Annotated in this window: 163 protein-coding genes, 1 tRNA gene, 4 pseudogenes and 1 riboswitch; of the genes and pseudogenes, 111 read left to right on the plus strand and 57 right to left on the minus strand. The window is 55.1% G+C overall.

The genetic code is table 11. From position 1 onward, the window contains the following. Nucleotides 1-141: 141 nt before the first annotated feature. Both pyk and ACTJI7_RS11710 read right to left on the minus strand, forming a co-directional pair. Entirely contained in the window at nucleotides 142-1584 is a 1443-nt protein-coding gene (gene pyk / locus ACTJI7_RS11705) for a pyruvate kinase (RefSeq protein ID WP_028013616.1), read from the minus strand. A gap of 139 nt (nucleotides 1585-1723) precedes the next feature. Then, a complete protein-coding gene (locus tag ACTJI7_RS11710; protein WP_028013615.1) occupies nucleotides 1724-2593 on the minus strand; it encodes a MurR/RpiR family transcriptional regulator in 870 nt (289 codons plus the stop codon). Nucleotides 2594-2951: 358 nt separating this feature from the next. Between ACTJI7_RS11710 and zwf the strand changes: the two genes are divergently transcribed. The 3 genes from zwf to kdgA all read left to right on the plus strand — a co-directional run bounded on the left by zwf (nucleotide 2952) and on the right by kdgA (nucleotide 7154). Further along, entirely contained in the window at nucleotides 2952-4427 is a 1476-nt protein-coding gene (gene zwf, locus ACTJI7_RS11715) for a glucose-6-phosphate dehydrogenase (protein WP_028013613.1), read from the plus strand. A gap of 234 nt (nucleotides 4428-4661) precedes the next feature. Continuing rightward, on the plus strand, nucleotides 4662-6473 hold the full coding sequence (gene edd, locus ACTJI7_RS11720; RefSeq protein ID WP_041909456.1) for a phosphogluconate dehydratase: 1812 nt from the start codon (nucleotides 4662-4664) through the stop codon (nucleotides 6471-6473). Between the two features lie 39 nt (nucleotides 6474-6512). Next, nucleotides 6513-7154, plus strand: coding sequence for a bifunctional 4-hydroxy-2-oxoglutarate aldolase/2-dehydro-3-deoxy-phosphogluconate aldolase (gene kdgA, locus ACTJI7_RS11725; protein WP_014884307.1), 642 nt, complete (start codon nucleotides 6513-6515; stop codon nucleotides 7152-7154). A gap of 42 nt (nucleotides 7155-7196) precedes the next feature. On the opposite strand, the gene purT is transcribed toward kdgA, so the two are convergent. Then, nucleotides 7197-8375 carry a formate-dependent phosphoribosylglycinamide formyltransferase gene (gene purT / locus ACTJI7_RS11730; protein ID WP_063155604.1) on the minus strand — a complete coding sequence of 393 codons (1179 nt, stop codon included), beginning with the start codon at nucleotides 8373-8375 and terminating at the stop codon, nucleotides 7197-7199. A 170-nt stretch (nucleotides 8376-8545) separates the two neighbouring features. Between purT and ACTJI7_RS11735 the strand changes: the two genes are divergently transcribed. Both ACTJI7_RS11735 and ptrB read left to right on the plus strand, forming a co-directional pair. After that, a complete protein-coding gene (locus ACTJI7_RS11735) occupies nucleotides 8546-9196 on the plus strand; it encodes a tellurite resistance TerB family protein (protein ID WP_045260314.1) in 651 nt (216 codons plus the stop codon). Between the two features lie 85 nt (nucleotides 9197-9281). Beyond that, on the plus strand, nucleotides 9282-11342 hold the full coding sequence (gene ptrB, locus ACTJI7_RS11740) for an oligopeptidase B (RefSeq protein ID WP_049138840.1): 2061 nt from the start codon (nucleotides 9282-9284) through the stop codon (nucleotides 11340-11342). Here ptrB and exoX read toward each other — a convergent pair. From exoX to ACTJI7_RS11755, 3 genes are all read right to left on the minus strand, one after another. Then, nucleotides 11339-12001: an exodeoxyribonuclease X gene (gene exoX / locus ACTJI7_RS11745; protein ID WP_025756911.1), complete on the minus strand. Its 663-nt coding sequence runs from the start codon at nucleotides 11999-12001 to the stop codon at nucleotides 11339-11341. The two genes, ptrB and exoX, sit on opposite strands and share 4 nt — an antisense overlap. A 24-nt stretch (nucleotides 12002-12025) precedes the next feature. After that, a complete protein-coding gene (locus ACTJI7_RS11750; RefSeq protein WP_192978701.1) occupies nucleotides 12026-12676 on the minus strand; it encodes a carbon-nitrogen hydrolase family protein in 651 nt (216 codons plus the stop codon). Nucleotides 12677-12786: 110 nt separating this feature from the next. Further along, on the minus strand, nucleotides 12787-13017 hold the full coding sequence (locus ACTJI7_RS11755) for a DNA polymerase III subunit theta (RefSeq protein ID WP_008500465.1): 231 nt from the start codon (nucleotides 13015-13017) through the stop codon (nucleotides 12787-12789). A gap of 136 nt (nucleotides 13018-13153) precedes the next feature. Here ACTJI7_RS11755 and yobA point away from each other — a divergent pair, with 136 nt between their 5' ends. The 3 genes from yobA to ACTJI7_RS11770 are packed head-to-tail and all read left to right on the plus strand — an operon-like array spanning nucleotide 13154 to nucleotide 14751. Further along, entirely contained in the window at nucleotides 13154-13525 is a 372-nt protein-coding gene (gene yobA / locus ACTJI7_RS11760) for a CopC domain-containing protein YobA (protein WP_136486890.1), read from the plus strand. A 1-nt stretch (nucleotide 13526) separates the two neighbouring features. Next, nucleotides 13527-14396, plus strand: coding sequence for a copper homeostasis membrane protein CopD (gene copD / locus ACTJI7_RS11765; protein ID WP_048998651.1), 870 nt, complete (start codon nucleotides 13527-13529; stop codon nucleotides 14394-14396). A 16-nt stretch (nucleotides 14397-14412) separates the two neighbouring features. Further along, the gene (locus ACTJI7_RS11770; protein WP_192978703.1) at nucleotides 14413-14751 is read left to right on the plus strand and encodes a YebY family protein; all 339 of its coding nucleotides are present in this window, start codon (nucleotides 14413-14415) and stop codon (nucleotides 14749-14751) included. 320 nt (nucleotides 14752-15071) lie between these two features. Here the strand turns inward: ACTJI7_RS11770 and ACTJI7_RS11775 are convergent, their stop codons facing one another. Beyond that, nucleotides 15072-16157: a tyrosine-type recombinase/integrase gene (locus ACTJI7_RS11775; RefSeq protein WP_440670401.1), complete on the minus strand. Its 1086-nt coding sequence runs from the start codon at nucleotides 16155-16157 to the stop codon at nucleotides 15072-15074. Next, the gene (locus tag ACTJI7_RS11780) at nucleotides 16126-16398 is read right to left on the minus strand and encodes an excisionase (RefSeq protein WP_440670399.1); all 273 of its coding nucleotides are present in this window, start codon (nucleotides 16396-16398) and stop codon (nucleotides 16126-16128) included. The genes ACTJI7_RS11775 and ACTJI7_RS11780 overlap by 32 nt, the downstream gene beginning before the upstream one ends. Nucleotides 16399-16579: 181 nt before the next feature. Between ACTJI7_RS11780 and ACTJI7_RS11785 the strand changes: the two genes are divergently transcribed. Next, on the plus strand, nucleotides 16580-17236 hold the full coding sequence (locus ACTJI7_RS11785; protein WP_440670397.1) for a DUF4145 domain-containing protein: 657 nt from the start codon (nucleotides 16580-16582) through the stop codon (nucleotides 17234-17236). Between the two features lie 29 nt (nucleotides 17237-17265). Here ACTJI7_RS11785 and ACTJI7_RS11790 read toward each other — a convergent pair whose 3' ends face one another. From ACTJI7_RS11790 to ACTJI7_RS11835, 10 genes and pseudogenes are all read right to left on the minus strand, one after another. Continuing rightward, nucleotides 17266-17484, minus strand: coding sequence for a TraR/DksA family transcriptional regulator (locus tag ACTJI7_RS11790; RefSeq protein WP_440670395.1), 219 nt, complete (start codon nucleotides 17482-17484; stop codon nucleotides 17266-17268). A 91-nt stretch (nucleotides 17485-17575) separates the two neighbouring features. Beyond that, the gene (locus tag ACTJI7_RS11795; RefSeq protein WP_440670393.1) at nucleotides 17576-19555 is read right to left on the minus strand and encodes a DNA cytosine methyltransferase; all 1980 of its coding nucleotides are present in this window, start codon (nucleotides 19553-19555) and stop codon (nucleotides 17576-17578) included. 227 nt (nucleotides 19556-19782) lie between these two features. Next, nucleotides 19783-20403 (minus strand): annotated as a pseudogene (locus tag ACTJI7_RS11800) (MT-A70 family methyltransferase); the annotation flags it as partial. Then, the gene (locus tag ACTJI7_RS11805; protein ID WP_190320708.1) at nucleotides 20400-20567 is read right to left on the minus strand and encodes a hypothetical protein; all 168 of its coding nucleotides are present in this window, start codon (nucleotides 20565-20567) and stop codon (nucleotides 20400-20402) included. The gene ACTJI7_RS11805 and the pseudogene ACTJI7_RS11800, both read right to left, overlap by 4 nt. Beyond that, a complete protein-coding gene (locus ACTJI7_RS11810; RefSeq protein WP_440670391.1) occupies nucleotides 20564-20992 on the minus strand; it encodes a regulator in 429 nt (142 codons plus the stop codon). The genes ACTJI7_RS11805 and ACTJI7_RS11810 overlap by 4 nt, the downstream gene beginning before the upstream one ends. Beyond that, on the minus strand, nucleotides 20989-21669 hold the full coding sequence (locus ACTJI7_RS11815) for a lambda exonuclease family protein (RefSeq protein WP_440670389.1): 681 nt from the start codon (nucleotides 21667-21669) through the stop codon (nucleotides 20989-20991). Before ACTJI7_RS11815 ends, ACTJI7_RS11810 begins: the two co-directional genes overlap by 4 nt. Further along, complete coding sequence (gene bet / locus ACTJI7_RS11820) at nucleotides 21666-22511, minus strand: phage recombination protein Bet (RefSeq protein WP_440670387.1); 846 nt, start codon at nucleotides 22509-22511, stop codon at nucleotides 21666-21668. The genes ACTJI7_RS11815 and bet overlap by 4 nt, the downstream gene beginning before the upstream one ends. A gap of 18 nt (nucleotides 22512-22529) precedes the next feature. After that, nucleotides 22530-22814: a host nuclease inhibitor GamL gene (gene gamL / locus ACTJI7_RS11825; RefSeq protein ID WP_094948501.1), complete on the minus strand. Its 285-nt coding sequence runs from the start codon at nucleotides 22812-22814 to the stop codon at nucleotides 22530-22532. Nucleotides 22815-22885: 71 nt separating this feature from the next. Continuing rightward, nucleotides 22886-23083 carry a DUF1482 family protein gene (locus ACTJI7_RS11830; RefSeq protein ID WP_192985132.1) on the minus strand — a complete coding sequence of 66 codons (198 nt, stop codon included), beginning with the start codon at nucleotides 23081-23083 and terminating at the stop codon, nucleotides 22886-22888. Nucleotides 23084-23345: 262 nt separating this feature from the next. After that, nucleotides 23346-23630 (minus strand): hypothetical protein, encoded by a 285-nt coding sequence (locus ACTJI7_RS11835; protein ID WP_440670384.1) that lies wholly within the window; start codon nucleotides 23628-23630, stop codon nucleotides 23346-23348. A gap of 162 nt (nucleotides 23631-23792) precedes the next feature. Between ACTJI7_RS11835 and ACTJI7_RS11840 the strand changes: the two genes are divergently transcribed. Beyond that, a complete protein-coding gene (locus tag ACTJI7_RS11840) occupies nucleotides 23793-24335 on the plus strand; it encodes a super-infection exclusion protein B (protein ID WP_440670382.1) in 543 nt (180 codons plus the stop codon). Nucleotides 24336-24743: 408 nt separating this feature from the next. Here ACTJI7_RS11840 and ACTJI7_RS11845 read toward each other — a convergent pair whose 3' ends face one another. Then, the gene (locus ACTJI7_RS11845) at nucleotides 24744-25229 is read right to left on the minus strand and encodes a lipoprotein (RefSeq protein WP_072032024.1); all 486 of its coding nucleotides are present in this window, start codon (nucleotides 25227-25229) and stop codon (nucleotides 24744-24746) included. Between the two features lie 37 nt (nucleotides 25230-25266). Then, entirely contained in the window at nucleotides 25267-25971 is a 705-nt protein-coding gene (locus ACTJI7_RS11850) for an XRE family transcriptional regulator (RefSeq protein ID WP_032645000.1), read from the minus strand. A 111-nt stretch (nucleotides 25972-26082) separates the two neighbouring features. On the opposite strand from ACTJI7_RS11850, the gene ACTJI7_RS11855 reads away from it, so the two are divergent. The 4 genes from ACTJI7_RS11855 (at nucleotide 26083) to ACTJI7_RS11870 (ending at nucleotide 28541) form a co-directional block, all read left to right on the plus strand. Then, on the plus strand, nucleotides 26083-26310 hold the full coding sequence (locus ACTJI7_RS11855; RefSeq protein WP_040117293.1) for a helix-turn-helix domain-containing protein: 228 nt from the start codon (nucleotides 26083-26085) through the stop codon (nucleotides 26308-26310). Between the two features lie 29 nt (nucleotides 26311-26339). After that, nucleotides 26340-26885, plus strand: a complete 546-nt coding sequence (locus tag ACTJI7_RS11860; RefSeq protein ID WP_028013592.1) for a toxin YdaT family protein — start codon at nucleotides 26340-26342, stop codon at nucleotides 26883-26885. Between the two features lie 85 nt (nucleotides 26886-26970). Next, nucleotides 26971-27870 (plus strand): replication protein, encoded by a 900-nt coding sequence (locus tag ACTJI7_RS11865; RefSeq protein WP_440670379.1) that lies wholly within the window; start codon nucleotides 26971-26973, stop codon nucleotides 27868-27870. Then, the gene (locus ACTJI7_RS11870; RefSeq protein ID WP_440670377.1) at nucleotides 27867-28541 is read left to right on the plus strand and encodes a replication protein P; all 675 of its coding nucleotides are present in this window, start codon (nucleotides 27867-27869) and stop codon (nucleotides 28539-28541) included. The genes ACTJI7_RS11865 and ACTJI7_RS11870 overlap by 4 nt, the downstream gene beginning before the upstream one ends. 111 nt (nucleotides 28542-28652) lie before the next feature. Here ACTJI7_RS11870 and ACTJI7_RS11875 read toward each other — a convergent pair whose 3' ends face one another. Continuing rightward, nucleotides 28653-29093 (minus strand): hypothetical protein, encoded by a 441-nt coding sequence (locus ACTJI7_RS11875; RefSeq protein ID WP_219998965.1) that lies wholly within the window; start codon nucleotides 29091-29093, stop codon nucleotides 28653-28655. Between the two features lies 1 nt (nucleotide 29094). Continuing rightward, on the minus strand, nucleotides 29095-29994 hold the full coding sequence (locus tag ACTJI7_RS11880; protein ID WP_313846991.1) for a hypothetical protein: 900 nt from the start codon (nucleotides 29992-29994) through the stop codon (nucleotides 29095-29097). 302 nt (nucleotides 29995-30296) lie between these two features. Here ACTJI7_RS11880 and ACTJI7_RS11885 point away from each other — a divergent pair, with 302 nt between their 5' ends. From ACTJI7_RS11885 to ACTJI7_RS11905, 5 genes are read left to right on the plus strand one after another with little or no spacing between them, the layout of a single operon-like run. After that, entirely contained in the window at nucleotides 30297-30752 is a 456-nt protein-coding gene (locus tag ACTJI7_RS11885) for a YbcN family protein (RefSeq protein WP_440670374.1), read from the plus strand. Then, nucleotides 30752-30922 carry a NinE family protein gene (locus tag ACTJI7_RS11890; RefSeq protein ID WP_440670372.1) on the plus strand — a complete coding sequence of 57 codons (171 nt, stop codon included), beginning with the start codon at nucleotides 30752-30754 and terminating at the stop codon, nucleotides 30920-30922. The genes ACTJI7_RS11885 and ACTJI7_RS11890 overlap by 1 nt, the downstream gene beginning before the upstream one ends. Then, complete coding sequence (locus ACTJI7_RS11895; protein ID WP_440670370.1) at nucleotides 30915-31556, plus strand: recombination protein NinG; 642 nt, start codon at nucleotides 30915-30917, stop codon at nucleotides 31554-31556. Before ACTJI7_RS11890 ends, ACTJI7_RS11895 begins: the two co-directional genes overlap by 8 nt. Continuing rightward, complete coding sequence (locus ACTJI7_RS11900; RefSeq protein ID WP_094881377.1) at nucleotides 31553-31669, plus strand: hypothetical protein; 117 nt, start codon at nucleotides 31553-31555, stop codon at nucleotides 31667-31669. Before ACTJI7_RS11895 ends, ACTJI7_RS11900 begins: the two co-directional genes overlap by 4 nt. Then, nucleotides 31666-32346, plus strand: a complete 681-nt coding sequence (locus ACTJI7_RS11905) for a bacteriophage antitermination protein Q (RefSeq protein WP_440670368.1) — start codon at nucleotides 31666-31668, stop codon at nucleotides 32344-32346. Before ACTJI7_RS11900 ends, ACTJI7_RS11905 begins: the two co-directional genes overlap by 4 nt. 127 nt (nucleotides 32347-32473) lie before the next feature. On the opposite strand, the gene ACTJI7_RS11910 is transcribed toward ACTJI7_RS11905, so the two are convergent. Further along, the gene (locus tag ACTJI7_RS11910; RefSeq protein WP_063618550.1) at nucleotides 32474-32746 is read right to left on the minus strand and encodes a hypothetical protein; all 273 of its coding nucleotides are present in this window, start codon (nucleotides 32744-32746) and stop codon (nucleotides 32474-32476) included. A gap of 78 nt (nucleotides 32747-32824) precedes the next feature. Between ACTJI7_RS11910 and ACTJI7_RS11915 the strand changes: the two genes are divergently transcribed. The 19 genes from ACTJI7_RS11915 to ACTJI7_RS12005 all read left to right on the plus strand — a co-directional run bounded on the left by ACTJI7_RS11915 (nucleotide 32825) and on the right by ACTJI7_RS12005 (nucleotide 47453). Beyond that, nucleotides 32825-32897, plus strand: a tRNA-Arg gene (locus ACTJI7_RS11915). Nucleotides 32898-33091: 194 nt separating this feature from the next. Continuing rightward, on the plus strand, nucleotides 33092-33397 hold the full coding sequence (locus ACTJI7_RS11920) for a phage holin family protein (protein ID WP_122008274.1): 306 nt from the start codon (nucleotides 33092-33094) through the stop codon (nucleotides 33395-33397). Continuing rightward, complete coding sequence (locus ACTJI7_RS11925; protein WP_023311422.1) at nucleotides 33384-33824, plus strand: lysozyme; 441 nt, start codon at nucleotides 33384-33386, stop codon at nucleotides 33822-33824. The genes ACTJI7_RS11920 and ACTJI7_RS11925 overlap by 14 nt, the downstream gene beginning before the upstream one ends. Beyond that, a complete protein-coding gene (locus tag ACTJI7_RS11930) occupies nucleotides 33821-34291 on the plus strand; it encodes a lysis protein (RefSeq protein ID WP_440670365.1) in 471 nt (156 codons plus the stop codon). Before ACTJI7_RS11925 ends, ACTJI7_RS11930 begins: the two co-directional genes overlap by 4 nt. A gap of 351 nt (nucleotides 34292-34642) precedes the next feature. After that, complete coding sequence (locus ACTJI7_RS11935) at nucleotides 34643-35188, plus strand: KilA-N domain-containing protein (RefSeq protein ID WP_440670363.1); 546 nt, start codon at nucleotides 34643-34645, stop codon at nucleotides 35186-35188. A 467-nt stretch (nucleotides 35189-35655) separates the two neighbouring features. Further along, nucleotides 35656-36411 (plus strand): glycoside hydrolase family protein, encoded by a 756-nt coding sequence (locus tag ACTJI7_RS11940; RefSeq protein WP_028013579.1) that lies wholly within the window; start codon nucleotides 35656-35658, stop codon nucleotides 36409-36411. 498 nt (nucleotides 36412-36909) lie between these two features. Then, nucleotides 36910-37359 carry a hypothetical protein gene (locus ACTJI7_RS11945; RefSeq protein ID WP_440670360.1) on the plus strand — a complete coding sequence of 150 codons (450 nt, stop codon included), beginning with the start codon at nucleotides 36910-36912 and terminating at the stop codon, nucleotides 37357-37359. A gap of 48 nt (nucleotides 37360-37407) precedes the next feature. Next, on the plus strand, nucleotides 37408-38397 hold the full coding sequence (locus tag ACTJI7_RS11950) for a terminase small subunit (RefSeq protein ID WP_440670358.1): 990 nt from the start codon (nucleotides 37408-37410) through the stop codon (nucleotides 38395-38397). After that, nucleotides 38375-39679, plus strand: coding sequence for a terminase large subunit domain-containing protein (locus tag ACTJI7_RS11955; RefSeq protein ID WP_440670356.1), 1305 nt, complete (start codon nucleotides 38375-38377; stop codon nucleotides 39677-39679). Before ACTJI7_RS11950 ends, ACTJI7_RS11955 begins: the two co-directional genes overlap by 23 nt. 4 nt (nucleotides 39680-39683) lie before the next feature. Then, nucleotides 39684-41084, plus strand: coding sequence for a DUF4055 domain-containing protein (locus ACTJI7_RS11960; protein WP_440670354.1), 1401 nt, complete (start codon nucleotides 39684-39686; stop codon nucleotides 41082-41084). A gap of 1 nt (nucleotide 41085) precedes the next feature. Beyond that, the gene (locus ACTJI7_RS11965; RefSeq protein ID WP_440670352.1) at nucleotides 41086-42189 is read left to right on the plus strand and encodes a phage minor head protein; all 1104 of its coding nucleotides are present in this window, start codon (nucleotides 41086-41088) and stop codon (nucleotides 42187-42189) included. A gap of 125 nt (nucleotides 42190-42314) precedes the next feature. Beyond that, nucleotides 42315-43067 (plus strand): DUF6651 domain-containing protein, encoded by a 753-nt coding sequence (locus ACTJI7_RS11970; protein WP_109963101.1) that lies wholly within the window; start codon nucleotides 42315-42317, stop codon nucleotides 43065-43067. Nucleotides 43068-43084: 17 nt separating this feature from the next. Then, nucleotides 43085-44224, plus strand: coding sequence for a P22 phage major capsid protein family protein (locus tag ACTJI7_RS11975; RefSeq protein WP_028013572.1), 1140 nt, complete (start codon nucleotides 43085-43087; stop codon nucleotides 44222-44224). 39 nt (nucleotides 44225-44263) lie between these two features. Next, nucleotides 44264-44593, plus strand: a complete 330-nt coding sequence (locus ACTJI7_RS11980) for a hypothetical protein (RefSeq protein ID WP_440670349.1) — start codon at nucleotides 44264-44266, stop codon at nucleotides 44591-44593. Between the two features lie 2 nt (nucleotides 44594-44595). After that, nucleotides 44596-45078 carry a DnaT-like ssDNA-binding protein gene (locus ACTJI7_RS11985; RefSeq protein ID WP_028013570.1) on the plus strand — a complete coding sequence of 161 codons (483 nt, stop codon included), beginning with the start codon at nucleotides 44596-44598 and terminating at the stop codon, nucleotides 45076-45078. 1 nt (nucleotide 45079) lies between these two features. Then, nucleotides 45080-45433, plus strand: coding sequence for a hypothetical protein (locus ACTJI7_RS11990; RefSeq protein WP_028013569.1), 354 nt, complete (start codon nucleotides 45080-45082; stop codon nucleotides 45431-45433). A 2-nt stretch (nucleotides 45434-45435) separates the two neighbouring features. Further along, on the plus strand, nucleotides 45436-46035 hold the full coding sequence (locus ACTJI7_RS11995; RefSeq protein ID WP_440670347.1) for a hypothetical protein: 600 nt from the start codon (nucleotides 45436-45438) through the stop codon (nucleotides 46033-46035). 7 nt (nucleotides 46036-46042) lie between these two features. Then, entirely contained in the window at nucleotides 46043-46474 is a 432-nt protein-coding gene (locus ACTJI7_RS12000; protein WP_240473796.1) for a DUF4128 domain-containing protein, read from the plus strand. Between the two features lie 46 nt (nucleotides 46475-46520). Beyond that, nucleotides 46521-47453, plus strand: a complete 933-nt coding sequence (locus ACTJI7_RS12005) for a phage tail tube protein (RefSeq protein ID WP_248213478.1) — start codon at nucleotides 46521-46523, stop codon at nucleotides 47451-47453. Nucleotides 47454-47477: 24 nt separating this feature from the next. Here ACTJI7_RS12005 and ACTJI7_RS12010 read toward each other — a convergent pair whose 3' ends face one another. Next, on the minus strand, nucleotides 47478-47864 hold the full coding sequence (locus ACTJI7_RS12010; RefSeq protein WP_028013565.1) for a hypothetical protein: 387 nt from the start codon (nucleotides 47862-47864) through the stop codon (nucleotides 47478-47480). 175 nt (nucleotides 47865-48039) lie between these two features. Between ACTJI7_RS12010 and ACTJI7_RS12015 the strand changes: the two genes are divergently transcribed. From ACTJI7_RS12015 to ACTJI7_RS12095, 17 genes are all read left to right on the plus strand, one after another. Beyond that, nucleotides 48040-48378 carry a phage tail assembly chaperone gene (locus ACTJI7_RS12015; RefSeq protein ID WP_440670344.1) on the plus strand — a complete coding sequence of 113 codons (339 nt, stop codon included), beginning with the start codon at nucleotides 48040-48042 and terminating at the stop codon, nucleotides 48376-48378. 17 nt (nucleotides 48379-48395) lie between these two features. Then, nucleotides 48396-48683 (plus strand): DUF1799 domain-containing protein, encoded by a 288-nt coding sequence (locus ACTJI7_RS12020; protein WP_150322056.1) that lies wholly within the window; start codon nucleotides 48396-48398, stop codon nucleotides 48681-48683. Then, on the plus strand, nucleotides 48683-51757 hold the full coding sequence (locus tag ACTJI7_RS12025; RefSeq protein ID WP_440670341.1) for a phage tail tape measure protein: 3075 nt from the start codon (nucleotides 48683-48685) through the stop codon (nucleotides 51755-51757). The genes ACTJI7_RS12020 and ACTJI7_RS12025 overlap by 1 nt, the downstream gene beginning before the upstream one ends. A 56-nt stretch (nucleotides 51758-51813) precedes the next feature. Next, nucleotides 51814-52200 carry a hypothetical protein gene (locus ACTJI7_RS12030; RefSeq protein ID WP_252037855.1) on the plus strand — a complete coding sequence of 129 codons (387 nt, stop codon included), beginning with the start codon at nucleotides 51814-51816 and terminating at the stop codon, nucleotides 52198-52200. Nucleotides 52201-52383: 183 nt separating this feature from the next. Beyond that, nucleotides 52384-53160: a hypothetical protein gene (locus ACTJI7_RS12035; protein ID WP_028013560.1), complete on the plus strand. Its 777-nt coding sequence runs from the start codon at nucleotides 52384-52386 to the stop codon at nucleotides 53158-53160. Further along, nucleotides 53147-53542 (plus strand): hypothetical protein, encoded by a 396-nt coding sequence (locus tag ACTJI7_RS12040; RefSeq protein WP_072032022.1) that lies wholly within the window; start codon nucleotides 53147-53149, stop codon nucleotides 53540-53542. Before ACTJI7_RS12035 ends, ACTJI7_RS12040 begins: the two co-directional genes overlap by 14 nt. A gap of 58 nt (nucleotides 53543-53600) precedes the next feature. Next, nucleotides 53601-53951 carry a phage tail protein gene (locus ACTJI7_RS12045; RefSeq protein ID WP_440670338.1) on the plus strand — a complete coding sequence of 117 codons (351 nt, stop codon included), beginning with the start codon at nucleotides 53601-53603 and terminating at the stop codon, nucleotides 53949-53951. Beyond that, nucleotides 53951-54721 carry a phage minor tail protein L gene (locus tag ACTJI7_RS12050; protein WP_440670336.1) on the plus strand — a complete coding sequence of 257 codons (771 nt, stop codon included), beginning with the start codon at nucleotides 53951-53953 and terminating at the stop codon, nucleotides 54719-54721. Before ACTJI7_RS12045 ends, ACTJI7_RS12050 begins: the two co-directional genes overlap by 1 nt. A gap of 12 nt (nucleotides 54722-54733) precedes the next feature. Then, the gene (locus ACTJI7_RS12055) at nucleotides 54734-55465 is read left to right on the plus strand and encodes a C40 family peptidase (protein ID WP_440670334.1); all 732 of its coding nucleotides are present in this window, start codon (nucleotides 54734-54736) and stop codon (nucleotides 55463-55465) included. Further along, nucleotides 55453-56052, plus strand: coding sequence for a tail assembly protein (locus ACTJI7_RS12060; RefSeq protein WP_440670332.1), 600 nt, complete (start codon nucleotides 55453-55455; stop codon nucleotides 56050-56052). Before ACTJI7_RS12055 ends, ACTJI7_RS12060 begins: the two co-directional genes overlap by 13 nt. 55 nt (nucleotides 56053-56107) lie before the next feature. Continuing rightward, entirely contained in the window at nucleotides 56108-59962 is a 3855-nt protein-coding gene (locus tag ACTJI7_RS12065) for a phage tail protein (RefSeq protein ID WP_440670330.1), read from the plus strand. Further along, a complete protein-coding gene (locus tag ACTJI7_RS12070) occupies nucleotides 59962-60909 on the plus strand; it encodes a DUF6453 family protein (RefSeq protein ID WP_440670328.1) in 948 nt (315 codons plus the stop codon). Before ACTJI7_RS12065 ends, ACTJI7_RS12070 begins: the two co-directional genes overlap by 1 nt. A gap of 55 nt (nucleotides 60910-60964) precedes the next feature. Then, nucleotides 60965-62287, plus strand: coding sequence for a phage tail protein (locus ACTJI7_RS12075; RefSeq protein WP_440670326.1), 1323 nt, complete (start codon nucleotides 60965-60967; stop codon nucleotides 62285-62287). Nucleotides 62288-62471: 184 nt separating this feature from the next. Further along, nucleotides 62472-62891, plus strand: coding sequence for a translesion error-prone DNA polymerase V autoproteolytic subunit (locus tag ACTJI7_RS12080; RefSeq protein WP_020884462.1), 420 nt, complete (start codon nucleotides 62472-62474; stop codon nucleotides 62889-62891). 2 nt (nucleotides 62892-62893) lie between these two features. Next, complete coding sequence (locus ACTJI7_RS12085; protein WP_440670324.1) at nucleotides 62894-64162, plus strand: Y-family DNA polymerase; 1269 nt, start codon at nucleotides 62894-62896, stop codon at nucleotides 64160-64162. Nucleotides 64163-64401: 239 nt separating this feature from the next. Then, complete coding sequence (locus ACTJI7_RS12090) at nucleotides 64402-65064, plus strand: hypothetical protein (RefSeq protein WP_440670322.1); 663 nt, start codon at nucleotides 64402-64404, stop codon at nucleotides 65062-65064. Between the two features lie 11 nt (nucleotides 65065-65075). Further along, complete coding sequence (locus tag ACTJI7_RS12095; RefSeq protein ID WP_028013551.1) at nucleotides 65076-66110, plus strand: Yip1 family protein; 1035 nt, start codon at nucleotides 65076-65078, stop codon at nucleotides 66108-66110. A gap of 214 nt (nucleotides 66111-66324) precedes the next feature. On the opposite strand, the pseudogene ACTJI7_RS12100 reads toward ACTJI7_RS12095, so the two are convergent. The 3 genes and pseudogenes from ACTJI7_RS12100 to ACTJI7_RS12110 all read right to left on the minus strand — a co-directional run bounded on the left by ACTJI7_RS12100 (nucleotide 66325) and on the right by ACTJI7_RS12110 (nucleotide 69492). Beyond that, a pseudogene (locus ACTJI7_RS12100) lies at nucleotides 66325-66954 on the minus strand (SOS response-associated peptidase). Nucleotides 66955-67502: 548 nt separating this feature from the next. Continuing rightward, complete coding sequence (locus tag ACTJI7_RS12105; protein WP_192978726.1) at nucleotides 67503-68378, minus strand: benzoate transporter; 876 nt, start codon at nucleotides 68376-68378, stop codon at nucleotides 67503-67505. Between the two features lie 172 nt (nucleotides 68379-68550). After that, nucleotides 68551-69492, minus strand: a complete 942-nt coding sequence (locus ACTJI7_RS12110) for a VirK/YbjX family protein (protein WP_192978705.1) — start codon at nucleotides 69490-69492, stop codon at nucleotides 68551-68553. A 168-nt stretch (nucleotides 69493-69660) separates the two neighbouring features. On the opposite strand from ACTJI7_RS12110, the gene pphA reads away from it, so the two are divergent. Then, nucleotides 69661-70305, plus strand: coding sequence for a protein-serine/threonine phosphatase (gene pphA, locus ACTJI7_RS12115; protein WP_041909471.1), 645 nt, complete (start codon nucleotides 69661-69663; stop codon nucleotides 70303-70305). A 34-nt stretch (nucleotides 70306-70339) separates the two neighbouring features. On the opposite strand, the gene ACTJI7_RS12120 is transcribed toward pphA, so the two are convergent. From ACTJI7_RS12120 to yebS, 4 genes are all read right to left on the minus strand, one after another. Then, complete coding sequence (locus ACTJI7_RS12120) at nucleotides 70340-70579, minus strand: YebV family protein (protein ID WP_008500472.1); 240 nt, start codon at nucleotides 70577-70579, stop codon at nucleotides 70340-70342. A 105-nt stretch (nucleotides 70580-70684) separates the two neighbouring features. After that, the gene (gene rsmF / locus ACTJI7_RS12125) at nucleotides 70685-72133 is read right to left on the minus strand and encodes a 16S rRNA (cytosine(1407)-C(5))-methyltransferase RsmF (RefSeq protein WP_440670319.1); all 1449 of its coding nucleotides are present in this window, start codon (nucleotides 72131-72133) and stop codon (nucleotides 70685-70687) included. A gap of 71 nt (nucleotides 72134-72204) precedes the next feature. Next, complete coding sequence (locus tag ACTJI7_RS12130) at nucleotides 72205-74838, minus strand: PqiB family protein (protein ID WP_045260305.1); 2634 nt, start codon at nucleotides 74836-74838, stop codon at nucleotides 72205-72207. Then, on the minus strand, nucleotides 74807-76090 hold the full coding sequence (gene yebS, locus ACTJI7_RS12135) for a membrane integrity lipid transport subunit YebS (RefSeq protein WP_041909475.1): 1284 nt from the start codon (nucleotides 76088-76090) through the stop codon (nucleotides 74807-74809). Before yebS ends, ACTJI7_RS12130 begins: the two co-directional genes overlap by 32 nt. Nucleotides 76091-76222: 132 nt before the next feature. Between yebS and ACTJI7_RS12140 the strand changes: the two genes are divergently transcribed. From ACTJI7_RS12140 to htpX, 4 genes are all read left to right on the plus strand, one after another. After that, nucleotides 76223-76720 carry a GAF domain-containing protein gene (locus tag ACTJI7_RS12140; RefSeq protein ID WP_008500476.1) on the plus strand — a complete coding sequence of 166 codons (498 nt, stop codon included), beginning with the start codon at nucleotides 76223-76225 and terminating at the stop codon, nucleotides 76718-76720. Nucleotides 76721-76816: 96 nt separating this feature from the next. Beyond that, complete coding sequence (gene proQ, locus ACTJI7_RS12145; protein WP_028013543.1) at nucleotides 76817-77503, plus strand: RNA chaperone ProQ; 687 nt, start codon at nucleotides 76817-76819, stop codon at nucleotides 77501-77503. 19 nt (nucleotides 77504-77522) lie between these two features. Next, nucleotides 77523-79571 (plus strand): carboxy terminal-processing peptidase, encoded by a 2049-nt coding sequence (prc, locus tag ACTJI7_RS12150; RefSeq protein ID WP_063155627.1) that lies wholly within the window; start codon nucleotides 77523-77525, stop codon nucleotides 79569-79571. A gap of 193 nt (nucleotides 79572-79764) precedes the next feature. Beyond that, nucleotides 79765-80646: a protease HtpX gene (gene htpX, locus ACTJI7_RS12155; protein ID WP_010432647.1), complete on the plus strand. Its 882-nt coding sequence runs from the start codon at nucleotides 79765-79767 to the stop codon at nucleotides 80644-80646. A gap of 50 nt (nucleotides 80647-80696) precedes the next feature. Here htpX and ACTJI7_RS12160 read toward each other — a convergent pair whose 3' ends face one another. After that, nucleotides 80697-82070, minus strand: a complete 1374-nt coding sequence (locus ACTJI7_RS12160) for an MFS transporter (protein WP_041909476.1) — start codon at nucleotides 82068-82070, stop codon at nucleotides 80697-80699. A 178-nt stretch (nucleotides 82071-82248) separates the two neighbouring features. Here ACTJI7_RS12160 and kdgR point away from each other — a divergent pair, with 178 nt between their 5' ends. Then, nucleotides 82249-83040 carry a DNA-binding transcriptional regulator KdgR gene (gene kdgR / locus ACTJI7_RS12165; protein WP_192978710.1) on the plus strand — a complete coding sequence of 264 codons (792 nt, stop codon included), beginning with the start codon at nucleotides 82249-82251 and terminating at the stop codon, nucleotides 83038-83040. Between the two features lie 64 nt (nucleotides 83041-83104). Here the strand turns inward: kdgR and ACTJI7_RS12170 are convergent, their stop codons facing one another. Then, nucleotides 83105-83344, minus strand: a complete 240-nt coding sequence (locus tag ACTJI7_RS12170) for a YobH family protein (RefSeq protein WP_100170092.1) — start codon at nucleotides 83342-83344, stop codon at nucleotides 83105-83107. 159 nt (nucleotides 83345-83503) lie between these two features. Here ACTJI7_RS12170 and mgrB point away from each other — a divergent pair, with 159 nt between their 5' ends. From mgrB to rlmA, 7 genes and pseudogenes are all read left to right on the plus strand, one after another. Continuing rightward, the gene (gene mgrB, locus ACTJI7_RS12175; RefSeq protein ID WP_006175995.1) at nucleotides 83504-83647 is read left to right on the plus strand and encodes a PhoP/PhoQ regulator MgrB; all 144 of its coding nucleotides are present in this window, start codon (nucleotides 83504-83506) and stop codon (nucleotides 83645-83647) included. Between the two features lie 74 nt (nucleotides 83648-83721). Beyond that, complete coding sequence (locus tag ACTJI7_RS12180; protein WP_192978712.1) at nucleotides 83722-84012, plus strand: YebO family protein; 291 nt, start codon at nucleotides 83722-83724, stop codon at nucleotides 84010-84012. A 23-nt stretch (nucleotides 84013-84035) separates the two neighbouring features. Continuing rightward, the gene (locus ACTJI7_RS12185) at nucleotides 84036-85025 is read left to right on the plus strand and encodes an MBL fold metallo-hydrolase (protein ID WP_072201652.1); all 990 of its coding nucleotides are present in this window, start codon (nucleotides 84036-84038) and stop codon (nucleotides 85023-85025) included. 524 nt (nucleotides 85026-85549) lie between these two features. Next, nucleotides 85550-85694 (plus strand): annotated as a pseudogene (locus tag ACTJI7_RS12190) (DUF2627 domain-containing protein). A 13-nt stretch (nucleotides 85695-85707) separates the two neighbouring features. Continuing rightward, entirely contained in the window at nucleotides 85708-85917 is a 210-nt protein-coding gene (gene cspE, locus ACTJI7_RS12195) for a transcription antiterminator/RNA stability regulator CspE (protein WP_001062678.1), read from the plus strand. A 217-nt stretch (nucleotides 85918-86134) separates the two neighbouring features. Further along, the gene (gene ftsI / locus ACTJI7_RS12200) at nucleotides 86135-87853 is read left to right on the plus strand and encodes a peptidoglycan glycosyltransferase FtsI (RefSeq protein ID WP_028013537.1); all 1719 of its coding nucleotides are present in this window, start codon (nucleotides 86135-86137) and stop codon (nucleotides 87851-87853) included. A 67-nt stretch (nucleotides 87854-87920) separates the two neighbouring features. Further along, on the plus strand, nucleotides 87921-88736 hold the full coding sequence (rlmA, locus tag ACTJI7_RS12205; protein WP_126345749.1) for a 23S rRNA (guanine(745)-N(1))-methyltransferase: 816 nt from the start codon (nucleotides 87921-87923) through the stop codon (nucleotides 88734-88736). On the opposite strand, the gene mntP is transcribed toward rlmA, so the two are convergent. The 5 genes from mntP to manX all read right to left on the minus strand — a co-directional run bounded on the left by mntP (nucleotide 88733) and on the right by manX (nucleotide 92892). Further along, nucleotides 88733-89299 carry a manganese efflux pump MntP gene (gene mntP, locus ACTJI7_RS12210; RefSeq protein ID WP_041911997.1) on the minus strand — a complete coding sequence of 189 codons (567 nt, stop codon included), beginning with the start codon at nucleotides 89297-89299 and terminating at the stop codon, nucleotides 88733-88735. The genes rlmA and mntP overlap by 4 nt on opposite strands. Nucleotide 89300: 1 nt before the next feature. Next, nucleotides 89301-89500, minus strand: a riboswitch (yybP-ykoY riboswitch). Nucleotides 89501-89698: 198 nt separating this feature from the next. Then, nucleotides 89699-90157, minus strand: coding sequence for a DUF986 family protein (locus ACTJI7_RS12215; protein ID WP_047367801.1), 459 nt, complete (start codon nucleotides 90155-90157; stop codon nucleotides 89699-89701). A 54-nt stretch (nucleotides 90158-90211) separates the two neighbouring features. After that, complete coding sequence (locus tag ACTJI7_RS12220) at nucleotides 90212-91063, minus strand: PTS mannose transporter subunit IID (protein WP_440670314.1); 852 nt, start codon at nucleotides 91061-91063, stop codon at nucleotides 90212-90214. Nucleotides 91064-91075: 12 nt separating this feature from the next. Continuing rightward, complete coding sequence (gene manY / locus ACTJI7_RS12225; protein ID WP_003859914.1) at nucleotides 91076-91876, minus strand: PTS mannose transporter subunit IIC; 801 nt, start codon at nucleotides 91874-91876, stop codon at nucleotides 91076-91078. 47 nt (nucleotides 91877-91923) lie between these two features. Beyond that, a complete protein-coding gene (gene manX / locus ACTJI7_RS12230; protein WP_440670312.1) occupies nucleotides 91924-92892 on the minus strand; it encodes a PTS mannose transporter subunit IIAB in 969 nt (322 codons plus the stop codon). Nucleotides 92893-93208: 316 nt separating this feature from the next. Here manX and ACTJI7_RS12235 point away from each other — a divergent pair, with 316 nt between their 5' ends. Then, complete coding sequence (locus ACTJI7_RS12235) at nucleotides 93209-93367, plus strand: protein YoaL (protein WP_409012658.1); 159 nt, start codon at nucleotides 93209-93211, stop codon at nucleotides 93365-93367. Beyond that, nucleotides 93355-94914, plus strand: a complete 1560-nt coding sequence (gene yoaE, locus ACTJI7_RS12240; RefSeq protein ID WP_028013532.1) for a CNNM family cation transport protein YoaE — start codon at nucleotides 93355-93357, stop codon at nucleotides 94912-94914. The genes ACTJI7_RS12235 and yoaE overlap by 13 nt, the downstream gene beginning before the upstream one ends. Nucleotides 94915-95154: 240 nt before the next feature. Here yoaE and sdaA read toward each other — a convergent pair whose 3' ends face one another. The 3 genes from sdaA to pabB all read right to left on the minus strand — a co-directional run bounded on the left by sdaA (nucleotide 95155) and on the right by pabB (nucleotide 98613). Beyond that, nucleotides 95155-96519 (minus strand): L-serine ammonia-lyase, encoded by a 1365-nt coding sequence (gene sdaA, locus ACTJI7_RS12245; RefSeq protein WP_028013531.1) that lies wholly within the window; start codon nucleotides 96517-96519, stop codon nucleotides 95155-95157. Nucleotides 96520-96703: 184 nt separating this feature from the next. Further along, nucleotides 96704-97282, minus strand: a complete 579-nt coding sequence (locus ACTJI7_RS12250; protein ID WP_028013530.1) for a CoA pyrophosphatase — start codon at nucleotides 97280-97282, stop codon at nucleotides 96704-96706. Nucleotides 97283-97284: 2 nt separating this feature from the next. After that, the gene (pabB, locus tag ACTJI7_RS12255) at nucleotides 97285-98613 is read right to left on the minus strand and encodes an aminodeoxychorismate synthase component 1 (RefSeq protein ID WP_440670309.1); all 1329 of its coding nucleotides are present in this window, start codon (nucleotides 98611-98613) and stop codon (nucleotides 97285-97287) included. 61 nt (nucleotides 98614-98674) lie between these two features. On the opposite strand from pabB, the gene ACTJI7_RS12260 reads away from it, so the two are divergent. Then, nucleotides 98675-98857, plus strand: coding sequence for a YoaH family protein (locus ACTJI7_RS12260; protein WP_008500497.1), 183 nt, complete (start codon nucleotides 98675-98677; stop codon nucleotides 98855-98857). Nucleotides 98858-98863: 6 nt separating this feature from the next. Here the strand turns inward: ACTJI7_RS12260 and ACTJI7_RS12265 are convergent, their stop codons facing one another. Next, nucleotides 98864-99208 (minus strand): RidA family protein, encoded by a 345-nt coding sequence (locus ACTJI7_RS12265; protein WP_028013528.1) that lies wholly within the window; start codon nucleotides 99206-99208, stop codon nucleotides 98864-98866. A gap of 133 nt (nucleotides 99209-99341) precedes the next feature. Between ACTJI7_RS12265 and ACTJI7_RS12270 the strand changes: the two genes are divergently transcribed. The 5 genes from ACTJI7_RS12270 (at nucleotide 99342) to rnd (ending at nucleotide 105721) form a co-directional block, all read left to right on the plus strand. Next, nucleotides 99342-101252, plus strand: a complete 1911-nt coding sequence (locus tag ACTJI7_RS12270) for an ATP-dependent DNA helicase (protein ID WP_045630788.1) — start codon at nucleotides 99342-99344, stop codon at nucleotides 101250-101252. A 66-nt stretch (nucleotides 101253-101318) separates the two neighbouring features. After that, nucleotides 101319-102014 carry a tRNA (adenosine(37)-N6)-threonylcarbamoyltransferase complex dimerization subunit type 1 TsaB gene (gene tsaB / locus ACTJI7_RS12275; RefSeq protein ID WP_440670307.1) on the plus strand — a complete coding sequence of 232 codons (696 nt, stop codon included), beginning with the start codon at nucleotides 101319-101321 and terminating at the stop codon, nucleotides 102012-102014. A 37-nt stretch (nucleotides 102015-102051) separates the two neighbouring features. Next, a complete protein-coding gene (locus tag ACTJI7_RS12280; RefSeq protein WP_193051405.1) occupies nucleotides 102052-102633 on the plus strand; it encodes a Slp family lipoprotein in 582 nt (193 codons plus the stop codon). Nucleotides 102634-102836: 203 nt separating this feature from the next. Continuing rightward, a complete protein-coding gene (gene fadD, locus ACTJI7_RS12285; RefSeq protein WP_440670304.1) occupies nucleotides 102837-104522 on the plus strand; it encodes a long-chain-fatty-acid--CoA ligase FadD in 1686 nt (561 codons plus the stop codon). 71 nt (nucleotides 104523-104593) lie between these two features. After that, nucleotides 104594-105721: a ribonuclease D gene (gene rnd, locus ACTJI7_RS12290; RefSeq protein ID WP_440670431.1), complete on the plus strand. Its 1128-nt coding sequence runs from the start codon at nucleotides 104594-104596 to the stop codon at nucleotides 105719-105721. Nucleotides 105722-105795: 74 nt separating this feature from the next. Here rnd and minE read toward each other — a convergent pair whose 3' ends face one another. Genes minE through minC form a run of 3 tightly spaced genes read right to left on the minus strand, consistent with a single transcriptional unit; the run spans nucleotide 105796 to nucleotide 107612 of the window. Further along, nucleotides 105796-106065 carry a cell division topological specificity factor MinE gene (gene minE / locus ACTJI7_RS12295; RefSeq protein WP_010432714.1) on the minus strand — a complete coding sequence of 90 codons (270 nt, stop codon included), beginning with the start codon at nucleotides 106063-106065 and terminating at the stop codon, nucleotides 105796-105798. Between the two features lie 3 nt (nucleotides 106066-106068). Further along, nucleotides 106069-106881 (minus strand): septum site-determining protein MinD, encoded by an 813-nt coding sequence (gene minD / locus ACTJI7_RS12300; protein ID WP_028013522.1) that lies wholly within the window; start codon nucleotides 106879-106881, stop codon nucleotides 106069-106071. Between the two features lie 23 nt (nucleotides 106882-106904). Next, nucleotides 106905-107612: a septum site-determining protein MinC gene (gene minC / locus ACTJI7_RS12305; protein ID WP_028013521.1), complete on the minus strand. Its 708-nt coding sequence runs from the start codon at nucleotides 107610-107612 to the stop codon at nucleotides 106905-106907. Nucleotides 107613-107735: 123 nt separating this feature from the next. Here minC and ACTJI7_RS12310 point away from each other — a divergent pair, with 123 nt between their 5' ends. From ACTJI7_RS12310 to ACTJI7_RS12320, 3 genes are all read left to right on the plus strand, one after another. Beyond that, nucleotides 107736-108011 carry a YcgL domain-containing protein gene (locus ACTJI7_RS12310; RefSeq protein ID WP_063154453.1) on the plus strand — a complete coding sequence of 92 codons (276 nt, stop codon included), beginning with the start codon at nucleotides 107736-107738 and terminating at the stop codon, nucleotides 108009-108011. Nucleotides 108012-108058: 47 nt separating this feature from the next. Next, the gene (locus tag ACTJI7_RS12315; protein ID WP_028013519.1) at nucleotides 108059-108718 is read left to right on the plus strand and encodes a fumarylacetoacetate hydrolase family protein; all 660 of its coding nucleotides are present in this window, start codon (nucleotides 108059-108061) and stop codon (nucleotides 108716-108718) included. Nucleotides 108719-108811: 93 nt separating this feature from the next. After that, on the plus strand, nucleotides 108812-109252 hold the full coding sequence (locus ACTJI7_RS12320; RefSeq protein ID WP_028013518.1) for a YcgN family cysteine cluster protein: 441 nt from the start codon (nucleotides 108812-108814) through the stop codon (nucleotides 109250-109252). 33 nt (nucleotides 109253-109285) lie between these two features. Here ACTJI7_RS12320 and dsbB read toward each other — a convergent pair whose 3' ends face one another. Both dsbB and nhaB read right to left on the minus strand, forming a co-directional pair. Beyond that, nucleotides 109286-109816 carry a disulfide bond formation protein DsbB gene (gene dsbB, locus ACTJI7_RS12325; RefSeq protein WP_028013517.1) on the minus strand — a complete coding sequence of 177 codons (531 nt, stop codon included), beginning with the start codon at nucleotides 109814-109816 and terminating at the stop codon, nucleotides 109286-109288. Between the two features lie 46 nt (nucleotides 109817-109862). Continuing rightward, nucleotides 109863-111401: a sodium/proton antiporter NhaB gene (gene nhaB, locus ACTJI7_RS12330; RefSeq protein WP_048998676.1), complete on the minus strand. Its 1539-nt coding sequence runs from the start codon at nucleotides 111399-111401 to the stop codon at nucleotides 109863-109865. Between the two features lie 201 nt (nucleotides 111402-111602). Between nhaB and fadR the strand changes: the two genes are divergently transcribed. Then, nucleotides 111603-112322: a fatty acid metabolism transcriptional regulator FadR gene (gene fadR, locus ACTJI7_RS12335; RefSeq protein WP_028013515.1), complete on the plus strand. Its 720-nt coding sequence runs from the start codon at nucleotides 111603-111605 to the stop codon at nucleotides 112320-112322. Between the two features lie 45 nt (nucleotides 112323-112367). Here fadR and ACTJI7_RS12340 read toward each other — a convergent pair whose 3' ends face one another. Then, nucleotides 112368-113900 (minus strand): SpoVR family protein, encoded by a 1533-nt coding sequence (locus ACTJI7_RS12340; RefSeq protein WP_023293929.1) that lies wholly within the window; start codon nucleotides 113898-113900, stop codon nucleotides 112368-112370. 321 nt (nucleotides 113901-114221) lie between these two features. On the opposite strand from ACTJI7_RS12340, the gene ACTJI7_RS12345 reads away from it, so the two are divergent. Continuing rightward, on the plus strand, nucleotides 114222-115520 hold the full coding sequence (locus tag ACTJI7_RS12345; protein ID WP_049138818.1) for a D-amino acid dehydrogenase: 1299 nt from the start codon (nucleotides 114222-114224) through the stop codon (nucleotides 115518-115520). Nucleotides 115521-115529: 9 nt separating this feature from the next. Continuing rightward, complete coding sequence (gene dadX / locus ACTJI7_RS12350) at nucleotides 115530-116600, plus strand: catabolic alanine racemase DadX (protein WP_028013513.1); 1071 nt, start codon at nucleotides 115530-115532, stop codon at nucleotides 116598-116600. 46 nt (nucleotides 116601-116646) lie between these two features. Here dadX and ACTJI7_RS12355 read toward each other — a convergent pair whose 3' ends face one another. Continuing rightward, a complete protein-coding gene (locus ACTJI7_RS12355; RefSeq protein WP_041909504.1) occupies nucleotides 116647-118380 on the minus strand; it encodes a potassium/proton antiporter in 1734 nt (577 codons plus the stop codon). 88 nt (nucleotides 118381-118468) lie between these two features. Then, nucleotides 118469-119383: a muramoyltetrapeptide carboxypeptidase gene (gene ldcA, locus ACTJI7_RS12360; protein ID WP_028013511.1), complete on the minus strand. Its 915-nt coding sequence runs from the start codon at nucleotides 119381-119383 to the stop codon at nucleotides 118469-118471. Between the two features lie 106 nt (nucleotides 119384-119489). Here ldcA and emtA point away from each other — a divergent pair, with 106 nt between their 5' ends. Continuing rightward, nucleotides 119490-120101 carry a membrane-bound lytic murein transglycosylase EmtA gene (gene emtA, locus ACTJI7_RS12365; protein WP_028013510.1) on the plus strand — a complete coding sequence of 204 codons (612 nt, stop codon included), beginning with the start codon at nucleotides 119490-119492 and terminating at the stop codon, nucleotides 120099-120101. Between the two features lie 36 nt (nucleotides 120102-120137). Here emtA and ycgR read toward each other — a convergent pair whose 3' ends face one another. After that, nucleotides 120138-120869, minus strand: a complete 732-nt coding sequence (gene ycgR, locus ACTJI7_RS12370) for a flagellar brake protein YcgR (protein ID WP_063154451.1) — start codon at nucleotides 120867-120869, stop codon at nucleotides 120138-120140. A 207-nt stretch (nucleotides 120870-121076) separates the two neighbouring features. Here ycgR and ACTJI7_RS12375 point away from each other — a divergent pair, with 207 nt between their 5' ends. Together ACTJI7_RS12375 and ACTJI7_RS12380 are read left to right on the plus strand one after the other, a co-directional pair. Then, complete coding sequence (locus tag ACTJI7_RS12375) at nucleotides 121077-121331, plus strand: GlsB/YeaQ/YmgE family stress response membrane protein (RefSeq protein ID WP_028013508.1); 255 nt, start codon at nucleotides 121077-121079, stop codon at nucleotides 121329-121331. A 112-nt stretch (nucleotides 121332-121443) separates the two neighbouring features. Beyond that, a complete protein-coding gene (locus ACTJI7_RS12380) occupies nucleotides 121444-123546 on the plus strand; it encodes a TonB-dependent siderophore receptor (protein WP_063154448.1) in 2103 nt (700 codons plus the stop codon). A gap of 60 nt (nucleotides 123547-123606) precedes the next feature. Here ACTJI7_RS12380 and ACTJI7_RS12385 read toward each other — a convergent pair whose 3' ends face one another. Next, nucleotides 123607-125292, minus strand: coding sequence for an alpha,alpha-trehalase (locus ACTJI7_RS12385; RefSeq protein ID WP_063154446.1), 1686 nt, complete (start codon nucleotides 125290-125292; stop codon nucleotides 123607-123609). Nucleotides 125293-125574: 282 nt separating this feature from the next. Between ACTJI7_RS12385 and ACTJI7_RS12390 the strand changes: the two are divergent. Further along, nucleotides 125575-126251: pseudogene (locus ACTJI7_RS12390) on the plus strand (carbohydrate porin). Between the two features lie 14 nt (nucleotides 126252-126265). Here the strand turns inward: ACTJI7_RS12390 and ACTJI7_RS12395 are convergent. Continuing rightward, entirely contained in the window at nucleotides 126266-127222 is a 957-nt protein-coding gene (locus tag ACTJI7_RS12395; RefSeq protein WP_028013503.1) for an AraC family transcriptional regulator, read from the minus strand. Nucleotides 127223-127337: 115 nt separating this feature from the next. Between ACTJI7_RS12395 and ACTJI7_RS12400 the strand changes: the two genes are divergently transcribed. Further along, the gene (locus ACTJI7_RS12400) at nucleotides 127338-128525 is read left to right on the plus strand and encodes an MFS transporter (protein WP_045260284.1); all 1188 of its coding nucleotides are present in this window, start codon (nucleotides 127338-127340) and stop codon (nucleotides 128523-128525) included. Between the two features lie 40 nt (nucleotides 128526-128565). Here the strand turns inward: ACTJI7_RS12400 and gap are convergent, their stop codons facing one another. Then, nucleotides 128566-129576: a type I glyceraldehyde-3-phosphate dehydrogenase gene (gene gap / locus ACTJI7_RS12405; RefSeq protein ID WP_049138809.1), complete on the minus strand. Its 1011-nt coding sequence runs from the start codon at nucleotides 129574-129576 to the stop codon at nucleotides 128566-128568. Between the two features lie 78 nt (nucleotides 129577-129654). Beyond that, on the minus strand, nucleotides 129655-130635 hold the full coding sequence (locus tag ACTJI7_RS12410) for a GlxA family transcriptional regulator (RefSeq protein ID WP_028013500.1): 981 nt from the start codon (nucleotides 130633-130635) through the stop codon (nucleotides 129655-129657). Between the two features lie 148 nt (nucleotides 130636-130783). Here ACTJI7_RS12410 and ACTJI7_RS12415 point away from each other — a divergent pair, with 148 nt between their 5' ends. Both ACTJI7_RS12415 and ACTJI7_RS12420 read left to right on the plus strand, forming a co-directional pair. Then, nucleotides 130784-131755, plus strand: coding sequence for a fatty acid desaturase (locus tag ACTJI7_RS12415; RefSeq protein WP_136485527.1), 972 nt, complete (start codon nucleotides 130784-130786; stop codon nucleotides 131753-131755). Then, the gene (locus tag ACTJI7_RS12420; RefSeq protein WP_136485529.1) at nucleotides 131748-132506 is read left to right on the plus strand and encodes a phosphate/phosphite/phosphonate ABC transporter substrate-binding protein; all 759 of its coding nucleotides are present in this window, start codon (nucleotides 131748-131750) and stop codon (nucleotides 132504-132506) included. Before ACTJI7_RS12415 ends, ACTJI7_RS12420 begins: the two co-directional genes overlap by 8 nt. Here the strand turns inward: ACTJI7_RS12420 and ACTJI7_RS12425 are convergent. Together ACTJI7_RS12425 and ACTJI7_RS12430 are read right to left on the minus strand one after the other, a co-directional pair. Then, a complete protein-coding gene (locus ACTJI7_RS12425) occupies nucleotides 132485-133381 on the minus strand; it encodes a LysR family transcriptional regulator (protein WP_136485531.1) in 897 nt (298 codons plus the stop codon). The two genes, ACTJI7_RS12420 and ACTJI7_RS12425, sit on opposite strands and share 22 nt — an antisense overlap. Before the next feature lie 23 nt (nucleotides 133382-133404). Continuing rightward, entirely contained in the window at nucleotides 133405-135693 is a 2289-nt protein-coding gene (locus ACTJI7_RS12430; protein WP_048960693.1) for an FdhF/YdeP family oxidoreductase, read from the minus strand. 978 nt (nucleotides 135694-136671) lie between these two features. Between ACTJI7_RS12430 and ACTJI7_RS12435 the strand changes: the two genes are divergently transcribed. From ACTJI7_RS12435 to ACTJI7_RS12540, 22 genes are all read left to right on the plus strand, one after another. Further along, nucleotides 136672-137166, plus strand: a complete 495-nt coding sequence (locus tag ACTJI7_RS12435) for a hypothetical protein (protein WP_028013496.1) — start codon at nucleotides 136672-136674, stop codon at nucleotides 137164-137166. A 23-nt stretch (nucleotides 137167-137189) separates the two neighbouring features. Next, nucleotides 137190-137693, plus strand: a complete 504-nt coding sequence (gene tssJ / locus ACTJI7_RS12440) for a type VI secretion system lipoprotein TssJ (protein WP_028013495.1) — start codon at nucleotides 137190-137192, stop codon at nucleotides 137691-137693. Between the two features lie 28 nt (nucleotides 137694-137721). After that, nucleotides 137722-139065, plus strand: coding sequence for a type VI secretion system baseplate subunit TssK (gene tssK / locus ACTJI7_RS12445; protein WP_440670298.1), 1344 nt, complete (start codon nucleotides 137722-137724; stop codon nucleotides 139063-139065). A gap of 17 nt (nucleotides 139066-139082) precedes the next feature. Further along, nucleotides 139083-140321: a DotU family type VI secretion system protein gene (locus ACTJI7_RS12450; RefSeq protein WP_028013493.1), complete on the plus strand. Its 1239-nt coding sequence runs from the start codon at nucleotides 139083-139085 to the stop codon at nucleotides 140319-140321. 2 nt (nucleotides 140322-140323) lie between these two features. Continuing rightward, the gene (tssM, locus tag ACTJI7_RS12455) at nucleotides 140324-143944 is read left to right on the plus strand and encodes a type VI secretion system membrane subunit TssM (RefSeq protein WP_232948565.1); all 3621 of its coding nucleotides are present in this window, start codon (nucleotides 140324-140326) and stop codon (nucleotides 143942-143944) included. A gap of 16 nt (nucleotides 143945-143960) precedes the next feature. After that, on the plus strand, nucleotides 143961-144677 hold the full coding sequence (tagF, locus tag ACTJI7_RS12460) for a type VI secretion system-associated protein TagF (protein ID WP_028013492.1): 717 nt from the start codon (nucleotides 143961-143963) through the stop codon (nucleotides 144675-144677). 11 nt (nucleotides 144678-144688) lie between these two features. Continuing rightward, nucleotides 144689-145705: a type VI secretion system protein TssA gene (gene tssA, locus ACTJI7_RS12465; RefSeq protein WP_048956570.1), complete on the plus strand. Its 1017-nt coding sequence runs from the start codon at nucleotides 144689-144691 to the stop codon at nucleotides 145703-145705. Nucleotides 145706-145780: 75 nt separating this feature from the next. Further along, a complete protein-coding gene (gene tssB / locus ACTJI7_RS12470; RefSeq protein WP_008502644.1) occupies nucleotides 145781-146305 on the plus strand; it encodes a type VI secretion system contractile sheath small subunit in 525 nt (174 codons plus the stop codon). Nucleotides 146306-146308: 3 nt separating this feature from the next. Next, nucleotides 146309-147808 (plus strand): type VI secretion system contractile sheath large subunit, encoded by a 1500-nt coding sequence (tssC, locus tag ACTJI7_RS12475; RefSeq protein WP_006810956.1) that lies wholly within the window; start codon nucleotides 146309-146311, stop codon nucleotides 147806-147808. A 225-nt stretch (nucleotides 147809-148033) separates the two neighbouring features. Next, complete coding sequence (locus tag ACTJI7_RS12480; RefSeq protein WP_008502640.1) at nucleotides 148034-148516, plus strand: Hcp family type VI secretion system effector; 483 nt, start codon at nucleotides 148034-148036, stop codon at nucleotides 148514-148516. A 58-nt stretch (nucleotides 148517-148574) separates the two neighbouring features. Further along, nucleotides 148575-149066: a type VI secretion system amidase effector protein Tae4 gene (locus ACTJI7_RS12485; protein WP_023330611.1), complete on the plus strand. Its 492-nt coding sequence runs from the start codon at nucleotides 148575-148577 to the stop codon at nucleotides 149064-149066. Next, nucleotides 149063-149416 carry a T6SS amidase immunity protein Tai4 family protein gene (locus ACTJI7_RS12490; RefSeq protein WP_048960690.1) on the plus strand — a complete coding sequence of 118 codons (354 nt, stop codon included), beginning with the start codon at nucleotides 149063-149065 and terminating at the stop codon, nucleotides 149414-149416. Before ACTJI7_RS12485 ends, ACTJI7_RS12490 begins: the two co-directional genes overlap by 4 nt. A gap of 86 nt (nucleotides 149417-149502) precedes the next feature. Next, entirely contained in the window at nucleotides 149503-151263 is a 1761-nt protein-coding gene (gene tagH, locus ACTJI7_RS12495; RefSeq protein ID WP_059358138.1) for a type VI secretion system-associated FHA domain protein TagH, read from the plus strand. Then, nucleotides 151260-152057, plus strand: coding sequence for a PP2C family protein-serine/threonine phosphatase (locus ACTJI7_RS12500; RefSeq protein ID WP_023336024.1), 798 nt, complete (start codon nucleotides 151260-151262; stop codon nucleotides 152055-152057). The genes tagH and ACTJI7_RS12500 overlap by 4 nt, the downstream gene beginning before the upstream one ends. Nucleotides 152058-152073: 16 nt before the next feature. Further along, entirely contained in the window at nucleotides 152074-153072 is a 999-nt protein-coding gene (locus ACTJI7_RS12505) for a hypothetical protein (RefSeq protein ID WP_063437358.1), read from the plus strand. 9 nt (nucleotides 153073-153081) lie between these two features. After that, entirely contained in the window at nucleotides 153082-153894 is an 813-nt protein-coding gene (locus ACTJI7_RS12510; RefSeq protein WP_136343449.1) for a type VI secretion system accessory protein TagJ, read from the plus strand. Then, nucleotides 153887-154450 carry a type VI secretion system baseplate subunit TssE gene (gene tssE, locus ACTJI7_RS12515; protein ID WP_028013485.1) on the plus strand — a complete coding sequence of 188 codons (564 nt, stop codon included), beginning with the start codon at nucleotides 153887-153889 and terminating at the stop codon, nucleotides 154448-154450. Before ACTJI7_RS12510 ends, tssE begins: the two co-directional genes overlap by 8 nt. Nucleotides 154451-154452: 2 nt before the next feature. Further along, a complete protein-coding gene (gene tssF / locus ACTJI7_RS12520; protein WP_045260272.1) occupies nucleotides 154453-156324 on the plus strand; it encodes a type VI secretion system baseplate subunit TssF in 1872 nt (623 codons plus the stop codon). Continuing rightward, a complete protein-coding gene (gene tssG, locus ACTJI7_RS12525; protein ID WP_063154426.1) occupies nucleotides 156321-157364 on the plus strand; it encodes a type VI secretion system baseplate subunit TssG in 1044 nt (347 codons plus the stop codon). The genes tssF and tssG overlap by 4 nt, the downstream gene beginning before the upstream one ends. A gap of 35 nt (nucleotides 157365-157399) precedes the next feature. Then, complete coding sequence (tssH, locus tag ACTJI7_RS12530) at nucleotides 157400-160015, plus strand: type VI secretion system ATPase TssH (RefSeq protein ID WP_063154424.1); 2616 nt, start codon at nucleotides 157400-157402, stop codon at nucleotides 160013-160015. 24 nt (nucleotides 160016-160039) lie between these two features. Continuing rightward, nucleotides 160040-161458 (plus strand): serine/threonine protein kinase, encoded by a 1419-nt coding sequence (locus ACTJI7_RS12535; RefSeq protein WP_063154422.1) that lies wholly within the window; start codon nucleotides 160040-160042, stop codon nucleotides 161456-161458. Nucleotides 161459-161737: 279 nt separating this feature from the next. Continuing rightward, nucleotides 161738-162148 (plus strand): hypothetical protein, encoded by a 411-nt coding sequence (locus tag ACTJI7_RS12540; protein WP_226859124.1) that lies wholly within the window; start codon nucleotides 161738-161740, stop codon nucleotides 162146-162148. Nucleotides 162149-162326: the final 178 nt, after the last annotated feature.

Here is a 162326-nt window from a genome sequence, read left to right on the forward strand (position 1 = left end):
ATGGTATCTCTCGCATCCCAGGGCATAAGCGACTCCATAAACGGGTTCTTATGCCTCAGTTGTAAGTGTCTACCATGTCCCCGAACAAGTGTTCACTATGTCCCCGGACCGTACACCCCTTAGGGGAGAGGGGATCGGATCTTACTCTACAGTCAGTACGCGCGTGGTATTGGTTGAGCCGATGGTGCTCATCACGTCACCCTGCGTCACGATGACGATATCACCAGACACCAGGTAACCTTTATCGCGCAGCAGGTTTACGGCATCGTGCGCCGCGGCTACGCCGTCATTGGTGCTGTCGAAGTGTACCGGGGTAACACCGCGGTACAGCGCCGTCAGGTTCAGCGTACGCTCGTGGCGTGACATGGCGAAAATCGGCAGGCCGGAGCTGATGCGAGAGGTCATCAGCGCGGTGCGGCCAGATTCGGTCATGGTGATGATCGCCGTAACGCCTTTCAGATGGTTGGCCGCATACATGGCGGACATCGCAATCGCTTCTTCTACATTGTCGAACTGGATATCCAGGCGGTGCTTGGAGACGTTAATGCTTGGGATCTTCTCCGCGCCCAGGCAGACGCGCGCCATTGCGGCCACGGTTTCTGCCGGATACTGGCCCGCCGCGGTTTCCGCTGACAGCATCACCGCATCGGTACCGTCCAGCACGGCGTTAGCGACGTCCATGACTTCCGCACGGGTTGGCATTGGGTTGGTGATCATGGATTCCATCATCTGGGTGGCAGTGATCACCGCGCGGTTCAGCTGACGTGCGCGACGAATCAGCGCTTTCTGGATACCGACCAGTTCAGGGTCGCCGATTTCCACGCCCAGATCGCCACGGGCAACCATCACCACGTCAGAGGCGAGGATCACATCGTCCATCGCATCCTGATCGCACACGGCTTCCGCGCGTTCAACCTTAGCGACGATTTTGGCATCACAGCCTGCGTCACGGGCCAGACGGCGCGCATAGTTCAGATCTTCGCCACAGCGTGGGAAGGAGACCGCCAGGTAATCAACGCCGATCTGGGCCGCCGTTACGATATCCGCTTTGTCTTTGTCGGTCAGGGCTTCCGCAGAGAGGCCGCCGCCCAGTTTGTTGATGCCTTTATTGTTGGAGAGCGGGCCGCCGACGGTGACTTCAGTGAACACTTTCATCCCCTGAACTTCCAGCACCTTCAGCTGGACGCGACCGTCGTCGAGCAGCAGGATATCGCCAGGTACCACATCAGCCGGCAGGCCTTTATAGTCGATCCCGACTTTCTCTTTATCGCCTTCGCCTTTGCCGAGGTTGGCATCCAGCAGGAATTTGTCGCCGATATTGAGGAAAACTTTACCTTCTTTAAAGGTTGATACACGAATTTTTGGACCCTGCAGGTCGCCGAGGATAGCGACGTGGCGGCCCAGCTTAGCGGCGATCTCACGCACTTTATCGGCACGCAATTTATGGTCTTCTGGCGTACCGTGAGAGAAGTTCATACGCACCACGTTGGCGCCAGCGGCGATAATTTTTTCGAGGTTATTATCGCGATCGGTGGCCGGGCCTAAGGTGGTGACGATCTTGGTTCTGCGAAGCCTTCTGGACATGTAATACTCCGTTGACTGAAACAACTTTGGTGTTGCGTGAACATTGAATCGACCTTCATCTACCGCAAGGCAGCAAAGAGGGGGCCGAATGCCGAAAATCGTTACATCTAATTATGGGTTACGTCTTCGTTATCTACTTTCAGGGAACATCGCTCTTTATAAGCAATTCTTTATCAAAACGCGATTCCTTCAGCGCTTCCTTGACTCGCTTCAAGTTATCTCGGAATTTTGCGCCCCGGCGTAAGGTAAATCCGGTCGCCAGCACGTCGATTACCGTGAGTTGCGCCAGACGGGACACCATTGGCATATACATGTCGGTATCCTCAGGCACGTCCAGGGTAATGGCGAGAGTCGCCTCCCGCGCCAATGGCGTGCCGGCGGTGGTGAGGGCGATTACCATGGCATCGTTTTCACGGGCCAGCTGCGCCAGCTCAACCTGGCTTTTGGTGCGGCCAGTGTGCGAAATCAGTACCACGACGTCATCCTCACTGCAATTCATACAGCTCATGCGTTGCAGCACAATGTCATCGGAATAAATAACCGGCACGTTAAAGCGGAAGAATTTATTCATGGCGTCGTGCGCCACGGCGGCTGACGAGCCAAGACCGAAGAATGCAATGCGTTTGGCCTGGGTGAGTAAATCCACCGCGCGGTTTACTGAACTCATATCCAGACTTTGACGAACGTGATCGAGCGTGGCCATGGCCGACTCAAATATTTTTGCCGTATAGGCATCTACGCTGTCGTCTTCATCCACATTACGATTAACATAGGGGGTGCCGTTTGCCAGACTTTGTGCCAGATGCAGTTTAAAATCAGGAAAGCCGCGCGTTTCCAGGCTGCGGCAGAAGCGGTTGACCGTCGGTTCACTGACGCCCGCTTCCTGAGCCAGAGCGGCGATGCTTGAATGAATCGCCTGAGCGGGCGCGGCCAGAATGACTTCAGCCACTTTTCGCTCGGATTTGCTAAGGTGTTCCAGTTGATACTGGATTTTTTCAAGCATGTTCATTGTTAACAAGGCGCTCATGGGGGTGGAAACGATTTCACTCATTGATGAAATCTTGATTCGATTAGCCGATATTACCCCTGTGGCTTCCCTAAAGGGTAACAGTCGACAAGATAATGTTGTTGTTTTTTTTCATTACTTGATCGATGTCGGGTTTTGCTATGACCCTGTTGCGCAAATTATCGACGGCTGTTGCGTCATTACGTCGCCATAATCGGCTGAATGGCGAAAAATCGCCGTATCGCACGAGACGATAAGCGCTAATGGTTTCGGGAATGACGTAAAAGCAGTACAGTGCATTGTAATAAAATTACAACGATACCTGGCAGAAGCACCAGGTGATCCAACTGAGGAGAATGACATGGCGGTAACGCAAACAGCCCAGGCATGTGACCTGGTCATTTTCGGCGCGAAAGGCGATCTTGCACGCCGAAAATTGCTGCCTTCCCTGTATCAACTGGAGAAAGCGGGCCAAATTCATCCGGATACGCGTATCCTGGGTGTTGGGCGCGCCGACTGGGACAAGGACGCTTATACCAAAGTTGTCCGCGAGGCGCTCGAAACTTTCATGAAGGAAAAAATTGATGAAAGTTTGTGGGATACCCTCAGCGGTCGTCTCGATTTCTGCAACCTGGACGTTAATGACGTCAGCGCGTTTTCCCGCCTGGGTGCCATGCTGGATCAGAAAAACCGTGTCACCATTAACTATTTCGCCATGCCGCCAAGCACCTTTGGCGCCATCTGCAAAGGTTTGGGCGAAGCCAAACTGAACGCCAAGCCGGCGCGCGTGGTGATGGAAAAGCCGCTGGGGACGTCGCTGGCTACCTCGCGTGAAATCAACGACCAGGTGGGCGAGTTCTTTGAAGAGTGCCAGGTCTACCGTATCGACCACTATCTCGGTAAAGAGACGGTACTGAACCTGCTGGCGCTGCGTTTCGCTAACTCCCTGTTTGTGAATAACTGGGACAACCGTACCATTGACCACGTGGAAATTACCGTGGCGGAAGAGGTGGGGATTGAAGGTCGCTGGGGTTACTTTGACCAGGCCGGCCAGATGCGCGACATGATCCAGAACCACCTGCTGCAAATTCTGTGCATGATTGCCATGTCTCCACCGTCTGACCTGACGGCTGACAGCATCCGCGATGCCAAAGTGAAAGTGCTGAAGTCGCTGCGCCGCATCGACCGCTCCAACGTGCGCGAGAAAACCGTTCGCGGCCAGTACACTGCCGGGTTTGCGCAAGGCAAAAAGGTGCCAGGCTACCTGGAAGAAGAGGGCGCGAACAAGTCCAGCAACACCGAGACGTTCGTGGCCATCCGCGTGGACATCGACGACTGGCGCTGGGCGGGGGTTCCGTTCTACCTGCGCACTGGTAAGCGTCTGCCGACGAAGTGTTCCGAAGTGGTTGTCTACTTTAAGAACCCGGAACTGAACCTGTTCAAAGAGTCCTGGCAGGAGCTGCCGCAGAACAAGCTGACCATCCGTCTGCAGCCGGACGAAGGGGTGGATATCCAGATCCTCAACAAAGTGCCGGGCCTGGATCATAAGCACAACCTGCAGACCACCAAGCTGGATCTGAGCTACTCCGAAACCTTCAACCAGACGCACCTTGCGGATGCTTACGAGCGTCTGCTGCTGGAAACCATGCGCGGTATCCAGGCGCTGTTCGTGCGTCGCGACGAAGTGGAAGAGGCGTGGAAATGGGTCGATTCCATCACCGAAGCCTGGGCTGCCGATCAGGATGCGCCAAAACCGTATCAGGCGGGTACCTGGGGGCCTGTGGCGTCGGTGGCGATGATCACCCGCGATGGCCGCTCCTGGAACGAGTTTGAGTAGGATATTCCACTAGCCCGAAAGTGTTATTTTACCGGTAACATGATCTAACACAGCTAGTGGCACAATTTTTATACTTTTAAGCTCCGCGTGGATTCACCCGCGGGGCTTTTTTTATTACACTGCCGGAAGTGATTTTGCCCCTGAGCTCCGGACAGCAAGCGTTTCAGCGTTGTTAACAACCGCCAGCGACTTTGTAAACTCCCGAGCCCGGACAGATAAATTAAAGGAGCTTTTATGAATCCTGTATTGTTACGCGTAACACAACGCATTATCGAGCGCTCAAAAGAGACCCGTTCGGCCTACCTCGCCCGCATTGAACAGGCGAAAAGCAACACCGTTCACCGCTCCCAGCTGGCCTGCGGTAACCTGGCCCACGGCTTCGCCGCCTGCCAGCCTGATGACAAAGCCTCCCTGAAAAGCATGTTGCGTAACAATATCGCTATTATCACGTCCTATAACGATATGCTCTCCGCGCACCAGCCGTATGAGGTCTATCCCAACATCATTCGTAAAGCGCTGCACAGCGTGAACGCGGTCGGGCAGGTGGCGGGGGGCGTCCCGGCCATGTGCGACGGCGTGACGCAGGGGCAGGATGGTATGGAGCTGTCGCTGCTGAGCCGCGAAGTGATTGCGATGTCTGCGGCTGTGGGCCTGTCACACAACATGTTTGATGGCGCGCTGTATCTCGGCGTGTGCGACAAAATCGTCCCGGGCCTGGTGATGGCAGCGCTGTCGTTTGGTCATCTGCCTGCGATTTTCGTGCCGTCCGGCCCGATGGCCAGCGGTCTGCCGAATAAAGAAAAAGTGCGTATCCGCCAGCTGTATGCGGAAGGCAAAGCCGATCGTCAGGCGCTGCTGGAAGCCGAAGCCGCCTCCTACCATGCGCCGGGCACCTGTACGTTCTACGGCACGGCCAACACCAACCAGATGGTGGTGGAGTTTATGGGGATGCAGCTTCCGGGCTCGTCCTTCATCCAGCCGGACGCGCCGCTGCGCCAGGCGCTGACAGAGGCCGCGGCCCGTCAGGTGACGCGCCTGACAGGAAACGGCAATGAATGGATGCCGATGGGCAAAATGGTCGACGAAAAAGTGATCGTCAACGGTATCGTCGCCCTGCTGGCAACCGGCGGGTCAACTAACCACACCATGCACCTGGTGGCTATGGCGCGCGCGGCGGGTATCCTGATTAACTGGGATGACTTCTCCGATATCTCCTCCGTGGTACCGCTGATGGCGCGTCTGTACCCGAACGGTCCGGCGGACATCAACCACTTCCAGGCCGCGGGCGGCGTGCCGCTGCTGATGCGCGAGCTGCTGAAAGGCGGTCTGCTGCATGAAGACGTGAACACCGTAGCCGGATTTGGTCTGCAGCGCTACACCCAGGAGCCGTGGCTGAACAACGGTGAGCTGGACTGGCGCGACGGGGCAACCGCGTCTCTTGATCCGCAGGTGATTGCCACTATCGACAAACCGTTCTCCCACCACGGCGGTACCAAAGTGCTGAGCGGCAACCTTGGCCGCGCGGTGATGAAAACCTCTGCCGTGCCGGAAGAGAACCAGGTTATCGAGGCCCCGGCGGTAGTGTTTGAAAGCCAGCACGACGTGTTGCCTGCCTTCGACGCCGGTCTGCTGGATAAAGACTGCGTGGTGGTCGTGCGTCATCAGGGGCCAAAAGCGAACGGCATGCCAGAATTACATAAACTTATGCCACCACTTGGTGTATTATTGGACCGCCGTTTCAAAATTGCGTTAGTGACCGATGGCCGCCTGTCAGGCGCATCCGGCAAAGTGCCTTCCGCCATCCACGTCACGCCTGAAGCCTACGACGGCGGCTTGCTGGCGAAAGTGCGCGACGGCGATATGATCCGCGTGAACGGCCAGACTGGCGAGTTAACCCTGCTGGTGGATGACGCGGAGCTGGCGGCACGTCAGCCTCATATTCCTGACCTGAGCGCATCGCGCGTGGGGACCGGACGCGAAATGTTCAGCGCGCTGCGTGAGAAGCTCTCCGGTGCGGAGCAGGGCGCAACCTGTATTACGTTTTAAGACGACTTGATTTTAACGATCTGGCGAGAGAGAACTCTGATGAAAAACTGGAAAACAAGTGCAGAAGCAATCCTGACCACTGGCCCTGTCGTGCCGGTTATCGTGGTAAACAAGCTGGAGCACGCTGTGCCAATGGCGAAAGCGCTGGTTGCGGGCGGCGTTCGCGTTCTGGAAGTGACCCTGCGTACTGCCTGCGCGATGGATGCCATCCGCGCCATCGCTAAAGAAGTGCCGGACGCCATCATCGGTGCGGGTACCGTTCTCAACGCGCAGCAGCTGGCGGAAGTGACCGAAGCCGGCGCACAGTTTGCCATCAGCCCGGGTCTGACCGAGCCGCTGCTGAAGGCCGCGACCGAAGGCACCATTCCCTTGATCCCGGGCATCAGCACCGTTTCTGAACTGATGCTGGGCATGGACTACGGTCTGAAAGAGTTCAAATTCTTCCCGGCGGAAGCGAACGGCGGCACCAAAGCGCTGCAGGCGATTGCCGGTCCTTTCTCTCAGGTACGCTTCTGCCCGACGGGCGGTATCTCCCCGGCTAACTACCGCGACTACCTGGCGCTGAAAAGCGTGCTGTGCATCGGCGGCTCATGGCTGGTTCCGGCGGATGCGCTGGAAGCGGGTGACTGGGATCGCATCACGAAACTGGCTCGTGAAGCGGTTGAAGGCGCGAAGCAGTAAGCCACATGCAGCATGAAAAACGGGCCTTTCGGCCCGTTTTTTTTATCCTGCTACCTGAACGTTTGCAGCCGCCGCTTTTGCTCTTGCTACGGCCTCGTTAACGTTATCCCCGGTGGCTAACGCCACGCCCAGACGACGCGTACCGTCGATCTCCGGCTTGCCGAACAGACGGACCTGCAGGCCTGCGCCCACCGCGCCTTCGACGTTATCAAACGTCACATTCTGGCTGGTCAACTTCGGAAGGATCACCGCCGACGCCGCCGGGCCGTACTGGCGGATGCCGCCAACCGGCAGGCCGAGGAAGGCGCGCACGTGCAGGGCGAACTCCGAGAGATCCTGCGAAATGAGCGTGACCATACCGGTGTCGTGCGGGCGAGGAGAGACTTCACTGAAGATCACTTCGTCACCGCAGACGAACAGCTCCACGCCGAACAGGCCATAACCGCCCAGGGCCAGAACGGTGTTACGGGCAATCTCCCGGGCACGCTCCAGCGCCAGGTCGCTCATCTGCTGCGGCTGCCAGGATTCACGATAATCGCCATCTTCCTGGCGGTGGCCAATCGGGTCGCAGAAATGGACGCCGTCCACGGCACTGACGGTGAGCAGAGTGATTTCGAAATCAAACTTCACCACGCCTTCAACGATCACGCGACCGGCACCGGCACGGCCACCCTGTTGCGCATAATCCCACGCGCTGTCCAGCGCGCTGCTGTCGCGAATAAAGCTCTGACCTTTCCCGGAAGAGCTCATCACCGGCTTAATGATGCACGGGTAGCCAATCTCTTCAACGGCCTGCAGGAATGCGGCTTTGTCACCCGCAAAACGGTAGCTTGAAGTAGGTAGCCCCAGCTCCTCCGCCGCCAGGCGGCGAATGCCTTCACGGTTCATGGTCAGCTTTGCGGCTTTCGCGCAGGGCACCACGCGCTGGCCTTCCTGCTCAAGGGCGATCAGCGTATCGGTTGCGATAGCTTCAATTTCCGGCACGACAAAATCCGGTTTCTCCCGTGCAATGAGCGTACGCAGGGCATCACCGTCCAGCATGTTAATCACATAAGAACGATGGGCGACGTGCATGGCGGGCGCGTCGGCGTAGCGGTCTACGGCAATCACCTCCACCCCTAAACGCTGACACTCAATGGCGACTTCTTTACCCAGTTCGCCCGATCCCAACAGCATTACGCGCGTCGCCGCAGGTCGCAGCGCGGTTCCTAAACGAGTCATAACATTCCCCCTGAAAAAGATGCGCGCAGTATAAACGAAAACGTTTGCGTCTGTCTTGCGCACGGCAAAAGGGCAGACCAGAAATTTGCGCTTCTTTAGGCTTGATGGACATTTCCTGACGCCTGCTCGCTTACGCTGGAGAACATGTTAACCGTTAAGCGAGGGAAACCATGTCAGGCTGGTTAAATCAACTGCAATCCATGTTAGGGCAGAAAACGTCTGGTTCCGGCGAACAGGGGCTAAGCAAACTGCTGGTACCGGGGGCGCTCGGTGGGCTGGCAGGGCTGCTGGTTGCCAATAAATCCTCACGCAAGCTGCTGGCGAAGTACGGTACCGGCGCGCTGCTGGCCGGGGGCGGCGCTATCGCCGGCACCGTGCTGTGGAACAAATATAAGGACAGGGTGCGAGCGGCGCACCGCGATGAACCTCACTATGGGGAGCATACTTCTCCGCTGGATCTGCGCACGGAGCGGCTCATCCTTGCGCTGGTGTTTGCCGCCAAAAGCGACGGGCATATTGATGATAATGAAAGAGCGGCTATCGAACAGCAGCTGCGCGAGGCGGGTGTTGAAGAACAGGGCAGAACGCTGGTGGCGCAGGCCATTGAACAGCCGCTCGATCCGCAGCGTCTGGCACTGAGCGTGAAAAATGAGGAAGAAGCGCTGGAACTCTATTTTCTCAGCTGTGCCGCCATAGATATCGATCACTTTATGGAGCGTAGCTACCTTAACGCCCTCGGCGACGCGCTGAAGATCCCTCAGGACGTGCGCGAGGGGATAGAAAAAGATATCGGGGAACAAAAACAGGCGCTACAGGGCTAACTCGCGCTCCCGGGGTCATGTTTCGCTTGCATCATGCGCGGGTTTTGCCAACCTTATAGGGTGTAAAACTTAAAAGAATGATGACATGCCACCGAAAGCCCGACGTACTCCTTATGCGATCGTCACGCATGGCGATACGCGCATAGACAACTACTACTGGCTGCGGGACGATTCGCGTTCCCGGCCAGAGGTGCTCGACTACCTGCACGAGGAAAACGACTATGGCCGCAGGGTCATGGCCAGCCAGCAGGCGCTGCAGGACCAGCTGCTGAACGAAATGGTGCAGCGTATTCCCCAGCGCGACATCTCCGCGCCCTGGACCAAAAACGGCTATCGCTATCGCCATATCTATGAGCCGGGCAACGAGTATCCCATCTATCAACGACAGTCGGTATTAAGCGCCGAGTGGGATGAATGGGACATTTTGCTGGATGCGAACCAGCGTGCCGCCCACAGCGAGTTTTATACCCTGGGCGGTATGTCCATCTCCCCGGACAACACCATCATGGCGCTGGCGGAGGATTATCTCTCCCGGCGCCAGTACGGCCTGCGTTTTCGCAATCTGGAAACCGGCAACTGGTATCCGGAAATGCTGGAAAACGTCTCCCCGGATTTTGTCTGGGCGAACGATTCCGAGACGGTCTACTACGTTAAAAAGCACGCCTCCACGCTGCTGCCTTATCAGGTGTGGCGCCATACCGTAGGCACGGACTCAGCCGATGACGAGCTGGTCTATGAAGAGAAAGACGAAACGTTTTATGTCAGCCTGCATAAAACCTCCTCGCGCCACTATGTGATTATCTTCCTCGCCAGCGCCACCACCTCGGAAGTGCTGCTCCTGGATGCCGAACTGCCTGACGCCCAGCCGCTCTGTTTCCTGCCGCGCCGCAAGGACCACGAGTACAGCCTGGATCACTTCCAGCACAGCTTTTATCTGCGTTCGAATCGTGAAGGCAAGAACTTTGGTCTGTACAAAACCAAGGTGCGCGACGAGCGCAAGTGGGAGGTGCTCATTCCCGCGCGGGATCAGGTGATGCTGGAAGGGTTCACGCTGTTTACCGACTGGCTGGTGGTGGAGGAGCGCCAGCGTGGGCTGACCAGTATCCGGCAGATCAACCGTAAAACGCGTGAGGTGATAGGGATTGCGTTCGACGATCCGGCCTACGTCACGTGGATCGGCTTTAACCCGGAACCTGAATCGTCCCGGCTGCGCTACGGCTACTCGTCCATGACCACGCCGGATACGCTCTTCGAGCTGGATATGGATACCGGACAGCGCCAGGTGCTTAAGCAAACCGAAGTGAAGGGCTTTGATTCCGACAATTACCGCAGCGAACACCTGTGGGTCACCGCGCGCGATGGCGTGGAGGTGCCGGTTTCGCTCGTTTATCATAAGACGCATTTCCAGAAGGGTAAAAATCCGATCCTGGTCTACGGCTACGGCTCCTATGGCTCCAGCATGGATGCCGACTTCAGCAGCAGCAGATTAAGCCTGCTCGACCGCGGCTTTGTTTTCGCCATTGCCCATATTCGCGGCGGCGGCGAGCTGGGGCAGCACTGGTATGAAGACGGGAAATTCCTGAAAAAGAAAAACACCTTCAACGACTATCTCGACGTCTGCGATGCGCTGATTGAGCAAGGCTATGGCGATCCTCAGCTTTGCTTCGGCATGGGCGGCAGCGCGGGGGGGATGCTGATGGGGGCGGTCATCAATCAGCGGCCCGATCGCTTTAAGGGCATTGTTGCGCAGGTCCCGTTTGTCGATGTGGTTACCACTATGCTCGATGAGTCCATCCCTTTGACGACCGGGGAGTTTGAGGAGTGGGGCAACCCGCAGGATGAAACCTATTATCGCTATATGAAAGAGTACAGCCCGTATGACAACGTGGAAGCGAAAGCGTACCCGCACATGCTGGTGACGACCGGTTTGCACGATTCACAGGTGCAATACTGGGAACCGGCAAAATGGGTAGCAAAGCTGCGGGAGCTGAAAACCGATGACAACCTGCTGCTGCTCTGTACCGATATGGACTCCGGGCACGGGGGGAAATCGGGTCGATTCAAATCCTACGAAGGGGTGGCCCTGGAGTATGCCTTTTTGATAGGCCTGGCGCAGGATACGTTGCCAGGCCGTGTTCAGCGTTAAGCTTCGCCCAGATAGTGTTTCAGGGTTAAGCGCAGCTCCGGGCTCATTTTGTCGAGGTTGTTATACAGCCAGCGCAGATAGCCCGGATCTTTATCCGCAATATCCGATACCGCTCTCCCGCGGTATTTGCCGAAGGTGAACGTCGTCAGCAGCGCAGGGCGACCGGTGATCGTTGCCATATCATCCGGCGTCCAGCCCGATGTGTTCATAATATCTATGAGTAGCGCAGCGGTGATATAGCAGTCATACAGGGCGCGGTGATGGTGCAGCCCTTCAGGGGTTCTGACGCTGAGCTTGCGGGATTTATACAGCGCCATATTGCTGTATTTGATCCCTGGCCAGAGGCGACGCGCCAGCTTCATGGTACAAATCCACTCCCCGGGCATTTCGGGGAGTACCCGACGGTCAAAGCTGGCGTTGTGGGCAACGTACCATGGGCTGCCGTAGTAGTGCGGGATAACGTCTTCTATCCAGGGTTTATCCGCCACCATTGATTCTGTAATGCGATGGATAGCCATGGCCTGTGGGCTAATAGGACGATCGGGACGCACCAGATGGCTCATCGGGTTGACGATTTTTCCATCAACCACGTCGACCGAGGCCACTTCCACAATTCCGCCCTGAAGATCGCAAGTTTCGGTATCAATGACGCGCAGCATGAAAATCTCCTGAGCTTAAAACGCTTAGCCTAAAGGAATGATATCGCCTTGCCAACCCTGTCCGTTGCGCGTGCCGGTCAACAGGAGCTCACCCTTATCTGCCCGAACGATCAGCTGGCCTTTTTCATCCCATAACGCGCTGCCCGCGCCGGCATTTGCCATTAACACCGCGATGGCATACCTGTGCGCAAATCGCTGCAGGGTATTGATGGACTGTCGCCAGCGGTAATCGCTCACTGACTGGCAACTGGTGAAGAGCGTTGCCTGCGGATCAAGATTCGGGGAATCGCTTTGCCCATCGATAATCGTGAGTTGTTTATCACCCGGCACCAGGCTGGCGCCGCTCCCCTGAGGGTAACGCAGAATACGAGCGCGAGAGGGGATAAACAGCGCAAGGCCTTTCTGGCGCTGACCGTTTCGTTCAACGGGAAGCCCTGCAATGAGGGTAATGCGGTAAAAATGCGCGGCGTCAAGCAACGGCTGTAGTCGATCGTCTTCGGGCGGAAGCGGTAATGCCGTCGCGCCCGGGCCGGTTAATGAGAGTTCCGGGAAAACCAGCAAATCGCACTGATGATGTGCTGCTTCGGCAATAAAGCGGAGATGGTGCGCAATATGGTCATCTACGCTGTGATGCTGCCCGCCATACTGGGCTGCCGCAATATTCCAATGTGACATCGTGACTTCCTTATACACAGAGTCGCAGGGATTAAAGAGTACACCTAATTTAATCAGGGTTTTCTTATCCTGCCAGATTCCGCGTAAGGAAGTGTAACGAGTCGTTAAGCTTATTTAACTTTCGGCTCGTACGGCAAGCGGGAGAGGTTGACCGAGGCGAGACGGTGGGCAATTAACCTTTCGCGAAACCAGTCACGCAGATGGGCGGGCTGTTCTCGCTCCACCACTTCAGCCACGACGGGCATGTTGTAACGCTCTTTAAAGGCGACGCCAGCGGCAGCGAGATCGACATTCACTTTATCCATCTCGTCCTGAGGAAGGGCGGCCAGATTGATCTTCATTACCTTCTCCTTATTTTGCGGCGGCAACGTTACCGCGATTGCGCGACGATGACAAGCAGAGCGGGATGATCCTCGACTCGTTTATTATACAGCGTTATTCTTTAGCATACAGACATAACAAAAAGGAATGATTGTGATGGGTTTATCCGCTTCCCGCGCGGTATGCGCACTGGTTTTTTTGGCCTCAACGGTAATCTCACCCTCCGTGCTGGCGCATGCGCATCTTGAGCAGCAGAGCCCGGCAGCGGACAGCCAGGTGGCGTCACCGCAGGTGCTGACGCTGAATTTCTCCGAAGGTGTCGAGCCCGGATTTAGCGGCGTCGTGGTGACGGATGCGCAAAAGCAGGTGATCAAAACCGGTACCGCCACGCGAGACGAAAAGAACAAAGCACAGCTGACCGTTCCGCTGAAACAGACGCTGGCGCCGGGGGCTTACCAGGTGGACTGGCACGTGGTTTCCGTCGACGGCCATAAAACCAAAGGCAGCTATCGCTTCAGCGTGAAATAGCATGCTGGGACTGTTATACGTAGGATTGCGCTTTATCCATTTTGCGGCGCTAATGCTCGTTTTTGGCAACGCGCTTTACAGCGTCTGGTTTGCGCCTTCCGGGCTGCACCGCCTGATGGCCCGGCGTTTCCAGCTCCAGCAGAGAGTGGCATCCATCGTCAGCCTGACCGCTGCGATCCTGATGTTTATGCTTCAGGGCGGCTTAATGGGCAACGGCTGGGGCGATGTGTTTAACCCGCAAATCTGGTACAGCGTGCTGGGAACGCGGTTTGGTGGCGTCTGGTTGTGGCAAATTATCCTCGCTGCCATCACCGTTGTCGTCGCGTGGCTCGCGCCGCTGAAAGGCTCGCGCCTGCTGCTGCTCGCCATGGGCCAGCTTATCCTGCTGGCAGGGGTAGGGCACGCGGCGATGAGCGACGGCCCGATGGGGGCGATACAGCGACTCAATCATGCTGTTCACCTGCTGTGTGCCGCAACCTGGGTGGGTGGATTGCTGCCGCTGCTGTTTTGCATGCGTCTGGCGAAAGGACGCTGGCAGAACGCGGCCATCTATACCATGATGCGTTTCTCGCGCGTGGGGCATTATGCCGTCGCAGGCGTACTGCTTACCGGCGTAGTGAATGCGCTGTTGATTCTGGGCATCCATATTCCCTGGCAGGCTGGCTACGTGCAGTTTTTGTTGTTCAAATGTGCTCTCGTGGCGTTGATGGTGGCAATTGCGCTGGCAAATCGGTATTTTCTGGTGCCACGGTTCCGTCCGGATTCCGGGCGCGCACAACAGATGTTTATCCGGATGACACAGGCAGAGGTGGTGCTGGGCGCTCTGGTTCTGGCAACGGTCAGTCTGTTTGCTACCTGGGAACCCTTCTGACAAGGTTAACTATTAAATGAAAAAGACAGTACTTACTCTCTTACTGCTGGCCTGCGCGGGAAGCGCTCTGGCGGCACCGCAGGTAATCACCGTAAGCCGCTTTGAAGTGGGCAAAGACAAATGGGCCTTTAATCGCGAAGAGGTGATGCTGACCTGCCGTCCGGGCCATGCGCTGTATGCGATCAACCCGAGCACGCTGGTCCAGTACCCGCTCAACGATACCGCTGAGCAGCAGGTCGCCAGCGGCAAGAGCAGCGGTCAGCCAGTCAGCGTGATTCAGATTGATGACCCGGCCAACCCGGGGCAGAAGATGAGCCTGGCACCGTTTATCGAGCGCGCTGACAAGCTCTGCTGACGTTCAGGTTTCCAATAAAAAAACCGCAGATGCTCGCCAAAGCACTGCGGTTTTTCACTTTTAATGATGCTCTGACGCTTTTTTTCAGGCCACTTTTGCTGTGGACTGGAAAACCTGGCGTCGTCATCTATTCTTAAAAGGCAAGGCGACTTAGCCTGCATTAATGCCAACTTTTAGCGCACGGCTCTCTCCCAAGAGCCATTTCCCTGGACCGAATACAGGAATCGTATTCGGTCTCTTTTTATCTGTTTGTTTCTCAAGGGTTTTTTCGGTCTCAACACGAAATCCCCCGAAAATTACTCGAATATTCCATATCCTGTCTAAACCATAACATACTCTGCACCGCGTGCGTCCAGGTATTTTTTGGTCATTGTTAAATTTTTGTGGCCGAGCAAACGTTGAGCAAATTCCTCTCCACGCTCCTTTTCATAGAGCCTGCTCGCCAGACTTCTGATCTCATGGAAAGGCGGTGGGTTAGGTCCGAATTTTAACCCGGTCGAATCCCTTATCTCTGCGAAGGCCTGGGTGAGCCCGTCAGGAGTTAGCGGCCCCGGCCTTCTCCCGCCACGGCGAACCGGCGAGTAAAGCATGAAGTCGGAGGGGTTATTTACCCGGCATCGCTCAATGACATCCTGCAACACAAGCCCGGCGACGTCCAGCCTCAAATCAAGGGGGAGCGCCAGTTTGTGACCTGTTTTCTCCTGAGTAACGAAAAGCCTCCCGTCTTTAACGTCACTGAATCTGAACAGCGAAATATCCTCACGCCGCTGGCCGGTGACCAGTGCCAGATCGCATGCATTTGGTGCCCAGTCAGAATGAGTTAACGCGGCCTGGCGGATGATGGTGAATTGTTCGAGCAACAGGCGCTCTCGCTTAACTTTCGGCGTCGGCGTTCGCGTCGGCTCGGCCGGGTTCCTGTCGACATGACCTTCCACAATCGCTTCCCTGAAGATGTCCATCAGTACAGACCGCAGCCCGGAAGCCATGCTCTTTTTATCGCAGAGAATGTATGCTTCAAGAAATGAGGCGATATCCTTAGTCGTGACTGATGCGAGGGGTATTTTCCCGAACTCTTCCTTTATGGTGGCGATCTGGTTTCGCCTGACCTTCATCGTGTTTGGTTTCAGCTCGCGCCGCTCGAGAATTACCTCGTAACGCTCCAGCCATGCGTCCACTGTGAAAGTGGGCACGTCTTTTATACGATCCAGGAGAGAAGAGGGAAGGTAATTCTGGTCGATGTAGTTGTTGGCCTCAATGGCCTGGGCAACAGCGTCCTTGCGATCAATTCGGCCAAGAGATATCTCCTGCCCGGTCACCGGATTGCGCCAGCTGTAAAGTCTGTCTCTTTTACGGTAGGTCAGGTTACGGGGCAGGTTAGCGTCGTAACGTACTGGCCTTTTCGCCATGAGTCAGTCTCTCCAGTAAGGTGCCGCCGGACGGCAGTTTGGTGTGTTTCGGTTTAGCGCGCAGATTCTTCTTACGCGGATCCACGTAGATAGCGTTAGGCTGAACCTTATATTCCTTTCCGTGCAGTTCTGGCGCGGGATAAATACGCCCCTCCCGGGTCCATCGGCGCAGAGTAGAAAGGGATGGTGGAGTCGTGTAGACCTCAGCAGCCCATTCCTGCAAGTTGAGAAGCTTAGCCATGAGAACTCCTTAGCCACCTGGCATTATATGCGAGGCCGCGTAGACGTGTTGATTATTCGAAATCAATTAAATTTTGATGATTAATTGATCCAATAGTTGAAAAAAATTAGTTTTGGTATGGTATTAATGGATTATAAATAGGTGTGATAAGTTGAATTTCTCTCTCAAATGGAGCTAATAGATGGGACTGCTTTCCTTTGATATATCATGTCCGCATTGCAAGAAAGAAAACGCTGTTTTAGAGGCTTTTGCTGAACACCGTCGCAATGAAACTTATGTCTATGACGTAGCATTCTTTTGCCGCAGTTGCGGGCAATCAGGTATCGCAGCTGTGATGTCAGATTTAGCGGATTTTGGTCCATTTAAGCAATCCAAGCAGCAGTCACATAGAGATATTGTAATTCCACATGATACTAATAACTTCGTACTAACAGAGGTTTATCCTAGCCCAACAGAGCTTCTTGCCCCCGAGGCAACTCCAATTAGAGCTGCTGATTCTTTCATTGAGTCAAAGGATAACTTTCAGAGAGGTAAGTATGATACTTCGGTCATGTTATGTAGAAAAACCATTGATATAGCCACCAGAAACCTCTTGGGTGAGGAGGCTAATAAAGAGACTCTGGTTCAAAGAATCTCAATTCTTTACGGGAAAGGGCTTATTACTGAGCAGATGAAGGATTGGGCTCATATTGTAAGAATTGATTCTAATGGGGCCGTACATTCTGATGAGGAGTTTTCTAAAGAAGATGCTGAAGAGCTTATCGGCTTCGCTGAGGTTTTCCTGCTTTATGCGTTTTCTCTGCCCGCAATGGTTTCTGCCAAAAAACAAGAGCAGTAGCATTGTCGCTATATATTACTGACCGAGAATTAGTTTTTAATGTGCCTAAGCTTCTTCTCAATGAAGCTCTGGCACTCCGCGCATGTCTGGCAACCGGGGACTACAGCGCGCCGTGGTTCGGGAATTGGTTCGTTGCATTCTTCACAACGCTCTGCTGATACGGCGTTGCGGTTTAGCCGGTGAGCGGAAAGGGCAGCGTTACGCTGAAGCTCTTCAATCTCTGCTGCTGTATCGATGATATCGGCCATGGTCAATGCTCCCGGAACTGTCGGTTAATTCGGTTGAAGGTGAACGCCAGCAATAAAAAAGGCCGCGATAGCGACCTGGTGATGAACGATTTCATGCTGCCTCCGATCCGCTTGTTACGCACATTTCTGGCAAATTTGCCCTTACCAGAGCTTCAGCGAACGGCGGCGGAACCGCATTACCGCAGCGGGCCACCTGCTTATCCTTCGCATACTTCACGCCGCGGTAGTCCCTATCGATGATGTACCACTCAGGGAAACCCTGCGCCCGATACAACTCATGGGGCTGAAGCATGCGCATGCCGATATCTACGATGCGGTAAGTGATGCCATCGACAGTAACCAGCCCGGTGCAGTCCTCACCACAATATTCCTGTAGGAAATCAGCCGTAAGCTGCGCGCGGTGCTCGTCGTATCCCTCATTTGCCAGCGTGGTATTAACTTCACCAAAATGCTGACCGCCAGCGGTCACGGTTTGCAGTGGAGTGTCAGTAGGCTGGCCGGTATTGGTACCGCGCATTTTGATAATGCTGGAGGTGACAAGAGCGTGGTGATCGGTGGTGGTCACGGTGTGAATGGGCTCGTTCAGAGCAACGCCAGCTCCGGTGTAATTCCCGCCGAAGTGTTTCACCATATTCGCCGCGACCATTGCGAACTTTCCGCCGCCGGCAGTAATCGTCCCCAGCGGTTTTTCCAGTTGCAGAACCCGCGGTGCCTGCCCTGGGCGTTCGCCATATCCCATCTGGATCAGCGTCGGCGTCACCAGCTGCGATTTTCCGCCGCCCCCAGCAGTAATCGTTGCGCTCGGCTCGTCTGCCCTGTGGCCGACGCTGGCACCAAACTGGCGGGCGATGACCGGCGCGACAACACACGCGCGGGACTGCTTGAGGATTGTATGAACGGGTTTATCCAGCGGGCGCGGCTTCGCCTGGTACTCACTGCCGCCGTTGCCAGCCAGGAACGGGGTCAGCGCAGCCTCAACTACGCCGAGAGCATGTCCATTCCCGCCCGGGCGCCGGGATGTGCCAGCAGTGACCGTTGGTACGGGTTCAGTTACTGGCTGCCCGGTGGCACCGGTGCGGAACTTGGTCAAGTGCGGCACGGCTATCGTATATCCATGGGTTTTGGTAAGGGTCTGCAGCGGTTCCTCCAGCGATTGGCCACGGAAACAGTCATATTTGCCCTTCGTGGTGGTGTGGTTGCACTTCACGATGAACGGCGTCGGATTATCCAGAACGAAGCGTTGGATGCCTCTGGCGATGCGCTTTAGGGTGTTCTCAGCTAACTGTTTCTTCCGACCAAAGATTGACGGGGCGCTAATTGACCAGTCGATACACTCCGCAGCTGTGCGCCACGGCGCCAGGCTTCCCGCCTGTACCGCTGGAGACTTCGGGTCTCCGTGCGTAGCCGCCGGCCACCTAACTGGCACGCCATCGCAGCGCATGACCATGAAGAATCGCTTACGAATGGTCGGCGCGCCGTAGTCACACGCACGCATCTCACGGTAATCGACGTTGTAGCCCAGTCCATTAATCAACTGCTGAGCTTGCTGGCTATCCGGCAGAATGTCCAAGAACTCGCAGCACTCGGCCAGCGCAGGATGATATGCCGGGATGCCACAGGAGAGCATTCCGCAGAAAGCTTCGAATGTTTCGCCAGCGCGAGCCGGGTCAGGGCGCATTTCCTCGACTAGCAGCGGTCCCCAGGTTTTGAACTCCTCCACGTTCTCCAGCATCATCACCCGCGGACGAACAGACAGAGCCCAACGAATGACGATCCATGCCAACCCGCGAATCTCTTTCTCAACCGGTTTTGAGCCTTTCGCTTTTGAGAAGTGTCGGCAGTCAGGGCTGAACCAGGCTAGGCCAACCGGTTTACCTGCGGTCGCTGTTGCCGGGTCAACATCAAACACACTTTCGCAGTAGTGCAGAGTGTCCGGGTGATTAGTAGTGTGCATAGCAACGGCATTCAGGTCGTGGTTAATCGCAATGTCCACGCTGCGGCCAATCGCCAATTCAATACCCGTACTTGCCCCGCCTCCACCGGCAAAATTGTCAACGATGATTTCTTTCACGAGCTTCTCTCCATTGTTGCGATTAACGACCGCGCGGACATGACTATTTGAGGAATGGGTGTTTTCTCTAACCACATGCGGTTGATGTGAAATTTGAGCTTCCGCTTGTTTTTTTCAGTAATGGCGCCGTCATGTTCAACGGCACTGAAAACCATCTCGACCTCTGCCGGCCAAATTGCGCAATCTGTTTCATAACCCTCCGGTGTCGGTTCTGATGGACCAACCATTCCTGGGGTGAGGGTTACACTGGAGGAGCATTCGTTTCCCCAGTGATCCCAGCCCGGCGCCGCGCTGCGGCTAAACAGCTCAATGCGCGGCACATCTCCGTAAAGCAGTTCCAGTCGGTGGCGCACCTCCCAAGGCTTTTCGCTGTGCGCACCGAGTGGGCTGTAGATCACCTGCTTAATCCCGGCATGCTTTCTCTCCAGCCCGGTGCCGCGGGTGGCAATCAACAGGTCTTCGGTGTTGGCCCTGGTGTGATTGCCACCATTCATGCGCGTCTCGGCGTTTAGCAGATCGAGGAAGTCGTAAAAGTCGGTGACCTCACCCTCGGCCAGCGCCTTGTTGATGCGCAGTTCTGCGTTCTGGTTCAGCTTCACCCAGGTAAAGCCCTTCATCGTGCGAACGGTAAAACCCCAGGCCTCGGCCAGCTCGATAGCCTCCTGGTTATGCGTGCCGGTGTACCACATCGCCAGCACCGCGTTTTCGGCGGCAAGCTCCCATACTGGCAGGCGTTTGATGTCGATTAGCTTCATGGTTGAGTAGTGATCGGCAGCGGCACCGTTACTGATGGTGTTGACGTAAGACCAGGGCGGATCTGCATAGATAAGAGAGTATTTTCCGGTCATGCATCCTCCTGCTCCGGATCGTTAACATCCCAGCCATTACGCTCAATGTTGGTTTGCAGCCGCTTATCTCCGACCTCTTCAATGCTGCGGCCGGTAATCTCTGCGACTTCAGAGTTTGAGTGTCGCCACAGCAGCGCCAGCTCTTCGAGTGACCACGCTTTCATAGCACTGACTCCATTTCGTCGATGTAGAGGCCCTGAGCAATCAGGCGGCGACGGCGTGCGGCACGTGCTATGCATTCCTGCCGTCTGCCTTCCTGCGATTGTTCAATGGCACGCCGGGTGAACAGCCGCGATTTACCCTGAGGCGTAATGACCTTTGGCTTCGTTACCAGGTCGAAAGTCCGGTCGCAGATGCCGTCCTCGTTGATCCACTTTTCCGACTCAACTACCTGCGCTATCTGTCCGGTACCGCGGGTGATGCCGTTGGCTACCCGGTTAAACTCAATCAGGGTTACGCCAAACTTCTCAGCGATTTCGCTGCCCGTTACCGGGCGGCCGCGCGTCTGAATCATCCAGATAACGCGTTCACGGAGGCCGGAGAATTGCCCGGTTCGCCCGGGTCTGCGGTAAAATGGTGTGCGTTTCATTTCCACTGCTCCCCGAACGTGAATCCGATCTCCGCCAGCGCCTCGTCCATCTTCTCGATGAACTCGGGCACCATTTCGTTGAAGTCGGACATGTACTGCGGATCCCGCTCAACGACGACATGATGAATGCCTTCGCGTTTCATGCGGGGGTCATAGTTGGCAAAAAACCAGGCGTCTTTTCCGGTAATCCACATGCTGTACTGCACCTGGGCCATGTACGCAGACTTGATGGCTTCGAAACCGCCAAGGCGGAATTTCATGAAGTCGCGGGAGGTGAACGGGCATTTCAATTCGAGGCCGAAATCGTTACTGCACAGGCCGTCAGGGGAGCACGCAGTGCGCATGCTCTCGTCACGGAACAGGATCGGAGACTCCGTGACTTTCACGTCCGTGGTGAACTCGAAGAGGGTGCGGGCGTCTTCCTCGTACTGCTTGCCCCAGGCCAGCGCCTTGGCGTTAACCTCTGGCGCTACGCCGGTGCATACCTCGGCGAGTAGGGTGTGGAAGTAGGACATCTTCATGTCTGTCCACTTCTTTCCCGATCTTGGCTTGGCGATGACGTTGTGTACTTCTGAGGCAGTAATGACGCCGAGGCGCAGCCGGTGCCACGCCTCATCGCCCTGTTGAATAGTGGTTACATCAATGCCGGAGCGGGATTGGATAATTTCTGGTGTCATGCCGCCGCCTTAGCCCTTTTCTGAAGGAAGCCAAACCCTTTCTGTGCCTCTTCTTCAGTGAGTTCTGACGCCTCAAGAATTTGCCGTTTGAAGATGTCGCTGCACAGTGGAAGGAAGTCTTTCTCCCAGTCTTTATCCAGGGTCGTTAAGAGATCAGTGATCGCCTGAAGCGTTTCTTCACTTGCGGCTGGTGGAAGCGATTCTGTGGTGCTGCGCGGCGTGACTTCACGGATATCAACGTCCAGTGATTTGCCTTCCATTTCTTCGGCGGTAGGCTGCTGTCCAATCTCAGGCCATGCCTTACGCAATGCCTGAGCTTCCGCGCATTTCGCCAACTGGCCGTATGGGCGCTTTTTCCACATCGCGTTCGGCGCCGTGGTGTCGCGGCCGCCGGTGGCGTAGTTTTCAATCCAGTATTCTTTGGCGCTGAACTCGACGATCTCTCCACTGGGCATGCGCTTGTAGACGGTGTATTTGCACCACTGAGGGAAGGTCACCTCGACACCAGTAAGCGTCTGAGTTACGTCGGGACCGAACTCTGGTTCGCGGGCACCGGCATAATCGCCAGAACGGTCTGCCTGAATGCGGTAAAGCCCGATGCCCGGCATGACGACGTCGCGCCATTCACTTTTACCTGTTCTCGAGTCTTTGACGCTCATCGGCACGAGGTGGACAGGCTTCAGTAGTGGATCCAACTGGCGGGCACGGCAGTAATCGAGCGCCATCATTACCGATTCGTCTTTGGCGCCAGGGTAGATACTGTTCTTCAGCGCGCTCCAGGTAGCGACGTCGATGCCTTTTTCCTGCAGCGCGCTCGCTGTGATTGTTAATTCGTTTGCCATCGTTAATCCCCTCAAAAATTAAAACGGGCAGCCGGTACGGTGTTCCCAGTCGTATTCCGCCTGGGCGTAAGCAACTGCCGAAATGAAATCGTTGTAGGCCTCGCCAGCTTTATCGCTGCGAAGTCCTTCGTATGGGCTGGTGTCGATCGGGACCGTGAAGTGGAAGAGGCCGGACGGCTCTTTTGGCATCATGTCGATGATTTGCTGCGCCCTGTCGTCGATCCACTTCTCCTTTTCGTCGGTGAGCTGCTGCTCAACCCAGCGCCGATCTTCGATGCGGTCGTAAGTTAGGTATGCGTTCATGGCTGAACTCCTGAAATTTGGATGTGCAGATCCCGCCCGCATTGAGCCAGGCCGATCGGTTGAATAGGGGGTTAGTGATGCGCGATGTCTTTCGCCGGGAACTCGCCGTTGCGGAGGATGCTTTCTACCGGCCAGCACTCAGCTGACACTTTCTGCTCTGTAGCTGCTTGGCTGCATTCCTGCTGGCTGTCGTAAACGCCGAGAATGACATCCTGATAATCACCGTTGGTCATTGCCACGGTCAGGACGAGCGCGAATAAAGTTTCCATCAGTGAAGAGTCCTCCCGATGGCGACGGCGTAAAGACGCTTTGCTTCTTCCCACGCCGGAGCATTGCGATGGAGTACCGCGAACGACGCGAGCCGTTGGGCCTCTCTGATCTTCTGCTGGTTTACCATGATTTCCTCTTGGCCTTATCGCGGCGAACGGAACGGTTAATACAAGACTTCTGCGCTATTGGGCGGTGGATGGCCGCCGGTTGTCATAACTAAGCCGCCTCGGTGAAGCGACTGAGGTATGAAAAAGCCGCTGGTTAGGCGGCCCTGAGTTTGTTGACGTAATTCATACAGGCTGTTGGGGTGCATGTTCGCCAGGTGGTTTTATGCTGCATCCGCTTGCTTGGTGGGTAATAAGCAACAGTGCCTTTCGGTGTGCGAAATATGAGGGTGTTTTCTCCCTCTTCGAACTCAACTCCATTGCGCTGAAAGAATGCCTTCATCCCTTCATGTGCTGAGTTCCGCGCAATCCTGCGCCGCTCCTTAAGCTCTGGCTTCATATCTCGCCAAAACTCACCCATCGTATAATCGTCGTCTGCCATTAAACCCTCTGCCGTTACCTGCAAAAAAGGCCGCCTACTTGGCAGCCTAAACTTGAATGACTGCCGGGATGTTTAGCCACGCCCGGCGCGTGTGCCCGCCATACCCCTACAGCGAGATTCTGTGATAGCATTTTGAAACCCCTACAGTTTGCGAGTCACAAAATGCCCGAATGGATTTCAGTTTGGATTGCCAAGATCTTTGGCAGTGAGCCAGTGGTTAAGGTTATGTATGTGCTTATTGGTTGGGCGCTTCTTATTCTATTGATACCCCCAAGCTTTGCAGCAGCGATTTATGAAAAATCTAATATTCCTTTTTCTGGTCAACTTTGCCTATTCGCTTTAGCATTTATCATTGTTGACGGACTACACCGAGTCATAAAGTGGTTTGAATCTCGCAGGTGCTCTGCTGTGAATAATTTAAAGCTAACTCAGGAAGCAGATGAGAAAGCAAGATTAATATCAAGAGTCATAGAACAATTAGACGAAGGAGAAAAAGAAAGATTATTCAAATACTTTGAATTAAAAGAAAATACACTTTGGTTTTTCCCCAGCGATGTTTATGTAACAAGCCTTTCTCAAAAGGGAGTGATTATATGCGCTCATAATCATCGCCGAACTGATGGCAGGTTACAGATGACTTATAGAATTAATGATATCTACATTGAAGCGGCTAGAGAGTGCTTTCAAAAATCTAACGCACTGTAAGTTGCTTTGAATTACGCATCGCTCTCGTAAAAGCGATCTGTAATTCGCTTGTGAGCAGCATTGCCGTTCATCCTGAACCCGCCGCGCTCCCGACGCATGGTTTACTGTCGCGCCGTTCGACTGACCGAATCTCCACTTCGCCGCTGGCTAACTTCGCTCAGCTGTCGATGTTTCGTTTCGATGAGTTGATAATAGCGATGAGTATTGTTTATAGCAATACGTATTGATATTAAATAATAGCAATTGCTATTAATGCATTGATAGCTAAAGGAATTTATTTTGATATTTTTTCGAGTGAATGAGATTCGGATCGTGTTTTAAGTGGGATGGGGATTGCTGTGATGGGAGGGCTAGCTGCAGGCAATAAAAAACCCAGCGATAAGGCTGGGTTCTTCTGAACTGAGAAATTTAGCGGGTAACCATAACTGTATTGTTCTGTCCTGCTTTTACTGACGCAGGGGACATCAGCGCGCCGCCTTCAGTCACCAACCCGTAAGTGGATGGACGCATCCAGGTAACGGTGGTTTGAACGTAATATTCGCCAGGGGCAATGTTATCGAACTCAAACTTACCCTGGGCATCAGCAATGGTGACTTTCTCATACTTCGCAGCGCGCATATCTTCTTTGTCGCAGCGGGTCAGCCCCATGCAGGTGGTGAACTGGAAATCGGTATAAGAGGTTTTTGGCATCAGGATCACCTGGCTGCCGGCCGCTACTTTTACGTCTCCGCCCATTGTCTTGAGGAATGCCTGACCAGTCAGTTTCTCTGAACCATCAAGCTTCAACTTGTCATACTCGGCCTGTGGGAACTGCGGGAGGTTTACTGGTTTAGGAATGGACATGCACCCAGAGAGAAGCGCAGCTGCTGTCGCTGCAATAACCAACTTTTTCATGATAAACCTTGCTGTGAAAAGCCGTTAGGCAAAAATTTTAACCGTGTTTTCTGTATGTTTGAGGCATGCTGCCAATCACTTTACCGAACACCAGTATCCTGTTCATTTCTTCTTTTTCAATCGGATCCCATGGACGGTAAGTCTGGTTATCTGAAATGACCAGAAGCTTATCTTTCATCTTTTGGAGGCGTTTAACGTGCGAGGTGTCGTCGTAGATGAAGGCGTAAATCCCATCGCCATCAAAGTGCTGGACGCTGATGTCGACGAATAGTAAGTCGCCTGGCTCGATGGTCCCGGACATGCTGTCACCGCGAACATTGATGATTCTGATCTGCTCCGCCTTCCTGCCGTTGAACATCCGGCGGGCATCTTCGACTGAATATTCCACGGATCGTAGCACCTCTACAAACTCGCTGTTGATGGCTCCTGGCCCAGCGCTTACGTAAAAGTCTAGCGCTACAATGCGGAAAGTGTCAGTAGGTCCCGGCTCGGTTTTTGGCTGAGAAATTGCGGGCATTTGACCATCGTCACGCATCGGGCCAACTCCGGTTGAAAGCCACTCAGAGCGAACGCCAAGCGCGTTGGCAATCTCAACGATTTTAGTTGAGCCGCGGGCATTGCCACTGGTCAGCCGCCAGATGGTGGGCTGAGCAACGCCAGACGCCTTAGCCAGGGCGCCCTGAGACATGCCTGATAGTTCCATCGCCTGATTCAGGCGTTCTGCAAGAGTTTCTTTTTTCATGAGTTTAAATTTATACGCTTGCGTATTGATGGTCAAAACACGTTTAGCTATTGCCTAAATCAATACGCATTGCTATTATCAATTCACACCAATACTCATAGGAATTGGAATATGACGAACAAAACCATCCAGCGCGCCATTGATATCGCTGGTAGCCAGAAGAAATTAGCCGACCTTTGCGGTGTGGCGCAGCCGACGGTATGGCGCTGGTTGCACGGTGGCGGCATCGATGCCCGCTACGTAATGAAGATTGTCAATGCAACTAACGGCAAGCTCAAACCAGCAGATATCCGTCCAGATCTCGCCCAGCTGCTTGGGGCGAATAACACAGCCGCTTAAAGGCGGCCCTAACCACGAAAGGGAAAGCAATGCATTCACTTGCGTATCAACAAGGTAACAAATTTTCGCCAACGGCGATGATTTACCAGAATCGCCGGGAACCTGATTCCAAGGCGTTAAACATCGATGGGATCCGCGCAGCTGTTCGCGCCTGGGCAGCTGACTGCCGCAGCCGTGAATTTGTCGCGGCGCTGATTGTGGAAGAGTGGCGGGCTACCGGCGGCACCGGGCTGGATATCCCGACTGACTCTCACCGCCAGATGCAGAAGGTTTTCCGCTGGATCGACGGCGACACCGAATATGCGGCAAACAACATTCGCCAGCTGGCACCGGCAATCATGTCCGTCCTGCCGCTGGAGTATCGAAATCGCCTGGCGCCACAGAACGACAAGATGTCGCTGATCGCATCCGCGATGAAAGAGTGTGCCGAGGCTAAACAGGCTGTCCTGCTGAACGCTCCAGAGCATCAGAAGCTGAAAGAGGTAAGCGAGGGTATAGCGTCGCTGTTCCGCCTCATGCCGGAGCAGGTGGGGCCGCTGATGACGATGGTCACGTCGATGTTGGGGGTTATGTGAGAACTACAGAAATGGCGAAAGCCGGTCTGCGCGAACAGAACCGACTTTCTGGTGCAAATCGTTTGGACTCTTTGCAGGAGTAAGTATGTCAAACACCGCCAAAGTAATCAAATTCCCTGCGCAGCAACCGGCGCAGCAGGAGAATCGCATGGCCGATCTGGAAAATGGCTATCTTCGCCTTGCTAACCAGATTCAGGATGCCCTGTGTTTCGTAGAGCTTTCGGGGCGTGAGTTCCGCGTGCTGAATGCTATTGTTCGCCTGACGTATGGCTGGTCCAAGAAAGAGGACCGGATCACCAACAGCCTCATTGCAGATAAAACCAGACTGGCCGTTAAGCACGTTTCTGAAGCTGTGCTCAGCTTGGCTTATCGCAACATCATCAGGATGCGCAGAATCGGGCAGACACGTTACATCGGGATCAACACGCTTCTGGATAGCTGGGCTTACACAAAGCCAAAATGTGCAAAGTGCCCGGTCAGTTTCCCGGTCGCTGAAGTTGTAACGCAAGTTATTACCATCCCTGAAATCGGGGATAGCAAAATCACCTCTAAAACCATCCCTGAAAACGGGGATAACCATCCCCAAAAACAGGGAGAGGTATCCCTGAAAATAGGGAACACCAAAGACATTCTTCCAAAGACAAATATAAAACCTAATACCCCCTCTAATCCCCCAAGGGGGAAGGACAAGTTTGATCCGCTCGATGTTGACGTTCCTGACTGGCTAAACAAAACCGCCTGGCAGGAATGGGTCGCTTACCGCAAACAGTCTGGCAAGCCGATCAAAACTGAGCTGACCGTCACGAAGGCATTCAAGCTGCTGAAAGAGTGCCTGGAAGACGGACACAATCCGGTCGACGTGATCAACACCAGTATTGCGAACGGTTACCAGGGACTTTTTAAGCCTAAGTTCGCTGTCAAACCAGCCGTCAAGACGGATCTGGACTTCAACAACACTGACTGGATCTATGGAGTGATGCCATGAAATCTCTTGCAGAACAGATGCGTAATCACGACCGCGAGCAGATGAGCCGCATAGCCCACAACCTGCCTGAGCAGTGCGAAGAGCGACCACGACTTGAACAACTAGCGCTGATATTTAACAACCTGTTCAACGAGCTTCGCGTTGCATTCCCTGCAAGCATGGCGAACTTTCGCACCCAGGCTGACGTGAACGAATTCCGACGTCAGTGGCTCATGGCGTTCCAGGAGAATGGTATTTACTCCATGGACCAGGTTGAGGCCGGCATGCGTGTGGCGCGTAGCCAGGACCGACCATTTCTGCCATCGCCGGGCCAGTTCGTCGCCTGGTGCAAGCAGAGCGGCGGGGCGCTTGGCATCACCGTTGACCAGGTGGTCGCCGAATACTGGGACTGGCGAAACCGTTCGTTCGAGTTCACATCCAGCGAGCAGTTCCCATGGTCGCAGCCGGTCATGTACCACATCTGCGTTGAACTGCGCCACCGCAGCACTGAGCGCCAGTTAACGCATGGTGAGCTGGCGCGTGAAGCAGGTGACCTGCTGGATATGTGGGAGAAGCGCGTCACCGAGGGTAAGCCAGTGCCGCCAGTGCGCCGGGCGCTTGCCGCACCGACTGCCGATCACGGCACGACACCGATCCAGTTGCTTCTGGCGAAGTACAACCGCAAAAAATAGAATTAAAAAATACATTAGGGGAATATTGATAGTAATATTAAAAAATGGGGGTGTTACATGTGGTTTTTATAATTTAAAGTGGAGTGAATCTTATTCACTCCGTCGGAAAGTTTAAATTACTTCTTTGCGCAGCTCAATTGCTTTATCCATAATAGATGTCGTGGTTAATAGTTCGCCGATGGATTTTATATAGCCTTCCTCAGATACAGGGTAGCTGGATTTAAGTTTGTTAATAATTAAAGACATAGAATCACCGTCTTCACTTACTGCCCATCCAGCTATCATTTCTGATTTTATGTCATTTGTTAGGTAAATGTATTTTTTACCTTTTTGATTGGTTGACATAAAACTAATCATTAATGAAGAAATAGCAGGGAGAGTGTTGTCGGGCACGTTTGTTGTTAGTTTTATATGATTCGGGCCTATGATAGATGTATTCAAAGCCTCACTTGCTTGCTCAAGATATATTTCGAGGTCGGCAATCGCTTTATCAATTTTGCTAGTGGTCATTAGTGTGTCGTTTACAATTTTTGTAAATGGATTATCAGACATTTTAGTACACCTCTAAGCTGATAGGTAAATGGTCAATTAATGTATCTTTGCCATAAATAAATTGTTTTAGCAAATCATTATAAATGATTTTAGTACTACCTTCCTTCAATAGCCATGGTCCTTCATTCAAAAATGCCGATGATACGTGTGCATGATCAAGAACAGCACAGCCGTTTTCGCTTGCTCTACTTGATCTAGAAACAAATGTACCGAAACCATTTTGATTAACAATCCCAGACATATTGTTGTTAAGTAAAGAATGTTGCCCGTTAAAGCTGAATGAAAGGTTATATAATCGTTTACTATCTCTCAAAACATAAAATTTGTTATTATATGATTTTAAATTTGTATCTCTTATAATTTCCTCTGGGGTTTTGTTGTAATCCCCAATTAAAATAACTTGCTTTCCATATTCTAATAATTGAGTGCATTCTCTTCTGAGTTCTTCTGCTGCGTCTTTGTGTTTAAATTCATACCCTGGTGTTTTTTTGGAGGACCAATGGGAAACTATTATTGAAAGATCTGGATTATTCTCACTTGAGGAGACGCTAAACTCCACCCCAACTTTAATGTTGGTGCCTGTATTTTGGCGTCCATCATCTAAATCATTAAATATATTATATTTAATTAGATCTAAGGAAATATGTTTTTTATACAGAGCACATATGCCAAAACAAAGATTTCGTGAGAATTTTTCTGTTGCGGGGATTAAATTCACACTGTCGAAAATCTCATGGGATTGTGATATTTGAGTTATGAAGTCGTCATCAATTTCACAGAGAAATAAAATGTCTGTGTTTTCATCAGTAAAAATACTATATATAACTTGCAAGACTTGTAATTCTTGACTTGTTCTGTCGTTGCTATGAATAATCCCAGTATTCCAAAAAGATATTATCATTTAAAAAGCCCAAATTAACTTAAAAAGCTACCATGTTGAAATTTCTTACTTATTATATTGTTTCAACAATTTAGTGTCATTTTCAATGATTATACTAAAAAGGTTGTATCATGTATATTAGTCATTTGACCTTCTTAATTCAACCCGCCATAATCATGTCATCGGAGCCTGAACAACTCCGGTGACTTCTGCGCATTTAAGGGGACTTAAATGCGACCACAATCTGAACTCCTCACCTTGTCACAGATGCAGAAATGCACCTGCGATTTTGTGCATTCTGCGGTTTCCGTTAAGGAGGCCGTATGACTCTGCCAGTAGACGGCATCAAACTCCATCGAGGCAACTTCGCGGCCATCGGCCAGCAGATTCAGCCATTGCTGGATGCCGGGCAATGCTTCCGCCTGCAGGTTAAGCCGTGGCGCGAGAAGCGCAGTCTGTCGCAGAACGCGCTCAGCCACATGTGGTACACGGAAATCAGCGAGTACCTCATCGCCCGCGGAAAGACCTTCGCTACACCCGAGTGGGTCAAAGACGCGATGAAGCACACCTATCTCGGCTACGAAAGCAAAGACCGGGTAGACGTCGTGTCCGGCGAAGTCACTACCTTACAATCCCTCCGCCATACGTCAGAGCTGGAAACTGGTGAGATGTACATCTTCCTGTGCAAAGTCGAAGCCTGGGCGATGAATATCGGCTGTCACCTGACCATTCCCCAAAGTTGCGAGTACCAGCAGTTGCGCAATAAGCAGGAGGCATGATGTCTACTCCACTGTCCCGCGTCATCACCAATGAAATCTTCCGCGTTCCGGCGCGCCGTAATCGTAAACCAACGGTTAAGCCGTCCGACATCCCGACATTCAAGGACTACACCGCCCGCCTGGTGGATCAGAAATGGCTGCGTCTCGCGGCACGGAGGAATCATGCGTAAACCGTCCCGCCGTAAGTGCAAAGTCTGCGGTGAATACTTCGAGCCGAAATTCCACGACATCAGGATCCGCTGGTGCAGCCCGGAGCACGGCGCAATCCTCGCTATGGAAGAACGCGAAAAGGAGAAGGTGAAAGCCGTAGCTAAGCGCATCAAGGAGCAGAAAGAGGCAGAGAAGGCCGGGCGCAAACGCCGCAAGGAAAGGCTGGCAGAGCTACGGCCTGCCGGCTACTACAAAGCCCAGGCTCAGCATGCATTCAATGCCTTCATCCGTGCGCGCGATGCCGATTTACCATGCATCAGCTGCGGCGAGACCAGCCCGCCTGATCTGCACGGCGGCCAGTGGGACTGCGGCCACTTCAAAACGGTCGGCGCAAATCCTGAACTGCGCTTTGAAGAGCGCAACGCCCATAAGCAGTGCAAATCATGTAATGCCGGAGCGGGCAAATATACCGCTAAAGAGGCGACCGTCGCGCAACAATACGAAGCGGGCCTGGTCGCTCGTTACGGGCAGGAATACGTCGACTGGCTCAACGGCCCCCACGAAATGACCAACTACCGCCGTGAAGACTTCATTCGGATCCGCGATGAGTACCGCGCCAAGCTCAAAGCACTGAAACAGCAGGAGGGCGCATGAACCACGCCGACTTCCTGCGGTACCAGGCAGAAAGCGTTAAGCGCGCCAACCTGCCGCCAGTAGCAAAGCACAGCCAGACCAAAACCAACCAGCCACATAAGGAAGCCGCATGAACAGTCAGCAACTGGAATACGTACGTCAGCAGCTCATTGTGGCGACCGCAGATCTGAGCGGGGCGACGAAAGGGCAGCTGGTAGCTTTCGCCGAGAACGCACAATTCACCGCGACGGCGCGCAGCCGGGGCCGGAAGAAAATCACTGATCCGGTCACCGGCCGTAAAGTTAACCCGGACGGACCGGCGATGAGCGGCAACCAGTCCCGCGCCAAGGGTTCGTCTATTGCGCTGGTGGGGCCGGCTGAGTTCGCTACCGCATCATGGCGCCGCGCTGTGCTGTCTCTGGAAGACCATCAGAAAGCGTGGCTGCTGTGGAACTACAGCGAGAATATCCGCTTCGAGTATCAGGTGGCGATCACCCAGTGGGCGTGGGCAGAGTTTCGGGAGCAACTCGGCACGAAGAAGGTTGCAGGCAAGACAATGGAGCGCCTAAAGAAGCTTATCTGGCTGGCGGCGCAGGACGTGAAAGCAGAGTTGGCGGGTAAGGATGTGTATCAGCACCAGGACCTGGCGGCCCTGTGTGGCGTTAAGCCTGATAACTGGTGCCATAACTACGCCGATTACTGGCGGGCCATGTGCAACATCTTTAAGCGGCTTGATGGCGATTCTCTTCTCTGCACTGTGAGAACACGATCACAACAAAAAGCGACTTTTTCGCAGCAGGGTATTGCATAAGTCAATTAAATAAGCCATATTTGAGTCTACTTTGATATGCTGCCTAAATTATATCGGCGGTATTAAGATGATAGTCACTATACAGTTTGTAAAATGAGCCCTGGCATCCCGCCGGGGCTTTGTTATTTCAGAGCTTATAAATTTCAATTTTGTTCGCAGACAGATTTTTGAAAGTCATATGCTCATCTTGTTCTGCTCTGAGGATGTGCCCAACTAGGCTACTTATCATTGCCTTCCATGCATTTGCATCCATGTATATGTCCGTGCTGTCTTCGAGAATTACATGTGTAGGTGCATCCTCAGGGAGTAATTGAGTATAAAAAATACCCTTTGATTCAAACAAATAACGGTATTTATCAAGTATGTCTGCTGGTGCGACAATGCCGAATTCAAAACTCATGATGTCTCCTTAGTTTAAGTATTTATCGGCAGCATCAAAAAAAGTATTAGAGCCTCGCCATCGTGCGGGGCTTTTTATTTGCCTGTAGCTCAGAGGAAAGAGCAACCGCCTTCTAAGCGGTTGGTCGCTGGTTCGAATCAAGCCAGGCGAGCTAAACCCAGCCAGGGTATTTACGGCCAGAGAGCCGACATTGCCTTACCCTCACATTGCCAGCCTGTCGCTGGCTTTTTTATTTTCAGGCTCCGGGAACCATCATCGACACGCCTACTTGTTAAATCGTCCCGAGGGCCTGATCCCTTACTACAAACAGCACCCCGTTCTTTCGGAGGTGATATGGCTAAACGTATGCAAGATAAAGAAAGCATTGCCGGAGTGTCATGGCTGATTGTCCTTGCTCTGTCATGCTGGGGCGGGCTTGTCCGATACCTTATTGACGTTAAGCAGAACAAAGCCACCTGGAGCTGGATCAACGCGCTGGCGCAAATTGCAGTGTCCGGCTTTACCGGTCTTATTGGCGGCCTAATTAGCGTTGAAAGCGGGCTGAGCCTTTACATGATTCTGGTTACGTCAGGTATTAGCGGAGCAATGGGCTCCGTGGCTCTGACCTATTTCTGGGAACGCTTGACGGGGATGAAGAATGCAAACCAGTGATAAAGGCATTGCCCTGATCAAGCAGTTCGAAGGCTGCAAACTCACCGCCTACCAGGACAGCGTCGGCGTCTGGACGATCGGCTATGGCTGGACTCAGCCTGTCGACGGAAAACCAATCCGCGCCGGTATGACGATTAAGCAGGAAACAGCAGAACGCCTGCTGAAAACTGGACTGGTCAGCTACGAAAGCGACGTGTCTCGCCTGGTTAAGGTGGGGCTGACTCAAGGGCAGTTCGATGCTCTGGTGTCGTTCACGTATAACCTCGGAGCCCGGTCATTATCAACATCGACTCTTCTGCGCAAACTCAACGCCGGTGATTATGCTGGCGCTGCCGATGAGTTCCTGCGCTGGAATAAAGCTGGCGGTAAAGTTCTGAATGGGCTCACCAGACGCCGGGAGGCAGAGCGGGCTCTGTTCCTGTCATGATTGGCGCGCTGGTCAGGCGTTACTGGTTGCAGTTGCTGGTGGTGGCGTTAATCGGTGTGCTGGCGTTCTTAGTGAACCACTACCGCGACAACGCCATCACCTACAAAGACCAGCGCGATAAAGCCACTGAGAAACTCAGGCTGGCTAACGCCACCATAAAAGACATGCAGACCCGCCAGCGTGATGTCGCTGCACTGGATGCCAAATACACCGGAGAACTGGCTGATGCGAAAGAAACCATTGAGCGTCTGCATAGCGATGTCATTGCTGGCCGCAAGCGGCTGCAGCTCAATGCAAACTGTCCCGCGAACGGAGCGACCAGCACCGGCGGCCTGGGCAATGCTTCCGGCCCCCGACTTACTGACTCCGCTGAACGGGATTATTTCACCCTTAGAGAGCGAATCGTCACAGTGACGAAGCAGGTCGGATATTTGCAGGACTACGTCAAAGATCAGTGTTTGAAATAAAAATATTTTCGAGTGGTCATGTCTATCCATGGCTATTCAAACGTACTCATAGCTATTAATTGGCTGGCTATATCTAATTGAAATTTAATGATTTACTCAAGCCTCGCATCCGTGAGGCTTTTTATTTTGCGGTGACACCCCGCACTAAGAACTGCCGACCGAATCGGTAGAGCATATGCCTGCGATAAATGCCAGATCCTGATTGGTTATCGCATGTTCGATGCAAATAAAACACACCGAACCCTAACCTGTGAAATGAGCCTTTGGAGACGTCAGTTTAATGCTGGCGAGCTTTCGGTGGGCAGGCGTTTCAATTCGGCAAAGGTTCATCTCAAAGAGTAGGTAAACGCTATGACATATCTAACTGTGATCGTGAATGGTGTCTCTGTCCGTGTGGACGAGAAGGGGCGATATAGCCTGAATGACCTTCATGCCGCCGCTGTACTGAAAGGCGAGGCTACTGAGTCACAAAAGCCTGGCAAGTTCATTCGTAGTGCATCAGTAAAGCGTTTCGTTCAGGCGCTGGTAGGCAAAGGACAAAAATGTCCTTTGGAAGATAACCAGGCACTTAGAGTAATTCGCGGTGGTGACGAGCCCGGCGTATGGGCTGCAGAGCTACTCGCTATTCGATATGCCGCCTGGATTAAGCCGGAGTTTGAAATCCGCGTTTATGAAACCTTCCGCGAGGCTGTGCTCAACGGTCTTAGCAATATGAACCGACTCAACCGACTTGACCTGCTGATCGCCAATGAGGCCAAAGAGGTAAGCGCATGTGCCAGGGCAATGAATAAGTGGGGCGTCGGTGGTCGCAAGAAGCTTCTCAATTGCGCTCGTGAGCGGATCGTCAGCCAGATGGACCCTGATATAGTCACGCTGATGGAAGCGAAAGCAGGGTAGCCAACGCAGAATTGCGTCGGCAATTAGCGGCATTACAGAAGCTCTTCACTGAGGGGTTTCGATAATGAAAAAAAAGCCCCCACAAGGAGGGCTACCGGAGTCTCAGTTTCACATGCTCTTTTTATCGATGTTTCCCTGGAGTTGGCATTCTCCGCATCAGAGTCTTGGATATCCTGGCATGGACCCAGAGATCAACAAGCATAAGCGTAAAGAATTAAGATTTTACTTAGGCAGGTTGATTGGTGTTAGGTGCCAAGTTATCTATCTGTTCACTATATCGATGTTCAGAACCGCCAGACGAAGAAAGACATCCTGGCGCATAACAAAGCATGGCAGGCAACCTGTCAGCTGCGGTAAGCCAGTGTGAATGTAAGCAATCAACTAACATTCGCCATTCGCATAGGCGACTTAAACAGGCTTATTTAGCCTGTTTTTTTTTATCAAAACGAAAATAAAGAGAGGTAATTATGAGTGGTATTGAAGATTCAAACCAGGGTGCAGGCTGGAACGATCATGATACACCGTATGGCCCAATCCATAGTTATGACGGCAATGATCATAGTTATGGTGGATCAAGCGGCGGTAACGGAGGTGGCCACAGTGGTATCGATGACAAGTCCACTATCAACATTGCCTCTACCAGTGCCTACAATGGCACCATGATGTCCATGTGCGTCAACAACCTTAAAAAGCATGAAGGATTTAAAAACACCATGTACAAAGATACCGCCGGGAATATTACCGTTGGTATCGGCCATCTTCTGGCTAATGCTGCTATGGCTGCGTCTCTGCCATTTACCCGTACTAACACGATTCATGCTCATGGTGATGATATCGAGTCAGAGGTTTCGATTTCCAAAGGAGATATTACTTCCGCATTCAATGCTTTCAAAACCGACTCTAAAAAGGCTCCGCTGAATATGCACTTATCGAACGATGCGATCATCGGTCAATGCATTAGCGATGTGCAGACAACGGTTAGTGGACTAAAGGGGCTGTATGCTGGTTTTGACAGCTTCCCTAATTCTGCAAAAACTGCCCTTGTGGATATGGGGTTCAATCTCGGCATCCCTCGCCTACATTCTGAGTTTCCTAAGTTCAACAGCGCGGTAAATCGCAAGGACTGGAACACGGCAGCAAACGAGTCCCACCGCACCGGGATTGGTGAAGGTCGTAATAACGATACAAAAGGTCAGTTGCAGCAGGCCGCGAGCGGTCATTGATGTGAAGGTCCAAAACGTCTGATCGCTCGGGCGCTATTACAAAGCTCACCTGCTGGTGGGCTTGATAATGGTTATAAACTTAAGCAGTTGAATCAATCAGCTGATTATCTCGCGCAATTGGATTTCTTCCTGCTCGCTGAGCCTGGCGTACCCGCTGATTTGTTTAATAAGTGACTCTTTGTCATTAGATATAAAGGATGAAACGTAGCGACCAGTTATCCATTCGAAAAAAATCACTAAAAACAAGAGTGTTGTTTTTGAGTACTGATACTGTATTGAGAGGTCATTGCAAATTTTTTTCTTTTTCATGGTATAAGCTTTCACTTAAGGAAAATTATCGGCATTTATAATGCTTCATTGGTTTGAGATATATGAATACTTCACTTTGCGTAAAGTGATACTTAATTACTGCTAAAATTAGTGGGATTAATCTTAGGTTATTGTTGTTTTTGGCACAATATGAATAATAAATCCGACTAAACACAGCGATAACAACCGATGAAAACTCAATCTATTGCAATCTCTTTGCTGGTGGCGATATCGTCACCTTCATACTCGGCATTTCAGGAAAGGGAATACAACACCTGGTATCAGAAAGATGCTGTGCTTTACGACATTACGCAGACCTCGGAGGGATTGCCCGTCATGATAAGCATCTCGCAACCAGGACGGACATCAGCCAATATGCTGGTATCCTATATGTCCGATGGCGGTTGTGGTGAAAAAAAGGGACAGCTGAATGTGAACGGGAAGGATGTGCCTGTAACTTACAGTTGCGTATCGGTCGGAGCTAACAGGATTGAACACTTTGCGGTAAATGATGCAGAAAGGGTCAATGAGATGGTTAACCACCTCAAGTCTGATTTCACTCTGTTACTTCAGAACGATATTAAGGTCTGGGCTGCGAACATAAAGACCCCGAAGTATGGTATAGCGCCAAGATTTTAAATCACCAGATATAACCGCCTGAGGGCGGTTTTTTTATTGGAGTAAGCAATGGCAAAACCGGACTGGGGCGAGCTTCAGCAACGGTTCCTGTCCGAACATGCCGCAACCGGCGTATCACCAAAAGAATGGTGTGAAGCGCAGGGACTGAACTACGCTACCGCACGTCGATATATCAAAAAACCTTCTGCGCAAACTGCGCAAAAACCTGCGCAGAAAAAAATGCGCACTGCGCAGAAAGATAAAAGCGCAAATGAGCTGGTGGATGATGATGGACTTACTGCTCATCAGCGCTTATTTGTCGCGGAATACCTGAAGTACAACAACGCCACCGCTGCCGCTGCACGTGCTGGTTATAGTGACCCAAACTATGGTCGTCAGCTCATAACGAATCCTAACGTTGCCCAGGCCATTGCGCATCAGCAGAAAGCCTCCATTGCGCGCACGCTTGGCAGTGCCGATGAGGTCCTCGCGCAGATGTGGCAGCTCGCCACCTTCGATGCAAATCAGCTTTCACAATATCGCCGCGGTGCGTGCCGTTACTGCTGGGGCTTTGGCCATCAATATCAGTGGCGCGATGCCGTGGAGTTTGAAGAGAAGCGGCTGGAAGCTAAAGAACGTGACAAGCGTGAGCCAGTCGACGTGGGCGGCTATGGATATGACCACACCCGAGAGCCTAACCCTGCCTGCCCGCGCTGCAATGGTGACGGAATAGGCCAGCCTTACTTCGCTGATACCAGGAAACTCTCCCCTGACGCTGCTTTGGCATATTCCGGAGTCAAGCTGGGGAAGAATGGTGTTGAGATAACGGCAATCAGCCGCGAGCGGATGTACGAAGCCGTAATGAAGCGCCTGGGCCTGGCCGATAGCGAATTCGCGCAGCGCCTCCAGCAAATCGAAATCGACCGCCGGCAGCTGGAGATTGAGAAACTCCGCAAAGAGCTGGCCGGTGATGGTGATGATGACGAACCAACACCAGTGCAGATCAATATCAACGTAGTGGATGCGAGGGAAGAAGATGGGGATCAGCCCGACACTTAACATTCCTCAGGCGCGCTTCCTCGCGATGGAGCACAAGTTTAAAGCCTACGTTGCCGGGTTCGGTTCCGGTAAAACGTGGGTGGGTTGTGGCGGTATCTGCAAAGGGATGTGGGAACACCCTAAAATCAACCAGGGTTATTTCGCGCCGACGTACCCGCAGATTCGTGACATTTTCTACCCGACGATCGAAGAGGTTGCCTTTGACTGGGGACTGAGCGTCAAAATCAATGAGGGGAATAAAGAGGTTCACTTCTACGAGGGGCGACGGTTCCGCGGCACGACAATTTGCCGCTCGATGGAGAAACCCGGCTCGATAGTTGGCTTCAAAATCGGTAACGCGATGGTGGATGAGCTGGATATCATGGCGGCTGCCAAAGCGCAGCAAGCCTGGCGAAAAATCATCGCCCGTATGCGTTACAAGGTTGATGGGCTGCGTAACGGTATTGACGTCACGACAACGCCGGAGGGGTTCAAATTCGTTTACCAGCAATTCGTGAAGGCAGTACGTGAAAAGCCAGAGCTTGCGGCGCTGTACGGACTGATTCAGGCCAGCACGTTCGACAACGCGAAGAACCTGCCCGCGGATTACATCCCTTCGCTGATGAATTCCTACCCGCCGGAGTTGATAAAGGCGTATCTGAGGGGGCGCTTCACCAACCTGACCAGCGGCACCATCTATCACCAGTTCGATCGACGACTGAACAACTGTACTGATGAAGAACAGGCAGGCGAACCGCTCTATATCGGCATGGACTTTAACGTTGGCAAAATGGCGGCCATCGTCCATGTCCTTCGCAATGGCGAACCGCGCGCGGTACGTGAATTGATAAAAGTTTATGACACGCCGGCCATGATAAAGCGTATCCAGGAAGAGTTCTGGCGCTACGAGGGCGGGCGCTATGTTGCCTCCAGGCAGATTTATATCTATCCGGATGCTTCCGGCGATTCACGCAAGTCCAATAACGCCAGCGCCACCGATATTGCGCAGCTCAAGCAGGCCGGATTCAGTGTGGTGGTGAACGCCGCCAACCCGCCGGTAAAGGATCGCATTAACTCCATGAATGCCATGTTCTGCAACGGCAACGGTGAGCGCCGCTACAAAGTTAACGTTGCTCGCTGCCCGGTCTACACAGACAGCCTTGAACAGCAGGTATGGGCGGCAAACGGCGAGCCGGATAAATCAGCCGACAACGATCACCCCAACGACGCTGGTGGCTATTTCATCGTGAAGCAATTCCCGATCATCAAACCCACCGGAAAAGTCACTCAACTACGGATGTAACTCCATGCCTGACATCTCAACACCCAATCTGGACTATGGGAACATGGTCGAGGCGTGGGATATCAATGATGCCCTGATGGGCGGCACGCTCTATATGCGACAACTGGGCGAGGCATATCTCCCGCGCTGGCCGAAAGAAGACAAAGAGGACTATAAAAAACGCCTCTCCGTGGCCACGCTTTTGCCCGCCTACGAAGAGACCATTAAGCAAAACATAGGGCGCGTATTTGCCGAGCCGATTAAGCTGGCCGAGAACGTTCCTGATCAACTGCGCGAGTTTGCGAAGAACATCGACCTGGAAGGCACCCGCCTCGATGTCTGGGCTCAGTCATTCTTCGGCCTTGCGATGCAGTATGGCCTCTCCCATGCGCTGGTGGATTATCCCAGGGTGGACCCAGAAAGGGTGAAAACCAAAGCGGATGAGAAAGCTACCGGCGCGCGCCCGTACGTCACAATGCTTAATCCCCGCCAGGTAATCGGATGGAAGTCGAAGATGGCGGACGGTAAGCTGGTGCTCACCGCGCTGCGCATCAAAGAGGTTGTTGTCGAGGACGGTGACGACTTCGGGCAAACAAAGGTGGAGCAGATACGTTATCTGACTCCGGGGAAGGTGGAAATCTACCGCAAGTCCAGAGGTACCGAGGGCGCGGCGAACTGGGAGATTTTTGATGAATGGCAGACCTCCCGGAAAGACATCACCCTGGTGACGCTCTACACCAAGCGCACCAGGTTTATGTGTGGCTCACCGCCGCTTCTCAACATGGCCCTGCTGAATATCAAGCACTGGCAAAGCCAAAGTGAGCAGGACAACATCCTGCACGTCGCCCGGGTGCCGATACTGACGGTGTTCGGCCTTGAGCAGGGAGAAGAGCTGGTTATTGGGTCTTCGTCTGCCACATCGTTCACCGATCGGCAAACGCAGGGTCTGGAATACGTTGAACATACCGGTTCGTCCATTGGTGCCGGCAAAGAGTCGCTGGCAGAGCTGGTGGAGCAGATGCGCCAGGCTGGCGCGAAGCTGCTGCGCACGGAGAACACCTCTACCAAATCGGTGGATCAGACCTCCGAAGAGAAAATGCAGGAGCAGTCGCCGCTCTACACTATGGCCACCAGCCTCGAAGACGCGATAGACAACATCCTGCAGATCATGGCTGAGTACATCGGCGAGAAGGAGGGCGGCAACGTAGATGTGCGCACCGAGCTGGATGTTGAGTCGAAAGAATTCAACCCGCCTGCTGCGCTGGCTATTCAGTCCCTGCGCCAGGGCGGTGACCTTCGCCGTATCGATGCGATTAAAGCCCTGCAAAAACTCAACCTGATTGATGCCGATGCGGATCCTGATATGGTGCTGAGCGAGTTGCTGGCCGAGTCTGCGTCACTGAGTGACCCACCGCCGGGGGTGTGATATGGCCCGTTCCGTGAATGACAGGCTACTGGACGAGACCATCGCGCACGGCTTGTACGTGACGCGTTACGGGACCGGCGTCGCCCGGCGCATGGTCGCGCTGCTGAACAAGTTGGATGCTGAACTGGCCGCCAGGCTGCTGGTGCTGCTGGATGGCAAGCGCGCTGATACCTACAGTGCGCGTCGTCTGGCCTCGCTAGTGGCTGGTGTTCGTGAACTGAACCATCAAGCATACGAACCGGTTAATTCTTCCCTGGCGCGTGAGCTGGCACGTTATACGGATTATGAGACCGGGTATCAGATGGACCTGTTCAGCAGCCTTATACCCCGGCAGGTGCTGAAACACGTCCCGCTGCAAAGCATTGCCCCAGAGCAGGTCTACGCCTCTGCGGTGGCGCAACCTTTTCAGGGGAGATTGCTGAAAGAGTGGGGCCAAAAGCTTGAATCCGATCGGCTGGATAAAATCACCAGTGCGGTGCGTACCGGATTTCTTCAGGGTGAAACCGTCGAGCAAATCGTGAAGCGCGTCGCCGGCACGCCGCAACTTAACCGCCAGGACGGGGTTATCAATGCCTCACGTCGTGACCTTGCTGTTGTTGCCCGCACCGCGGTGAACCATATGGCAGCAACGGCGCGCCAGGAGTTTGCACAAGCCAATAGCGATATCGTGAAGGCCAAACAGTGGTCTTCGACTCTGGACACCCACACCAGCCAGTGGTGCATAATCCGCGACCGCAAACTCTACTCGCTCGATGGCAAGCCGCTGGGCCATGCAATTCCGTATCTGCGCGGACCCGGCAAAATCCATTTTTGCTGCCGCTCCTGCGAAATCCTGATCACTAAATCGTGGGAGGAAATGCAAATAGCCTCAGGCGAGCTGAGCAACGCCACGCGCGCCTCAATGGACGGGCAGGTGCCAGCGCACACCAGCTATGCCGAATGGCTTGCGAGGCAGCCTTACGCGCGGCAGGAGCAGGTGCTGGGCGTTACTCGCGCGCAGATGCTGCGTGACGGCAAAATCACCGTGCCGGAGATGTTCAACGATGCCGGGGAGTTCCTGACCCTGGACGAGCTACGCCGCGTGGATGCGTCGGCGTTCCAGTAACACAAACCCCATCAACATCAGGCTGCCTCCGGGCAGCTTTTTTTATGCCTGCCGCTGAGCGGATGCGACGCGGTGCCCGGGTCGGATGACCCATTATGTATGGCCGGAAGGCTGGAGCAAAAACAATGAAACTGAAACTTGATGCTAACGGAAATGTGGTCGTTGAAAACGGCATGCCTGTGTACATCCATGATGATGGCAAAGAGATCCCGTTCGATGCGGTCGCAGCGATGACCAAAATCACCTCCCTGAATGGCGAGGCGAAAACTCACCGCGAAGCGAAGGAAGCGGCGGAAGCCAATCTTGCGAAATTCTCGGGCATCACCGACCCGGCCAAGGCGCTCGAAGCCCTGGAGATGATGACCAAAATCGACCAGAAAAAACTGATCGATGCTGGTGCCGTTGACCAGGTAAAGGCGGAGATCACCAAAGTTTTCCAACAGCAGCTGGACGAGGCGAACGGCAAGACCAAGCAGCTGGAAACTCAACTCTACGACGAGATGATCGGCGGCCGCTTCGGTGGCTCTAAGTTTATTTCCGAGAAGATGGCGATCCCGACTGAGTTCGTGCGTTCCTACTTCGGTCAGAACTTCAAAATCGAAGAAGGGAAGGTTGTGGCCTACGACGGCCAGGGCAATAAGGTGTTCTCACGCACCAAGCCCGGAGAGTTAGCCAGCTTTGATGAGGCCCTGGAGTCTCTGGTCGAGTCGCATCCGCAGAAAGATTACATCCTCAAAGCGTCCGGTAACAGCGGCGGCGGTTCTCACCAGTCGCAGCACCAGGCCGGGCAAAAAACCATGAAACGCGGTGCGTTTGATTCCCTGGATAACGCTGGCAAGCAAGCAGCGCTGAAAGACGGCGTCAGCATCGTCGATTAAATCGAAAGGAGCCATAAATGGCAGGCAATACCCTTACTGGTCTGATCCCGACCATCTATACCGCGCTGGACGTAGTATCCCGCGAGCAAACTGGCTTTATTCCTGCAGTGGCGCGTGACGCGAAAGCGGATGCTGCTGCAAAAGACCAGACCGTACGTGCGCCAGTCGCACCTGCAGCCACCACTGAAGATATTGTTCCTGGTCCTTCAGCGCCTAATTCTGGCGACCAGACCATCGGTGGTGTGGATGTCAAAATCACCAAATCCAAAATGGCCCCGGTGAAATGGAATGGTGAAGAGCAATTGGCTCTGGGCCCGGCTGGTACCTACAACACCATCCTGGCTGACCAGTTCAAGCAGGCTTTCCGTGCGCTGGCGAACGAAGTGGATGCAGACCTCGCTGCGCTTTACCTCAACTCCTCCCGCGCTGTTGGCGCGCCGAAGAATACCCCGTTCAGCATCAAAGACGATCTGACTGATGCTGCGTTGGCGCGTCAAATCCTGACCGATAACGGTGCGCCGACTACTGATTTGCGTATGGTGCTTGGTGGCGAAGCGATGGCATCCATCCGTGGTAAACAGGCTGTACTCTTCAAAGCGAACGAAGCGGGAACCGACCAGCTGCTGCGTGAAGGTGTTATCGGTCGCATCATGGGCTTCAACCTCCACGAATCTTTCAGCATCAAGCGTACCGCGAAAAGCGCTGCTGCTGGCTATAAGGTCAATGGCGCGAAGAAAGAGGGCGATATCATCATCGCTATCGCTGCTGGCACCGGCGGTATTGCTGCAGGGACTGCGGTGAAGTTTGCCGGTGATGACAATCAGTATCTGGTCGTTGCGGCTACGTCTTCCACTATCACTATTAGCGCGCCGGGCCTCCGTCAGGATCTGGCAGATCAGGCTGATGTCACCGTGTTGAGCGAATTCGTACCGAACATGGCGTTTGACCGCGGGGCATTCCTGCTGGCCAGCCGTACCCCGGCGATGCCTGAAGGTGGCGATACTGCTGATGACGTCATGAATGTGACCGACCCGGTATCTGGCATCACCTTCCAGGTGGCGCTGTACCGCCAGTACCGTCAGGTGCGTTATGAAGTGGGTCTGGCGTGGGGTGTGGCTGCTGTGGCGCCACGTCATTCCGCCATCATCATGGGTTAACCCAGGGGGCTTCGGCCCCTTTGTTTTTCAGGAGGCCCAATGGCCGGATTAACCAAAGAGCAGCGCGCTCAGCGTGAAGCGGAAAAGCTTGCAGCTCAGCAGGCCGCTGATAAAAATCCTGCCCAGCAGGAACAGCAGCAGGAACAGCAGCAGGAACAGCAGCAGGAACAGCAGCAGGAACAGCAGCAGGAACAGCAGCAGGAACAGCAGCAGGAACAGCAGCAGGAACAGCAGCAGGAACAGCAGGGTATTGAGCTGGTGGTCATGGTACGTGACACCCCAGAATTCCCTGGCGGACCGCTGTGCGCAGATGTTCATCCTGATGAAGTGGATAACTGGCTGGCGCTGGACTGGCGTCTGGAGGAATAACCATGCTGGTTGCCGATCCCAACTCTCCAGGCTTCAACAGCTACGCCAGCGTGTCAGACCTGCGGGCATTTGCCGCCGGGCGCGGATATAGCATTCCTGCAGATGATGGTGAGTGCGGCCAGATGCTGACGCAGGCAATGGACTTTCTGGAAGGGAAGACCTGGCGCGGTCAGCGTTCCAGCGCATCACAGCCTCTATCCTGGCCGCGTTCCGGCGTGCGCTTCGATGGTGTTGATCTGCCGAATGATGCGATTCCACAGCGCCTGATTGATGCTCAATGCCGCCTGGCTATCGAGTCGCAGGAGATTGACCTCACCCCGTCGGTAGCTGGTGGTGGGGCGGTGACGATGGAGCGTGTCGAGGGTGCGGTAACAGTCCAGTATGAGCCGGGAACGAATAAAGCTTCTCCGTCATTCCCATGGTTCTATTCCGCACTGCGCGGGCTTGTAGTGGGCGGCAACCAGGTTCGGGTCGAAAGGGGGTAGCATGGCAATCGACTATCGCCGCATGCGCGCTACGGCAACGCGGCTCCTGAAGGATAACGGCAAATCCTACCAACTGATCCGAGGCGGTACCACCACCCGCGATCAGTACGGGAAAGAGATTACCACCGCGCCTGTTATCGCGACCGTTACCGGCGTTATCACTGAATACTCAACTCGTGAAATCGACGGCTCTCTGATTGCTACAGGCGATAAGAAGCTGGCGGCCACGTTCGAAACGGAAGTGCGCATTGATGACCGCATCGAAATCGACGGCAAGATGTGGCGCGTGGTGCAGCCGAATCCGGTTAAGCCTGCCGATGTGCTGATTTCCTACAACATCCAGCTGAGGGCGTAACTATGGTCGGTTCTGTTAATCAGCCGTTCCTGGCTGCCATTCAGTTGTTCGTTGATGGTTCGAAGCAGGAACTGGACGAGGTGGTACGCCGTACGGGTATCAAAATACTCGCTCAGCTGGTGGAGATGTCCCCGGTCGGTCAGCCGGATATCTGGCAGGTCAACCAGACCGCGACGGCATACAACACTGCGGTGCGGGAGCATAACGCGACCCTGCGTGATAATCCGGACAACCTGACCAAATCTGGACGGCTTAAGCGCGGCCTGCGCGTAAACGACTCGATGGACATCAAAAAGCCAGATGGCTATGTCGGGGGGCGCTTCAAGAATAACTGGTATGTGGGGTTTGATAGCCAACCGACCCAGTCCAACGATACACCGGATGCTTCCGGCCAGGGTTCAAACTCCCGTGGCATGGCGGTGCTCGAGGTTTTCCGGGTGGGGCAAGTCAGCTCGATTTACTTCACCAACAACCTTCCATATGCCCAGGCGCTGGAAAACGGTCATTCCACCCAGGCGCCGGGCGGGATGGTGGGCATTACAGCTATCGACGCGGCGCAGCTGTTCCGTGAGGCAATGAGTGAGGCGCGCAATGGCCGGTGACCAGTCAATGCGTATCGCTGACCTGCTGGAAGGACGCGTCGCGGTTATCTGCTCCTCGCTCGGGCTGCCGGTGGCCTGGCCGAACATCGCTTTTACTCCACCAGATGATGCGCCTTACGGGCGAGTTTACGTTCTGCCTGCGCAAACCGTGGGGCAGGATCTGGAAGGCCAGTTGCGCACGTATCAGGGCATTCTCCAGCTCAACATCATCGCCCCGGCAGGCAGCGGCGTGACACTGGCGAGAGGGCTGGCAAAGTCTGTTGCCGATGCCTTCCCTGAAGGGCTGTCGCTGGTGGACGGCGATTTGACCGTCTACATCAACGGCCCGCCGCAGGTGCGCACGCCGATACAGGATCGCCCGACATCTGCACCAAACGGCAGCAGCGGCTCCATCACCTACACCACCCCCGTCAGCATGCAGTACCGCGCTGATTACTGACCCGCCGCCCGGCGGGTTTTTTATTACCTAAATTCAGGAGAGTGCTATGGCATTCGCAATCCCTAACGGCTCGCGTGTGAACGTGGCCAAAGCCTATCAGGCTCCGATCACCTTCACAGCAGCCTCCAACGCGACGGAATGCGAACTTACCGTTGCCTCGGCTGCCGGGATTCTCGCGGGCGATGTTGTCCAGGTCAGCTCTGGCTGGCTCAAGCTCGATAACATGGTGCTGCGCGTTAAGTCGGTGACCAGCACCAAAATTGTGCTGGAAGCATTCGATACCACCGATGCCACCAAATTCCCGGCAGGCACCGGCGCGGGGACGCTGCGTAAAGTCGATTCGTGGATCACCATGCCGCAGGTCATGACGCTGTCCACTGAAGGCGGTGACCAGCAGACCATTAGCGTGCAGTTCCTCGAGGACGACAAAGCACGAACCATCCCAACGTTCAAAAACGCCGTGGTTCAGGTCTACACCTTTGCACACGACCCACAACTGGCGATCTACAAGCGCCTGATTGACCTGGATGATTCCAGTGATACCACGGCGGTGTGGTTCCACAACCCACGCGGCAAAGCGGATCGTTACTACTCAGCCAAAGTGTCGTTCCAGCGCGTACCGCGTACCGAAATTAACGCCGTTGAAAGCAACGAAGCGCGTATGAACTTCGAATCGGACATGCAGATTTACCCGATCGCCGATTCATCCGTGACGCCGCTGGCGTTCCTGACCGACCTGCCGTCAACCAAGTCGGTTGCCACAGGTGCTGCACTGGATCTGGCTGTAGTTATGCAGGGCGGTTCCGCGCCTTACACGTACGTGTGGAAGAAAGGCGGTACCGCTATCCCGGGCAAAACGGCTTCGACGTTCAACATCCCGTCTGTGGTATCCGGCGATGCTGGCTCTTACACCTGCGAAGTTACCGACGCCGCGGGCAAGACCATTACCTCTGGCGCGTGTGTCGTCACGGTCAGCTAACCACTCTGGCCCGGTTCGCCGGGCTTACTTAGTCTTCTGAGGTTGTTTGGTTTTCACGGGTTGTTTTTGTTTTAAATTTTTCAGCATTTGAATCTGCATTTCGTCCTTTGCCTTTGTGCTTTCAATGTGCAATTGGCTGAGTTTTTTAAATCCGTAGAAAGCATAAATAGCCGCTAGAAGTAAAAAAATAATGCATGCATTAGTAATTATTTCTATTTGAATAAAATTATCCTTGTTACTAACTTCATTAGGCACTTGAGATGGCATTAAAAATCCTTTACCAAGAGCAATAATGACCGATGCTATTAATATAGATAATAAATTTAATAATGCTTTTTTCCATCCAATGTGGTGTTTTTTGCGGATTTCTACCATTTTCTCTTCAAAAATTTCCTGAGGTGTTTTGTTCATTATTTTCTCCTTTAAAAGAATGATATCGGCTTAGCAGCAGCCTGCTTTAATAATATTTTCAATCTGCTGTGACGTTTTTGAGCAAAAATATGAATGTTATTGCACATCATAACAACCGCAGCACTTCTTCTCGACTACCCGCTTCGGCGGGTTTCTTTTTTTCTAAGGAACCGAAATGACCAAATTTTCCCTGATCCCAAACCCTACCTTTTCAGTGACCGCGAGCATTCCGCGCGCTGGCGCCGAAGACGGCAAGCTGACGTTTACTTTCCGCCATAAGACGCTGGAAGAGCTGCGCTCTATGGATGAAAACCTGCAAAAGGCAGCTGAAGGCAAAAAGGCTGTCATCGAGCCCCAGGCCGACTACCTCATGGAAATTGTCGAGGGCTGGGCACTGCCGGACGAGTTCACCCGCGAGAACGTTATTGTCCTTCTGCGAAACTATCCGCGCGCGTTCGACAGTATCGGCCTGGCCTACACCAAAGAGCTGATGGGGATCCGCGAAAAAAACTAAGGCAGGTCGCCGCAGCGTTGTATACGCCGGGGCCGACGCTCGCGGAGCTGAGCGCTTTTGGTTTGACGCCTGAAGACGTGGAAGAAGAGGTGGGCATCCTGCCCTCAGTATGGGAGTCCTTCACCATCTTCTCTGCGCTGGCGACCCAGTGGCGCGTCGGCACGGGCGGTGCGACCGGCCTTGATTACAACGTTCTCCCCTGGATGTTCAAGTTACACGGGGTTGAGGATGCGGCGGCCTGCATGGCTGATCTTCAGATTATGGAAAGTGAGGCTCTCAAAGTGATGCACAAGGAGTCGAAATAATGACAGACCAGATCGCCTCGATTACTTTGCGGGCCGATGTTTCTGACCTGAAAACTGCCAGCAACGAACTGGATAAACTCGGCCAGGCGGCGGCCGGTGCCGTCGGCAAAGCTGATGATCTGAACAGCGTTTTTCGCGCTGGCGCTGAGTCTGCGAAGCAGGGCAGCGAAGGCATCAAGGAGCAGCAGGCTGCGCTGAAAGGCCTGCTTGAGAATATCGATCCGGTAAACAAAGCGCTGAACCGGCTGGACGAACAACAGGCCGCGCTGCGTAACTTCCAGACCAAAGGCTTTTTGGATACCGATGATTTTCAGCACTACAACAAAATCCTAGACGATACCCGGCTTAAGCTCACGGATACCGGCGAAGCAGCTGCGCGTGCCCAGGCAGAACTCGCGGCCACTCAGGCGGCAGAGAAGCAATCAGCCGCGCTGAAGAACCTACTGGGTTCAATCGACCCGACAATCCGCGCGTTCAACTCGCTGGACGAGCAGCATGCGCAGCTGGTGGCACACTTCGAAGCGGGGCGCATTAACGGCACCCAGTTCGAGCATTTCAATACCATCCTCAACCAGACGCGTGAACGGCTCTCTGGGGTGGCTGACGTGCTGCCTGAGGCGCTATCCCGGCAGGAGGCCGCTGCACGCCGCGCCGGTATCTCTGTGGGGCAGTACAGCGCAGCAATGCGCACACTACCGGCACAGTTCACCGATATCGCCACGCAGCTGGCTGGCGGGCAGTCTCCGTTCCTGATCCTGCTCCAGCAGGGCGGACAAATTAAGGACCAGTTTGGCTCGGTTCAGGGCGCGCTGTCCGGCGTCGGTGAATACATCCGCAGCATGGCCGGGATGATTAACCCTACCACTATTGCCCTAACTGGTCTGGTGGGCACCATCGGTCTTCTTGCCGCGGCTGCGTATAGTTCGTCTGAGCAGTTCGACCAGGTGGCACGCTCTGTCATCATGATGGGTGGGGCTGGCTTCTCCTCAATGCAGCAGCTCAACCAGGCTGCTGAAGAGGTAGCCGGCAAGACGAATACTTCGATCAGTTCCACCGTCGATACGCTGGTTACACTGAACGATACTGGCAAATATACCGCCAGCCAGATGAAGCAGATCGCCACGTCCATTACCCTGATGGGCAAGGCAGGCAACGATACTAAAACGGCGATGACCGACTTTGGCAAAATTGTCAGCGACCCGGTGAAAGGACTGGCCAGCCTGAATGAGCAGTACGGCTTTGTCGATGAAGCCATGATGAAGCACATCATCCAGCTACGTAAGCAGAAGGGCGAGCAGGCAGCAGTAAACGAAGCCATTGAGCTTTACTCTAATATCATGGCTAAGCGTGCAGAGGAGACCATTGAGGCCACTGACAATATCGGCAAGGCGTGGAGTGGCCTTAAGGCTTTTGCCTCCGATACCTTCGGGCAAATCGGGGTCACCGTGAGAGCCTGGGGCAATCAGGTCATTGAAGTATTTAAACTGCTGGGAACCTCTTTTGAGGCCCTGTTTGTGAAGATGAAAGAATTCTCCCTCGAAATTATGGGGGGGATGATAACTGGCTTCACGGATATAGCGAACAAACTCCCGGGCGGAGAAACGCTTATCAAATCCATGGGGTTTGATGGGCTGGCTGAGAATGTTGCCAGGAACCGCGAGGCGGCCAACAAGGAGTATTCTCGGCTTACTGCCGACTACAACAAGCACATCGCAAACCTCAGTAAATCCCAGGGGGAATGGGAAGATGAGGCCAGAAATGGCACTGGTGGAGGAGTAAAAGGTAGCGGGTCGGTAAGTCGTGAAACAAAGGATGCTGTCTCGAAGCTTGCTCAGGATTCAGCCAAAAAGACCAGGGAGGCTAAAGCCACGCTGGATGCTGGCGATCGCACGCTGGAAAACTATCGGGCTCAGGCCCGCACGCTCACTGAAACGCTCGAGACCCTCCGACAAACTGGCGAAACGCACGCTAAAAATACCGAGTTCAGTAAACAGCAATCCCACTTTGCTGAGTTGGATGAGGCGGCCAAAACCCGCGCGCTGACCGCTCAGGAGAAATCTTTACTGTCGAGCCGCGAGGCCATTCTGAACGCCGCCAAGGTTGTTGATCAGAAGAACAAGGAAGTGGAGGCTCAGCAGAAAATTAACGGCCTAGCGCAGCAGGCCAATAAATACGTCACGCAGATGTCGGAAAAGACCGATGCCTTGCGCGACAGTGCAGGCCTCAGCAGTAGGCAAACGCAGCGCATGATGGAAGAGGCTCAACTCCGCCAAGGCTGGCTCAACGGTGGTGGTAAGCTTGATGATGCTGGCTATGAGAAAGAACTGACAGCCCTCAGAAATTATTACGCTGAAGAGGATAAGCTGCGCGGCGATTGGAAAGCTGGAGCTGTTGCTGGATGGAATGAATATCTGGATGCCGCCACGAATACCTACGATGCCGTGAAGAATGTTGCCAGTTCCACGTTGACAGGCCTGAGCGACATGCTTACCGAACTTATGACAACCGGCAAAGCCTCGGTTAATGAGTTCGGCAAGTCGATGCTTAAGATGATCCTGGATGTGACGAACCGCCTCATGGTCGCCTACGCAGTGCAGGCCGCAATGGGATGGATCAGCGGAGGCTCTGGTGGTGGCACTACACCAGGCGGAGCGTATGCCAATGCTGCTGCGGGTGTAACGTTCAATGCTAAAGGCGGCGTGTACGAATCACCCGGCCTCAGTAAATATGTGAACGGCGTGTACGACTCCCCTCAGTACTTCACATTCCAGGGTGCGTCGAAATTTGCCAAAGGTGGCGTGTTTGCCGAGGCAGGCGCTGAGGCGATTATGCCGTTGACGCGCGACTCAGCCGGGCGTCTGGGTGTACGCGCACAGGGTGGCGGCGAAATTGCTCGGGTCATTAATACCACCGTTAATGTCGATGCTGGAGGCTCTGCAACTGTTCAGTCTTCCAGTCCAGGCGATGCCATGGGGCGCGCACTCGCCGATGAGATGCAGAATGCCGCCCTACAGGTGGTACAAAAACATCTTAAGCCAGGCGGCATGATCTACAACTTCACCAAAGGCAGGTAGTGTTTACGTCGTCCCCTGGTTAATATGATGAAAACCATAAAAATCAGGGGATGATTGTGTTAAAAAAAATCTTCAAGAAGATACTCAAAACCATTGGGTTGCTCATTTTACTTTTAGTTGTTGTCCTTGTGGCAGCGAGACTTAGTCTGAAAACTGATGACGAATTGAAAGCTGATGAAGCCAAAGCATTATCTGATAAGAAGCTGGATGAGTTGAGAAGCGCGTGTGAAGCTTACGTAAGGATGTCCGTCATTAACAAAAGTACCTTGGATATGTCGGTATTCGACTCGAAACGGTGGTTGGGGAGTGATGGCAAGTTTTACGCCACGCAGGAATTTAGCGCCAAGAACAAATTCGGGCTTGAGCAGAAATTTAGAGCTGTGTGCATCGAAGAAAAAGACGGTAAAACCGATTATCGAATTGAAGAGATGGCCGGAAGTTAAGTCGAAATAGCTAACTAATCTTGACCCAAATCACCCAACCCGAGCCTCGCATACGCGGGGCTTTATACATCTGTAAAGAATTCCGAGAGCTAGTAGTGCTAACCACTGAGTGTGTGCACAGTGATTGCGTTAGCGTAAACCGTCGCGTAAACTTTTCAGCAATACGAGAAAATGGGTTAGACAATGGCAACAGGCGTACCGCAAGAGAAGGCCACACAGCACCTCGAACTCTATGGCAATATGCTTTTAGAGGGCATCGCTATTGATGAATTCTCTTATAGACGTGGTGTGCGCGAGCTTGAACGCCAGAATTCCAGCATATGTGTTTCAGCGCTTGGCTTCCTTCATGGTTTGTATGGTGAAATCGACCAAGCTATTGCTGTGTTTGAGGAGGCCGATCCATTTCATGATGTTACCGTTGCTACAAATCTCTGTTTTATGCTCAGACATACAGGCTGCATAAATCGGCTTTATCAATATGCTTATGATCTTGCTGATGCTCATCAAACAAAGGCTTTAACAGCTAGTGCTTATTCTATGGCTTATCGTTTTGGCGATAGAGACCGTCTTGAACATTATTTTGATATGCACATTAAATTGCTTTCGGAGGATGAAAACAGATCTGAAGCAGAGATTCATAAGCAGGAATTATTGACTGAGATCAACAGTGCATACTCCGTTAGCGGCTGTTCGCAAAACCAGTTTGAGTTACTCGCTCGAGTAATTTGGACAGTAACGGAAAAACATCGTTTGATTCCCGGAACAGTCGAGCTGAACAGTACATTTAACACGTGCTATATTATTGAAATCTACAATCAAAATCCTGAGTCTATAGCTAGACTTAATTGGGAGCTTGCTGAAGCCGTGTGTAGCCATGATGCTTTGGATGATTGTGACGTAGTAGCTCGTTTTTCTCCGACTCGTCAACTTCACGTTGGGGTAAGCTATGGCAATAATTAGTGATGATTTGCTTAGGTGTGCTGATTCATTAATCGAACTGGATAATGAAGGTGGTTTTCGTAGTTGCATATCGCGTGCTTATTATGCGAGCTATCATCATGCATTGGAGTCTCTCCAATCGGTGCCTGCATTTTCGTCTAACCATCACAGTAATTTAATTGGTTATATGAGCAATAAGGTAGAGAATAAACTTGAGCCTTACGACTCAGTGCAACTGAAGTTGCTTGGATACAATTTGCGCCAGCAAAGGGCAGCACGTAATGAGGCTGATTACCACCTCTCAGAGGTAACGGTAAGTAAGGAAATGGCGGAAACTGCTTTATATAGTTCTAGACTATTTTTCCAAAAATGGAGCGAACTGAAACAAGCTATCGCTTCCTAACTTGACAAAATTCTTAACATGAAACCCAGCTTCGGCTGGGTTTTTTTATGGAGTAAATATGGCAGTTGAAACATACAGCTGGCGCTCGCAGCTCGGTGCTGGGGCGATTGAATATAGTCAAACGGTACGCGCTGCGCAGTTCGGTGATGGCTACGAACAGGTAGCCGAGAACGGCATCAACTCCACGGCAATCCTGGTGCCAATGAAACACGTTGGCAGTGAGTCTGAGGTAAACGCAGTGCGCGACTTCCTCCTGGCTCATACCGTTAAAGCTTTTATCATCACGCCGCCCGGCGAAGCGAAGGGGCTTTATCGGGTAGTCGCCGATTCCGTACGGAAAAATCAGATCAGCAGCAAGTTTGCTGAGCTGACGTTCACCATCAAACGGGCTTACGGAGTGTATGCATAATGGCATTAGTCGATCAGGCGGCGATGCTGGCACCGGGTGGCAGAGTACGCCTGGTTGAAGTTGACGCCTCAGAGTTCAGTGGCGGTATTCACCGTTTCCACTACGCACCTTTCCCCCATACACCGGAAGAGATCGACGCTGCCAATGGTGATGAAGAAAAGCTCGGACCAAAGCCAATATCATTTGGTGGCAAGACCTACGATTTTTGGCCGTTTCAGGTAACAGGCCTGGAGCTTTCAACAGACCAGGCCGCAGAGCCGACACTCAGCGTTTCCAACCTCGACGGTCATATCACGGCGCTATGCCTGCAATTTAAAGACATGGTTAATGCCAAAGTGAGCATTATCGACACCTATTCGGTTTACCTCGATGCCGTGAATTACCCTGGTGGGGTGAACCCAACCGCCGACCCTTCGATGTTCACGCTTCAGACCTTCTGGCTTGACACGAAAACCTCCGAAGACGACGAAGTGGTTTCATGGTCACTCAGTAGCCCCGCAGACTTGCAGGGGCTTGTTATCCCAACTAGACAAATCACCTCGCTCTGTGAATGGGCGCTTCGCGGGCAGTACCGGAGCGGCGATGGATGCACCTATAACGGTACGGCATATTTCGACGCGAAGGGGAATCAGGTTTCAGATCCTGCCCTTGATGTATGCGGGGGTTGCTTCAGTGACTGCCGTAAGCGCTTCGGCGCCGGGCTGGCAGAGCCTAACACTGCGGTTCTGGATTTTGGCGGCTTCCCGGCGACAGTTCTCTTCACCCGATAACTGGATATACCAATGAACAAAACCATTATGACGGCGATCCGGGCGCATGCGCTGGAGGAATCCCCACGCGAGTGCTGCGGCTTCGTCATTCAGTCGGGGCGGCGCCAGCGTTATGTCCCGGTGCCGAACAGCCACGAAAATCCGACAGAGCATTTCCGAATTGACGGCGAACACTGGGCGAACGCTGAGGATGCCGGGACCATTGTCCGCGTCATTCACTCCCACCCGGGCGATGGTGCACGGCCTATCCCCTCTGACCTTGATCGCCAGCAGTGCAATAACTCTGGTGTGGTCTGGGGCATCTACGCGCCGGACTGCGATGAGTACGCCGAGATCACCCCTGATGCTATCCCGCTGATTGGCCGCCCGTTCCTTCTGGGATCGAACGACTGCTGGGGGCTGGTCATGGACTGGCACGCCACCCAGGGCGTAGCGCTGAACGATTTCCGCGTGGATTATCCGTGGTGGGAAAGCCAGTACCCGGACAACCTCTATTTCGATAACTGGGAGCGTGAGGGGTTTGTCGAATGCGACCCTGCGCCCGGGTGCATGGTCATCATGCAGGTCGAGTCGGAAAAGTGGAACCATGCGGGGATCATCACCGAAGAGGGCGAGCTGCTGCACCACCTGTACGGGCGGCCATCCTGCATCACGCCATACGCCCGCGGTTACTTCAAAGACCGGACCATGATTTGTGTTCGCCATAAAAATTTGCCAGAGGAGATAAAGCCATGGCGCGCTTAACCACGATTCGATTGTATGGCGCGCTCGGCGCCCGGTTTGGCCGCGTTCACCGGCTGGCGGTTCAGACGTCAGCGGAAGCGGTAAAGGCGCTCTGCATCAACCTGGACGGGCTGGAAAGCTTTCTCATGAATGCCAAAAAAAACGGTATGACCTTCGCGGTGTTTCGTGGCAAACGCAACATCGGCGAACAGGATTTCAAGGAGCTGGGTGGTGACAGTGATATCCGCATCGCGCCTGTAATGGAGGGGGCGAAAAAGGCGGGTATGTTTCAGACGATCCTTGGGGCAGTAATGGTCGTTGCTGGAGTTGTCACTGGAGTTGTTGCTGGCTGGACAGGGATCGGGGCGACGTTTGCAGCTGGTTTGATAATGTCTGGCGCTTCGATGATGGCCGGTGGCATCTACCAGATGCTCTCGCCGCAGCCAAAAGGCCTTCAGGGGCGTGATGACCCCGACAATAAGCCCAGCTATGCCTTCGGCGGCGCAGTGAACACCCTGGCGATGGGCAACCCGGTCGCGCTGCTGTATGGCGAGCGCGAGATTGGCGGCGCCATAATCAGTGCGGGGATCGTGGCCGAGGACATCTGAGAATTTCTTACTCTTCAATTAGCACCCAATCGGGTGCTTTTTTTATGGATGCAATATGGCAACGATTACTGGTGCAAAAGGCGGCAGTCAGAAGCAGCACACGCCTGTTGAACAACCCGATTCTGCGCAGTCGATGGCGCGCTGCCGTATGCTGCTGGCGCTCGGTGAAGGCGAGTTTGCTGGTGGGCTGGATGCAACCCGGATCTTCCTTGACGGCACGCCGCTGGGCAACGCCGACGGCTCGATGAACTTCGAGAATGTCTCCTGGGACTTTCGTCCGGGCACACAAACGCAGACGCCGATACCGGGATTCCCTGCTGTTGAGAATGAAACAACGGTTGGCGTATCGCTGACAAAGGCCACGCCTTGGACCCGAGCACTCAGCAATACCCAGATTGACGCGGTGCTGGTACGTATTGGCATCCCTGGGTTACAGCTGCAGGAAAGCGATGGGGATATTGTCGGTACTACGGTTCAGTACCATATTGATCTGGCGGTGGACGGTGGCGCTTACTCGACAGTAATGACTAAAACCGTCACTGAGAAGCTCAGTTCGCTCTATGAACTAACCCACCGTATTAATCTCCCAAAAGCCAGCACTGGCTGGCAAATTCGAGTTGTGCGTGACACCGATGACAGCACCAGCCAGATGCTGCAGAACAAAACGCAGGTGCAAGCGATTACTGAGGTGATCGATGCTCGCCTGCGATATCCACACACAGCGCTGCTGTACGTGTCCTTTAACGCAAAGTCATTCAACAACATCCCTAAGATTTCCTGCATGCCGAAGGGGCGCATCATCCGAATCCCTTCGAACTATGATCCAATAGCGCGGACTTATAGCGGAACATGGGACGGGACGTTTAAATGGGGCTGGACGAATAACCCGGCGTGGATTTGGTTCGATGTTCTGACTGAGCCGCGCTTCGGCCTTGGGCGCCGCGTGACGCCAGAAATGCTCGATAAGTGGGAGCTCTATCGCATCGCCCAGCGCTGCGACCAGAAGGTACCCGACGGGAAGGGCGGAAGCGGTACCGAGCCACGCTTCATGTATGACGTTTACATCCAGTCGCAGGCTGATGCCTGGCAGGTCATAAAGGATATCGCCGCGGGCTTCAACGGAATGACTTTCTGGGGCAACAACATGTTCAACGTTGTCTCTGACATGCCGGCTGACACTGCGAAGTTGCAGATCCTTACTCGCGCCTCAGTGGTGGGTAAACCGGTGTACTCGAGTGGCAGTGAGAAAAACCGCTTCTCCAGCGCGCTGATTAACTTCAGCGATCCGGATAACCACTACCAGGACCGCACCACGGCAGTGATGTTTCCGGAACTGGTGAGGCAGTTCAAGTTTAAGCAGACACAAATCACTGCGATCGGTTGTACGCGTGAGAGCGAGGCGCAGCGGCGTGGCGGGTGGGCGGTGTATTCCAACTCCCTTGACCGCATTATCACGCTTCAGACTGGACTTGATGGCTTTGTATTCGTGCCGGGCACCGTATTTGCGTTTGCAGATGAACGCCTGTCAGGGCGCGTTTACGGCGGGCGTATCACCGGGTATAACGCAGGTCTTAAGGCCGTGACCACTGACCGGGGCACCAGTGCGGTGGCGGGCGATACGCTGATGATTCGCACCCAGGGTGGTACCGTTGAAAGCCGGGTGATACAGGCCGTAAATGGCACGCAGCTGATCCTGTCCACGCCGTTCACGGCGGCGCCATTACCTAATGCCGTATTCGTAATTGATGCTGGTCAGCTGCGCCTGCAGTATTTCCGGGTAACGAACCTAAAATTTGATGATGAGGAAAACACCTTCACCATTACCGGTGCGGAGTATAACGCGTCGAAATACGACGCCGTTGATAACAACGCTCGCCTCGATACTCCTCCGATAAGCCTGATTCCGACCGGGCTAGTTAACCAGCCGACCAACATCGTGCTATCGAGCTATGATGCGGTTCGCCAGGGGCAGCGCGTGGCCACGCTAACCGCCTCATGGGATGCACCAGTTGATAAAGACGGCAAACTGCAGTCGGACGTCATAGCGTACCGGGCACAGTGGAAACGCGGAAATAACGAATGGGTAAACGTGCCTGAAACCGGGTTACGAAATATCGAAGTGCCTGGCATTTTCGAGGGCGATTACCTTGTGCGCGTCCGTGCGATTAACTCTGGGGGAGCGTCCAGCCTTTGGGCCACGTCTGCGTTGACCCATCTTACCGGCCGTACCGGTGAAGTGCCGAAACCTGTCGGACTAACTGCAACAGAGGATGTTGTATTTGGGATCAATATTACATGGGGTTTCCCCGCAGATACCGCCGACACCCTGAGCACGGAACTGCAATACAGCGCTTCAGTCGATGGGGCAAATCCAATGCTGTTGGCCGCGGTTCCGTATCCACAGAAGCTCTATCAGCAAATGGGGCTGAAAGCAGGTCAGGAATTCTGGTACCGCGCGCAGCTGGTGGACCGCAGCGGCAACGAATCAGGTTACACAGAATGGGTGCGGGGACAGGCCAGCATCGATGTTTCCGACATTACCGATGCAATCCTGGAGGAGATTAAAGACTCTGACGTATTTAAGGCTTTGATTGAAAATGCGGTCGATAGTAGCGCTAAATTCGCGGAACTGTCTGATGCAATTAAGGAGAATGCTGATGGCCTGGCTGCTGCCGTGGGTTCGAACAAGCAGACTGCCGAAGCAATTATCGGCAATGCTCTGGCTATTGCTGATGTTGTTGTGCGGCAGACTGCACAGCAGGGTGCAAACTCTGCGACATTCGAACAGCTCCGGGAGGTGATCGCCACTGAGACGGAGGCGCGAGTTACTGATGTTACCCGTCTTGAGGCAAAAACTGCGCAGAATGAAGCCGGTATTACTGATGTTCGCCAGGCATTGGCGACGGAAACTGAAGCGCGCGCTTCTGCGGTAAGCCAATTGACTGCTGCGACTAAGGCCGCTTCTGATAAAGCTGATTCAGCTGCTGCTGTAGGTGCTCAGAATACAGCATCAATCACTGACCTCAGCCAGGTTGTCACAGACCTCGATTCCTCAATGGCATCACGCCTGGAAGAACTGGGCGTACAAACTGATAAGGCCAGCGGCGGTATTCAGAACAATGCTATCGCGCTCATCACCAGCACGCTCGCGCAGGTTAACCAGCGTAACCTTCTTAGCGTGCAATATGGCGATAACAAAGCCGGTATTGAGCGAGTCGATAATGTAATGGCCGATGCCAGTAAGGCTGTTGCTGAGTCGTTGCGCACCCTGGACTCCACTGCCGGTGGAAACACCGCGAATGTCACTGACCTGTCAAAGACGCTTGCTGACTTCACACAGGCGTCCGCTACTCAGATCAATTCGCTGAAGGTTACCGTGAATGGCCAGCAGGCCGCTATTGTCCAGAATGCTCAGGTATCAGCAGACATCAACAATAACCTGAATGCGATGTACAGCATTAAGGTGGCTGTTGATGCTAACGGTCGTCAGTATGCTGCTGGCATGGGTATTGGTGTTCAGAACACTCCATCCGGAATGCAGTCGCAGGTGTTGTTCCTGGCTGACCGATTTGCGGTGATGTCTCAGGCTGGAGGGACCGTAACACTGCCGTTCGTTATCCAGAATGGGCAGACCATTATCAGGGATACCGTTATCGGCGACGGAACCATCAGTAATGGCAAAATTGGCAACTACATCCAGTCCGCGACATGGGACGGAACCGGAAACGTCGGCTGGCACATCAACAAATCGGGTTATGCCGTTTTCAATAACGTTACTGTGCGTGGAGCGGTTTACGCCCAAAATGGTCAGTTCGGATTCACCAACTCAACGGGAGGAGTCACGATCAATAACAACGGTGTCACTGTCAATTTGTCGAACGGTGGGCGCATTGTTCTGGGAGAATTTTGATGGCCAGAGGACTTTATATCGATTTGAATGACGGGCGTCCGGCAATGACCATCACTGCCGGAATGAAATGTCCGTCGTATGGTGGGGAGGCTGTGGAGGCATGGGGCCAGCAGACCATGACTGTTCAGAGCTATGTTGCCGGAGCTACCCCTTTCTTCATTCCATCAAACTCGGTTGTGAATGTGACTCGCTCGCCGAATCTGATAACAACGATTATGGTCCTCGATGGGATAACCAATAACGGAAACGGAACCCTGACTCAGAGTGTCTGGTCATCAGATGGTTGGGGGAAAGACAAAACATTTCCCGGCACAGTCTGGCAGATTTTGCCCGCAGGGCAGAGTGGGAACCGAGGTTTGCTTATTGAGGATTCGACGGACTTTATTGCGATCACTGATGTCAGCCGTGTTGCTTCCTGTGTTTTCAGTGGAACGGTCAATGTAAATGGCACTTACACCCTTCCGGCCAAAGGGCTAGTGTTTGCCCGGTGGAATGACAGCGCAGCTACGCTCGAATGTGATGGTAATAATATTTACTCCCGGCAGGATTACACAGGCTATGACGATATTTCCCGTTCTGTGAGTGTCGATATTGCTATTTTTGCGGTTCAGGCTCCTGTACCCGGAAGAGGACTAAATTTCATCAACGCTGCCGGTCAGTGCACTTTCTCTACGACCCGCCGCCCATTTATTTTCCGCAATCAGTTTTATTCACCGGGCAACAGCTGGGTAGATATTGGAAACAGCATGATTGCGCTTGGGTCCTATGGTTTTAACTCTTCAACAGCCAGTGGGTGGTGCAACATGCGATCCAAGGGGCTGGTGATGAGCGGGAACTCGGTAAAATGCGGGAATGGCCGTGTCCGTTCCCGATGGACCGAAAGGTATTCTGTGACCGGCGAGAGATATACCGGAATGAGTATTCCCATCATCCCCGCAATGTATTGACCCCCCTAACTAACAAGCCCCGCCATAGCGGGGCTTTTTATTGTCTGGAGAAAATATGATTTATACCACTGGCACTATTGCCATCATCGGAAACACCCTAACAGGTACGGGAACAAACTTTACTGCAGCTGGCTCGTTAATTCGTAACGGCTGTACCGTCATCGCACTGACCAGCCCGCCGCAGGTATTCCAGATTACCGCCATCGGCGGGGCAACCAGTCTCAACGTGACACCAGCGGCAAATCCTGCAATCCCTGCGGGAACGAAGTATTCGATTTTGCTGAGCGACAGTCTGAGTGTCGATGGCCTGGCGCAGGACATTGCTGAAACGTTCACGATGTACCAGCGTTATATGAGTGGCTTCGCTGATGTGATGAACGGCACCGCAGATGTAACTATCACTATCAATGGTGTTTCGGTCACAGTGCCGGGTCAGAAATCTCTGGCCAAGAAAGGCGCTAACAGCGACATTACCAGTCTTAGCGGGTTAACAACTGCGCTAAGTATTTCTCAGGGTGGTACTGGTGATAAGACTGCCGCTGGGGCGCGTACAAACCTCGGTTTGGGGAATGTGGCAACTAAAAATACTGGTGAAGGGGATAATGATGTACTGGCTCCAGGGTCATTTGGTGTGGGGTCTAAAAACCTTCCAGTAATTTCTGACCTCTGGGACAAGAGTAAGGGGACTCGCTTCTGCAACGTTACCCCTGCAACATCGGGAGGTCCAGGTGTTTATGGTTCAGGCATCCGGCTGTCAGATCGAAACATCGGGAGTGGATCAACCTCTGCCGCGCAGCAGTCATTTTATGCTCTGATTCTTAGTGGGAAAGTTTTTCAGTTCATGAGCATGGCTGATGGTGTCGATAGTGGCTGGATGCAGATTTACCACACCGGGAACACGACTCGGGCAGCCGATGGTACGCTTAAAGGTGCATCGCCTATTGTACAGTTGTTCGGGAATGGTACATGCCAGCTTAACGATGAGTCTGAGGGGTGCACTGTAACCCGCCAGGGTATCGGGGAATACCTGATTGAAGGTTGTACCGGCTTGAATGCAGATGCTGCATGGGGCGGTATAGATGGCGGTTTTGACATTCCTACTGACCGTAACAAACAGCCACTCATCTGGCTTGATTATAAGGTTAATTCTGACGGTTCTGTGCTGGTTAAAACCTATCACCGCACCCACCCGTCGGCCCCTGAATTTGCCAGAAATGAGCGGGCGGGGTTAGATGATGGAGACCCGGTTGATATCCCGTCAGATCAGTTTGTAAGCGTCCGAGTGGAAATGCCAGCTGAAAGCATCTGGAATAAGAAACTTGATGCGGCCAGAACTGCACTTAATGACGAGCCGGAACAAGCTGGACAAGCTGTTTAACAGATGGCTTAATTCTGCTCACCCAAGGCAATTGTCGAAAAATTTACAAAAGCCATAATTCGAAGCGTGATAAAAGCTTAGAAGCGAAACGGCGAAGCTTTAAGCAATAGCTTTTGGGGCCTCATCTTGCGGACACATATAAATAAAACTACTGTATATAAAAACAGTATTCGAGGTGTGTGCAATGGAATTCATCAGGCCAACAGAACTGCGAGAAATTATCGCTCTTCCGCTTTTCAGTGACTTAGTACAATGTGGTTTCCCAAGCCCCGCGGCTGATTACGTTGAACAGCGCATCGATCTCAATGAGTTACTCGTCGCTCACCCGAGTTCAACGTATTTCGTCAAAGCCGCAGGTGATTCTATGATCGAAGCAGGGATCAGCGACGGTGACCTGCTGGTAGTGGACAGCTCCAGGACTGCTGAGCACGGTGACATCGTCATCGCCGCGGTGGAAGGGGAGTTCACTGTTAAACGCCTTCAGCTGCGCCCGACCGTGCAACTCAATCCTATGAACAGCGCCTACAGTCCGATTGTTGTTGGCAGTGAAGACACGCTGGACGTTTTCGGCGTCGTGACTTTCATCGTTAAATCTGCGAGCTGAAGATGTTTGCTCTCTGTGATGTGAATTCGTTTTACGCATCATGCGAGACTGTATTCAGGCCGGACCTGAGAGGGCGGCCGGTTGTCGTTCTCTCAAATAACGATGGCTGTGTAATCGCACGCAGCGCAGAAGCAAAAGCGGTCGGAATCACTATGGGGGAACCATTCTTCAAGCAAAAGGAGCTTTTCAGGCGCGCAGGAGTTGTGTGCTTCAGCAGCAACTACGAGCTTTATGCTGATATGTCTCACCGGGTAATGACGACGCTTGAGGAAATGAGCCCCCGCGTTGAAGTTTACAGTATCGACGAAGCTTTTTGCGACCTGACCGGTGTTCGCAACTGCCGGGACCTGACTGACTTTGGAAAAGAGATCCGCGCTACGGTTCTGAAGCGGACGCATCTGACGGTCGGGGTTGGCATTGCGCAGACAAAAACACTCGCTAAGCTGGCAAATCATGCCGCCAAGAAATGGCAGCGGCAGACGGGCGGGGTAGTGGACCTGTCCAATATCGATCGCCAGCGCCGACTCCTTGCCCTGGTACCAGTAGAGGACGTATGGGGCGTCGGAAGGCGCATCAGTAAGAAGCTGAACGCCATGGGCATTAAAACTGCCCTCGACCTTTCTGAGCAGAGTACGTGGATTATCCGCAAACACTTCAACGTCGTGCTGGAAAGAACAGTGCGTGAGCTGCGCGGCGAGCCATGTCTTGATTTGGAAGAGTTCGCGCCAGCAAAGCAGGAAATCGTCTGTAGTCGGTCATTCGGCGAACGCGTTACTGAGTATGAGCAGATGCGTCAGGCTATCTGCAGCTATGCAGCGCGTGGGGCCGAAAAGCTTCGCGGCGAGCATCAGTATTGCCGTTTTATATCTGCATTCGTTAAAACCTCTCCCTTTGCCCTTAACGAGCCATATTACGGTAACAGTGCGTCCATGAAGCTTCTCACCCCCACTCAGGATTCCCGCGACATCATCAACGCCGCGGTAAAGTGCTTGGACAAAATCTGGAAGGATGGTCACCGGTACCAGAAAGCCGGCATTATGCTCGGGGACTTTTTCAGCCAGGGTGTGGCTCAGTTGAATCTTTTCGATGAGAACGCGCCGCGGGCTGGCAGCGAAAGGTTGATGGAAGTTCTCGATCACCTGAACGCTAAAGATGGAAAAGGCACACTCTACTTTGCCGGGCAGGGCATACAGCAGCAGTGGCAGATGAAGCGTCAAATGCTTTCGCCGCGGTACACCACAAGATATGCAGATCTTTTACGTGTGAGATAAATGCCACTAATGTCAGTTTTCGCATATTTGAATAATGCCTTGAATTGTTGAAAATTCATCATATTGAAGGCGTGAACAAGGTTTACTCATCATTGTAGTTTAAAAATTGCACAGTCAGGTGCTCTTCAAGCTTTAAGGGGAGTAAAATCCGGCAGTTTTTTGTCATTATAAAAAACCTTTATAGGTCGGTCCGTTATGAGATAAAATCACGCTAGAGCCACAATGGATATGGAATGAAGATGAAAATTGCACAGTTACAACTCGCTTTTTTTTATGACACAAATACGCCAATCGATTTTGATGGTCTGTCTTACTTTGCTCGACTGGAAATAAAAAACATTTTTGATAGAAATCTAACAAACAATCAAATGCTCGGAATTGTTCCTAAAGATGCACCACCAGAAATACCGAGGTTGCAGCTTTCCTCTGAAGATAATAAAATTCGTATGTTATCTACGCTTCAGCGCAGCGATTTGTTTGTAGACCGTTTATTTGATGAAGACCAAGCCAATTTAGATGCTTTTACAAAGATTTTCGATAGCCTCATCGATGTGCATGCTCAACTTAAAAAGCAACCTGTACGTATTGGCTTAGTGGCTTATAAAACAGAATATGATGATTACCCGGGGGTAACAATAGCAAAAAAATATCTTAACTTGGTTAATATAGGTGGTCTTGATAATTTGGCAGATGCTAATGTTATGTTCAATAAGCGTTTTGAAATGAATGGTCAAACATTTAATTGCCATTTAATTCATATGGCTGGATTTGATCAGGATAAACAAAAGAATTTATTATTGAGACAAGTGGATGTTAGCACTGATGAAAGTAGGGGTTTTGCAGCAAGCTATAGTCCAGAAGTTCTTAAGAAGGCTTTTTTAACTAAAGTGGCAGAATTTTAATCAGGTGCCAAATGGATACTGATAAAAAAAATAAAAAACTTGGATGCAAGTCAGCCGAAAATAATGCGGATAGCGAAATTAATCCTTCACTATCTGGCGTGGGATTTACGCCTTCACTGAATAATACATCTTCCATCCAAGTAAAAATTGGACCTACGGGCAGTATAAAAAGTCAAATATTAGGCCCGTCGCTTTCTTCCATTACAATTGATGAGCCATTGTCCAGTGAAGGGGATGTGGCGGAGAAATTTATTTCTAAAAACAAGGTTTTTAGTAGCGATAATACAAATGGAGAGGGGACTAAGAAAGTTTTCCAGATGTATTCTGGTGTATCTCATACCGAGGATAATTTCTTCAAAAACAATGACTTAGGTAATCGCGAGAAGTATGATCGTTACTCTAGAGAATGGACATCTTCAAATGCAGCTAGTAATAATTCCACTGCCTTTAAGTTTTCATTAAATGGGCAGAAAACATCATCTAACAGTGAAGCTAACAATAATTTCACTAAAAGTGGAATTGAAAGTCTTGTTTGGATGGATTTAAACAACAAGGTTAATGATTTCTCAAATGAATTGAATGCAAACAAAAGAACTATGGCTGATAATAAACGAAAGTTAAATAGCCTTATTTCGAAAGTTGCTATACAAGCTAATAAAATCACCAATTTTGATACATCATTAAAAAATGCTGAGGAAAAGTTGAGCGATAAAGTCTCGGATTTTGAAAAGGAAATAGTTACTGCACGTAATTCTTTATTGGCAGTTATCGCTCTTTTTGCTTCATTTTTTACATTTATATCAATTTCGGTAAATATCTTCTCTCGAGACATGTCTTTAAGTACTTCAATATCTGTATTGCTAGTTATTTGGTGTTGTCTAATTAGTTTCATATTTATTTTCATGGCCGGAATAAGCAAGGGAGGTCGTTTTTTCACAAGCTTTACTTTTATCAAGCATGCTCTTTTTATGGTGGTGCTTTTCATTTGTGCCTTTATCTTACCTCGTGTTATATTTTCTTTTTTGCCGATACAATGGTTCCCATGAAAAATTGAATGGATTGTAGAAGTGCTTTTTTGTTTCAAAATTTAAAAGGGATGAAATCAATGTCATCGGCTAAATTTAAAAGGATAAGTTTTGGATATAATGACATGTCGGAGGTTATATACACTGCTTAATTATGTCTGTTGCATTGCTTATGCCTAGGATGAATAACATACCAGTAAGAAGAAATTAATAAATACTATACTTAATTTATGTTTTATCCTGGCGCACGTATGAATGCATTCCAGATAAACTTGTCGGCAGGCACTGCACCGTCGACCGCTATCTCTTTAGCTTCTTTCCCGCCTATGTCCTGGCGCATCCATTTGCGGGACGCTTCAGGTAACAGAACAAGCGGCCGGCGGTCGTGAATGTCGACCAGTCCATTATCAGCTGCAGACGTCACTATCACGAAGCCTTCTGCTTCATCGCCACGTTCAAATGGCGTGCTGCCGATCGCCGCCATGAATATTGGCTGGCCATCGGCGCGGTGAATGAAGTAGGGCTGTTTCTTGTCGCCTTCTTTTTTCCATTCGAACCATCCATCGGCAAAGCAGATCGCCCGACCATGCTGCTACAGCGGTTTAAACATTCGGCTGGTGGCCGCCGTCTCGACGCGCGCGTTTATCAGTGGCGCTTTATCCCACCATCCTGGCGCATATCCCCAAAACACCGGATCGAGGTGAAGTTGCTCGTCGCGTTCGCTCAACAACAAGACTTTTGTTCCTGGCGCGACGTTGTACCGGCCGATCGGCTCAGGGTCATAAGCGATGTCGCGATCGGCTTCATCGGCCAGGTAAGCAAGATATTCTTCACGGGTTTGGGCTTGTGCAAAACGTCCACACATAGAAACCTCCGGACAGTCAGACTGAAAGTATAGGGCAGGGAGAAAAAATAGCGCGCGCTAGTTAAGTCTTACAATCGGATCTGTGGGGATTATGCTGATGGTATGGGAAGGCGTAAAGCTGCGTGTTACGAAACTGGAAGGAGCTACGCAAAGTTGGGTAGATTTCGGATCGAAGCGATCCCGAAGTTCACTCGTCGCCCACTCGAAAAAGATGGCAACCGTTTGATCTTGAATGGATGTATTGGTAAGCATTGAAACCCGTATTTAACGGGTTTCTGACATGTAACTTCATGAATTATATCAAAAAGGGCTGGTTGTAGCGGAAACAGGAATCGTATTCGGTCTCTTTTTATCTATTTGTTTCTCAAAAGGTTTTTTGGTTATGGACCGAAAACCCCGAGAATAGATGGACAGTTCCCTATCCTGACTAAACCATAACATACTCAGGACCGCGTACGTCCAGGGTTTTTTGGCATCTTTGTTAAAAAATTGTGGCCTGGCGATCGCTGTGGAATCTTCGTCGGTGAAGTAAAGGCCCGGCCTGATAGTTAAATAATGAATTCCCTGAATTTATCTTTGTTGTTAACGATATACTCGGGGAAATTATCTGCCGACAGCTCTTGCCTGATTAACTTCCTGTCTCGTCCCCAGATATCTTCGGCGTTTTTTATCACCTTCATGATATGTTCCGGGTTGTTGAACTCAGGCAGATCGTATTCCGTGTGGGAGATGGTGGACATTTTTTCTGATATGCGTTCAGGGGTCATAACCCATGAGAAATGCCAGCCACTATTTTCAATGATGCGATTGTTAAGTTTGAACCAGTTCCATTTAAGCCAGGACCAGTTTTTGACGCTTCTGGTGCGTTTAAGATTTCTGAACGACTCAGGCTCGCCGCCAAAAAAATGAACGAGGTTTTTATATTTTGTCGCTCTCGGCAGTTTACATTTTCTTGGGGTGTTATCTGTATTAAAAACCTGCAGATTAAACTGATAATTATAAAAGTTCTGATAAAGCGTTGTGCAGAGTTTATTCGCGTTGATAGAGCCGATTACCTGTGGTGAAAAAATCTCGTCCACATCGGAAATTAAAATCAAATCATCATCTTTAGCACTTTTGAGGCCCTGCATGATGGCATTTCTCTGCGCGGCTTCATTCGCCCATGCATCCACCACCAGACCGTCCTGATGCTGATCGCCGCCGTCAGAGGCTTTCATGATAGGTGTTTCATCATGCACAACATAAATAATTTTATCTTTAAAAGGACCGTATTTATTTATGTCAAAGTGAAGCTGCCGCTTTTTGCCGGTAAAGGTATGCGTTGACTCAACAATAACGAAGCGATCAACAACGCCTGCTAGCGTATTCAGCCTGATATCAAGAAGCATATCTTCATCGTAATACAAGAAGCAGTCGTAAATCATCATCAAAGTCCTTAAATTTGCGTCTACACTGCGCTTTTCCAACGCATTCGCTATTTTCATTTCGCGCAATGCTAACTGAGCACCCCTGGCATATGCAAGAGTGCTCTGCTTTATCATTCCTTTCTCAAACCGAGTGCATTCTCTGTGCTGAGAGCGAAAACGCTTGTCGCGATTAGAAATGGGACTTAACGGACGCCTCAATTTCATCAAGCAGTTCAAAGCGACGACGGTATTCAGCACGTTTTTTACTGGCTATCTCGTCGAGGGATTTGCGCTCCATCTGCAGCGGCAGCTGCCAGCAGAAGGCGGAAAGTTTTTTTCCACCCAAAGAATCCCAGAATTCGTCATAGCTGGCGTGGAAATGACGGCCTTTGCTGAGGCGATAGCGCAGCGCGCGGAAAACGTGTCCCTCATCGCTGACGGCAAAAATGGCCCGAACAGATGACTGCGCTGCCAGCTGGAAAAGTACCTCCATCAGCACGCGCTTGGGAAACAGGCCATGGCAGGCGCGAGTTGCCAGTTTAATGGCATCTCGTGACACGCAGCGACGGGGGCCCTGAAGTCCGCCAATGACCACAACGGGCTGGCCATTGCTGCGGGCGACGCTAAAGGTCAGGCTGGCAAGAAGCGTATCCTCGTTGTCGCGCAGCCAGAGCGTACTCTCACCTTCACGCTCGGCTTTGCCAGCTGAAGACGCATTAACCGTGTAGGTCACGCCGTCTTTGACGTGGAACTCCGCAATAGGTTGTTCCTGCGCGCCGGTCATAGCCTGGGCAAGACGGCTCTCCTTCAGGCGATCGATCCAGTAGTAATGGTTAACGATAGCGTCGGCGCGATCGTTTGCCGTCAGACCGCGCATCAGGTACTGCCGATGGGTCTTGCTGGGCAACGTAATTTGCGATGTCAGCAGTTTGTCGAAATCGTCACGGCCAGCGAGGGCTTCCAGCATACGATGGGTGGAAGACCAAAAGAGCAGGGAACGTAAAAGGAACTTCAGTCGGTAGTCGCGTTTCCGCCAGATTGGCCCCGGGACGCGTTTACCGTTCACCAGCTCGGAAATAATATTCGTGCGATGCGGATAGAAAACATCGTTATGTAGCTGTGTATTAGACACGTGAAGACCTCTCGTTTTTATCTCCCCTTATTCTAAGGAGCCAGTAAAAAGGGATTAAGAGCGCGCGGATCTTTATTTCTCTTTGGTTTACCGTTTGTTTTACTTTGTAAGGGCTGCGCTGATCTTCTTGCGCTTTTGACGGCGGCTATACTGTTAAAGGGAGGCCTTATGTATCAGCGAATAGAAGGTGGAGAGTGGCGTCACGTATGGGTTGTCAGCGACATACACGGCTGTTACCAGAGGCTCATGGAGGAACTGAAACGCCGTCATTTCAATCCTTATGAGGATTTACTTATATCCGTTGGCGATCTGATCGATCGTGGTCCGGACAGTGTGAAATCATTGCAGCTCATCAATGAGAAATGGTTTCGAGCAGTGCGGGGCAATCATGAGCAAATGGCAATAGATAGCCTGGATAATAATGATTTTGCGCTCTGGACAATGAATGGCGGAATGTGGTTTTCGCGGCTTGAGCATGAGGAGCAGCAGCGGGCGCGCTCGTTACTTAACGCATGTCGTGCGTTACCGCATATTATCGAAATTACCTGCGCGAACGGGTTGAACGTTATTGCTCATGCTGATTACCCGGCGGAGGAATACCGCTGGGAAAAACCGGTAAGCGCCCAGCGCGTGTTATGGGATCGCGACCGCCTGATGGGGTTTATGGTGGGCAAAGGGCAGGGAATTAGCGGGGCGGATCACTTCTGGTTCGGACATACGCCCGTCGACAGAAGGTATGATTTCGACAATCTGCACTACATTGATACGGGGGCCGTATTTGACGGTTACTTTACGCTGGCGCAGCTGCAGTAATAAATAACCCGCCTTCGGGCGGGTTCTCTTTAGGTCAGGCAAGACGCATGACCCAGGCATCGGTTTTACTATCGTAATGCTCACGGTAAAGGACAGAATGTTCGCCATCAAGTATTGCCGGGACGCTGGTGTCTGCATCCCATGCATCGAGCTGCATGCACAAATCCGGGTCGGATTTGCAGGGAATACTTAACGTTCGATCGCCTTGTGCTTCGCCGCGCAGTTCTGCGTCGTCGATCTCAAAAGCGCCAATACGCACGCTGGTTTTCGTCATAGTGCTCTCCGGGTCGGTTGTCAAAATCTGGTATGACCAGTATGGGCATCCATTTTTGATCGTAGACAAGGAGAGCAAAATCGCCAGTAAAAAAATGCGCTTTTTTCAGGCGGTGCGATCGTTACCGGTAAACAGTCGGCCATCCCGGACCAGTTCGCGTGGATAGCTGTTTTTAAGCCTTGAACCGACCTTTTTGGCCAGCCCCAGCGGGAATCCCTGATAGGTCACCACCACTTCATCTGCGGAAGGCGAGCTGTCAGGATAAACATCGCGGCCACGGTACCACTCTTCGGCTTCCTGGTGCGTCAGGGCAAAGGTATTCTCGTGTCCGGCAAGCGCGATGACCGCCTCGTGCTGCCAGCGATAGCCTTTATTATGCACCTCCGCAAGGCGGATCCCGATTCGGGAAAAACGCACTTTGCCAATCAGTGTCTCGATATTCGCCGGGAAAAGCCACACCTCTTTGTCGCGCTGCCAGAGATGCATGCTCTCATCCCACTGCAACCCGACCTTGCTGGCTGCGGCTTCAAGCTGCGCGACGTCGCGGCCTTTAAGCGGCGCAAACGGGAAGTTGCCGACCTTGAATTTGGGGGCGGGCAGGGGAGCAACCGCCTGCGTTTTACGCAGGCGCGCCACAAAGAACCCTTCGCAGTCGTAAATCTGCGGGAACACGTGGAGGAAACCTTCCGGCGTGACCGCCTCCTGTGCCGAGGAAAACAGATCGTTAAGCGGCAGGAACTCGACCGCATCCGGGTATTGCGCTTTCAGCCACAGGCAGACGTCTTCGTTTTCATCGCGGTTTAAGGTGCACGTTGAATAGACCAGCGTGCCGCCGGGGTGCAGGGCGTGGAACGCGCTGTCGATCAGCTCGCGCTGCGTGGCGGCGATCTCAAGATTGCTCTCCACGGACCAGTTCTTTAACGCATCGGGATCTTTACGCACTACCCCTTCACCGGAGCAGGGGGCGTCCAGCAGGATGGCATCAAACATTTCCGGCAGGGCGGCGCCAAAGACGCGACCGTCGAAGTGCGTAAGAGCGACATTATGAATACCGCAGCGGCTGATATTGGCATGCAACACCTTCACGCGGCTGGCGGAAAATTCGTTGGCGAGGATTGCTCCGCGATTGCCCATGCGCGCGGCAATCTGCGTGGTTTTCGAACCGGGCGCGGCGGCGACATCCATCACGCGTTCAGGCGCGTTGCCGTCGGCGAACAGGGCGGCAACCGGTAGCATCGAGCTCGCTTCCTGAATATAAAACAGACCGCTCAGATGTTCTGCGGTACTTCCCAGCGGCACCGCGTCTTCGTCATCGCGGTCGATCCAGAATCCCTCTTCACACCACGGAACCGGCGTAAGTTGCCAGCCGTACGGAGAAACCAGCGCCAGAAAATCCTCGACGCTGATTTTCAGCGTATTAACGCGGATGCTCCGGCGTAACGGACGCTGACAGGCGGCGATAAAATCGTCCAGCGACAGATGAGAGGGAAGCGCCTCGCGCATCTGCGCCAGGAATTGATCGGGAAGAAATACGGAGTTTTGAGCCACGAGCACACCACAGGGAAAAGTTCAGGTGCGCAGTGTAACATAAAGGCTCCGGTGCGTTGACACCGGAGCCTGTCAGATTAACGCGGCAGGGCCGTTCCCCATTCGCGCCACTCTTTCGGTTCGCTTTCCAGCAGCAGGAAGTGTTTACCCGGCTGCGCTTTCGGGGCCAGCGGCGTTCCCGGCGGGGTGGCAAAGGCAATACCGCCGCGGATGAACTGGTTGAAGGTACCGGTTTTCACCACGCCACCCGTCAGGCCGAAGTCCAGCGAATAGCCGGATGCCAGCCAGAACACCGAGTTATTACGCACCAGATGCTGGTAACGCTCGCTGATGCGTAGCGCCACCATCACGCGGTCGGAGAGCGTGCCGAGCGTGAGGCCCGTTACCGTACCCACCTCAATGCCGCGGAACAGCACCGGCGTACCGATGCCAAGCGAGCCCGCTTCCGGCACTTCCACTACAATGCTCAGGCCGCCAAGGTAGCGCGAGTCGGTAATGGTAGCTTCCTGCAGCTCGAAATCACGACGGGCTTTGCCCTGGCCGGGCTCGACGTTGATGTAAGGCTGCAGAATGGTGTCGAGATGCTCAACGCCCGCGGCTGAAATTTGTGGGGTCACCACCGAGAAGCGGGAACCCGAGCGGGCGAAGGTCTGCACATATTCCGGATAAAGCACGGCGGTGGCCTGCACCTCGTTGCGCGAGGTGATGAGCGTCAGCTTCTGGATCTGCCCGATATCAATGCCCAGGTAGCGAATTGGCATGCCCTCCGCCAGCTTGCCGGCATCGAACGCATGCAGGGTAATCTGCCCACCCACGGCACGCGCGGCGGTTTCGGATGGGAAGAGAATTCGCTTATCGCCTTTACGCAGGTTCGCGCCCGCGCCGCTGAGGTTATCAAAGCTGATCGCCCCGCGCAGCGCACGCGAGAGCGGGGAGGCCTGCACGGTCAGTCCGTTGCCGTTAAGCTGCACCTTCGCGCCGCCCTCGGCCCAGAAGACGCTGTTTGGGGTCAGCAGCTTGCGGTACTCGGGCTTGATATGCAATTCGATATCAAACGCGTCCGCACGCGGGCGAACGGCGATCACCTCCCCAACCTCAAATTTGCGGTAGAGCACCACGGAGCCCGCCTGAACGTCAGGCAGCGTCTCGGCGCTTAAGGTCAGGGTCGTGGTTGGCATATCGCTCAGGCTGTTTTCAATCGCTTTGTCCAGGTTGGCGTACAGCGGGTAGCTGTCTCGAACGGCGCCTTTATTGCCCGGCAAAATGCGAATACCGCCGTTAACCCATTCGCTGGCGCTTGCGCCGAGGAACTCCACGCCGTCCAGACCCACCTTCACGTCGACGCGGCTGTTCACCACGAACTTACTGTCGCCATGGACGAGGTTGCTGTATTGCGGATCGATAGCTACCGAGAAGCTCACGCCATTTTCGGAGAGCGTTCGCTCCAGCACCTGACCCACCTGTACGCCGTGCAGAATCAGCGGCTGACCGGCCTCAATACCGTAACTTTCAGGCGCATTGAGCGTAACCGTCACGACGCCCGGTTTTTGCAGCAGCGCTTTATCCGCCGGGGCAATGACGAAGCTATTGCTGGGCTGACCTTCACCGGGGATCAGTTCAAAGGTATTTCCGGTCAGCAGCGTGCTGAGGCTGGCATCGTTCAGAGAGAGTTTAGGGCTGCGCATCTCGATGCGCGTTTTCTCGCGCAGGAGATCGACCACGCTCGGATCGACCGTCATTTCGCCCGTGACCGAGCCGCCCGGATTGAGCGTCATTTTGGTGAGCTGGCCGACCTGCAGTCCCTGGTACATCAGCGGCGTTGACCCCGCTTTCAGCCCTTTGGCATCAGGCAGAACGAGCTTAACGATCACGCCACGCTGGCTGTGCGCCAGATCCGGATATAAACCGAACGTGTCATCGGCCGTGGCAGGGCTTGAGTTTTCCGGGGAGTCAAAGGCAATGGCACCGTTAACCAGGGCGGCCAGACTTTCAAGCTTCACTTTTGCACCGCTCAGGCTGAGGTCGGCATCGACGCCGGAGACATTCCAGAAGCGGCTGCCTTTTTTCACCAGATTGGTGAAGCGACGCTCGATCAGCACATCAATGGTGACGCCCTGTTTATTCGGGTTGATGCTGTAATCATACACACGGCCAACCGGAATCTTGCGGAAGTAGACCAGCGAGCCGCTGTTCAGCGAGCCCAAATCCGGTGCCTGAAGATGGATCATCAGATCGCCGTTATTGAGGCGGTATTTCGGCTGTGTATCCAGCGCGACAAAGTGATCCTGCGGTTCACCCTTGCCCGGCATCATGCCGATGTAGTTGCCGCCAACCAGCGCATCCAGCCCGGACACGCCGGCCAGGGAGGCTTTCGGCGTCACCAGCCAGAACTGCGTTTCGCTGCGAAGAGCATCCTGCATGTCAGATTTAATACTGACCCGCACCTGAATCTTGTTAAGCCCTTTTCCAAGGGAGATGTCCTGAACCGTACCGACTTCGACCCCCTGAAAACGAACGGGGGTTCGTCCGGCGACGATGCCGTCGGCGGTCTGAAAATCAATGGTGACGGTACTGCCGCGATCTTCATAGCTCGTCCAGATAAGCCAGCCTGCAATCATCAGGGCGATGACGGGCAGCAACCAGAATGGCGAAATGCGGCGTTTAGTTTTAATTCTCGCTTCAGTCGGCGAAGCGGGGGTTTCCTGACTCATGTGCATCCCAAAGTAAGCGGCTATCCAGCCATTCCACAGCAAGAATAGTCAATATCACCGCAGAGCCGAAATAAAAAGCCGCGGGTCCCATAGTAAAAGCAAGAAGCTGGTCGCGATTGATCAGCGACATCATCAGCGAAATCACAAACAGATCCAGCATTGACCAGCGGCCAATCCAGGTGACGAATCGCAGAAGCAGAATACGGGTACGTAAACCTTGTTCACACTTAAAGTGAATGCTGACGAGCAGGGTAAACATCACCACCACTTTGGTAAAGGGAACCAGGATACTGGCAATAAAGACGATGGCCGCCACCCCAACGTTACTGTGTGCAAGGGAGATAATACCGGAGAGGATAGTATCTTCCTGACGGCCACCGTTCACGTAAATAATGGATATCGGCAGCATATTGGCCGGGAACAGAAACACCAGGGAGGCAATCAGCGCCGCCCAGCATTTTTGCAGGCTGTTGTTGCGTCGTAACCTCAACGGTATGTGGCAGCGCGGGCAGCGTCCACGCTTGTCGGGCAACCCGGTGTAATGGCATCCCAGACAGACGCGGAGGTTTTCATCCGGGCGGGTGGCAGGGCGCTGCGGGTAAAAACGCTCCCAAAGCTGCTCAACGTTCAGGTGGATCAGTGTCAGGATGCTGAGCAATACCAGGCAGATAAAGGCAAAAAGCCCGACGCCCGGCTGCAGAAAGGCATAGTCCTGCACCTTGATTGATGCCACGCCCACGCCCACCAGATAGATATCCAGCATGACCCACTCTTTAAGCTTTTCCAGCATCAGCAATACCGGACGCAGGTTCATTCCCAGGATGTTACCAAACCACAGGTAGGCAATGGCTGCAACCAGCACCAGCGGCGCGCCGACAACGCAGAACAGTACCATGGCGGCGGTGAGAGGATCGCCCTGGCTCGTCATCTGCCAGATACCCTGCAGCACGTTAGCGTCAATGCGCACACCAAGCAGGTAAAGCTTCAGAAGCGGTTCGGTCCAGGCGAAAGGCATCAGCAGCAGCATGGTAACGGCCATAGCGGCAAGGCGGGTTAACGACCAGTCGCGGCCGTCACGAATTTTAGCGTCGCAGCGGGGACAAAAGGCGCTTTGGTGCGATTTCATCTTCGGCAACATAAAAAGCGTATCGCACTGGGGGCAACGCTGATAATGTGCACGAGGCAAAGCGTCGCTTACCGTATGGACAGTTATCTTTTTTGTCGGCGTAATTTTGGTTGTTTTTAAGGCCATCAGCTGCGCGCAAATAAGTATTGTTGAACGTTATATTAACTCATGAACGGATTCATCTTGAGCATGAGCGCATTTATTGCTTATTTTAATAGGCTATGCGGTAATTTTGTAAGACAACTAAGTGATTGAATAATGAACAAAACAGAATTCTACGCGGATCTGAACCGCGATTTTAAGGCATTGATGGCAGGTGAAACCAGCTTCTTAGCCACTCTGGCAAATACTAGCGCATTGCTGTTCGAACGGCTATCCGATGTGAACTGGGCTGGCTTTTATCTCCTGGAAGGTGAAACGCTGGTGCTGGGTCCGTTTCAGGGCAAACTGGCCTGCGTGCGTATTCCGGTAGGGCGCGGCGTATGCGGTACCGCGGTGGCCGAGAATCAGGTTCAGCGCGTGGAAGATGTTCATGCCTTTGACGGTCATATCGCCTGTGATGCTGCCAGCAATTCAGAGATCGTTCTGCCGCTGGTGGTAAAAAATCAGATTATTGGCGTTCTGGATATCGACAGTACGGTCTTCAGTCGCTTTACAACCGAGGACGAACAGGGGCTGCGCGAGCTGGTGGCGAATCTGGAAAACGTCCTCGCTGCAACCGATTATCAAAAATTCTTTGCGAGCGTCGCAGGATAATCAACGGATAACGTAGCATTTACTGATAGCGTCATTATAATGACGCCTGTTCATGCCTGCGCTTGTTGGCAACGTCCGTTGTAATCAGGAAATTTCATGGAAAATCAACCTAAGTTGAATAGCAGTAAAGAAGTTATCGCATTTCTGGCCGAGCGTTTCCCGCAGTGCTTCAGCGCGGAAGGTGAAGCACGTCCCCTGAAAGTCGGTATTTTTCAGGATCTGGTAGCGCGTGTTGAAGGGGAAATGAACCTCAGCAAAACTCAGCTGCGTTCTGCCTTACGTCTTTATACTTCGAGCTGGCGTTACCTGTACGGTATCAAACCGGGCGCGACCCGCGTGGATCTGGACGGCAACCCTTGTGGCGAGCTGGACGAGCAGCACGTAGAACACGCGCGCAAGCAGCTGGAAGAAGCCAAAGCACGCGTTCAGGCACAACGTGCAGAACAGCAGGCGAAAAAACGCGAAGCCGCAGCGGCAAACGGCCAGGAAGAAGCGCCTCGTCGTGAGCGTAAACCACGTCCTGCGCCGCGTCGTCACGACAATAACGATCGCAAACCGCGTGCAGACAAACCAGCAGCGAAAGCCCCTCGTGCGCCTCGTGAAGAGCAGCGCCATACTCCGGTTTCTGACATTAACGCCCTGAGCGTGGGTCAGGCTCTGAAAGTAAAAGCGGGCAACAACGCAATGGACGCCACCGTACTGGAAATCACCAAAGATGGCGTTCGTGTACAGCTGACTTCTGGTATGTCAATGATTGTACGCGCAGAACACTTGTTGTTCTGAAACGGAGGCCAAGCCTGGCATGAACACTTTTTTTAAGCTCACCGCGCTGGCGGGCCTGTTTGCCATAACAGGTCACGCTTTCGCAGTGGACGATATCACGCGTGTTGATCAAATTCCGGTACTCAAGGAAGAGACGCAGCACGCGACGGTAAGCGAACGTGTAACCTCTCGCTTTACCCGCTCGCACTATCGTCAGTTCGATCTCGATCAGGCCTTTTCGGCCAAAATCTTTGACCGCTATCTGAACTTGCTGGATTACAGCCATAACGTTTTGCTCGCCAGCGATGTCGAGCAGTTCGCTAAGCGCAAATCCGAGGTGGGTGATGAGCTGCGGTCAGGCAAGCTGGATCTGTTCTACGATCTCTACAACCTGTCGCAAAAGCGCCGCTTTGAACGCTATCAGTACGCGCTGAAAGTGCTGGAACGTCCCATGGACTTCACCGGCAACGACACCTTTAATCTCGATCGCAGCAAAGCGCCCTGGCCGAAAGACGAAGCCGAGCTGAACGCGCTGTGGGATGGAAAGGTCAAATACGACGAGCTGAGCCTCAAGCTGACCGGCAAAGATGAAAAAGAGATCCGCGACACGCTGACGCGTCGTTACAAATTTGCCATTCGCCGTCTGGCGCAGACCAACAGTGAAGATGTTTTCTCGCTGGCGATGACCGCCTTTGCGCACGAAATCGATCCGCACACCAACTATCTCTCTCCACGCAATACCGAACAGTTCAATACTGAGATGAGCCTGTCTCTGGAAGGTATTGGCGCGGTACTGCAAATGGATGATGACTACACGGTGATCAACTCCATGGTCGCGGGCGGCCCGGCATCCAAAAGCAAAGCGATAAGCGTAGGCGATCGCATTGTGGGGGTAGGACAAACCGGTCAGAGCATGGTTGATGTCATTGGCTGGCGTCTGGACGATGTGGTTGCGCTGATCAAAGGTCCGAAAGGCAGCAAAGTTCGTCTGGAAATTCTGCCTGCCGGTAAAGGCACCAAAACCCGTATCGTGACCCTGACCCGCGAGCGTATCCGTCTGGAAGACCGCGCGGTGAAAATGTCGGTCAAAACCGTGGGTAAAGAGAAGGTGGGTGTCCTGGATATCCCTGGCTTCTACGTGGGGCTGACAGACGATGTAAAAGTTCAGCTGCAGAAACTTGAGAAGCAGAACGTGAGCAGCGTCATTATCGACCTGCGCACGAACGGTGGCGGTGCTCTGACCGAAGCGGTGTCGCTCTCAGGCCTATTTATCCCGTCTGGCCCGGTTGTACAGGTGCGTGATAACAACGGTAAAGTTCGTGAAGATGCTGATAACGACGGTGTGGTCTATTACAAAGGCCCGCTGGTGGTCCTGGTTGACCGCTTTAGCGCGTCCGCATCTGAAATCTTTGCCGCTGCAATGCAGGACTATGGCCGCGCGCTAATCGTGGGTGAGCCCACCTTCGGCAAAGGTACTGTTCAGCAGTATCGCTCGCTGAATCGTATTTACGATCAGATGCTGCGTCCGGAATGGCCTGCGCTGGGCTCCGTTCAGTACACCATTCAGAAGTTCTACCGCGTTAACGGCGGCAGTACGCAGCGTAAAGGCGTAACGCCGGATATCATGATGCCGACCGGCACGGAAGAGACCGAAACCGGCGAGAAGTTTGAAGATAACGCGTTGCCGTGGGACAGCATCAATGCTGCGACATTCGTGAAGGCGGGTGATATGACGCAGTTTGGCCCTGAGCTGCTGAAAGCGCATAATGAACGCATCGCGAAAGACCCGGAATTCCAGTACATCATGAAGGACATTGCGCGTTTCAATGCCCTGAAAGATAAGCGGAATATTGTTTCTCTGAACTACACTCAGCGTGAAAAGGAGAACAACGAGGACGACGCAACGCGTCTGGCGCGTATCAACGATCGCTTCAAGCGAGAAGGTAAGCCTCTGCTCAAGAAACTGGACGATCTGCCAAAAGATTACCAGGAGCCGGATCCGTACCTGGACGAGACGGTGCATATCGCGCTCGACCTGGCGAATCTGGAAAAAGAGAAGCCTGCCGTACAGCCCGCTCCGGCAAAATAATCTCCCAACAGGCACAAGAAATTGTGCCTGTTTCTTTTTGTTCTGCATCCTTCCGTCAGGCTGATTTCCAATTGTGTAAAGTTGTGTCTTTCTGGTGACTTACGCCCACCGGATGCTTGAAAATAGCCGTAATACCCATACGATGTGGGTAATCGCATAGTGCGTTTTGTTAAACTGAGGTTAAAAGAAAATTATGATGCGAATCGCGCTCTTCCTGCTCACCAACCTGGCGGTGATGGTGGTTTTCGGGCTAGTGCTAAGCCTGACGGGAATTCAGTCGAGCAGCGTTCAGGGTCTGTTGATTATGGCGCTGCTGTTTGGTTTTGGTGGCTCTTTCATTTCCCTGCTGATGTCAAAGTGGATGGCGCTGAAATCCGTAGGCGGTGAGGTGATTGAACAGCCGCGTAACGATATGGAACAGTGGCTGATGAATACGGTGGCACAGCAGTCTAAGCAGGCAGGCATTGCGATGCCGCAGGTTGCTATTTACCATGCCCCGGATATCAACGCGTTTGCTACGGGTGCCCGTCGTGATGCGTCGCTGGTCGCCGTGAGCACCGGGTTGTTGCAGAACATGAGCCGTGACGAAGCCGAAGCGGTTATCGCGCACGAAATCAGCCATATCGCCAACGGTGACATGGTGACCATGACCCTGATTCAGGGCGTGGTGAACACCTTCGTTATCTTCATCTCCCGTATCCTGGCGCAGATTGCGGCTGGCTTCATGGGCGGCAACCGTGATGAAGGTGAAGAGAGCAACGGTAATCCGCTGATCTACTTTGCCGTATCGATGGTGCTGGAACTGGTGTTCGGTATTCTGGCCAGCATTATCACCATGTGGTTCTCCCGTCACCGTGAGTTCCATGCGGATGCCGGTTCAGCGAAGCTGGTAGGGCGTGAAAAGATGATAGCTGCTCTGCAGCGTCTGAAAACCAGCTACGAGCCGCAGGAAGCGAACAGCATGATGGCATTCTGCATCAACGGCAAATCAAAGTCGCTGAGCGAGCTGTTTATGTCTCACCCGCCGCTGGATAAACGTATTGAAGCGCTGCGCAGTGGAGAATACCTGAAGTAACGCTAAGCGCTTAAATAAGCCGGGCAGGAGAAGACTCCGCCCGGCTTTTTTTATGCCTGAACGCCGGGTTGGGTCACGCGCAACCCGCTGACGATGGCTGCAAGGGTGGCAAGCGCACCTGCGGTGAGAAGCGCAACGTGGTTGCCGTTTTGCCCGGCAAGGTTAAACATCAGGGCAACCAGCGCCGCACCTGTACTTTGCCCCAGCAGACGCGCGGTCCCCAGCATGCCGCTGGCCCCTCCGCTGCGGTGGCGCGGCGCAGAGGTAATAATGGTGTGGTTGTTGGGGGACTGAAACAGGCCAAACCCGGCTCCGCACAGGATCATGCGCCAGATGATGTCCAGATCCCCTGGCGATGATGGAAGCAGCGCCAGCGCGAAAAGACCTGTTGCCATCACGGCCAGCCCCACCGCGCCCAACAAACCGGCATGTACACGTTCTATTAAATAACCTGCCAGGGGTGCCATCACCATCGTCGCCAGCGGCCAGGGGGTTAACAGCAGCCCGGTCTCCACTTCGGAACGTCCTATCACGCTTTGCAGGAAGAAGGGCAGAGAAACCAGAGCCAGCATCTGGGCGCAGAAGGAGCAGACAGAGGTGCAGATGGAAAGCGAAAAGAGGGGAATACGCAGCAGATCGACCGGCAGTAAGGGCACCGGCAGGGAAAGCTGGCGGCGAACAAAGAAGAAGCCCGTCACCAGCAGGGCAACAAGCTCCACGGCGGTTAGCATCAGGGATTGACCCTGCGCAAAACCGCTCAGGGCGGTAATCAGCAGACCAAAGGTGAGCGCATTCATCACCGCGCTTGCTACGTCAAAGCGCGGCATGGTGCTTTTCGGGCCGTTAGCGGGGAGAAATCGCAGGGCAAAGAAGATGGCCACGATACCCAGCGGCACGTTTATGGCGAACAGCCACTGCCACGAGGCGACAGAAAGAATGGCCGCTGCAATCGTTGGCCCGGCGGCAGAAGAGACCGCGACAATAAACGAATTTATCCCCATGCCGCGGCCCAGATGGCGGTGCGGATAGATTAAGCGGATTAGCGCCGTATTGACGCTCATCAGCGCCGCGCCGCCAAAACCTTGCGCGATGCGCGCCAGCGTCAGCGTATGCAGAGAGTCCGAAAGGGCGCACAGCAGTGATGTAAAGGTAAATACCACCAGCCCGCACTGATATACCCGACGGTAGCCGAACATATCGCCCAGAAAAGAGAAGGAGAGCAGGGAAACCACAATCGCAATCTGATAGGCGTTAACAATCCATATCGAACTGGCCGGGGAAGCATGCAGATCGGTGGCAATGGTGGGAAGGGCAACGTTCGCAATCGCGCCGTCAAGAACGGCCATTGAGATACCAATAATAATCGTAGCGATAGCGCCATACCGCTGGGGCAAAGGCAGGCCATCGGAAAGGTTCTTTTCCATCGGGGATAAATAGCTCAGAGTGAAATTATTCTCAGGGTAACTATTTTAACATCGTTAACACCGTTTTATGTCGCAGATTTGTAACGAAGTAAACGCGGATTGATTGCAGGTAACATGACGGGAATTTATAATAAAAACCGGTTCTGATTTTTATAAAACACTCTCTATGAGGTGGTAAATGGCAATTGCGGATTTGGATAAACAGCCAGATTCAGTTTCTTCCGTGCTGAAAGTGTTTGGCATCTTACAGGCGCTCGGGGAAGAGCGTGAAATTGGTATCACAGAGTTGTCACAGCGCGTGATGATGTCGAAAAGCACCGTTTACCGCTTTTTGCAAACCATGAAATCACTGGGTTACGTTGCACAGGAAGGCGAATCTGAAAAATATTCTCTGACGCTGAAACTGTTTGAACTGGGTGCCCGGGCATTGCAAAACGTGGATCTGATCCGCAGCGCGGATATTCAGATGCGCGAGATCTCCCGCCTGACCAAAGAGACTATCCACCTGGGCGCGCTGGATGAAGACAGTATTGTTTACATCCATAAAATTGACTCCATGTATAACCTGCGTATGTATTCGCGCATTGGTCGTCGCAACCCGCTTTACAGCACGGCAATCGGTAAGGTTCTGCTGGCGTGGCGCGATCGTGAAGAAGTTAAACAGATCCTCGATGGCGTGGAGTACAAACGCAGCACTGAACGCACCATTACTAACACCGATGAGTTATTAATGGTGCTCGACAAGGTGCGTGAGCAAGGGTACGGCGAAGATAACGAAGAGCAGGAAGAAGGGCTGCGCTGTATTGGCGTTCCGGTGTTTGACCGTTTTGGCGTCGTGATCGCGGGGTTGAGCATCTCTTTCCCAACGCTTCGCTTCTCGGAAGAGCGCCTGCACGAGTACGTGGCTATTCTGCATACCGCCGCGCGTAAGATTTCTGAACAGATGGGTTACCACGACTATCCGTTCTAACCCCGGTTAGCATAAAAAACGCCGCATTTTTGCGGCGTTTTTTATTCGTCGTTAACGCTGTGGCTCAGCCATTATCAATCACGACGGAGGTCTTACGCAGTACCGGGCAGTTGGTTAACCCAATGATCCCGCTATCCGAATGGAGATACTGCGCCGTGCTGACTCCCTGTGCTGTTAAATACTTACATTGAATGCCTAACCCTGCGGCGTTTTCGGTGCTTCCCATCAGCACGCCATAACCCGTTAAAAGAAGGCCAATCCAGAGTATCGCCAGTGCAACAATTGTACGAATAATTAAGCGCATTATTACCTCTTTATCATTGTTATCATGATGCTAGCCTAACCGGTTTACGTAATGAAACAAGTGCAGGATTCTGAAAAGAGCCTGATGGCGCTACAGTTAGTCCTTGTTTAAGATAACCGTGATAACCTGGTCATATCAGGTCTGTAAACGGAGTGTGGAGTGAAAAAAATACGCTGGGTGATTCTGATTATCGTGCTGATAGCGTGCGTGGTATTGTGGACGCAGACTATCAACGTGATGTGCGATCAGGATGTACAGTTTTTTAGCGGCGTTTGCGCAATCAATAAGTTTATTCCGTGGTAGCACGCATTTTTTCTTCAGGTGATTTCCTTCCTTCGCGCCAGTGGTAAAATAGACGTTTTTATTGAGGTGGTGAAATGGGTGAGTTACTGAATTCAGGGCTGCTAAATATGGCATCCCTGACGATCTCTTTGGTTGTTCTGCTGGTGGGGCTGGTCATTTGGTTTTTCGTAAACCGTGCCAGTTCACGTACCAATGAGCAGATCGAACTGCTGGAAGCGCTGCTTGAGCAGCAAAAACGGCAGAATGTACTGTTGCGTCGTCTGTGCGAGGCTAACGAGCCGGAAGAGAAAGAATCACAAAAAGAAGCGGTCGCTGACGAGAACAACGATCAAGACGATTTTATCCGCCTGGTGGCTGAGCGTTAATCGTATTATTCCGGGAGGTGGCAGTGGTCTGGAAAAATCCCTGGTATGACCCCTCCCTGAAACATCACACCCCAAACGGTTTTCGTAATACCACTTCTGCAGGACACCAGCCTGGCGACCTTGACCGCTGGCGCAAAGAACGCAAAGCAGCTGGCTTACCGAAGCCGCCCGCGCTCGGCTACGATGACTTTATCCGGCGGTGGTGGCAACCGGCCGATCTTCAGCAGCCGCAGCAGGATGGGGCGTGGTGGCTCGGACATGCGAGCATACTGCTGCAGCTGGACGGCAATATCCTTCTTACCGATCCCGTTTTTTCAAGGCGCGCTTCGCCACTTCCTTTCTTAGGGCCGCAGCGTAGAACGCCTCCGGCACTCTCTGTCGATCAACTGCACCAGCTTGACGCGGTCGTTATCTCGCATAACCATTACGATCATCTTGATGAACTCACTGTTCGCCACATTCTCAAACGCTTTCCGGACGTTAGCGTGTTTGTTCCTTTAGGCCTGGGCGGCTGGTTTCGCCGCCGGGGCGCAAAACAAGTGGTTGAGCTCGACTGGTGGCAGAGTTTTACCTGGCAGGGGATAACATTATCCGCCGTACCGGCGCAGCACTGGAGTATGCGCACGCTCTGGAACCGCAATCGCTCATTGTGGTGCGGCTGGGTCTTTGAAGGGCGGCATCACCGGTTCTGGTTTAGTGGCGATACCGGCTATTCGCCTGAGCTGCTGATGATACCGGAACGTTTGGGGAAAATTGATGCTGCAGCATTGCCCGTTGGCGCCTATGCTCCACGATGGTTTATGGCCGTACACCATATGGATCCCCAGTCTGCCGTTGCGCTGTGGCAACAGTTAGGTTGCCCGCTGGCGTTCCCTGTTCACTGGGGCGTGTTTGAGCTGGCGGATGAAGCGCTGGATGACCCCATAAAAGAATTAACTGATGCGCTGGATAATGTAGCACCAGTTAATAATACTTTCAGGATACTGAAAGTTGGCGAGTATTTACCCTTATAAACGAAGCGATAAATTGTTGCGTATATTGTGTATGTATTCGTCGTCAGGAAAATTTTAATTTTATCGAAACGTTTTGCTTGCCTTGTTTTGATGCAGAGTCATAAAAATTTCATTATTTTGGTGCATAACACTGCTAATTACCTGATGGATTTTAATACAGAAGGGTGCGGATTATTAACATCGTTTTTGGCTGAAACAATACGGTCACGTTACAATGATTTAAGCATAAGTTTTCACAATTTGTTCTAACTCAATCAACGCCAAAGATTTCTTTTCCCGACTGCTGGACGCATTGTAATGATTGAGCTATGTTAAAAAAGTCTTAGATTACAGCGGTTGTGCAAGCAGCGTTGAGTCTGTGTAAGGGAGTATAGCCGTCTGTTTGAGAAGCGCATAATTGTGCAATTCCTTACAGACAGTGTTCGAATTTGTGCGGCGGATCGAGACATGTTTAAAAATGGCTTGCCATATTAAACATAGTGTGTGATAACACGTTTTGGGTCAAACGAGGTACAGTTCTGTTTATGTGTGGCATTTTCAGTAAAGAAGTCCTGAGTAAACACGTTGTCGTTGAATACCGCTTCTCTGCCGAACCTTATATTAGTGCCTCATGCAGTAATGTCTCAGTTTTATCTCAGTTAATGCCTGCGGGCTAAGAAAACACTCTAAGGAATTTTGCAAAATGGCAAAGATTAAAGGTCAAGTTAAGTGGTTCAACGAGTCTAAAGGTTTTGGTTTCATTACTCCTGCTGATGGCAGCAAAGACGTGTTCGTACACTTCTCTGCAATCCAGGGTAACGGCTTCAAAACTCTGGCCGAAGGCCAGAACGTTGAGTTCGAAATTCAGGACGGCCAGAAAGGCCCAGCTGCAGTTAACGTAACTGCTATCTGATCGAACCGCTGCTGACTGGGGCGCATAGCGCTTCACTCTCAGACATAAAGCCTCGCATCATGCGGGGCTTTTTTATTCCCTATCTTTCAAAATATTACTATCTACGGTCTTGTTAGCACCTTGTTGCAAAGCTGCGAGGTTAGTATCACAGTTTCGCCTCCCTAAGCGCATCTTTTCTCGTTAAATCAGAGCGTTGTTTAACAGCCCTGGGGTTCAGGTGAAGAAAAAATTGATATTAACCGCTGGCAATTTCACGCCGGCGCGTTTCGCGCTGCTCTGTTTCGCTATTTTCTGCAGTCTGGCCTTTTTACTTGGCCGCGTTGCCTGGCTACAAATCATCAAACCTGACAATCTGGTGAAGCAAGAAGATATGCGATCCCTCCGTCAGCTGGCGATTGATGCGCCGCGTGGGATGATTATGGATCGTGAAGGCCGACCGCTGGCGGTCAGCGTGCCCGTCCGGGCCGTATGGGCCGATCCAAAAACGGTGCTGGCAAAAGGGGGCGTTGGGTTTGATGAACGCTGGCAGGCGCTGGCGAGCGCGCTGCACCTCTCGTTGAGCACCCTTTCATCACGGATTAACGCCAACCCCCAGGGACGCTTCATCTACCTGGCGCGTCAGGTCGATCCTGCTCAGGCGAAGTGGATTGATAAGCTCAATTTACCCGGCATTAATTTGCGCGATGAATCCCGCCGCTTTTACCCGGCAGGCCACGTGGCGGCGAACCTGATTGGCTTCACCAATATTGACGGGCAGGGCATTGAAGGGGTGGAGAAAAGCTTCAACACTCAGCTGACCGGTAAAGCGGGTGTCCGACAGGTCCGGGAGGATCGCTACGGGCGCGTGGTTGAAAACCTGACGGAAGTGGCGCCCACGCCGGCACATAACATCCAGTTGAGTATTGACGAGCGGCTGCAAACCATTACCGAAGACGCGCTGGACAATGCCGTCGCCTGGAATAAGGCCGAGTCAGGGGCATCGGTGCTCATTAATATCCCCACCGGGGAAATACTCGCCATGGCGAGCTATCCGGATTTCAATCCCAATAATCGGGAAGGCGCGACGATAAACGATTTTCGCAACCGGGCAATCAGCGATACGTTCGAGCCCGGTTCGACCGTTAAGCCGCTGGTGTTGATGACGGCTCTGCAGCAGGGGCTGGTCCAGCCGGACAGTGTCATTGATACCCACCCGTATACCCTTGACGGGCATCGTATCCGCGACGTGGGTTATTATCCTGAGCTGACCATGACCGGGATCCTGCAAAAATCGAGCGACACCGGCGTATCCCGGCTCTCGCTGGCGATGCCTGTCCAGCATCTTATTGATACCTATCGAAACTTTGGGTTTGGCACCAACACGGGGCTGGGGTTAACGGGCGAAAGCGCCGGGCTGTTGCCACAGCGTAAATACTGGAGTCAGCTGGACCGCGCGACTTTTGCCTTTGGCTACGGCCTGATGGTCACACCGCTCCAGCTTGCCCACGTCTACGCGACGATTGGCGGCTTCGGGCTTGAGCGTCCACTCTCCATCACCCGCATCGATCCCCCGGTTATCGGCCACCGCGTCATGCCGGAGGAGATCGCGCATGAAGTGGAGCACATGATGGAAAGCGTCGCGCTGCCCGGCGGCGGGGGCGTTAAGGCCGCCGTTCGCGATTATCGCGTGGCGGTTAAGACCGGGACGGCGAAGAAAATTGATGATAGCGGCAAATATGTCGATAAATACGTCGCCTATACCGCAGGCGTTGCGCCTGCCAGCGACCCGCGTTTCGCCCTGGTGGTGGTGATTAACGATCCACAAAACGGGGCCTACTATGGCGGGGCGGTTTCCGCGCCGGTCTTCAGCGAAATCATGGGCAACGTGCTGCGCCTGGAGAATATCAAACCCGATGGCCTGCCGGCCGGTTCAGACCACCTTATCGTCATGCGGTAATCCAGCCATTTTATAGCAGGGCGAATAGCGGTACACTTCGCCCTTTGGTTTATCTCCCGGAGTTTCCATGTCCTTCAGCTGTCCCCTTTGCCACGCGTCACTGACGCGCTCAGATAAAAGTTATGCCTGTCCGCAGGGACATCAGTTTGATATGGCGAAAGAAGGATATGTGAATCTTCTTCCGGTGCAGCACAAGCGCTCCCGCGATCCGGGCGATAGCGCAGAGATGATGCAGGCGCGCAGGGCGTTTCTCGATGCCGGGCACTATCTGCCGCTGCGGGAGACGGTGGCGCAGATGCTGGGTGACTTACTGCCTGATTCGGCGTCCGCCATGCTTGATATCGGCTGCGGGGAAGGGTACTACACCGCACGGTTTGCGGATGTGGTGCGGGAGAAGGGGGCCGTGACATTCGGTCTCGACGTGTCGAAAGTGGCGATCCGCGCGGCGGCTAAACGTTACGCTGGCGTGACGTTTTGCGTGGCATCCAGCCACCGGCTGCCGTTTGATAATGCCAGTATGGATGCCGTTATCCGCATCTACGCGCCGTGTAAAGCAGATGAGCTGGCGCGCGTGGTGAAGCCCGGAGGCTGGGTGATAACCGTCACGCCGGGCCCGCGTCACCTGATGGAGCTGAAGGGACTCATTTACGACGAGGTGCGTCTGCATGCCCCACACTCTGAACAGCTGAAAGGCTTTACGCTGAAGCAGGAGCATTCAGTGGCGTATGAAATGAATTTGAACGGGGAAGAAGCGGTAGCCCTGCTGCAGATGACGCCATTCGCGTGGCGGGCAAAGCCGGAAGTATGGGATGCGTTAGCGGCTCGGACGACGTTTGGCTGCCAGACAGATTTCAGTATCCACGTCTGGCAGCGCGACGCTTAAGGCGCGAAGTGTGCCCAGAGGATCTGGGCACCAATGCCGATCAGCACGATACCGCCTAAGATCTCGGCGCGTTTACCCAGCAGCGGGCCGATAAACCGCCCGACCATCATGCCCAGCGTGGACATAATCAGCGTTGCACAGCCAATGGCCAGCGCGGTGGCGATAATATTGACCTGCAGGAATGCCAGACCCACCCCGACGGCCATGGCGTCCAGGCTGGTGGCAATTGCCGTGGTGACCAGCAGCCAGAAACCGTGGCGGTGCAGCGGTGCTTCATCTTCATCATCATTCCCGCGAAAACCTTCAATCATCATTCGGCCTCCGAGAAACACCAGCAGGACGAACGCAATCCAGTGGTTCCACTCCAGCACGAACTGGCTGGCGAGCATGCCCAAACCCCAGCCGATGAGCGGCGTCAGCGTTTCGATGGCACCAAAGATCAGACCGGTGCGCAGAGCTTCTGTGAATTTAGGTTTGTGGAGCGTGGCGCCTTTGCCGATGGAGGCGGCAAATGCATCCATGGACATGCCAAAAGCGAGAAGGATCGTAGCGGAGATGTTCATAAGAGCGTCCAGACCGGGGATATCCATATGACACATCACTGCCCCCAGTAAACAGCAGTTGATGTATCTATGGTCTCGCCTGATCTCTTTTGCACGGTAAGCGTGCTGAAAGCGATCCGTACGCGCCACGTTTTTCAACGAGTATGTTGACGCGTACATTTCCTGCGTGCAGGAAATCGGCTACTCCCCAACGACGGGCGCAACCTTAACATATTTTGAGAATATAAAACAACAACGAGCAAGGCTTAATTTACCTGCGTCTTTGATAACGATTTTCATTTAGGTTTATGCGTGAAAATATCGTTAATAAATATAAGTCTAAGAGGAGAGAAGATATAGCAACGGCTATATTCTTTGCGAAAGAATATTACAATATATAGCCGAGGTTATAATATTAACTTATTGAGTTTTAACGAGTAATGTGTAGATTTTCTCAAGGTCATCAATATTTTTGACCCGAATGAGCAGGCGGCGCTGTTCTAATTGCATCACTAACACGCCGTCTTCGGATAAATTCATCTCTTTAATGCGGTTATATTCTATCCATACGTTGGCGAAGAAGAATCCCTGTTTTTTAAAAATGAGTTTCGGCGAGCGGATCCAGAACAGGTAAATCGCCATTAATGCCAGCGCACATAATAACCATGTGGTTAATATTGCACCGTGGCTGGTCACGTTATTGTAAATCAGAATGACCACCAGGCCGGCGAAGATAAATGCATCAATGCGTCCACGGCGTAAGAGGGGAAGGGTCAGCAGCGTCTCGCCGTTACGGCGAGGCATAATGAACTCGTCATAGATCGCGTAAGCCAGAAGGGCAACAATAAACAACACCAGTACGATGTCCGTAACAGTCATTCATCCTCCAGATAAAAAGACCGGGGGCAAGCCCCCGGTCGAAAACGCAATGTTTTACAGGCCCAGCAGGCCGACAGCGTAGCCCGCGATACCGATGACGAAGAAGCCAACGATGATCCACAGCGGGTTCACTTTCTTACGCAGCAGCCACATACAGGCGAAGGTCAACAGCAGCGGCACCAGGCCAGGCATCAGCTGGTCGAGGATGGTCTGCACGGTGGTGACGCGGGTTTGACCATCCTGACCGGTGATGGTCGAAACCACCAGCGGGATGTTCACGTGCGTCCACTTGTTAACCAGCGCTCCCATCACAAACAGGCCGAGAATAGACGCCCCCTCGGTCAGTTTCTGCAGGAAGCCGCCGCCCATATCCTTAACGATGTCCACGCCCTTACGGTAGCCGTAGGCCACGCCGTAGTAACGGGTCAGCAGACGTACCGCGTTGAACAGGATAAAGAACAGCAGAGGACCGAGCAGGCTGCCGCTCATCGCGATCCCGGCACCCAACGCCGCGAAGACCGGACGAACAGTACCCCAGAAGATAGGGTCGCCCACGCCAGCCAGCGGACCCATCAGACCGACTTTGATACCGTTGATGGCACCATCGTCAATCTCCGCGCCGTTCGCACGCTGCTCTTCCATCGCCAGCGTCACGCCCAGAACCGGAGCCGCGACGTAAGGATGGGTGTTGAAGAATTCCAGGTGACGCTTAATCGCCTGACGGCGTGCTTCGTTGTTCTCAGGGTAGAGGCGTTTTATCGCCGGCACCATTGAGAAGCAGAAGCCCAGCGCCTGCATACGTTCGAAGTTCCATGAACCCTGAAACAGGTTAGAACGGATGAACACGCCACGAATATCACCCGGAGTGAGTTTTTTCTCGGTGGTAATTTTTGTCATATCAACCATTTCGCTCACCTGTTAGTCCAGTTCGTTATCGAGATCGTTGTTACCAGCAGCCTGCGCTGGGGCACCCGCAACACGGTTGTATTTCGGGCTGAGCTGGATGTAGAGAATCGCCATCACGGCACCAATTACGCCCAGCGCAACCAGGTTGAAGTTGGTGAATGCTGCGGTGACGAAGCCGAGGTAAAAGAACGGCATCAGGTAGCCCGCGCGCATCATGTTGATGACCATCGCGTAACCTACCACGACGATCATACCGCCCGCGATGTTCAGACCGCTGGTGACCACTTCAGGAATCGCGTTCAGCATGCCCTGAACTTCACTGGTGCCGACAGAGATCGCAACGATAACCGCCGGGATTGCGATACGCATCGCCTGCAGGAACAGGGACGACACGTGGATCCAGGAGAGTGCCGTGAGGTTGCCGTTCTCGGCCGCCTTATCCGCCGCGTGCTGGAAGGCCACGGTGATGGTACGAACGATGATGGTCAGCACCTGGCCTGCTGCGGCCAGAGGAATGGCAAGGGCAATACCTGCACCAATACTCTGATGACCGGCAATAACCAGAACGGTTGAGATGATAGAGGCCAGTGCGGCATCAGGCGCAACGGCGGCACCGATGTTCATCCAGCCCAGGGCAATCATTTCCAGCGTACCACCGATGATGATACCGGTTTTCATATCACCCAGAACGGCACCGATCAGCGTACAGGCCACCAGAGGGCGGTGGAACTGAAATTCATCAAGTACGGATTCCATACCCGCAATACACGCGACGATGAACACCAGCACAATCTGAAGAGTGGTAATCTCCATTGTACTTCTCCTATAACATAAGCTTTATGTGAAAAACCGGCGCGGGCTTATTTCCCAACTTTACCGATCAAATCCATCATTTTCAGTTTCTGGTCAGTGGAAACCTTACGGGCTTCCAGCTCAATACCGCGGGCATTCAGCTTGTTGAACGCCTCGATATCTTTCGCATCAACTGAAATCGCGTTGTTGACCTGCGTTTTGCCCTGACGGAAAGCCATACCGCCGATGTTCACGGAGGTGATTTTCACGCCGCCTTCAACAATGCGCTCGACGTCTGTCGGGTTAGTAAACAGGAGCATCACGCGTTCACCCGCATATTTCGGGTTGTTGTAAACGCGGATCATCTTGGCGACATCCACCACGTGCGCGGTAACGCCCGGTGGTGCAACCTGAGTCAGAAGGGTTTTACGGACAGTGTCGGCGGCCACTTCGTCACTGACCACGATGATACGCTGTACGTTGGTCTCTTTGGTCCAGCGAGTCGCAACCTGTCCGTGAATCAGACGGTCATCAATACGCGCCAGGCCGATAACCATGTAATCGTTCGGTCCCATCGGTTTTGCCGGTGCTGCTGCTTTCGGTGCCGCCGCAGCCGGGGCAGGGGCGGTTTTTTCAACCGGCTGAGCCTTCAGGGCTTTCACCCCTTCGCGGCCGGTTTCAACGGCCAGCGCGACCAGCTCATCGAAGCCTGGGTTGTCGTCGCGCGCCATAAAGGTTTCCACCAGCATGGGAATGTTTACCCCGGCGACGACTTCATAATGCTCTTTATCGACGACAATGCGGCTGGCAGCATTAAACGGACTGCCGCCCCATGTATCGACGAGAAACAGCACGCCTTTGCTGGTATCCAGCTTCGCGAGTTGAGCGTTGTACTTCTCAATCAGCGTCTCGGCATTTTCACCGGGAACGAAATCGATCCAGCCGACGTTTTCCTGCTCGCCCAACAGCATCTCTGCCGTTTTGAGTAGCTGCTCAGCAGCCCAACCATGTGTGCCTATGACAATAGCAATGGTCACTTGCTACCTCCTTTTATTATCATTAATACGCCTGCCGGGCAGACGTACTGAGAATCGTATTGGCGAACCGAATCGATTCAGATAAGGGTTAGAGTTCAAAAAACTAAGACTTCCGCGAATTATTTTAGATAGTGAAAAAATAATTTATGTGATGAAGATCCGTAATTTAGCCACGCGTTACAGAATTATCTGTAGCGTACAGCCGCTGTGTTACAGAACTTTGCAAAGGAACGTAAATCTTTGCTAAAAACACAGTCTCTCTGATATGTTTAGCCTCCGTTTACTTGTTCAGGAGTATAGGGCTACAGCCCACTATATGGACCGTCACCGACGTCAGTCATCTACCAGGCCATTCCGCGCCTTTTTCACCGGCGAACCACGCCACGTATCAACTCTGTCTGCCTTTTATTTGCCCACGTTGAGTGGGGCACCGTTTTGTCATTCCTTTAGCAGGAGCTTGTCATGGAATTCTTAATGGACCCGTCAATCTGGGTGGGACTGCTCACGCTGGTCGTACTGGAGATCGTTCTCGGTATTGATAACCTGGTGTTTATCGCCATCCTTGCGGACAAGCTGCCGCCAAAACAGCGTGATAAAGCGCGTCTGATTGGACTCTCGCTGGCGCTGGTCATGCGACTGGGGCTGCTCTCCGTTATCTCGTGGATGGTCACGCTGACCAAACCGCTATTCTCCGTCATGGATTACACCTTCTCCGGCCGTGATTTGATCATGCTAATCGGGGGGATATTCCTGCTGTTCAAAGCGACAACAGAGCTGCATGAACGGCTGGAAAACCGGCAGCATGATGATGGTCACGGTAAGGGTTACGCCAGTTTCTGGGTCGTGGTGCTGCAAATTGTGGTGCTGGATGCAGTCTTCTCGCTGGATGCGGTGATTACCGCGGTCGGTATGGTGAACCACCTGCCGGTGATGATGGCGGCTGTCGTGATTGCGATGGCGGTGATGCTGCTGGCCTCGAAACCACTGACGCGCTTCGTCAACCAGCATCCGACGGTGGTCGTGCTCTGTCTGAGCTTCCTGCTGATGATTGGTTTGAGCCTGGTGGCGGAAGGTTTCGGCTTCCATATTCCGAAAGGCTACCTGTACGCCGCGATTGGCTTCTCGATCCTGATCGAACTGTTCAACCAGATTGCGCGCCGTAACTTTATTAAGCAGCAGTCAAATCAGCCGCTGCGCGCCCGTACGGCGGACGCCATTCTGCGCCTGATGGGCGGACGCCGTCAGGTGAACGTCCAGTCTGACCCTGAAAACCGTAACCCGGTGCCGGTTCCGGAAGGGGCGTTTGTGGAAGAAGAACGCTACATGATTAACGGCGTGCTCTCCCTGGCTTCCCGCTCGCTGCGCGGCATCATGACGCCGCGCGGGGAAATTAGCTGGGTCGATGCGAACCTGAGCGTTGATGAAATTCGTCAGCAATTGCTCTCATCTCCGCACAGCCTGTTCCCGGTGTGTCGCGGTGAACTGGATGAAATCATCGGCGTGGTTCGGGCGAAAGAGATGCTGGTGGCGCTGGAAGAGGGCGTCAACGTGGAGGCCATTGCAGCTTCGTCGCCGGCGATTGTCGTACCGGAAACGCTGGATCCGATCAACCTGCTGGGCGTATTGCGTCGCGCGCGCGGTAGCTTTGTTATCGTCACCAACGAGTTTGGTGTGGTACAGGGGCTGGTGACGCCGCTGGACGTGCTTGAAGCGATTGCCGGTGAATTCCCGGATGAAGACGAAACGCCTGAGATTGTGGCCGACGGCGAAGGCTGGCTGGTCAAAGGTGCGACCGACCTGCACGCGCTCTCGCATACGCTGGGGCTGGAAAACGTGGTTAACGATGAAGAAGACATCGCAACCGTGGCGGGGCTGGTTATCGCCGTAAACGGTCAGATCCCGCGCGTCGGGGATGTGATCGAGCTTCCTCCATTGCACATCACTATCGTTGAAGCTAACGACTACCGCGTTGATCTGGTCCGCATTGTTAAAGAACAGTCTGCACACGACGAAGACGAATAAGTCTGCGTAACGGGTACGATGTGCCCGTTACGATCTTCTGGCGGGGAAGATTTTCCCGCCAGCCATTGTGGCGTTACTACCGCGCCTGCTTCTCTCTCAACCCGTTCGCTATTTAGCCGCTGCCTGATGCCAGGCCCAGCGCGAGCTGCCGCGACCGTAAAAGTGTAGTGGGGAAAGAAGATGGAGACGAGAATGAAGGGAGAAATTCGCCCATCCGTTGCGGATGGGCGAAAGAGAGGATTAGTCGCACTGCACCTTAATGGCCAGACCGCCGCGCGACGTTTCACGGTACTTCGCGTTCATGTCTTTGCCGGTTTCGTACATGGTTTCGATAACCTTATCCAGCGACACGCGTGGTTCGCTGGTACGGCGCATCGCCATGCGCGAGGCGTTAATCGCTTTGACGGAGGCAATCGCGTTACGCTCAATGCACGGTACCTGCACCTGGCCTGCGACCGGATCACAGGTCAGACCGAGGTTATGCTCCATGCCAATTTCCGCCGCCACGCAAACCTGTTCAGGGCTTGCGCCCAGCAGCTCGGCCAGACCGGCCGCCGCCATGGAGCAGGCCACGCCTACTTCACCCTGACAGCCCACTTCAGCGCCTGAAATGGACGCGTTCATCTTGTACAGCGCGCCGATAGCACCTGCCGCGAGGAAATAACGGATATAAATATCCGGCGTCACAGGCTCGATAAAGTGATCGTAGTAGGCCAGCACCGCCGGAACGATCCCGCACGCACCGTTGGTTGGCGCAGTCACGACGCGCCCCCCTGCGGCGTTCTCTTCGTTCACCGCCAGAGCAAACATGTTCACCCAGTCAACTACGTTCATCGGGTCGTTAGAGAATTTGTCCGTGGTCACCAGCATACGGCGCAGGGCAGAGGCGCGACGCGGCACGCGCAGTGGCCCTGGCAGTACGCCTTCGGTGTTCATCCCGCGATCGATACAGGCGCGCATGGTTTGCCACACGTTGGCAAAATAGTCTTCGATCTCTTTTTTGCTGTGCAGCGCCAGCTCGTTCTGCATCACCATGCCGGACAGCGACAAACCGGTCTCTTTGCAGTAGCCCAGCATCTCGGTGGCCGATTTGAACGGATAGGGCACGTTCACGTCGCCCGCGCTCTCTTTACCGAAATGCTCTTCGTCAACGATGAAGCCACCGCCGATGGAGTAGTAGGTTTTGCTGTAGATCTCTTTTTCGCCGCTCCAGGCGTGGATAGTCATGCCGTTTTCATGCAGCGGCAGGTTGTCGCTGCGAAAACGCATGCCGTCATCCTGCGGGAAATCCACTTCGTGCTGACCGTTAGCCAGCAGCAGGCGACCGCGCGCTTCCACGTCGCGGATGAATGCCGGGATGGCATCAATATCAACAGTGTCCGGCATATTGCCCGCCAGACCCATAATAATGGCGATATCGGTGTGGTGGCCTTTACCCGTTAATGACAGTGAACCGTAAACGTCTACGGCGACACGGGTAACGCTTTCCAGTAATCCTTTTTCGACCAGATCATCGACGAACTGTTTACCGGCCTTCATCGGCCCTACAGTGTGGGAAGAAGAAGGACCAATCCCCACTTTGAACATGTCGAATATACTAATCACTTTCACACTCCTGACAGGGTTACCGGGGTTCCAGTAACGATGTTATAACTGCGCATAGTGTAAGAGGGAACACCAACCTCGGCTTAACTATTCACATGAATTAAACTAATGGTTAACGATGGGTTTTGCTAATAGCGCGACGCGGATCGCAAACCTGCAAAAAAGGCTGGAATGTAAAGTATAGTCAAGGCTTCAGGCCGATTTGTAGCGCCAGTTCACGAATGATGCCCGCCGTCATGCCCCAGACAAAATAATGCTGATACCAGGACAACCAGACCCGATGGTCATGCCCCCGGCGATGGATATCCAGCGGATGATAGCGGCTTAGCCGGAGCGCCTCTTCAAGCGGCATCTCAAACACCGCAGAGACTTCGTCGACGCTGGCGTGATACTGAAGATTGGGGGGGATAATGCCGACGACCGGCGTGACCTGAAAGCCGGTCACGCTGTCGACGGGCGGCAGCACGCCGATGACTTCCACCGCGTCAGGCGGGATCGCCACCTCCTCCTGCGCTTCCCGCAGCGCGGCGGCAATCAGCGACGCATCGGTGCTGTCCACCGCGCCTCCCGGGAAGGCCACCTGACCGGCGTGTTTGCGCATATGCGGCGAACGCTGCGTAAGCAGCAGGCCCGGCTGTTCCCGGCGCACCACCGGGATCAGCACCGCCGCCTGACGCTGATTCAGCGTGGCGCGGTTGACCTGCGGCCGTAGCAGCTGAAAGCGCGACAGAAAATCATCCAGCGTCAGGTTCTCTTTCTCCACCGTTAGTTCTCCAGTTGCTTCAGGATGCGGTTCACCTTATCAAAGGTTTCCTGATATTCCGCCTCGACCTGGCTGTCCGCCACAATGCCGCCGCCCGCAGAACAGTACAGATTGCCGTCGCAGGCCGTCAGCGTGCGAATGGTAATGCTGGTATCCATGGTGCCGCACAGGCTGATATAGCCGATGCTGCCGCACCAGGCGTTGCGGCGGTGCGGTTCCAGTTCGTCGATGATTTCCATGGCGCGAATTTTTGGCGCACCGGTGATGGAGCCGCCCGGGAACGCGGCCCGGAGCAGATCGCAGGCGGTGCGAGAGGCGGGCAGACGCGCGGTGATGGTGCTGACCAGATGATGCACTGCCGGGAAAGGTTCGACGACGAACAGCTCCGGCACGCGCACGCTGCCTGGTTCGGCGACCCGGCCAATATCGTTACGCATCAGGTCGACAATCATCAGGTTTTCGGCGCGATCCTTCGGTGACCCGGCGAGTTTCTCCGCCTGCTGGCGATCGGCGTCCGGATCGGCAAGGCGCGGCAGCGTGCCTTTAATCGGGCGGGTCTGAATCGTCCCTTCCGCCAGATGGATAAAACGCTCCGGCGACAGGCTGAGGATGGCCCCCTGTTCCAGACGTACAAACGCGCTGAACGGAGCCCTGTTGCTGGCATTGAGACGGGTAAACGCCTGCCACTCGTCCCCCTGGTATGCTGCCTGGAAACGCTGGGCAAGGTTAACCTGATAGCAGTCGCCGCTTTGCAGATAGGCCTGCACGCGGGAGAATTTTTCCGCGTATTCCGGCGCGGTCATGTTCGAGCGCCAGCCGGAGGTCAGGGTGAACGCTTCAGCTGGAGCAGGCTGTTGTGCCTCAAGCCAGGCCAGACGCGCCTGCACGTCATCATGGCTCAGCAGGGAGACCCTTTTTTTCTGGTGGTCCACAATCAACGCCCAGTCATACAGCCCCACGGCCATGTCCGGCAGGGCAATATCCGCCTGCGCATGCTCGGGCAGCATTTCGAAGCGGCGACCCAAATCGTAGCCAAACAGGCCCAGCGCGCCGCCCTGGAAGGGCAGGTCCAGGTTAGGGATAGCGGATAAGCCCAGCGCGTTGATTTCCTGCTGAAGCTGCATCAGCGGATCGTCCGTCGTCGACAGATCGTCGGTCGTCAGCGTCTTCAGCGGATCGGCCACCAGAATATCGAAGCGGCTGTACGGGTGATCCGCATGGCCGGAGTGCAGCAGCATGGCAAAGGGAAGATGGCTCAGACGGGCAAACCAGAACTCAGCGGCGTCAGCGCGCCAGGGTAAGGTAACAACAGTGGGGAAGCGCATGTTCATGTATGGCATACTACCGGGCAGCGTGAAATAATTAGCGCGAATAATTTAGCAGGAGTTGACGATGTTTGCAGGTTTACCTTCTCTGAGCCATGAACAGCAGCAGAAAGCGGTTGAGCGAATTCAGGAACTGATGTCCCAGGGGATGAGCAGCGGACAGGCGATTTCCCAGGTGGCGGAGGAGCTGCGCGCCACCCATACCGGCGAGCGGATCGTGGCGCGTTTTGAGGATGAAGATGAAGAGTAATCGGGCTTAAACCGCCGCGATAATCTTGATCTCAACCTTGTATTCCGGTTTCATCAGCGTGGCCTGTACGGTGCAGCGTACAGGCGCGTGACCCGCCACCACCCACGCATCCCAGGCTTTATTCATCGCCGCGAAATCGTCTTTATTTGCCAGGAAAATGGTCGCATCCAGAATGCGGGATTTATCGCTGCCCTGTTTTTCCAGCACGGCATCAATCTGCGCCAGGGTATTCGCCGTCTGTTCGAACGCATCCGCGTCCAGATTTGACGGTACACCGGTGTAATACAGCGTCTGGTTATGGATCACCACATCAGACCAGCGGGCTTCGGCATCAATGCGCACAATTGTCATAAACGTTTCCTCGTTATTTTTCGTCGTCAGGCGGCAAGACTGCCATATTGTTCTGCCGTCGTCACTATTTGGGGTGGCACAGGAGAAGATGGGCTGACATAATCCCTGTGCAAAAATACAGTGAGAGAGCAACGTGGCAGACGATTTTTCCCCTGAAGGTCAATTAGCGCAGGCGATCCCCGGCTTCAAGCCCCGTGAGCCTCAGCGACAGATGGCGCACGCCGTTGCCCGCGCCATTGATAAGGCCCAGCCGCTGGTGGTTGAAGCCGGAACCGGCACGGGTAAGACCTATGCTTACCTTGCGCCGGCGCTGCGGGCGAAAAAGAAGGTGATAATTTCCACCGGATCGAAAGCGCTGCAGGATCAGCTCTACAGCCGCGACTTGCCCACGGTGGCAAAGGCGCTGAAATATAAAGGCCGTCTGGCCCTGCTGAAGGGGCGCTCCAACTATCTCTGCCTGGAACGTCTTGAACAGCAGGCGCTGGCGGGCGGCGATCTGCCGGTACAAACCCTGAGCGACGTCATTATCCTGCGCGCCTGGGCGAACCAGACTGAAGAGGGCGATATCAGCACCTGCGCGAGCGTGCCGGAAGACTCCCCGGCCTGGCCGCTGGTGACCAGCACCAACGACAACTGCCTCGGCAGCGACTGCCCGCTGTATAAAGACTGTTTTGTGGTGAAAGCGCGCAAAACCGCGATGGACGCAGACGTGGTGGTGGTGAACCACCACCTGTTCCTCGCGGACATGGTGGTTAAGGACAGCGGTTTCGGCGAGCTGATCCCGGAGGCGGACGTGATGATCTTCGATGAAGCCCATCAGTTGCCGGATATCGCCAGCCAGTATTTCGGCCAGTCGCTCTCCAGCCGCCAGCTACAGGATCTGGCGAAAGATTTTACCATTGCTTACCGGACCGAACTCAAAGATACCCAGCAGTTGCAGAAGTGCGCCGACCGTCTGGCGCAAAGCGCGCAGGATTTCCGCTTACAGCTTGGCGAGCCGGGCTATCGCGGCAATCTGCGCGAACTGCTGGCGGACAAAAATATCCAGCGCGCGCTGCTGCTGCTCGATGATGCACTTGAGCTCTGCTACGACGTGGCGAAGCTGTCCCTCGGACGTTCCGCGCTGCTTGACGCCGCCTTCGAACGCGCCACGCTCTATCGCGGGCGGCTAAAACGGCTAAAAGAGATCAACCAGCCGGGGTACAGCTACTGGTATGAATGCACCTCACGCCACTTTACCCTGGCGCTCACGCCGCTGACGGTGGCCGATAAATTCAAAGAGGTGATGGCGCAGAAGCCGGGAAGCTGGATCTTCACTTCCGCAACCCTGTCTGTAAATGACGATCTGCACCACTTCACCGAGCGCCTCGGTATTGAGCAGGCGGAATCACTGCTGCTGCCCAGCCCGTTTGATTACGAAAAGCAGGCGCTGCTCTGCGTGCCACGTAATCTCCCGCTGCCGAACCAGCCGGGGGCGGCGCGGCATCTCGCAGCGATGCTCAAGCCGATGATTGAGGCCAACAACGGGCGCTGCTTTATGCTCTGCACCTCACACGCCATGATGCGCGATCTCGCCGAGCAGTTTCGCGCCACCATGACCCTCCCGGTGCTGCTGCAGGGTGAAACCAGTAAAGGCCAGCTGCTCCAGCAGTTTGTCAGCGCCGGTAACGCCCTGCTGGTGGCAACAAGCAGCTTCTGGGAAGGGGTGGACGTGCGCGGCGACACGCTCTCGCTGGTGATCATCGATAAGCTGCCGTTCACGTCGCCGGACGATCCGCTGCTCAAGGCGCGGATGGAAGACTGCCGCCTGCGCGGCGGCGATCCGTTCGACGACGTCCAACTACCGGACGCGGTCATCACGCTTAAGCAGGGGGTAGGACGCCTGATCCGTGACGTCACCGACCGCGGCGTGCTGGTGATCTGCGATAACCGCCTGGTGATGCGTCCTTACGGCGCAACCTTCCTCGCCAGCCTGCCACCCGCCCCGCGTACGCGGGACATTAAACGCGCGGTGCGTTTCCTGGCAAACCCAACGGCGGAGTAATTCGCTCCGGAGTGTGCTAAGATGCGCGCCATTTTGTGACTGACCCTTGCGAGAGCGCGACGACTGATGCGAATTCTGGCTATTGATACCGCGACAGAGGCTTGCTCTGTTGCTCTGTTAAACGACGGTGCTGTTTCTGCTCATTTCGAAGAGTGCCCACGGGAACACACCCAGCGTATTCTGCCCCTGGTAAAAGCCATTTTAACCCAGGGCAACACCACCTTAACCGACCTCGACGCGCTGGCCTTTGGCCGCGGCCCCGGCAGCTTTACGGGCGTGCGCATTGGGATTGGCATCGCGCAGGGGCTGGCGCTGGGCGCTGACCTGCCGATGATCGGCGTCTCTACGCTCGCGACGATGGCGGAGGGTGCCTGGCGCATGACGGGCGCGACCCGCGTGCTCGCCGCTATTGACGCTCGCATGGGTGAAGTTTACTGGGCGGAATATACCCGCGATGAAAACGGCGTCTGGCACGGCGAAGAGACGGAAGCAGTGCTTAAGCCTGAAGCCGTTACTGAGCGCCTGAAGCAGCTGTCCGGCGAGTGGGCGACGGTCGGCACGGGCTGGCCGGCGTGGCCAGAGATGGCGAGCTGCACCGGCGTGACGCTGGTGGACGGCAACATGCTCCTGCCTGCGGCAGAAGATATGCTCCCGATTGCCCGTCAACTGCTTGAAGCAGGAAAAACCGTTGCCGTTGAGCATGCGGAGCCGGTTTATTTGCGAAACACCGTCGCGTGGAAGAAACTTCCGGGCCGCGAATGAATCTCAGTAACAGGAACTGAGAAAAAGGAGTCGCATCATGGCGGTTAAGACTAAAGTAGTACGCCTTTTTATGGCAGGCGCGGTTGCCATAGCACTGAGCGGTTGCGTAACCGTACCTGATGCGATCAAGGGCAGCAGCCCGACGCCACAGCAGGATCTGGTTCGGGTAATGAATGCGCCCGAGCTTTACGTCGGCCAGGAAGCCCGCTTCGGTGGGAAAGTGATCGACGTGCAGAACCAGCAGGGGAAAACCCGTCTGGAAATTGCCACGGTACCGCTCGACAGCGGCGCGCGTCCCGTACTCGGTGAAGCCTCTCGCGGGCGTATCTATGCCGACGTTAGTGGTTTCCTCGACCCGGTCGATTTTCGCGGACAGCTGGTAACCGTTGTCGGGCCGATTACCGGTTCGGTGCAGGGCAAAATCGGCAACACGCCGTACAAATTTATGACCATGCAGGTGAACGGCTATAAGCGCTGGCGTATCGCCCAGCAGGTGGTGATGCCGCCTCAGCCAATCGACCCGTGGATGTGGGGTCCACATCCTTATCGTTACGGTTATCCGGGATGGGGCTGGTATAACCCGGGCCCTGCACAGGTGCAAACGATCGTAACTGAGTAACTTACTGTTATTGTTAAGAAAGAGACAGCGGCTCAGCCGCTGTCTCTGTTTTTTTACGGATAAAACGAAAAAAAAGAGTGACGCGCTTCGCAACCTGCAATCTGAACAATTAATAAACTGGTGCGCTGAGTTAATATAATGTTAACAAACTGTTTATTATCGGGGCTGTGATGACGACGAACACTCATTTCAGAGGTGATGCATTGCAAAAGGTTTGGCTTAACCGTTATCCCGCAGATGTGCCTGCGGAGATCAATCCTGACCGTTATCAATCCCTGGTGGAATTATTTGAGCACTCGGTAAGACGTTATGCAGACCAGCCCGCGTTTGTGAATATGGGCGAGGTGATGACGTTCCGTAAGCTTGAGGAGCGTAGCCGGGCGTTTGCGGCTTATCTGCAGGAAGGACTTGGGCTGCAAAAAGGGGATCGCGTCGCGCTGATGATGCCGAACCTGCTGCAATACCCGGTGGCGCTGTTTGGCATCCTGCGTGCCGGGATGATTGTGGTCAACGTTAACCCGCTTTACACGCCGCGCGAGCTGGAACATCAGCTGAACGACAGCGGGGCGGTGGCGATTGTCATTGTTTCTAACTTTGCCCATACCCTGGAAAAAGTGGTCGACAAAACCCAGGTGAAGCACGTCATCCTGACGCGCATGGGCGATCAGCTTTCCACTGCCAAAGGGACGCTGGTCAACTTTGTCGTTAAATACGTCAAACGTCTGGTACCAAAATACCATCTGCCGGATGCTATCTCTTTCCGCCGCGCGCTGCATGCGGGCTATCGCATGCAGTACGTCAAGCCTGAAGTCGTCTCCGAAGACCTGGCCTTCCTGCAATACACAGGCGGCACCACCGGCGTGGCCAAAGGGGCGATGCTGACCCACCGCAACATGCTGGCGAACCTTGAGCAGGTCAATGCCACCTACGGGCCGCTGCTGCATCCGGGTAAAGAGCTGGTAATCACCGCGCTGCCGCTGTATCACATCTTCGCGCTGACCATGAACTGCCTGCTGTTTATCGAGCTGGGCGGGCAAAACGTATTGATCACCAACCCGCGCGATATCCCGGGTTTGGTGAAAGAGCTGGCAAAATACCCGTTTACCGCCATGACCGGGGTGAACACCCTGTTTAACGCGCTGCTCAACAACAAAGAGTTCCAGCAGCTTGATTTCTCCACGCTGCATCTCTCCGCGGGCGGCGGCATGCCGGTTCAGCAGGCGGTGGCCGAGCGCTGGGTGAAGCTAACCGGGCAATATCTGCTGGAAGGCTACGGCCTGACGGAGTGTGCCCCGCTGGTGAGCGTCAACCCGCACGATATCGACTACCACAGCGGCAGTATCGGCCTGCCGGTCCCGTCGACGGAAGCAAAGCTGGTGGATGATGAGGGTAACGAAGTGCCTCACGGCGAGCCGGGCGAGCTGTGCGTCAGAGGGCCGCAGGTGATGCTGGGTTACTGGCAGCGTCCTGATGCGACCGACGAAATCATTAAAGACGGCTGGCTTCACACCGGCGATATTGCGGTGATGGATGACGAAGGCTTCCTGCGCATCGTCGATCGCAAAAAAGATATGATCCTGGTCTCCGGCTTCAACGTCTATCCGAACGAAATCGAAGACGTGGTGATGCAGCACAGCGGCGTGCTGGAAGTGGCGGCGGTGGGCGTTCCTTCCGGCAGCAGCGGTGAAGCGGTGAAGATATTTGTGGTCAAGAAAGATCCTTCTCTTACCGAGGAAGCGCTGATAACGTTTTGTCGCCGTCAGCTGACGGGCTATAAGGTGCCGAAGCTGGTGGAATTCCGCGATGAGCTGCCGAAATCCAACGTCGGGAAGATATTACGACGAGAATTACGTGACGAAGCCCGTGCCAAAGTAGACAATAAGGCCTGAGCTTCACGTTAATCGCCCAGACGCCGGTTAAGCCGGCGTTTTTTATGGGCGCAAACAAAAGAGAATCCGATTTGAATTACCAGATGATCACGACCAACGACGAGCTGGCTTCGCTGTGCGAAGTGACGCGCGACTTTCCTGCCATCGCTCTGGATACCGAGTTTGTCCGTACTCGCACCTATTATCCACAGCTGGGTTTGATACAGATGTACGACGGTAAGCACGTCTCGCTGATTGACCCTCTCGGCATTACCGACTGGGCGCCGATGCGTGACCTGCTGCTGGATACTGCGGTAACGAAATATCTGCACGCGGGCAGTGAAGATCTGGAAGTCTTTCTTAACACCTTTGGCATCATGCCTCAGCCGCTGATTGATACGCAGATCCTCGCGGCGTTCAGCGGTCGTCCGCTGTCGTGGGGCTTTGCCGCCATGGTGGAGGAGTACACGGGCCTGACGCTGGATAAAAGTGAATCCCGTACCGACTGGCTGGCCCGTCCGCTTACCGAGCGTCAGCTGGAATATGCGGCGGCAGACGTGTTTTACCTGCTGCCGATTGCCGGACAGCTGATGAAAGAGGCGGAAGCCTCCGGTTGGCTCTCTGCCGCGCTGGACGAGTGCCGTATGACGCAGCAGCGTCGCCAGGAAGTGGTTGACCCGAAAGAGGCCTGGCGTGATATCACCAACGCCTGGCAGCTTCGCACGCGTCAGCTGGCCTGCCTGCAGCTGTTAGCGGACTGGCGTTTGCGTAAAGCGCGTGAGCGCGATTTGGCCGTGAATTTTGTGGTGCGTGAAGAGCATCTCTGGGCGGTCGCGCGCTATATGCCGGGCAGCCTGGGCGAGCTGGACAGCATTGGCCTTTCCGGCAGCGAGATCCGTTTCCATGGTAAAACCCTGCTGGCGCTGGTCGCCAAAGCGCAGGCGCTGTCGGAGGATGCACTGCCTGAGACGCTGCTGAATCTCATGGATATGCCGGGCTATCGTAAAGCATTTAAGGATATCAAAGCGCTGGTGCAGGATGTCGCAACGGAAAGCAAGCTGAGCGCTGAACTGCTGGCGTCACGCAGACAAATTAACCAGCTGCTGAACTGGCACTGGAAGCTGAAACCGCAGAATGGCGTGCCGGAACTGATGGCTGGCTGGCGCGGGGTATTGATGGCCGATCGCCTGAATACCTTGCTGGAAGGTTATCCGCGATAAAAATATGCCGGGCGATATACCCGGCATATTCTCCCCGGTGGCACTGCGCTTACCGGGGCTACGACACCAGGAACCTACGGACGCGACTCTTCCGCTTCCGGAAGCGTTACGTTCAGCTCCAGAATCGAAATATCCCCGTCTTTTTGCTCCAGCTGTACGGTGACCATCTCCGGGTCAATCTGCACATACTTACAGATCACTTCCAGGATGTCCTTGCGCAGCTGCGGCAGGTAGTGAGGCTCGGCGTCGCTACGACGACGCTCCGCAACGATAATTTGCAGGCGTTCTTTTGCGATGTTGGCGGTGCTTTTTTTCCGCGAGAGAAAAAAGTCCAGTAATGCCATAACTTATCCTCCGAACAGGCGTTTGAGGAAACCTTTCTTCTCTTCTTCAATGAAGCGGAAAGGACGTTCTTCTCCCAGCAGACGGTCAACGGTATCGGCGTAAGCTTTACCTGCATCTGCCGTTGTATCAAGGATCACGGGCTCGCCCTGGTTAGAGGCGCGTAACACGGACTGGTCTTCCGGGATAACGCCAACCAGTTTAATGCGCAGGATCTCCAGCACGTCTTCCATGCTTAGCATGTCACCTTTGTTTACGCGACCCGGGTTATAGCGGGTCAGCAGCAGGTGCTCTTTGATCGGATCCTGGCCATTTTCCGCACGGCGGGATTTGGAGGCCAGAATACCGAGAATACGGTCGGAGTCACGCACGGAGGAGACTTCCGGGTTGGTGGTGATGATCGCTTCATCAGCAAAGTAAAGCGCCATCAGGGCACCGGTTTCGATGCCGGCAGGGGAGTCACAGACGATGAAGTCGAACTCCATTTTTTTCAGCTCGTCGAGCACCTTTTCCACACCTTCACGGGTCAGGGCATCTTTATCACGCGTCTGAGAAGCCGGAAGAATGAAGAGGTTCTCGGTGCGCTTGTCTTTAATCAGCGCCTGGTTCAGCGTGGCATCGCCCTGAATGACGTTCACGAAGTCATATACGACGCGACGCTCACATCCCATGATGAGGTCGAGGTTACGCAGACCGATATCGAAGTCGATAACGACGGTTTTCTTTCCCTTCTGGGCCAAACCAGTAGCGATGGCCGCGCTGGAGGTGGTCTTGCCAACGCCTCCTTTACCCGAAGTAACAACAATAATGCGTGCCATAGAAATTCCTTGTTAAAAAGGGATTAATTCAACGGTTGAACGGTCAACGCGTCGTCTGCCAGAAGCAGGCGAGCCGCTTTGCCATAAAATTCGGCTGGGATCTTGTCGCTCAGCCAATATTCACCTGCGATGGACACCAGTTCCGCCGTCAGGTGAGTACAAAATATTTGCGCGTCCCGATCGCCACTTGCGCCCGCGAGCGCACGTCCACGCATCATACCGTAAACGTGAATATTGCCATCTGCAATAAGCTCTGCGCCAGCGCTGACGTGGCTTGTAACAATTAGATCACAGTTTGGCGCATAAATGCGCTGACCGGAACGAACCGGCACATCAATCATTCGCGTTTTTGTGAGAGCGGTAACGTTTTGCGCCGCAGGAGGGGGCGTTTGTACGGCAGCGGGTGCTGCACGCGGGGTTTTTTCTTTGCCTTCATTAAGAAGAGGCAGCCCCGCACGGTCGATTTCCGCTTTCAGCTCGGGATCTTTGCAGCCGCTGATGCCGACAATACGCAGCCCGGTAGAGGAGACCGCCTGCTGGAGACGTGTCCAGTTAACCGGCGCCTCAAGACCGCTGACGTTGATGACGACGGGGGCGTGCTTCAGAAAGGCGGGAGCCTGGGCGATTTTGTCTTCTAACGCCTGACGAATAACCTCGGGTTTTGCATCATGCAAATGAACCACTGATAAGGTGAAGCTACTGCCTTTAAGCTCGATGGGCGTGTTTGACATCCTGGCCTTACTCAATTTGCTATTAACCGCAACCATTCGCTGCGATATTCCGAAGAGTATCAGGCATGTTATAGTCAGGAGTATATTGAGGCAAGCAACCACCCATTAATTCAGAGTAAAAACATGTTTTGTGTGATCTACAGAAGTACAAGCCGTGACCAGACCTATCTTTATGTCGAAAAGAAAGACGATTTTTCACGCGTGCCGGAAGAATTAATGAAGAGCTTTGGCCGACCACAGCTGGCGATGCTGCTGCCGCTGGACGGCCGTAAGAAACTGGTGAATGCCGATCTGGAAAAAGTTAAAACGGCATTAGCCGAGCAGGGCTATTATTTACAGCTTCCACCGCCGCCTGAGAATTTATTAAAACAGCACCTCGAGGCGTCCGGGAAAAAATAGCCTCAGCTGTTTTCGGGCATAACACATCAACCGATTAGGGGTCGAGCATGTATCAACATCATAACTGGCAAGGTGCATTACTGGATTATCCCGTCAGTAAAGTGGTCTGCGTGGGCAGCAACTATGCGAAGCATATTCAGGAGATGGGCAGCGCAACCCCAGAAGAGCCGGTCCTGTTTATTAAGCCCGAGACGGCGCTATGCGACATCCGCCAGCCGCTGGCGCTGCCGCAGGGGCTGGGGTCGGTACATCACGAAGTAGAGCTTGCCGTGCTGATCGGCGCCACGCTGCGCCAGGCTTCCGAAGAGCATGTCGAGAAAGCGATTGCTGGCTACGGCGTGGCGCTGGATCTGACCCTGCGCGACGTGCAGGGCAAAATGAAGAAGGCAGGGCAGCCGTGGGAAAAAGCCAAAGGCTTTGATAACGCATGTCCGATTTCAGGGTTTGTTCCGGTGAATGAATTTACCAACGATCCGCAGGACACTCCGCTCAGCCTGAAGGTTAACGGCGAGATCCGCCAGCAGGGCACCACGGCAGATATGATCCACAAGATCGTGCCGCTGATCGCCTACATGAGCCGTTTCTTCACCCTGAAGCCGGGCGATGTGATCCTCACCGGCACGCCGGAAGGCGTGGGCCCGCTCGCCAGCGGCGATGAGCTTGAGGTCGGTTTTAACGGTCTGTCGCTAAAAACCCGCGTGCTGTAACCGCATCTTGCCGCCTGCAAAGGGCGGCAAAACTTGCAACCACGTGCCAGACTCGTTATAAGGTGCGCTTTCTTTTGACGTGTGGACATCCTGATGAACGACATTCCTTTCTGGCAAAGCAAAACTCTTGACCAAATGACCGACGCGGAGTGGGAATCGTTGTGCGACGGCTGCGGGCAGTGCTGCCTGCACAAGCTGATGGATGAAGACTCCGATGAGATCTATTTCACCAACGTCGCCTGCAGGCAGCTGAACATTAAAACCTGCCAGTGCCGCAACTACGAACGCCGCTTTGAGTTCGAGCCGGACTGCATCAAGCTCACCCGTGAAAATCTGCCGACTTTTGAGTGGCTGCCGCACACCTGCGCGTATCGCCTGCTGGCGGAAGGGAAAGATCTACCGGCCTGGCATCCTCTGCTGACCGGTTCAAAAGCGGCGATGCACGGCGAGCGTATCTCGGTACGCCACATTGCGGTGAAGGAGTCCGAGGTACGGGACTGGGAAGATCACATCATGAATCACCCTAATCGGTGATAATAAAAAACCCGCCGTGGCGGGTTTTTGCTTTTACCTTCCAAACAAATCGCGTTTCTTCGGTTTGAACGGCTGAGCGATCAGCACCAGCAGCGCCACGACGAAGTAGGCCACAAAAATGCCCACCAGCCACTGCGGCATCTCCAGCGTCAGGAATTCCCACTGACGTACGGAGCAGTCACCGGATGCGACAAACACCTGCGGAAGCCACTTATCCAGCGGCAGCCAGCTCGGGAAGCGGGCGGCGAAATCACAGGTCATAAACGGTGACGGATGCAGCTGCATCATGGTGTGCTGCCAGGAAAGCTCAATCCCTTTCCAGGCGCTGTAGAGCCAGATGGCAATACCGACGTAGCGCAACGGCGTTTTTGGGGCAATTGCGCCCACCAGGCCTGCACCCATAATGCCGAACAGCGCGCAGCGCTCGTAGATGCACAGCACGCAGGGCTTGAGTCCCATCACGTGCTGGAACCACAGCGCAACCATTTCCAGCGCAAAGGCGGTCAGGGCCATCAACAACCACGCTCCGCGACCGCGGGAGCACTGGTTTAAAAATCTCAACATAATCATTTCCCTGGAACATGCTTAGAAAGCGCAGTGTAAACGAATTTTAATGCGCCGCAAGTATACCCGCTTGTAGCAGCCATTGCGTACAGGGAACGAGAGTAATTTTGATGCACAGCAAACCAACAACGGTGAGCACCAGCGTGTACGGCAGCGCCATCCAGACCATTCTTCCATAAGAAAGCCGTATGAGTGGTGCCAGCGCCGAGGTCAGCAGGAAGAGAAATGCCGCCTGGCCGTTCGGTGTTGCAACGGAGGGCAGGTTTGTTCCGGTGTTGATGGCTACCGCCAGCAGGTCGAACTGCCCGGTGCTGACGATCCCTTGCTCCATCGCCGCTTTGGCCTCATTGATATACACCGTCCCGACAAAGACGTTATCGGAAATAGAGGACAACAGACCGTTAAATAGATAGAACAGCGTAAGCTGCGAGTCCGGCGAGGCCTGAAGCACAAACGCGATAATCGGTGCGAAAAGGTGTTGGTCAATAATCACCGCCACGACTGCAAAAAAGACCGCCAGCAGCGCGGTAAACGGCAGGGCTTCGGTAAAGGCTTTACCAATAGCATGTTCGTCCGTTACCCCGCTAAAGGTGGTGGCAAGAATAATGACGGAGAGGCCAATCAACCCGACTTCGGCAAGATGCAACGCCAGCGCGGCGATAAGCCAGATGCCGATGATCCCCTGCGCAATCAGACGCAGCGTCTCCTGGCGCGTACGCTGTTTGCGGCTCTGCTCGTCAAATTTATGCAGTTCATTGCGGACCGGTTCAGGCAGCTGTGCGCCGTAGCCGAACAGCCTGAATTTTTCGACCAGAATGCAGGTCGCTAACCCGCAGACCAGCACAGGCACGCTGACGGGGGCCATGCGCAGGAAAAACTCGCCAAAATGCCATTCAGCCGCTTTCGCGATGATCAGGTTTTGCGGCTCGCCCACCATGGTCATCACGCCTCCCAGCGCCGTACCGACCCCTGCGTGCATCATCAGGCTGCGCAGAAACGCGCGGAACTGTTCCAGCACGTCGCGGTTATGCGCCTCGACGTGGCTATCGTCCTGTAAATCCTCACTTGGGCGAGAGGAGGCCACACGGTGATAAATGCCGTAAAATCCGACGGCGACGCTGATCACCACCGCGACAACGGTGAGCGCATCCAGGAAGGCCGACAGAAAGGCGGCGGCAAGGCAAAACGCCAGCGAGAGGATCGTTTTCGACGTAATGCTCAGCAGCAGGCGGGTAAAGATAAACAGCAGCAGCTGTTTCATAAAGTAGATACCGGCCACCATAAAAATGAGCAGCAGGAGCACTTCCAGATTGGAGGCCAGCTCTGCTTTTACATGTTCTGCGGACGTCATGCCGATGACAACGGCTTCAAACGCCAGCAAACCGCCGGGCAGCAGGGGATAACACTTCAGCGCCATGGCCAGGGTGAAGATAAATTCCGCCACCAGCAGCCACCCGGCGATAAACGGATCCACGCTAAAAATGATGGGATTAACGACCAGGAAAACCAGCAGTATCAGTTTGTACCAGTCAGGAGAATGACCTAAAAAATTGCGCCACAGCGCGCGCCCAAAAGAAATTTCCACAACAGACGTCCTTCCCGTTAAGTAATACAAAACATCAGTATACGCAAAAATCGCGGCCCGGAGGCGGATAAGACCGCATTGTAAATTTCACAAAAATGAAACGGCGATCCCTCTTTTCTCACTTTGCCGCGCTACCTGCCGTTGCACGCCTCTGGTATGATGAGTCCAATTTGCAAAAAGCTGTGTAATGGAAATCTCACTATGGTCATTAAGGCGCAGAGCCCGGCGGGTTTCGCGGAAGAGTACATCATTGAAAGCATCTGGAATAATCGTTTCCCTGCGGGGTCCATTCTTCCGGCTGAACGCGAACTCTCTGAACTGATTGGCGTCACTCGCACCACGCTGCGTGAAGTGCTTCAGCGACTGGCGCGTGATGGATGGTTGACGATCCAGCACGGCAAGCCAACAAAGGTAAACAACTTCTGGGAAACCTCGGGGCTAAACATTCTTGAAACGCTGGCGCGCCTCGACCACGAAAGCGTGCCGCAGCTGATTGATAATCTGCTCTCCGTGCGCACCAACATCGCGACTATTTTTATTCGTACCGCTTTCCGTCAGCATCCTGAAGATGCGCTTGCTGTGCTGGCCAGCGCGAATGAAGTTGAAGATCACGCCGACGCCTTTGCCACCCTCGATTACAACGTGTTTCGCGGCCTGGCGTTTGCCTCCGGCAACCCGGTTTACGGCCTGATCCTCAACGGTATGAAAGGGCTCTATACCCGCATTGGTCGTCACTACTTCGCTAACCCTGAAGCCCGCAGTCTGGCGCTGGGCTTCTACCATAAGCTGAGCAAGCTCTGCACCGAAGGCCTGCACGATCAGGTTTATGAAACCGTACGCCGCTACGGCCACGACTCCGGTGAAATCTGGCACCGTATGCAGAAAACGCTGCCGGGCGATTTAGCGATTCAGAGTCGCTAAAATAAAAAACCTCTCAATCGAGAGGTTTTTTTTCGCCCGGTGGCGCTACAGCGTATTCAACCGCGCCGGGCAGCGTTCCAGCAGCTCCACGCTGCCGTCCTCATTCTGCTGCTCCAGCTGCACGTCAAAGCCCCACAGGCGGTGCACGTGCTTCAGCACCTCTTTACGTCCTTTATCCAGCGGCGCGCGGTTGTGCGGGATATAGCGCAGCGTCAGGGAGCGGTCGCCGCGCAGGTCCACGTTCCACACCTGAATATTGGGTTCAAGGTTGCTCAGGTTGTACTGGGAGGAGAGACGGGAGCGGATCTCCCGGTATCCTTCCTCGTTGTGGATCGCGGAGATCTCCAGATAGTTGTTGCGGTCATCGTCCAGCACGGTGAAGAATCGGAAATCGCGCATGATCTTCGGCGACATGAACTGGCTGATAAAGCTCTCATCCTTAAAGTCGCGCATCGCAAAATGCAGCGTTTCCAGCCAGTCAGAACCGGCGATATCCGGGAACCAGTACTTGTCCTCTTCCGTTGGCGACTGGCAGATGCGCTTAATATCCTGGAACATCGCAAAGCCCAGCGCATACGGATTAATCCCACTGTACCACGGGCTGTTGTAGGGCGGCTGGAACACCACGTTAGTATGGCTGTGGAGGAATTCCATCATGAACCGCTCGGTGACTTTCCCCTCGTCATACAGATGGTTGAGAATGGTGTAGTGCCAGAATGTTGCCCAGCCTTCGTTCATCACCTGGGTCTGTTTCTGCGGATAGAAATACTGGCTCACCTTACGCACGATACGCAAAATCTCGCGCTGCCACGGCTCCAGCAGCGGGGCGTTCTTCTCCATAAAATAGAGCAGGTTTTCCTGCGGCTCGGACGGGTAACGACGCGCTTCGGCAATCGTTTTTTCCTCCTCACGCTTCGGCAGGGTGCGCCACAGCATGTTCACCTGGCTCTGCAGATACTCCTCGCGGCTTTTCTGCCGGGCTTTCTCCTCCTGCAAAGAGATTTTCTGCGGGCGTTTATAGCGGTCCACGCCGTAGTTCATCAGCGCGTGGCAGGAGTCGAGCAGCTTCTCTACCTCGTCCACGCCGTAGCGCTCTTCGCAGTCGGTAATGTATTTACGCGCGAAGATCAGGTAATCGACGATGGAGCTGGCGTCCGTCCAGCTGCGGAACAGATAGTTATTTTTAAAGAAGGAGTTATGGCCGTAGCAGGCGTGCGCCATCACCAGCGCCTGCATGGTAATGGTGTTCTCTTCCATCAGATAGGCGATACACGGGTTGGAGTTAATCACGATCTCATACGCCAGCCCCTGCTGGCCGTGCTTGTACAGCCGCTCCGTTTCAATGAATTTTTTACCAAACGACCAGTGCGGATAGTTGATCGGCATCCCGACGCTGGAGTAAGCGTCCATCATCTGTTCGGAGGTAATCACCTCAATCTGATGAGGATAGGTATCCAGGCGATACAGTTTTGCCACCCGGTCGATTTCGGCGAGGTAGACATCCAGCAGCTCGAAGGTCCAGTCGGGTCCATCGCTCAGACGTGTGTTGTCCTTGTTCAGGGAATCAATAGTAGCCATTAGCGCGCCCTCGTTGTGGGTGCTCTCTCTGTCTGGAGAGCCTCCTTTCAAGCATAGATCAACGTGTTAAAAAGCGTGCTGGCGCAGAAATTTTTTCTTTGCGATTTCCCGTTTTTGATACGGCAAAAAAAACGCACCCATCAGAATTTTATGCTGGTTAAAAATAAAGCTCAGCAGGAGATCCCAAATTACCCCTGTCCCCTGATGCTGGGGGATGTGTGAGGTAAGTCACCATAAAAAAGTCGTATGTTGAATAATATTTTCAACTAGGTTATCAATCTGTAATTAGATGATTGTTCTTTTGCTCATAATGGAGTGGCTATGCGTGTTGTCATACTGGGAAGTGGTGTCGTTGGCGTAACCAGCGCCTGGTATTTAAGTCAGGCGGGACATGAGGTTACCGTTATCGATCGTGAATCCGGCCCGGCGCTTGAAACCAGTGCGGCAAATGCCGGTCAAATCTCTCCTGGCTATGCGGCCCCGTGGGCGGCGCCCGGCGTGCCGCTGAAGGCGATCAAATGGATGTTCCAGCGCCACGCGCCGCTGGCCATCAGCCTTGACGGCACGCAGTTCCAGCTGAAGTGGATGTGGCAGATGCTGCGCAATTGCGACACCCGGCACTACATGGAAAACAAAGGCCGCATGGTGCGTCTTGCGGAATACAGCCGGGACTGCCTCAAAGCCCTGCGCGCGTCGACGGGTATCGAGTACGAAGGCCGTCAGGGCGGCACGCTGCAGCTGTTCCGCACCGAGCAACAGTATGAAAACGCCACCCGCGATATCGCCGTGCTGGAAGATGCCGGTGTACCGTATCAGTTGCTGGAAGCCAGCCAGCTGGGGCAGGTGGAACCCGCGCTGGCCGAAGTGGCCCACAAGCTGACCGGCGGTCTGCGTCTGCCGAATGACGAAACCGGCGACTGTCAGCTCTTTACCCAGCGGCTGGCGCACATGTGCGAGCAGGCAGGGGTAAAATTCCGCTTTAATACCTCCGTCGACAAGCTGCTGTCGGAAGGCGAAAAAATTTACGGCGTGAAGTGCGGCGACGAGGTGATAAAGGCGGATGCCTACGTGATGGCGTTTGGTTCCTACTCCACCGCCATGCTGAAAGGCATCCTCGATATTCCGGTCTACCCGCTCAAGGGCTACTCATTGACTATCCCGGTGAAAGAGGAGAGCGGGGCGCCCGTATCAACCATCCTGGATGAAACCTACAAAATCGCCATTACCCGCTTTGATAACCGTATTCGCGTCGGCGGCATGGCGGAGATTGTCGGCTTCAACACCGAGCTGCTGCAGCCGCGTCGTGAAACGCTGGAGATGGTGGTGGGCGATCTCTTCCCGCGCGGCGGGTTTGTGGAACAGGCGACGTTCTGGACCGGCCTGCGTCCGATGACCCCGGACGGCACGCCAATCGTGGGCCGCACGCCATACAAAAACCTGTGGACCAATACCGGACACGGCACGCTCGGCTGGACGATGGCCTGCGGCTCGGGCCAGCTGCTGAGCGACCTGATTTCCGGGCGCACGCCGGCAATTCCGTTTGACGATTTAAGTGCTGCGCGCTATCAATCAGGATTTACGCCATCGCGTCCTCAGCACCTGCACGGCGCGCATAATTAAGGAGTTGTCATGTCCCGTCCTGTTCTGGCTCAGCTGGATCTGCAGGCCCTGAAGGAAAACCTGCAAATTGTTCGCCGGGCAGCACCTGGTTCGCGCGTCTGGTCAGTCGTCAAGGCAAACGCCTACGGCCACGGTATTGACCGTATATGGAGCGCGCTCGGCGCGACCGACGGTTTTGCGTTACTCAATCTGGAAGAGGCCATCCTGCTGCGCGAGCGCGGCTGGAAAGGGCCTATTCTGCTGCTGGAGGGGTTCTTCCACGCGGACGATCTGCCGCTGCTGGATAAGTATCGCCTGACCACCAGCGTTCACAGCAACTGGCAGATTAAAGCCATTCAGGATGCGAAGCTCCACGCTCCGCTGGATATTTATCTCAAGGTGAACAGCGGCATGAACCGCCTGGGCTTCCAGCCCGAGCGGGTGCATACGGTCTGGCAGCAGCTGCGTGGCCTGAAAAACGTCGGCGAAATGACGCTGATGGCGCATTTTGCCGACGCGGAAAAACCGGACGGCATTGCTGATGCTATGGTCCGCATTGAGCAGGCGGCTGAAGGGCTCGATTGTCCGCGCTCCCTGTCGAACTCGGCGGCGACGCTTTGGCATCCTGAAGCCCACTATAACTGGGTGCGTCCGGGGATCGTTCTGTACGGTGCATCACCCTCAGGCCAGTGGCAGGATATTGCCAACAGCGGCCTGAGGCCGGTCATGACCCTGCGCAGCGAGATCATCGGCGTGCAGACGCTGAAGGCGGGCGACACGGTAGGCTACGGCAGCCGCTTCCGGGCGAAGGGCGAGCAGCGGATTGGCATCGTCGCGGGCGGTTATGCCGACGGCTATCCGCGTATCGCGCCGACCGGCACGCCGGTCTGGGTGGATGGGGTGCGCACGGGCACGGTGGGGACCGTCTCAATGGATATGCTGGCCGTTGACCTGACGCCATGCCCGCAGGCGGGCATCGGTTCACCGGTCGAGCTGTGGGGCAACGAAATCAAAATTGATGACGTGGCGGCCGCGGCGGGAACGGTAGGGTATGAACTGATGTGTGCCCTGGCACCAAGAGTGCCGGTTGTGACGGTGTAACTTGTATCTTTGCCGGGTGACGCGAAGCCGCCACCCGGCAAAAAAACTACTCCGCGTCCTCTTCCATCGGCCTCAAACCGACCTTCCGCACCGCGTTATCTTCTTTTTCTGCCACCGTCCAGATCATCCCGGCAAACTCCACCTGGTCACCCACAACCGGCGCAGCGCCAAGCCGCTGCTGAATGATTTCGCCCAGCGTTTGCGGGTTATCACCGTCTTCTGCACCTTCATCCAGGCCATAAATGAGCGCCACATCCGCAAACTTGGCGCTGGCTTCCAGAATAAAATCGCCGAAGAAACGCTGGTCCAGCGCCACGGGAGGCGACTGGCTGAACAGCTTGCCCAGCGCGGGCAGGTCGCGCTCGCGGCCAATGACGCACAGAATATCTCCTTCGCGCAGGCGGGTGCTGCCGGTCGGGTGCAGCAGGACATTATCGCGGAACAGGGCGGCAATGCGCGTTTCAGTCGGCATGTGCAAATCGCGCAGCGAGGCCCCCACGCACCATTTGTCGGCGCTCAGCTGATAGACGAACTGCTCCCACGGGTTTTCCGGGTGAATGTCCAGCCCCACGCGGGAGACCGGCCAGCCTACGGGCGGCACCACCACTTTGGCCTTTTTCGCCGCCCACCCGAGCGACGTGCCCTGGAACAGCAGGGAAATCAGCACCACGAAGAACGCCACGTTGAAGAACAGCCGCGCGTTGTCGAGACCGGCCATCATCGGGAACACCGCAAGAATAATCGGCACCGCGCCGCGCAGCCCGACCCAGCTGATAAAGACGCGCTCGCGCAGGTTAAAACCGCGAAACGGCAGCAGGCCTGCAAATACGGAGAGCGGACGGGCGAAGAAGATCATCCACGCCGACAGCAGCAGCGCCGGAACGGCGATCGGCAGCAGGTCCGACGGGGTCACCAGCAGGCCCAGCACCAGGAACATGCCGATTTGCGCCAGCCACGCCAGGCCGTCAAAGTTCTGCAAAATAGCATGACGGTTGCGAATAGGGCGGTTGCCCATCAGGAACCCGCAGAGGTAGACGGCGAGAATACCGCTGCCGTCCAGCGCGGTGGTGACGGCAAAAATGAGAATGCCGCCGCTCAGCGCCAGCAGAGGGTAAAGCCCCGAGGGCAGAGAAATGCGGTTGATCGTCTGCTGTAACAGGTATCCCCCCGCCAGGCCGATGACAATCCCCAGCCCGAACTGCTGCAGAATATGCAGGGCAAACATCCAGCTCAGGCCCGTCTCGTGCTGCTGGATCATCTCTATCAGCGTGATGGTCAGGAACACCGCCATCGGATCGTTACTGCCGGATTCAATCTCAAGCGTTGAGCCAACGCGTTCGTTAAGCCCTTTACCCCCAAGCAGGGAAAAGACCGCCGCCGCATCGGTAGAGCCAACGATTGCGCCAATCAGCAAGCCTTCCATGAGATTGAGATTGAAAAGCCAGGCGGCCATCATCCCGGTGAGGCCGGAGGTGATCAACACGCCGACGGTCGCCAGCGACAGCGCAGGCCCTAAGGCCACGCGGAAGGAGCTCGCCTGAGTGCGCATCCCGCCGTCGAGCAGGATCACCGCCAGCGCGAGGTTACTCACCATGTAGGCGAAGGGATAGTTATCGAAGGGGATACCGCCGATGCCGTCAACGCCGGCCAGCATGCCGATGGCAAGGAAAATAACAAGAATGGGTATGCCAAGACGCGATGAAAATGAACTTAATAAAATACTGCTGGTTACAAGTACAGAACCCAAAATGAAAAGGCTGATTATCGCTGCGGCATCCAATGTTCTCTTTCTCCCACCTCAATGTTAACGCTGTTACTAAAACCCTAACATATTAACAACGGCAACAGCGTTTTATTAAGGGGGTTTTTTATGCTTTTATGACCGGATGACCACCGATCGTTAACCGACTGCCCGAAACATCATGTGTAAGCGTCGCCTGCGCGCCCAGCGCAAGGGTAACGGTCTGCTGCTCATGGCCGAAATCCAGCCCGGTGATAACCGGAATATCCAGCCGCGAGCGGATGAAATCGACCATCGTTTCCAGGGAGTAGCCCGCATCATAGTCATTCGGGGCAGAGCCGCTGAAGCTGCCCAGCACGATCGCGGACTGGCGATCGAGAATACCGGCATGATAAAGCTGCAATAACATGCGCTCGACGCGGAACGGATGTTCGTTAATATCCTCCAGCACCAGAATGCCGTCCTTGATTTGCGGCATCCACGGCGTGCCGATCAGCGAGACCAGCATCGCCAGGTTACCGCCCCAGAGCTGGCCCTCACATTCCCAGTGCGGTCCATTGCCTTGCCATTCCACGCTGTAGGTGGGATTGCGCAGCGCGCGCCAGAAATGCTCCACGGTGAACGCGTCCAGTTCCGGCGCGCCGAAGTTACCGGCCAGCATCGGGCCGCTAAACGTGATGACGTTATGCAGCGCCAGAAGACCAAGCTGGATGGCGGTGAAATCGCTGTGGCCGCATATCAGCAGCGGATCCTGCTGCTGGCGCTGAGCCAGGCCCTGCCAGTCAATGCTCTCAAGCAGCCTGCTCGCACCATAGCCGCCGCGCACCGCAAGGACTATTCGGTTTTCGCCCTTCAGGTTCACCAGGCTATTGATATCATTTAGCCTCTGCGCTTCTGTTCCGGCAAAACGCTGCTGGCGGCGGGGGATAATTGTCTGATTTTCTACCTGATGGCCGGATTCCAGTAAGCGCTGAACGCCCCGCTGCGCCGCGTCCTGGTTAATACAGTAGCCCGACGGCGCGATGAGATGAAACTGAGACATGGCAATTCCTTGCTGAATGAGAAACTAATTGTCTATATCATGCCGCGTATACGCCGCCTGCTTCAAGGGCGGCGCACCGCGATGACCGGCTATAAGGATAGATGACGTGAAATTGAGATGGTTTGCTTTTTTGATTGTTTTGCTGGCTGGCTGTAGTTCAAAACATGATTATCAAAACCCGCCCTGGAATCCGGAAGTGCCGGTGAAACGGGCCATGCAGTGGATGCCGATCAGTGAAAAAGCCGGGAAGGCATGGGGCGTCAGCCCGCGGCTGATCACCGCCATTATTGCGGTGGAGTCCGGCGGCAATCCCACGCTTGTCAGCAAATCCAACGCGGTGGGGCTGATGCAGCTGAAAGCCTCTACGGCGGGGAGAGAGGTCTACCGCTATATGGGCTGGAGCGGCCAGCCGTCGACCAGCGAGCTGAAGAACCCGGAACGCAACATTTCTATGGGGACCGCTTACCTGAGCATTCTGGAACACGGCGTGCTGAAGGGCATTGAGGATCCGGAAGTGATGCAATACGCGCTGGTGGTCTCGTACGTGAACGGCGCCGGGGCGCTGCTCAGAACCTTCTCCTCTGACCGCAAAGAGGCGATTGAGGAGATCAACGACATGGACAAAGATGAGTTCGTCGAGCATGTGGCGAAAAATCATCCGGCACCGCAGGCGCCTCGCTATATCTGGAAAGTACAGAAAGCGATGGATGCCATGTAATGCCGCAAACGGGCGGCGCTCGCTGCCCGACTTTTCCTACAGAACCTTATTCGCACGTTCCCGTGCTTCCCGTTCCAGCGAATAGATAATGCGCTGCAGCTCGCGCTCCGCGCCGGGCCCGACGTTCAGAAAACGGAAGCTCAGACGCGGCGTGGTAATCGTTTCATTTTTGCTGTCCACCACCGTGCGCTCGCTGATGGCAATCAGCTGTGCATCGAAATAAAAACGGCCCCAGCCCGCCATATCCAGTTCTATTTGCGTAAACCGCATGCCTTCTACCAGACCCTCCGGCTTCGGGATATCCATCAGCGCGCCCATTCCGCCCAGCGACAGGTCAAAGAGACGGAAGCGGATCTCTTTTTTGTCCGGCATTTTGGCCTTACAAAAATAGGCAGGATGAAGCGGGGCGCTGATGCGAAAATATTCACGGCGCTGGACAAACCAGAGATTGCCAGGAAGGAGGGTAACAAAAGCCGGAAGTCCCTGGTATTCGCTCAATTCCAGTCGCGGCAGGACAAATTCCACTTTGGCCCCATGGGTTTCGGCCATGACCACGATATTCTCTGCTTTCAGCGCCGCGCGGTTTTCATACTCCAGGCTGCCCAGGTCAATAACCAGCCTCTCCTGCGAGACGTCAAGGATCTTGCTGATAAACTGATTATTCGACCAGCTGATGCGCAGCGGCACTTCGCCTTTTTGCAGGTCGCGTAATACCCCTAATACAGCCAGCGGATTTTGCTTGAGGAACTGCTCACTGTAATGACTCACGCCGGATGGCTCCTTGATTGATGACAGACTGTCTTAGTGTTATCGGCAATCCACCCTCAAACTTAATACAAACCGGTGAGATTTTTTTACCGTTGTCCGCAGGATAAGTCGGTGAGACGAAACTGGTTTTCCGGTGATGACCTATACTTAAGTTAGCTGTGCAGAAGGTTTTCTGCACATGCGTTTAATCTGCAAGAGGGCATTGCTATGGGTATCATCGCCTGGATTATCTTTGGCCTTATTGCCGGCGCTATCGCAAAACTGATCATGCCGGGAAACGATGGCGGCGGCTTTATTTTGACCTGCGTACTCGGGGTCGTTGGTGCGGTTGTAGGCGGCTGGCTGGCGACGATGTTTGGTTTTGGTGGTGACATCAGTGGTTTCGACATGCACAGTTTCCTGGTCGCTGTCGTGGGAGCCATTGTCGTGCTGGGCATATTCAGATTACTGCGACGAGCATAAAATGACAGAACGGCTCTCTGCGGAGGGCCGTTTTTTTTGCCGCCATATTGATTTGCTAATCTAAATGATAATAATTGTCGTTCCGTATTGCATGTAATAACAAGACGACATTATGAACTCCTCACGTTTTACGTTATGCACCCTGGCGGGTGCCGTCACGCTGGCATTGCAGGTCCAGGCTTTCGCCGAAGAATCAACCATTGTCGTCACGGGCTCAGAGCAGGGCAGCGCGCTGCCGGCCTGGACCAACAGCGCCACCAAATCGGCCGTTGCCGAAAGTAAAACGCCGCAGGTTATCAACACGCTCTCTGCGCCGGAGATCGAAAAGCGTCACGCGAACTCCGTGAATGAAATCCTGCGCTATGCCCCAGGCGTCTCAACCGAGGTGCGGGGGAATACCTCCTATATGAGCGAATACAAAATTCGTGGCTTTACCGTCGATCAGGAGTTTTACAACGGGCTGCAGCTACCCTATAACGTCACCGGTAACACCAAGGCGCGCATCGATCCGCTGTTAATAGAGAGCGTCGATATACTGAAAGGGCCTTCATCGGTGCTTTACGGCGGCGGTTCGCCGGGCGGGCTGGTAAATATTCAAAGCAAAAAGCCGCAGCGGGAAGCCCGAACCGAGGTCGGTTTTAACACCGGGAACCGTAATCTGAAAGAAGGTTACCTCGATTCGACCGGACAAATTGCCGACAGCGACTGGAATTACCGCCTGCTGGGTAAGGCGACGGTGAATGACGATCAGCCGCGCACCAGCCGCTATGAAAATTATCTGGTCGCCCCGTCCGTTACATGGCAACCCGACAGTAAAACCCGTCTCACCCTGGATGCGCTGGCGCAAAACTCCCCGAGCCTGACGCCGTCTAACCCGCTGCCGCTCGCTTATCTGCGGTCCAAATATGCCGATCGCCGGGATTACGCCGGAGATGAGTGGAGCGGGTTTAAGCAGCGCCAGTGGATGCTGGGCTACAGCTTTGAGCATGAGTTCGACAGCGGCTGGGGCTTTAATCAGAAAGCGCGCTATTTCGACGTCGATACCCACCAGAACAGCGTCTACGCGACGGGAACGGGAAGTGAGGTCTATCAGCTTAACCGCTTTGCCTATACCACCGATGAAGATCTTAAGAGCTTCAACATCGACAACCAGGTGACTAAAACCGTTGCGCTGGGCGACTGGAAACACCATCTGCTGGCCGGGTTTGACTATCAGAGGCTGAACTCCCATTTCCACTACCGCTACGCGTCGACTACGCCGGGCATGGATATGCGTAATCCGGACTATTCGCAAATCCACGAAAGCGCGCTGGGGCTCTACACCGCCCAGAAAAACCGCCTCAGCTACCAGCAGAACGGGTACTACCTGCAGGATCAGGTGGAATTTGGCGGCTTAAGTCTGTTGGGCAGCCTGCGCTACGACGATTACCGCTCCGTCACCACCGATTACCTGCAAAACGGCGATAAGGCCTGGGTATCGCAGGATCGCGTTACCAAACGCCTGGGGGCGCTTTACGCCTTCGATAACGGTATTTCGCCGTTTATCAGCTATTCAGAGGGTTTTGCACCGGTCTCGCCGCAGGGGACGCTCACGGCGAAAGACGTCAAGCCAACCACCAGCAAGCAGGTGGAAGGCGGGGTAAAATATCTGCTGGCCGAGTACGCCACGACGTTTACCGCCTCGGTGTTTAACATCCGGCAGAAAAACGTCGTCACCTCCGACCCGGGCTTCCTGAACTACCGTCAGACTGGTGAAGTGGAATCCAAAGGCGCGGAGCTCTCCGCCATCAGCCGCCCGACGGACAACCTGACGCTGATTGCCAACTATGCCTACACCCACGTAATTAATACCGAAGATGATAAATACCAGGGCAAGCGTCCCACTCAGGTGCCGGAAAATGCGTTCAACCTGTGGGGGGACTACACCTTCGAGAGCACGCCGCTGAAGGGGCTGATGCTGGGCGCCGGGGCGCGCTATACCGGGCCGATGGAGATTTCACCGTCTAACGATGCGGGTAAGCTGGGGGGCACCACGCAGTACGATCTGGCGGCGTCGTACCGGATGGGCGAAATTCTGCCTTCGCTGGCGGGGCTGACGCTTAAGGCGAGTATGCAGAACATCACCAATAAAGAGACGCTGACCTGCTACGATGCGACCAACTGCTGGATTGGGCGTGACAGGACGTATCAGCTAGGGGCGAGTTACAGCTTCTAAATCCCTGTGAGTTCAAAATGAAGGCCGGGTAAGGCGTAGCCATCACCCGGCAATACTCCCTTACTGCGCCGCAGCTTTCACCGGCGCAGCCTCATCGTTCGCCGCAGGCTGATTTTCCGGCACGCTGTCGCACGGTTTCTCTTTCGGACAAACCAGATCCAGCATTTTCAGCGTCACGCCGTTACTCCAGCCGAACCCATCCTGGAGCGGATATTCACCGCCGCCACCGCCGGTACCGGTAGAAGAGACATCATATTTCTCCACCAGCTTCTTCTCGCGGTCATAAGTGTGCTGAACGTTCTTCAGGAAGCGCCAGGTCACGTCCATTGCAACCTTATCCTGCCCATAGTTCTGCAACCCTTCCGTTGCCACCCACTGCAGCGGTGCCCAGCCGTTTGGCGCATCCCACTGCTGGCCGCTGTTGATGGTGGTGGTGGTAATACCGCCCGGCTTCAACAGGCGCGCGGAGGTGGCCGCGGCTACTTTATCGGCGCGATCCTGCGCCGCCGCCTTCACGTAGAGCGGGAAGAGGGCCGCCGCCGTGAGCTGGTTACGCACCTTCTTACTCTTAAGATCGTAATCGGCGTACCAGCCCTCTTTATCGTTCCACAGGTGGCGCTCGATGGCTTTTTGACGCGCGGTTGCTAATACCTCGTATTTACTCGCCGCCGCGCTGTCGCCCGCCTCCTGGCCTGCTCGCGCGAGCAGTTTTTCCATTTTAAACATCAGGGCGTTCAGATCGACGGGCACAATGCTGGTGGTGCGGATGGTGCCGAGCTTTTGCGGGTCGTCCATCCAGCGGGAGCTAAAGTCCCAGCCCGAGGCCGCTGCGGAGCGCAAATCGCGGTAGATTTCCGTCGCAGGCCGGTTAGGGTTGCTCTTCGCCGTGGTGATATCGTCAAGCCAGGACTCCGGGCGCGGGGTATCGCGATCGTCCCAGTAGCGGTTGAGTACGGAACCGTCATCGAGCTTCACCACGCGCTGGTTAGCCTGCCCTGGCTGAAGGCTTTCTACACCCTCCATCCAGTAGGTGTACTCTTTTTCCATTTGTGGACGGTATTTTTTCAGCGCGTCTTTGTCATGCGTCGCCAGCAGCTCAACCATCAGTGAGAAGAACGGCGGCTGGGAGCGGCTCAGGTAATAGCTGCGGTTGCCGTTGGGGATATGGCCGAAGGTATCAATCTCATACGCAAAGTTATCCACCATATCGCTGATTTTGTCCCAGTGGCCGCTCTCCGCCAGGCCCAGCATGGTGAAATAGCTATCCCAGTAGTAGACCTCGCGGAAGCGCCCGCCGGGCACAACGTAAGGTTTCGGTAACGGCAGCAGGGAATCCCATTTGTTACTGGCTTTATCCGTGGTGCGCGTCAGCACAGGCCAGAGGTCGTCAATGTGCTCACGTAAGCTTTGTCCCGCAGGCGGCACATATTTTTCACCTTCCGCAGGCAGCGTGAAGTTCATCTCCACAAAGTGGCGCAGGTCAAAGCTTGTCTGGGTGTGCTGCATCCGGTAATCCGCCAGAATCATCAGCGGGTCGCTTTTGGGAACGGCATCGGCAAAGGTTTTCTGATCGGGAAACAGTTTGGCACTCTGCACGTCGTTAAACAGAGGGCCAAGCAAAATATCGGGTGAATTTTTCTGGTAGGCTGGTTGTTCTTCAGCATAACCCATCGTTGCTACACCGAGCAGCGCGCCTCCCAGCGCGAGGTGCAAAAGAGCAGGGCGTAAAGTACGAGGTCTTATCATCGGTTCGTCTCCTGTATTCCTGAGCAGCGTGACCGCTGTTATCAATCACCTGAAAACCTTAGACGAATATTGCCCGCTTCGCGTGTTGAATATCCCATTTTGCGCAGAACCAGACAATTTACCGCTTCGCACGCCCTGTCCGGAAGGATTTGTTGTGCAACAAAAAACATAATAGAACCCAAAAGGCTATGTAGTCGAAATAGCGATGCTCCCTATTTGCGTATTCACTTTTATAATCAGGATGGATTTTATGAAATTAAAAAAAAACGGTAATACTGATAAGTGCATTTTATTCCGGCGCTTAGACAGCAGCAGGCAGCACCCGCCGTTGTTGTGCAGTCCGAAGAGCCGGTGAGCAAAGCCGAACCGCCAAAGCTGACGCTTTCAGGGTTTGGTGATATTAAATTTTATGGTGACGTGGCGTTTAATATAGATGCCGCCAGTAAAACAGGCAGTCTGACCTCCATTAAGCAAAGCGCTAATAGCGACCAAGCACCGGGATATAAAGAACGCTGGGATATTAACGGGCGTAATTTATGAGGTTTTGATGGTTATCGAAAATGGATAACGGCAATTTTGCCGGATTTTCCGTTCAGCCTCTCGGCGGGAAAATGTATCTCGATGATGCGGTATTCTTCTTCGGTTCTGTGAACGACGGGGAAATTAAAGTCGGACGATCTCTACAGCGACGGCTACGGGTTTACTATGACCTGGGACGGGCTTAAAACCGATCCGGAGAACGGCGTGGTCATCAACCTCAACACCGCTTACCTGGACGCGAAGGGCGAGTACGATATTCATACCATCCATACGATCTGATCCCGAACGTCATGAAGATGAAAAACTTCAACATCTATCTGGGCGCGTATGCGTCCTGGGTCAACGCTTCGCCGAAAGCGGGCGATAAGAAAAACGACGATCGCTACGGTGGCCGCGTGCGCTTTAAATACTCTTTATGATGCCAGCCTGCCGGTCAGACCTCTTCCGGGGCCTGGCCGGCTTCCCGCAGCGTGCCCGGCGCATGGCCAATGATGCGCTTAAAGGCCCGGCTAAACGCCGCCAGCGATCCGTAACCCAGCCGCAGGGCGACCGTTTCAATCGGCTGATTTTCGTGACGAATGTACTGAATCGCCAGCCGCATTCTCAGTTCGCTGAGATACTTTGCCGGGGTCGTCCCCGTCGCGGCCAGAAACCGTTCGGCAAACACGGAGCGTGAGGTGCCCGCTTCTTTCGCCAGGTCCGCCACGCTCCAGTTCAGGCCAGGCTGCTGGTGCATGGCGTAAATGGCCCGGCTCAGGCGCGGGTCGCGTAAAACCTGCACCCAGCCGGTGGCTTTACCGCAGCCGCCCTCAACCCAGCCGCGCACAATTAACGCCGCCACCACATCAGCCAGCCGGGCAAGGATCCCGGCGAACCCGGCCTGACGGGTCATGGATTCTCGCTCCATCGCCGCCAGTAGTGGATGAATTTCCGGCCAGGTGGACATCAGCCGGCTGACCATCATCACTTCCGGCATTGCTTTGATCAGCGGCTGCATCCCGCCGAGTTCAAAATCCATACACCCGCTAAAGATGATGGTGTTCTCGCTCTCCGGACAGGGCTCGCAGGTAATGGCGCACACCGAGCCGCAGATAGGTTCGCTCGGAAAAGCGTTCACCGGGGTAATGGCTGCCTGCGCGTCAGAGAGCAGGGCGTGGGCATTCCCGCCAGGAATAAACAGCGCGTCGCCGCCGCTCAGTTCGAAGGTCGCACCGCTCTCCATACGCAGCAGGGCGCTACCGTGGCTCACAAAATGGAACTGCGCCTTACCGGGCGCCTGGTGGAACGCCACGCCAAACGGCGCGCTGGCTTCAATCCGTCGGTATTTCACGCCCGACAGGCGCATGCCGCGTAAGAGTTCGCTGATCAAATCGGGGGACTGAACGGTCATGGCGCAACTCCGGACGAATAATCAATAAGTGGAGATTATATGTCATAGATCGTCCACGGTGAACCCTCTATGCTTTTGCGACAGTTGTCACATTTTTATAACGGGAGAACAACAGATGAATTCATGTGTCGTGGCGAGAGAGGCCGTGGCGCCAGCCAGACCCGCCTGGCGGGCCGTCTATTCACTGGGGCTGGGCGTGTTTGGGTTGATAACGGCTGAGTTCCTGCCAGCCAGTTTGCTGACGCCGATGGCCGCGAGCCTGGGCGTCAGCGAGGGCATGGCCGGGCAGGCCGTCACCGCCACCGCGCTGGTGGCGCTGGTCACCGGGCTTCTGATTACGCCGGCGACCAAAAGTATCGACCGTCGCTGGGTACTCATGTTTTTCTCCGTGCTGCAAATCATCTCCAGCCTGCTGGTGGCCTTTGCGCCTACGCTGCACGTCCTGCTGATGGGGCGCCTGCTGTTAGGGGTCGCCATCGGTGGCTTCTGGGCGATGTCGACGGCCACCACGATGCGCCTGGTTCCGACGGATAAAGTGCCGAAGGCGCTGGCGGTGATTTTCTCCAGCGTGTCGATTGCCACCGTGGTTGCTGCCCCGCTGGGGAGCTATCTGGGTAGCCTGATCGGCTGGCGCAACGTCTTTGTGCTCTGCATACTGCCGAGCGTACTGGCGCTGCTGTGGCAGATCTGGGTGCTGCCGTCCATGAAGCCCGAGAGCAGCGGTAGCCTCAGCACGCTGTTCCGCGTGCTGCGTCGACCGGGCATGATCGGCGGCATGCTGGCCACTATTCTGATCTTCAGCGGCCATTTCGCCTTCTTTACCTACCTGCGCCCGTTCCTGGAAACGGTGGGGCAGGCGAACGTTGAGACCATTTCACTGATCCTGCTGGGCTTTGGGCTGGCGAACTTTGTCGGTACTTCCGTTGCCGGACATCTGCTGGCACGTAATCTGCGCCTGACGCTGGCGCTGGTGCCGTTCGCCATGGGCATACTGGCGCTGACGATGGTGGCGTTTGGCCATCTGGCAATGCTGGACGGGTTCCTGGTGGCGCTGTGGGGCTTTGCGTTTGGTCTGGTTCCGGTGGGCTGGTCAACCTGGCTTGCCACCACCGTTCCGGATGAAGCCGAAAGTGCAGGGGGGCTGCTGGTGGCCTCAATCCAGCTGGCGATAAGCGCCGGTGCGGCCGGGGGCGGGGCGGTATTTGACCTTAACGGTGCCAGCGGCGTATTCGCCGGAAGCGGGTTCCTGCTGGTGACGGCGATGGTGATTGTGTTGATGGGCGTGAAAGTGAAAGCGGAATGATTTTTTGCCGGGTGAGCGTTCGCGCCACCCGGCTCCAGGCTTACAGCCCTTTCTTATCCATTAGCACCGCCAGATCTACCAGGCGGTTAGAGAAGCCCCACTCGTTGTCATACCACGCCAGGATCTTCACCATGTTCCCGCCAATCACCAGCGTGGAAAGCCCGTCGATAATGGAGGAGCGCGGGTCGCCCTGGTAGTCGCTGGAGACCAGCGGTTCATCGCTATAGCCCAGGATCCCTTTCAGAGGCCCGCTGGCGGCCGCGTTGCGGAACGCCTCATTCACCTCTTCGGCGGTTACGCTACGGCTGAGCGTTACCGTTAAATCCACAATCGACACCACCGGCACCGGCACGCGCAGGGAGTACCCGGTCAGCTTGCCGTCCAGGGAGGGGATCACTTTGCCCAGCGCTTTCGCCGCGCCGCTGGAGTAAGGCACAATCGACAGCGCCGCCGCGCGCGCGCCGCGCAGATCTTTTTCCGGCTGGTCGTGCAGCGCCTGGCTGTTGGTGTAGGCGTGCGTCGTGTTCATCAGACCATGCTCGATCCCGAACTGCTGATGCAGCACCTGAGCCGCCGGCGCCAGACCGTTCGTGGTACAGCTCCCGTTACTGACGACCACGTGTTGAGCCGGGTCGTAGCGATCGTGGTTCACTCCCATCACAACCGTCAGATCGTCATTTTTGCCGGGCGCGGAGATGATGACGCGCTTTGCGCCACCCTGCGTGACGTGCACCGCCGCTTTTTCCCGATCGGTAAAGAAGCCGGTGGCCTCAATTACCACGTCAACACCAACATCGCGCCACGGAATATTTGCCGGGTCGCGTTCGCTAAACACCACAATCCGCTGACCGTCCACCTGCAGCGCGCCGTCAGCCGCTTCAACGGGCGCGGGCAGTTTGCCCAGAAGGGAATCATGTTTCAGCAGGTGGGCGAGGGTTTTGCTGTCCGTCAGATCGTTAATGGCCACAATCTGAAGATCCGGGTTACCCAGCGCCGCGCGCAGGAAATTACGTCCGATACGGCCGAAACCGTTAATACCGACCTTAACCATGGTGCACTCCTTATCTCTGTTGTCTGGAGTCACTGTAGGCGCGGGGCCGGTTGGCGTAAACGACAAAAAAGGATCAGATTACGCCATCTTGCGGCAGTGGAAGCGCTGGCGATACTCGCCTGGCGTGAGGTGGAGCTGTTTCTCAAACACGCGGCGCAGGTTAATGCTGGTGCCAAACCCGCTTTGCTCGGCAACCCGCTCAAGGGGATCATGGGTCTGCTCAAGCAGCTGTCGGGCGGCGGCCAGGCGCGCTTCCATCACGTAACGGGCAGGCGAGACTCCCGCGTCGCGGGTAAAAACTCGGGTGAAATTGCGCGGGCTCATCGCCACCTTTTCGGCCAAATTTTCCACGCACAGGTCGGCGGTGAGGTTCTGCAGGATCCAGGTTTGCAGTTCGCTGATAGGCCCCGATGCGCCAGGCTGCTGCAGGCTATAGCGGCTGAACTGCAGCTGTCCGCCGGGGCGACGCAGATACATCACCATATCCTGCGCCACGTCGCGGGCGAGGGTAAATCCGTAGTCGTCTTCCACCAGCGCCAGGGTCAGATCGAACCCGGAACTCACGCCGCCGGAGGTCCAGATGGGGCCATCCTGAATATACAGCGGGCCGCCTTCGACGTGGATAGCCGGGTACTGGGCTTGCATCGTCTCCAGCAGCCGCCAGTGGGTGGTTGCACGGCGGCCGTCCAGCAAGCCGGTCTGGGCAAGCAGCATCGCGCCCCCGCAAATGGAGGCGACTCGCCGGGCGTGCGGGGCAGCGAGGTGCAGCCAGTCCACCACCGCCGTGCTCTCCTGCTCGTTGATCCCGCGTCCGGTGATGATAATGGTGTCCAGCGGTTCGCGCGGATCCAGCTCCGGCAGACGATAGTCCGCCAGCAGGTTCAGGCCAGACTGGCCGTGGATCACCTGGTGGGGCTGCGTGGTGGCAATGATGATACGGTAGCGGGGCTGGGTAAGCCCTTCCGGATGCAGCCGGTTGGCCTGCATCAGAATGTCGGCGATACCGGCGGCCTCAAACAGCATGCCGCCGTCAGGTACGATAATTAGTATTTTCTTCATGTCCTGAAAAGTACCTTTACCACAGAATAAGTCAAGCCGGGCGTGACCCTGCGTTTCCGGCAAAGCAAAGCGATTTAAGTTCTTTGTCATTTCAGGCGTTATCCCCGATCGTCAGAGCATTGTCTCTGGCGAAACGGCGTCTGAAGGAATGAGTAAACGAAGCTCCCTCTATTTACATCCGCAGCAGCGCAATCACATCCACCGACTTGCATCTGGGGTTCTGTGGCGAAGTGAACTCCCTACGTGGCTGCTGATCGTCATTATCTATACCGGCTGGTTTTCCACCCTAACATTCTGGCAAACGCTCGGCCTGCTTCCCGCCACGCTGCTGCTTATCTGGTTTACCGCCTGGTACATGTCCCTGCAGCACGAGCTGATCCACGGGCATCCCACCCGTTTTGCCCGGCTTAACCAGCTGTTTGGCACGCTCCCGCTGGCGGTCTGGTATCCGTATGGCCTGTACCGGGATTCCCATCTGGCCCACCATCGGTACGATAGCCTGACCGATCCGGTGGATGACCCGGAGTCGTATTATTTTACCGAGGCGAGCTGGGCGCGCTTTTCCCCGTGGCAGAAGTGCCTGATCCGGGCCCGGAATACCTTTGCCGGGCGGCTTCTGCTGGCGCCGCTGTTGGATATCGTCCAGACGCTGGGCAGCGCCGGGGCGGCGTTTCGTGATTTTCACCTGCGGGCGATGACGATGTGGCTGGTTCACGTTCTGCTGCTGGCGGCACTTTTCGCGTGGATGGTGCATCACGGCTTTTCGCCCGTCTGGTTTGTGCTGGCGGTGAGCTATCCGGCGCTGGCGCTGACCAAGGTCCGCTCGTTCTACGAACATCGGGCGGCAGACGATCCGCTCGCGCGCTCGGTGATTAACGAGGCCGGGCTAGTCTGGCGGGTGCTGTTTTTGAATCTCAACTACCATTCTATTCATCACGATTTACCGGGCGTTCCCTGGTACGGGTTGCCGACGATCTACCGGCAAAACCGGGAGGCGTACCGGCAGCGTAACCACGGCTTTGTGGTCCGGGGCTACGGTGAATGGCTACGCCAGTTCTGGACCCGGCCAGTGGAGGTCACCGTCCATCCCGGAAAACAACAGGAGGAGAGGTATGAGTAACCTGCTGGCGTTTCCCATGTACGCCGTGGATCGCGGCGATACCCGCGCGCTCTGGCTGGCGGTGCAGCATCTGCTGGCCGCGCGTGGCGTGCCCGTCGGTGGTGCTCCCGGCTGGCCGGAGTCTGACCTGATGGCCCACTGGCAGCAGCCTGAGCTTATCCTCAGCCAGACATGCGGCTACCCGCTGGTGACGCAGCTCCCGGAGGTACAGGTGGTGGGCTGTTTTCACTACACCGCCGCGGGCTGCGAAGGATTCCAGTACCGCAGTTTTCTGGTAGTGCGCGAGGAGGATAGGCATCTCACGCTGGCGGATTTTCGCGGACGTCGGGCGGTTTGTAATTCGGAAGACTCGCAGTCCGGCTATAACGCGCTGCGAAAAAAGGTGGCTCCCCTGATTGTTGACGGACCATTTTTTTCACAAACGTCCTTCAGCGGTAGCCACCGTCAGTCGCTGATTGACGTGCAGCGCGGGAAGAGCGATATCGCCGCCATCGACTGCGTGACCTGGGCGCTGCTGGAGCGTCATGAGCCGGAACGGCTTGCGGGGCTGGCGGCGTTCGATCGAACGCCGCTGACGCCAGGGCTGCCATTAATCACGTCGCGACGCACGTCCCCCGAAACGCTCAGCGCCATTCGCGATGCGCTGCGCGAGCTGGTGAGTGCGCCGGAATACCGGGAGGTCTGCGCCGCAGTGCTGATCGGCGGTTTTAGCGTGGTGTCGCGGCAGGCTTACGCCTCCTTGTCCGCGTGATAAATCGCCTGCGCGTCGGTAAAACAGCGCAGCGCCAGCGAAGAGACGGGTTTCTGCCTGCGCATAATCAGGCCGATGGGAGCCTCAATGTTCGCGTCGGCGATGGGGACAATCCTGAAAGTGCCGTTCAGGGCTTCCAGCCCGTTATTCAGCGGCATCACGGCGCAGCATACGCCGCTCTGAACCGCCTGAATGATCTGGAACGTAGAGTCGCTCTCAAAAACGGCCGTCGGTTCGATGCCAGCAGCTTTAAAGCTGGCCTCCATATGCGCCCGGTAGTGCATCCCTTTGGTCAGGAACCCCAGCGGAAAATCCGTCAGGTCGTGCCAGGTCAGCGTCTCCGGGGTAAGCTGGAAATGACGGGTGTCGTGGAGCAGCCCCATCTTCGTTTTGGGAAGCTGAATAATGTCAAACAGGCTGGTGTCGATGCTGTTCAGGTAGCAAATCCCCAGCTCAAGCTGATTGCGGTTGACGCCGTCGGCAATCTGCGCCGAAGACATAGAGTAGAGGCTGTAGGTCAGCTCCGGGTACTTTTGCGTCAGCAGGCGGATAAAGATCATCGGATCCACGCTCGCCAGCGGCACCATCCCCAGACGTAATTCTCCCACTACCTGGCCTTTACACAGCGCGGCTTCCGCCTGCAATCCGTCGTGTGCGGCAAGAAGCGCGCGCGCCCATGCGAGAATGCGCTCTCCCTCCGGCGTAAACCCTTCAAAGCGCTGCCCGCGCACGATCAGCACCAGCCCCAGCTCCTCTTCCAGGCTGCGGATGCGCATGGAGAGGGTCGGCTGGGTGATGTTGCACCGCAATGCCGCTTTACCAAAGTGGCGGGTCTCGTCGAGCGCGAGTAAATATTTTAACTGTTTTATGTCCATCACTCTTCTCTGCGCGTAAAGCCTTACAGCATGCGGATCTCTTTCGAGCGCAGGGTAATGCGAACCGGAACCGATTTATACGACGGCGTACCGCTGTCCTTATCGAGATAATCGAGCGGCACCAGCACGTTGGCCTCCGGGTAATACGCGCCGACGGAGCCCGGGGCGATGTTGTACGCCACCACCGTAATATCTTCCAGCCGCTGTGCGCTGCCGGGGAGGGCGGTTTCGATATCCACGCGATCGCCGTGTTCCAGCCCTGACTGCGCCATATCTTCTTCGTTCATAAACAGCACGTCGCGGCGGCCAAATACGCCACGGTAGCGATCGTCCAGGGCGTAAATGGTGGTGTTGTACTGATCGTGGCTGCGCAGCGTGATCAGGCGCAGCACATGCTCGCCTTCACCGCTGGCGTTTTCCTGTACGCCGTCGAAAACCGAGAACATCGCTTTGCCCGTTGCGGTCGGCCAGATACGCTGTGTCGGAGGCAGCGGCATGCGGAAGCCGCCGGGAACACGGATCCGCGCATTGTAGTTCTCAAAGCCCGGAATGGTCTGCTCGATCAAATCGCGGATGCGGTCGTAATCCTCGACCAGCGTCAGCCAGTCCACGCGTGTTTCCGGCAGGGTAGCCTTTGCGAGGCCAGCGACGATGGCAGGCTCCGAACGGAGCAACGGCGAGGCGGGTTTCAGCTTGCCGGAGGAAGCATGCACCATCGACATGGAGTCTTCGACGGTGATGGACTGACGGCCGGTGGCCTGCATATCCAGCTCCGTGCGGCCGAGACACGGGAAAATAAAGGTCTCTTTGCCCACCAGCAGATGGGTACGGTTCAGCTTGGTCCCGACGTGCACGCTCAGATCCAGGTTACCCATCGCCGGGAAACCGTTCTCGTGGTCGGGCATCGCGACGGCAAAGTTACCGCCGAGGCAAATGAGCGCTTTTGCGCGACCGTCGATCATGGCCTGCGTCGCCTGCACCGCATCGTGTCCGTGACGGGAAGGGGGCTCAAAGCCAAACACCTCTTTCAGGCGGTTCAGGAAGGCCGGGGCAGGCTTCTCGCTAATCCCGACGGTCCGGTTCCCCTGAACGTTAGAGTGGCCACGCAGGGGGCAGATCCCCGCGCCGGGCTTGCCGATATTCCCGCGCAGAAGCAGCAGGTCAGCAATCAGGCGGACGTTCGCCGTGCCTTTATTGTGCTGGGTAATCCCCATTCCGTAAGTAATGATGGTGGCGTTTGATTTGGCATAGGCCTCGGCCACCTTTTTGAGCGCCGCCTGGCTGAGCCCCGACTCGCGCTCAATGTCGTCCCAGCGGGTCTGCGCGATATCGGCGGCAAAATCTTCAATACCCCGGGTGTGTTCTGCAATAAACGCGCGGTCGAGCACGTCACCGCGTTCGGCCTCCATCTCCAGAAGGTGTTTAGCAATGCCTTTCAGCGCGGCGGCATCGCCCCCGGCCTTCACCTGGAAGTAGGTCGAGGCGATGTCCGTAGAGCTATAGGTGGCCATTTCAATCACGCTTTGCGGGTCGGCAAAACGTTCGAGGGCGCGTTCGCGCAGCGGGTTGAAAACGATAATCGGCACATTGCGACGCGCCAGCTCGTGCAGGGTACCCATCATTCGCGGATGGTTGGTGCCGGGGTTGTGACCGATGGAGATCACCAGCTCAGTCTTGTCGAAATCGTCCAGCGAGACAGTGCCTTTCCCAATTCCGATGGAGCGCGGCAAGCCGACGCTGGTGGCCTCGTGACACATATTCGAGCAGTCCGGGAAATTATTGGTGCCGTACTCGCGGGCGAACAGCTGGAACAGATACGCCGCTTCGTTAGAGGCGCGCCCGGAAGTATAGAACTCGACCTGGTCCGGTTCGAGCCCGCGCAATATTTCCCCGATGCGTTGAAACGCCTCGTCCCAGTCGACGGGCCGGAAGGTATCGCTGGCCCGGTCATAGCGCAGGGGATGCGTCAGACGACCGTAACCTTCCAGCTCAAAGTCCGATTTAGCCAGCAGCGAGGAGACGCTGTTTTCCGCCAGAAAATCGGGCGTCACGCGCTTACTGGTCGCTTCCCAGGTCACCGCTTTCGCGCCGTTCTCGCAGAACTGGAATGTCGACTTGTGCTCTTTATCGGGCCACGCGCAGCCGGGGCAGTCAAAACCGTCCGGCTGGTTGGTGCGCAGCAGCGTCGCGGGAGCGTCCAGGGTATCCATTTGGGTACGTACCGCAATGGCCGTCGCCTTCAACGCGCCCCAGCCGCCGGCAGGACCATCGTAGTGTCTGATACCGGGAACTGAGCGTCTTTTCGTGTTCATACTGACTCCTGACGTGTTTGGTCGCGCAACGGCTGGGTAATAAGCAAAAGCAATGACTGGCTGAGATGGAAATCCACGCGGTCGAGTTACGGCTCTTGCCTGTAATTATCTTTATAACAATGAGTTAAGAATGTTGGCATGCAACTATTTAAAGAAATTATAACGAAATTTTATCATTTTAATAATAAATTGTATCTATCATCCGGTAGGCAGGATAGATAGCGTCGAGAGGGAAAGCATGTAGCGCAGGTAAAATTTCGAATGAAAGAGACGGTCGCTCAAAAGTGGAAACATGGCGGATGACAGGCGCTGTAGCAACGTCGGTATTCGAAATAGTGACGAGAAGGTTTACTCAGGCTTAATGATTAATGGAAATGTATAATCACTTACAGGGTTATTATCACAACATGAAATATAAGTTATTTTGAGTCGTGAAATTAAAGGCGCAGTCAATAAGTTAAATAGCGATGGTGTCGTCAGGTTATGCGGCAATATTAAACATACCCTGTTAGTGCAACAAATAATTCATCGTCGATATCTTCTTCTGATATCACCAAAACGCCATTTCTACTAATTATGGTAGTGGCGATAATAGCATTATTGCGTTAATGAAATCCTTTCTCTTTTGAATTTTATGCTTTAATAACAGTGTGTTATATCATTATCAGGTGTTGAAATAAGTAGATCCAGGCCATGTCGGGTTTTTTTATCAGATTAATCCTATAATGTTTCGGCTGCTTCAATTACCACCACTTACGCTGCGGTAAATATTGAATTGAAGCAAAGCTCATGTAAACTTGTTTACCGTTTGTCAAAATATGTCAGGAAGACGCTGGGCCTTATTCTGAAGGGCTCGTGCGGTAGCTATGCCTTTAAATTAGTAACACCCCGAAATTATCCTGACTATTTTAACAATAGCACCTAAGTCAAATTTCATCCCCTTATCTCCATCATCAAAATATCGCTACGGAAAAGCATATGAAAATGCGCGTACTGTTTTCACTTCTGTTTGTAATGGCGGTGGCGGGCTGTAAAGCGCCACAGAAACCGGCAATCACCGACGACACGATCGTGACCAGCCAGGTCAACGGTGTCACCCTGACCCACCGTCACGCCGTGGTGCCGCCAACGGAATTCACCCAGCTCAACGAGCCTTATCGTGCCATGTACCCTGCCTCCCTGATGAGCCGTCCTGATTTTGGCGGAAAGGTTATCCGTACGCTGGAAACCGGAAAAACCTATGTAGTGCTTGGGCAGGTTGAACACTACTGGATGGCGCTCGCCGATGAGGGGAACGACCAGCTGATTGGCTACGTCCCGATGCGCGCCGTTATCAAAGCCGACCAGTACGAAGCCACCGTCCGCAAACAGGCCATTCGTCCTAAGGTGCGTAAAAAAGCGACCTGCGTCGATGTGGATGGCAACAGCAAAGCCTGCAAAGACAGCGCTAACGGTACCTGGATCCTGAACTAAACGGCTTTCGTGGGCGTATTTTTATGAATAATAAAAAGTTTCATCGGCTGTGGTTAGTCTTTTACGCGGCGATTTTCGCCCTTGTCAGTGGTTGTACGTCGTCTTCACACAGCGACCCTTCCCGCTACAATCTGCAGTTTCAGGCTCATCCACAAATCAATGATTCTGCGCCACTTAAAGTCCGGGTGCTGTTGTTGAAATCCGATGCGGATTTCATGTCCAGCGACTTCTATTCCCTGCAGAACAACGCGTCAGCAACGCTTGGCGCGAATCTGCTGAACAGCGACGTTTTCTTCCTGATGCCGGGACAGCTGTCCAAAACCCTCAGCGGTCAGAGCGATCCTGAGGCGCGTTATATCGGCGTGATGGCGGAATATCAGAAGCTGGACGGTAAAAAATGGCGCGTTTCACTCCCGCTGCCTGTGCCAGGCGAAAATCATATCTACCAGTTCTGGAAATGGTCCGCGGATGAACTCCAGGCCAACGTTTTTCTCGACGTAAACGGCATTCGGGTCATCAGCCAGTAACGCGCTTCACAACAGGAAACACATCATCATGACCAAAGCAGAAAAGGTCGTCTGGACCGAAGGCATGTTCCTGCGTCCACACCATTTTCAGCGGACTGAAAGTTATCTGCTCAACCATGTTCGTGAGTGGGGTGCGCTGCAGCGTTCCTATCTCTGGGGCTTTCTCGACGTAGAACTGGACGAAGCGATGCTTCGCCAGGGCTGTATTGCCCTGAGCTACTGCAGCGGGTTACTGCCGGACGGCACCTTTTTCCAGGTCCGCAACGGACGCAATGGTCCCGCGCCGCTAAAAATTCCTGACAATCTCACCAACGAAAAGGTGGTGCTCGCGCTGCCGGTTCGTCGTGGCGAGCGGGAAGAGGTGATTTTCAGCGAAGAGCCCGCCTCGCTGGCCCGCTTCGTCGCGTTTGAGCAGGAGGTGGAGGACGATAACGCCATGTCGGTGGGGGATGCCACCGTCCAGTTTGGCCGCCTGCGCCTGACGCTGATGCTGGAAAAAGACCTCACGGCAGAATGGACATCCATCGGCGTGGCGTTTGTGACTGAAAAACGCAACGACAACCACGTGCGGCTGGATAACAGCTACATCCCGCCGATGCTGAACGCCAATAACAGCCCGCAGATCTACAGCATGATCAACGATCTGCACGGTTTGCTGGTGCAGCGCAGCCAGCAGATTGGCGGCCGCCTGCGTCAGCCTGGCCGCTTTAACACCTCTGAACTGATTGAATTTACGCTGCTTTCGCTCGTGAACTGTCATCTGGGCGAGGTTTCACATTTAAAAACGCTGCCGCTGCTGCACCCGGAAACGCTCTGGCGCAGCTGGCTGCCGTTTGCCACCGAGCTCACGACCTGGACGTCGCAGCGCACCACCGAGAGCGTGCTGCCGATCTACGATCACGACGATCTGGCGAACTGCTTCAGCAAGCTGATGCTGATGCTGCGCCAGGGGCTGTCGCTGGTGATGGAAGACCACGCCATTCAGCTGCCGCTTAACGAGCGCTCGCATGGCCTGAACATCGCCACTGTTCCTGAAACCAGCATGGTGCGCGAATTTGGCTTCGTGCTGGCGGTGAAAGCCAACGTGCCGGGCGAACACCTGCAAACCCATTTCCCGGCGCAGATGAAAATTGCCCCGGTCTCGAAAATTCGCGATCTGGTTCAGCTGCAGCTGCCGGGCATTATGCTGCGCGCCATGCCGGTCGCGCCGCCGCAGATCCCGTGGCATGCCGGCTACAGCTACTTCGAGCTGGAGAAGGGTAGCGAGCTGTGGCACGAGATGGATAAGTCCGGCGCATTCGCCCTGCACCTTGCAGGGGAGTTCCCGGGGCTGGATATGGAGTTTTGGGCCATCCGTAGCCCGACAGAATAATAAAGCGAGCGCTTAATATGCAGGAACGACAGGATAGCGGCAGTGATGCCGCGTTTACCGGAGCCAGTAGCAACAATCAGCTGGTGGCGGCCGCCAATCCGCTGCTCAACGCGATTCCGCAGATCCGTCATTCGGTATCACATGACGATCAGGTGGCGTTACGCCAGCGCCTGATCGATGAGATTCGCCGTTTTGAAGTCCGCTGCCAGCAGGCGGGGCTGCCCTACGAAGTGATCGTCGGGGCGCGCTACTGCCTGTGCACGGCGCTGGACGAGGCCGCCGCGCTGACTCCCTGGGGCAGCAGCGGCGTCTGGTCCAGCAATGGCCTGCTGGTAACGTTCCATAACGAAACCTGGGGCGGCGAAAAGTTCTTCCAGCTGCTGGCGCGCCTGTCGCAGAACCCGCGCGAGCATATCCTGCTGCTGGAGATGATCAACTACTGCCTGCTGCTCGGCTTCGAGGGGCGCTATCGGGTGCTGGACAATGGCCGCACCCAGCTTGAAACCATCAAGCAGCGGCTGTGGCAAATGATCCGCGGCGTGCGCGGCAGCTATCCGCCGCCGCTTTCTCCCCATCCGGAAGATCGTCCGGTGCTGCGCAAGCTCTGGCGGCCGATGGTTCCCCTGTGGGCCTGCGTGGCGCTGGCCGGGTTTATCGCCTGCCTGTTTTATATCGTGCTTAACTGGCGCCTTGGCGACAACACCAACCCGGTGCTGGCGAAGATTTATCAGTCCCAGCTGCCGGAAACCACCATCCAGCAGCCGGCGCGTCAGCTGCCCGCGGTGCTTAACCTGCGCGGCTTCCTGAAGCCTGAAATTGAGGCGGGCCTGGTGGCGGTAAAAGACCAGGCAGATCGCAGCGTCGTGATCCTGAAGGGCGACGGGCTGTTTGCCTCCGCCTCGACCGTCGTGCGCGACCGCTATGAACCGGTCATCAACCGCATTGCGCAGGCGATGAACAACGTCAGCGGCAAAATTCTGGTGGTGGGCTACAGCGATAACGTGCCGATCCGCAGTGCGCGCTTTGCCTCTAACTACGAGCTCTCACTGGAACGCGCGCGCTCCGTACAGAAAATGCTGCAGGGAAGCCTCTCTCAGCCTGGCCGCGTGAAGGCGGAAGGGCGGGGCGAGATTAACCCGGTGGCGCCGAACACGACGCCGGAAAACCGCGCCCGTAACCGCCGTGTGGAAATTACTCTGCTGGTGTCGCCTGAAAACACCCAGGCCGAGCTGAACGGATTGCCGCAAGGAAACTAAGGATGCTGACTACACTTCTTTCCATTCTGACCAACCGCATTCTGTGGAGCTTCCTCGGCGTAACGGCGCTGGCGGCGGTGATCTGGATGATTGGCCCTCTGCTGTCCATCGTGGACACCCGACCGCTCGAATCCGAACAGAACCGCATCATCAGTATCGCCGTGGTCTACCTGCTGTGGGCGCAGGGCCATATTCTGCCGCGCCTTTATAACGCCTGGTTGAACCGCAAGCTGATGGACAAGCTCAACGAGAACACCACCAGCCCGGAGGCGGCGGATCCGCAGCAGCGCCTGAACAGTGAGGAGCAGATCCTCGCCAGCCGTTTTGATGAAGCCGCGCAGATGCTTAAAAAAGCGCACTTCAGCAAAGCGGGCCAGGGCGCTCAGTGGACCCAGCGCTTCAGCACGCAATATCTCTATCAACTGCCGTGGTACGTCATTATCGGCGCGCCGGGCTCCGGTAAAACCACGGCGCTGGTGAACTCCGGGCTGCAGTTCCCGCTGGCCGACCGTTTTGGTAAGACCGCGCTGCGCGGTATTGGCGGCACGCGCAACTGCGACTGGTGGTTCACCAACGAGGCCGTGCTGCTGGACACCGCGGGTCGCTATACCACCCAGGAGAGCGAGCAGGCACAGGATGCCGGTGAGTGGCTGCAGTTCATGGGGCTACTGCGCAAGTACCGTCGCCGCCAGCCGATCAACGGCGTCATCGTCACGATCAGCATTTCGGACCTGCTGACCCAGTCTCCCGAGGCGTCCCGCCAGCAGGCGGTGAACCTGCGCCAGCGCCTGTCCGAGCTGCATGAACAGCTGGGTATCCGCTTCCCGGTGTACGTGATGGTGACCAAGGCCGACCTGCTTAAAGGCTTCCGCGCCTGGTTTGCCGACTACGATAAAGCGCAGCGCGACCAGATCTGGGGCTTCACGCTGCCGTGGGAGCAGACCAAACACGCCGATTACGACCTGATGGGCAACTTCCAGCAGGAATTTTCTCTGTTACAGCAGCGTCTTGATGCCGGGCTGCCGGAAACCATGCTCAAAGAGCATGACGCGAAAACCCGCGCCGAAGCGTATCTCTTCCCGCAGGAGTTCGCCGCGCTGCGTCCGCTGCTGGCGGACTACCTGAGCACGGTCTTTGCGCGCTCCAACTTCGAAACTGAGTTCTCCCCGCGCGGGATCTACTTCGCCAGCGGGACGCAGGAAGGCATGCCGTTTGACCGCGTAATGGGCGAACTGAACCGCGCGCTCTCCCTGCCGGAAGGGGCAGAGCGCGATAACTGGGATTCGGTCAGTAAAGAAGCCCCAATCCCGGGCGCGAAGGGCCAGAGTTTCTTCATCAAGAACCTGCTGCAAAACGTTATTTTCCAGGAAGCCGGGATCGCCGGGGAAAACCGCTGGTGGGAACTGCGCAACCGGGCGGTGATCTGGTCCGGCTACGTGGCGCTGCTGGCCCTGCTGGCGATCCTCGGCGGGCTGTGGCTGACCAGCTATGCTAAAAACAAGGCCTATCTGGAAGAGGTGGATGCGAAGGTGCCGCTGCTGGACCAGCAGAGCAAAGCGTTGCAGAACCAGCCGCAGCGTGACCTGTTCGATCTGCTGCCGTTGCTGAATGGCCTGGTGGACCTGCCGAAAAGCGACGCGTTTGATGTCAACGATCCGCCAGTCTCCCGCCGCATGGGGCTTTACCGTGGGGATGACGTCAGCGATGCTTCGCAGTCCCTGTATCAGAAGGCGCTGGATCAGCTGCTGTTGCCCGCCGTTGCTATGCACATCACCACCTGGCTGCGCAACGATAACGGCAGCGACGTGGAGTACAGCTACGAGGCGCTGAAAGCCTATCAGATGCTCTATCAGCCGAAGCACTACGACGGCAAATTCCTGCACTCCTGGGTGATGCTCAACCTGCAGCGCAACCTGCCGCAAAACGTCACGAAGGCGCAACTGCAGCAGCTCGAATGGCACCTCACCCAGCTGCTGGAGCCGAAAATTCAGGCCTCGCCGTACGCGCAGGACGAATCCCTGGTGGCGCGTGAAAGAGCGCTGATCAACCAGCAGCCGCTTTCAACCCGCGTCTACGGTCGCCTGAAGCGCCTGCTGGAACATGACGACAACCTCAAACCGGTCTCCCTTTCCGACCTGGGCGGGCCACAGAGCGAGCTGGTGTTTTCCCGTAAAAGCGGTAAGCCGGTGAGCGAAGGGGTGCCGGGTCTTTATACGCCGGACGGTTACTGGAAAAGCTTTAACAGCCAGATTGACAGCGTAACGACCGCTCTGCATGAAGACGACGCCTGGGTGCTGGGCGCCGCGACCGCGCAGGAAGATAAACAGCAGATCGATAACGCCGTACGCCAGCTCTACATGCGCGACTTTATCGCGAACTGGGATCGCTTTCTCGCCGACATCCAGCTTAACAACAGCGCCGATCTCTCCCAGCGCATCAACACTGCGCGCCTGCTCTCTGGCGCAAACTCGCCCCTGCGCCGTCTGGTGCAGAACCTGAGCCAGGTGCTGACGCTCTCCCGGGATACCCCGGCACCGGAAGATGCCGGTAAAGCGCAGGCGCAGAGCAACCGCGCCACCCGCACGCTGGAAGCGCTGTTCAGCAATAATGACAATGCCCCGACGCAGGCTGCCGCGATTACTCAGGCGCCGGAGCAGCTGGTGACGGACCACTACGCGCCGATGATTGAGCTGGCCCAGCCGCTGGAAAAGGGTGGCAAGACCATCGTGTTTGACGATTTTCTCAAGCAGGTGGATGAGCTTTATCGTTACCTGACCGCCGTGCAGGACGCCGCCAACAGCGGTATGCCGGCGCCGGGCGGCGAGGCGATCAGCCGTCTGCAGGCCAGCGCCGGTCGACTGCCGGGCGGATTGCAAACCATGTTCAGCAACATGGCGGTGGGGGCCAGTAGCGATACCCAGCGCCGCGATCTGGAAAACGTGCGTAAGCGGATCAACGTTGAAGTCGGCGGTTTCTGCCGTCAGGCGATCGCCGGTCGCTACCCGCTGGTGCGCAGCGCCAGCACTGAGGTCACTCCGGACGATCTCGCCCGCATGTTCGCGCCGGGCACCGGGCTGATGGATACCTTCTTTCGCGACAACCTGACCAGCAAAGTGGATACGACGCAGGCAAACTGGCGCTTTATGCCGGGTATCGACGGTAAAACCCTGCCGGGCAGCGAAGGGCTGCTGAGACCGTTCCAGCAGGCCCAGTCGATTCGCGACGCCTTCTTTGCTAACGGCGCAACCACGCCGTCTTTCAAGGTGACGGTTCGCACCGTGCGAATGGATAACACCATTCTGAACCTGACGCTGGATGTCGACGGCCAGCTGCTGCGTTACAGCCACGGTCCGCAGGCGGTGCAGATCATGAACTGGCCGGGGCCGGGCGGCACCAACCAGGTCCGTATGCAGCTGGGTCTGGCTAACGGCAGCACCGCGACGCTTGTGACCAACGGCTCCTGGGCGCTCAACCGCTTTTTTGACAAAGCGAGCACCAGCCCGGGCGCGGGAAGCCTGAGCCGTCAGGCCACCTTCAACGTCGACGGACATCAGGTCACGCTGGAGTTTGCGCCGAACAGCATCCGCAACCCGTTCCAGCTTCCCCGTTTTTCATGCCCATAACCGCAAGGACAGCCGTATGACGAATACCCCTGCGATGAACCGCTACAGCTGGTATGGCAAATTACCCAGCGCCGGAGATTTCCTGCAGCGTCGCTTTCCTGACACCTTACAGCGCCAGTGGTCGCACTGGTTTCAGGTTGGCCTGCTGGCCTGGCAGCAGGAAGAGCAGCGCAGCGGCGAGCGCCAGTTCACCAAAGCTCCGGTCTGGAATTTCGTCGTCCCGCCGATGCTGGGCAGCCAAATGATCCAGATGGGCTGCCTGCTGCCCGGCCGCGACAGCGTTGGCCGACAGTACCCGGTCTGCATTCAGCTGAGCTTCGCCCCGTCAGAGTGGTCGACCAGCCTGCTCAGCCAGGCGGAGAGCTGGTATCAGCAAATTGGTCGTCTGGGGCTGCACGCGGTGCGTAACAGCTTTTCCGCCTCGCAGCTGGATGAGATGCTGATGTCCATTCCGGCGCCGCAGCCCGTCGAGCCGCAGAAGCGCTCTGACATCCTCGACGTCATTGGCTACGACGAGGACGGCCAAAGCACGCTGGGCTGGCCGCAGGCGGCAGAGTGCTTTGACCCGCTGCGTCAGACCAGCTACTGGTGGACCAACCGCTGCGACGGTTACCCGCTGTACACCCACGTTCACAGCGGCAACTTCACCGGGCAGCTTTTTACCCTGCTGTTCGACCCGGCAGGGGGCGCCCGCCCGGGGCGTCACGGTCTCTATCCGCCTATGTTTGAATAAGCAGGGATCTCATGAATATCGAAGAATTTCTCGCGCCAATAAGTCCCGACAAGCCCTGTGGCGACAATCTGGAATATGACGCTGACTTCCAGGCGATGAACCAGGCCAGTCAGGGCAAAGCGGAACAGCAGTTTGGCGACACCATCATCCCGGCAGAGCCTGCGGACTGGAACACGGTAGAAAAATTCGCTACCAGCCTGCTGAGCCGCACCAAAGATCTTCGCGTGATGCTGGCGTTAACCCACGCCTGGACCCGCCGTCGCGGTCTTGCGGGCTACGCGGACGGGCTGTTGCTGGTGCAGGAGGCTATCGCGCGCTACTGGGAGCCGCTCTATCCGCTGCTGGAAGAGTATGGCGAAACCGACCCGTTCTATCGCATTAACGCTCTGGCAGGGCTGAGCGATAAATCCGAGCTCACCGTCGCGGTACGTAACGCCTCGCTGCTGCGTTCAAACGGCGATGAAATTTCGCTGCGTGACGCCCAGGCGCTGCTGGACGGCAGTAAAACCGAGTGTCCGGACTATCCCGGCGGTCGCCCGAGGCTGATTGACGAACTGGCGCGCGGCGACCAGCCGGGGACCGCAGCGGTTATTGTGATTAACGAACGGCTGCTGGCCATCCGCGAGTTGCTCACCGGGCATCTCGGTGAAAGCGGCGTACCGGAAATGGAACAGCTGCTGAAAACCGTGGGGCTGGTCGCCAGCGCCTGTCAGGTGACCGACATCAGCAAGCTGCTGCCGAACCGTGAAGCGCAGGCTGAACAGCACGCTGAGCCGCAGCCTGCGGCAGCGCAGCCCGTTCAGCCGGTCACCGACTGGCGCAGCGTGCAGGTTACCAGCCGCGCCGACGCGCAGCTAATGCTGGAAAAAGCGAAGCAGTATTTCGCGCAGTACGAACCGAGCCACCCCGCGCCGCTGATGATTGAACGGGTGCAGCGGCTGTCAGAACTTAACTTTATGGACATTATTCGCGACCTGGCGCCAGACGGCGTTAACCAACTGGAAAACATCTTTGGACGCCGCGAATGACGCGTCCTGGCATTATGACGACAGGCATGGAGTCTGCCGTTTCACCTTCACCGCGCATCTTTGATGGAGAACATCATGGCAATGAGTAACAGTGGACAGAAATTCATCGCACGCAACCGTGCTCCCCGCGTGCAGATCGAATACGACGTAGAGATCTACGGTGCAGAACGCAAAATTCAGCTGCCGTTTGTGATGGGCGTTATGGCCGATCTGGTTGGCAAGCCGGTGGAAAACCTGCCAGCCGTCGACGAGCGTAAATTCCTGGAAATCGACATCGATAACTTCGATGAACGCATGAAGGCGCTGAAGCCGCGCGTGGCGTTCCAGGTAGATAACACCCTGACCGGCGAAGGTAAGCTCAACGTCGATCTGACCTTCGACAGCATGGACGACTTCCTGCCGGACGCGGTGGCCCGCAAAGTTGAGCCGCTGAACAAGCTGCTGGAGGCGCGCACGCAGCTCTCTAACCTGCTGACCTACATGGACGGCAAAAACGGTGCGGAAGAGCTGATCGCAAAAATTCTCCAGGATCCGACGCTGCTCAAATCCCTGAGCCAGTTGCCGAAAAATGACGAAAGTGCGAAAGGTAGCGAGGAATAATCGATGAGCAACCAGACTCAACAACACGATCAGCAGGCGGGTCAGGCGTTCAGCCAGGATGAGTTCAGCGCGCTGCTGAACAAAGAGTTCCGCCCGAAAACCGATCAGGCGCGTTCCGCCGTGGAGAGTGCGGTCAAGACCCTGGCGCAGCAGGCGCTGGAAAATACCGTCACCTTCTCGAACGACACCTACCGCACCATTCAGAACCTGATTGCCGGTATCGACGAGCAGCTCTCCCAGCAGGTGAACCAGATTATTCACCACGAAGAGTTTCAGAAGCTGGAGAGCGCCTGGCGCGGTCTGAGCTACCTGGTCAACAATACCGAAACTGACGAGATGCTGAAGATCCGCTTTATGAGCATTTCCAAGCAGGAGCTGGGCCGCACCCTGAAGCGCTACAAGGGCGTGGGCTGGGACCAGAGCCCGATCTTCAAAAAAATCTACGAGCAGGAGTACGGTCAGTTCGGCGGCGAGCCGTTTGGCTGCATCGTCGGCGACTATTACTTCGACCACAGCCCGCAGGACGTTGAGCTGCTGGGGGAAATGGCGCGCATCGGTTCTGCGGCGCACTGTCCGTTCATTACCGGTACCGCGCCGGGCGTGATGCAGATGGAGTCCTGGCAGGAGCTGGCTAACCCGCGCGATCTGACCAAGATCTTCCAGAACACCGAATACGCCGCCTGGCGTTCACTGCGTGAATCCGAAGACGCCCGCTATCTGGGGCTGGTGATGCCGCGCTTCCTGTCGCGTCTGCCGTACGGCATTCGCACTAACCCGGTGGACAGCTTTGACTTTGAAGAGCAGACCGACGGCGCAAACCACAACAGCTACTCATGGGCGAACGCGGCCTATGCGATGGCCGCCAACATCAACCGTTCCTTCAAAGAGTACGGCTGGTGCACCTCGATTCGCGGCGTGGAGTCCGGCGGGGCGGTGGAAAACCTGCCGTGCCATACCTTCCCGAGCGATGACGGCGGCGTGGACATGAAGTGCCCGACCGAGATCGCCATCAGCGATCGTCGTGAAGCCGAGCTGGCGAAAAACGGCTTTATGCCGCTGGTACACCGTAAAAACTCCGACTTTGCCGCCTTCATCGGCGCGCAGTCCCTGCAAAAACCGGCCGAGTATCACGATCCGGATGCCACCGCCAACGCGCGCCTGGCGTCTCGTCTGCCGTACCTGTTCGCCTGCTGCCGCTTTGCCCACTACCTGAAGTGCATCGTGCGCGACAAAATCGGCTCCTTCCGCGAGCGCGAAGAGATGGAGCGCTGGCTGAACGACTGGGTGATGAACTACGTCGACGGTGACCCGGCTAACTCCTCCCAGGAAACCAAGTCCCGTAAACCGCTGGCGGCTGCGGAAGTGCAGGTGCAGGAAATCGAAGACAACCCGGGCTACTACGCCGCGAAGTTCTTCCTGCGCCCGCACTACCAGCTGGAAGGTCTGACCGTTTCTCTGCGTCTGGTTTCTAAACTGCCGTCGCTGAAGACGAAAGACGCGTAAGAGCAACATCTTGCACGGGCCGGCAAGAAAGACGGCTGGAACGGTAATAATGACTTCACATTCATTCCGTTATTTCGGAGGAATGTAAGACTGTCAAATGACACGGGTCATTTGATATGAGGCAGAGGTAAAATATGGACGGTTTTATTCAGCCCCATGCTTTCCTGTTTGCCATATAAGTGCTTTTTCGAAAGCAATATTGTTCATCCACGAAGAGTAGATATTATGGCTATTGATATGTTTCTGAAGGTCGAGGGTGTTACGGGCGAATCTAAAGATTCTAACCACACCGGCTGGACTGATATTACCTCCTTCTCCTGGGGCGCTTCCCAGCCAGGTAATATGAGCGTTGGCGGTGGCGGCGGTGCCGGTAAAGTTAACTTTAACGACCTGCACGTTAACGCGCTGATCGACAAATCCACCACCGCTATCCTGAAACACTGCGCCAGCGGTAAACACCTGACTAAGGTTGAGCTGTCCGTCTGTAAAGCGGGCGGTCAGCAGGTGGAATACTCCCGCATTACGCTGGAAGATGTGCTGGTGACTTCCGTTCAGTACACCGGTGCAGACAACGGCGACACCGTGGGTGTGACCTATGCATTCCAGGCTGCGAAAGTGAAACAGCAGTACTGGGAGCAGACCACGTCGGGTGGTAAAGGTGCTGAAAGCAGCGCTGGCTGGAATATCAAAGAAAACAAAGAAGCATAATAATAGTGGGCCCGAAAGGGCTCACTTTACCCTGAGCTTCTTATCAAGGAGAAACGAGATGTCTCATATGCGTCCTGCTTTTGGTGCCGCCTGGAACAGATTCAGAGAAGTGAACGTAAACGTAGAACAGGTTGGCAAATTATTGGGTGGAAAAGTTCAGCATAATATCGACGCCGGTATTTTTAAAAATGCCTGCCCAATTCGTATGAGTTACGTTTTAAATTACTGTGGCATTCCGATTCCTTCTAACAGTAAATATGCGACAGTGACCGGGAACGACAAAAAGCGCTATATGTTCCGCGTTAAAGATATGATTGCATTTCTACCCACGGTACTGGGCAATGCAGATATGTCGGTCTCTTCCCCAACGCCTGCGCAATTTGCAGGCAAGCAAGGCATCATCATTTTTACCGGGCACGGCTGGAGCGACGCTACCGGTCATGTCACACTCTGGAATGGAAATATTTGCTCTGATGATTGCCATTTCCTCGGCTCACCGGGTAATGGTTCGTTTATTCCGACCAACGCCACCTTCTGGAGCCTGAAATGAAACGTTTATTACTGCTGGTATTGGCTATCAATGCCTCTGCTGTTTATGCCCAAAATCTGCCTGCCGTCAGCGCTTTTTCTCAGCAACAAATCTTTGAAAATTGGGTGCAAAACCGTTGCATCAGTAAGATCGCGGACAGTAAAAGTCTGAAAGATGATGCAGAGGCCAGCGCGGCCGCCTGGCTGGAAGCAAGCAATCTCCCTGCTGAAAATTTTGAAAAAGCTGACCAGATCATTGTTTCTTCTCTGAAAGAGAAGATAGGCGGTACTGAACCGGGTCAATATCAGGTTTTAAAGTGCAGCTTAATCGCCAACAGCGACGCGATTCGTCCGCTCAAAACCGCAAAATAGAAGCATTGGAAGCGGCCCCAAACGCCGCCGTTCTCGCCCCGAGAGCGGCAGCGTTTGAGCGCTAATCATACCAGCAGGAATACGCCATGCGATTCACGATTATTTCTACGAAACCCGGTCATCAGCCGCCGCAAAGCAGCTGTGATTTTTACGCCCCGGGCGGCACCATTGGGCGCGGTACGGATAACAATCTGGTATTGCCGGACAATGACCGCACCATCTCGCGTCTGCAGGCCATTGTCCACGTTGACGCTCAGGGCGAGTGCCGTGTCACCAACCGTGGCAGCGTCACCCGCGTGGTATTAAACGATATTCCGCTGGAGCGCGGACGTCAGGTTGAACTGCAGGATGGCGACATTCTCGGTATTGATGACTACCGTATCGAAGTGACCGAACTGATCCACGACACACAGCCGGTGAGCCGCATGGCGGCCAGCATGCAGCAGCAGGCGCGTCCGACAGCCGCACCCGCTGCGCCCGCAGCGCAAGCGAAGCCTGCTAACCCCGCGCCACGCGGGAAGGCGGAACCGACCGCCGTGCCTTCCGAAATCTGGGACAGCCTGATGCAGGAGTTCTCCATCTCCGACAGCATCTCCAGCAACCGAGCAAAACCGCAGCCTGCGGCCTCACAGGATCCCTTCTCCCAGCCCGCCGCGCCGGAGCGTAATGCCGAAGATCCGTTGGCGATGTTCAACGACAGCGATCCAACGCTTGAGCGCAAGAACGTCGACCCGGACACGCTGTTCAGCGACGAAGCGCTGTTCAAAAAAGAGAGCATTTTTGACGACGTGACGCCTTCTACGCTGGTGCCGCCGGTTGAGGGGCAACCCGCCCCTAAAGAAGACGCGGCGGACGAGCTTGACCCGCTGGCGCTGTTCGGTGGAAAGGCCAGCGCGCCAGCCGCGCGCAATGATGACCCGCTCGGGCTGATGGGCGGAGCACCGTTAACCCACCCGGATGATATTGCAGACGAAAAGCCAGCATCAACGCCTGAACCGGAGCAGGAAGAGGACGTGCTTGCCGATTCTCCGCTGTTCGCCCCAGAGCCGCAGGAAACGCCGCGTGAAGAAGAGCCGGCGCGGCCGGATTACGCAGGCTTCACCATGCCTACGCCGCAGGCCGTTGCGCGCAGCAGCGCTCAGGCACCGAAGGGGCGCCTGCGCATCGACCCGGTCAATAACGCGGCATCCCCAACCGCCAGCCCGAATAATGGCGAGAAGGGTGAAGTGCTGCAGGGCGAGCTGCTGCAGGCGCTGCTTGAAGGTATGGGCCTGAGCGAAATGCAGCCTGTTCCGCAGTTTGACCGGGAAAATATGCGTCAGTTGGGGCAGATTCTCGGCATGTTCTCGCAGGGCACCGTGGCGCTGCTCTCGTCGCGCTCCATCCTGAAACGCGGCGTAAAAGCCGATATGACCATGGTGCTGGACGATGCCAACAACCCGTTCAAGCTGTTGCCGACCGGGAAAACCGTCTTAATTCAGATGTTCGGCACCCCGATGCCGGGCTTTATGCCGCCGACCAAATCGGTGCGCGACGCGCTGATCGACCTGCAGGCGCACCAGCTGGGGATGATCTCCGGTATCCGCGCCATCATCGCAGCGATGCTGCAGTCCTTTAACCCGGAACAGCTGGAGGAGCAGGCGAAGCAGAACGGCATGACCTCGCGTCTGGCGCTGCCGGGCAGCCGCAAAGCCGCCCTGTGGGACTATTTTGTTCGCAGCTATGGCGAGACGGCGGGCGAGATTGAGGATGACTTCCACACCCTGTTCGGCGAAGCCTTCCTTCATGCGTATGACATGGAGGTGAATCAGTACAAAGACTCACAGAGCGGATCGGAAGACAAATGAATATCGCAACCGCTTCTCTCTCCCGCCAGGGGACGCGCGCCAGCAACCAGGATCAGACGGGAGAAACCATAGGGGAACGCTCGGCCTGCTTTGTCGTCTGCGACGGCATCGCGGGTCTGCCCGGTGGTGAAGTCGCCGCGGAACTGGCCCGTAACAGCATTATCTCCCGCTTCGATGGCGACAAGCACCTCAACGCGCAGCATATCCGCGACTACGTGCAGACGGCGAATCGCACCATTCTGAGCGAACAGCAGGCTGTTCAGGACTATCGCCGGATGGGCACGACGCTGGTCAGCCTGTTCATTGACCGGGACTACGGGCTGGCGTACTGGGCGCACGCCGGCGACAGCCGCCTGTACCTGTTTCGCCGGGGGTGGCTGTGGCACGTCACCACGGACCACAGTCTGGTGCAGCAGATGAAGGATGCCGGGCATCAGACGGACGATCTCAACAGCAACCTGCTTTATCTGGCGCTGGGAATTGAAAACGGCGGACCGGAAGCGAGCTACAGCGACGTGGTGCAGGTTGAAGACGGCGATGCCTTTTTACTCTGCACCGACGGGTTCTGGCACGGCGTCAGCGAAGAGCAAATGAAGCAGTCGCTGCACATGGTCAATACGCCGCAGGAGTGGCTGACCTTAATGAACCAAATCATTCAAAAGAATGGCGAGCAGGAGGGGAATGCGCAGGATAACTATACCGCCCTGGCGGTATGGATGGGCAACCCTCAGGACACCACTTTGCTGCACACCCTCTCTGATGCAGCACAATTTCTTCCCTGCGGAACTGATTAGACACACAAGGAACGATATGAAACTTTGGCTATCGGGTTTGGCACTTCTGGCTGCGACCTCCACCGCGCAGGCTGAAAATTTCCGCATCGTGCAGTCTCCTGCGCAGAAGCTGGATATCTGGATCGACAACATCAAAGACAACACCCCGCAAAGCTGGTGTAAGCCTGAGGTGGCGCTGCGCATTGTGGCAAACGGCAAGAAAGACGTCTCCGTGCTGGAAAACTTTGTGCCGCGTCTTGGCTCGCTGCTGGAACACCAGTGCAGCAAAGTGAATAAACTCAGCTGGACGCTCAACGATCCCGAGGGGACGACGCTGGCGCAGGGCACGGCAGCTAAAGCGCAGGACTGGGCGCTGGTGGTGAAACAGCAGCAGGCCGCGCCTGCCGAGACCGTCACCGCAACCCCAGCCAGCGGCGCGTTACTGCCACCCGATCAGAACGTGGCTTCCCGCACCGTTGCCGCGGACCGCACGCCGTGGCAGGAGTTTACCCTGCAGGATGGCTGCCACCTGCGCACCTTCTGGGAGGGCGGCGCGTCCGCTCCGGCGCTCTTTATTCCGGATTCTGACACCACCCGCTGCGGTAACGGCAGCTGGCTGAGCGGTCACACCGTTATCTCTCAGTCCCGCAACGGCGGGCAGAAAGAGATGGCGGTGACGTACATTCACGGCTTCCCGGTGATGGGGCTGAATCAGAGCGCCGATCCGGAAAACGCGCTGATCACCTCCGTCAATAAAGAGCGCATGGTATTCAGCACGCCAGACAGCGATCAGAGCTGGATGATCCTGCCTTACGACAGCACCCTGAACAGCTGGAAGAGCAACGGCACGGTTGCGGTAGAAATTTCCCGCGAGACCGCCAGCGACGATGCAAAACTGCAGGCGCGTATTGCGGCGGTGAAGAAAACCTGGAGCGCCTGGGTTGCCCCAGGCACCCCGCTGAATATCGTTCTGATTGATACCCTGCGTCCTCAGTTGCGCGATCCGGCAGTAGGCGCCTGGCGCGCGGCGAATTAAGGAATGGCTATGAATACGCTCTATCAACACCTGGCGGGTGAAACGCTCAACGACGCGCTGGCGCGTCTTGAAGCGGAGATCAAAGCCCGTCCGGCAGATGCAGACCTCCGCGCCGCGTTCGTGCAGTTTTTAATCCTCAGCGGCAACGGGACGCGCGCGCTGACCCAGTTGAAAAGCTGGCTGGCGCTGAAGCCGCAGGCGAAACCCACCGTCACGCTGCTGGAGCAGTCCATTCAGGGCGAGCTGCAGCGCGCACAGGTGATGGCGGGGCAGGCGCGTCCGGCCATGCCTGAAACTCAGTGGCCGTGGCTGACCACCCTGGCCGCGGCGCTCCGCGAGGAGGGCGAGCGTGCCCGGTCGCTGCGCCTTGAAGCGCTTGACCAGGCGCAGGCCACTCCCGGCCACATCACCCTCGAAAACGATGAGGCTCAGGCGTTTGACTGGCTGATGGACGGCGATGCCCGTCTCGGCCCGGTGTGCGAAACCATCGTGAACGGCCGCTATTTCTGGCTGCCGTTTAACGCTATCGCCGAGATCCGTTTCCAGGCGCCTGCCAGCGTGACCGATCTGGTCTGGCGTCACGCGCTGGTGCGCCTGACCGACGGTACGGAGCAGGTATGTCAGATCCCGGCGCGTTACCCGTTTGCTGCCGATGCGTCGGATGCGATCAAACTGGGCCGCACTACCGAGTGGCAGCCGCTCGACGAGGACGGCACCCTGTACGAAGGGATGGGCCAGAAAGCCTGGCTCAGCGAGCAAAGCGAAAGCCCGTTGCTGTCGTTAAGCCTCGTGTCGTTTGCGACGGATGGAGCCAATGAGTAATCCCGCTGGCGAAGGCGATCTGCTGCGCAGCGGCTGGCAAGCCCGCAGCAGGCAGGAGAAGGTGGGGGCGCGCGACAAAATGCAGCCTTCGCTGCTCGATCGCCTCACCGATAACGACCCGGAAAAAAAACGCGAGCCGGCCAACAGCAACCTGATCACCCACGCCGCGCTGCGTCGTAACGTGCTGCGGGATCTGCAGTGGCTGTTTAACACCATCAACCACGATGCCTCCGGCGATTTAAGCGCGCTACCGCACGTGAGCCGCTCGGTGGTTAACTTCGGCGTCGCGCCGCTGGCCGGGAAGAGAATGTCGGATATCGAATGGCACGACATTCAGCGCAAGCTCACCGAGGCCATCATCAATTTTGAACCGCGCATTTTGCCGCAGGGGCTGCAGGTCCGCTGCGTGTCGGATACCTCCTCGCTGGATCTTCATAACGTGCTCTCCATTGAGATTAAAGGGCGCTTATGGTGTGTGCCGTACCCGCTGGAGTTTCTGTTTCGCACCGATGTCGATCTGGAAAACGGCCATTTTGAACTGAAAGATGCGGGGTAATCATGGAAAGTAAACTGCTCGAATATTACAACCGTGAGCTGGCCTACCTGCGCGAAATGGGGGCCGAGTTTGCCGAACGCTATCCGAAGGTCGCCGGGCGGCTGGGCATGCGCGGCATCGAAGTGGCGGACCCGTACACCGAACGCCTGATGGAAGGTTTCGCGTTTCTGACCTCCCGCGTGCAGATGAAAATGGACGCGGAGTTTCCGCGTTTCTCCCAGCGTCTGCTGGAGATGATCGCGCCGAACTACCTCGCGCCCACCCCTTCAATGGCGATTGCGGAAATTGAGCCCGACAGCAGCCGCGGCGATCTGAGCAACGGCTTTATTGTGCCGCGCGGCACCATGATGGACAGCCTGGCGCTGAAAAAAACCGGCGTAACCTGCAGCTATACCACCGCGCACGAGGTTAATCTGCTGCCGCTGAAAATCGACAAAGTGGAGCTCGGCGGCGTGCCCGCTGACCTGCCGCTGGCGCAGCTCGGCTTAAGCCAGCGGGGGATCAACAGCGCCTTGCGGATCCGCATTGCCTGCGACGGCCCGCAAAACCTTGGGCACCTGAATTTTGACCGGCTGGAGTTTTTCCTCAGCGGCCCGGACATTGAGGCGCTGAAGTTGCTGGAGCTGGTGATGGAGCACCACGCCGGGATCGTCTGCCAGACGGTCAGCCCGCAGCCGCAGCGACAGCTGCTGGCAACGGATGCGCTGCGTCAGGAGGGCTTTGCGCCGGACCAGGCGCTCCTCCCGGACGATCTGCGCAACTTTGACGGCTACCGTCTGCTGCAGGAGTATTTTGCGTTTCCGGCCCGCTTCCGCTTTATCAGCCTGAGCGGTCTGAGCACGCTAATCCAGCGCTGCGAAAACGAAAAAGCCTTCGATATCTTCATTCTGCTGGATAAGTCGGATGAACAGCTGGAGCGCGTGGTCGACGCCAGCCATCTGGCGCTGCACTGCACGCCGGTCATCAACCTGTTCCCGAAAGTGGCGGCCCGGCAGAAGCTGAATGAAGGCCAGCATGAATACCATCTGGTGGTCGATAACATCCGCCCGCTGGACTACGAAATTTATGCGGTAAATAAAATTTTTGGCAGCGCCGACGGCCAGCGCGACGACCAGACGTTTCGTCCGTTCTGGAGCACCTGGAGCGGCGACGCGGGCAACTACGGGGCCTATTTTTCCCTGCGCCGGGAACAGCGCGTGCTCTCCGAACACGCCCTGCGCTACGGCACCCGTACCGGCTATATCGGCTCGGAGGTCTTTGTCTCGCTGGTGGATGAACAGCATGCCCCGTGGCAGGAAAACCTGCGCTACATCTCTGCCGAGGTGCTCTGTACCAGCCGCGACCTGCCGCTGATGCTCCAGCAGGAGCTCGGGCAGTTCATTATGGCCGACTCCATGCCGGTGAAGGGGTTAACCCTGCGCAAAGGCCCGACGCCGCCGCGTCCGGCGCTGGCGGAAGGGTTCAGCACCTGGCGGCTCATCAGCCAGCTGCAGATGAACTACCTCAGCCTGATGGACAGCGAAAATGAAGAGGGGGCAGCGGCGCTGCGCCAGCTGTTAGGTCTGTATGCCAACCTGGCCGAAACGCCGGTTGCGCGTCAGGTGGAGGGGGTTCGCCATTGTGTGCTGGAGCCGGTACACCGCCGCGTGCCTGAACCCGGCCCGGTCGTTTTCGCCCGCGGAATTGGCATCACCCTGACGGTGGACGAGCGGGCGTTTTCCGGCGCCAGCCCGTGGCTTTTCGGCAGCGTGATGGAGCGCCTTTTTGCCCGTCTGGTCTCCATCAACAGCTTCACCGAGTTCACCCTGAAGAGTCAGCAGCGCGGCGAGATAGGCTACTGGGCACCGCGCATGGGTAAAAGGGCGCTGGTATGAGTGACGCTGCCACCGCACCGCTGCGCGTGCATCGCCTGACGAAGCTGCCGGATACGTTCTGGCACGGGGTCCGCGAGACGCCCTGGCGCTACGATCTGTTTCAGCTGTTAAGGCGCATTGATGCCCAGGGTGGCGAGCGTTACCCGCTGGGCCGCGCGCCGCTGCCGAAATTTGAGCCGCTGCGCATTGGTCAGCAGCCCTCAATGAGCTTTGCGCCGTCGACGCTGGCCCAGGTACGACAGCGTGAGGAAAGCGGGCTGCATGAGGTGTCGATCCTCAGCTTTGGCCTGTTTGGCCCGAACGGCCCGCTGCCGGTGCATATGACCGAGTACGCCCGCGAGCGGATTTATCATCATCAGGACACCAGCCTCAGCGCGTTTGCCGATCTGTTCCATCATCGTCTTGCGCTGCTGTTTTACCGCGCCTGGGCGGATGCGCAGCCTGCCGTTTCCCTCGATCGCGCCGACAATAAGCGCTTTGAGGGCTACCTGGCGTCGCTGATCGGCATGGGACAGCCGGGTCAGATGAACAAGGGCAGCCTGAGCGCCCATGCCCGCTTTACCCACGCCGGGCACCTGACCCGCCACGGGCGGGATCCGGAAGGGCTGGAGAAGATCCTGCGCAGCTATTTTAAAGCGCCGGTCAAGCTGGTGAGCAACGTGCCGCAGTGGATGCCGCTCTCCACCCGCGAGCAGGCGCAGCTGGGAGCAGGACGCCGCATGCCGCGCATGGGGGAGTCCGCTTTTCTCGGCGTCGCCGTCCGCGACGTGCAGCATAAGTTTCGTATCGAGATTGGCCCGCTGAGTGCGGAGGAGTACAACCGCTTTCTGCCGGGCGAAGCGTGGGTCACCGAGCTGCGCGACTGGGTGCGCCAGTACGCGGGAATTGAGTTTGAATGGGAAACACGGGTGATCCTGCGTGAAGACGCGGTGCAGGGCACCACGCTCGGCAGCGATGGGCGATTAGGCTTTAACACCTGGCTGGGGCATCAGCCGCAGCCTGTCCCGCGTGGCGATCTGGTGTATCGCGCAGAGCGATAAATTTTTCTAACGCATTGTTATCAACGGAACCGAACATGTCAGAAATTAGCCGTGCCGTGCTTTTCGGCAAACTGGATACGCTGTTATTTACCTCTCTGGAAAGCGCGACTGCCTTCTGCAAGCTGCGCGGCAACCCCTACGTTGAGCTGGTGCACTGGCTGCATCAGCTGATGCAGCAGCAGGATGGCGATCTGCAGCAGGTCATCCGCCACTTTGCCCTCGACGAACAGCAGCTAACGCGCGATATCGTGGCGGCGCTGGACGCTCTGCCGCGCGGCGCAAGTTCCGTTTCCGATCTCTCCGAACATATCGACAGCGCCGTGGAGCGCGCCTGGGTATTCGGCTCGCTGAAGTTTGGCGTCAGCCGCATTCGCGGCGGCCATTTGCTGATTGGCATCCTCAAGACCTGGAATCTGGCCAACGTGCTGAAAAGCATCTCGTCGCAGTTCACCCGTCTTAACGTCGAAGTGCTGATCGAGCAGTTCGACGCTATTTGCGCCAACAGCAAAGAGACGCAGCAGGCCGCTGCCGCCGTCGATGCACCGGCGGGTGCGGTCCCGGCGGCGCAGGGAACGCTGGCCCAGTACGGCCAGGACCTGACCGCCCGGGCCCGCGACGGGAAGATTGACCCGGTTGTCGGGCGCGACGAGGAGATCCGCCAGATGGTGGATATCCTGATGCGCCGCCGCCAGAACAACCCGCTGCTGACCGGGGAGGCCGGGGTCGGCAAAACCGCAGTCGTTGAAGGGCTGGCGCTGCGTATCGCCGACGGCGACGTGCCGGAGCCGCTGCAAAATATTCAGCTGTGGCTGCTGGATATCGGCATGCTGCAGGCAGGCGCGGGCATGAAAGGCGAGTTTGAAGCCCGTCTGCAGGCGCTCATTAATGAAGTCCAGTCCAGCGCCACGCCGATTATTCTGTTTATCGATGAGATCCACACTCTGATTGGTGCAGGCGGCCAGCAGGGAACCGGCGATGCGGCGAACCTGCTGAAGCCGGCCCTGGCGCGCGGTCAGCTGCGCACCATCGGTGCCACCACCTGGGCGGAATACAAAAAGTACATTGAGAAAGACCCGGCGCTTACCCGTCGTTTCCAGACCGTACAGGTTCACGAGCCGGACGAAGCGAAAGCCATTCTGATGCTGCGCAGCACCGTGTCGCCGCTGGAGACGCACCACCAGGTCCTGCTGCTCGACGAAGCGGTCAGCGCGGCGGTGAAGCTGTCCCATCGCTATATCCCGGCGCGCCAGCTGCCGGACAAAGCCGTTGCGCTGCTCGACACCGCCTGCGCCCGCGTGGCCGTCAGCCAGAGCGCGCCCCCTGCGCAGCTGGAAGACTGCCTGCGCCATCTTGCCGCGCTGGACGTGGAAATTGAAATTGCTGAACGCGAAGCGCGCGTCGGCGCCGGTGACGCAGAGCGCGTAACGGCATTAATCACAGAGCGCGACGCGTATAAAACAAAACGCGAAGCTCTGGCCCGGCGCTGGGAAGACGAGCGCGGTCTGGTGCAGGAGATCATCCGCCTGCGCGCCGCGCTGTTTGCGGCGGGCGAGGAAGAGACCGCCGAGCTGCGCAGCCAGCTGGCGGAGCAGCAGCAGGCGCTGAACGCCTTACAGGGTGACGAGCCGCTGCTTTTTGCGGCGGTAGATGAAAACGTGGTCGCCGCAGTCGTCTCTGACTGGACCGGGATCCCGCTGGGCCGGATGGTGAAAAACGAGATTGACGCGGTGCTGAATCTTGCCGATACGCTGAACCAGCGCGTTATCGGCCAGCGTCACGGGCTGGATCTCATTGCCCGCCGCGTGAAAACCTCGCGGGCGAAGCTCGACGATCCGAACAAACCGGTGGGCGTCTTTATGCTGTGCGGTCCGTCCGGCGTCGGGAAAACTGAAACCGCGCTGGCGCTGGCGGAATCCCTGTACGGCGGCGAGCAGAACGTCATCACCATCAACATGAGCGAGTTCCAGGAAGCGCACACCGTTTCCACCTTAAAAGGTGCGCCTCCGGGATACGTAGGGTATGGTGAAGGCGGCGTGTTAACCGAGGCCGTGCGCCGTCGCCCTTACAGCGTGGTGCTGCTGGACGAAATTGAAAAAGCGCACCCGGACGTCCATGAGATCTTCTTCCAGGTATTCGATAAAGGCTGGATGGAGGACGGCGAGGGGCGCCACATTGATTTCCGTAACACCATTATCATTCTGACGTCCAACGTGGGCACCGAGCTGATAAGCGCCATGTGCGCCGATCCGGAGCTGATGCCGGAGCCTGACGCATTAAGCGGCGCGCTGCGCCAGCCGCTGCTGGAAGTATTCCCGCCGGCGCTGCTGGGCCGCCTGCTGGTGGTGCCGTACTACCCGCTCAGCGACGAGATGCTCGGGCAGATTGTGCGCCTGCAGCTCAAGCGCATTCAGCGTCGTCTGGAAGAGAATCACAGCATTATTTCTGAGTTTGACGACAGCGTGGTGGAACAGATTGTTCAGCGCTGCACCGAGGTGGAGTCCGGTGGCCGCATGGTGGATGCTATTCTGACTAACACCCTGCTGCCTCAGATGAGCCAGATCTTACTTACCGCCAGCCGCAGCGACGAGCAGTACCGACGCCTGCATGTCACCTGCGAGCAGGGCGAGTTTCACTGTCAGTTTGCCGCGTAATAATCATCAAGAGAACTGTAAAAGATGACGGATAATGATAACAATCGGACTGTCCCAAACGCGCTCCCGGTCGGGTACCGCTTCAACGAGTTTGAAATCAAAGAGGTGATCGGCGGCGGCGGTTTTGGCATTGTCTATCGCGCGTGGGATCACCAGCTCGAACGCACTATCGCTATCAAAGAATTTATGCCTTCCTCGCTCGCCGTGCGCGGCGACGACATGACCCTGGTGCTGCGCAGTGAGCGCTTTGGCAAAGCATTTTCCGCGGGCCTGAACAGCTTTATTCAGGAAGCGCGTCTGCTGGCGCGTTTTAACCACCCGAACCTGCTGCACGTCCTGCGTTTCTGGGTGCAAAACGACACGGCTTACATGGGGACGCTGTTTTATAGCGGCACCACGCTTTCACGCCTGCGCGAAGAAAAACCGGAGCTGATCAACGAGGCCTGGATCCGCCGCACGCTGCCGATGCTGTTCGGCGCGATCAAGACCATCCACGACGAAGGCTATCTGCACCGTGATATCTCTCTGGATAATATTCAGATCCAGGATAACGGCCTGCCGGTGCTGCTCGATTTCGGCTCCGCGCGCCGCACCATCGGCAACCTTTCCGACGAAACGGAAACCATGCTGCGCCCCGGCTTTGCGCCGATTGAGCAGTACACCGACGACAACGAGAGCGAGCAGGGGCCGTGGACGGATATTTACGCCCTCGGCGCGGTGCTGCGTACCCTGATTGTGGGTTCTCCGCCGCCGGTCAGCGTGGTGCGCTCCATCCAGGATACCTGTAAGCCGCTGGTGGAAATCATGCCGCAGGGCTACTCCATCCCGCTGCTGCAGGCCATCGACCGCGCGCTGGCGCTGCACATGGAGGACCGTCCGCAGTCTATCGACGAATTCGCGGCGCTGATTGAGATGCCGGTCGCCGGGATCAACGACGTGCTCACCGCCAAAAAGACCGGCACCATGCTGGTTCCGGTTGAGGAAGAGAAGCCAGCTTCGGTGCTCGACTGGCGTCGCTATAAGATCCCGGGCATGGTTGCCGCGGGCGTGCTGGTGGGCGTTGTCGCCGGGGCGATGCTGTTCAGCGGTGGGAATGATGCGCCTGAGCAGGCTGCCCAGGCTCCGTCAGAGACGCGTCCGACAGAAACTGCCGCGAACGCGCCAGAGGTGAAGCCAGAAACGGCGACGGTGAGCGAGCCGGCGACGGCACAGCAGACGCCACCGCCTGCCGCGAGCCCGATTGCGCTGGTCTATATCCGTATCCAGGACGGTGAAATGCTGAAAGTGAACGGCGAACCAAAAGCGCTGCGTCCGGCGACCAACGGCTATGCCTCGCTCAAGCTGCCAGCCGGAGAGGCGAAGATTGAACTGCAGGGCAACGGGAGAACGCGCAGCCAGACGCTGGATATCAGCAAGCCGGGCACCTGGCTGGTGAATCCTTAGTAATGCACGATCTTCAAGGCCAGAGACTTATTCCAAAGGTGTTCGAAGATCGTCTCTTCTCTTTATGTACAAAATCGCTTTAGGATTGAAAGCTCAGTTGGGTCAGTAGCGGTGGTCTTAATTGACCACCGTCAGTGAAAAACGACAGGCCCTTTTGTCTCCGACCCCGGAGAGTTAGCTGAAGCGAAGATGCGGAATTCCATTTTTGTCAGTGTTAATTACGTGCATAAACAAAATGTCGCTCATTTAAAGAGTAAATCAGGGTATTTCTGGGGAAGTATGGATCTTCTCGCAATTTTACTTTATTGCGAGAATTCAGTACGCCACAACAGAATCCCATTTCTTTCTGACGCAAAAGCATTTAGTGCTTCGTTGAATTATTTTGCAGGTGATGGTTTCAGCATTTTGGTCATGCTTTTTTTTGTGCTTGACTTACTTTTACTACTCTCTTTGTTTGCTTCGGCCTGGTTATTCTTCAAACGAAAGAACGGTGCAGTCAAATTTGCTCTTGCTCAGGAATTATTTCGTTTGATTTCATTCAGATGTTCAGTCTCATTTTTCCCTCTTTTAGTAAGCGTGTTTGGAATTTCAAACGTCTGGTTGAATGTAGGGTTATTTGTCGCATCAGAGTCACTGAAAATCTACTCTCTTGTTTTTTGGATGAACGAGCGGGAAAAGCCCCTTTCTTGAATGATGCTTTATCAGAGATGCGACCCGCTTTTTTGCATCGCATAAGCTAAATGGAATAAAGATTATGCTCAACCGAATTACCGTTCAGCTCCCGGTGGAGGGGCTTCTGTTCTGGAAACTGACGGGCCGCGAGGCGATGTCCGAGTCGTTCGCGCTGACGCTGACCGTACTCGGCACG

It is taken from the genome of Enterobacter sp. 22499 (assembly GCF_052044815.1).
In the GTDB taxonomy this organism is placed as follows: domain Bacteria; phylum Pseudomonadota; class Gammaproteobacteria; order Enterobacterales; family Enterobacteriaceae; genus Enterobacter; species Enterobacter bugandensis.

Excerpts from the sequence above, each read along its gene's own strand:
- tsaB (WP_440670307.1), top strand. The coding sequence starts at position 101,319 with ATGCGAATTCTGGCTATTGATACCGCGACAGAGGCTTGCTCTGTTGCT.
- ACTJI7_RS12005 (WP_248213478.1), top strand. The coding sequence starts at position 46,521 with ATGGCATTCGCAATCCCTAACGGCTCGCGTGTGAACGTGGCCAAAGCC.
- ACTJI7_RS11710 (WP_028013615.1), bottom strand. The coding sequence starts at position 2,593 with ATGAACATGCTTGAAAAAATCCAGTATCAACTGGAACACCTTAGCAAA.
- ACTJI7_RS12085 (WP_440670324.1), top strand. The coding sequence starts at position 62,894 with ATGTTTGCTCTCTGTGATGTGAATTCGTTTTACGCATCATGCGAGACT.
- ACTJI7_RS11790 (WP_440670395.1), bottom strand. The coding sequence starts at position 17,484 with ATGGCCGATATCATCGATACAGCAGCAGAGATTGAAGAGCTTCAGCGT.
- kdgA (WP_014884307.1), top strand. The coding sequence starts at position 6,513 with ATGAAAAACTGGAAAACAAGTGCAGAAGCAATCCTGACCACTGGCCCT.
- ACTJI7_RS12120 (WP_008500472.1), bottom strand. The coding sequence starts at position 70,579 with ATGACGAAAACCAGCGTGCGTATTGGCGCTTTTGAGATCGACGACGCA.
- gap (WP_049138809.1), bottom strand. The coding sequence starts at position 129,576 with ATGGTTAAGGTCGGTATTAACGGTTTCGGCCGTATCGGACGTAATTTC.
- ACTJI7_RS12010 (WP_028013565.1), bottom strand. The coding sequence starts at position 47,864 with ATGAACAAAACACCTCAGGAAATTTTTGAAGAGAAAATGGTAGAAATC.
- ACTJI7_RS12415 (WP_136485527.1), top strand. The coding sequence starts at position 130,784 with ATGAGTAAACGAAGCTCCCTCTATTTACATCCGCAGCAGCGCAATCAC.
- minE (WP_010432714.1), bottom strand. The coding sequence starts at position 106,065 with ATGGCATTACTGGACTTTTTTCTCTCGCGGAAAAAAAGCACCGCCAAC.
- ptrB (WP_049138840.1), top strand. The coding sequence starts at position 9,282 with ATGCCACCGAAAGCCCGACGTACTCCTTATGCGATCGTCACGCATGGC.
- ACTJI7_RS12425 (WP_136485531.1), bottom strand. The coding sequence starts at position 133,381 with ATGGACATAAAACAGTTAAAATATTTACTCGCGCTCGACGAGACCCGC.
- ACTJI7_RS11845 (WP_072032024.1), bottom strand. The coding sequence starts at position 25,229 with ATGAAAAAGTTGGTTATTGCAGCGACAGCAGCTGCGCTTCTCTCTGGG.
- ACTJI7_RS11750 (WP_192978701.1), bottom strand. The coding sequence starts at position 12,676 with ATGTCACATTGGAATATTGCGGCAGCCCAGTATGGCGGGCAGCATCAC.
- ACTJI7_RS12015 (WP_440670344.1), top strand. The coding sequence starts at position 48,040 with ATGACCAAATTTTCCCTGATCCCAAACCCTACCTTTTCAGTGACCGCG.
- ACTJI7_RS12535 (WP_063154422.1), top strand. The coding sequence starts at position 160,040 with ATGACGGATAATGATAACAATCGGACTGTCCCAAACGCGCTCCCGGTC.
- ACTJI7_RS11770 (WP_192978703.1), top strand. The coding sequence starts at position 14,413 with ATGAAAAAGACAGTACTTACTCTCTTACTGCTGGCCTGCGCGGGAAGC.
- ACTJI7_RS12000 (WP_240473796.1), top strand. The coding sequence starts at position 46,043 with ATGCGTATCGCTGACCTGCTGGAAGGACGCGTCGCGGTTATCTGCTCC.
- ACTJI7_RS11965 (WP_440670352.1), top strand. The coding sequence starts at position 41,086 with ATGGCCCGTTCCGTGAATGACAGGCTACTGGACGAGACCATCGCGCAC.
- kdgR (WP_192978710.1), top strand. The coding sequence starts at position 82,249 with ATGGCAATTGCGGATTTGGATAAACAGCCAGATTCAGTTTCTTCCGTG.
- ACTJI7_RS12400 (WP_045260284.1), top strand. The coding sequence starts at position 127,338 with ATGAATTCATGTGTCGTGGCGAGAGAGGCCGTGGCGCCAGCCAGACCC.
- tssM (WP_232948565.1), top strand. The coding sequence starts at position 140,324 with ATGCTGACTACACTTCTTTCCATTCTGACCAACCGCATTCTGTGGAGC.
- ACTJI7_RS12090 (WP_440670322.1), top strand. The coding sequence starts at position 64,402 with ATGAAAATTGCACAGTTACAACTCGCTTTTTTTTATGACACAAATACG.
- ACTJI7_RS12380 (WP_063154448.1), top strand. The coding sequence starts at position 121,444 with ATGAACTCCTCACGTTTTACGTTATGCACCCTGGCGGGTGCCGTCACG.
- ACTJI7_RS11955 (WP_440670356.1), top strand. The coding sequence starts at position 38,375 with ATGGGGATCAGCCCGACACTTAACATTCCTCAGGCGCGCTTCCTCGCG.
- ACTJI7_RS12040 (WP_072032022.1), top strand. The coding sequence starts at position 53,147 with ATGGCAATAATTAGTGATGATTTGCTTAGGTGTGCTGATTCATTAATC.
- ACTJI7_RS12375 (WP_028013508.1), top strand. The coding sequence starts at position 121,077 with ATGGGTATCATCGCCTGGATTATCTTTGGCCTTATTGCCGGCGCTATC.
- ACTJI7_RS12095 (WP_028013551.1), top strand. The coding sequence starts at position 65,076 with ATGGATACTGATAAAAAAAATAAAAAACTTGGATGCAAGTCAGCCGAA.
- ACTJI7_RS12160 (WP_041909476.1), bottom strand. The coding sequence starts at position 82,070 with ATGGAAAAGAACCTTTCCGATGGCCTGCCTTTGCCCCAGCGGTATGGC.
- ACTJI7_RS11895 (WP_440670370.1), top strand. The coding sequence starts at position 30,915 with ATGCGTAAACCGTCCCGCCGTAAGTGCAAAGTCTGCGGTGAATACTTC.
- ACTJI7_RS11995 (WP_440670347.1), top strand. The coding sequence starts at position 45,436 with ATGGTCGGTTCTGTTAATCAGCCGTTCCTGGCTGCCATTCAGTTGTTC.
- cspE (WP_001062678.1), top strand. The coding sequence starts at position 85,708 with ATGGCAAAGATTAAAGGTCAAGTTAAGTGGTTCAACGAGTCTAAAGGT.
- tssH (WP_063154424.1), top strand. The coding sequence starts at position 157,400 with ATGTCAGAAATTAGCCGTGCCGTGCTTTTCGGCAAACTGGATACGCTG.
- exoX (WP_025756911.1), bottom strand. The coding sequence starts at position 12,001 with ATGCTGCGCGTCATTGATACCGAAACTTGCGATCTTCAGGGCGGAATT.
- ACTJI7_RS11815 (WP_440670389.1), bottom strand. The coding sequence starts at position 21,669 with ATGACACCAGAAATTATCCAATCCCGCTCCGGCATTGATGTAACCACT.
- tssE (WP_028013485.1), top strand. The coding sequence starts at position 153,887 with ATGAGTAATCCCGCTGGCGAAGGCGATCTGCTGCGCAGCGGCTGGCAA.
- ACTJI7_RS11885 (WP_440670374.1), top strand. The coding sequence starts at position 30,297 with ATGACTCTGCCAGTAGACGGCATCAAACTCCATCGAGGCAACTTCGCG.
- minD (WP_028013522.1), bottom strand. The coding sequence starts at position 106,881 with ATGGCACGCATTATTGTTGTTACTTCGGGTAAAGGAGGCGTTGGCAAG.
- ACTJI7_RS11985 (WP_028013570.1), top strand. The coding sequence starts at position 44,596 with ATGCTGGTTGCCGATCCCAACTCTCCAGGCTTCAACAGCTACGCCAGC.
- yebS (WP_041909475.1), bottom strand. The coding sequence starts at position 76,090 with ATGGCCTTAAAAACAACCAAAATTACGCCGACAAAAAAGATAACTGTC.
- ACTJI7_RS11950 (WP_440670358.1), top strand. The coding sequence starts at position 37,408 with ATGGCAAAACCGGACTGGGGCGAGCTTCAGCAACGGTTCCTGTCCGAA.
- purT (WP_063155604.1), bottom strand. The coding sequence starts at position 8,375 with ATGACTCGTTTAGGAACCGCGCTGCGACCTGCGGCGACGCGCGTAATG.
- ACTJI7_RS12280 (WP_193051405.1), top strand. The coding sequence starts at position 102,052 with ATGGCGGTTAAGACTAAAGTAGTACGCCTTTTTATGGCAGGCGCGGTT.
- minC (WP_028013521.1), bottom strand. The coding sequence starts at position 107,612 with ATGTCAAACACGCCCATCGAGCTTAAAGGCAGTAGCTTCACCTTATCA.
- tssF (WP_045260272.1), top strand. The coding sequence starts at position 154,453 with ATGGAAAGTAAACTGCTCGAATATTACAACCGTGAGCTGGCCTACCTG.
- ACTJI7_RS11905 (WP_440670368.1), top strand. The coding sequence starts at position 31,666 with ATGAACAGTCAGCAACTGGAATACGTACGTCAGCAGCTCATTGTGGCG.
- pyk (WP_028013616.1), bottom strand. The coding sequence starts at position 1,584 with ATGTCCAGAAGGCTTCGCAGAACCAAGATCGTCACCACCTTAGGCCCG.
- ACTJI7_RS11880 (WP_313846991.1), bottom strand. The coding sequence starts at position 29,994 with ATGATAATATCTTTTTGGAATACTGGGATTATTCATAGCAACGACAGA.
- ACTJI7_RS12075 (WP_440670326.1), top strand. The coding sequence starts at position 60,965 with ATGATTTATACCACTGGCACTATTGCCATCATCGGAAACACCCTAACA.
- copD (WP_048998651.1), top strand. The coding sequence starts at position 13,527 with ATGCTGGGACTGTTATACGTAGGATTGCGCTTTATCCATTTTGCGGCG.
- ACTJI7_RS12140 (WP_008500476.1), top strand. The coding sequence starts at position 76,223 with ATGAACAAAACAGAATTCTACGCGGATCTGAACCGCGATTTTAAGGCA.
- ACTJI7_RS11940 (WP_028013579.1), top strand. The coding sequence starts at position 35,656 with ATGAGTGGTATTGAAGATTCAAACCAGGGTGCAGGCTGGAACGATCAT.
- ACTJI7_RS11870 (WP_440670377.1), top strand. The coding sequence starts at position 27,867 with ATGAAATCTCTTGCAGAACAGATGCGTAATCACGACCGCGAGCAGATG.
- zwf (WP_028013613.1), top strand. The coding sequence starts at position 2,952 with ATGGCGGTAACGCAAACAGCCCAGGCATGTGACCTGGTCATTTTCGGC.
- ACTJI7_RS12045 (WP_440670338.1), top strand. The coding sequence starts at position 53,601 with ATGGCAGTTGAAACATACAGCTGGCGCTCGCAGCTCGGTGCTGGGGCG.
- ldcA (WP_028013511.1), bottom strand. The coding sequence starts at position 119,383 with ATGTCTCAGTTTCATCTCATCGCGCCGTCGGGCTACTGTATTAACCAG.
- tagH (WP_059358138.1), top strand. The coding sequence starts at position 149,503 with ATGCGATTCACGATTATTTCTACGAAACCCGGTCATCAGCCGCCGCAA.
- manY (WP_003859914.1), bottom strand. The coding sequence starts at position 91,876 with ATGGAGATTACCACTCTTCAGATTGTGCTGGTGTTCATCGTCGCGTGT.
- mntP (WP_041911997.1), bottom strand. The coding sequence starts at position 89,299 with ATGAACATCTCCGCTACGATCCTTCTCGCTTTTGGCATGTCCATGGAT.
- ACTJI7_RS12215 (WP_047367801.1), bottom strand. The coding sequence starts at position 90,157 with ATGACTGTTACGGACATCGTACTGGTGTTGTTTATTGTTGCCCTTCTG.
- ACTJI7_RS12340 (WP_023293929.1), bottom strand. The coding sequence starts at position 113,900 with ATGGCTACTATTGATTCCCTGAACAAGGACAACACACGTCTGAGCGAT.
- ACTJI7_RS12025 (WP_440670341.1), top strand. The coding sequence starts at position 48,683 with ATGACAGACCAGATCGCCTCGATTACTTTGCGGGCCGATGTTTCTGAC.
- ACTJI7_RS11980 (WP_440670349.1), top strand. The coding sequence starts at position 44,264 with ATGGCCGGATTAACCAAAGAGCAGCGCGCTCAGCGTGAAGCGGAAAAG.
- ACTJI7_RS11910 (WP_063618550.1), bottom strand. The coding sequence starts at position 32,746 with ATGAGTTTTGAATTCGGCATTGTCGCACCAGCAGACATACTTGATAAA.
- ACTJI7_RS12320 (WP_028013518.1), top strand. The coding sequence starts at position 108,812 with ATGAACGACATTCCTTTCTGGCAAAGCAAAACTCTTGACCAAATGACC.
- ACTJI7_RS11865 (WP_440670379.1), top strand. The coding sequence starts at position 26,971 with ATGTCAAACACCGCCAAAGTAATCAAATTCCCTGCGCAGCAACCGGCG.
- ACTJI7_RS12540 (WP_226859124.1), top strand. The coding sequence starts at position 161,738 with ATGGATCTTCTCGCAATTTTACTTTATTGCGAGAATTCAGTACGCCAC.
- ACTJI7_RS11945 (WP_440670360.1), top strand. The coding sequence starts at position 36,910 with ATGAAAACTCAATCTATTGCAATCTCTTTGCTGGTGGCGATATCGTCA.
- ACTJI7_RS12395 (WP_028013503.1), bottom strand. The coding sequence starts at position 127,222 with ATGACCGTTCAGTCCCCCGATTTGATCAGCGAACTCTTACGCGGCATG.
- ACTJI7_RS12310 (WP_063154453.1), top strand. The coding sequence starts at position 107,736 with ATGTTTTGTGTGATCTACAGAAGTACAAGCCGTGACCAGACCTATCTT.
- ACTJI7_RS12345 (WP_049138818.1), top strand. The coding sequence starts at position 114,222 with ATGCGTGTTGTCATACTGGGAAGTGGTGTCGTTGGCGTAACCAGCGCC.
- ACTJI7_RS11810 (WP_440670391.1), bottom strand. The coding sequence starts at position 20,992 with ATGAAACGCACACCATTTTACCGCAGACCCGGGCGAACCGGGCAATTC.
- ACTJI7_RS12505 (WP_063437358.1), top strand. The coding sequence starts at position 152,074 with ATGAAACTTTGGCTATCGGGTTTGGCACTTCTGGCTGCGACCTCCACC.
- ACTJI7_RS11860 (WP_028013592.1), top strand. The coding sequence starts at position 26,340 with ATGCATTCACTTGCGTATCAACAAGGTAACAAATTTTCGCCAACGGCG.
- ACTJI7_RS12060 (WP_440670332.1), top strand. The coding sequence starts at position 55,453 with ATGGCGCGCTTAACCACGATTCGATTGTATGGCGCGCTCGGCGCCCGG.
- bet (WP_440670387.1), bottom strand. The coding sequence starts at position 22,511 with ATGGCAAACGAATTAACAATCACAGCGAGCGCGCTGCAGGAAAAAGGC.
- tssK (WP_440670298.1), top strand. The coding sequence starts at position 137,722 with ATGACCAAAGCAGAAAAGGTCGTCTGGACCGAAGGCATGTTCCTGCGT.
- proQ (WP_028013543.1), top strand. The coding sequence starts at position 76,817 with ATGGAAAATCAACCTAAGTTGAATAGCAGTAAAGAAGTTATCGCATTT.
- pabB (WP_440670309.1), bottom strand. The coding sequence starts at position 98,613 with ATGAACATGCGCTTCCCCACTGTTGTTACCTTACCCTGGCGCGCTGAC.
- ACTJI7_RS11840 (WP_440670382.1), top strand. The coding sequence starts at position 23,793 with ATGCCCGAATGGATTTCAGTTTGGATTGCCAAGATCTTTGGCAGTGAG.
- edd (WP_041909456.1), top strand. The coding sequence starts at position 4,662 with ATGAATCCTGTATTGTTACGCGTAACACAACGCATTATCGAGCGCTCA.
- ACTJI7_RS11830 (WP_192985132.1), bottom strand. The coding sequence starts at position 23,083 with ATGGAAACTTTATTCGCGCTCGTCCTGACCGTGGCAATGACCAACGGT.
- gamL (WP_094948501.1), bottom strand. The coding sequence starts at position 22,814 with ATGAACGCATACCTAACTTACGACCGCATCGAAGATCGGCGCTGGGTT.
- ACTJI7_RS12490 (WP_048960690.1), top strand. The coding sequence starts at position 149,063 with ATGAAACGTTTATTACTGCTGGTATTGGCTATCAATGCCTCTGCTGTT.
- ACTJI7_RS11900 (WP_094881377.1), top strand. The coding sequence starts at position 31,553 with ATGAACCACGCCGACTTCCTGCGGTACCAGGCAGAAAGCGTTAAGCGC.
- ACTJI7_RS12105 (WP_192978726.1), bottom strand. The coding sequence starts at position 68,378 with ATGATTTACGACTGCTTCTTGTATTACGATGAAGATATGCTTCTTGAT.
- ACTJI7_RS11920 (WP_122008274.1), top strand. The coding sequence starts at position 33,092 with ATGCAAGATAAAGAAAGCATTGCCGGAGTGTCATGGCTGATTGTCCTT.
- ACTJI7_RS12080 (WP_020884462.1), top strand. The coding sequence starts at position 62,472 with ATGGAATTCATCAGGCCAACAGAACTGCGAGAAATTATCGCTCTTCCG.
- ACTJI7_RS12485 (WP_023330611.1), top strand. The coding sequence starts at position 148,575 with ATGTCTCATATGCGTCCTGCTTTTGGTGCCGCCTGGAACAGATTCAGA.
- ACTJI7_RS11755 (WP_008500465.1), bottom strand. The coding sequence starts at position 13,017 with ATGAAGATCAATCTGGCCGCCCTTCCTCAGGACGAGATGGATAAAGTG.
- ACTJI7_RS11990 (WP_028013569.1), top strand. The coding sequence starts at position 45,080 with ATGGCAATCGACTATCGCCGCATGCGCGCTACGGCAACGCGGCTCCTG.
- ACTJI7_RS11875 (WP_219998965.1), bottom strand. The coding sequence starts at position 29,093 with ATGTCTGATAATCCATTTACAAAAATTGTAAACGACACACTAATGACC.
- pphA (WP_041909471.1), top strand. The coding sequence starts at position 69,661 with ATGTATCAGCGAATAGAAGGTGGAGAGTGGCGTCACGTATGGGTTGTC.
- ACTJI7_RS12500 (WP_023336024.1), top strand. The coding sequence starts at position 151,260 with ATGAATATCGCAACCGCTTCTCTCTCCCGCCAGGGGACGCGCGCCAGC.
- ACTJI7_RS11855 (WP_040117293.1), top strand. The coding sequence starts at position 26,083 with ATGACGAACAAAACCATCCAGCGCGCCATTGATATCGCTGGTAGCCAG.
- ACTJI7_RS12220 (WP_440670314.1), bottom strand. The coding sequence starts at position 91,063 with ATGGTTGATATGACAAAAATTACCACCGAGAAAAAACTCACTCCGGGT.
- ACTJI7_RS11930 (WP_440670365.1), top strand. The coding sequence starts at position 33,821 with ATGATTGGCGCGCTGGTCAGGCGTTACTGGTTGCAGTTGCTGGTGGTG.
- ACTJI7_RS11780 (WP_440670399.1), bottom strand. The coding sequence starts at position 16,398 with ATGGCTAAGCTTCTCAACTTGCAGGAATGGGCTGCTGAGGTCTACACG.
- ACTJI7_RS11970 (WP_109963101.1), top strand. The coding sequence starts at position 42,315 with ATGAAACTGAAACTTGATGCTAACGGAAATGTGGTCGTTGAAAACGGC.
- ACTJI7_RS12315 (WP_028013519.1), top strand. The coding sequence starts at position 108,059 with ATGTATCAACATCATAACTGGCAAGGTGCATTACTGGATTATCCCGTC.
- ACTJI7_RS11890 (WP_440670372.1), top strand. The coding sequence starts at position 30,752 with ATGTCTACTCCACTGTCCCGCGTCATCACCAATGAAATCTTCCGCGTT.
- ACTJI7_RS12170 (WP_100170092.1), bottom strand. The coding sequence starts at position 83,344 with ATGCGCTTAATTATTCGTACAATTGTTGCACTGGCGATACTCTGGATT.
- prc (WP_063155627.1), top strand. The coding sequence starts at position 77,523 with ATGAACACTTTTTTTAAGCTCACCGCGCTGGCGGGCCTGTTTGCCATA.
- ACTJI7_RS12260 (WP_008500497.1), top strand. The coding sequence starts at position 98,675 with ATGTTTGCAGGTTTACCTTCTCTGAGCCATGAACAGCAGCAGAAAGCG.
- fadR (WP_028013515.1), top strand. The coding sequence starts at position 111,603 with ATGGTCATTAAGGCGCAGAGCCCGGCGGGTTTCGCGGAAGAGTACATC.
- yoaE (WP_028013532.1), top strand. The coding sequence starts at position 93,355 with ATGGAATTCTTAATGGACCCGTCAATCTGGGTGGGACTGCTCACGCTG.
- ACTJI7_RS12180 (WP_192978712.1), top strand. The coding sequence starts at position 83,722 with ATGGGTGAGTTACTGAATTCAGGGCTGCTAAATATGGCATCCCTGACG.
- dadX (WP_028013513.1), top strand. The coding sequence starts at position 115,530 with ATGTCCCGTCCTGTTCTGGCTCAGCTGGATCTGCAGGCCCTGAAGGAA.
- ACTJI7_RS12480 (WP_008502640.1), top strand. The coding sequence starts at position 148,034 with ATGGCTATTGATATGTTTCTGAAGGTCGAGGGTGTTACGGGCGAATCT.
- htpX (WP_010432647.1), top strand. The coding sequence starts at position 79,765 with ATGATGCGAATCGCGCTCTTCCTGCTCACCAACCTGGCGGTGATGGTG.
- ACTJI7_RS12055 (WP_440670334.1), top strand. The coding sequence starts at position 54,734 with ATGAACAAAACCATTATGACGGCGATCCGGGCGCATGCGCTGGAGGAA.
- ACTJI7_RS12265 (WP_028013528.1), bottom strand. The coding sequence starts at position 99,208 with ATGACAATTGTGCGCATTGATGCCGAAGCCCGCTGGTCTGATGTGGTG.
- ACTJI7_RS12450 (WP_028013493.1), top strand. The coding sequence starts at position 139,083 with ATGCAGGAACGACAGGATAGCGGCAGTGATGCCGCGTTTACCGGAGCC.
- ACTJI7_RS11925 (WP_023311422.1), top strand. The coding sequence starts at position 33,384 with ATGCAAACCAGTGATAAAGGCATTGCCCTGATCAAGCAGTTCGAAGGC.
- ACTJI7_RS11960 (WP_440670354.1), top strand. The coding sequence starts at position 39,684 with ATGCCTGACATCTCAACACCCAATCTGGACTATGGGAACATGGTCGAG.
- ACTJI7_RS11805 (WP_190320708.1), bottom strand. The coding sequence starts at position 20,567 with ATGAAAGCGTGGTCACTCGAAGAGCTGGCGCTGCTGTGGCGACACTCA.
- yobA (WP_136486890.1), top strand. The coding sequence starts at position 13,154 with ATGGGTTTATCCGCTTCCCGCGCGGTATGCGCACTGGTTTTTTTGGCC.
- rlmA (WP_126345749.1), top strand. The coding sequence starts at position 87,921 with ATGTCCTTCAGCTGTCCCCTTTGCCACGCGTCACTGACGCGCTCAGAT.
- tssC (WP_006810956.1), top strand. The coding sequence starts at position 146,309 with ATGAGCAACCAGACTCAACAACACGATCAGCAGGCGGGTCAGGCGTTC.
- tssG (WP_063154426.1), top strand. The coding sequence starts at position 156,321 with ATGAGTGACGCTGCCACCGCACCGCTGCGCGTGCATCGCCTGACGAAG.
- ACTJI7_RS11735 (WP_045260314.1), top strand. The coding sequence starts at position 8,546 with ATGTCAGGCTGGTTAAATCAACTGCAATCCATGTTAGGGCAGAAAACG.
- tssJ (WP_028013495.1), top strand. The coding sequence starts at position 137,190 with ATGAATAATAAAAAGTTTCATCGGCTGTGGTTAGTCTTTTACGCGGCG.
- ACTJI7_RS12435 (WP_028013496.1), top strand. The coding sequence starts at position 136,672 with ATGAAAATGCGCGTACTGTTTTCACTTCTGTTTGTAATGGCGGTGGCG.
- ACTJI7_RS12050 (WP_440670336.1), top strand. The coding sequence starts at position 53,951 with ATGGCATTAGTCGATCAGGCGGCGATGCTGGCACCGGGTGGCAGAGTA.
- ACTJI7_RS12510 (WP_136343449.1), top strand. The coding sequence starts at position 153,082 with ATGAATACGCTCTATCAACACCTGGCGGGTGAAACGCTCAACGACGCG.
- ACTJI7_RS11975 (WP_028013572.1), top strand. The coding sequence starts at position 43,085 with ATGGCAGGCAATACCCTTACTGGTCTGATCCCGACCATCTATACCGCG.
- ACTJI7_RS12430 (WP_048960693.1), bottom strand. The coding sequence starts at position 135,693 with ATGAACACGAAAAGACGCTCAGTTCCCGGTATCAGACACTACGATGGT.
- ACTJI7_RS12070 (WP_440670328.1), top strand. The coding sequence starts at position 59,962 with ATGGCCAGAGGACTTTATATCGATTTGAATGACGGGCGTCCGGCAATG.
- tagF (WP_028013492.1), top strand. The coding sequence starts at position 143,961 with ATGACGAATACCCCTGCGATGAACCGCTACAGCTGGTATGGCAAATTA.
- ACTJI7_RS11785 (WP_440670397.1), top strand. The coding sequence starts at position 16,580 with ATGGGACTGCTTTCCTTTGATATATCATGTCCGCATTGCAAGAAAGAA.
- ACTJI7_RS12130 (WP_045260305.1), bottom strand. The coding sequence starts at position 74,838 with ATGAGTCAGGAAACCCCCGCTTCGCCGACTGAAGCGAGAATTAAAACT.
- ACTJI7_RS12410 (WP_028013500.1), bottom strand. The coding sequence starts at position 130,635 with ATGAAGAAAATACTAATTATCGTACCTGACGGCGGCATGCTGTTTGAG.
- ACTJI7_RS11850 (WP_032645000.1), bottom strand. The coding sequence starts at position 25,971 with ATGAAAAAAGAAACTCTTGCAGAACGCCTGAATCAGGCGATGGAACTA.
- ACTJI7_RS12035 (WP_028013560.1), top strand. The coding sequence starts at position 52,384 with ATGGCAACAGGCGTACCGCAAGAGAAGGCCACACAGCACCTCGAACTC.
- ACTJI7_RS12235 (WP_409012658.1), top strand. The coding sequence starts at position 93,209 with ATGGACCGTCACCGACGTCAGTCATCTACCAGGCCATTCCGCGCCTTT.
- ACTJI7_RS11935 (WP_440670363.1), top strand. The coding sequence starts at position 34,643 with ATGACATATCTAACTGTGATCGTGAATGGTGTCTCTGTCCGTGTGGAC.
- ACTJI7_RS11775 (WP_440670401.1), bottom strand. The coding sequence starts at position 16,157 with ATGGCGAAAAGGCCAGTACGTTACGACGCTAACCTGCCCCGTAACCTG.
- tssB (WP_008502644.1), top strand. The coding sequence starts at position 145,781 with ATGGCAATGAGTAACAGTGGACAGAAATTCATCGCACGCAACCGTGCT.
- tssA (WP_048956570.1), top strand. The coding sequence starts at position 144,689 with ATGAATATCGAAGAATTTCTCGCGCCAATAAGTCCCGACAAGCCCTGT.
- dsbB (WP_028013517.1), bottom strand. The coding sequence starts at position 109,816 with ATGTTGAGATTTTTAAACCAGTGCTCCCGCGGTCGCGGAGCGTGGTTG.
- ACTJI7_RS12065 (WP_440670330.1), top strand. The coding sequence starts at position 56,108 with ATGGCAACGATTACTGGTGCAAAAGGCGGCAGTCAGAAGCAGCACACG.
- ACTJI7_RS12385 (WP_063154446.1), bottom strand. The coding sequence starts at position 125,292 with ATGATAAGACCTCGTACTTTACGCCCTGCTCTTTTGCACCTCGCGCTG.
- ACTJI7_RS12420 (WP_136485529.1), top strand. The coding sequence starts at position 131,748 with ATGAGTAACCTGCTGGCGTTTCCCATGTACGCCGTGGATCGCGGCGAT.
- ACTJI7_RS11835 (WP_440670384.1), bottom strand. The coding sequence starts at position 23,630 with ATGGCAGACGACGATTATACGATGGGTGAGTTTTGGCGAGATATGAAG.